Annotated in this window: 219 protein-coding genes, 6 pseudogenes and 1 riboswitch (2 of these 226 cut by a window edge); of the genes and pseudogenes, 113 read left to right on the forward strand and 112 right to left on the reverse strand. The window is 54.7% G+C overall.

Annotated elements, in window-relative coordinates; all coding sequences use genetic code 11:
- Window positions 1-253 carry the end of a DMT family transporter gene (locus ACZ1HV_RS25940; protein WP_472716749.1) on the forward strand. It extends 641 nt beyond the left edge of the window, so the window shows 253 of its 894 coding nt (coding positions 642-894); its start codon lies off the left edge, out of view; its stop codon occupies window positions 251-253.
- 169 nt (window positions 254-422) lie between these two features.
- On the opposite strand, the gene ACZ1HV_RS25945 is transcribed toward ACZ1HV_RS25940, so the two are convergent.
- Complete coding sequence (locus tag ACZ1HV_RS25945; protein ID WP_472716750.1) at window positions 423-1,427, reverse strand: hypothetical protein; 1,005 nt, start codon at window positions 1,425-1,427, stop codon at window positions 423-425.
- A gap of 568 nt (window positions 1,428-1,995) precedes the next feature.
- Here ACZ1HV_RS25945 and ACZ1HV_RS25950 point away from each other — a divergent pair.
- Both ACZ1HV_RS25950 and ACZ1HV_RS25955 read left to right on the forward strand, forming a co-directional pair.
- Entirely contained in the window at window positions 1,996-2,952 is a 957-nt protein-coding gene (locus ACZ1HV_RS25950) for a TAXI family TRAP transporter solute-binding subunit (protein WP_298822489.1), read from the forward strand.
- 55 nt (window positions 2,953-3,007) lie between these two features.
- On the forward strand, window positions 3,008-4,780 hold the full coding sequence (locus ACZ1HV_RS25955) for a TRAP transporter permease (protein WP_298822490.1): 1,773 nt from the start codon (window positions 3,008-3,010) through the stop codon (window positions 4,778-4,780).
- A 56-nt stretch (window positions 4,781-4,836) separates the two neighbouring features.
- On the opposite strand, the gene ACZ1HV_RS25960 is transcribed toward ACZ1HV_RS25955, so the two are convergent.
- The gene (locus tag ACZ1HV_RS25960) at window positions 4,837-5,532 is read right to left on the reverse strand and encodes a GntR family transcriptional regulator (protein WP_472716751.1); all 696 of its coding nucleotides are present in this window, start codon (window positions 5,530-5,532) and stop codon (window positions 4,837-4,839) included.
- Between the two features lie 197 nt (window positions 5,533-5,729).
- Between ACZ1HV_RS25960 and ACZ1HV_RS25965 the strand changes: the two genes are divergently transcribed.
- Window positions 5,730-6,419 (forward strand): SDR family NAD(P)-dependent oxidoreductase, encoded by a 690-nt coding sequence (locus ACZ1HV_RS25965; protein WP_472716752.1) that lies wholly within the window; start codon window positions 5,730-5,732, stop codon window positions 6,417-6,419.
- A 65-nt stretch (window positions 6,420-6,484) separates the two neighbouring features.
- On the opposite strand, the gene ACZ1HV_RS25970 is transcribed toward ACZ1HV_RS25965, so the two are convergent.
- Window positions 6,485-7,423 carry a LysR family transcriptional regulator gene (locus tag ACZ1HV_RS25970; RefSeq protein ID WP_298822493.1) on the reverse strand — a complete coding sequence of 313 codons (939 nt, stop codon included), beginning with the start codon at window positions 7,421-7,423 and terminating at the stop codon, window positions 6,485-6,487.
- A 216-nt stretch (window positions 7,424-7,639) separates the two neighbouring features.
- Between ACZ1HV_RS25970 and ACZ1HV_RS25975 the strand changes: the two genes are divergently transcribed.
- From ACZ1HV_RS25975 to ACZ1HV_RS26000, 6 genes are all read left to right on the forward strand, one after another.
- Window positions 7,640-9,238, forward strand: coding sequence for an ABC transporter substrate-binding protein (locus ACZ1HV_RS25975; RefSeq protein WP_298959941.1), 1,599 nt, complete (start codon window positions 7,640-7,642; stop codon window positions 9,236-9,238).
- 243 nt (window positions 9,239-9,481) lie between these two features.
- Window positions 9,482-10,543: an ABC transporter permease gene (locus ACZ1HV_RS25980; protein WP_472716753.1), complete on the forward strand. Its 1,062-nt coding sequence runs from the start codon at window positions 9,482-9,484 to the stop codon at window positions 10,541-10,543.
- Complete coding sequence (locus tag ACZ1HV_RS25985; RefSeq protein WP_472716754.1) at window positions 10,543-11,529, forward strand: ABC transporter permease; 987 nt, start codon at window positions 10,543-10,545, stop codon at window positions 11,527-11,529. Before ACZ1HV_RS25980 ends, ACZ1HV_RS25985 begins: the two co-directional genes overlap by 1 nt.
- Window positions 11,471-12,370 (forward strand): ABC transporter ATP-binding protein, encoded by a 900-nt coding sequence (locus ACZ1HV_RS25990; protein WP_472716755.1) that lies wholly within the window; start codon window positions 11,471-11,473, stop codon window positions 12,368-12,370. The genes ACZ1HV_RS25985 and ACZ1HV_RS25990 overlap by 59 nt, the downstream gene beginning before the upstream one ends.
- On the forward strand, window positions 12,367-13,143 hold the full coding sequence (locus ACZ1HV_RS25995; RefSeq protein WP_472716756.1) for an ABC transporter ATP-binding protein: 777 nt from the start codon (window positions 12,367-12,369) through the stop codon (window positions 13,141-13,143). Before ACZ1HV_RS25990 ends, ACZ1HV_RS25995 begins: the two co-directional genes overlap by 4 nt.
- Before the next feature lie 270 nt (window positions 13,144-13,413).
- Entirely contained in the window at window positions 13,414-14,886 is a 1,473-nt protein-coding gene (locus tag ACZ1HV_RS26000; RefSeq protein WP_472716757.1) for a hypothetical protein, read from the forward strand.
- A gap of 73 nt (window positions 14,887-14,959) precedes the next feature.
- Here ACZ1HV_RS26000 and ACZ1HV_RS26005 read toward each other — a convergent pair whose 3' ends face one another.
- Both ACZ1HV_RS26005 and ACZ1HV_RS26010 read right to left on the reverse strand, forming a co-directional pair.
- Entirely contained in the window at window positions 14,960-15,958 is a 999-nt protein-coding gene (locus tag ACZ1HV_RS26005; protein WP_298822500.1) for an aldo/keto reductase, read from the reverse strand.
- 150 nt (window positions 15,959-16,108) lie between these two features.
- Window positions 16,109-17,017, reverse strand: coding sequence for a LysR family transcriptional regulator (locus tag ACZ1HV_RS26010; protein WP_298822502.1), 909 nt, complete (start codon window positions 17,015-17,017; stop codon window positions 16,109-16,111).
- A gap of 321 nt (window positions 17,018-17,338) precedes the next feature.
- On the opposite strand from ACZ1HV_RS26010, the gene ACZ1HV_RS26015 reads away from it, so the two are divergent.
- Complete coding sequence (locus tag ACZ1HV_RS26015) at window positions 17,339-18,187, forward strand: enoyl-CoA hydratase/isomerase family protein (RefSeq protein ID WP_472716758.1); 849 nt, start codon at window positions 17,339-17,341, stop codon at window positions 18,185-18,187.
- A gap of 86 nt (window positions 18,188-18,273) precedes the next feature.
- Here the strand turns inward: ACZ1HV_RS26015 and ACZ1HV_RS26020 are convergent, their stop codons facing one another.
- From ACZ1HV_RS26020 to ACZ1HV_RS26040, 5 genes are all read right to left on the reverse strand, one after another.
- Complete coding sequence (locus tag ACZ1HV_RS26020; protein WP_298959953.1) at window positions 18,274-19,584, reverse strand: TRAP transporter large permease; 1,311 nt, start codon at window positions 19,582-19,584, stop codon at window positions 18,274-18,276.
- 4 nt (window positions 19,585-19,588) lie between these two features.
- Complete coding sequence (locus ACZ1HV_RS26025) at window positions 19,589-20,122, reverse strand: TRAP transporter small permease (protein ID WP_298822506.1); 534 nt, start codon at window positions 20,120-20,122, stop codon at window positions 19,589-19,591.
- A gap of 138 nt (window positions 20,123-20,260) precedes the next feature.
- Window positions 20,261-21,241 carry a TRAP transporter substrate-binding protein gene (locus ACZ1HV_RS26030; RefSeq protein ID WP_298822507.1) on the reverse strand — a complete coding sequence of 327 codons (981 nt, stop codon included), beginning with the start codon at window positions 21,239-21,241 and terminating at the stop codon, window positions 20,261-20,263.
- 1 nt (window position 21,242) lies between these two features.
- Window positions 21,243-22,535, reverse strand: a complete 1,293-nt coding sequence (locus ACZ1HV_RS26035) for an NAD(P)/FAD-dependent oxidoreductase (protein ID WP_472716759.1) — start codon at window positions 22,533-22,535, stop codon at window positions 21,243-21,245.
- On the reverse strand, window positions 22,532-23,659 hold the full coding sequence (locus tag ACZ1HV_RS26040; RefSeq protein WP_472716760.1) for an enolase C-terminal domain-like protein: 1,128 nt from the start codon (window positions 23,657-23,659) through the stop codon (window positions 22,532-22,534). Before ACZ1HV_RS26040 ends, ACZ1HV_RS26035 begins: the two co-directional genes overlap by 4 nt.
- 109 nt (window positions 23,660-23,768) lie before the next feature.
- On the opposite strand from ACZ1HV_RS26040, the gene ACZ1HV_RS26045 reads away from it, so the two are divergent.
- Window positions 23,769-24,683, forward strand: a complete 915-nt coding sequence (locus tag ACZ1HV_RS26045) for a LysR family transcriptional regulator (RefSeq protein WP_472716761.1) — start codon at window positions 23,769-23,771, stop codon at window positions 24,681-24,683.
- Here the strand turns inward: ACZ1HV_RS26045 and ACZ1HV_RS26050 are convergent.
- Window positions 24,680-26,368, reverse strand: coding sequence for a thiamine pyrophosphate-binding protein (locus ACZ1HV_RS26050; protein WP_472716762.1), 1,689 nt, complete (start codon window positions 26,366-26,368; stop codon window positions 24,680-24,682). The two genes, ACZ1HV_RS26045 and ACZ1HV_RS26050, sit on opposite strands and share 4 nt — an antisense overlap.
- Window positions 26,369-26,520: 152 nt before the next feature.
- On the opposite strand from ACZ1HV_RS26050, the gene ACZ1HV_RS26055 reads away from it, so the two are divergent.
- From ACZ1HV_RS26055 to ACZ1HV_RS26070, 4 genes are all read left to right on the forward strand, one after another.
- Window positions 26,521-27,213: a GntR family transcriptional regulator gene (locus tag ACZ1HV_RS26055; protein ID WP_472716763.1), complete on the forward strand. Its 693-nt coding sequence runs from the start codon at window positions 26,521-26,523 to the stop codon at window positions 27,211-27,213.
- Window positions 27,210-27,926 (forward strand): aspartate/glutamate racemase family protein, encoded by a 717-nt coding sequence (locus tag ACZ1HV_RS26060; RefSeq protein WP_472716764.1) that lies wholly within the window; start codon window positions 27,210-27,212, stop codon window positions 27,924-27,926. The genes ACZ1HV_RS26055 and ACZ1HV_RS26060 overlap by 4 nt, the downstream gene beginning before the upstream one ends.
- Window positions 27,927-28,478: 552 nt before the next feature.
- A complete protein-coding gene (locus ACZ1HV_RS26065) occupies window positions 28,479-30,026 on the forward strand; it encodes a S8 family serine peptidase (protein ID WP_298959971.1) in 1,548 nt (515 codons plus the stop codon).
- A gap of 88 nt (window positions 30,027-30,114) precedes the next feature.
- Window positions 30,115-30,471 carry a hypothetical protein gene (locus tag ACZ1HV_RS26070; protein ID WP_472716765.1) on the forward strand — a complete coding sequence of 119 codons (357 nt, stop codon included), beginning with the start codon at window positions 30,115-30,117 and terminating at the stop codon, window positions 30,469-30,471.
- A 91-nt stretch (window positions 30,472-30,562) separates the two neighbouring features.
- Here the strand turns inward: ACZ1HV_RS26070 and ACZ1HV_RS26075 are convergent, their stop codons facing one another.
- A complete protein-coding gene (locus tag ACZ1HV_RS26075; protein WP_472716766.1) occupies window positions 30,563-31,780 on the reverse strand; it encodes an NADP-dependent isocitrate dehydrogenase in 1,218 nt (405 codons plus the stop codon).
- 200 nt (window positions 31,781-31,980) lie between these two features.
- Window positions 31,981-32,433 carry an RrF2 family transcriptional regulator gene (locus ACZ1HV_RS26080; RefSeq protein ID WP_298821850.1) on the reverse strand — a complete coding sequence of 151 codons (453 nt, stop codon included), beginning with the start codon at window positions 32,431-32,433 and terminating at the stop codon, window positions 31,981-31,983.
- A 129-nt stretch (window positions 32,434-32,562) separates the two neighbouring features.
- Here ACZ1HV_RS26080 and ACZ1HV_RS26085 point away from each other — a divergent pair, with 129 nt between their 5' ends.
- The gene (locus tag ACZ1HV_RS26085; RefSeq protein WP_472716767.1) at window positions 32,563-33,963 is read left to right on the forward strand and encodes an MFS transporter; all 1,401 of its coding nucleotides are present in this window, start codon (window positions 32,563-32,565) and stop codon (window positions 33,961-33,963) included.
- Window positions 33,964-34,078: 115 nt separating this feature from the next.
- Here ACZ1HV_RS26085 and ACZ1HV_RS26090 read toward each other — a convergent pair whose 3' ends face one another.
- From ACZ1HV_RS26090 to ACZ1HV_RS26125, 8 genes are all read right to left on the reverse strand, one after another.
- Window positions 34,079-35,308, reverse strand: a complete 1,230-nt coding sequence (locus ACZ1HV_RS26090) for a hypothetical protein (protein ID WP_472716768.1) — start codon at window positions 35,306-35,308, stop codon at window positions 34,079-34,081.
- A 131-nt stretch (window positions 35,309-35,439) separates the two neighbouring features.
- Entirely contained in the window at window positions 35,440-38,487 is a 3,048-nt protein-coding gene (locus tag ACZ1HV_RS26095) for an AAA family ATPase (protein WP_472718502.1), read from the reverse strand.
- A gap of 306 nt (window positions 38,488-38,793) precedes the next feature.
- Complete coding sequence (locus ACZ1HV_RS26100; RefSeq protein ID WP_472716769.1) at window positions 38,794-39,498, reverse strand: substrate-binding periplasmic protein; 705 nt, start codon at window positions 39,496-39,498, stop codon at window positions 38,794-38,796.
- Window positions 39,499-39,987: 489 nt separating this feature from the next.
- Complete coding sequence (locus ACZ1HV_RS26105) at window positions 39,988-40,134, reverse strand: hypothetical protein (RefSeq protein WP_173005971.1); 147 nt, start codon at window positions 40,132-40,134, stop codon at window positions 39,988-39,990.
- A gap of 364 nt (window positions 40,135-40,498) precedes the next feature.
- Window positions 40,499-41,140, reverse strand: a complete 642-nt coding sequence (prfH, locus tag ACZ1HV_RS26110) for a peptide chain release factor H (RefSeq protein ID WP_472716770.1) — start codon at window positions 41,138-41,140, stop codon at window positions 40,499-40,501.
- Entirely contained in the window at window positions 41,137-42,306 is a 1,170-nt protein-coding gene (locus tag ACZ1HV_RS26115; RefSeq protein WP_472716771.1) for an RNA ligase RtcB family protein, read from the reverse strand. Before ACZ1HV_RS26115 ends, prfH begins: the two co-directional genes overlap by 4 nt.
- A gap of 390 nt (window positions 42,307-42,696) precedes the next feature.
- Window positions 42,697-43,182: a YHS domain-containing (seleno)protein gene (locus ACZ1HV_RS26120; RefSeq protein ID WP_472716772.1), complete on the reverse strand. Its 486-nt coding sequence runs from the start codon at window positions 43,180-43,182 to the stop codon at window positions 42,697-42,699.
- Window positions 43,183-43,401: 219 nt separating this feature from the next.
- Window positions 43,402-43,773 (reverse strand): hypothetical protein, encoded by a 372-nt coding sequence (locus ACZ1HV_RS26125; protein ID WP_472716773.1) that lies wholly within the window; start codon window positions 43,771-43,773, stop codon window positions 43,402-43,404.
- Between the two features lie 180 nt (window positions 43,774-43,953).
- On the opposite strand from ACZ1HV_RS26125, the gene ACZ1HV_RS26130 reads away from it, so the two are divergent.
- Window positions 43,954-44,910, forward strand: a complete 957-nt coding sequence (locus ACZ1HV_RS26130; protein WP_472716774.1) for an AraC family transcriptional regulator — start codon at window positions 43,954-43,956, stop codon at window positions 44,908-44,910.
- Between the two features lie 99 nt (window positions 44,911-45,009).
- Here the strand turns inward: ACZ1HV_RS26130 and ACZ1HV_RS26135 are convergent, their stop codons facing one another.
- The 4 genes from ACZ1HV_RS26135 to ACZ1HV_RS26150 form a co-directional block, all read right to left on the reverse strand.
- Window positions 45,010-45,705 (reverse strand): hypothetical protein, encoded by a 696-nt coding sequence (locus ACZ1HV_RS26135; protein ID WP_472716775.1) that lies wholly within the window; start codon window positions 45,703-45,705, stop codon window positions 45,010-45,012.
- 82 nt (window positions 45,706-45,787) lie between these two features.
- Complete coding sequence (locus ACZ1HV_RS26140; RefSeq protein ID WP_472716776.1) at window positions 45,788-48,004, reverse strand: NADP-dependent isocitrate dehydrogenase; 2,217 nt, start codon at window positions 48,002-48,004, stop codon at window positions 45,788-45,790.
- Window positions 48,005-48,199: 195 nt separating this feature from the next.
- Window positions 48,200-48,742 (reverse strand): STM3941 family protein, encoded by a 543-nt coding sequence (locus tag ACZ1HV_RS26145; RefSeq protein ID WP_472716777.1) that lies wholly within the window; start codon window positions 48,740-48,742, stop codon window positions 48,200-48,202.
- A 122-nt stretch (window positions 48,743-48,864) separates the two neighbouring features.
- Window positions 48,865-49,287, reverse strand: a complete 423-nt coding sequence (locus ACZ1HV_RS26150; RefSeq protein ID WP_298960009.1) for a DUF2267 domain-containing protein — start codon at window positions 49,285-49,287, stop codon at window positions 48,865-48,867.
- Window positions 49,288-49,432: 145 nt separating this feature from the next.
- On the opposite strand from ACZ1HV_RS26150, the gene ACZ1HV_RS26155 reads away from it, so the two are divergent.
- Window positions 49,433-50,605 carry an adenylate/guanylate cyclase domain-containing protein gene (locus tag ACZ1HV_RS26155; protein WP_472716778.1) on the forward strand — a complete coding sequence of 391 codons (1,173 nt, stop codon included), beginning with the start codon at window positions 49,433-49,435 and terminating at the stop codon, window positions 50,603-50,605.
- Between the two features lie 21 nt (window positions 50,606-50,626).
- Here ACZ1HV_RS26155 and ACZ1HV_RS26160 read toward each other — a convergent pair whose 3' ends face one another.
- Window positions 50,627-51,022, reverse strand: coding sequence for a VOC family protein (locus ACZ1HV_RS26160; protein ID WP_298821871.1), 396 nt, complete (start codon window positions 51,020-51,022; stop codon window positions 50,627-50,629).
- 79 nt (window positions 51,023-51,101) lie between these two features.
- A complete protein-coding gene (locus ACZ1HV_RS26165) occupies window positions 51,102-52,181 on the reverse strand; it encodes an L-dopachrome tautomerase-related protein (RefSeq protein WP_298821872.1) in 1,080 nt (359 codons plus the stop codon).
- Window positions 52,182-52,273: 92 nt separating this feature from the next.
- Here ACZ1HV_RS26165 and ACZ1HV_RS26170 point away from each other — a divergent pair, with 92 nt between their 5' ends.
- The 3 genes from ACZ1HV_RS26170 (at window position 52,274) to murI (ending at window position 54,915) form a co-directional block, all read left to right on the forward strand.
- Complete coding sequence (locus tag ACZ1HV_RS26170) at window positions 52,274-53,188, forward strand: LysR family transcriptional regulator (RefSeq protein WP_298960023.1); 915 nt, start codon at window positions 52,274-52,276, stop codon at window positions 53,186-53,188.
- Window positions 53,189-53,256: 68 nt separating this feature from the next.
- Entirely contained in the window at window positions 53,257-54,069 is an 813-nt protein-coding gene (locus ACZ1HV_RS26175) for an RNA methyltransferase (RefSeq protein WP_472716779.1), read from the forward strand.
- 15 nt (window positions 54,070-54,084) lie between these two features.
- Window positions 54,085-54,915 carry a glutamate racemase gene (gene murI / locus ACZ1HV_RS26180; RefSeq protein ID WP_472716780.1) on the forward strand — a complete coding sequence of 277 codons (831 nt, stop codon included), beginning with the start codon at window positions 54,085-54,087 and terminating at the stop codon, window positions 54,913-54,915.
- Window positions 54,916-54,961: 46 nt separating this feature from the next.
- Here the strand turns inward: murI and ACZ1HV_RS26185 are convergent, their stop codons facing one another.
- Together ACZ1HV_RS26185 and ACZ1HV_RS26190 are read right to left on the reverse strand one after the other, a co-directional pair.
- Entirely contained in the window at window positions 54,962-56,524 is a 1,563-nt protein-coding gene (locus ACZ1HV_RS26185) for an EAL domain-containing protein (protein WP_472716781.1), read from the reverse strand.
- A 35-nt stretch (window positions 56,525-56,559) separates the two neighbouring features.
- Window positions 56,560-56,757: a hypothetical protein gene (locus ACZ1HV_RS26190; RefSeq protein ID WP_472716782.1), complete on the reverse strand. Its 198-nt coding sequence runs from the start codon at window positions 56,755-56,757 to the stop codon at window positions 56,560-56,562.
- Window positions 56,758-57,236: 479 nt separating this feature from the next.
- On the opposite strand from ACZ1HV_RS26190, the gene rpsD reads away from it, so the two are divergent.
- On the forward strand, window positions 57,237-57,854 hold the full coding sequence (gene rpsD, locus ACZ1HV_RS26195; protein ID WP_298821877.1) for a 30S ribosomal protein S4: 618 nt from the start codon (window positions 57,237-57,239) through the stop codon (window positions 57,852-57,854).
- A gap of 122 nt (window positions 57,855-57,976) precedes the next feature.
- On the opposite strand, the gene ACZ1HV_RS26200 is transcribed toward rpsD, so the two are convergent.
- Window positions 57,977-58,465: a LysM peptidoglycan-binding domain-containing protein gene (locus ACZ1HV_RS26200; protein ID WP_152501076.1), complete on the reverse strand. Its 489-nt coding sequence runs from the start codon at window positions 58,463-58,465 to the stop codon at window positions 57,977-57,979.
- A gap of 224 nt (window positions 58,466-58,689) precedes the next feature.
- On the opposite strand from ACZ1HV_RS26200, the gene ttcA reads away from it, so the two are divergent.
- The gene (ttcA, locus tag ACZ1HV_RS26205; RefSeq protein WP_472716783.1) at window positions 58,690-59,631 is read left to right on the forward strand and encodes a tRNA 2-thiocytidine(32) synthetase TtcA; all 942 of its coding nucleotides are present in this window, start codon (window positions 58,690-58,692) and stop codon (window positions 59,629-59,631) included.
- 10 nt (window positions 59,632-59,641) lie between these two features.
- Here the strand turns inward: ttcA and ACZ1HV_RS26210 are convergent, their stop codons facing one another.
- Window positions 59,642-60,514 carry a LysR substrate-binding domain-containing protein gene (locus tag ACZ1HV_RS26210; protein ID WP_472716784.1) on the reverse strand — a complete coding sequence of 291 codons (873 nt, stop codon included), beginning with the start codon at window positions 60,512-60,514 and terminating at the stop codon, window positions 59,642-59,644.
- Between the two features lie 114 nt (window positions 60,515-60,628).
- On the opposite strand from ACZ1HV_RS26210, the gene ACZ1HV_RS26215 reads away from it, so the two are divergent.
- The 6 genes from ACZ1HV_RS26215 (at window position 60,629) to ACZ1HV_RS26240 (ending at window position 68,122) form a co-directional block, all read left to right on the forward strand.
- Window positions 60,629-61,621, forward strand: a complete 993-nt coding sequence (locus ACZ1HV_RS26215; protein ID WP_472716785.1) for an NAD(P)-dependent oxidoreductase — start codon at window positions 60,629-60,631, stop codon at window positions 61,619-61,621.
- The gene (locus ACZ1HV_RS26220) at window positions 61,618-63,045 is read left to right on the forward strand and encodes an aldehyde dehydrogenase family protein (protein WP_472716786.1); all 1,428 of its coding nucleotides are present in this window, start codon (window positions 61,618-61,620) and stop codon (window positions 63,043-63,045) included. The genes ACZ1HV_RS26215 and ACZ1HV_RS26220 overlap by 4 nt, the downstream gene beginning before the upstream one ends.
- A 413-nt stretch (window positions 63,046-63,458) precedes the next feature.
- Window positions 63,459-64,025, forward strand: a complete 567-nt coding sequence (locus ACZ1HV_RS26225) for a RidA family protein (protein ID WP_472716787.1) — start codon at window positions 63,459-63,461, stop codon at window positions 64,023-64,025.
- A gap of 606 nt (window positions 64,026-64,631) precedes the next feature.
- The gene (locus ACZ1HV_RS26230) at window positions 64,632-65,156 is read left to right on the forward strand and encodes a PAS domain-containing protein (RefSeq protein ID WP_298960046.1); all 525 of its coding nucleotides are present in this window, start codon (window positions 64,632-64,634) and stop codon (window positions 65,154-65,156) included.
- A 48-nt stretch (window positions 65,157-65,204) separates the two neighbouring features.
- A complete protein-coding gene (locus ACZ1HV_RS26235) occupies window positions 65,205-66,353 on the forward strand; it encodes a methyl-accepting chemotaxis protein (RefSeq protein WP_472716788.1) in 1,149 nt (382 codons plus the stop codon).
- Between the two features lie 197 nt (window positions 66,354-66,550).
- A complete protein-coding gene (locus tag ACZ1HV_RS26240) occupies window positions 66,551-68,122 on the forward strand; it encodes a DUF427 domain-containing protein (protein ID WP_298960051.1) in 1,572 nt (523 codons plus the stop codon).
- Window positions 68,123-68,129: 7 nt separating this feature from the next.
- Here ACZ1HV_RS26240 and ACZ1HV_RS26245 read toward each other — a convergent pair whose 3' ends face one another.
- Complete coding sequence (locus tag ACZ1HV_RS26245; RefSeq protein ID WP_472716789.1) at window positions 68,130-69,128, reverse strand: hypothetical protein; 999 nt, start codon at window positions 69,126-69,128, stop codon at window positions 68,130-68,132.
- Between the two features lie 232 nt (window positions 69,129-69,360).
- Complete coding sequence (locus ACZ1HV_RS26250; protein ID WP_472716790.1) at window positions 69,361-70,158, reverse strand: hypothetical protein; 798 nt, start codon at window positions 70,156-70,158, stop codon at window positions 69,361-69,363.
- Window positions 70,159-70,194: 36 nt separating this feature from the next.
- Here ACZ1HV_RS26250 and ACZ1HV_RS26255 point away from each other — a divergent pair, with 36 nt between their 5' ends.
- Window positions 70,195-70,458, forward strand: a complete 264-nt coding sequence (locus ACZ1HV_RS26255) for a hypothetical protein (RefSeq protein WP_298983806.1) — start codon at window positions 70,195-70,197, stop codon at window positions 70,456-70,458.
- A gap of 248 nt (window positions 70,459-70,706) precedes the next feature.
- Here ACZ1HV_RS26255 and ACZ1HV_RS26260 read toward each other — a convergent pair whose 3' ends face one another.
- Together ACZ1HV_RS26260 and ACZ1HV_RS26265 are read right to left on the reverse strand one after the other, a co-directional pair.
- Entirely contained in the window at window positions 70,707-70,988 is a 282-nt protein-coding gene (locus ACZ1HV_RS26260) for an antitermination protein (RefSeq protein ID WP_298818212.1), read from the reverse strand.
- 266 nt (window positions 70,989-71,254) lie between these two features.
- Window positions 71,255-71,638: a MarR family winged helix-turn-helix transcriptional regulator gene (locus ACZ1HV_RS26265; protein ID WP_472716791.1), complete on the reverse strand. Its 384-nt coding sequence runs from the start codon at window positions 71,636-71,638 to the stop codon at window positions 71,255-71,257.
- A 158-nt stretch (window positions 71,639-71,796) separates the two neighbouring features.
- On the opposite strand from ACZ1HV_RS26265, the gene ACZ1HV_RS26270 reads away from it, so the two are divergent.
- A complete protein-coding gene (locus ACZ1HV_RS26270) occupies window positions 71,797-72,246 on the forward strand; it encodes a hypothetical protein (protein ID WP_472716792.1) in 450 nt (149 codons plus the stop codon).
- Between the two features lie 75 nt (window positions 72,247-72,321).
- Here ACZ1HV_RS26270 and grxD read toward each other — a convergent pair whose 3' ends face one another.
- From grxD to ACZ1HV_RS26305, 7 genes and pseudogenes are all read right to left on the reverse strand, one after another.
- Complete coding sequence (gene grxD, locus ACZ1HV_RS26275; RefSeq protein ID WP_298818221.1) at window positions 72,322-72,657, reverse strand: Grx4 family monothiol glutaredoxin; 336 nt, start codon at window positions 72,655-72,657, stop codon at window positions 72,322-72,324.
- Between the two features lie 5 nt (window positions 72,658-72,662).
- Window positions 72,663-72,794, reverse strand: a complete 132-nt coding sequence (locus ACZ1HV_RS26280; RefSeq protein ID WP_298818224.1) for a hypothetical protein — start codon at window positions 72,792-72,794, stop codon at window positions 72,663-72,665.
- A gap of 102 nt (window positions 72,795-72,896) precedes the next feature.
- Window positions 72,897-73,130 carry a BolA family protein gene (locus tag ACZ1HV_RS26285; RefSeq protein WP_094071352.1) on the reverse strand — a complete coding sequence of 78 codons (234 nt, stop codon included), beginning with the start codon at window positions 73,128-73,130 and terminating at the stop codon, window positions 72,897-72,899.
- Between the two features lie 44 nt (window positions 73,131-73,174).
- Window positions 73,175-75,372: pseudogene (gene purL, locus ACZ1HV_RS26290) on the reverse strand (phosphoribosylformylglycinamidine synthase subunit PurL).
- Between the two features lie 180 nt (window positions 75,373-75,552).
- Window positions 75,553-75,999: a hypothetical protein gene (locus ACZ1HV_RS26295; protein ID WP_298818230.1), complete on the reverse strand. Its 447-nt coding sequence runs from the start codon at window positions 75,997-75,999 to the stop codon at window positions 75,553-75,555.
- 7 nt (window positions 76,000-76,006) lie between these two features.
- Window positions 76,007-76,525 (reverse strand): hypothetical protein, encoded by a 519-nt coding sequence (locus ACZ1HV_RS26300; RefSeq protein WP_472716793.1) that lies wholly within the window; start codon window positions 76,523-76,525, stop codon window positions 76,007-76,009.
- A 77-nt stretch (window positions 76,526-76,602) separates the two neighbouring features.
- Window positions 76,603-78,111 carry an aminotransferase-like domain-containing protein gene (locus tag ACZ1HV_RS26305; RefSeq protein ID WP_472716794.1) on the reverse strand — a complete coding sequence of 503 codons (1,509 nt, stop codon included), beginning with the start codon at window positions 78,109-78,111 and terminating at the stop codon, window positions 76,603-76,605.
- Between the two features lie 102 nt (window positions 78,112-78,213).
- Between ACZ1HV_RS26305 and ACZ1HV_RS26310 the strand changes: the two genes are divergently transcribed.
- Entirely contained in the window at window positions 78,214-78,444 is a 231-nt protein-coding gene (locus ACZ1HV_RS26310) for a DUF1127 domain-containing protein (RefSeq protein ID WP_298983794.1), read from the forward strand.
- A gap of 138 nt (window positions 78,445-78,582) precedes the next feature.
- Here ACZ1HV_RS26310 and ACZ1HV_RS26315 read toward each other — a convergent pair whose 3' ends face one another.
- Window positions 78,583-79,119: a peroxiredoxin-like family protein gene (locus ACZ1HV_RS26315; protein ID WP_472716795.1), complete on the reverse strand. Its 537-nt coding sequence runs from the start codon at window positions 79,117-79,119 to the stop codon at window positions 78,583-78,585.
- 110 nt (window positions 79,120-79,229) lie between these two features.
- On the opposite strand from ACZ1HV_RS26315, the gene ACZ1HV_RS26320 reads away from it, so the two are divergent.
- Together ACZ1HV_RS26320 and ACZ1HV_RS26325 are read left to right on the forward strand one after the other, a co-directional pair.
- Window positions 79,230-79,652 carry a hypothetical protein gene (locus tag ACZ1HV_RS26320; protein WP_472716796.1) on the forward strand — a complete coding sequence of 141 codons (423 nt, stop codon included), beginning with the start codon at window positions 79,230-79,232 and terminating at the stop codon, window positions 79,650-79,652.
- Entirely contained in the window at window positions 79,649-80,032 is a 384-nt protein-coding gene (locus tag ACZ1HV_RS26325; protein WP_472716797.1) for a helix-turn-helix transcriptional regulator, read from the forward strand. Before ACZ1HV_RS26320 ends, ACZ1HV_RS26325 begins: the two co-directional genes overlap by 4 nt.
- Before the next feature lie 6 nt (window positions 80,033-80,038).
- Here ACZ1HV_RS26325 and ACZ1HV_RS26330 read toward each other — a convergent pair whose 3' ends face one another.
- From ACZ1HV_RS26330 to purC, 5 genes are all read right to left on the reverse strand, one after another.
- Window positions 80,039-80,293, reverse strand: a complete 255-nt coding sequence (locus ACZ1HV_RS26330) for a DUF2164 domain-containing protein (protein ID WP_298818243.1) — start codon at window positions 80,291-80,293, stop codon at window positions 80,039-80,041.
- A gap of 21 nt (window positions 80,294-80,314) precedes the next feature.
- Entirely contained in the window at window positions 80,315-80,980 is a 666-nt protein-coding gene (gene purQ / locus ACZ1HV_RS26335) for a phosphoribosylformylglycinamidine synthase subunit PurQ (protein ID WP_472716798.1), read from the reverse strand.
- Window positions 80,981-80,996: 16 nt separating this feature from the next.
- The gene (locus ACZ1HV_RS26340; RefSeq protein ID WP_298818247.1) at window positions 80,997-81,104 is read right to left on the reverse strand and encodes a phosphoribosylformylglycinamidine synthase-associated small membrane protein; all 108 of its coding nucleotides are present in this window, start codon (window positions 81,102-81,104) and stop codon (window positions 80,997-80,999) included.
- A gap of 17 nt (window positions 81,105-81,121) precedes the next feature.
- Window positions 81,122-81,361 carry a phosphoribosylformylglycinamidine synthase subunit PurS gene (gene purS / locus ACZ1HV_RS26345; RefSeq protein WP_298818249.1) on the reverse strand — a complete coding sequence of 80 codons (240 nt, stop codon included), beginning with the start codon at window positions 81,359-81,361 and terminating at the stop codon, window positions 81,122-81,124.
- A 139-nt stretch (window positions 81,362-81,500) separates the two neighbouring features.
- Window positions 81,501-82,265 carry a phosphoribosylaminoimidazolesuccinocarboxamide synthase gene (purC, locus tag ACZ1HV_RS26350; RefSeq protein WP_298818251.1) on the reverse strand — a complete coding sequence of 255 codons (765 nt, stop codon included), beginning with the start codon at window positions 82,263-82,265 and terminating at the stop codon, window positions 81,501-81,503.
- 310 nt (window positions 82,266-82,575) lie between these two features.
- Here purC and ACZ1HV_RS26355 point away from each other — a divergent pair, with 310 nt between their 5' ends.
- Entirely contained in the window at window positions 82,576-82,899 is a 324-nt protein-coding gene (locus tag ACZ1HV_RS26355) for a DUF1476 domain-containing protein (RefSeq protein WP_298818253.1), read from the forward strand.
- Between the two features lie 166 nt (window positions 82,900-83,065).
- A complete protein-coding gene (locus ACZ1HV_RS26360) occupies window positions 83,066-83,869 on the forward strand; it encodes an HpcH/HpaI aldolase family protein (protein WP_472716799.1) in 804 nt (267 codons plus the stop codon).
- Window positions 83,870-83,877: 8 nt separating this feature from the next.
- Here ACZ1HV_RS26360 and ACZ1HV_RS26365 read toward each other — a convergent pair whose 3' ends face one another.
- The 3 genes from ACZ1HV_RS26365 to purB form a co-directional block, all read right to left on the reverse strand.
- Window positions 83,878-84,432: an RBBP9/YdeN family alpha/beta hydrolase gene (locus ACZ1HV_RS26365; protein ID WP_298960090.1), complete on the reverse strand. Its 555-nt coding sequence runs from the start codon at window positions 84,430-84,432 to the stop codon at window positions 83,878-83,880.
- 20 nt (window positions 84,433-84,452) lie between these two features.
- Window positions 84,453-85,208, reverse strand: a complete 756-nt coding sequence (locus ACZ1HV_RS26370; RefSeq protein ID WP_472716800.1) for a metallophosphoesterase family protein — start codon at window positions 85,206-85,208, stop codon at window positions 84,453-84,455.
- 174 nt (window positions 85,209-85,382) lie between these two features.
- Window positions 85,383-86,711, reverse strand: a complete 1,329-nt coding sequence (purB, locus tag ACZ1HV_RS26375) for an adenylosuccinate lyase (RefSeq protein WP_298960095.1) — start codon at window positions 86,709-86,711, stop codon at window positions 85,383-85,385.
- A 152-nt stretch (window positions 86,712-86,863) separates the two neighbouring features.
- Between purB and ACZ1HV_RS26380 the strand changes: the two genes are divergently transcribed.
- Window positions 86,864-87,346: an NUDIX hydrolase gene (locus tag ACZ1HV_RS26380; RefSeq protein WP_298818263.1), complete on the forward strand. Its 483-nt coding sequence runs from the start codon at window positions 86,864-86,866 to the stop codon at window positions 87,344-87,346.
- 6 nt (window positions 87,347-87,352) lie between these two features.
- Here the strand turns inward: ACZ1HV_RS26380 and ACZ1HV_RS26385 are convergent, their stop codons facing one another.
- From ACZ1HV_RS26385 to ACZ1HV_RS26400, 4 genes are all read right to left on the reverse strand, one after another.
- Window positions 87,353-88,963 carry an APC family permease gene (locus tag ACZ1HV_RS26385; RefSeq protein WP_472716801.1) on the reverse strand — a complete coding sequence of 537 codons (1,611 nt, stop codon included), beginning with the start codon at window positions 88,961-88,963 and terminating at the stop codon, window positions 87,353-87,355.
- Between the two features lie 171 nt (window positions 88,964-89,134).
- Complete coding sequence (gene rpe, locus ACZ1HV_RS26390) at window positions 89,135-89,806, reverse strand: ribulose-phosphate 3-epimerase (RefSeq protein ID WP_298818265.1); 672 nt, start codon at window positions 89,804-89,806, stop codon at window positions 89,135-89,137.
- Between the two features lie 117 nt (window positions 89,807-89,923).
- Window positions 89,924-90,694, reverse strand: coding sequence for a DUF2259 domain-containing protein (locus ACZ1HV_RS26395; protein WP_472716802.1), 771 nt, complete (start codon window positions 90,692-90,694; stop codon window positions 89,924-89,926).
- A gap of 61 nt (window positions 90,695-90,755) precedes the next feature.
- Complete coding sequence (locus ACZ1HV_RS26400) at window positions 90,756-91,706, reverse strand: sodium:proton symporter (protein WP_472716803.1); 951 nt, start codon at window positions 91,704-91,706, stop codon at window positions 90,756-90,758.
- A gap of 133 nt (window positions 91,707-91,839) precedes the next feature.
- Between ACZ1HV_RS26400 and ACZ1HV_RS26405 the strand changes: the two genes are divergently transcribed.
- From ACZ1HV_RS26405 to ACZ1HV_RS26460, 12 genes are all read left to right on the forward strand, one after another.
- Window positions 91,840-93,108, forward strand: coding sequence for an NAD(P)/FAD-dependent oxidoreductase (locus tag ACZ1HV_RS26405; protein ID WP_472716804.1), 1,269 nt, complete (start codon window positions 91,840-91,842; stop codon window positions 93,106-93,108).
- Window positions 93,109-93,312: 204 nt separating this feature from the next.
- Window positions 93,313-93,615: a PepSY domain-containing protein gene (locus ACZ1HV_RS26410; protein ID WP_298818272.1), complete on the forward strand. Its 303-nt coding sequence runs from the start codon at window positions 93,313-93,315 to the stop codon at window positions 93,613-93,615.
- A 185-nt stretch (window positions 93,616-93,800) separates the two neighbouring features.
- Window positions 93,801-94,319 (forward strand): helix-turn-helix transcriptional regulator, encoded by a 519-nt coding sequence (locus ACZ1HV_RS26415; RefSeq protein ID WP_298818274.1) that lies wholly within the window; start codon window positions 93,801-93,803, stop codon window positions 94,317-94,319.
- A gap of 126 nt (window positions 94,320-94,445) precedes the next feature.
- Window positions 94,446-94,724: a PepSY domain-containing protein gene (locus tag ACZ1HV_RS26420; protein ID WP_298818276.1), complete on the forward strand. Its 279-nt coding sequence runs from the start codon at window positions 94,446-94,448 to the stop codon at window positions 94,722-94,724.
- A 252-nt stretch (window positions 94,725-94,976) separates the two neighbouring features.
- Entirely contained in the window at window positions 94,977-96,344 is a 1,368-nt protein-coding gene (locus ACZ1HV_RS26425) for an ABC transporter substrate-binding protein (protein ID WP_472716805.1), read from the forward strand.
- 67 nt (window positions 96,345-96,411) lie between these two features.
- Window positions 96,412-96,588 carry a hypothetical protein gene (locus ACZ1HV_RS26430; protein ID WP_472716806.1) on the forward strand — a complete coding sequence of 59 codons (177 nt, stop codon included), beginning with the start codon at window positions 96,412-96,414 and terminating at the stop codon, window positions 96,586-96,588.
- Window positions 96,589-96,885: 297 nt separating this feature from the next.
- Complete coding sequence (locus tag ACZ1HV_RS26435) at window positions 96,886-97,713, forward strand: carbohydrate ABC transporter permease (RefSeq protein ID WP_472716807.1); 828 nt, start codon at window positions 96,886-96,888, stop codon at window positions 97,711-97,713.
- Window positions 97,714-97,718: 5 nt separating this feature from the next.
- Window positions 97,719-98,549, forward strand: a complete 831-nt coding sequence (locus ACZ1HV_RS26440; RefSeq protein ID WP_472716808.1) for a carbohydrate ABC transporter permease — start codon at window positions 97,719-97,721, stop codon at window positions 98,547-98,549.
- Entirely contained in the window at window positions 98,549-99,607 is a 1,059-nt protein-coding gene (locus tag ACZ1HV_RS26445) for an ABC transporter ATP-binding protein (protein WP_472716809.1), read from the forward strand. Before ACZ1HV_RS26440 ends, ACZ1HV_RS26445 begins: the two co-directional genes overlap by 1 nt.
- Window positions 99,604-101,106 (forward strand): glycerophosphodiester phosphodiesterase, encoded by a 1,503-nt coding sequence (locus ACZ1HV_RS26450; protein ID WP_472716810.1) that lies wholly within the window; start codon window positions 99,604-99,606, stop codon window positions 101,104-101,106. Before ACZ1HV_RS26445 ends, ACZ1HV_RS26450 begins: the two co-directional genes overlap by 4 nt.
- On the forward strand, window positions 101,099-102,121 hold the full coding sequence (locus tag ACZ1HV_RS26455; RefSeq protein ID WP_472716811.1) for a LacI family DNA-binding transcriptional regulator: 1,023 nt from the start codon (window positions 101,099-101,101) through the stop codon (window positions 102,119-102,121). The genes ACZ1HV_RS26450 and ACZ1HV_RS26455 overlap by 8 nt, the downstream gene beginning before the upstream one ends.
- Before the next feature lie 499 nt (window positions 102,122-102,620).
- On the forward strand, window positions 102,621-104,468 hold the full coding sequence (locus ACZ1HV_RS26460; protein WP_472716812.1) for an ABC transporter ATP-binding protein: 1,848 nt from the start codon (window positions 102,621-102,623) through the stop codon (window positions 104,466-104,468).
- Window positions 104,469-104,729: 261 nt separating this feature from the next.
- On the opposite strand, the gene ACZ1HV_RS26465 is transcribed toward ACZ1HV_RS26460, so the two are convergent.
- Both ACZ1HV_RS26465 and ACZ1HV_RS26470 read right to left on the reverse strand, forming a co-directional pair.
- A complete protein-coding gene (locus tag ACZ1HV_RS26465) occupies window positions 104,730-105,218 on the reverse strand; it encodes a GNAT family N-acetyltransferase (RefSeq protein ID WP_472716813.1) in 489 nt (162 codons plus the stop codon).
- Between the two features lie 174 nt (window positions 105,219-105,392).
- Window positions 105,393-105,872, reverse strand: coding sequence for an Lrp/AsnC family transcriptional regulator (locus tag ACZ1HV_RS26470; protein ID WP_152501126.1), 480 nt, complete (start codon window positions 105,870-105,872; stop codon window positions 105,393-105,395).
- Between the two features lie 147 nt (window positions 105,873-106,019).
- Here ACZ1HV_RS26470 and ACZ1HV_RS26475 point away from each other — a divergent pair, with 147 nt between their 5' ends.
- The 12 genes from ACZ1HV_RS26475 (at window position 106,020) to ACZ1HV_RS26530 (ending at window position 122,017) form a co-directional block, all read left to right on the forward strand.
- Window positions 106,020-109,541 carry an indolepyruvate ferredoxin oxidoreductase family protein gene (locus ACZ1HV_RS26475; protein WP_472716814.1) on the forward strand — a complete coding sequence of 1,174 codons (3,522 nt, stop codon included), beginning with the start codon at window positions 106,020-106,022 and terminating at the stop codon, window positions 109,539-109,541.
- Between the two features lie 502 nt (window positions 109,542-110,043).
- Window positions 110,044-111,129, forward strand: coding sequence for a DUF2336 domain-containing protein (locus tag ACZ1HV_RS26480; protein ID WP_298818303.1), 1,086 nt, complete (start codon window positions 110,044-110,046; stop codon window positions 111,127-111,129).
- A 167-nt stretch (window positions 111,130-111,296) separates the two neighbouring features.
- Window positions 111,297-113,699, forward strand: a complete 2,403-nt coding sequence (locus tag ACZ1HV_RS26485) for a mechanosensitive ion channel family protein (RefSeq protein WP_298818305.1) — start codon at window positions 111,297-111,299, stop codon at window positions 113,697-113,699.
- Between the two features lie 85 nt (window positions 113,700-113,784).
- The gene (locus ACZ1HV_RS26490) at window positions 113,785-114,351 is read left to right on the forward strand and encodes a hypothetical protein (RefSeq protein WP_298960145.1); all 567 of its coding nucleotides are present in this window, start codon (window positions 113,785-113,787) and stop codon (window positions 114,349-114,351) included.
- A gap of 116 nt (window positions 114,352-114,467) precedes the next feature.
- The gene (locus tag ACZ1HV_RS26495; protein ID WP_472716815.1) at window positions 114,468-115,517 is read left to right on the forward strand and encodes a glycosyltransferase family protein; all 1,050 of its coding nucleotides are present in this window, start codon (window positions 114,468-114,470) and stop codon (window positions 115,515-115,517) included.
- Window positions 115,518-115,519: 2 nt separating this feature from the next.
- On the forward strand, window positions 115,520-116,395 hold the full coding sequence (locus ACZ1HV_RS26500) for a glycosyltransferase family 17 protein (RefSeq protein WP_298960152.1): 876 nt from the start codon (window positions 115,520-115,522) through the stop codon (window positions 116,393-116,395).
- Between the two features lie 357 nt (window positions 116,396-116,752).
- The gene (locus tag ACZ1HV_RS26505) at window positions 116,753-117,631 is read left to right on the forward strand and encodes a LysR substrate-binding domain-containing protein (RefSeq protein ID WP_472716816.1); all 879 of its coding nucleotides are present in this window, start codon (window positions 116,753-116,755) and stop codon (window positions 117,629-117,631) included.
- 237 nt (window positions 117,632-117,868) lie between these two features.
- The gene (locus tag ACZ1HV_RS26510) at window positions 117,869-119,020 is read left to right on the forward strand and encodes an ABC transporter substrate-binding protein (RefSeq protein ID WP_472716817.1); all 1,152 of its coding nucleotides are present in this window, start codon (window positions 117,869-117,871) and stop codon (window positions 119,018-119,020) included.
- Between the two features lie 63 nt (window positions 119,021-119,083).
- Window positions 119,084-120,157 (forward strand): FecCD family ABC transporter permease, encoded by a 1,074-nt coding sequence (locus ACZ1HV_RS26515; RefSeq protein WP_472716818.1) that lies wholly within the window; start codon window positions 119,084-119,086, stop codon window positions 120,155-120,157.
- Window positions 120,154-120,927, forward strand: a complete 774-nt coding sequence (locus ACZ1HV_RS26520) for an ABC transporter ATP-binding protein (protein WP_472716819.1) — start codon at window positions 120,154-120,156, stop codon at window positions 120,925-120,927. The genes ACZ1HV_RS26515 and ACZ1HV_RS26520 overlap by 4 nt, the downstream gene beginning before the upstream one ends.
- A complete protein-coding gene (locus ACZ1HV_RS26525) occupies window positions 120,911-121,384 on the forward strand; it encodes a pseudoazurin (protein WP_298818321.1) in 474 nt (157 codons plus the stop codon). Before ACZ1HV_RS26520 ends, ACZ1HV_RS26525 begins: the two co-directional genes overlap by 17 nt.
- A gap of 9 nt (window positions 121,385-121,393) precedes the next feature.
- On the forward strand, window positions 121,394-122,017 hold the full coding sequence (locus ACZ1HV_RS26530) for a class I SAM-dependent methyltransferase (protein ID WP_472716820.1): 624 nt from the start codon (window positions 121,394-121,396) through the stop codon (window positions 122,015-122,017).
- A gap of 147 nt (window positions 122,018-122,164) precedes the next feature.
- Here ACZ1HV_RS26530 and ACZ1HV_RS26535 read toward each other — a convergent pair whose 3' ends face one another.
- Together ACZ1HV_RS26535 and ACZ1HV_RS26540 are read right to left on the reverse strand one after the other, a co-directional pair.
- Complete coding sequence (locus ACZ1HV_RS26535) at window positions 122,165-122,419, reverse strand: phosphopantetheine-binding protein (RefSeq protein ID WP_298818325.1); 255 nt, start codon at window positions 122,417-122,419, stop codon at window positions 122,165-122,167.
- Between the two features lie 339 nt (window positions 122,420-122,758).
- The gene (locus tag ACZ1HV_RS26540) at window positions 122,759-123,559 is read right to left on the reverse strand and encodes a helix-turn-helix domain-containing protein (RefSeq protein ID WP_472716821.1); all 801 of its coding nucleotides are present in this window, start codon (window positions 123,557-123,559) and stop codon (window positions 122,759-122,761) included.
- Window positions 123,560-123,685: 126 nt separating this feature from the next.
- On the opposite strand from ACZ1HV_RS26540, the gene ACZ1HV_RS26545 reads away from it, so the two are divergent.
- From ACZ1HV_RS26545 to ACZ1HV_RS26555, 3 genes are all read left to right on the forward strand, one after another.
- A complete protein-coding gene (locus ACZ1HV_RS26545) occupies window positions 123,686-124,561 on the forward strand; it encodes an SRPBCC family protein (RefSeq protein WP_472716822.1) in 876 nt (291 codons plus the stop codon).
- Between the two features lie 169 nt (window positions 124,562-124,730).
- Window positions 124,731-125,474, forward strand: a complete 744-nt coding sequence (locus tag ACZ1HV_RS26550; RefSeq protein WP_472716823.1) for a metallophosphoesterase family protein — start codon at window positions 124,731-124,733, stop codon at window positions 125,472-125,474.
- A gap of 237 nt (window positions 125,475-125,711) precedes the next feature.
- Complete coding sequence (locus tag ACZ1HV_RS26555) at window positions 125,712-126,482, forward strand: leucine-rich repeat domain-containing protein (protein ID WP_472716824.1); 771 nt, start codon at window positions 125,712-125,714, stop codon at window positions 126,480-126,482.
- Window positions 126,483-126,490: 8 nt separating this feature from the next.
- Here the strand turns inward: ACZ1HV_RS26555 and ACZ1HV_RS26560 are convergent, their stop codons facing one another.
- Together ACZ1HV_RS26560 and ACZ1HV_RS26565 are read right to left on the reverse strand one after the other, a co-directional pair.
- The gene (locus tag ACZ1HV_RS26560) at window positions 126,491-127,153 is read right to left on the reverse strand and encodes an aspartate/glutamate racemase family protein (protein WP_472716825.1); all 663 of its coding nucleotides are present in this window, start codon (window positions 127,151-127,153) and stop codon (window positions 126,491-126,493) included.
- 82 nt (window positions 127,154-127,235) lie between these two features.
- Window positions 127,236-128,132 carry a DUF5996 family protein gene (locus ACZ1HV_RS26565; RefSeq protein WP_472716826.1) on the reverse strand — a complete coding sequence of 299 codons (897 nt, stop codon included), beginning with the start codon at window positions 128,130-128,132 and terminating at the stop codon, window positions 127,236-127,238.
- 193 nt (window positions 128,133-128,325) lie between these two features.
- On the opposite strand from ACZ1HV_RS26565, the gene ACZ1HV_RS26570 reads away from it, so the two are divergent.
- On the forward strand, window positions 128,326-129,117 hold the full coding sequence (locus ACZ1HV_RS26570) for a class I SAM-dependent methyltransferase (RefSeq protein ID WP_472716827.1): 792 nt from the start codon (window positions 128,326-128,328) through the stop codon (window positions 129,115-129,117).
- Here the strand turns inward: ACZ1HV_RS26570 and ACZ1HV_RS26575 are convergent.
- Entirely contained in the window at window positions 129,109-130,008 is a 900-nt protein-coding gene (locus tag ACZ1HV_RS26575; protein ID WP_298986633.1) for a LysR family transcriptional regulator, read from the reverse strand. The two genes, ACZ1HV_RS26570 and ACZ1HV_RS26575, sit on opposite strands and share 9 nt — an antisense overlap.
- 76 nt (window positions 130,009-130,084) lie before the next feature.
- Here ACZ1HV_RS26575 and ACZ1HV_RS26580 point away from each other — a divergent pair, with 76 nt between their 5' ends.
- The 6 genes from ACZ1HV_RS26580 (at window position 130,085) to metH (ending at window position 138,262) form a co-directional block, all read left to right on the forward strand.
- A complete protein-coding gene (locus ACZ1HV_RS26580) occupies window positions 130,085-130,849 on the forward strand; it encodes a sulfite exporter TauE/SafE family protein (RefSeq protein ID WP_472718503.1) in 765 nt (254 codons plus the stop codon).
- Window positions 130,850-130,950: 101 nt separating this feature from the next.
- Complete coding sequence (locus ACZ1HV_RS26585) at window positions 130,951-131,508, forward strand: hypothetical protein (RefSeq protein WP_298818342.1); 558 nt, start codon at window positions 130,951-130,953, stop codon at window positions 131,506-131,508.
- A gap of 237 nt (window positions 131,509-131,745) precedes the next feature.
- A complete protein-coding gene (locus ACZ1HV_RS26590; RefSeq protein WP_265684576.1) occupies window positions 131,746-132,255 on the forward strand; it encodes a fasciclin domain-containing protein in 510 nt (169 codons plus the stop codon).
- 207 nt (window positions 132,256-132,462) lie between these two features.
- On the forward strand, window positions 132,463-133,473 hold the full coding sequence (locus ACZ1HV_RS26595; RefSeq protein ID WP_298818346.1) for an ArsR/SmtB family transcription factor: 1,011 nt from the start codon (window positions 132,463-132,465) through the stop codon (window positions 133,471-133,473).
- Between the two features lie 2 nt (window positions 133,474-133,475).
- Window positions 133,476-134,387, forward strand: a complete 912-nt coding sequence (gene metF / locus ACZ1HV_RS26600) for a methylenetetrahydrofolate reductase [NAD(P)H] (protein ID WP_472716828.1) — start codon at window positions 133,476-133,478, stop codon at window positions 134,385-134,387.
- Window positions 134,388-134,533: 146 nt separating this feature from the next.
- The gene (gene metH / locus ACZ1HV_RS26605) at window positions 134,534-138,262 is read left to right on the forward strand and encodes a methionine synthase (RefSeq protein ID WP_472716829.1); all 3,729 of its coding nucleotides are present in this window, start codon (window positions 134,534-134,536) and stop codon (window positions 138,260-138,262) included.
- A 708-nt stretch (window positions 138,263-138,970) separates the two neighbouring features.
- Here metH and ACZ1HV_RS26610 read toward each other — a convergent pair.
- Both ACZ1HV_RS26610 and ACZ1HV_RS26615 read right to left on the reverse strand, forming a co-directional pair.
- Complete coding sequence (locus tag ACZ1HV_RS26610; protein WP_472716830.1) at window positions 138,971-139,612, reverse strand: LysE family translocator; 642 nt, start codon at window positions 139,610-139,612, stop codon at window positions 138,971-138,973.
- Between the two features lie 203 nt (window positions 139,613-139,815).
- Window positions 139,816-140,505: an ArsR/SmtB family transcription factor gene (locus ACZ1HV_RS26615; protein ID WP_298818354.1), complete on the reverse strand. Its 690-nt coding sequence runs from the start codon at window positions 140,503-140,505 to the stop codon at window positions 139,816-139,818.
- 93 nt (window positions 140,506-140,598) lie between these two features.
- Between ACZ1HV_RS26615 and ACZ1HV_RS26620 the strand changes: the two genes are divergently transcribed.
- Genes ACZ1HV_RS26620 through ACZ1HV_RS26635 form a run of 4 tightly spaced genes read left to right on the forward strand, consistent with a single transcriptional unit; the run spans window position 140,599 to window position 142,626 of the window.
- Complete coding sequence (locus tag ACZ1HV_RS26620) at window positions 140,599-140,931, forward strand: NIPSNAP family protein (RefSeq protein WP_298818356.1); 333 nt, start codon at window positions 140,599-140,601, stop codon at window positions 140,929-140,931.
- Window positions 140,928-141,272, forward strand: coding sequence for an antibiotic biosynthesis monooxygenase family protein (locus tag ACZ1HV_RS26625; protein WP_298818358.1), 345 nt, complete (start codon window positions 140,928-140,930; stop codon window positions 141,270-141,272). The genes ACZ1HV_RS26620 and ACZ1HV_RS26625 overlap by 4 nt, the downstream gene beginning before the upstream one ends.
- Window positions 141,273-141,286: 14 nt before the next feature.
- Window positions 141,287-142,174: a DMT family transporter gene (locus ACZ1HV_RS26630; RefSeq protein ID WP_472716831.1), complete on the forward strand. Its 888-nt coding sequence runs from the start codon at window positions 141,287-141,289 to the stop codon at window positions 142,172-142,174.
- Between the two features lie 29 nt (window positions 142,175-142,203).
- Entirely contained in the window at window positions 142,204-142,626 is a 423-nt protein-coding gene (locus ACZ1HV_RS26635; RefSeq protein ID WP_298818362.1) for a (R)-mandelonitrile lyase, read from the forward strand.
- Window positions 142,627-142,650: 24 nt separating this feature from the next.
- On the opposite strand, the gene ACZ1HV_RS26640 is transcribed toward ACZ1HV_RS26635, so the two are convergent.
- From ACZ1HV_RS26640 to ACZ1HV_RS26650, 3 genes are all read right to left on the reverse strand, one after another.
- A complete protein-coding gene (locus ACZ1HV_RS26640; RefSeq protein ID WP_298965471.1) occupies window positions 142,651-143,388 on the reverse strand; it encodes a class I SAM-dependent methyltransferase in 738 nt (245 codons plus the stop codon).
- Window positions 143,389-143,626: 238 nt separating this feature from the next.
- Window positions 143,627-145,063 carry an ATP-binding protein gene (locus ACZ1HV_RS26645; RefSeq protein ID WP_472716832.1) on the reverse strand — a complete coding sequence of 479 codons (1,437 nt, stop codon included), beginning with the start codon at window positions 145,061-145,063 and terminating at the stop codon, window positions 143,627-143,629.
- On the reverse strand, window positions 145,060-145,788 hold the full coding sequence (locus ACZ1HV_RS26650; RefSeq protein WP_298818368.1) for a response regulator: 729 nt from the start codon (window positions 145,786-145,788) through the stop codon (window positions 145,060-145,062). Before ACZ1HV_RS26650 ends, ACZ1HV_RS26645 begins: the two co-directional genes overlap by 4 nt.
- Before the next feature lie 228 nt (window positions 145,789-146,016).
- Here ACZ1HV_RS26650 and ACZ1HV_RS26655 point away from each other — a divergent pair, with 228 nt between their 5' ends.
- Both ACZ1HV_RS26655 and ACZ1HV_RS26660 read left to right on the forward strand, forming a co-directional pair.
- On the forward strand, window positions 146,017-146,985 hold the full coding sequence (locus tag ACZ1HV_RS26655; protein WP_298965469.1) for an EF-hand domain-containing protein: 969 nt from the start codon (window positions 146,017-146,019) through the stop codon (window positions 146,983-146,985).
- A 173-nt stretch (window positions 146,986-147,158) separates the two neighbouring features.
- Entirely contained in the window at window positions 147,159-148,160 is a 1,002-nt protein-coding gene (locus ACZ1HV_RS26660; RefSeq protein WP_472716833.1) for a hypothetical protein, read from the forward strand.
- Between the two features lie 20 nt (window positions 148,161-148,180).
- Here ACZ1HV_RS26660 and ACZ1HV_RS26665 read toward each other — a convergent pair.
- Together ACZ1HV_RS26665 and ACZ1HV_RS26670 are read right to left on the reverse strand one after the other, a co-directional pair.
- A pseudogene (locus ACZ1HV_RS26665) lies at window positions 148,181-148,764 on the reverse strand (YceI family protein).
- A gap of 206 nt (window positions 148,765-148,970) precedes the next feature.
- Window positions 148,971-149,348: a VOC family protein gene (locus ACZ1HV_RS26670; protein ID WP_472716834.1), complete on the reverse strand. Its 378-nt coding sequence runs from the start codon at window positions 149,346-149,348 to the stop codon at window positions 148,971-148,973.
- Window positions 149,349-149,799: 451 nt separating this feature from the next.
- Between ACZ1HV_RS26670 and ACZ1HV_RS26675 the strand changes: the two genes are divergently transcribed.
- The 3 genes from ACZ1HV_RS26675 to ACZ1HV_RS26685 all read left to right on the forward strand — a co-directional run bounded on the left by ACZ1HV_RS26675 (window position 149,800) and on the right by ACZ1HV_RS26685 (window position 152,147).
- Window positions 149,800-150,510 carry a response regulator transcription factor gene (locus ACZ1HV_RS26675; RefSeq protein ID WP_298965462.1) on the forward strand — a complete coding sequence of 237 codons (711 nt, stop codon included), beginning with the start codon at window positions 149,800-149,802 and terminating at the stop codon, window positions 150,508-150,510.
- 9 nt (window positions 150,511-150,519) lie between these two features.
- Window positions 150,520-150,852, forward strand: a complete 333-nt coding sequence (locus tag ACZ1HV_RS26680; RefSeq protein ID WP_472716835.1) for a hypothetical protein — start codon at window positions 150,520-150,522, stop codon at window positions 150,850-150,852.
- Between the two features lie 74 nt (window positions 150,853-150,926).
- Window positions 150,927-152,147 carry a HAMP domain-containing sensor histidine kinase gene (locus ACZ1HV_RS26685; protein WP_472716836.1) on the forward strand — a complete coding sequence of 407 codons (1,221 nt, stop codon included), beginning with the start codon at window positions 150,927-150,929 and terminating at the stop codon, window positions 152,145-152,147.
- Here the strand turns inward: ACZ1HV_RS26685 and ACZ1HV_RS26690 are convergent.
- Complete coding sequence (locus ACZ1HV_RS26690; RefSeq protein ID WP_472716837.1) at window positions 152,125-153,021, reverse strand: substrate binding domain-containing protein; 897 nt, start codon at window positions 153,019-153,021, stop codon at window positions 152,125-152,127. The two genes, ACZ1HV_RS26685 and ACZ1HV_RS26690, sit on opposite strands and share 23 nt — an antisense overlap.
- 178 nt (window positions 153,022-153,199) lie before the next feature.
- On the opposite strand from ACZ1HV_RS26690, the gene ACZ1HV_RS26695 reads away from it, so the two are divergent.
- Window positions 153,200-153,808 (forward strand): glutathione S-transferase family protein, encoded by a 609-nt coding sequence (locus ACZ1HV_RS26695; protein WP_472718504.1) that lies wholly within the window; start codon window positions 153,200-153,202, stop codon window positions 153,806-153,808.
- A gap of 67 nt (window positions 153,809-153,875) precedes the next feature.
- A complete protein-coding gene (locus tag ACZ1HV_RS26700) occupies window positions 153,876-155,528 on the forward strand; it encodes an FAD-binding oxidoreductase (RefSeq protein ID WP_472716838.1) in 1,653 nt (550 codons plus the stop codon).
- A 31-nt stretch (window positions 155,529-155,559) separates the two neighbouring features.
- On the opposite strand, the gene ACZ1HV_RS26705 is transcribed toward ACZ1HV_RS26700, so the two are convergent.
- From ACZ1HV_RS26705 to ACZ1HV_RS26715, 3 genes are all read right to left on the reverse strand, one after another.
- Window positions 155,560-155,940, reverse strand: coding sequence for a VOC family protein (locus ACZ1HV_RS26705; protein ID WP_298818384.1), 381 nt, complete (start codon window positions 155,938-155,940; stop codon window positions 155,560-155,562).
- A 13-nt stretch (window positions 155,941-155,953) separates the two neighbouring features.
- Window positions 155,954-156,499 (reverse strand): thioredoxin family protein, encoded by a 546-nt coding sequence (locus ACZ1HV_RS26710; RefSeq protein WP_472716839.1) that lies wholly within the window; start codon window positions 156,497-156,499, stop codon window positions 155,954-155,956.
- A 119-nt stretch (window positions 156,500-156,618) separates the two neighbouring features.
- Window positions 156,619-156,909: a putative quinol monooxygenase gene (locus ACZ1HV_RS26715; RefSeq protein WP_472716840.1), complete on the reverse strand. Its 291-nt coding sequence runs from the start codon at window positions 156,907-156,909 to the stop codon at window positions 156,619-156,621.
- 103 nt (window positions 156,910-157,012) lie between these two features.
- Between ACZ1HV_RS26715 and ACZ1HV_RS26720 the strand changes: the two genes are divergently transcribed.
- Both ACZ1HV_RS26720 and ACZ1HV_RS26725 read left to right on the forward strand, forming a co-directional pair.
- On the forward strand, window positions 157,013-157,903 hold the full coding sequence (locus tag ACZ1HV_RS26720; RefSeq protein WP_472716841.1) for a LysR family transcriptional regulator: 891 nt from the start codon (window positions 157,013-157,015) through the stop codon (window positions 157,901-157,903).
- Between the two features lie 513 nt (window positions 157,904-158,416).
- Window positions 158,417-159,547: a type III PLP-dependent enzyme gene (locus ACZ1HV_RS26725; RefSeq protein ID WP_472716842.1), complete on the forward strand. Its 1,131-nt coding sequence runs from the start codon at window positions 158,417-158,419 to the stop codon at window positions 159,545-159,547.
- A gap of 198 nt (window positions 159,548-159,745) precedes the next feature.
- Here ACZ1HV_RS26725 and ACZ1HV_RS26730 read toward each other — a convergent pair whose 3' ends face one another.
- Window positions 159,746-160,330 carry a hypothetical protein gene (locus ACZ1HV_RS26730; protein WP_472716843.1) on the reverse strand — a complete coding sequence of 195 codons (585 nt, stop codon included), beginning with the start codon at window positions 160,328-160,330 and terminating at the stop codon, window positions 159,746-159,748.
- Between the two features lie 210 nt (window positions 160,331-160,540).
- Window positions 160,541-160,777: a hypothetical protein gene (locus ACZ1HV_RS26735; protein WP_298986593.1), complete on the reverse strand. Its 237-nt coding sequence runs from the start codon at window positions 160,775-160,777 to the stop codon at window positions 160,541-160,543.
- 73 nt (window positions 160,778-160,850) lie between these two features.
- Between ACZ1HV_RS26735 and ACZ1HV_RS26740 the strand changes: the two genes are divergently transcribed.
- Complete coding sequence (locus ACZ1HV_RS26740) at window positions 160,851-162,236, forward strand: homospermidine synthase (protein ID WP_472718505.1); 1,386 nt, start codon at window positions 160,851-160,853, stop codon at window positions 162,234-162,236.
- A 269-nt stretch (window positions 162,237-162,505) separates the two neighbouring features.
- Window positions 162,506-162,835, forward strand: coding sequence for a hypothetical protein (locus ACZ1HV_RS26745; protein ID WP_298986587.1), 330 nt, complete (start codon window positions 162,506-162,508; stop codon window positions 162,833-162,835).
- A 68-nt stretch (window positions 162,836-162,903) separates the two neighbouring features.
- Here ACZ1HV_RS26745 and ACZ1HV_RS26750 read toward each other — a convergent pair whose 3' ends face one another.
- Both ACZ1HV_RS26750 and ACZ1HV_RS26755 read right to left on the reverse strand, forming a co-directional pair.
- Window positions 162,904-163,167 (reverse strand): DM13 domain-containing protein, encoded by a 264-nt coding sequence (locus ACZ1HV_RS26750; protein WP_472716844.1) that lies wholly within the window; start codon window positions 163,165-163,167, stop codon window positions 162,904-162,906.
- The gene (locus tag ACZ1HV_RS26755) at window positions 163,164-163,292 is read right to left on the reverse strand and encodes a twin-arginine translocation signal domain-containing protein (protein WP_472716845.1); all 129 of its coding nucleotides are present in this window, start codon (window positions 163,290-163,292) and stop codon (window positions 163,164-163,166) included. Before ACZ1HV_RS26755 ends, ACZ1HV_RS26750 begins: the two co-directional genes overlap by 4 nt.
- 289 nt (window positions 163,293-163,581) lie before the next feature.
- Between ACZ1HV_RS26755 and ACZ1HV_RS26760 the strand changes: the two genes are divergently transcribed.
- From ACZ1HV_RS26760 to ACZ1HV_RS26770, 3 genes are all read left to right on the forward strand, one after another.
- A complete protein-coding gene (locus ACZ1HV_RS26760) occupies window positions 163,582-165,681 on the forward strand; it encodes a C1 family peptidase (RefSeq protein WP_472716846.1) in 2,100 nt (699 codons plus the stop codon).
- A 19-nt stretch (window positions 165,682-165,700) separates the two neighbouring features.
- On the forward strand, window positions 165,701-167,911 hold the full coding sequence (locus ACZ1HV_RS26765; protein ID WP_472716847.1) for a DNA/RNA non-specific endonuclease: 2,211 nt from the start codon (window positions 165,701-165,703) through the stop codon (window positions 167,909-167,911).
- A gap of 204 nt (window positions 167,912-168,115) precedes the next feature.
- Window positions 168,116-168,691 carry an MAPEG family protein gene (locus ACZ1HV_RS26770; protein ID WP_472716848.1) on the forward strand — a complete coding sequence of 192 codons (576 nt, stop codon included), beginning with the start codon at window positions 168,116-168,118 and terminating at the stop codon, window positions 168,689-168,691.
- A 45-nt stretch (window positions 168,692-168,736) separates the two neighbouring features.
- Here ACZ1HV_RS26770 and ACZ1HV_RS26775 read toward each other — a convergent pair whose 3' ends face one another.
- From ACZ1HV_RS26775 to ACZ1HV_RS26790, 4 genes and pseudogenes are all read right to left on the reverse strand, one after another.
- Window positions 168,737-170,551, reverse strand: coding sequence for an adenylate/guanylate cyclase domain-containing protein (locus ACZ1HV_RS26775; RefSeq protein WP_298965420.1), 1,815 nt, complete (start codon window positions 170,549-170,551; stop codon window positions 168,737-168,739).
- Window positions 170,552-170,741: 190 nt separating this feature from the next.
- Window positions 170,742-172,330, reverse strand: a pseudogene (locus ACZ1HV_RS26780) (SulP family inorganic anion transporter).
- A gap of 432 nt (window positions 172,331-172,762) precedes the next feature.
- Window positions 172,763-173,080: a hypothetical protein gene (locus ACZ1HV_RS26785; RefSeq protein WP_298818416.1), complete on the reverse strand. Its 318-nt coding sequence runs from the start codon at window positions 173,078-173,080 to the stop codon at window positions 172,763-172,765.
- Window positions 173,081-173,227: 147 nt separating this feature from the next.
- Complete coding sequence (locus ACZ1HV_RS26790) at window positions 173,228-175,018, reverse strand: SPFH domain-containing protein (RefSeq protein WP_298965416.1); 1,791 nt, start codon at window positions 175,016-175,018, stop codon at window positions 173,228-173,230.
- Between the two features lie 178 nt (window positions 175,019-175,196).
- Here ACZ1HV_RS26790 and ACZ1HV_RS26795 point away from each other — a divergent pair, with 178 nt between their 5' ends.
- Window positions 175,197-176,375, forward strand: a complete 1,179-nt coding sequence (locus ACZ1HV_RS26795; protein ID WP_472716849.1) for an aminotransferase — start codon at window positions 175,197-175,199, stop codon at window positions 176,373-176,375.
- 34 nt (window positions 176,376-176,409) lie between these two features.
- Window positions 176,410-177,438 carry an asparaginase gene (locus ACZ1HV_RS26800; RefSeq protein WP_298986568.1) on the forward strand — a complete coding sequence of 343 codons (1,029 nt, stop codon included), beginning with the start codon at window positions 176,410-176,412 and terminating at the stop codon, window positions 177,436-177,438.
- Between the two features lie 14 nt (window positions 177,439-177,452).
- Here the strand turns inward: ACZ1HV_RS26800 and ACZ1HV_RS26805 are convergent, their stop codons facing one another.
- Entirely contained in the window at window positions 177,453-177,902 is a 450-nt protein-coding gene (locus ACZ1HV_RS26805) for a GNAT family N-acetyltransferase (protein WP_298965410.1), read from the reverse strand.
- A gap of 12 nt (window positions 177,903-177,914) precedes the next feature.
- Here ACZ1HV_RS26805 and ACZ1HV_RS26810 point away from each other — a divergent pair, with 12 nt between their 5' ends.
- On the forward strand, window positions 177,915-178,715 hold the full coding sequence (locus tag ACZ1HV_RS26810) for a dimethylarginine dimethylaminohydrolase family protein (RefSeq protein WP_472716850.1): 801 nt from the start codon (window positions 177,915-177,917) through the stop codon (window positions 178,713-178,715).
- 11 nt (window positions 178,716-178,726) lie between these two features.
- Here the strand turns inward: ACZ1HV_RS26810 and ACZ1HV_RS26815 are convergent, their stop codons facing one another.
- Window positions 178,727-180,097: a TIGR03808 family TAT-translocated repetitive protein gene (locus ACZ1HV_RS26815; RefSeq protein ID WP_472716851.1), complete on the reverse strand. Its 1,371-nt coding sequence runs from the start codon at window positions 180,095-180,097 to the stop codon at window positions 178,727-178,729.
- Window positions 180,098-180,271: 174 nt separating this feature from the next.
- Complete coding sequence (locus ACZ1HV_RS26820; protein WP_298965404.1) at window positions 180,272-180,745, reverse strand: YHS domain-containing (seleno)protein; 474 nt, start codon at window positions 180,743-180,745, stop codon at window positions 180,272-180,274.
- A 215-nt stretch (window positions 180,746-180,960) separates the two neighbouring features.
- Here ACZ1HV_RS26820 and ACZ1HV_RS26825 point away from each other — a divergent pair, with 215 nt between their 5' ends.
- Window positions 180,961-181,401, forward strand: a complete 441-nt coding sequence (locus ACZ1HV_RS26825; protein WP_472716852.1) for a TetR/AcrR family transcriptional regulator — start codon at window positions 180,961-180,963, stop codon at window positions 181,399-181,401.
- Window positions 181,402-181,577: 176 nt separating this feature from the next.
- Here ACZ1HV_RS26825 and ACZ1HV_RS26830 read toward each other — a convergent pair whose 3' ends face one another.
- Both ACZ1HV_RS26830 and meaB read right to left on the reverse strand, forming a co-directional pair.
- Window positions 181,578-182,192 (reverse strand): pyroglutamyl-peptidase I, encoded by a 615-nt coding sequence (locus ACZ1HV_RS26830; protein ID WP_298965400.1) that lies wholly within the window; start codon window positions 182,190-182,192, stop codon window positions 181,578-181,580.
- 5 nt (window positions 182,193-182,197) lie between these two features.
- Entirely contained in the window at window positions 182,198-183,187 is a 990-nt protein-coding gene (gene meaB, locus ACZ1HV_RS26835) for a methylmalonyl Co-A mutase-associated GTPase MeaB (protein WP_472716853.1), read from the reverse strand.
- A 191-nt stretch (window positions 183,188-183,378) separates the two neighbouring features.
- Here meaB and ACZ1HV_RS26840 point away from each other — a divergent pair, with 191 nt between their 5' ends.
- Entirely contained in the window at window positions 183,379-183,852 is a 474-nt protein-coding gene (locus ACZ1HV_RS26840; protein ID WP_472716854.1) for a hypothetical protein, read from the forward strand.
- Window positions 183,849-184,397, forward strand: a complete 549-nt coding sequence (locus tag ACZ1HV_RS26845; protein WP_472716855.1) for a phytanoyl-CoA dioxygenase family protein — start codon at window positions 183,849-183,851, stop codon at window positions 184,395-184,397. Before ACZ1HV_RS26840 ends, ACZ1HV_RS26845 begins: the two co-directional genes overlap by 4 nt.
- A 57-nt stretch (window positions 184,398-184,454) precedes the next feature.
- Here ACZ1HV_RS26845 and ACZ1HV_RS26850 read toward each other — a convergent pair whose 3' ends face one another.
- The 5 genes and pseudogenes from ACZ1HV_RS26850 to ACZ1HV_RS26870 form a co-directional block, all read right to left on the reverse strand.
- Entirely contained in the window at window positions 184,455-185,045 is a 591-nt protein-coding gene (locus ACZ1HV_RS26850; RefSeq protein ID WP_472716856.1) for a DUF1131 family protein, read from the reverse strand.
- A gap of 155 nt (window positions 185,046-185,200) precedes the next feature.
- Window positions 185,201-185,782: an LOG family protein gene (locus ACZ1HV_RS26855; protein WP_298986549.1), complete on the reverse strand. Its 582-nt coding sequence runs from the start codon at window positions 185,780-185,782 to the stop codon at window positions 185,201-185,203.
- A gap of 58 nt (window positions 185,783-185,840) precedes the next feature.
- Window positions 185,841-187,229 (reverse strand): dipeptidase, encoded by a 1,389-nt coding sequence (locus ACZ1HV_RS26860; RefSeq protein WP_472716857.1) that lies wholly within the window; start codon window positions 187,227-187,229, stop codon window positions 185,841-185,843.
- A gap of 148 nt (window positions 187,230-187,377) precedes the next feature.
- Window positions 187,378-188,154, reverse strand: a complete 777-nt coding sequence (locus tag ACZ1HV_RS26865) for a cation efflux transmembrane domain-containing protein (protein WP_472716858.1) — start codon at window positions 188,152-188,154, stop codon at window positions 187,378-187,380.
- A gap of 189 nt (window positions 188,155-188,343) precedes the next feature.
- Window positions 188,344-189,902, reverse strand: a pseudogene (locus ACZ1HV_RS26870) (helicase HerA-like domain-containing protein).
- A gap of 173 nt (window positions 189,903-190,075) precedes the next feature.
- Here ACZ1HV_RS26870 and ACZ1HV_RS26875 point away from each other — a divergent pair.
- Together ACZ1HV_RS26875 and ACZ1HV_RS26880 are read left to right on the forward strand one after the other, a co-directional pair.
- A complete protein-coding gene (locus ACZ1HV_RS26875; RefSeq protein ID WP_298818451.1) occupies window positions 190,076-190,468 on the forward strand; it encodes a DUF2267 domain-containing protein in 393 nt (130 codons plus the stop codon).
- A 46-nt stretch (window positions 190,469-190,514) separates the two neighbouring features.
- Window positions 190,515-190,922, forward strand: a complete 408-nt coding sequence (locus tag ACZ1HV_RS26880) for a DUF4332 domain-containing protein (RefSeq protein ID WP_298818453.1) — start codon at window positions 190,515-190,517, stop codon at window positions 190,920-190,922.
- Window positions 190,923-191,025: 103 nt separating this feature from the next.
- Here ACZ1HV_RS26880 and ACZ1HV_RS26885 read toward each other — a convergent pair whose 3' ends face one another.
- Entirely contained in the window at window positions 191,026-191,727 is a 702-nt protein-coding gene (locus tag ACZ1HV_RS26885) for a helix-turn-helix domain-containing protein (protein WP_298818455.1), read from the reverse strand.
- 548 nt (window positions 191,728-192,275) lie between these two features.
- Between ACZ1HV_RS26885 and ACZ1HV_RS26890 the strand changes: the two genes are divergently transcribed.
- Window positions 192,276-194,288 (forward strand): methylmalonyl-CoA mutase family protein, encoded by a 2,013-nt coding sequence (locus ACZ1HV_RS26890; RefSeq protein ID WP_472716859.1) that lies wholly within the window; start codon window positions 192,276-192,278, stop codon window positions 194,286-194,288.
- Entirely contained in the window at window positions 194,285-196,450 is a 2,166-nt protein-coding gene (scpA, locus tag ACZ1HV_RS26895; protein WP_472716860.1) for a methylmalonyl-CoA mutase, read from the forward strand. The genes ACZ1HV_RS26890 and scpA overlap by 4 nt, the downstream gene beginning before the upstream one ends.
- An 89-nt stretch (window positions 196,451-196,539) precedes the next feature.
- Here scpA and ACZ1HV_RS26900 read toward each other — a convergent pair whose 3' ends face one another.
- Genes ACZ1HV_RS26900 through ACZ1HV_RS26910 form a run of 3 tightly spaced genes read right to left on the reverse strand, consistent with a single transcriptional unit; the run spans window position 196,540 to window position 197,964 of the window.
- Window positions 196,540-196,755, reverse strand: coding sequence for a helix-turn-helix domain-containing protein (locus ACZ1HV_RS26900; protein WP_298818461.1), 216 nt, complete (start codon window positions 196,753-196,755; stop codon window positions 196,540-196,542).
- Between the two features lie 23 nt (window positions 196,756-196,778).
- Window positions 196,779-197,360 (reverse strand): DUF2975 domain-containing protein, encoded by a 582-nt coding sequence (locus ACZ1HV_RS26905; protein ID WP_298986696.1) that lies wholly within the window; start codon window positions 197,358-197,360, stop codon window positions 196,779-196,781.
- Between the two features lie 22 nt (window positions 197,361-197,382).
- Window positions 197,383-197,964: a DUF2975 domain-containing protein gene (locus ACZ1HV_RS26910; protein WP_298818465.1), complete on the reverse strand. Its 582-nt coding sequence runs from the start codon at window positions 197,962-197,964 to the stop codon at window positions 197,383-197,385.
- Window positions 197,965-198,145: 181 nt separating this feature from the next.
- On the opposite strand from ACZ1HV_RS26910, the gene ACZ1HV_RS26915 reads away from it, so the two are divergent.
- Entirely contained in the window at window positions 198,146-198,886 is a 741-nt protein-coding gene (locus ACZ1HV_RS26915) for an outer membrane protein (protein WP_472716861.1), read from the forward strand.
- A gap of 68 nt (window positions 198,887-198,954) precedes the next feature.
- Here the strand turns inward: ACZ1HV_RS26915 and ACZ1HV_RS26920 are convergent, their stop codons facing one another.
- Window positions 198,955-199,617, reverse strand: a complete 663-nt coding sequence (locus ACZ1HV_RS26920; protein ID WP_298965371.1) for a haloacid dehalogenase type II — start codon at window positions 199,615-199,617, stop codon at window positions 198,955-198,957.
- Between the two features lie 106 nt (window positions 199,618-199,723).
- Window positions 199,724-200,155 carry a VOC family protein gene (locus tag ACZ1HV_RS26925; RefSeq protein WP_298965369.1) on the reverse strand — a complete coding sequence of 144 codons (432 nt, stop codon included), beginning with the start codon at window positions 200,153-200,155 and terminating at the stop codon, window positions 199,724-199,726.
- A 302-nt stretch (window positions 200,156-200,457) separates the two neighbouring features.
- Between ACZ1HV_RS26925 and ACZ1HV_RS26930 the strand changes: the two are divergent.
- Window positions 200,458-201,314, forward strand: a pseudogene (locus ACZ1HV_RS26930) (branched-chain amino acid aminotransferase).
- Between the two features lie 50 nt (window positions 201,315-201,364).
- Here the strand turns inward: ACZ1HV_RS26930 and ACZ1HV_RS26935 are convergent.
- Window positions 201,365-202,552 carry a YbfB/YjiJ family MFS transporter gene (locus ACZ1HV_RS26935; RefSeq protein ID WP_472716862.1) on the reverse strand — a complete coding sequence of 396 codons (1,188 nt, stop codon included), beginning with the start codon at window positions 202,550-202,552 and terminating at the stop codon, window positions 201,365-201,367.
- A gap of 242 nt (window positions 202,553-202,794) precedes the next feature.
- Entirely contained in the window at window positions 202,795-203,175 is a 381-nt protein-coding gene (locus ACZ1HV_RS26940; protein ID WP_472716863.1) for a DUF1761 domain-containing protein, read from the reverse strand.
- Window positions 203,176-203,899: 724 nt separating this feature from the next.
- Between ACZ1HV_RS26940 and ACZ1HV_RS26945 the strand changes: the two genes are divergently transcribed.
- The 4 genes from ACZ1HV_RS26945 (at window position 203,900) to ACZ1HV_RS26960 (ending at window position 206,669) form a co-directional block, all read left to right on the forward strand.
- A complete protein-coding gene (locus tag ACZ1HV_RS26945) occupies window positions 203,900-204,502 on the forward strand; it encodes a superoxide dismutase (protein ID WP_298818479.1) in 603 nt (200 codons plus the stop codon).
- A gap of 195 nt (window positions 204,503-204,697) precedes the next feature.
- Window positions 204,698-205,159: a c-type cytochrome gene (locus tag ACZ1HV_RS26950; protein ID WP_298818481.1), complete on the forward strand. Its 462-nt coding sequence runs from the start codon at window positions 204,698-204,700 to the stop codon at window positions 205,157-205,159.
- 47 nt (window positions 205,160-205,206) lie between these two features.
- Entirely contained in the window at window positions 205,207-206,139 is a 933-nt protein-coding gene (locus tag ACZ1HV_RS26955; protein WP_472716864.1) for a c-type cytochrome, read from the forward strand.
- The gene (locus ACZ1HV_RS26960; protein ID WP_298818485.1) at window positions 206,136-206,669 is read left to right on the forward strand and encodes a GNAT family N-acetyltransferase; all 534 of its coding nucleotides are present in this window, start codon (window positions 206,136-206,138) and stop codon (window positions 206,667-206,669) included. The genes ACZ1HV_RS26955 and ACZ1HV_RS26960 overlap by 4 nt, the downstream gene beginning before the upstream one ends.
- A gap of 20 nt (window positions 206,670-206,689) precedes the next feature.
- On the opposite strand, the gene ACZ1HV_RS26965 is transcribed toward ACZ1HV_RS26960, so the two are convergent.
- The 3 genes from ACZ1HV_RS26965 to ACZ1HV_RS26975 are packed head-to-tail and all read right to left on the reverse strand — an operon-like array spanning window position 206,690 to window position 207,617.
- Complete coding sequence (locus ACZ1HV_RS26965; protein WP_298818487.1) at window positions 206,690-207,064, reverse strand: RidA family protein; 375 nt, start codon at window positions 207,062-207,064, stop codon at window positions 206,690-206,692.
- Entirely contained in the window at window positions 207,039-207,299 is a 261-nt protein-coding gene (locus tag ACZ1HV_RS26970) for a DUF2798 domain-containing protein (RefSeq protein ID WP_363324510.1), read from the reverse strand. Before ACZ1HV_RS26970 ends, ACZ1HV_RS26965 begins: the two co-directional genes overlap by 26 nt.
- 6 nt (window positions 207,300-207,305) lie before the next feature.
- Window positions 207,306-207,617 carry a putative quinol monooxygenase gene (locus ACZ1HV_RS26975; protein WP_298986714.1) on the reverse strand — a complete coding sequence of 104 codons (312 nt, stop codon included), beginning with the start codon at window positions 207,615-207,617 and terminating at the stop codon, window positions 207,306-207,308.
- Between the two features lie 102 nt (window positions 207,618-207,719).
- Here ACZ1HV_RS26975 and ACZ1HV_RS26980 point away from each other — a divergent pair, with 102 nt between their 5' ends.
- Window positions 207,720-208,646 (forward strand): LysR family transcriptional regulator, encoded by a 927-nt coding sequence (locus ACZ1HV_RS26980; RefSeq protein WP_298986717.1) that lies wholly within the window; start codon window positions 207,720-207,722, stop codon window positions 208,644-208,646.
- On the opposite strand, the gene ACZ1HV_RS26985 is transcribed toward ACZ1HV_RS26980, so the two are convergent.
- The 6 genes and pseudogenes from ACZ1HV_RS26985 to ACZ1HV_RS27010 form a co-directional block, all read right to left on the reverse strand.
- Window positions 208,634-209,017, reverse strand: coding sequence for a hypothetical protein (locus ACZ1HV_RS26985; protein WP_298965350.1), 384 nt, complete (start codon window positions 209,015-209,017; stop codon window positions 208,634-208,636). The genes ACZ1HV_RS26980 and ACZ1HV_RS26985 overlap by 13 nt on opposite strands.
- A 198-nt stretch (window positions 209,018-209,215) precedes the next feature.
- Complete coding sequence (locus ACZ1HV_RS26990; protein WP_472716865.1) at window positions 209,216-210,265, reverse strand: hypothetical protein; 1,050 nt, start codon at window positions 210,263-210,265, stop codon at window positions 209,216-209,218.
- Window positions 210,266-210,547: 282 nt separating this feature from the next.
- Window positions 210,548-212,140, reverse strand: a complete 1,593-nt coding sequence (locus ACZ1HV_RS26995; protein WP_472716866.1) for an ABC transporter substrate-binding protein — start codon at window positions 212,138-212,140, stop codon at window positions 210,548-210,550.
- Window positions 212,141-212,437: 297 nt separating this feature from the next.
- A pseudogene (locus tag ACZ1HV_RS27000) lies at window positions 212,438-214,521 on the reverse strand (S9 family peptidase).
- A gap of 150 nt (window positions 214,522-214,671) precedes the next feature.
- Window positions 214,672-215,682, reverse strand: coding sequence for a cytochrome d ubiquinol oxidase subunit II (locus tag ACZ1HV_RS27005; RefSeq protein ID WP_298818501.1), 1,011 nt, complete (start codon window positions 215,680-215,682; stop codon window positions 214,672-214,674).
- Between the two features lie 5 nt (window positions 215,683-215,687).
- Entirely contained in the window at window positions 215,688-217,061 is a 1,374-nt protein-coding gene (locus ACZ1HV_RS27010) for a cytochrome ubiquinol oxidase subunit I (protein WP_298818503.1), read from the reverse strand.
- A gap of 550 nt (window positions 217,062-217,611) precedes the next feature.
- Window positions 217,612-217,821, forward strand: a riboswitch (cobalamin riboswitch).
- A 110-nt stretch (window positions 217,822-217,931) separates the two neighbouring features.
- On the opposite strand from ACZ1HV_RS27010, the gene ACZ1HV_RS27015 reads away from it, so the two are divergent.
- The 5 genes from ACZ1HV_RS27015 (at window position 217,932) to ACZ1HV_RS27035 (ending at window position 221,397) form a co-directional block, all read left to right on the forward strand.
- Window positions 217,932-218,189 carry a hypothetical protein gene (locus tag ACZ1HV_RS27015; RefSeq protein WP_472716867.1) on the forward strand — a complete coding sequence of 86 codons (258 nt, stop codon included), beginning with the start codon at window positions 217,932-217,934 and terminating at the stop codon, window positions 218,187-218,189.
- Window positions 218,179-218,583, forward strand: coding sequence for a DUF1636 family protein (locus tag ACZ1HV_RS27020; RefSeq protein ID WP_472716868.1), 405 nt, complete (start codon window positions 218,179-218,181; stop codon window positions 218,581-218,583). Before ACZ1HV_RS27015 ends, ACZ1HV_RS27020 begins: the two co-directional genes overlap by 11 nt.
- A complete protein-coding gene (locus ACZ1HV_RS27025; RefSeq protein WP_472716869.1) occupies window positions 218,580-219,353 on the forward strand; it encodes an ABC transporter ATP-binding protein in 774 nt (257 codons plus the stop codon). The genes ACZ1HV_RS27020 and ACZ1HV_RS27025 overlap by 4 nt, the downstream gene beginning before the upstream one ends.
- Before the next feature lie 16 nt (window positions 219,354-219,369).
- Window positions 219,370-220,305 carry an ABC transporter substrate-binding protein gene (locus tag ACZ1HV_RS27030; protein WP_472716870.1) on the forward strand — a complete coding sequence of 312 codons (936 nt, stop codon included), beginning with the start codon at window positions 219,370-219,372 and terminating at the stop codon, window positions 220,303-220,305.
- Between the two features lie 123 nt (window positions 220,306-220,428).
- Complete coding sequence (locus tag ACZ1HV_RS27035; protein ID WP_298965522.1) at window positions 220,429-221,397, forward strand: FecCD family ABC transporter permease; 969 nt, start codon at window positions 220,429-220,431, stop codon at window positions 221,395-221,397.
- Here the strand turns inward: ACZ1HV_RS27035 and ACZ1HV_RS27040 are convergent.
- Entirely contained in the window at window positions 221,357-222,595 is a 1,239-nt protein-coding gene (locus tag ACZ1HV_RS27040) for an MFS transporter (protein WP_472716871.1), read from the reverse strand. The two genes, ACZ1HV_RS27035 and ACZ1HV_RS27040, sit on opposite strands and share 41 nt — an antisense overlap.
- Window positions 222,596-222,832: 237 nt before the next feature.
- On the reverse strand, window positions 222,833-223,699 hold the full coding sequence (locus ACZ1HV_RS27045) for an SDR family oxidoreductase (protein WP_472716872.1): 867 nt from the start codon (window positions 223,697-223,699) through the stop codon (window positions 222,833-222,835).
- A gap of 133 nt (window positions 223,700-223,832) precedes the next feature.
- On the opposite strand from ACZ1HV_RS27045, the gene ACZ1HV_RS27050 reads away from it, so the two are divergent.
- Window positions 223,833-224,252 (forward strand): winged helix-turn-helix transcriptional regulator, encoded by a 420-nt coding sequence (locus ACZ1HV_RS27050; protein ID WP_472716873.1) that lies wholly within the window; start codon window positions 223,833-223,835, stop codon window positions 224,250-224,252.
- A 23-nt stretch (window positions 224,253-224,275) separates the two neighbouring features.
- On the opposite strand, the gene ACZ1HV_RS27055 is transcribed toward ACZ1HV_RS27050, so the two are convergent.
- The gene (locus ACZ1HV_RS27055; RefSeq protein ID WP_472716874.1) at window positions 224,276-225,187 is read right to left on the reverse strand and encodes a hypothetical protein; all 912 of its coding nucleotides are present in this window, start codon (window positions 225,185-225,187) and stop codon (window positions 224,276-224,278) included.
- Between the two features lie 22 nt (window positions 225,188-225,209).
- Window positions 225,210-225,227, reverse strand: the end of a protein-coding gene (locus tag ACZ1HV_RS27060) for a helix-turn-helix domain-containing protein (protein ID WP_472716875.1). 795 nt of this gene lie beyond the right edge of the window; only the last 18 of its 813 coding nucleotides appear in the window; the start codon falls outside the window, past its right edge — the gene reads right to left on this strand; it ends in the stop codon at window positions 225,210-225,212.

Here is a 225,227-nt window from a genome sequence, read left to right on the forward strand (position 1 = left end):
GCTTTTGGTTTGTACAGGGTTTGCGGGTGGTATTGCGCACATCATGATGACCCTCAGCTATCAATATAGCGAGGTTTCCAAACTGGCCGCATTTGAATACCTTTCGCTTGTTTTTGCGGTCATTGCGGATGTCCTGTTCTTCGACATCCTGCCTGTTCCGGCATTTTACGGTGCTGCAGCTCTGATCGTTGTCGCAACGCTCGTGGTCGCCCTGAAAGATGGACGCCAAAAACTTGCGTCCTCAACCGGTTGAGGTGGAAGCGTCTTATTCTACCAAGTCGACACGACATAGATCTCCGTTGGCTAGCGGATCATCTTTCTAGGACGTGTTCGGTTTGCCTGCATCAAACAGTAAGGGCACCCTATCCAGATAAGTTCATCAACAGGTATGGGCAGCACTCGACCGGCGCTAACGAGGCAAGTCAAATCCCAGTAAACTTCCAGAACTTGCTAACCTGTTCAAACTTAGCATCTCCGGATTCATGGAAAAGCGCTTCGTTTCCTATTGCTTTCAGCACTTCCCCTCCAAGAAGTCCGCCAGCGGTCCCTGCAATTGCAACTCCAGCAAGCCCCACCCAGCCGACTGGTGTTCCAACGGCCACCGCAAACAGAGCGCCTGCTGCAATGCCACCAATGATAGAGCCACTTGTCTCCGTTACGACAGCCGTTTTTTGCTGACTTGTTTGCGCCTCTCGTAGACGGGTTGTAGCGCTCGCTAGCTGTAAACCAATAAGTAAACCTCCCCCAATCTTGACCCTTGAAACAGTGTTGTTCAGCCGAGAGATTCCATTTGTCATTGACTGTGTTGCGCCTTTTCCGGAAGTGCTGAAGCGCAATATTTCTCGAGATGATTTTACCTTGTCGAGCGGGTTCTTTGAGAATGCATGTGTTCTAAATCCACCTAGATTTTTGTCCATCGCGTTTAATATTTTGATCCGACGGTAGTCGTAGGCACCTTTGGAAATGCTGTGCTGTCTATAGTTTGAGTAAAGGCGATTTAGTTCATCAACGTTCTTTACTGCACCTGACGCAGCCCGTTGGAAGGAACCATAAATACCTCCTGCCGCGTCAAGGCTTGGTGCCGCGGATGGCGTGTTCGCAAGGCCAGATAGTATACTTCTTGTAATGCCATTCGTCCGCGAAAGCTCTCCGACTACTTCCTGCGTACAGCGATTTTGAACAGGCGTGAACGCAGGTATAGCCCGTCGGTCGCCAACGATATTGGGCAGCGCGATCAGTTGGCCAGGATAAATTTTGTTTATGTCTCGAATGTGCGGATTGTTTGAAGTAACCGCATCAACTATTCCCTGCTTGTCGTTAAGAAATGTGCCATGCCCATAGTGCTCGCGAACAATTTTAAACAACTCGTCGCCATGTTGAACTTCGTGAATTGTTGCGTTGTCCAATTCGTGTGAATTATTGTGCATTGTTTTCCTTGAAGATCGGCCAATATAATAATTTCAAATCTCAGCTATTTCTCGAAATAGTAACGCGTCGGCTGCTATTTTTGTCAATAGTGGGTTGTATATATTGAAAGTACTTAGTTGTATCGGCCCAAGTACAAATACAGTCTTCACGCTAGCTGAGAGATTCCGTTACAGCTTCTTCAACTCAGATTGACCTTCCTGGAACTCCCGCTTGCAGCGCTGTTAGGTGCGCACAGTTGACGGGCCCGATGCGGTCATGGCCGAAGGCGACTGTCCTCGACATAAGAGAAGTGACCGGTCTTGAAGTAGTGTGTTTATTCCAGATCAGCGCTTGTGAACCTGTCGATTTCGAAGGCAAGACACGCTATTCATTCATGGAAATGCAAAGATGCATAAATCCGTCATGGATCTGATGCTGCAATTGCCGTTTCACTTGTGATGTATATTGAGTTTCTAACGAGTCATAACCAGTTTCATATTATGATTGATATTCATCTCATATGATGCTTTGGTGCATTCAACAACATCAACAAGACTTGGCCACTGAATTTCTCTGGGAGGGAGAACAATGAAGAACCTGCTAAAATCGCTGGCATTGGCATCCGTTGCCGTCACGCTCGCAACGTCGGTTTCTGCACAAGAACGGATCACATACAAATCCGCAAAGACCACATCATCCTACTATCAGATGGGTGTTCAGATTGCCGAAGCGATGCAAGCTGGCACCGACGGCGGAGTTGTTGTGACGGTCGAAGAGAGCCAGGGCTCTGTTCAAAATGTCATGGAAGTTCGCGCTCGCGGTGGCGACTATGTGTTCACAACACCGCCGGCTCTGGTCGGTCTTGCACAAGGCGGCAAAGCCATGTTCGACGGGAAGAGCGACCCGTCGTTTGACACTATCCGCGCGCTTTTCCCAATTCCGTCCCTGACGATGCATTTTGTCGTATCGGCAGATAGCGGCGTTGAGACCTTTGAGGACCTGGAAGGAAAAACAATCTTGCTCGGCAGCGGGTCTTTCGGTGCACGCGAAGGTGAAAAATACCTCGGTCTTTTTGGCCTGGAAGGGAAAGTCACACTTGCGGATTCTGAACTTTCCAATGCTGTTTCCGCGTTGAAAAACGGACAAATTGATGGGTTTGTGACTGCCGGTTCTTATCCGGCTCCCAACGTGATTGAAGCGGCCGCTTCAACAGGTGTGCGTGTCTTGTCCTTGAGCGACGAACAAGTTGCAGCAACCAAGAGAACGCCTTTGACCATACCGGCTGGAACCTATGCAGGCCAGGATGCGGATGTTTCAACAACGTCCTTGCCGGTTGTGGCGTTCACCACCACCGCGATGAGTGACGATACGGCCTATCTCCTCACAAAGACCTTTTGGGAACAGAAGACCGAACTGGGCAGTGCAGCGGCATGGTGGAATGGTATCAGCCCGGACATGATCGCCAACATCACCACGGAAATTCATCCCGGTGCCATTCGTTATTACGAAGAGGTCGGCGCTCCTTTGACAGACGCACATCGATAAGCAGGACAGCACGCCCGGCTTTCTGGCCGGGCGTTGCTCTTATGCACATCTTCTCATGACATATACTCGTTCACACTTCGTCTGGGCCGCACTCGGACTGCTGATGATTGCAGCTCACCTGGGCCTGATTTTCTATGGTCTGGTGCCAAATCTCGTCGCCAGGCCATTGCACCTGGCACTGATCCTGCCTTGGGTGTTTCTTTATTCAGCACAGTCCAGGTTCGATGCCTCCCTGGGTGCCGTTCTGACGGTTCTGGGCATCGGTTGCTGCGTCTGGATTGCGTTGAACCATCAGGATTTGAAAAATCAATACGGTTTCCTTGAAGGGACCGGCCAGAAAGTCATGGCATTCTTCCTGCTCGGTCTTGTGCTCGAGGCGGCGCGGCGCATGATCGGTTGGCCGCTGCCGACTGTCGCTGCGCTGATGCTCGCATACGGCCTTTTTGGAAATCACATTCCCGGACAGTTTGGTCATTCCGGTACGCCGCTGCCGAGTTTTCTCGGCACGCTTACCATAGCTGAAGGGGGGCTGTGGGGCAGTCTCACAGGCGTTTCCGTTGGCGTGGTTTCAGTTTTTGTAATCTTCGGGGCGGTTCTCAATGCCGGTGAAGCCGGGCAGGGGTTCATGAACGTAGCGGCAGGCGCCGCCGGGCGTCTGAAGGGCGGTGCTGCAAAGGTATCCGTTCTGTCTTCAGCCCTGTTTGGATCCATTTCCGGATCGGCGTCGGCGAATGTCGCTTCAACCGGAGCCGTCACTTTGCCTGCGATGACCAAGCTGGGTTATCCGAGGCGTCTGGCCGCTGCCGTTGAAGCCGTTGCCTCTTCAGGTGGTCAGATCATGCCTCCGCTCATGGGAGCGGGCGCATTTGTCATGGTCGAGCTGACCGGTGTCCCATACACCGACATCATGTTTGCTGCTCTCTTGCCGGCGATCCTTTTCTTCTTCGCTGTGTGGGTCGGCATCGACGCCTATGCGACGCGCTACGCTCTCAAGGGCATCCCTGACGATGAGCGCCCCAGCCGGCGTGACATCTTGATCACGTCGTGTTTCTTCGCTGTGCCTTTTGCGGTGTTGTTGATTTCGATGTTTGCCCTGAAATTCACACCGCAATATTCGGCTGCCCTGGCGATTTTCGTGGGCCTGTTTGCTCTTCTCTTCAACGGGAAAACCGGGTTCGATCTCACCCTGGGCACTGAGCGGCTTGGCAATGCCTGTATCAATGCGGGCCGGCAAATCGCCATGATCGGCTCCATCATCATTTGCGCCGCCATCGTCATCGGTGTGCTTGGCATTACCGGACTTGGCGTGAAGCTCACTTCATTCATCGTGTCAGGCTCCGGTGGACTTTTGTGGCCATCGCTTTTGCTGACTGCCCTGGCGTGCCTGCTTCTGGGTATGGAAGTGCCAACGACCGCCGCCTATGTCATTTGTGTTTCAGTTGCCGGTCCTGCACTGATCGATCTCGGGCTTGAACCGTTACAGGCCCACCTGTTTGTCTTTTGGTTTGCGCTCTTGTCGACCATCACACCACCGGTGTGTGGCGCAGTATTCATTGCATCGGGAATGATCGGCGAGAACTGGCTGAAGGTTGCAGTGAGCGCGATGGCCCTCGGAATCGGCCTCTATTTCATACCTCTTGGTATGATCGCAAACCCCGAGATCATTGCGTTGAAGTCGAGTTTGGGTGGCGCACTGGTCGCCTTTGTTCAAATGGGGGCTGGGCTCGGGTGTTTGTCTTTCGCGATCATCTCGAAATTCAATATTGCGGTCAGAGCGGCCCTGCTGGTCGTGGGACTTGGCATCTTCTTTGTTCGCTTGTTGGTGTGAGAACCTTGTGGCGCGGCCGGTTGAGTTGAGAGTGAGGTCAGCCGGCCTTGCCTCGCTCAAGCTTCATCCGCCAATCCGGTGTCTGAAATCACATGAAGAGCGGCTTTTGTGATGTGACCTCGCAAGAGGTTCTGGCCGGTCTTTGTGTCCCCGGACAAAACTGCGTCTTTCAGCACATTGTGCTCATTCGCGCTTTTTTCGACCCAGCGGCGTCTCGACATCTCACTGCGATCATTCGCGTGTGCCATCAACCGATAACGACGGCTTTGATCATATTGCACTGAGATCAGTTCAATCAGTTTGGGTGACCCACAATTGCCAGCGATGGCCATATGAAAGGTCTTGTTGCGTTCATCCCACTCCAGAGCCGCATTCATGGGGTCGGTCGGCATTTGGCGCTCAACTTCAGACAGAGCGTAGTGGGTGGCAACGACCGCAGAGCGCCAGTCGACGGTTGACCGTTCAATTGCCCAATCCAGCGCCAAAGCTTCGAGTTCGGCCCTGACCCGGATGCTATCGTGAAGCTCGTCCCGGGACGGATTGAGAACGCGAAAACCTTTAGATTCTTCAAAGCTTACATATCCCTCACCAACAAGAAGAGACAAAGCTTCACGAACCGATGGGTGCGACACTGAGTAGGTCCGTTTCAACCCTTCAATATTCAGCTTCACACCGGGTTTTATTATCCCAAGAGAGATGTCGAGGCGTAACTGATTGGACAGTGCAGCAATGACTGATCCTTGTTTTTGCACGTTCAGTTACCTCCCAAGTCCATCCATTCAAATTCTATTGGCAGCCTAGGATACGGGTTTGGCCATTGCAACAATTCAATAATATGCGATATCTAATCGTAATATGATTCAACGTGCCGAGAAATCGCCATGCGGGCAGGAGCGATTTAGATTGATGCTTGATTGGGATGTCTAGTTTCAAACCATTGAGGTCCATTGTGACTGGCGGTGCCGGTGCACTTGGCAGCGCCATTGTGCGGTCTTTATGCAAACGAGGCGACCAGGTCGTTTGCCTCGATAAGGAGGTTCCGGCTACGAGTATCGCCGAGTTCATCAAGGTTGATGTCACGCATAGGCCATCTGTGGATCGCGCAATTGGAGGCGCTGTAGAGCGGTTGGGCGGGTTGGATGTCCTGGTTCATGCCGCAGGTATGATCAAGGCGGCAAGGTTCTGCGATCTCACCGAGGAAGAATTTGAAAGCCACCTTAACACCAACCTGCTCGGGGCGTTTCGAGTGGCTCAACAGGCAAGCACCCACATGATGGAAAGGGGCGGCAGGATCGTCTTCATAACTTCCATCCATGGACAGATCGGTGTCACGGGGCGTAGTGCCTATGCTGCTTCGAAAGGCGCTGTCGCGTCATTGGCGCGGGTAATGGCGGCAGAACTTGCGAAACATCGTATTCGCGTCAATGTTCTGGCTCCGGGCGCCGTCGATGGAGGCATGATGCCCGATCCCAAGTCACGTGATGGTTGGATAGCGGCCACACCCAGTGACAGGGTCGCTTACCTGGAAGAGGTTGCAGCTGTTGCCGCAATGCTTGCGTCTGATGAAGCGAGCTTCGTCAATGGACAAATTATTGCCGTTGACGGTGGCGCCAGCACGGTGCGCTCAATAGGCAGATAATTGAGCAAAGTGTGCCGAACAACGGCGACGATCCATTTCCGAAGTTGGAATGGGCTGGGTCCGTGTCAGCTCAGCCGGTAGTTTTCAAGGTGGCTGGTACAGGGATTTGATTTCAGGTGTGACCAGATCTTCTGCACAAGCGGTGATGGTGCGTCACGTTTCTTGAAGACCCAGATCTCCAGGTTGGTGTCGTATCGACCGTTCCCGGCCAACGCCAGCCGCCCTGCCTGAACATCTTCATAGGCGCTGCAGGCCGGCAGCCAAAGCATCTTCTGGTCAAGGTGGGCAAGCCGTTTCATGAATTCGCAGGTCCCACTCTGCGACGCACACACAAATGCCGGATCCTGTGCAGTCATTGATGAAAACAGGAGGTCTTCGACTTTGGAGAAATAACCGGTTTGGCCGTAGCCAATGTATTCAAGACCGGTGCTTGGAGGCTTGTCGACGTCGAAGGCGGGACGTCCGTTTGCATCAAGGGCAGTACAAAGATGCATAGTGTCATCGCCAAGTTTTATTGAATCGAATTCCTGATGCTCAAAAAATGCCGGTACCTCTGGCTTAAAATAGAGCACCAGCAGATCCATCTTTCGATCACCGAGCAGCTCCACCATTTCATAGAAATCGTAGCTGTCTATAGAAACGGAAAACGCACCGCAGCCCTGTTTGATTTGGTGAAGCCACTCAGGAACGAAGCTGAGCGCCAGAGACGTTGAGGCAGCAAGGCGAATGTCCGGTGTGGCGGCGGAATTTCGCCTTTGGAATTCAACGCGGTTGAGTTCCAGTTCCCTCAGCACGTTTTGTGCCGAAGCATGAAAGATTTCGCCTTCAGGCGTGAGCGAGACGGGGTAACTGCTTCGGTCAAACAGTTCCGTGCCTAGCCAGGTTTCGAGGGCTTTGATCCTTCTGCTGAAGGCGGATTGAGTGATGTTGCGCTCATCTGCTGCCTGGGAAAAGTTTCCCCGTTTGCTCAGAACCAGAAAGTCGGCCAGCCAATTGGTGTCCACATCGTTTTTCCTTCTGAGGCCCTGCTGAATAAATAAGCAGCACGTAACATTATGCAAAATTTGCATAACAAGGCTGTTGGTTGAATTCAAGCAATCGATATAAGCTTTTGCTTCAGGTGCGGAAAACTTGCTCAGTCAACGAAGCGACACCGCACACGATCCCGCCGGTTCATACCGGCACCGACCCATTCGAATTATTCCAGAGGGGGAATGATCGTGAAATTTACAGCACCATTGAAAGGCCTGTCACTTGCCGCAGTCCTGGCGACTTCAGTCGCTTTTCCGGCAATTGCCGAGACGCCTGCAGATACGTTTGTGATTGCCCGCAACACGGCAGATGCGATTACGCTCGATCCTGCCGAATGCTTTGAATTCACCGGCAGCCGGATTGTTGCAAACATTTATGAGCGACTGTTCCTGTTCGAGCCGGACGACCTGACTAAACTTGTTGGCGGCATTGCAGAATCCTACGAGTTTTCCGAAGACGGCAAGAAAATCACCGTCAAACTGCGCCCGGGCCTGACGTTCCACTCAGGCAATCCTGTCACAGCCGCTGATGTTGCCTATTCGCTGAGCCGGGCCGTCAAACTGGACAAGACACCGGCCTTTATCATCAAGCAGATCGGGTGGACCGCAGACAATGTCGACGAAGCAGTCGTTGCCGTTGATGATGGTACCGTCGAAATCAACATTCTTGCTGATTTGTCGCCCGCGCTCGTACTGAACCTTTTGTCTTCAAGTGTTGCATCCATAGTTGACATGAAAGAGGTTCAGGAACACGAAGTCGACGGCGACATGGGCTATGCTTGGCTGAAAGACAATTCCGCTGGTTCCGGTCCTTTCATGTTGAAGAACTGGAAAGCCAACGAAGTCGTCATGCTGGAAGCCTTTGACGGCTATCGGCAGGGCAAACCCGCGATGAACCGCGTCGTCATTCGCCACGTGGCTGAGCCTTCCGCACAACGTCTTCTGCTTGAAAAGGGTGACGTTGACGCTGCGATGGAATTGACGGCTGATCAGCTTAAGGGACTTGCCGGAAATAGTGATGTTTCTGCCGAGAGCTACCCCAAGGGATACCTGATGTATCTGGCGTCCAACATGGAGCATCCGGTTCTATCGAAACCGGAAGTTCGTGAGGCGCTGAAATATATGGTCGATTATGACGGCATGGTCGGTTCGTTCCTCGATGGACAGTACAAGATCCATCAGAACTTCTGGCCGTCGGGCATGTGGGCTGCAGCCACGGATACACCGTACAGCCAAAACATGGACAAGGCGAAAGCCCTGATTGCGGACGCCGGTCTGGACGCCGACACAAAAATCACCATCGACACGCTGAACAAGTCACCGTTCACGGAAGTTGCTCAAAGTGTTCAGGCCAGCCTGAAGGAGCTCGGTATCGACTCGGAGATCATCTTGTCCGACGGTGCGACACTCTGGCCAAAATACCGCGCACGCAAACATGAATTGATCGTTGCGCGCTGGGGCCCGGACTACTCTGATCCGCATTCGAATGCCGATGCATTTGCGCATAACCCGAACAATGACTTCGAAGCCAAGCTGACCGGCAAGCTGACATGGCGAAACGCCTGGCCTGCAGAAGGTTTGACCGAGTTGACCGATCAGGCGGCAGCCGAATCCGATCCGGCCAAGCGTGAAGCTACCTATGCCAAGCTGCAGAAGATGGTTCAGGAGGATTCTCCGTTTACCATCATGTTCCAGGCGATCGGCACATTTGGTCAGCGCGCAAATGTCAAAGGCTTCGTCAATGGCGTGACCTCCGACCAGGCGTACTACAAGACAGTGACCAAGTAAGATCTGGTCTGATGGTTCGTGCATCTGAGTGAAGATGCGCGGACCATTGACGGTTTGTGATGCGCGCTCCCGCGCTTTTTGCAGCATGGGAGCGTGATTTTACTTGTTCAAGGATCCGGCCAACTTGCTTGTCACTCGACCATCTATTCGTCCTCATTCCAAACGCGTACAGTCAAGACGCAATTTGCCGGGAAAAACCGGGGCGGCAGGGCCGCTGGGCCCATTTTCAAAAGGCGCTTTTGAATGACTGATAGCGCCGCGACACCGCGCCCGGCAGTGGACTTCAAACCCTATCTGAATGTTGCCCGGAAAATCGGCGGCGGCATCCTAATGTTGGCCCTGACTTTTATCGGGCTGACCGCAGTCACCTTCGTGATCGGGCGTATCATGCCCAATGACCCCGTTGTCGCCATTGTCGGAGACAGAGCGTCGAAGGAAGTTTATGACGCTATGTTTTTGCAGCTCGGCCTCGACAAGCCGATCTGGCAGCAATACCTGATCTTCCTGAGTGACGTCCTGCGCGGCGATTTCGGCAACTCGGTGATGACGGGGCAGCCCGTTCTGGAGGACATCAAGCGGTTTTTTCCAGCAACGCTGGAATTGGCCACGATCGCAACGGTTGTCGGCGTGATAATCGGTATTCCCGCTGGTGTTTTCGCTGCCGTCCGCCAAGGTACGCTCATCGATCACTGCGTTCGGGTCATCGGTCTACTTGGCCACTCCATCCCGATTTTCTGGCTCGGCATGGTCGCATTGCTGGTCTTTTATGCCAAGCTGGACTGGGTGGCCGGTCCTGGCCGGATTGACTTCTTCTACGACGGTATCGTCGATCCGGTGACTGGTGTCATCATGATCGACGCTGCGATTGCCGGCGAATGGGATGTGTTCCAGAATGCATTGTCCCATGTCATCCTGCCGGCTTCCATGCTGGCAATCTATTCACTGGCCTATATTGCCCGCATGACGCGGTCCTTCATGCTGGACCAGCTCAATCAAGAATATGTTCTGACGGCGCGCGTGAAGGGGCTGGGTGAGGGGACGGTGATCTGGTACCACGCGTTCCGGAACGTGATGGTTCAGCTGATCACCATCATCGGACTGACCTATGCCAGCCTGCTCGAAGGTTCCGTTCTGACCGAGACGGTGTTTGCCTGGCCTGGCATTGGGCAATACATCACCAATTCACTGTTCAACGCTGACATGAACGCCGTGATAGGTGGAACACTGGTCGTTGGTATCTCCTTCGTTTTCATCAACATGCTGTCTGACATGCTCTATCGCATCGTCGATCCGAGGGCGAAATAATGTCGGAGCACACGCAAACCTCAAGTTCCGTTGTGTCCTGGTTGCTGGCCGACTCGCCGCACAATGCTTTCCAGGCCCGTTGCCAGCGCGCCTATATCAGCTGGCTCTCATTCAAGTCCAATCCGATTGCGATGCTCGGCTTTTTCATCGTTCTCTTCCTCTGTCTGGTTGCTCTTTTCGCTCCACTGCTGACCTCCGGGGACGGGACGACGCAGGAGCTTTCCAATCGCCTCGCACCGCCAAGCTCTGAGCATTGGTTCGGGACAGACGAACTTGGGCGGGACATTTACGACAGGATTGTCTGGGGGTCGCGGGTGACGCTCTACATCATCTTTCTGGTGTCGATCATCGTGATGCCCATTGGCCTTATCATCGGCACAACAGCCGGGCTGTTCGGCGGTGTTGTCGATGCGACACTGATGCGGATCACCGACATCTTTCTGGCCTTTCCCCGTTTGATCCTTGCGTTGGCATTTGTCGCCGTTCTTGGCCCCGGACTGGAGAACGCGGTACTCGCCATCGCCTTGACGACCTGGTCGCCCTATGCGCGCCTTGCGCGGGCCGAAACACTGACCTTGCGCAACTCAGAATACATCCTGGCAGCGCAGATCATGGGCGCGTCGCGCGTGCGGGTCCTGCTGGCCCATATCATGCCAATGTGCATGTCTTCCACAATCGTTCGTCTGACGCTGGACATGGCCGGGATCATCCTGACCGCTGCCGGCCTCGGCTTCCTGGGTCTTGGTGCGCAACCACCGCTCGCCGAATGGGGGGCGATGATCGCCTCTGGACGCGACTATCTGCTGGATCAATGGTGGGTGCCGACCATTCCGGGCATCGCCATCCTGGTTGTCTCGCTCGGCTTCAACCTGCTGGGCGACGGTCTGCGCGATGTTCTCGACCCGCGCAGTTCAGGGGGCACTGATCATGAACGGAAGTTTCAACAAGGAGCCTCTGCGCGAAGAACCGATGTTGTCGGTTCGTAACCTTCATGTGCGCTTTTCGACCTCCAAAGGTCTTGTTCATGCCGTTCGCGGCGTAAGCTTTGACCTTGGCCGGGAGAGGCTTGGCATTGTCGGCGAGTCCGGGTCAGGCAAGTCTCAAACCGGACGGGCACTTCTGCGCCTGACAGCGGGCAACGGACGTATTGAGGCAGAAAAACTGATGTTCAGCGGCATGGATCTGATGCACGCGAATGCCAGGACAATGCGAAACATTCGCGGTTCGCGCATCTCCATGATCATGCAGGATCCCAAATACTCGCTGAACCCGGTGCTGACCGTGGGCGCACAGATTGCCGAATCCTGCCGACGGCATGAAAACATTCCCCGGACGGAAGCAAAAAAGCGGGCGCTTTCAATGCTCGACACAGTTCACATCCGTGAACCGGAAAAGGTTTACTCCCTTTATCCGCATCAGGTGTCGGGTGGCATGGGCCAACGCATCATGATCGCGATGATGCTGATTACGAATCCCGACGTGATGATCGCGGACGAACCGACCTCCGCACTGGATGTGACCGTACAGATGCAGGTGCTCTCGTTGCTTGATGACATGGTGCGAGAACGTGGCATGGGTCTCGTACTGATCAGTCACGACTTGCAGCTGGTCTCCAGTTTTTGTGACCGGGTGCTTGTCATGTATGGCGGTCGTATCATGGAAACGCTCGATGCCAAGCGTCTCGATGAAGCGCAACATCCCTATACGAGAGGGCTTCTCAATTGCTTGCCGAGGCTTGACGGTCGGCACGACGACCTGCCTGTTCTTGAACGGGACCCTGCCTGGCTCGCGCAGCCAAGCGACGCCAGCGGGGTGTTCGAGCAATGATTGATATCAACGACTTCAGCATTACTTTCGGTTCGGGCAAAAACCAGATCCAAGCAGTCAAGAATTTCAATCTGTCGGTCGCAGAAGGAGAAAGTTTCGGACTTGTCGGTGAATCGGGCTCTGGAAAATCAACCGTTCTGAGAGCCATGGTCGGTATCTATTCCCACTGGACCGGGACTATCAGAATTGATGGGCAGCCAATTGCCCACAAACGAACACCTGCCTCCCGCAAACATATGCAGATGGTGTTCCAGGATCCCTACGGCTCGCTGCATCCGCGCAGGACAGTCGATGCCACTTTAAGTGAGCCGCTGATCATCCACGGATTGGATAAACGCGAAGAACGGGTTCTGAAAATCCTGGGCGAAGTCGGCCTTGGCCCGGAATACCGTTTTCGCTATCCGCATCAGCTTTCCGGTGGGCAGCGCCAGCGTGTCGCCATTGCGCGCGCGCTCATTCTGGAGCCGCGGGTCATCCTGCTTGATGAGCCGACCAGCGCGCTGGACGTGTCTGTCCAGGCGGAAATTCTGAACCTTCTTTCGGCACTTCGGAAGGCGCATGGCCTGACCTATGTGATGGTCAGCCACGACCTTGCCGTTGTCGGTCATCTTTGCAGCCGAATTGCGGTGATGAACCGCGGAGTGGTGGTTGAGGAAATGAGTGAAGATCAGATGCGCACAGGCGATCTCAAGCACGAATATACGCGCCAGCTCTGGACTGCATCGCATGGTTACGATCGCAAGGCGTTGGCAGGGTTCAAGGAAATTGCATGAAAAAGGCCGAATGAGTTTCGCCTTTCGATGGACTGAGACCAGCTCTGAATGCACATGAGCGATGGTGGTGCTTCAGATGGCAGTCATAGGACGAAAACCATTCGTCAGCGGTGAATTCAGTTGTAAGGTAGTGTGCTAGACGTTTAACGCGTCGCTGGCAACGTGCTAACTTCGAGCTGAAAGACACTCGAAAAACCAACACAATCGAAAAATTGGGCTTTTATTCAAAGACATAAACGCAGGGAGTGGGCAAAACGGAGGACTTGGACGATGTCGATAAGTCGGAAGATTGCCATGACGGGCGCATTTGTGTGTTTCCTGTTCGGTATCAATGCTGTCTATGGAGAGGAGCGGCTGAGCGGAAGCGATCAGTCTTCATGCGGCCCGCATAGGGCCACCATACTTGACCTCGCTGATCGTATTATTTCAGAGCGCCCGCGGGTCAAAAGGTTTTCACAACGGCATTTTGGAACAGCAGCTACCTATTTGAAGCTGCGCTACGACGATTTGGGCATGGCCGCCGGACTGGAGCTTCTGGATCACGTTCAAGCTGGTACTCAACGCCAAGCTCAGGGCCTGACCAACGTGCGGCTAGCCTTCGCGATCTCCAAATCGGGCGTAGAAGAAGGTTTGAAAGCGGATGATCGACCTGCGGTCGAAATCTTTGCCGATTTTTCGCCCGTCGTCATGCGACAAATTCTTTTGGCTGATGCTGGCGCAACTTTCTTTGAATTGCTGACAGCAGTGCGGAACAGTCCTGACTTGGTCAAAGGGTTCGAAGCTCGGTATTTCAGTGGGCTTGGCGTTCACAACTGGGTTGTTGATCAAAGCGATGACTTCAAATTGACATTGGCTCGAAATGCGGAAGGTGCCGGGGAATTGGGTGTTGCTGCCATGGTTCTGGGCTCGCGCCAGGAACTGCCGGAGTATGATGCCTTGCTCGAGAGGCACCAGGAAGAGGACCTGGCAAAGCTGGCGGGGCCTGACAAGCTGACGACCTATCTTGCGTCGATCTATAATCAAAACGCCCCGGTTCCTGTTCCCGGAGATGATGATGAGCGCCGGCAACGGCGTGTGCATTATCATGAGATACTGCGAGCTTCTTCCCAGATGGGGGGAATGGCGTGGCTGAGCATTCTCTTCAATCAAACGGGAGCCGAAGGCCCGATTGCGGGTGTATCTCGTGACTTTCTGGCTGAAATCGAAGCCGCGCGTCTGCAGCCAAGAGCCGAGCTCGAGCCTGCTTGGGTATATCTTTATGGGCTCTTGTCCGACGATTTGGGCAATGAAAATCTGCGCCAGCAGATGGCGAGTTTTAGCTTGGGAAAAACTGTCCGCCACTATGCGGATACTGCGCAAACCACCTTGAATTGGATGATTGCGAGGCAGGCTATGGTCCCCTACCTGACCGAGACCGATACTGGTCTTCCATCGCGGCCTTCAGTATTGCCACCGGATTTCGATTGGGAGGCTTGGATGGCGGCGGCATCAGCGGCTCAAAGTGGCAAAGACGATCTGCCGCTGGGGGTCGATCGAACAATTTACTTGGAGCTGCTGCTCGCAAAGGGAGATGTTACGCAAGCATTGGAGTTGGCGAACAAGTTTTTGCCGCCAACGGATCGGCTCTGGTTCTATCGGGATGTCATGATCCGGCTCGACCAACTTTGTGACGGGTATACGGTTTTTCCTGGCGCTGAGTTGAGCATGGGTGGCGACATTCTTTACCGCTTTGCCGGGGAGTGAATTTTCGGGTCTGGCGTTAGCGTCCCGTTCGCCAGATCGGCAATCTGTCGACGGGTTGTTTTGCTCGGATGCATCAACAGTAGCGTTCGGGCCCGTTCCACTGGTCTACCGAATACCGGTCGCCATGTGCCCAACCCACAGGCAGAACGGCTTCGATGCGTTCAAGATCCGCATCTGAAAGGGTCAGGTCTGCTCCGGAGATGCATTCACGCAAATGGCTCACTGAGCGGGTGCCCGGGATCGGGATCACATGAGGCCCGCGGCTGAGCAGCCAGGCATTGGCCAATCCTGCAGCGGTCGTACCCATTTCAGCAGCAAGCTTTCGAAAGCCTTCAGTTAGGCGAAGGTTTTCGGTCAGGTTCGGTTCCATGAAACGTGGGTTCCCGCCGAGAAAGGGCAAGTTTGCAAGAGCTTCACGCGAGATCGGATTGTCGGTCAGGAGTGAGCGGCCGACAGGCGAGAAAGCCACCATGGCAACGCCAAGTTCGGCGCAAGCCTGTACCAGCCCAAGGTCCGGGAACCGCGTGGAGAGCGAATATTCCGATTGAACGGCAGCGATTGGAAAGGCTTTCATGGCGCGGCGCAGCGTTGAAGGTGCGATTTCCGACAGGCCGATCGCGCGGGTCTTGCCTTTTTCAACCAACCTCCCAAGATTTGTTGCCGTTTCTTCCGGGGTGAAGCGGGTGTCGCGCCGATGTGCATAAAACAGATCCACGCACTCGACCCCAAGCCGTTGAAGAGACTTGTCCAGTTCCGCTTCAAGATGCTCTGCTGAGTTGTCGAAGATGCGATTGCCGTCTGAATCTCTGGTTATGGTGGCCTTTGTCGCGATGATGAACTCGTCCCGCGCTGCCGGATTGGCCTTCAGGTAGGTTCCGATCGCGTTTTCCGATTTTCCCATACCGTAAATATTAGCCGTATCAAGGTGTGTAACACCCAATTCACGACATGCATCAAGGACTGCATGGCTCTCGGCTTCGTTGGTTGGCCCATACATGTCGGAAAAGGACATGGCGCCATAGCCAATCGCGCCGATTTCAGGACCGTCGGCACCCAGTTTGCGTTTTTGCATATGTCCCTCTGAGTGTTGGGGAAATTGGAGAATTCTATCTGAGTTTGTTGTTTTAGTGCCCAAATGCGTTGAAGTCCAAGGGCTGAATATTCCTTCAGCATAGCGGCAGATTGCCCAACGAGCTTTTGGAACAGTGTTGATGCCTGCAAACTAGAGCTCCCAAAGAGGCGGTCTGCCGATTTTTTCCATCAGGAAATCGATAAAGACACGCACCTTTGCAGTCAGGACATTTGATTTTGGATAGACAAGCCATATGGCCGATTTGTCATGCACTTCATAGTCGGGGAGAACGCGCACAAGAGTGCCCTGCTTCAGTTCCTGATAGACGCTCCAGAAAGAGTTCATCGAAATGCCTGCTCCATTGACAGTCGAAATTTTCATACAGGTTCCGTCATCGAAGGTGAGGCGGTTTTCAGCATTCGGGGGAGGGAATACGGCGTATGGTTCTTCTTTTGCGGCAACGAGTTTGCGCGGAGGACCTTCTCGAAACACAAGAAGACGATGTGTTGCCAGATCATCAGGAGAAGACGGAAAACCGTTGCGTTCCAGATAGTCCGGCGAAGCGCAAAGAATGCGCCGATCATCCGCGAGTTTCCTGGCTCTGAGACTGCTGTCCTCAATTGCATAGTTTCGCAATGCCAGATCGTAAGCTCCTTCGATCAAGTCCATTTGCGTGTCGGACAGCTTGAGCTGAATGTCGATCCCGGGAAAACGGTCGAGAAATTCACCCAGTATCGGAGCAATGAAGAGCTGGGCGAAGGAACTTGGAGCGGCAAAGCGCAACGTCCCTTTGACCTGCCTCCCATCGTGGCCCTGCGCGGCAAAGAAGGCATCTTCCTGGGCAAGAATTTCTCGAGCAAAAGGGAGAAATTCGGCTCCCTCGAGCGACAGGGATACCTTTCGCGTGGACCGGTGCAGCAAGTCCGAACCCACCTGTTTTTCAAGTTTCGAAAGGCGCGCACTCGCAACGGCCTGTGCCAATCCAAGCTGGCGTCCAGCGGCGCTGATATTCAGCATATCTGCTGCCAGCACGAACAGCCTAATACACTCTGTATCCATTCGATTGGTTCCGGTTTTTCAATTTCCCGTTCGACAAAAACGTATGGTGCCGGTTGCTGCCAATCACCTCTGTGAATGCCGTAGACCTGATCCTGCCAGAAGACATATGAGGACTTTCACCGGGCTTTTTTCGATTCAAGTACTCTAATTAACTTGAAAAAACGATTACTGAAACATTTATTTGCCGGATTAATAGAAAAATCTTGTTAGTGTAGTTCTGGCTCTGCGGAGCACGAGATGCCTCCGTGACACGCGACCACTTTAGCGGAGCTGATTTCGATGAAGGGTCGTGTGCACCGTAATTGGATTAGGAGCGCACACATGAAGTACGAAAACTTCTCCACCTTCGATGTAAAAGTGGACAACGGAATTGCGACGGTAACCTTTGATTTTGGGACCGTGAATGTTCAGGGACAGGAAATGCTGGCCGATCTGAACAGTCTTGCAATGCGGTTGGAAAGAGACCGTGAAACCAAGGTTGTCGTGTTCCAGTCAGCCAATCCCGAAATCTGGGTTTGTCACTATGACACTGAACTGTTGAAGGATATGTCGACAGAAGCCGTGTCACGCGAAGAAGCGCAACTTCTCGATCTGCAGTCGGTTTGTGAGCGCATCAGCAAGGTTCCTCAAGCGACGATTGCCAAACTGGAGGGCTTTGCGCGCGGTGGAGGGCACGAGCTGGCGTTGGCGCTCGACATGCGCTTTGCAGCTCGAGGAAAGTTCAAATTTATGCAGATGGAAGTTGGTATGGGGATCTTGCCATGCGGCGGCGGAGCCTCACGCATGGCGCGCCAAACCGGCCTTGGCCGCGCATTGGAGATCATCTTGAGCGCTCGCGATTTCGATGCCGATGAAGCGGAAGCAATGGGAACGATCAACAAGGCACTCGAACCGGATGAGATTGGGGACTATGTGGATACTTTGGCCAGGCGTATTGCGCAATTCCCTGCTGAATCCATCAACGCCTGCAAACAAATGGTCTACGAATCCATAGACAAGCCGATCGATCAGGCCCTGAAAGCCGAAGCTTACTGGCTGTATCAGGCGACCAGCAAAACTCCGGCTGTCAAGCGTTTCACCATTGCAGACGAGCAAGGACTGGAACACGACATTGAAAACCAGCGCAACTGGAACGAACTTGTCATGAAAGTTCAGGAAATCAACGACTGACCTTTAGCGTCAATTGGAAGGCCACCTGCTGTTGCGGGTGGCCTTTTGTCGTTTTGCTGAAATACCGGCACTTGACGCAATCGGGATCAGCCGGGCCCCTGACGAATGTTTTCCGGAAGCCAGGTGGCAATTTCCGGGAAGGCGATCAGTACGAAGACCATCAGGACCATGATCAGGAACATCGGGATACTGGCCCGGGCAATGAAACCCATCTCATGACGTGTCATGCCTTGAAGGACGAACAGATTGAACCCGATCGGCGGCGTGATCTGGGCCATTTCGACCACCACGACAATGAAAATACCGAACCAGATCAGATCAATCCCGGCCTGGCGAACCATTGTCTCGACAACGGCCATGGTCAGCACCACTGATGAAATGCCATCGAGGAACATTCCCAGGATAATGTAGAAGACCAGAAGCGCCATCAAAAGCTCGAACCGGGACAGTTCCATTTGTGCGATCAGGTCGGCCAGGCCACGCGGCAGGCCTGTGAAACCCATGGACAGCGACAGGAAGGCGGCACCGGCCAAGATCAGGGCGATCATCGCCGATGTTCTGGTTGCCCCCATCAGGCTTTCGGCAAAAGTCTTCCAGCTCAGTGACCCCTGGCTGGCGGCCAGGAGCAGGCTGCCGATCACGCCGAAGGCCGCTGCCTCTGTCGCTGTGGCAAAGCCCAGGTACATGGACCCGATCACCAGAAGTATGAGCAGGATGACCGGGATCAGAAAGCGGGAATTCTGAACTCTTTTCGCAAAACTCATTTTGGGTTCCGGTGCCGGATTCCAGTTTTTCGACACCTTTGACATGATCGCCACGTATGCCATGAACATGGAGGCGAGCACGAGCCCCGGCAAAATGCCGGCAAAGAAGAGTTTTGAGATGGATTCGTTGATCGTCACGCCATAGACGATCAGTGTCAGCGAGGGCGGGATCATCAGCCCCAGCGTAGCTGCACCGGCAAGTGTGCCAATCACCATGTTTTCGGGGTAATTGCGCTTTCTGAGTTCGGGTATCGACATCTTGCCGACGGTCGTCAAAGTGGCTGCGCTGGACCCTGAAACTGCGGCAAAGACGGTGCAACCGACGATGTTGGTGTGCACAAGACCGCCGGGCAATCCGGCCATCCAGGGGCTCAAGCCACGGAACATGTCTTCCGATAGCCGCGTTCGGTAAAGGATTTCGCCCATCCAGATAAAGAGCGGCAAGGCGGTCAGCGTCCAGCTTGAGGACGAAGACCAGATCGTGGTCAGCATAACGTCACCCACGGGGCGGGTGGTGAAAAGTTCCATGCCAACCCATGCAACGCCCATAAGCGCCAGACCGATCCAGACACCGCTGCCCAGAAGCAGGAGAAGGACGAAGATAAAAAGAATGATGATCGAGAAGTCTTCCATGGCCTTACTCCCCGAAACTCTGGTCGACCAGATCGCGCTTGATCCGGTTTTTGCCGTCAAACAGCAGATGAATGAGATGATCGGTCAGAGCTATCGCCATGATAATCGCGCCGGCCAACATGAAGGATTGCGGGATCCATAGGGGAGTGCGGTCCTGACCCTGACTGATGTCGTTGATCATGATGGAGAAGTTGACGAACCGCCAGCCGAACCAGACGAAGTACCACATCACCAGCGCTCCGATTGCGAAGCACCAAACGTCGATCCATCGCGCCACCGCCGGCGGAACCGCGTTCAAGAGGATCGAGACGCGGATATGGCTGCCGCGGTTGAGAGCGTTTGCGAAAGCTAGGAAAGAGGCCGCCGCCATGAAGTAACCTGCATATTCGGGAATACCCGGAGCAACTTCGCCAATCCAGCGGGCAAGCATCTGCAGGACGATCAGGACAAGGATCGCAATGAGGCACAAGGCGGCGAGCACGCCGGATGCTAGATAGAGAAAGTCGAGACCGGTCCGAAGTTTCCTGAGCGCTGTCATAACGTCCCCAATAGGTTCTTTTCATAACCATCCATGAACAACCGCCAAGCCCTGGTAAGCACCCAGGCTCTCAGAGGTTATCCAAGGAGGTATTTTCCGGAACAGCGGACGGCCGGATAGGCCGTCCGCTAGGTGGCGTTACTGCATCGATTTGAAGGATTCGACGATGGCTGCGCCGTCATCACCGGCAGCTTCCAGCCATTCGTTGGTCATCGTAACACCGATGTCCTTCAACTCGCCGACCATCTGGTCAGAAGCCGGTCCAACCGTCATGCCGCCATCGCGCAGGCCCTGCAAAGTGAAACCGGTATATTCTTTCGAACGCCAGTTGCCCGCATATTCAGCCATCTGGGCACAAGCGCGGATGACATTCTTGTTCTGATCCGAAACACCGTCCCAGACGCCTGAGTTGACCATCACGTAGTTGCGGGGTAACCAGGCATCTACTTCATAGAAATAGTCCAGGGATTCCCATACCTTACGGTCATAACCTGTGGAACCGGATGAGACCATGGAGTCCGCAACGCCAGTGGCGAATGCCTGGCTGATTTCAGCCGCTTCGATCGTAACCGGCAACATGCCTGTCAATTCGGCAAGCCGCGATGTCGCGTTGTTGTAACTGCGGAACTTGATACCTTTCATGTCGGCAACGGAATTGACTTCGTTCTTGAAGTATAGACCCTGTGGCGGCCACGGCACGGCGTAGAGCAACGTCAGGTTCTGGTCGGCCAGCACCTTTTCGATGGTAGGTTTTGCAGCTTTCCAGAGCTTTTCACTGTCGTCGAACGAGGTTGCCAGGAACGGAATTGAGTCAAAGCCGAATAGGGCGTTTTCGTTCTGGTGACCTGAGAGCAAACGTTCACCGATCGGCACCTGGCCGGTCTGGATCGCGCGCTTGATTTGCGCTCCGGGGAAGAGTGAGCCGGACGGGTGCGTAACAATTTCGATTTCACCGCCAGTGCCAGTGGTCACGCATTTTGCGAATTCAGCGCCGGTCGCGGAATGGAAGTTGCTTGCCGAATATGCCATCGGCATATCCCATTTTTCTGCAGCCAGCGCAGGCATTGTGCTGGCGGCGACCAATGCTGTCGTTGTCAGTACCTTGGTTAGAAACTTCATATTAGTGCTCCCTTCTGGTTGGGTTTGCAGCCGGTTCCTGCTTGCTGTGCTTATTGTTGGAACCGTGCAGCGGAAAATGGCGACAGATCGAGATTTGTTTTTTTGCCGAGATCATTTGCGCCAAAAGACGTCCGGTTTTTGGTCCTCCTGTCAAACCAATATGATGATGTCCGAAACCGAGCCAGGCGCCCTTGACACCTGGTACGGGGCCGATTGCCGGAATGGAATCTGAAGGGGCAGGGCGATGCCCCATCCATTCCACTTCCCTTTTCCACGTCAGGTCTGGCATTGCCGCGCGGATATTGCGTTTCAACAATTCGATAGGCGCTCTGGAAGGGGGCGCTTCCAGGCCGCCGAATTCCACAACACCTGCCAACCTGATCCGTCCCTCCATGGGCGTGACAACGAATTTGCCGCTGGCTACCATCACGGGTGAGCGCGGCATGAAATTGGGTTCCCAAAGTTCCAGATGGTATCCGCGTTCGCTTTCAAGGGGAACATTGAGACCAAGTTGATCGGCCAATGGTTTCGACCAGGCACCGGTTGCAATCAGAATATCATCTGCTTCGATCGGCCCATTGCTAGTCTCCAGCAAAGGTGGCCCATCTCCCGTCCGGTTTATCCGGTGCACTTCCGCCTGAATGAACTCTGCTCCGGTGGCTGTCGCGTGAGCTGCCAGGGCTTTGACGTATCTGCCGGGGTCCGTGATGCGGCCATGATTTTTAAGCCTGGCAGCAAAGCCGATATCTGCTGAATAGCCACTGTCATAGGCTGCAACGGCGGGACCCTCCAGCTCCTCCCATTCAAAGCCACAGTCGGCCCTGATGGACCAGCCGAATGCGTCTTCTTCAAAGTGCGCGCGGTCGCGATAGAGAAAGAGGTAGTCCGCAGGCACGATAAAGTGCTCCGCACCGGTGCCGGCTGCGAGCGCTTGATGCTCAGCAAGGCTGTCGCCGACGATCTCGCTCACTGCGTTGGCGATCCGTTTCACATCGGTTTCATTTGCATGGGACAGATACTTGCTCAGCCAGGGCAGGAGTTTTGGCAGATAGCTCCATTTCAGAAACAAAGGCATGTTGGGAGAAAACAGCATTCGCGGCGCTTTGTTCAGCAAACCCGGCACCGTAATGGGCACCATGGAGCAGGAGGCGAGTACACCACCGTTGCCGTGGCTGGCTCCTTCTCCCGGGCCGGCCTTGTCGATCAGGATGACCTTGTGTCCCTCGCGCTGCATCCAGATCGCAGTTGACACGCCGACTATTCCGGCACCGACAATGGCGACTGTTTTGGTCATGCAGCCACCTTGGTCACAGCAGTGTGGTTCAGACGGTCGATGTCGGGCCTTATGCCGAGGCCCGGACCGTTGGGCACGATTACATGCCCATCCTTGACCGGGAATGGCGTCTCAAGGATGTCCTGCTTCAGGAAATAGCTCGCCTGGTAGAATTCGCAGCCAAGGGTGATTTCCGGTGTCGCCGCAATCATGTGCGTACCGGCAAGGTGGGCCAGTCCGGCCTCGAACATGTCGCCGCCATAGGCCGACAGCCCATTGGCGGCCGCCATTTTTGCGACTTCCTGCGCCCTGGAAAGACTTCCGGCTTTCATCACCTTTATCGAAACGCCATCACAAATGCCTTCCTGGATGGCTCGCGTCATGTCTTCGGGCCCGAAGACGGATTCGTCCGCGAGAAGCGGCACTCTAAGCATCTCGCGCAGTCTTGCCATCATCGAAAATTGAGTGTGGCGAACCGGCTGTTCGATGAAGTCCGGTTCAAATTCGGCGATATCTGAGACGCGGGACGGGGCTTCATCGATCGTCAGGCCCTGATTGAAATCGACCCGGACGTTCAGTGTCGGGTAGTCCGTGGCAAGCGCTTTGAGCCGCATCGTGTCAAAGGCGTGATCCTTAAAGCCTGCCTTAAGCTTCACGATGCCGATACCGTCTTCCACCAACCGGTCCAAGAGGCGGCGGTCATTGTCGAAGTCCGGATCGGCGATTGAAACCGACAAAGGGATCGTGTCGCGGCATCTGCCACCCAGCAAGGCCCAGACTGGCGTGTTGAGAATTTGGCCCGTCAGATCAAGCAAGGCTGTATCAATTGCCGTTTTTGCTTCCGTTGCGTGGGCGACGGCGCGCGCGGCATCGCGCATGATTGCAGCTCGGTCGCCTATTCTTCTTCCCACGACCAGCGGACGAATGTACCGGTCGAGCGCTGCAAAGCTTGCCTCGGGAGAGCCGGTGAAGACCGACCATGGAGATGCTTCGCCCCAGCCTACGTGCCCCCCTTCGCTGATGAGGGATACGACGATGATTTCACAGGAACCTTCCACCGTTCCGATCCCATGGTCGCGGCGCGACAGGACCGGAAGCGACAGATGCCAAAGCTTCATCCCCGTGATCTTCTGATCAAGATCCATCAAGTTCCCCTTCGATAGCGACAGTGACGCCTGATAATCATCATTTCAAATACAAAGACTTTGATGCTCCATCATTTTTTGTGATACATGAGCTTATGAGGGCGCGCGTATGGCTTTGAGATTTCGACAACTTCAGGCATTTCACGCCATCTTTGAAACCGGGACCGTGACCGGTGCCGCCGAGCAGTTGGGCATCTCCCAACCGGGTATTTCCAATCTGCTTGCCCAATTGGAGCGTCAAACCCGTTTGAAGCTGTTTGAACGGACCAAAGGCCGTCTCCAACCAACGCCGGTTGCCGACGTTCTGTTTCGCGAAGTCGATACGGTGGTTCGTGGCCTCGATCATGTCGGACAGGCGATCCACGACCTGCAAAACAAGCAGGCGGGTCAGCTTCAGGTGGCGGCACCACACCTTTTGTCGTTCGGGTTCATGCCTGGCGAAATCGCACGGTTCGCCGAGACGCGGCCTGATTTGCTTATTTCGTTCCAATCCCAGTATTCGTCCAAGATCCAGGAGTGGGTCATGGCCGGATTGTTCGAGATTGGTGTTTGTGAAATGCCTGTCTATCACGACACCCTTGCCAGGGAGGTGTTTCACTTCGAAACCATCGCCGTTCTGCCGAAAGATCACGTGCTGGCGCGGCACACCCGGCTCACGCCGGAATTGCTGGACAGTCAGCCGTTTATTGTCATGGGTCCTGAGCACATGACCCACCGGCGCACGCGGGAAGCCTTTGAAAGCCGCAATGCGGGGTGGCGGCCGCAAATCCACACCCACTTGTCGGAAAACCTCCTGAGTTTCGTCAAGCAGGGAATGGGGGTTGCCCTGATCGACCCGTTCACCGTTCATTTCGACAAGGAGCCCGGCTATGTCACGCGGCCCTTTGAACCGGCAATCATGCTCGATCTGGCTCTCATCACCTCGCGCAACCGACCGCTGACACCAGTCGCACAAACGTTTCTTGCGCAACTTCGGGACAGTCTGGCGAGTTTTGCCGCCAAGACTTCTGGAAACAGCATCTAGGCTACCCATTCGGAAACCGGAGCAGCGGCTTCGTGAAGGGGCTGGGAAATCACGTCGACCAGTGTCGGGCCGTCATGGTCGACAGCTTCAGCGAGCACTTTTTTCAAATCAGCCGGGTCTTCAACCCGCCAGCTCTTGACCCCAAAGGCGCTCGCGACGGCAGCGTGGTCCGTTCGGCTGAAATCGACGTTGTAGAACCTGCGACCGAATCCTGCGTTCTGCCCCGCCTTAATCCAGCCGAAAGTTGAATTTGAAAAGACAATGGACGTGATCGGCATCCGGTAACGGACCATGGTTTCGAATTCACCGCAGGAGAAGCCGAAACTGCCGTCACCCATCGCTGCGATCGTCTTCACGCCCGGACGGCCCACATGGGCACCCATGGAAGCCGCGAGTGCATAGCCGAGTGCGCCATGAGCCCGGTTGGTGATGAAATGCCGGCCAGGTCTGCGCCAGCGGTAATGGGCACTGAAATAGGGACAAGGCGTGCCGGGATCGGCCACGATCGTTGCATCATCTTCCAGAATGTCCATCAGTACGGCAATGACGGCTTCGGGCCGGATCGGTCGGTCCGTTGCAGCTGCGAGCAAATCGAATTCGGCAGTTTTTGCACTCCAGGCGGCAGCTGCGCGGGCCACACCGTTCTGCGATACGACCCCGGGCAAAGCGGCAAGTTCGACGGCCAGGGCGTCAAGCGCCAAACGGGCATCGGCATTGATGGCAACGGCCGTCTGATAGTTTGCTCCGATCACCATTGGATCGCTGTCGATGTGAAGGATGATCTTGTCCCGGCCAGGCGACCGCCAGCGCTCGGTTGTCACCGAACCGGCGCGGCAGCCAACAAACAAGATCACGTCTGCCGCGTCGACGGCTGCACGCGTGGCTGGATTGCCACCGTTGGAACCAACAACACCAAGCGCAAGAGGATCGGTCTCTGCGATGCTGCCCTGGCCCGACACTGTCGTGGCCACAGGCGCTTGAAGCATTTGGGCAACAATTGCCAAGGCGTCTTCAGCACCGGAGAGAACCGGGCCGCCGCCGCATATGATAATGGCGTTTTGTGCGCCGGCCAGCAAACGCGCAGCCTCTGCAATTGCTTCCGGGTCTGGGGCCGCGCGCTCTGCCGGAAAAGCGCGGTGGCGTGGATCGGCCCAAATCTCGGTTTCGTCCACCGGCGCTTTTTGGGTGTCGAACGGGAGCGCCAGATGAGTTGCCCCGGGCGTGCCTGTTGTCATGGCGCGGAAGGCTGCGCGCACTTGCGCCGGCAAACGTGTTGCGTCGTCCAGCGACGTGTTCCATTTGGCCAGGGGTCCGAAGAGGGCCACCTGGTCAAGTTCGGTCAAAGGATACCGGCCGCGGCTTGTGGTGGCTACGTCGGAGGTAATCGCAAGGATCGGGACAGAGCTTTCATTGGCTTCGACCACGCCAGGCAGAATATAGGTTGCTCCGCCGCCAGACGGGCCTTCGCAGACGCCAGGTTTTCCTGTGACACGCGCATAACCGTCGGCCATGTAGGCCGCGTGACGTTCGTCGCGGGTCAAGAGGTGATTGATACCGTGATCGAGCCGGGCCAACGCATCATAGAACGGTAGTGTGGTGTCGCCGCAAAGACCGAAAACCTCGGTTACGCCGTGGGCCTCAAGCATACGCACCATGGCTTCTGCGCCGGTCATTTGATTGCTCATCAGGTTTGCTCCAAGTCTGAATACATATCTGTATACAGCTTTGAATATTGCAATCAAGCCCCGAATGTGTCACCACCCGAAACAAGACCCGGATCTTGTCGAGCCGAACTGCTCTGACCGAAGACAAAGCCTGACCGAAGACAAAGGATGCCATGTCGGAGACCTATGATCAGATCAAGTCGATGGTTGTGGGCTTTGCCCTGCGCCCCGGCGACCGATTGAACGAAAGTGCCTTGTCCAAGGATCTTGGCGTGTCACGGACCCCGCTGCGTGAGGCGCTTAACCGTCTCGTCGCCGAAGGATTGATCGATGCGCGACCGGGTGAGGGGTTCTTCTGCCGGAAGCTCGATGCGGAAGGAGTGCATGACCTATATGATCTGCGCGAAGCACTGGAGGTGGCGACAGTCGAACGCGCCTGCGAGCGGGCAAGCGACGCCGACCTCATGGCGTTGGCGGACTGGTTGAGCGCCGAGGGGCTCAAGGTGGCCGGGCTCACCGTCGCCGAGGCGTGTGAGCGCGACGAAGCGTTTCATGTGAAGATTGCGGAGCTGTCGGGAAATCCGCTGCTGGCTGCTCAGCTACAAGCTGTGAATGAGAAGATCCGCTATCTGCGATGGGTCCAGCTTGATGAGAGCAGGCTCAAAACCACAAAGGCAGGACACCGCAGTGTCATGAGTGCCCTTATTGCCCGTGATGCCGATGCGGCAACGACAGCGATGCGCGATCATATTTCCCTGCGAATGGATCAGATAAATGATGCTGTTAGCAAAGGGATTTCGAACATCTACCTGGACCGCACCGGCGCACTTACCGGACACATCCTGAAATCGGAGGACGCGGCATGATCGCGGCAGGTGGCAAGACTGTCTATGGAGCATCCGTTGGCATCTTGATGCTCGAGGCGCGCTTTCCGCGTATCCCGGGAGATATGGGCAACGCGCAAAGCTGGCCGTTTCCTGTCCTTTATAAGGTGGTGCGCGGCGCATCGCCCGACCGCGTGGTCCGGCAGCAGGCAAGTGGGCTTGTCGATGCCTTTGTTGACGCAGCGCGTGAACTTGTTGCCGACGGTGTGGACGGTATCACCACGAATTGCGGTTTTCTTTCTCTTGTTCAGGAAGAACTTTCACAAGCCGTTCCGGTTCCTGTTGTCACCTCATCCCTGCAACAGGTTTCCATGGTCAATCGACTTATGCCTGCTGGCAAACGTGCCGGTGTCCTGACGATCTCCGGTTCTACCCTCACACAGGCCCATCTGGACGCCGCCGGTGTGCCCGCTGAGACACCAGTCGGTACCACAGAGGGATTGAGCGAGTTCTCGCGCGTAATCCTTGATAATGAACTCACCTTGAATGTTGAGGCGGCACGCGAGGATAACGTGCAGGCCGCGTTGACCCTGAAGGAGGCACATCCGGACCTTGGCGGTATTGTTCTTGAATGTACCAATATGTGCCCATACGCAGAAGATATTGCCAAGGCAACTGGGCTGCCGGTCTGGTCTATGGTCAGCTTTGTCGAATGGTTTCAAGCAGGGTTGTCTCCGCGGCGCTTTCCGACCTGAGAGACGCGTTTTCTTCGGTGCATTTGCAGACAGGTGAAGGCAGGGGGCAATCAGTTCGGAAGGCATTTTCCGCGGTTTGGTAGCAGCGAGCGGCTATCCGCCTCTGCCGAGGCATGGCTGGTTGTCATCAGCTCGTTGATAGAAATGCAAATGAAGTCTTTCGACAGCTCCTATTTGTTGGAAATAATCAAATTCAACGCACTTTTTTTGGGAAAGGCCTTTTGCCTCTTGTAAAGAGCATTTTTGCTTTTGCGAATTTTTTGATTGAATTGGTTGTGTTTTTGTTACTAATATCGCGCTGGGCATAAATAATTTTTTGTTTTCATTAAAAATTTATCAGAATATATTTTACCAATGCGTGTATCTGCGTTGTGTAACAATTGTATAATATTTAGTTCAGCAGTAATTTGCTCGAAGTTTTACTTCTATATAAATATTTTTATTCGTTATCTAAAGTAAAATTGTCTGCTAGTATTCTTAGTTGCCTCTCCTGTTCCGTCGCGTTCAGGTGGTATTTTTAATGTAAATAATGACCTTTTTATGGAGTTTATTATGAGTAATAACGAATATGAAGTTGTCGCTACTGTGTCTCCGCGTTCGCTTGGGCCGATATCTTTATTTGACGCAGAGGAAGCTATTACCAGCGACAACGTGCAGCAGTTCAATTCCGACCCTTCGGACATCAGGGATTCAAAACGAGCCTTGAGCCGAGCCGGCTTTCACGTATTTGAGGAAGCGTCGAGCGACACCACGATTTCAATCGGTGGAACGGCGAAACTCTTCAAGGAGTTTTTCGGAGCGAAACTGACCAAGCAGAAGACGGAGATCAGGCCGGATACCACGATCGAGTTCATGGCGACGAGTGAAGATCCGTCCGAAGCGCTGATGAATGCGCCAGACGAATTCAAGCAACTGATCGAGGGGGCGGTCATTGCGAGGCCGCCAACCTATTTTGCGCCTCATCCGATCCCACCGCTCGCCTCGGTTCATGCCAACGCCTATCCCTACATGATGGTGCCTGACGGTGTGGGCGTCGTGCTCCGGGCTTCCCGCGTTCATCGGCTGGGCGTGACAGGCAAAAATGTCGTCGTCGGTATGCTGGATACCGGTCACTACCGGCACGCTTTTTTCAGCTCCCGCGGGTACCGCCTTCTGTCGACACTGCTGGCACCCGGTGCGAGCGACCCGGCAGACGATGCCAATGGGCACGGCACAGGCGAAAGTGCGAATGTGTTTGCCTGTGCACCAGATTGCCGCTTGCGCATGATTAAGATGGGCAACGACACCGTCGGTGCCATCAACACAGCGCTCAACGCCAATCCCAAACCCCAGATCCTGACCAACAGTTGGGGCTACAGCGCCGACACGCCAGGCTCCTCCATTCCCAATTGGCTGAAGCCATTGGAAGCAGCTGTTGCCAATGCTGTGTCCCAGGGTGTCGTGGTTTGTTTCTCGGCCGGCAATGGGCACTACGGTTTTCCAGGCAGCCACCCGGATGTGATCTCGGTCGGTGGAGTTCATGTAAACCTTCCCGACGAGAACGATCTGGAAGCCTCCAGCTATGCGTCCAGCTTCAATTCCTCCTGGTACCCGGGACGCCAGGTACCGGATCTTTGCGGATTGACAGGCAAGAGCGTGAACATCGGAGGTGCGAAGGCACCGAGCCTGATGCTGCCGGTACAGGCCAGTGCCTCGCTGGATGGCATTGCGCCGTCGACAGGATCAAACTCAGACGGTTGGGGCCTTTTCTCGGGAACTTCGGCAGCCTGTCCTCAAATCGCGGGCATCTGCGCGCTTATGCTTGAAAAGGATCCGACCCTGACCCCGGCTGAGGTCAAAGACAAACTGAAGAAAAGCGCAAGGGACGTGAAGAAGGGCACAACCCAAATGGGACATACGGCGACCAACGGACCAGACCTTGCAACGGGGTCCGGACTTGCGGATGCCAAATGGGCTTATATCAATACGATGGGGGACGTTGCGGCCACCTTCTTCAGCGGTACCAAGGAACAGCAGCTGGCAATGGTGTCCTCCGGCGCGATGCCGGAATTCTCCAAGGAATTCATCAGTGACATGATTGATACCTTGCGTTCACGCTAAAGCTGGCGACAATTCGACCAAGAATGGACATGCGCTGACAAGCGCATGTCCAGTTGTTCTCGCGGCAGAAATTTAAGGGGCCTGGCCGATGGCAGATGAGACCGAGATTTTCGGTGCGCAAGTCGTTTTGAAACAAAGCGACGGCTCATCGATACTCGATGCGACGGAATCACTGACTGCAGCGACAATCGAGCGTTACAGACTGCCGGCGGAAACGGTTGGGGAGGCACGCAAAGCCCTGGAAGCACTTGGATTTCGGGTGGTTGGCGACGACGGTACCACGTTGTCGGTCGAAGGATCACGTGCACATTTTGCTGAAGTGTTTGGCCTTGAGGTCGGGGCCGTGCAAGCTGGTGTTGCGGCTCACGCCACCAAAATTCCGGACGATGCGCAATCGTTTGTTGCGGATGTCATTGTACCACCGAAACCGAGCCTCTTCCCCTGAACTGACACTCACCGGTGGGGCTCCGGCCTCCGCCCTTCAGCCTTAAGTGGCGGGGTGGTGGCCGGTGTATGTGGCTCATGTGCCTGTCAGGTCAACGTTCGCTCATGGCCCGGGCGAGGTTCTCATCAATCTTGTCGAGGAAACCCGTTGTGGTCATCCAGCCCTGATCCGGACCGACCAACAGCGCCAGATCCTTGGTCATATAGCCCGACTCTACCGTTTTGATGCACACACCTTCCAGTGTCTTGGCGAAACGGGCGAGCTTGTCGTTGCCGTCCAATTTGGCCCGATGAGCAAGGCCGCGCGTCCAGGCAAAGATCGACGCGATTGAATTGGTTGACGTGCTTTCACCCTGCTGGTGCTGCCGGTAGTGACGGGTCACGGTGCCGTGGGCTGCTTCTGCTTCCACTGTTTTGCCGTCCGGGGTCATGAGAACGGAGGTCATCAGGCCGAGCGACCCGAACCCTTGGGCAACTGTGTCGGACTGCACGTCGCCGTCATAGTTTTTGCAGGCCCAGACATACCCGCCCGACCACTTCAGTGCACTGGCGACCATATCGTCGATCAGTCGATGCTCATACCAGATACCTGCATCGGCGAATTTATCCTTGAACTCAGCCTCATAGATTTCCTCAAAGAGATCCTTGAATTGGCCGTCATACGCTTTGAGGATGGTGTTTTTGGTGGAGAGGTAGCACGGCACCTTGCGCTGAAGTGCATAGTTCATGGACGCACGCGCGAAGTCCCGGATGCTGTCGTCAAGATTGTACATGGCCATTGCAACGCCGGAGGAGGGAGCATCATAGACCTCGTGCTCGATCACCTCGCCATCTTCTCCCGTGAAGGTGATGGTCAACTTGCCCTTGCCGGGAAAGCGGAAATCTGTTGCACGATACTGATCGCCAAATGCGTGACGTCCGACGATGATCGGCTGCGTCCAGCCGGGGACTAGGCGCGGAACATTCTGCATGATGATCGGTTCGCGGAAAATCACCCCACCCAGGATGTTGCGGATGGTGCCGTTGGGCGAACGGTACATGCGTTTGAGGTCAAATTCCTCAACCCGTGCCTCGTCCGGCGTAATGGTGGCGCATTTGATGCCGACCCCATGCTCCTTGATGGCATTGGCCGCATCGACGGTGATCTGGTCATCGGTCTCGTCGCGCTTCTGGATCGAAAGATCGTAGTTAAGAAGATCAATGTCGAGATAGGGATGGATCAGCTTGTCCTTGATGAAGGCCCAGATGATGCGGGTCATTTCATCGCCATCGAGCTCAACGACGGGATTGTCGACTTTGATTTTTGCCATGGGTGCTCGGCCTCGCTGTTCTGTGAAAAATGAATGTCAGAAGCAGGCAATCTCAATGTTATGAGTTGTACCGGAATTCTATTGTGTGCGCTTGTATACAATAGTCGTGATTGCAGCAAGGCGGCATAACGAAAAATGCCGTGAATACAGGTTCTTTGCCATCTCCTGATTAATTTCGGGTCTGTTCCGGTTTCCAAGAATTAATCGATCAATTTGGCTTCCCTTTGGTAGTTTCGGATTTTTTCCGCATGCGGACGAACGAGATCGGCAACGGCGACACTGCCAAGTTGCTGTTGAAAGGCTTGTTGTGCTGCCTGAAGCGCCTTTGAAGTAGCCTCGTTTGCCGAGCGTTCCAAAAGGCAGGAGGGGGCGTCGTTGGATCGGCCAACGGCAAACAGTTGGGGTGAGCCCAAGGCTGAATAAACGTCCGCTAAGGTGATTTTCTCCAAACTCTTTGTCAGCACCCAGCCGCCGCCATGGCCCTTGGTGGAGTTGACGAAACCTGCTTCACGCAATCCGGCCATGGTGCGCCGGACGAGTGATGGATTGGTGTTGAGCATCCGGCTGATCGCTTCCGATGTTACCGGTTCATCAGTCTGTTCCAGATGCAAAAGCACGTGCAAGACGCGCGGCAGGCGGCTGTCGGTTCGCATGACGTTCCCTTTTTCGAAAGCCTAACTTGCGAACGATCATGTGACAATAAAAAGCACATGAGATTGACGAATGATTTCACGCAACTTATTAAGTAACGAAATATGATCCCTTTTTCGGAGTTAAAAACCATGTCGCTTGCAAGCACCAATGCACGGCGAAGCAACCGTTGGCTGGCGGTTTACGCGCTGTATCTGGCCATGTTCATGAACATTCTTGACATGACGGTCGTCAATCTGGCGCTTCCTGTGATCCGTGCAGAATTCAATGCCACCGACACCCAACTTGAATGGATCGTCGTCGTTTACATTCTGACCTTTGCCGCCGGGCTCTTACCGTTTGGCCGGTTCGGAGACGTTGTTGGCCGTGACAAGGTTTTCCTTTGCGGCGTTGCAGGTTTCACAGGCAGTTCGCTTGCTTGCGGAGTGGCTCCGGACACGCAATTTCTGATCATAAGCCGGGCTGTTCAGGGGCTTTGCGCGGCTGCCATGGTGCCGCAGATCCTTGCCATTGTGCATGTGATCTTCAATGACACGGAAAAAGGAAAGGCGATTGGACTGTTCGGCTCTATTTCTGCGCTTGGGGCTGTTGCGGGGCCACTTGTGGGCGGCCTTATCGTCACCTTGGACGTGTTTGATCTTAGTTGGCGGCCCATATTCCTGATGAACCTTCCGATTGGCCTCATTTCAATTTTTGGTGCTCTCAGATTTCTTCCGTCCCTTCAGACCGGTACGCGTCTTGCGCCAGACTGGAGTGGAACGGTGCTCTTTCTTCTGGCTGTCACGCTGGTGCTCTTTCCTCTTGTCGAGGGCCGTCAGTTCGGGTGGCCGTTCTGGTGTTTTGGCTTAATGGCCCTGGGACTGGAGGGAAGCGTCCTCTTTTATCGTCAGCAAGTGAGCAATTTTGAGCGAGGTCTGCCGGAGTTGTTGCCGGTTTCGCTTTGCCGGGACCGGTCTTTCGTCCTGGGCGTGGCGTATGTCTCGATATGTTTTTCCGCGCTCGCCGGATTGTTTTTCGTGTTGTCGATCTATCTTCAGAGCGGTCTTGGACTGACACCGCTTTCTGCCGGTCTGACACTGGCACCGCACCCCTTGGGCGTGATGCTGGCCTCAACACTCACAGGACGGTTGGGAACAAGAGTACAGGAGTTGCGCATCCTGACTGGGGCAAGTTTCGTTCTGGCGGGTGTTACCGTGCTTTGGCTGATTGCCAATAACGGCGTGGCCGCCTCAAATGGTTTTTGGCTGGGTCTTCCGTTGTTTGCAGTTGGATTGGGCACAGGTGTTCTGATACCGGCACTATTTCAGCGGGTTCTCTCGCGCGTGTCAGGTGCGGATGCTGGGGCGGGATCAGGTGTGCTTCAAGCCTTTCAGCAATTGGGAATGGCTGTCGGCATTGCGCTTCAGGGGCAGATTTTCTTTCAGACACTTGAAAAATTGCCAGGGGGTTATTCGAGCGCAGCCGGTCTTACCCTGCTTTATCCGATAACACTTTTCGGAGTGCTCGTAGCGCTTTCGCTTTTCTTCTTTTAGGAAGACAGCGCGGCCCGAAATCATGAAGGTTGGACCTGAAAAATGTGCACGGCCTGCCGGGTGGGAGGGGAGCAGGCCGTGCACGTTGGCCAGAAGCTGTCAGGCCTCGGGCGTATCAGCGGTTCTTTTCAAGTGTAATGGTCACTTCGACAATTGACTTCGGATCATGACGAGAGTCCTTCGGGTCATGATAATCGATGATGATCGTCGCTCCCGGCACACGGACGCGCGAAGGCGGGTTCTCCAGACCGGATCCGATATGTTGATGCACATCACCCAAGGCAAAGCCGAAGAGAGTTGCGCATTCTTCCAGTGTTGTCCGTGGGTTTTCAAAGACGCTTGCCGCCAGCGAGCGATAACCATTTGCCTGCAACGTCGCGACAGTTGGCGCTGATCCACTTGGCTGTGTGATGCCTTTTTGGGGTATGGTGACAGCCTTTTTAAAGCTGGAGGGTACCTGCAAAAGGCGGCGGATCGTGAACCGGACCTCTTCGTTCGGGCAAGCGACTATGTGCGGATAACAATCGTGATAGTAGGCGTTTACCAGGGAGCTCCGCAGGTTTTGTTCGCTCAGCCAGCTGGCGCCCATTCCAGAATAGTGCCGTGTGCCGAGACTGTCTTTGCCCATATACATGGCATTCAGGCCTTGCCAGAAACCATTCGGCGCCCACTTCAGGTAATCGTCCTTGTTCTTGAAATACATATAGTCGCCCGGGATCGGCGGATCCTGCAGAGAGCCATTCTGAGCCATGAAATCGGTTGCCGGGTTGTCGGTCCAGGGACCCACCAGCATGGAGCCAAACTGGGCGGCAAGTTTGGTAAAGGTTCGAGAGCCGAGACCGTCCAAAAGGCCCCAGAAAACGGTCAATTGAAATGCGCCGGCACACTCGCCGCGAAAGGGCAGGGAATGGCCGTCAACTGGCTTGACCACTTCGGCAGGTTTGAAGCCGTCCGTCTGCTGCCAGGCAGCTTCGTTTTTACCGGGATCCAGGAATTGCCAGTATTGAGAAACTCTGGTGGCTCCGCTCGTTCCCAGCCTTGGCTCCGGGCCAAGCGTCGGATCGTAATAGTCGCCGTCAAAGACACCAGCTGTCAAAGACGTCATTGCCGAGATCGCACCCAGACGAAACAGGATGTTTTCCCAAAAGTGTTGCAGATCGTCGAAGGCGACAGGTTGGGATGACGCAAGCGTCGCCGTCAGAATTTCGCCCGTCAGGTCGCTCTGAAGAAGGTGCCTTTCTTCTTTTTTTATCAGGCCGGTCAGATCGCTCTGAAGCTGACCGATATCCTCAATCGGCTCTCCGCCGATATGCAGACCGCTTTGTGTGCCAATCTCTTTCAGCATTTGCTTGCCCCGTCAGAATTCCTGGCGTCTTCCGGGCCCCTTCCATGGGTGTGGAAAGACGCGCTCCCTCATAGAATGCATTCGGGCACTCTTGCACTTATTGGTTTAAAAACCGTGACTGGCCTGCAATCTCAGATTTTGTCGGGATTTTTCAGAGCAGGTTGGGCCTGCAAAAGGGCGGTTGCGGTGTTCAGATGCAGCTCTGCGCCGGTCTGCTTTGCCATGGAAACCGATGCTTCAAGGAGCTTTCGAACCTGCGGATGCTCTGCTGAATGCAATTTGGCGGTGGCAACGGCTGAAAGCCGCGTCAGTTCCGCATCGAAATAAGCTTCTCCGGTCGTATCCGTAAATCGCTTCACATCGTTGAGCCTGATCAGCGCTCCCTTGGCATCGTTCTTCTGAAGAAGAGCTTCCGCGATCCAGGCTTCCGCATAGGGTCGCGCAAGGATTGCACCGGTCGAGAGATAATCTTCAAGCCCCTTTTCCATGAGCGGCAATGCGCTGGTGTCGCCAGACTTGAATCTGGCGCGTCCAAGGTTGATTGCCGCCTGAGCTGCCTGCTGAGCAAAATCCTGGTTCCCGCATAGTTCCATTGCTTTGAGGGCGTGCCGTTGGGCAGCTTCACTCTTGCCGCAAAAATTGTTGGCGGTTGCCAGAAAGCAACTTGAGAATGCCTGACAGAATGCATGATCAGAGTCTGAGGCCAACCGTTCAAGTTCATCAGAAACCGTCTGCATTTTTCCCGGCTGATTGGTCAGGGCATAGCACCAGCACAGATAGGATCTGGCCAAAATTCCGAGATCAAGGCTGTAATTGGTGACCATGTCTTCAAAGTCTGCACGCTCGGCATCTGACACGGCCGCCAGAAAGGCGCGCTCGGAACCTTTCAGATCTCCTACATAAAACGCACCGACGCCAGTCATATAGTGACCCGCGGCAAGCTCGAGCGCTGTCTGGAGCTGAAGTGCGATTTCCAGGAAATCAGCGCTAAGTTCCAGTGCAAATGAGATATCGGCCCTGACCATATGGGCGCCCCAAAGGCCCCAGATCATCTGTAGGTTTTCCGAGGATCTGTCTTGAGGCCTCTTGAGCATACGGGCCTTGGAATAAACTTCCTGAACCTCTTCGGATGCAAATCCGTGATTGGTGATCATCTGCGGTCCCAGCAACAGCAGAAAGCGGCTGATTGTGTTGTCGCGCTTTTGATGGCCTTCGATCCCGCGCGCGAGTTCAAGCGCCTTTTTGAAGTGTTTTCCAGCGTCTTTGTGCGCTGCAAGCCGAACGGCCTGCAGGCCTGCAATTTCAAGATAGTCCAACGACGCAGCGACGTTTCCAGCTTGTTCAAAGTGGTGCGCGATAACTTCGGCAGCCACCTCGGGCTGGTTCTCCGGGTCACGGGTGAGGGCCGAGGCGATTCTGGCGTGAAACTCCTTTCGCACCTTTGGCCCAATAGACTGGTAAGCCAGATCCTGAACAAGTCCGTGCTTAAATTCGTATTGATGCTCTTCTTCTTCTGAAGGAAAAATCAAACCTGATTTTTGAAAGACAGAAAGATGTTTCTTGACCGTTTTTCCAGGGAGACCAGCGATATCTGTCAAAAGTTTCTGGTCGAACTTTCCGCCGATGGCCGATGCCATCAATAGCAGCTCTTTGTCATTGCCCAGGTGCGAGATTCGCGCCGCCAGGGTCTCTCGCAACGAAGCGGGGATAAGCGTTTCCCTGCGTTCTTCAAAAAAGTCGCCGCCACGATCAATAGCAATATTCATCAGCTCTTCCAGAAAGAGCGGAATACCGTCTGATTTCCGAATGACATGCTCAAAGTGAGCGTCGGTCATATCGCGTGGTCTCAATTGACTGGCAAGAAAGCGGGTTTGCTCCCGCGTCAGTTGCTGCATCCGGCACGTTCTGTCGGCAAGATCGGCGAGCTCGCTCGCACCTGGATCCGGGCGTGTGCTGACAAGAGTGAGAATACGGTCCTTTGTGAGTGTGTCTGCCAAATATGCGATCAACTCAAGCGAGCTGCTGTCCATCCAGTGCGCATCTTCAAAGACCAGAACGACAGGGTGGATCAGAGACAACTGACAAAAACAGTCTTTTAGTGTCTGCAGCGGCGCTTCGGCCGAAATTTTCTCCCGCGGCGGGTGACTGTCGAGCCCACCGCTTTTCAGGATCGCTCGCAGGTTTGCATTGTTACGCGGCGTGTCGAGCTTGAGGTCCACAAGAAGCGTTTGGATCACGCTGCCGATCAGACTCGGGCTCTGTAGTCCTTTGAGGCCCAAGAAACTGTAGAGGCCTTGAGCGACCGGAAAAAACGGTGTTCGCCTGTGATGCACCGAACCGCTGAAATTCAGAACAAGAGCCTGGTCGGATCCCGCTTTTTGCAAAAAAGTGTGAATCAGGCGGGACTTGCCGATGCCCGGGTCGCCTTCGATCAGGATCAACTGGGGCTTTTTGTCTTTCACTGCGCTCCAATTGAGGCGCAGTGATTTCAGCTCGTTCGTTCTTCCAGCAAAGGCGGAGAGGGTTTTGTCACGCGCATTCGGCAAGGTGGTTGAAGGCGGAGCAATGCTTTGCAGGACCTCATAGGCAATACCTGCACCGTCTGAAAGTTGCACTTGCCTGTATTCGAAATTGCTGCGGAACAGCGAGCGGGTGTTCCCGGAAACAAGCAAGGTATTGCCGCACGCGTTTTTTTCCAGAAGCGAAGCTTCATCGAAGACTTTGCCCGACACATCCTGCGGCGACAGGCTGGGCCCGTCGCTTGGGACAACGAAGCCGACACCACTGGCAATTCCGCAGCGCAGTTGCACCTGGAAGGTGCTGCCGTCGTTTTTGAAAATTCTGAGGATCTTCTGTGCCGCGAGCACGGCGCGTTCAGCGTCCAGTTCCTTCAGAACCGGAACACCGAACACAAGAACCTTCTGTCCGCTAGGCAAATTGACAAGTTTACCGCCGAATTCGGAAGCGGTGGCCGCGCAGATGGATCCCAGCTTTGCGAAAAGCATCTCATGGGTCGCATCGGTCAGCTGAGCGTGCGTTGGTCCGGCTGTATTGATCCCGAAAACAACCACACTCAATTCCGAACGCAGCGGTATTGTGCCTGAGGTGGGGGAGGTCGTTTCGTCAGGCGTGAGGCTGGATTGGGCCTTGCCTTTGTTTTTTCCGGGCTTTCTTGACACAGGCAATTTGGCTTCCACCTGGGATTGTCGATACCGCGATCTTCAGCAATATCGGGAATAGTATCGACACTAGCAATTTAGAGTTGTTGCGCCCAGATTTATTCACAAGGATTACCAGGAAACTAACAGTGTTATTTTTTCCGTCGAAAGGTATTTCCCGCGTGAACATTAAATCCCTGCACGAGAATACGTAATTTTTACAATATGAATAAACTCATGAGTGTGGAGAGCAGTGATCCAGCCAAGCTTTCAGGCAATCACCTGGGCACAACCCAGCTTCCCAACTGTTTCACGGACCGCAGCACTTCACTGTAGAAGGGAGGCCAAGAAAAGGTCGATTTTGCTATTCAGAGAAGGAAGGTTCTGGCGCAGGCGGTCCCACTGCAACCTTTTCGGGCTCTTTTTTGAAAAAGCGAGATAGATGTTGGCCACTCCGACCGGATCTTCGAACGGAGAAACAGTTGTCATGCCAATACGGTCGGCTGTCCAAAGTGTCATGATGCGCGGCGCCACAAAAGCATCGATGCGGCCGTGATGTGTGGCCATCAACAGCTGTACGACGGTGTCTCGCTGTTCAATCCTTGCCTTGCCGCTTTCTTCAAGAGTACGGAAATTGGGGTGCATTCGACCCTTTGCGATTTTTCCGATTGTCAGACCGTGAAGATCTGTGGCGTTTCCAGTGAATGCAAGGCCGGAATCCTTGCGGGCAAAAATCGCCATTTCGAACTGGACAATGGGTTTGTGCGGATAGACAAGCCACTCTTCACGCTCGGTCGTATGAACGACAGGGAATATGAGGTCCGCACGTCCTTGTTGTGTTGCGAGCTGGGCGCGGGGCCAATTGGTCACTGCGAACTCAACGCCAACACCGGAAGTCTCGGACGCACTTCGAAGCAGGTCGACCAAGAGCCCCGAGGCCTGTCCGTCTTCGCCAGAATAGAGGTAGGGAGGTGCCTGAAATCCTGTGATAACCAGCTTGTCAGTTTCGGCGTTTGCCGACTGAGCAGACATTGGTAGCATCATGCTTGCGAGAATGGCGGCAACAGCTGAAATTCTGGAAAGATGCAAGTTATTTGCACCGCATTTCAAAAAACTCAGCATTTCGCCTGGACCTCATGTCGAATGCCGTTTGGCAAGAAGACTTCATTCACTCAATATGCAAGATAAAATCGTGCCTATTAACAAATCAACTTGTATTTTACCTTGGGTAAATTATTAGTAAAAAGGAGTATTGTTAATTGTTCAGCGAATTTTCCTTGAAATCTATTTAAATTATTCGGAAAAGTGTCAGTTTTAGTATGTTGAAAATGCGTACTCAGTTTTTCACCCGCGGCATGCGTTGATCACGAAACACTTGTGATTGTGCCTGCTTTAGGCTGCTTTGCGATTTTCAGCAGTCAAGCCGGAGCGGACGGCACGTTTCAACGTGTTGCCACTAACACCAATGGTCAGGCCACATAGACCAGGTGCACAGTTTCCTGCACGCAGTCCGGTGCGGCACTACTTCTTTTCTACTGATCGACTGATTTCGGTGATGACACCGAATGCAACAGCCGCGAGGATTTTCATGATGCCGCTATCTATTGCCTGTTCCGTGGTTGCCTGTCCGAGAAACAGGCCAGGACGCGGCTCAACAATAGCTCCCATTGCAACCCCTGCAGCAACTGCTATTTGAATGCATCCAAGGAAAAATACAACTCCAGCGATTAACGTACCCAGCTTAGTAAAAGGCATTGGAATGTCTCTCGATGTCTTTGGTAGTTGCTGAAGATTACCTTTAGTTTTTCTTCCTTCAAGTTATTGTTCAAAATACCCTAAATATCGAAAACTTTAATAAAAGAAGCTTGAAAGTTGCTGGGATTGAGAGCTTGGATGGCGGTAGTCGAGATGGCTTGTTCAACAAATTCTGACCTGAACAAGCCATACGCCGCACAGAGCAGCATTGTTTAGTCGGCATTTGCCTTCCTGTCGCCGACGGAGCACCAACGGCCGCATGACTGTCCTTCTTGTTTCAGCGGAGTTCGGTAAACCGTTCACCTTTGAACACTCTGAGCGGATTGCCCCGTTCCAGCTGTTTATGGAGCTGGTTTTGGGCGGATTTTTCCCGCGCAAGACCTTCTTCCCGTTTGAGAAAGAGCTTTGACTTCAGCCTCTCCAGAGCAACTTGCCGGTTTCTGTGCTGAGAGCGTTCATCTGTCGATGTAGCGGTGAGGCCGGTCGGCAAGTGTGTGATCCGGACACCGCTGTCGGTTGTGTTCTGGTGTTGGCCGCCAGGTCCGCCCGAGCGAAACGTTTCCGTTTTTAGCGCCGAAGCCTCAAGGTCGGGCACGGGTCGTGTTGCGGTTCCGACTGCAAAGACGCCGATAAACCAGTTTTGCCGTTTATGATGAGGGCGAAACGGGCTTTTGCAGGTCCATTGAACGGTACCGGTCCAGCTCATGGAAAGTGTTCCGGACCCCGCTCCGGTCAAGGTGACGAGAGCAGAGCTTGGATCCTTGTCGTTTGTTTCATCCGCAAGTTCCGCACGAAACCGAATGCCGGCCTTATTTGCTTCCATTTGGATCCGGCGAAGAATGTGAGTCACGGCTCTCCTGCATTCGCGCGGGCCGTCTCCGCTTGTGACCAGCAATCTGCTTTGTGAATCAGTGGTCATCGTCTGCTCCTTCTATCCTGCAAACGGCGTTTCTTGTCCTGACGCGCAGTTGATTGCTCTTGTTTAGCCGCTTTCTTGAAGGTCAGAAGCGGTTTGAGAGAAGCTACGTTCTTTGCAAGCCCCGCGTCGACAAGCTCGTTCAGAACACGTGTCGGATCTTTGTAGGCATTCGGTGCTTCCTCGATCAGAAGCTGCCTGTCTTCGCAAACAACCAGGCCGCCAAATGAGGTCCGTGCAAGCTCGTTTTGCTCGGACCGTGTTGCGCCCGCTCGGCCCATCATGGATCGACGATCGTATTTCCGCCCGGATCCGTGAGCCAGACAACCAAGTGCATCCGGATTGCCACGCGTGGCGACAAGCAGATAGCTCAAGGCGTCCCTGGAGCCAGCCAATGGAACCAAGGGAACATCGGCCTTTGCAGCTCCTTTGCGATGCAGAATTGCGCCGTCCCGAAATTCAATCATGTTGTGTGGTGCGTCCGTGACCGGTTTCAGTCCGCAGCGCAGTGCGTCGGCAGCCCGTTCTGCGATGAGCGTCCGGTTCAGACTGGCCCAACGAGTGGCCTGACAGTGGTTCTGCCAATAGGCTTGACCTTCAGCGCTGTCAGGGTCCAGCCCGGCAAATCGGTCGAGCACGGTGCTGAATACAGCCGTGCCAAGAGAGCGTGAACCTGAGTGAACCAGAAGCGCCAGATCTCCTTTCTTGAGCCCGGACATTTCAAGCGCTGAGTTTTCGGTGCTGGCGTCAACAACCTGCAATTCGCAGAAGTGGTTTCCGCCACCGATTGTGCCAAGGGCCTGAACATGCAAGGTTTCGGGCAGATCCAGGGCGTTCAGGCGAGCTGCACCGTCGCCGGACCAACTGCCTTCAAGCGTGCGGAGTTTTTGTGCCGCCTTGTCCAGACGCAGCTTGCGAAACGGCAAATCGAGCACAAACAGGCTCATTCCGCAGCCAATGTCGTTGCCGATCAACTGCGGATAGATCCGGTCGGCCAGTATTGCGCTGCCGACAGGGCCGTATTTGCCCGGATGCAGATCCGGGAATGCGGCAATATTGATCACGCCACGCATTGCGGCCACCTGCTCAAGCTGGTCTTCGGCTGTGCCTTCGATCCAGGAGCGGTCGGAATAAAAACGATGAATAGACGCCGGGCGATCAGATCGCACGGAGCGTTCTTTTGTAGAAGTGCCCATTTGGGGACCCTTTGAAAACAGGATAGGCATCAGGCGCAAGTCTCACTTGTCCTGGTTTCCTCCGGCGCACCGCTATCGCGGTTTAGCGAAGAATTGCCGCCCTTTTGGGCGTGCGGTGCATGATCGTCATGTCCGGCATCCCGTTTTCAAAAAGAATAATTACCGCTTGTTGCGGTGGCAGTGACATAGGCATTGGTCCGGAAATTTGCAATCGGGAATTTTTCCAGACAGGTAATTGTCAAAGTGGTGTGGCGACCGAGCAACGAAGAAAAGGCTGGTTGCCAGCGCCCGCACAACGAAGATCAGGTGCGCCTGTGACGCACCTGATCTGCCCATCGTCTTTACCTCGCTATTGGACGAAGCTTATAGCTCGCTAACTGCTGTTGAGCGGATCTTCTTCCAGTTCTGAGCGGCCTTGGCGATGGTTCCTGATTCATCCTTCTGGAATTCGCGAAAGATGTCCTCGTTCAGGAAGAGGTAAAGCTTGTCGTCAACGACCGCGGCAAACTGCGGGTCGCCGTCGAATTTTTTGCCGACTGAAACTCCGAAAGTGCAGAAGCCACCATTCTGCGGCAAATACGCGGCAGGGTCAGCCGTGAACTTGTCCATGGTTTCTTTCGAAGAGAAATAGTAGGCAACGTCGTCGTGAACGACTGTATGACGTGCCGCGCCATCGATCCGGTTGCCAAGATTGACGAATGCGACAGGATCGACACCATGCATTCCAAGCGGCGCACCTGCGGCTGTCAGGCCACTGGATGTGTTGTATTCGTCTGCCGAAAATGCGGGTCCGGACAGATTTGCGAAGCTCAGCAGCGCAGCTGCGACAAGTGTCTTGGACAGGGACATAGTCTATTCTCCTAACTGGGGTTTGAAAGTTGGGTGACCGGCTTTCGCAACGGCCAGGGATACTTTGCGTTCGACTACTCGATTGATCCATGTGCAAAGATCCCTCAAAATTTGCAGATCGTCCGGCTGAGGCTCAAAAGAAAACACCGGCTGGAAGCCGGCGTCTTTCAGTCAAGGAAGTTGGCAGGTCTGCCAGCAAGCTGGCTGTATTTTGTGGCTTCAGGCAATTTGAGGTTCGGCAACATCTGGCTTGTGTAGAGAGACCACGGTCAGAACCGCAATGGCGTTGACGATGTAATAGGCAAGGTCGATGCCCTTAAAGCCAAGGACGAGTGGGGCTGCCAAAAAGACGACACCAACCGCAAAATCAACGATCAAATGGAACGAATAAGGCAGCACTCTGATCACACCGGTCTTGTGATCAGTCAATACGGTCAGGATCAACGCTGCGACACCGGTGACGACTGAAAGCCAGAAGGCAAGCGGATTGGGCTGACCCAGATTGAGTGCCATAGGCAGTGCAATGAGGCCAAGCGCGACCGGATAGTCCAGATAGGCATGGATGGTCTTGGTAACAAAGCGGATGTTCATATCGAGCTCCTGAATAAAGGTTGGATGGAGGCGGGTGCCTCTCGAGGATTAAGATGATCCGCATGACCCGATTGATCTATGCGCGAAAATCCTCGAAAATTGACTGATCGTCCGGGAGGCTTGCGACTTTTGCCTGAACGCTGCAATAGATGGACCAAACAAGTCTGATTGTGGAATGCCATGAGACATGATGCTCTTAGCCAGATCCTGGATGCACTGAAACTGCGTGGGTCGATTTACTTTCACACCAATTTCTCGCCACCCTGGGCGGTGCAGGTGCCCGACTTTGGCAACGTTGCCCGGTTCCACATGGCTATGCGTGGTGCCTGCTGGCTCAAGGTCGAGGGGCACTCCGCACCCATCTATCTCGCCACCGGAGACCTCGTCGTTATTCCGCACGGCGCGGCCCATGTCCTGTGCGATGAACTTGGAAGGGAGGCCACATCTGTCGATCAGGTCCTTCAGGACACCGGCTATACGGGCGAAGGAGCGCTTTACTTCGGTGGACCGGAAGAAGAGCAAAGCTGCAAGCTGTTTTGCGGTCATTTTGAGTTTGAGGACGGATCCGTGCACCCGATCCTGGAGGCATTGCCTGAGGTTATCCATGTCCCCAATACAGAGACTATGAATGCCTTTTGGCTGGAAACCGTGATGCGTTTCGTTTCCAGCGAAGTCCGCGCAACACTGCCAGGTTCCGATGCCATCGTGCACAGACTGACGGAGATCATCTTCATTCAGGTGGTGCGCACCTTTGTCGATCAGCAGGGCGACAGGGCGGGGTGTCTTGCTGCCGTTCTCAATCCCAGGCTTGGACGTTCAATGTCTCAGATCCATCTGGCACCAGAGCAGCCCTGGACGGTTGAAACACTCGCCCGCGAGGCAGGCATGTCGCGCACCGTGTTTGCCGAACGTTTCACCGATCTCGTTGGCATGACCCCACTTGCTTATGTCACGCACTGGCGCATGGAAAAGGCGCGGCGGGATATCCGGGATACGGACCTGCCGCTGATCGATATTGCGGAGAATATCGGCTACAGCTCAGAAGCTGCCTTCAACCGTGCCTTCAAGCGGCAGTTCAGCCAGACACCGGGTCAAATGCGACGCGTTGGTGAAGCGACTTCTCACGGTCGGGTATGACAGAGGTAGCCTTTGGCCGGCCATTCACGCTGGTATTCATCAGCGACCGAGAGCGCACGATTGCCTGCATCTCGTGCGGCCAAAAATCATGCTTCTTACCTAGTGAGTTCGCGTTCCGCCCTTTTGAAAGAGCAGAATGTCAAACAGAAACGGGACGTTGACCGCGCCCAGAAACGTTGGCGTCACCAGCGTCCCATCTTCCACGAATTCGATGACGCCCAATTGCGAATACAACTCGAAAAGCCGACCTGAACCTTCTGTGAAGTTGCTTTCAAGAGCGTGTTTGGGATCTGAGAAAAAGTGGCGCAGCATCATGAGCGTTTCGACGGAAAACGTTTCGTGATGGTCCCAAAGGCGAGAAAACGACACAGTGAATTGGCGGATCGGTTCGATATCACCGCCGAGATGTTCCATCTGGGCGGATTGTGCACCATAGAAATCGGACAGGTATTTCACGCCATAGTCGGTAAGCGTATGAGCTTTCAGGATTTCTGTCAGGTTCTCAGGTACGCCATCCGGGTCCACTTCTGTGTAGCCCAGGTAAGACAGGCGCGTGTAAAGTTCGTTTGTCACGGACGCGAGACCCGTCATGAAAACAGGGATCTTGTCCTCCTCCAGCAGATCGATGCAACCTTGCAGGTTTGATCTGTCGCCCTTGCTCAATGCATGAAACATGAAACAGGTCTCGGCCCACCAGTGCAAATGCTTCGGGTCGTTTGATGCTGTGTGCAGGACGAATTCCTCGTCAGCGCCATTGGTCACGATTTTTGAAAATGCACCCTGTTCAAAATTCATTGGCTGGATCCGGAAGTGATTGTGTTCGAAACAAAAAAAGGCGGCCGAAGCCGCCTTTTCAAACACAGGTTTAAGTATCGGGTCAACCGATGATGCCATTCAGCGTTGCACTCGGCCGCATAACTGCATCAACTTTGTCCTGAGGCGCATGATAGTAACCGCCGGTGTCGGCCGGGCTGCCCTGCACGCCGTTGAGTTCACCGACAATTGTCTCTTCGCCACCCGACAGCGCAGCGGCAATCGGCGCAAAATGAGCCTTCAGGTCTGTATCCTGATCCTGCTCGCTGAGTGCTTTTGCCCAGTAAAGCGCGATGTAGAAGTGGCTGCCGCGGTTGTCGAGGCCGCCAACCCGACGGGCAGGAGACTTGTCATTGTCGAGCAAGCCTTCAATCGCCTTGTCCAGGGCATCTGCGAGGACCTGGGCCTTGCCGTTGCTTTTGACGTTGGCAAGGTGCTCCAGAGAGGCGCCGAGAGCGCAGAATTCACCGAGTGAATCCCAACGCAGGTAGTTTTCTTCCTGCAATTGCTGAACATGTTTCGGAGCAGACCCGCCGGCGCCGGTTTCGAACAGCCCGCCACCGTTCATAAGCGGAACAATAGAGAGCATTTTTGCCGAGGTGCCAACTTCGAGGATCGGGTAAAGATCGGTCAGGTAGTCGCGCAGGACGTTGCCGGTGATGGCAATGGTGTCCTCGCCGCGGGCGATCCGCTCGGTCGAATATTTGGCGGCTTCTGTCGGTGCCATAACTTTCAGATCAAGACCGGATGTATCGTGATCCGGCAGATAGGCTTCGACCTTCTTGAGCAGTTCCGCGTCATGTGCGCGAGACTTGTCCAGCCAGAATATGCCAGGCATGCCGGACAGTCGCGAACGGGTGACGCCAAGCTTGACCCAATCGCGGATCGGCGCGTCCTTGGTGCGGCAGGCCCGCCAGATATCGCCTACTTCAACACCATGTTCGATCAGGGTTGTGCCTGCGGCATCAACCACACGGATCGTACCGTCCGCGGGTGCCTTGAAGGTTTGCGGATGAGAGCCGTACTCCTCGGCCTTTTGGGCCATCAAACCGACATTGGGAACCGTGCCCATCTTGGCTGGATCGAGCGCGCCGTTTTCCCGGCAGAAGTCGATCACAGCGGAATAAACGCCTGCATAGGAGCTGTCGGGGATCACGCACTTGGCGTCATGTTCCTTGCCATCCGGGCCCCAGCCCTTGCCACCTGCGCGGATCAACGCGGGCATCGACGCATCAATGATGACGTCGGAAGAAACATGCAGGTTGGTGATGCCCTTGTCGGAGTTCACCATGTACATGTCCGGACCGTTGCCAAAGGCTGCCTTTATGTCGGCCTGGATTTCCGCCGCCTTGTCCGCGGGAAGGGTCGCAACCTTTGCTTCCAGATCGCCGATGCCGAGGTCTGGATTGACGCCAAGCTCGTCAAAAGTCGCAGCATGCCTGTCAAAAACGCCTTTCAGGAATGTTTTGACACAATGACCGAAGATGATCGGATCGGAGACCTTCATCATCGTTGCCTTCATGTGCAGCGAAAAGAGTACACCCTGGTCCTTGGCGTCCTGAATTTCCTTTGCAAGAAAAGCCGAAAGCGCTCTTACACTCATGTAGGTGGCGTCAATGACGTCGCCTTCTTCAAGCGGCCAGTCGCTTTTGAGCGTCGAGGCCGCCCCATCCTTGCCAACAAATTCTATCTTTGCAGTGCCAACGGAAGCTGCAGCAATGGTTACGGACTTTTCGTTCGACCGGAAATCATGTTGACCCATCGTTGCCACGTGGGTCTTTGAAGAAGGAAGCCACTCGCCCATGCGGTGCGGGTTCTTCTTGGCATACTCCTTGACGGCTTTCGGGGCGCGCCGGTCGGAATTGCCCTCACGCAAAACCGGGTTCACTGCTGAACCCTTGATGGCGTCATAGCGTGCCTTGACCGACTTCTCTTCATCCGTCTTTGGATCTGCCGGATAGTCCGGCAGTTTGTAACCTTGATCCTGCAGTTCCTTTATCGCCGCGTTCAGCTGTGGCTGAGAGGCTGATATGTTTGGCAGTTTGATGACATTCGCGCCCGGTTGCTTGACCATTTCACCGAGTTCGGCAAGAGCGTCGGACTGTTTTTGCGCGTCGGTCAGATAATCAGGGAAATTGGCGAGGATACGACCGGCCAGCGAAATGTCCCTGGTGCCGATGGTCAAGCCGGCGGCTTTGGTGAAGGCGCGGATGATCGGCAGGAATGAGGCGCTCGCCAGTTCGGGCGCTTCGTCGACCTTGGTATAGATGATATCGGCCATTTCTCTCACATTTCCCAGTGTTTGAAGTGCGATCTGACGGACCGGCGGTTCGCCGTTCCGGAGTGAATTTCGTGTAGCGTATACAATTGTACGCAATCAATTGCCAGCCCTACGGAGGGACAAGGCGGGGGATGTTTGGGGGAGTTCTAACAAACGGCTGCGAAAAGGCAATTGGGGCAAAACCGGAGCCGGGTTTCAGTCGTCCATGGCAGGGGAATGATGGGCACTCGCGTATTCGGCGATCGTGTTGCTGAAATCGCTGAAACTGACACTGTAACCGACGGGATTGAGGCAGTGACCTTTCGCTCCGACGAGGCGATTTGCGAATTTGTAGGCCCTGTAGAATTTCGACTGGTTCAGGGACTTTTCAAATTCCGGCTCCAGTTCCAGCATGATCATGGATGAGCCGCGGCTGCTCCAGGTCGTTATCTCGATGATCTTGGTCCAGGGAATAATCTTTTCGGAAATCCTCGTGTCCCTGATACCGTCCGGCCCGATTTCGATCGCCTGCCGTGGGTTCCTGATCAGTCGAATAGTGCCGTAGACCCCCAAAAACCCGAAAAAGACAACGCATATGAGGCCGAAAATCAATCCATCGCCTTGATTGCCGGGAGCATCGAAGGCGCCTGTTGCGACAAACAGGCCGATCATGACGAAGGGCATGCACAGAGACAGGATGAGCAGGGATTTTCCAACAGACCTTTGAAAGGAAATGTGCTGGCTCGGATCTGTTTGCACGCGCTTTGGCCTTGAAGTTCAAAAGATAGCACCAGAATTTAGCAGCCGACCTGGTTTTGCTTCAAGGCGCGCGCTTACACCCTTCGTAAAAGGTTCGCTTTGGTTCAGGAGACCTGGCCGCGTCACGCCTTCCAGAACTCCGCCGCACCGTCAGGCAGGATTGCCAGAATCCTTTCAAGGGCTTGTTCATCGATGGAAGATCTTCTAAGCGCCGCGGCAACGTCTTCAATAGCGCTGTTGGGCGCAAGATTGTGATCCTGGCGCACCGCTTTCATTTCCATGATCAATGCCGGACGGTCCGGAAAAGGCGCAGGTGTTTCCAATGGTATCCAGTCTTCAACGAAGATTGCTCGCGTGACGGCAGGCAGAATGTCGGCAAATCGAAGTGCTTCGACGACGGTCAGATGAGAGCGAAATGTGTGCAGGACAGCCCTTAGCGTATGATAGGCCTGATGGTGCGTTTGCAGCATGCAGGTGTCACGAACATCTTTGATGAAGGCATCGAAATCACGTGATGCATGAAAATAGGTTTGCGGCATGGGCATGACTTCACCTGTGGGAAATTTGAAACAGGAACAGTCTGGTCTCAATGAGGCCATTCCGACGATGGAAGCAAGGTCAGAGCAGGCTCTGAGCGTATTGTTTTCCTGACCTGTGAAGATAGCGAGATGGCGGAGGGAAAGGGGCAATATGATCGATACCGGCAAGCTTGATGACCTGTTCCTGTGGATGCTGGATGGTGCCCGGCCAAGCGCGGATGCAAGAGCAATTGTCGGCGGTATTTGCGACGGCCTTCTTGAAACAGGTCTGCCTGTGGAACGTTTTGCTCTGTTCATCTATACGCTTCACCCCAATCTTCAGGGCCGCCGGTTTCGATGGTTGAAGGGTGAGGGAGTCGATCAGTCGGATGCCGACATGACGGCATTCGATGGTGTTGAATACCTGAACAACCCTCTGCCAACCGTATTGAAATCGGGCAAGATGTTGCGCCGGAAACTATGTGATCCGGATTGTCCGGACGACTTTCTGATCCTCAAGGAATTCCGGAAGGAGGGGATAACGGATTATGTTGTCCAGCCACTCTTCTTCACGACCGGTGAAACTCACCTTGTCAGCTGGGCAACGAAGGCAGAAGGGGGATTTGACGACGACATGATGGTGGCGCTTGAGAAGATCCGGCTGCCACTTGCACGCCTCACCGAAACCTACATGCTGAGGCTCAATGCCGCCAATCTGCTGTCGGCGTATGTCGGTCGCGACAGTGGGTACAAGATCCTCTCCGGCCGGGTGCACCGGGGCGACCTTGAAGAGATCACGGCCTGCGTTGTGTTTGCGGATCTTGTCGCCTTCACAAAGTTCTCCAATTCCGCCTCAGCGGATGAAGTTCTTGCCCGGCTCAACCGCTTCTATGATTGCCTGGTGCCACCAATCGTTGCGCGCGGCGGCGAAGTCCTGAAATTCATGGGTGACGGTCTGTTGGCTATTTTTCCAATCTCGGAGAAACTCGATGATCGGTCAGCTTGTGACGCTGCACTTGAGGCACTCCGGGAAGCCTCGGGTGGCGCCGAGGAACCGGTTTTTTCCGATGACGCGCCACCTTTCCGGGCAGCTGTGCATCTGGGTCCGTTGCAATATGGCAATATCGGTGCCTCGGACAGGCTCGATTTCACTGCCATCGGCCCGACCGTTAACCTCGCGGCACGGATCCTTTCATCTGCAGTTCTGGTCAATGGCCAGACGGTTGTGTCTGAAAAAGTTGCCGAGCTGACCGGCATTTCAACCAATGGCGCACCGACTTTTGAGCTGAAGGGGTTTGAAAGGACACAAGTGATCGTTCCCGTTCGTCAAATGCCCACGCTCTAGCAAAGCATTGCGTTGAGTTTCCTACCGAAATCGTCCGCCGCGCTCAATCACCTCGATCTTGTAGCCATCCGGATCAGTTGCGAAGAAAAAGCGTGCAACGCGGCGGCCTGCCGGAGCAAAGTCGACGATGTCGCCGGTTTCGATGCCGAGCTTTTCAAGTCTGGCATGGTCATGTTCGAGATTTGCAACCGTTACGGCAAGATGCCCATAGCCGTCCCCGAGGTCGTAAGGAGACTTGCGCTCCTTGTTCAAGGTGAGTTCCAGTTCGAACCCGGTTGTCTCGTTTTTCAGGTAGGTGAGGCGAAACGCATCAAAATCAAGTTGGTCGGCTATCTCCAGTTCGAACGCGCTTTTGTACCAGTCAGCTGATTTGACGTCGTCCAGAACCCTGATGCAGGAATGAACCATCTTTGCCATTGAAACTCTCCATAAGGCGCGCACTCCACAAGGAGCGCACGCCGGTTTTTTGATGGGGAAAATTGCGATCTGATTTGAACTACCGACCGCTTACGGCAGTGCTCAATGCCGGAAATCTGACGATCCGGTAGGTGCCGAACGAGGCGTCTTCACCACCGTTCAACACGGGTGAGCGGTGTAATTCGTTGATGGTCGCATAGACATAACCGTCGGCGCCGATCGAAAATCCATCTGGCCAGGGCAGGTCCTCGTCAGACTGAAAGAGCTCTTCATAACTGCCGTCCGGCCTGATGACACCGATCGCATTGTCGGTCATTGCAGTGATATAGACATTGCCGCCTGTATCGACGGTCGACCCGTCTGATATCGGTTTGTCACCGTAGCGTTCGACGCGCGTTGCCAGTTCGTCGTCGCTCAGACTTTCGTCAAGCAGGTCCTTGGTTTGAACACGGTACATCGCGCTGGCCGTCATCGGTGCGAAATAGACCCAGGTGTTGGTCGGGTCGATCGTGATTGGATTGACGCCGATCTTGGCCGGATTGCCGCCTAGAAGAATCTCACGGCCATCAATGATCATGGGAATGTCCTCAGGTGTCGTAAATTCCGTTCCTTCCAGCACGCGGCGGGCACGGCCTGTTTCAAGATCAACAACGATCAATGCCGAATTTACCCCATCGCCAGTGTCGGAGATGTAGATCGCCTCGTGATCACGGTCGACCGCCAGGTCGTTGAGGAAAGAAGAAGGCCGGGCAACCGGCTCGCCGATATAGTGAATGGCGTGTAGCGTTTCGGTATTGGTATCCCACCCGACGATGCGTCCTGTCCGGTTTTCGCCTTGTCCGTCCAGCATCCACAAAATGCCGTCGCGATCAGCCCTCAGACCCAGGACGCCGTTCAGCCCATTGCCGTCTTCTTTTGGCGCCCGGGCCCAATCTTCAGTCGGATAGGGTTTGGTGCTGCCGTCGCTGAAGACTTCAACCACTCGCAGCTCCGGTCCATAAAACTCATGCACGGACATGAACATGCGTCCATCGGGGCCAATGGCCAGATTGCCTGGGGGCATAGACTTTTCGAAGTTCAAATAGGTCTCAATATCTTCCGCACCTGCTGGAACGACGAGGGCGGCAACAAGGCCGGCGGCGGCAAGTAGTTTTTTCATTACGTCCTCCTCATTTGGGTAAAGAGGGTTTAATTGTTTTATTTTTTCTGGGAAACTGCTCCAAAATTGAAACCAGAATTCGAAAAATTCAAATGTATAGCGTGCCCGATCTTCAGACATTCGTGACCGTAGCGAAATGTGGCGGGATAACTTCCGCATCCGTGCAGCAGGGGCTATCGGCCGCCACGGTCAGCCATCGGATTGTCAAGTTGGAGAGCGTCTTGAATGTCACTCTCTTTCACCGCAACAGCCGGAATTTCCGGCTGACTGACGAAGGCCAGGTTTTTTTGGAGCGTGTCGAGGTCATTTTGGAAGACCTGCAGCAGGCTGAGTTTGAGGTTGGCAGTGGAACGCCCCATCTGCGTGGACATCTGAGAGTAACGCTGTCGCCCTGGATCCTGTCGCGGTTTCTCTTGCCCCAACTGACTGTGTTTCGACGACAACATCCTGACCTCTCCTTGGAATTCCTGGCGGTTGATCGGTTCGTTTCGCTGGTTGAAGAGGGCCAGGACTGTGCGATCAGGGTTGGAAAGCTGTCCGACAGCGCTCTTATCGCGCGAAAGCTGAGCGACAATGACCGGATTGTCTGTGCCTCTCCCGGCTTTCTCGCGGACCACGGCAAGCCGACTTCGCTTGAAGACCTTCGGGATAAGCCCTGGGTTTGCCTTCCCTGGCAGACACAATTTGACGTCAAGGACATCAAGGGCAGAAAACGCCGTCTGTCGGTGTCGCGCAGTATTTTTGTATCCAACTCCGACATGCTGACCAGCGGAGCACTCGAAGGCCTTGGCCTTGCCGTCAAGTCGCGCCTTGCGGTCAAGGATGAACTTGAGAGCGGCCGTCTTGTTGAAGTGATGCCGGGGTGTCTTGATGCTCCTGATGCACCGATTTCGTTTGTCTATAGCGCTGAGGGGCGGGCCGGGCGGAAGATCAAATCGTTTTACGAGTTCACGAAGGAGGCGTTCCGCCTTGGCGCGGGAGAATTCTGCGCTGTCGCGAACACATAGTCCCCAAACTTGAGGAATAGTTTGAGCAGTCTTTCCAAGTTGATCCGGTTCGGCTACATCCCCGCGGTATGAGCAAGAATGCAAATATCAGAGAAGAAGCCAGGGCGGTTACCGCAAAACCGCCTGCGGTGATCCTTTGTGAGCCGCAACTTGGTGAGAACATCGGAACAGCTGCCAGGGCCATGGCAAATTTCGGTCTCGTTGATCTGCGGATCGTCAACCCGCGTGACGGATGGCCGAGCGAAAAGGCAAAGGCCGCGGCAAGCCGTGCAGACCATGTCATCGAAAAGGTTCAGGTGTTCGACAGTGTCGAAGCCGCGATTGCCGACCTGCGATTTGTCTATGCGACAACGGCGCGATCGCGCGAAGTGCCCAAGCCAGTGCGCGGACCGGACGAAGCGGCGCAAAAGTCCGTGTCGCTTGGAGACCAGGGATACGCCACCGGCTATCTCTTCGGGCGCGAGCGATGGGGGTTGAACAACGAGGAAATTGCCCTGGCGGACGAAATTGTCACTTTGCCCGTGGACCCCGATTTTGCGTCGCTGAACATCGCACAGGCGGTGCTGGTTTGCGCCTATGAATGGCGCAAGACAGCAACGTCCGGCGCGCTGCCGTTTCTTCTGTCCGACGAAGAGCATCCACCGGCAACGAAAGACAACATCCTCAGGTTCTTCGAGCATCTGGAAAGTGCATTGGACACGGCTACTTTCTTTCGCCCGCCCGAGCGGCGCCCCCACATGGTGAGGACCTTGCGGAACATATTCCAGAAAGCGGAGCTGACCGAACAGGAAGTTCGAGCATTGCGTGGGGTGATTGCCTCGCTCGAAGGACGTCAGACACGTCCGCGCAAAGAGCGCGGTGACGCGGACAACGAAGAGTAAGGGAGCTTTGTGAGCGTGACGAGACCAATTCTGATTTTCGATTCAGGTCTTGGTGGACTCACGGTCCTGCGCGAGGCGCGATATCTGTTGCCAGGTGAGCCTTTGCTCTACGTTGCCGACGATGCTGCGTTTCCAATTGGCCGCTGGCCTGAACCAGAGCTCAAAGCCCGCGTTCTAGCGCTGTTTGAAAGATTGATTGAGGAGCATCAGCCAAAGGCGGTAGTCATCGCCTGCAATACGGCATTCACCCTTGCCGGGGGGCATCTTCGCAAGGCCCATCCGGACGTGCCCTTTGTCGGCACGGTGCCTGCAATCAAACCTGCAGCGGAGCAGACATCTTCCGGTCTCATTTCCGTACTGGCGACACCCGGCACGGTGCGCCGGACCTATACAAGAAGCCTGATTGACAGTTTTGCCAGCAAGTGCCATGTGCGCCTGGTTGGCTCTGACCTTCTTGCCGAGTTCGCTGAAAGACATCTGCGCGGTGAAGCTGTCGGCGACGGCGACCTCCTGACAGAAATTGAAGACTGTTTTCTGGAACGCGATGGCAAACGTACGGACATTGTTGTGCTGGCCTGCACCCACTACCCGTTTCTGGCAAACAGGTTCCGCAAGATTGCCCCCTGGCCGGTGGACTGGCTGGACCCGGCAGAAGCCATTGCGCGGCAATTGATGCGGGTCTTGGGCGATGCAAATACTGGTTCATCGGGCCGCATTCAGGATCGCGCTGTTTTCACATCGCACCCTGATAATCCAGCTTTGGATAGGCTGCTTGCCGGGTTTGGTCTGACCTTACTCAAAGGTGCGTCACCTGCTTTTGACCAGGCTGGCAAAGTCAATCGTTAGACTTGTGTCAGGAAACTTGACAAAGCGAGGTGGGAGGCCCTGCGCGTCAGGCAGCCAGAAACTTTACTGCCAGACCATCATCGGACCGTTTGGCGGCACGTTTCAGGGCGATGATTTCGTCGTTCAGCTTGTTGGGTGGGACCCTTAAACCCTTTGGCAGGCTCAGGATTGAAATCGAACATTGCAACAGCGGGAATTGGCGCGTGGTCCCGAACCGATCCTGTGCCACCATAAAGCCCTGTGCGCGGTGTTCGGCGTCATAAAAGCTTTCGACATCCACGCGGAACGCTCTTTTAAGTGCGAGCATGCGCGCCGCGACATCGGTTTGGTCTGCATTCATGAATCCAGCGAAGAAATCGTCGCCGCCGAGATGTCCGTGGAATGTGTCCGTGCCGGAAACGTGACGCTGCACCAATTCTCCAAACAGGATAATTGCCCTGTCGCCCTGACGATAACCATAGGTATCGTTGAAAGGTTTGAAATTGTCGAAATCCATGTAGCACAGATGTCGATCATGACTGCTCTTGCGCGCGCAATCCGAGATGAACTTGGTGATCGCTCCATTGCCCGGCAGGCGCGTCAACGGGTTTTGGTCCTGAGCTTCCTGCAAACGCTTGGCATGGATGATTTTCAGAAGCGATGTCGCCGAAAGAAAGCCGCAATAGCGAAAGTTCTCGGTGATGATGATCCCATCCGAATTGATCGACGACGCAAAGGTCACCAGAAGCATGTCGGCGTTGCTGTCAATGTCGGCTATGGGGCAGGCGCGCACGAAAGACCGCATAGGGAAATCGAGTGCCGCCTTGGCGTCGTCATCGTCAGGTCCGCCTGAATAAAGATATGCTTTCAGATCCCGCTCGTGGATCAAACCCCGTGGTTCGTTGTTGGCATCAAGAACAGGGATAACGCTGGAATCCTGATTGTGCACGACCATATCGAGCAGTTCATTCATCGAGGCGTTGAATTGAATGGTTGGTAAGTTCAGGAGCTCGTTGCGGATCCTGTCCTGTTCCTCCCGCCGTTTCCGGCCGATGCCCGGTGCCCGGACATGTTCGTAGAACAACTTTGCGTGCGCCGCCTTTTGGAAAGGCTTGGCAACGAACTGTCCCTGGATGAGGTCGCAGCCCGCATCTCGGCAAGCCTTGAATTCCTTCTCGGTTTCCACGCCTTCTGCAATCACTCGAGAGCCGAGAACGTGCGCAAGATTTGCCACAGTTGTTACAAACAGCTTCCGGCGCGCGTCACTGTCTATATCGTTCAGAAAAAAGCGATCGATCTTCACATAGTCCGGCGACATGTCGTGCAGCAGACGCAACTCGGAAGAGCCACGGCCGAAATCGTCTAGCGTGATGAGGAACCCGAGCTGGCGCAGATCATTCAATGCATGATGTGCAACGTCGGTAAATACTTCCTGGTAGCGTTCGGAAAACTCCAGGCAGATCTGGTTGGTGTTAAGGCCGAGCTCGGATACGATCTCGCTTAGGCCCAGGCGAGGGTCGCCTTCCTCACCAAGATTGCGGCCATCCAACTTGAAGTAAAGTTTGGTTCCCTGTGCGATCCTAAGGTCCTGAAAACGCAAAAGAGCCTTGCGGAAAAGCTCGGTTTCCAACTGGGCTAGAAATCCGAGGGCATGGGCTTGCCTGATCAGGTCTCCGGGGAGGGAGCATGTCCGAACTCGGCATTTCGGACCTGAGCCTCATAGCCATAGACGACGCCGGTTCCGATGTCCGCGATCGGCTGCAAGGCAAAGTCCAGTGCATTCAGCATTTCATCACGCGTCCGGAAAAGCACGTCTGTGCTTTCCAGATCAGCCTGTTGAACTGAATGGCGATTCGCTGACATCCGAGATCCTATACTCAAGGTCCAGCTTCCCAAGGGTACGCTAAGTTTCGGGGAAGTTAGGACCGTGCGTTACTGACATTATTCCCAAGGGTTGTAACGTTGATTGCATAGTGAAAAACTGCAATTAAGATTTTCTAAATGTATGCATTAATTTGCCTGTTTTGTGAGCGGCCGGTCGAAAATCGGAGATTATTGTGGGTCGCCGGTCTGAAATAAGCCGGATTGTCCCACAAATTCTTGGGTTTTAAGTCTTTTTGGATGAGTTTTGCCGGCGGCACATTGACATTCCACGGACCCGGCTGTACATCCGCGCGGTCCGGCGGGTTTTGCCTTCCGGCACTACGCACCCGTGGGTATTCCGGCCGGCGCCGTCTAGCCGGGTCCCTGTCGATCAGAACAGTACACTTTTGTGTCCTGTGAAGATAAAGGAGGGCGCGTTTCCTTTTTAGAACAACAACGCGAATTCAAAGGAAACCGCGATGTCAAAGCGCCACAGCGTTAAGTACAAAATCGACCGCCGGATGGGCGAAAACATCTGGGGTCGTCCGAAGAGCCCAGCCAACAAACGTGAATACGGCCCTGGTCAACACGGACAGCGCCGCAAGGGCAAACTGTCTGACTTCGGTGTTCAGCTCCGCGCAAAGCAGAAGCTGAAAGGCTACTACGGCAACATTTCCGAGAAGCAGTTCCGCAAGGTTTACGGCGAAGCATCCCGTCTCAAGGGCGATACTTCCGAAAACCTGATCGGCCTTCTGGAGCGCCGTCTGGATGCAGTCATTTACCGCGCCAAGTTCGTCCCGACCGTTTTTGCTGCCCGTCAGTTCATCAACCACGGTCATATCAAGGTCAACGGCAAGCGCGTCAATATCCCGAGCTACCAGCTGCGCCCGGGTGATGTGATCGAAGTTCGCGAAAAATCCAAGCAGCTCGCTCTGGTTCTGGAAGCTATCCAGTCCGCAGAACGCGATGTTCCGGATTATGTCGATGCAGATCACAACAAGATGACTGCTACCTACAATCGGATCCCTGGTTTTTCCGATGTGCCTTACCCGGTGCAGATGGAACCGAATCTGGTCGTCGAATTCTATTCACGCTAACAGTCGTCGAATATTCGATTTCGAAGAATTTGAAAGGCCCGCCAGACCGGCGGGCCTTTTTGTATTTGGAGCAGGCTGGCATCTCGCGCGCCTAAACGTGAAACGTGCCAACTGGCATCGGTTTAGATGTCGTTTCGTGGAATGCGTAAGAGCTGACCTGGAAAAATGAGATTGGGATCGCTCAAGATGTGCTGGTTGGCTTCAAAAATCGGTTGAAAGTTGGAGTTGCCATACTGATCCTGGGCAATTTTGGTCAGCGTATCACCGGGTTTTACTGTGTAGGGCTGCCACCCTCCGTAACCGGGCATGATCTTGGGCCCGAAAAGAACCGGAATAACGACGGAGGGTCCGTTTTCGTTCCCGGTGTCGTCGGCAAGGGTCAGGAACAGGCGGTTCAGCTGGAAACTGTTGGTGTCCGGGATATCAATAGATCCCTGAAATTGCCTCAGCCCAAGCGCGCCAACCGTCGTGAAGGATGAATACTCGTCATGTCCTTCAGAGACGCGGATACTCAGTGTGCCTTCAAACGCGGCAGCATTTCCAGCGATCATGATTTTGGAGCCTACAAGATCGAATGGTTGAGGCTGCTGAATGTCGAGCGTAACAGTCAAAACAATATCCTCCTCCTGAGTAACCTCAGGACCTTAATGCCACCCCCCAGCAAGCACTGATCACACTACAACGCTTTCGTGGATAATTGAAAGCTGCAACCACTAGTTCAATCTTGCGTTGTTTGCCGGGGTGCGTGGATTGCCTGGTCATCCAACTTGGACTTCTTGAGACAATCGTTTAAATCAGCGCGGATGGTTTCTCCAACGCTGCGAAGGCTGCCTGCATGAATGATATTGCAAACGACACGGACACAGACGTTCCGGCGATCCTGCGCAACGTGCCTTCCAGTGTTGACTTTAAAAAGCTGCGCAAGCGCCTGCTGCGTCAGGCGCGCGAAGCGATCAGCGATTTTGGAATGCTGCCCACGGGCGCAACTCTGGAAAAGCGTCCAAAATGGCTTGTCTGCCTGTCCGGCGGCAAAGACAGTTACACGCTTCTGGCGGTTCTGATCGAGTTGAAATGGCGCGGCCTGTTGCCCGTGGACCTTCTAGCCTGCAACCTGGATCAGGCCCAACCGGGGTTTCCCGTCGATGTGCTGCCGAGGTTCTTTGAGGAAAACGGTATTGAACATCTCATTGTTCGCGAAGACACCTATTCCATCGTTACCGACAAGATCCCTGAGAACCGGACCTACTGCTCGCTGTGTTCACGCCTGAGGCGGGGGATCCTTTATCGGGTTGCACGAGAGCAGGGATGCGAGGCAATTGTTCTTGGGCACCACAGGGAAGACATCCTTGAAACGTTCTTCATGAACCTTTTCCATGGTGGCCGGCTCGCCTCAATGCCGCCGAAACTGATCAATGATGAGGGCGATCTGCTTGTGTTGCGCCCGCTTGCCTATGCGGCCGAGAGTGACATCGCCAAATTCTCAGCTCGGATGGAGTTCCCCATTATTCCCTGCAATCTTTGTGGCTCTCAGGACGGTCTGCAACGTGAAGAAGTCAAACGCATGCTCCAGGGTTGGGAAAAGCAGACACCCGGTCGGCTGGGAGTTATGGCAAGGGCTCTTGCGCACACGCGCCCGTCTCATCTTATGGACAGGTCGCTTTATGACTTCGTCAATCTGCGTCCGGCTGATGGAGCAGGGGATGCGCAGGACAGTGAAGCGGAAGAGCCCTGCGGGGCAAGCCTTGCGATGACGGCAAAACTGTTTGCAGCAGAGTGACTTGATCGCATTATCGGAACAGGTCTCTGAGCCAGGATTCAACTTTTTGCGTTGATGGTTTTCGCACTGAAGATCCTTCCCGGTGAAGGAGATAATGGGTCTGCAGCGAGGGAATGGTCGTTTCAAAGGGAATGGCAAGGCGTCCACTTGAGGCCAGCTGTCTTGCAACGCGCCCCAGAAGCAGCGCGACACCTCCCTTTGCTGCCGCCCACTCGACTGCGGCAAGAGATGTGTCGACTGTGATACCGCGATCCGCAGGCATTGATATTTCCTGCGCTTCAAAGAATCTTGTCCAGTGATTTTCAAATCCAAGAATGTGGATCAAGGGGTATTCTGCCAGATCTGCCGCTGATTTGAGAGTTCCTGCATGATCCGGGTGACAGACGGGAATGACGGTTTCCGGGCCAAGGGCCTCCGCATGAGTGCCCGGCCAATTCCCTGTGCCCAAGCGGATTTCGATATCTATGCCGGTTTCAAGAACCGTATCCGCCCAAATGGCGGAGAGCAGCCTGATCTCTATCTCAGGATGTCCGTTTTGAAAGGAGGCAAGGGCTGGCGCAATGATGAGAACAGCCTCGGAAATTGGCGCTCGAATGGTGACTGAACCCGGAGATGTTGTTCCAAAGAGACCTGTTGTTGACACGGCGAGATCCGTCAACGCCTTGCGAACAGAGGGCAGATAGGCCTTGCCGCTGGCTGTCAGGTCCACTTTTCGCGTGCTTCGAAAAAGGAGCTGATGCCCAAGCTGCTGTTCCAGAGCTCTGATATGAGTGCTGATGGCAGCCTGGGTCAGGCCAAGTTCTTCTCCGGCGGCCGTGAAGCTGCCGAGCCGGCTCGCAGCTTCAAAACTTCTGAGCCATTGGAGGTTCGGGACAGACAGCATCGCGCTCATTCATAAAAAAACAGCGTAATATCTCTAAATTATATCATTTCTCTTTTCCAGCCTCGAGCGACAAACTGAAGACGAGTTCAATCAGATGTCGGAGGGGCACCTTTCATGCGTGTCGGTTTCATAGGTCTTGGTAACGTCGGCGGAAAACTGGCCGGAAGCATATTGCGCAATGGTTATGAGCTGGACGTTCATGATCTCAATCCGCTTCTCGTCGAGAAATTCGTGTCTCTAGGTGCCAACCGTGCCGCCACGCCCAAGGAAATGGCTAAAAGATGCGACGTTGTCATCACCTGCCTGCCGACGCCGTCGGCCTGTGCAGTGGTTGTCGAAGGGCAGGATGGCCTTCTGGACGGTATTGGACCTGGCAAGATCTGGGCAGAGATGTCGACCACAGATGCCAATGAGACAAGACGCTTGGCCGGGCGCGTCATCGCCGCAGGCGGCGAAGCGATCGAGTGTCCGGTTTCCGGTGGCTGTCACCGTGCCGCAACCGGGAATATTTCGATCTTTGCAGGATGTAGCCGCGAGACGTTCGAAAAGGCCTTGCCTTTCCTGACCGTGCTTGGCCGACGGGTTCTTCATACGGGTGACATCGGCTCTGCTTCCATCTTGAAGGTTGTCACGAATTACCTTGCGACCGCAAACCTTGTCTCATTGGCAGAGGCGCTGGTGACCTGCAAGGCTGCCGGAATGGACCTGAACACGGCTTACGAGGCCATCCGGATCTCGTCCGGCAATTCCTTCGTCCACGAGACGGAAAGCCAGGTGATCCTCAATGGCTCTAGAGACATTTCCTTCACGATGGACCTGGTTGCCAAGGACATCGGACTTTTCCAGGCCCTGGCTGAAAATCACAATGTACCGTTGGAAGTGTCTCCATTGCTGAACCGTATCTTTGCCGATGCAATCGACAGATACGGTGCGAGGGAACTTTCGCCCAATATTATCAGGAGGTTGGAAGAAGCGACCGGACTTGACGTCCTAGCCAACGGATTTCCACCCGAAATGATTGACGACGAACCGGAAGAGCCAGGATATGAGGTAAAGCCCAACGGGCATGTAGGCAATTGCGAAAAGCGGGAAGGTGTGGGCGGATGATTGAAAAGCGCCAATTCTATATCGGTGGAAGTTGGGTTGATCCGCTTGGCCCTGATGAAATGGACGTGGTCAATCCTGCAAACGAAGAAGCGGTAGCCGTAATCTCGATGGGTACCACGGCCGATGTCGATAGAGCAGTCTCGGCTGCAAGAGGAGCGTTTCCGGGCTGGGCTGAAACGTCTGTCGACGAACGGGCTATGCTCATCAAGCGGATCATTGAAGTCTACCAACGGCGAACACCTGAAATGGACACGGCGATCCGGCTGGAAATGGGGGCACCTCAAACCTTCGCCCGCGAACAGCAGACGCCGGCTGGTATCGGCCATTTGACGGCAACACTGGAAGCATTGCAATCACATCGTTTCGAGAGACCGTCGCCGCGCGGCGGAAGTTTGATCGTGCATGAGCCTGTTGGCGTGTGTGGTCTGATCACACCCTGGAACTGGCCGATCAATCAGATCGCTGCAAAGGTTGCTCCAGCGCTTGCGGCGGGATGCACCATGGTTCTGAAGCCGAGTGAAATTGCGCCTCTTTCCGCACTGCTTTTTGCCGAGATACTTGATGAAGCAGGCTGTCCTGCCGGCGTCTTCAATCTGGTCATCGGTGATGGCCCAACCGTCGGTGCGGCAATGTCCGCACATCCGGACATTGATATGATGTCCTTTACCGGTTCGACGCGGGCAGGGGTTTCTGTTGCAAAGAACGCAGCTCCCACGGTAAAGCGTGTCGCGCTCGAACTTGGCGGCAAGTCTGCAAATCTGCTTTTTGCCGATGCGGATCTGGAACCTGCCATCCGCTACTCTCTGGAGAGCTGCTTCCTAAACTCAGGCCAATCCTGTGATGCACCGACCAGGTTGCTGGTGGAGGCAAAGGTTTACGATCAGGCCGTAGACCTCGCGGCAGAGTTTGCCGGTCAAACCAAGGTGGGTGACCCGGCACGGGAAGGAGCGCATATCGGGCCTGTGATAAGCGGTCTGCAGTATGAAAAAATTCAGGGTCATATCGAACGTGCCATTGCCGACGGTGCCAGACTTGTTGCCGGAGGTCCTGGCAAACCGGATGGTTTTGACAGGGGCTTTTTTGTCAAGCCAACCGTCTTCGCCGACGTAACCAACTCAATGGCCATTGCACGAACGGAAGTTTTCGGCCCGGTTCTGGTCATGACCCCCTTTCAAACCGAGGAAGAGGGGATCGCCATGGCAAACGACACGCCATATGGACTTGCCGCCTATCTGCAAACAGGTGATCGGGAACGCGCAAACCGGGTTGCGCGAAAGCTGCGCGCGGGAAGCGTTTACATCAACGGCGGCAGTCCGGACTGGGATGTGCCTTTCGGTGGCTACAAGCAATCGGGGAACGGCCGCGAATACGGTGAATTCGGCCTTGAGGATTTTCTGGAGGTGAAGGCCATCACGACCGCTTAGTTTGCCCCGAGTTTGATGAATACAAGCGTGAGGGCGCCGCATTTTCATTGCGGGAAGCAATGCGCGAGCGTTCTTGAGGGGATCGAAGATCTCTTCAACAAGGTTTCGTTGCCGATGACAGCAGTTGGGATATCGGGGCAACGCTCAGACAAATTATGCGGCAGTGTCTCAACGCGAAGATCCAGAAGATAAAGTTCCAGAGCTGTCCATCATCGAAAGAGCTTGCTGCTCATCTCGCAAGCAAAGACGAGCAAGATTAAGCCCCCTTCAGTCACGGAGAACGGGCATCGCTCCCTTTTGTGCTCCGCCAATTCTTGAATCATACCCGCATATCAAAGCTGAGTTTCGGCTCTCGGCCGGAGGCAAGGTAACGCTGCCTGCAAGGCCGGATGCAGGCGATGAAGCCAAATTGAGTGGCGACCAAAAGAGAATTATATTTTGCTCAAAATGAGCATATTATGTTATATTCAATTTATAGGGTTCAAGCCGTTGAAAGGGTCTTGGATATTCAGAATGGTGCAACCACCGAACAGCTAGGCAGTGACATGGCAAAAAGCTTTGACCCTCCAAATACTTGGGATCCATTTGGTGCCTTCTCTCAGGCTGTAATCGCTGGAGATGGAAAAACAGTCTACCTGAAGGGGCAAGTTTCGCTCGATCGGGATGGGGAGGTTGTCGGTGAGGGAGACATGGCTGCTCAAGTCACCCAGGTCTTAAAGAACATATCCGATGTTCTTGGCGCTATGGGTGGACGAATGAGCGACATCGTTTCGCTCCAGCAGTTTACGACAGATATTCAAGCGTTCATGCGCTGTTCCGAAATAAGGTTACGGTTCTTCGACGCGCCGTATCCTGTCACAACAACTTTGGAAGTCTCATCGCTTTATGATGCCAGATTGCTTGTTGAGATAACCGCCATTGCAGAGATCCCGACAAGTCGCTTTATCATGCCGGAAGCCGCGCTTGAAAAGCACCAATAGATCGAATGCACAGCGTAAAATCCTTCGGCGGCCAAGGATAACGTCTTCCGACATTCCTGATCAGCAGCGCTGAAGATCATTGCAGAATAAGGAAACCGCACCGATGGCGGACGGTGGCATATTGTTCTTTTTGAACAATCAACCTAGCAACGTGTGCAGAATCGGCTGTTACGGGGTCTGGTTTCCTATGCGTAATTTTCGATAGTACAACTTGCCATGTTGTTGTGAAATACTCTGGGTTTTATTTCTGGTTGTGTATTCGGAATGAAAATAGGTGAATTCACGTATGCTCGTTTGCATTGAAATACGATTTGGATCAAAATCTCTGGTAGTTTTACTTGGCATTTTGCGGAAAATTTGTCGTGAAATGCCAAAATTGAGTGCTCATTTAACATCTCAGCAAGATTTTTGCCGCTAGGTCATACCTCGAGATTTCCTGGGGGTGGGAAAATATTGCGAAGTTTTGGTAAGTTATTCTGTCGCTTTGCGGGCCGGATAACGTTGCCAAAATTTCATTTCGTTTCCCTGTCGTTTTTCTAAAAGCAACTCATCAGGTGATCTTTGGAGGAAGTCTTTAAGACTATTACCTGCAAGGGAGAATGATGTATGGCCAAGGATGCAATTGTTACCGGTGTCGAGCAGTTTTTCGGTGACGATGAAATTATTGTCAGTAAAACGGATCTCAAAGGCAAGATCACTTATTGCAATGATGTGTTCCTCAGAATTGCGGGATACACCGAGAAGGAATGCCTTGGCGAACCCCACAACATTATTCGCCATCCGGACATGCCGCGCTGCGTTTTTGATCTCTTGTGGGGACATATCCAGGATCGACGCGAGATTTTTGCTTATGTGGTCAACCGCTGCAAGAACGGCGACCACTACTGGGTTCTCGCCCATGTGACGCCGAGCGTCGACAATAACGGTGACGTCGTCGGTTACCACTCGAACAGGCGGGTTCCGGACCGGAGCATTCTGGAGGGAGTTGTCGTTCCACTTTATGCCGATCTGGTTGCTGAAGAGCGCCGTCACGCCAACAGAAAAGACGGTCTCCAATCCTCCAAGGAAATGGTCTCCGGCATCCTGCAGGAACGAGGCGTTCCCTATGACGAGTTCATTGCCGGTCTTTGAATTGGCCAATTCTCGAATGTCATTTGTCAAATTTGAAGGTTGGAAAAAATGATTGGCGACAACAGATCTGCGATAAAGAAAGCGCTTGAAGTCGTGGAAGCCGTTGCTGACGGTGATTTCGAGCGCCGCATTCTGAACATTTCCGAAAAAGGTGACGCCGGCAGGCTGCTTCATGCGATCAACCGATTGATCGACAGGTCTGACGCTTATGTGCGCGAAACCAAGGCTTCTCTGGAATATGTTTCCGAAAACAAGTACTTCCGGCGAATTTCGACCAAAGGCATGACGGGTGCTTTCGGTGTTGCCAGCGAGTCGATCAATGTCGCCATGGCGGCCATGGAGGAACGCGTCGGTTCTTTTGCTGGGGTGGTCGAGAACTTCGAAACAAAAATGGCGACGGTGGTTGAGTCGGTGACGACGGCTTCAGGCGAGCTTGAAGACAGCGCTAGGTCAATGGATCAGTCCTCCACCTCCATGGATCAGCAAGCTACGGCAGTGGCATCGTCTGCCGCCAATGCGTCGTCCAATGTCAGTTCCGTTGCGGTGGCAACTGAGCAGATGACCCAGTCAGTAAGCGAGATCAACCAGCAGGTCAGCTATTCGGCGCAGATTGCCGGCGAAGCCGTAAACGAAGTGGAAAAGGCCAATCGCGATATCAAGATGCTGGCTGAATCTTCCGACAAGATCGGCGAAGTTGTTTCGCTCATCACCGACATCGCAAACCAGACCAATCTCTTGGCTCTCAATGCGACGATCGAAGCGGCGCGCGCCGGTGAAATGGGCAAAGGCTTTGCCGTTGTTGCATCCGAGGTCAAGGAACTGGCAAGCGAAACCGCTAAGGCAACCGACGAGATCGGTGCTCAGATCAAGTCCATTCAATCGGCAAGTTCACAGGCCGTTGAGTTCATCGGGACCATCGGTACGACCATTTCCAAGGTCAGTGAAATAGCATCTGCAATCTCGGCGGCCGTTGAAGAGCAAGGCGCTGCAACAGCGGAGATCGCGCGCAACATTGAGCAGGCTTCGGCTGGTACGAATGAGGTGAGTTCCAATATCGGCATGATCACCAACATGGCCGGATCGACCAAAACCGAGGCCAACCATGTTTTGCATGCTGCCGCCGGATTGTCGGAGCAGGGCCAGATGCTTCGCCATGAAGTGGACGGTTTTCTGAGCGAGGTGCGTCAAGTCATCTGACACGACCCATTCCTATCAGGGTGTTCAGAGCCGCAGACCGGAAAAGCACCCGGTTTGCGGTTCTTGCATTTCGGGTGTCTTGTCTGACGGGCTAAGCTGTTTCGGCTGATGATTGTTGGGAAACCTTGCTGGCATTGGGCCCATAGTACCCGCTGAACGTTCTGGACAGTTCCCGCCGGGATGCCTATTTCTTTGAGATGACAGTGCGCGCGCAACGAACGGCAAACGACTATGGTGTTTTGGTGGAGCCGCTCACCGGTGAGGTGACAGCCTGGCGGAACAACGTTGTTCTGGCAAGATCCACCAGGGCCCGTGTCATGTATGAAACCCGGCTTCCTCCCGTGGTATATTTCCCAAAGGATGACATCCGCGCCGATCTGAAACCGGCACCTGATCACAGAACATTCTGCCCGCTGAAAGGCACGGCTTCCTACAGCGATGTTCTAGTCTCGGGCGAGACGATTGAAAATGGCGCCTGGCATTACCCGACGGCCCTGCCTGAGGGGCAGGCCGTTGATGGGTTCCATGCGTTCATGCCCGGCGTTGCCTCGCGCATCGAATACAACGGCAAGCAACTGGACACACCCTTTGGCGGCAATATTTCCGGGCCGATTGTCGATTGGCTGCTGCGCGAAGCCTGGACGGCACGCACGGCAGAAGAGCTGATTTCAGCGCTGGGCAAGAAGCTTGTCGAGGACGGTGTTGCTGTTTGCCGGATGAGCGTCTTGATCTGGTCCCTTCATCCAATGATTGCAGGCCAGAATTCGATCTGGCAGCGGGACAAGGATGAGGTTACCAGCCGCTATCCTTCTTATGAGCTTCTGGAAAGCCCGATTTTCAAAAATAGTCCGCTGCAGCATGTTGCCGACGGGTTGGGCGGTGTGCGACAGAAACTGGATACCAACCCTGACGAATTCAATTTTCCGATCATGGAAGATTTGAAAGAGCAGGGCGTTACCGACTATGTCGCGATGCCATTGCCGTTTTCCGATGGTCGGATCAACGTGCTGACGCTGGCCTCCGACCACCCGAATGGCTTCACCACAGCCAATCTGGGTCTGATTTTCGAATGTTCCGCACTCATCAGCCGCTTGTTTGAGGTTTTTGCCCTCACGTCGAATGCAACGACAATCCTGGAAACCTATCTTGGCAAGAGAACCGGCGCACGTGTTCTTGGCGGTGAAATCCGTCGCGGCGATGGTGAAGTCATCGACGCATCGATCCTGTTCTGCGACCTGCGTCATTCGACGCGTCTGGAAACCGAACTCGGGCGCGATGCTTACCTGTCCGAGTTGAACAGGTTCTTCGAAGTGACGACCGAAATCGTCAACGAGCATGAAGGCGAAGTTCTGAAATTCATTGGCGACGCGGTTCTTGCGATTTTTCCCGCAGGTTCTGACCGCGAAAAAGCCTGCCGACAGGCAGTAGCCAGTGCAGACCGGATCGTGCAAAGATTGGCGGTCCCCGAAGAAAACGGCAATGGCATTCCCCTGACATGCGCCATCGGCATAGCCTTTGGTGAAGTCACCTACGGGAATGTCGGCTCAAAAGAACGTTTGGATTTTACCGTGATTGGAAGCGCAGCCAACATTGCCGCCCGGCTTGGCGATCACGGCAAGGTTGTCGGTCATCCAATCGTGGCGTCAAAAGATGTTGCCGACGAGGCCGATTGCGGAGCAACGCCACTGGGCGCTGTTGAACTGCACAATGTTTCAGACCCCGTCGAAGCCTTCGCCGTAAGTGTCTGCCCGGCCGAAACTGCTTCGTAACAATGGTTTAGTCCATCGTTGGCGTGTCGCGTTGCAGTTTGCGATCAACGCCTCTCCAATAGACGAGCCAGAGTAGTGGCAGAAATGCAGAAAGGGCGGCAAACAGCATTGGCAGGGTGCCCTGATTCACATCAATCAGATATCCAAAAAGGGGCGGGCCGATAAGTGTTCCAGACAAAGTGGCGATCAATAGCAACGCCTTGGCCTTGCTTGAAAACTTTTCCGACAAATCAGCCATGAATGAGGCGGATAACAGGTTCAAAAACAATTCAAACGCAACAAAGCCGAATACAATGAAAATGAAACTCTGCTGAGTTGCGATCAGAATCCCTGAAGATGCCAGCGCTCCCGAAAAAAGTGTTTGAAACCAACTGCCGTGCCGCGTGCCGCGCATGGCGACCCAAAGGATCACGAGTGCAATCGTGACTTTGGAGAAGCCTATTGCTAACGATGTGTTGTCAAGGCTGAGATCGTTGCTCGCTGTGAAATGGGCGGTGTTGGATAAGAAGCCGATTTGCCCGCAAAAGAACAGAAACAGCAAAGCCAGGCCAAAGCCGTCTCTTCCAGTCAGGTGTCCCTTCACCGACTGTGCCTTGTTTGCACTATGCGTTGGAACCTTCCGCCAAAGTATCAGACCACTTAGAAACACTGCCAACAGGCCCAGCCCGAACAGTGTAACGAGATGTCTGTAAGTCTGGTCGGTCTCAAACAGGGGGAAGCAAATTGCAATCAGGCCGGAAATGAAAAGCGCGAAAGAAAGCCGCCACGCGAAGGCCTGGAGTTTCATATTGGATTGCGCAGCTGTCATGATGCCGAATTGCATTAGGAAGCCACATGCCAACCCGATCACGAACCAGCAAAGAGCGAACATGAGCGGAGCGCTCACCCATAGGGACAGGAATAGCGCTGAAGCATATACACAAAAGACGAAAGCCAGTGCAGGCCGCGCGAGTGTTTCATAGCGTATTCTTGCGGCCAGGAACGCGGCTACGATCTGGCCCGCCATGATACAGCTCACAACGCTGCCCGCTTCGGCATTTGAAATAGACCGCGTGGCGAGCAGGGTTGCGATGAGCAAAGGGGCAATATGGAGAGGGATGGATCCAGCCGCAGAAAAAAGGGCTGCCCCGACTGTGCGCCTGGTTTCGCTGGATGTCAGTATTGCTGACATCTGTCGAAGCGAGCTTTGCAGGTGAATGCATGGCTTGAAGCGTGACCGTTCGGCCCAAATTCGCGTTTCATTCCTCAGTGCCTGCCTTCTTGCGACGGCGTGTAGCAGCGCCATAACCACCAGGGCGATGACTGTCACGTTGGGTCATGTCGCGTACTGTCCCACGAAAACCCTGCCAGTCGAAGGGCTGATCCGGTCCACTGAGAGTTTCCTGAATTTCTGTTCTGAGCGCGGCGTCCTGGTAGCAGGCGCGCTCAATTGGCTGGACTTGAAACAACGGCTTGAAATGCGGAATGTAGATTTCCTGACCTGTCGTTAGGAGCTTGATGTTGATGAAAAGCGGACAGGGCAGAAAGAGGTCGGTCTCGACAAGGCCTTCATAGCAGACAAAAGCGCTGCGCGTGTCATAGTTGACCGGAGGTCTAATGAGCGTGCTCCAGCCCGGGCGAGAACTCACAAAATAGCCCGACCAAATCTGAATCGATCCAGGAACGAAAAGTTCAGATAGATAAGGCGGATCAAGATCACGCAGATCTTCAGGAGCAGTCTCCTCCCAATGTTGTCTGAAATCTTCGTCCTCGAAGTTGGTTGATTTGACCGGATACCATTGATCGTCTTCGTAAAAGAAGCTCTCTTTTCCATCGAAAAGAAGGTGGATGTCTTTTGGAGGATAAACATACCAGCCAAAGGACGAAGCTTCGCGCATGGCTTGGCAATATTGAAAGGCCGCGGCAGGCATGGTGCCAGCTGCACTCTTTTCCGCTCGCCGGATATCCGGCGCTGACGGAAATGCCTTTGTGAAGCGGAGCACTGCCTCGCTTTCTGTTTCAGGGACAGATCCTCCGACAGTGGTGGAAACATTCATGGTTTTGTCCGTCTGCCGGAGGATCAGTTCAATCAGATGCGCACAGGAGCGACACCGCCACCCATTGAGCTTCGGGAACTCATTTTGACTTTAACGGGTGCCAAGCCCCCTCCGATCGATGCCTTTGCAGCTGGCTTCACTACAGGAGCGATACCGCCTCCCATACTGCTGCGCGAAAGCGGTTTGAGAGTAACCGGCGCGATCCCACCACCCATGGAGGCGGGGGCTGCAGTTTTGACCTTTGTAAGTGGCTTCGTAGTTCTAATTGTCTTGATCATCGGAGAATTCCCCTTCTGGTAGCGCCAATTAAAATTTACACTTAACAAAATTAACTATGTTTCCACTAAAGAGTGCTGTCAATGGTTGAGTTGTTTTTCGAGAATACACGGCTGAATTGTGGGCGGCAATTCATAGAGAACGCCTGATCCGTCAAATGCGGTTGGGGTTTGGAACCGGTTTGAGCCGCTGACCAAAGTACCGTTGGCCAACCTGTCCGGCGCCTGATTTCCTGACTGAAACTTCGGAATAAGAAAGGCTTCTGTTCCGGTTTAGCGGACGGTTTTTTCGCCGTGAAATCCGCCCATTGGCTGGTTGCGTACCAGAATAACCAGGCCTTGCTTGCTTGGCTCCGCGTCGTTCAGGGCAACGCCGCCGTAATTTGCGCAGAGTTCTTCGGCACTTTTGTTCTGGGCGGGGGTGAACATGGTGATTGCCTGGCAATCAACACGCCGCAGCTCGCTGTCGGTGATCGATCCGCCCGACAAGCTAAATCCAAGGCCGGCCAAAGCCAGTGCGAAAGTGGTGGTGGTTGCAAAAGCAAACTTGTTCATGATCCCCGGTCCCATTTCCTGGCCCTCCGTTTCGGCAGGCCCTGCGATATGGTCGGAAAATGGCGGAACACACCTGTACTCTCACTGAAATCCCCATTCACCTGACGTTCAGCTTAGGCGATTCGCCAACAATTGCCGAACAATCGACCAGATTTGGCCAAATTCGATTCGGGTTTGCGTTGGATAACACGTGGTTTTTTGAGGTTTGTCGCCTCACGCGAAGTGGAGCCGACTTCATTCAGTGATCCCGGAAAACCTTCATTTCCCTAGAGGGGACACTGGATTTTCTTCAAGAGTGCGCGTAGCTGCTCCTGCTCGCTCTGAGATAGCGGCGCCAGAATGTCTGCAAGCGTGTCTGCGACTGCCTGCTGCAGTTCGCCAACCGCTTTCTGACCCAGCGAGGTCAAAGAAAGGACGCTTGCGCGGGCGTCTCTCTGGTCCGGAACTCGGTCGATCAGCCCCTTACTTTCCAGAACCTTGACCGCGCGGGTCATTTGCGACTTGTCCCGGTTCATTCGGGCGACCAATTCATGCAGTCGCACAGGTTCCATCTCGACCAGGGTGAGAAGCAAAACGCCTCCTGCAGGACCCAGCTGATGACGATCAAAGTCAGCCGAACGTGCATTCAGTGACAAGTGAATGCGGCGCATGAACCGGTCCGTAAGATTTGCAATTTCGATATCAGGCATGAGTAATTTGTTGACTAAGTCCACTAATTATAGTTGATAATGTCAACTTAATTGAGGATCTGCCCACCGACGCCAAGATGGCACATTTGGCTCGGACGGTTGTTGCAAGGCGTTGGATCATGTCTGAGACACAACGAATGGTACTGAAATTGGCTGCGGTCCTTTGGATTGTCTGGGGTCTTGTACACGCATTTGCAGGTGTTGTCGTGCTCACCTCGGATGCATCTCAAGGATTTGCCGCTATTGCCGATGCGGTTCAAACGGGCCTGTTGCGTTCGAATTATCACCCGGCGGTCGAAGGAATACTCAACCAGCATGGTTGGAACCTGCTCTGGTTTGGGTTGGTCACAATTCTCGGGGCATGGTTCATATGGCGGGGAAATCTGACGGCTATCTGGGTTACGGCGCTTGTCGGCGGTATGGCCGACATCGGATACTTGCTGTTCGTGGATATGCCCGGCTTTGTTCGGTTTTTTCCTGGGACGCTCATGACGATTGTTTCAGGGTCGGCGGTTCTCTTGAGCTTTTGGGTTTGGATACCGCTACGGCGAACCGTCAAAAGTGTTTGAGCGGGTGAGCGCCAAAAATGAAAAAGGGACGGTAAATCCGTCCCTTAAAGTCACTTTGTCAGAAACTGATTCAGCTTATGCCGTCTGCTGAGTGGTCTCAATGCCCTTGTCGGTGAAGAGGCTTTGCAGTTCCTGATTCTGGAACATTTCTCGAATGATGTCGCATCCGCCGACAAACTCACCTTTTACGTAAAGCTGCGGAATGGTCGGCCAATTTGTAAAGTCCTTGACGCCCTGACGCAGCTCATCGTCCTCAAGAACATTGATGCCCTTATAGGGAGCGCCGACATAGTCGAGAATCTGAACGACCTGGCCGGAAAAACCACATTGCGGAAAATTCGGCGTGCCCTTCATGAAGACAACCACATCATTGGTGTCGACTTCGTTCTTGATCCAGTCCTGGATGCTCATGTTCGTCAGTCCTTTTGTTTCGTCGGCGCAAGCAGTTGGCGGCCGGTGCGATAAATCAATCCAGTCACGGCTCTCCAGACACGAACTTCCATGATAAGCATCGCCAGGAGAGCGGTTGCGAGAAGAAGCCAGATCATTCTTTCTCCGTCCACTTTGCCGTCTATCTGTCGTCGACAGACGGAAAATTCAAGGGGCAATCCGATTATACGGCACTCGTTTCGATCAGTTTGCCATCACACTTAGTCCGGGGCCTTTGTCTGCAGGGCAAGCGCATGCAACGCACCGCCCATGTTGCCTTTCAGAGCCTCATACACCAGCTGATGCTGTTGAACCCGGCTTTTGCCTCTAAATGCTTCAGAGACAACATTAGCGGCATAGTGATCGCCGTCGCCAGCCAAATCCCGGATCTCAACCTGAGCATCGGGCAATGCCTCTTTGATCAGCGTTTCGATCTCATTTGCGTTCATCGGCATCGTGCATCAGTCCTTTTGTATTGGTTCCTGAAACTCAGGCAGTTTTAAGCTGTTGCCATGTATTCGGGGAACCAATCTTCGTGTGCTTTTTTCAAGTTTGCAACGGATATGGTGAGAACACCCTCAACAGTCAAATCATCGCCGCCGGTTTTCCCAATTTGCAGAACCTCGATACCGGCATCGATGATGTCTTCAAGGACAGCCTCGACCCTGTCCGGTGCAACCGTCAGCACGTAGCGTCCCTGATCTTCGCCAAAGAGGGCAGCATGGGCTGGTCCAGCAATCCTGACCGTTGCCCCCATTCCGCCCGCAATCGCCATCTCGGCAAGGGCAACACCCAGGCCGCCGGAAGATATGTCATGAACCCCAGAAAGCCGTGCCGCGCCGATCAGTTGGCGAACAATCGTGCCGCGCCGCTTTTCTGCTGCCAAATCGACCGGAGGAGGAGCGCCTTCTTCGCGGCCCAGAACATCGGCAAGATATTGTGAAGCACCCAGATGAGTGCCGAGCCCACCTATGACCAGGATCGAGTCGCCTTCGTCGGCAAAGGCTGCACTGGCGCGAACCGTCACGTCCGGCAACAGTCCGACGCCGCCAATGGCAGGGGTCGGCAATATCGCCTCGCCGTGAGTCTCGTTGTAAAGGGAGACGTTGCCAGAAACGATGGGAAAATCCAGGTCACGGCACGCTTCGCCAATGCCTTTGATACAGCCGACAAACTGCCCCATGATCTCTGGCTTTTCCGGGTTGCCGAAATTAAGATTATCGGTTGCGGCCAGCGGCTCTGACCCAACGGCGGTCAGGTTGCGCCAAACCTCTGCAACGGCCTGTTTGCCACCTTCATAAGGGTCGGCCTCGCAATACCGCGGGGTCACATCGACCGAGAAAGTGAGGCCCTTGCGGGTACCTTCCACGCGAATAACGCCGGCATCACCCCCAGGCGTTTCAGCCGTGTTGCCCTGAATCAGTGTGTCGTATTGCTCATAGACCCAGCGACGAGAGGACCCGTTGGCGCTGCCGACCAGAGTGGTCAACGCTTTGGCATAGTCTTCAGGTTCTGCGATGTCGGCCGCGTTCAAAGTGGGTTTTTTTGCGGTTCGGTCCAGGGCCGGTCGTATTCCGGCGCCTCATCACCCAATTTCTTGATTGGAAGGTCTGCCACCACATCGCCTTGATGTTTGACAACGAACCGGAGTGTATCGGTGGTGATGCCGACAATTGCAAAATCCAGTCCCCATTTCTTGAAAATGGCTTCGGCTTCATGCTCCTTCTCGGGCCTCAGTACCATGAGCATGCGCTCCTGGCTTTCAGACAGCATCATCTCGTAGGCACTCATGCGCTCTTCGCGCACCGGAACCTTGTCGAGGTCGAGCTCGATGCCAAGATCGCCGCTGGCGCCCATTTCGACAGCGGAGCAGGTCAGACCGGCTGCACCCATATCCTGAATGGCAATGACGGCGCCTGTTTCCATGAGCTCCAGACAGGCTTCCAGCAGGCATTTTTCCGTGAACGGATCACCGACCTGAACTGTTGGGCGCTTTTCGTCGATTGTATCGTCGAATTCAGCCGACGCCATCGTCGCACCGCCAACACCGTCGCGGCCGGTCTTGGCGCCAAGGTACACAACAGGAAGGCCGACACCTTCGGCTTTCGCCAGGAAGATCGCGTCAGACCTGGCGAGACCCGCAGCAAATGCGTTCACCAGGCAATTGCCGTTGTAACGGGCGTGGAATTCGACCTCGCCACCAACCGTTGGCACACCAAATGAATTGCCGTAACCGCCGACCCCAGAGACGACTCCCGACACCAGGTGTTTCGTGCGCGGATGATCCGGTTCGCCGAAGCGCAGGGCGTTCATGGCCGCGACGGGACGTGCACCCATGGTGAAGACGTCCCGCAAAATACCGCCAACACCTGTTGCCGCACCCTGATAGGGCTCGATATAGGACGGGTGGTTGTGGCTCTCCATCTTGAAGACCACGGCCTGGCCGTCGCCAATATCAACCACACCGGCGTTTTCACCCGGACCCTGAAGCACGCGAGGTCCTTCCGTCGGCAGTGTTTTCAGCCATTTCTTGGATGATTTGTAAGAGCAATGCTCGTTCCACATGGCGGAAAAGATGCCGAGTTCGGTAAAGCTCGGTTCCCGGCCAATCAATTCCAGGATGCGCTCATACTCATCCGGTTTCAGGCCGTGGGAAGCAATCAGGTCGGGCGTGATCTTGATGTCGTTCGGGATCATGACGTTCCAGTATTTTGGGACCGCAGAATCTGGGCCGCAAGGACGCGGGCAGGCATTGATGCCGCCGTTTAGCAGATTGTCCAGGAAATGGGGAGAGTGCGCGCAAAACTTTGTGGAAGATAGCTTGATTGATCCCCGGTAAGGCAACGCTCGGCACAATAAATGCCAGCTCACTGGCCCTCAGGTCATGCCGAGTCCGCTCTCGATAGCGCTGGTGAGGTTTGAGCCGTAGAAGCTGAGTTTCCGAACGCCACCAGTTTCCGGATCCTTGACCTCAAGCCGGATGGCCTTGGTAATCAACAGATCGCTGCGCCTTGCGCGGACAATGGCGTGCCAGGGGATCAGGATCGGCGAGTGGCCGATCCTGAAGATGATGACCGGCCGAAGATATAGGCCTGCATTTGACAACGTGATGTCCAGGCAATTTCGGTAACTTGCAAACAGTCCGAAACTTGCGCTGACCCAGCGCCAGCTTTGCCCGGGCGGAGGCTGATTGCCCGGATAAAGCCGGGACAGGCGCGACCAACCACCGAGACGGCCGATCAGAAAAACAATGACTGACCAAAGCAGCCCGAAACAAATGAAAAAACCCGGCACGATCAAGATGAGATGAGCACTGTCGGTCACGCTTTTTCTATCCGTCTTGAGCTGAATTCGTGTCCAGGTTCAGGTGATACCCAGGACCAATTGTGAGCGGTTTCGACGGCATGGACTTGGGGGCCACGCTGCTTTTCAGCGACGTTTGGTGTCGTTCGATTTTTGCACCTGTCCTTCCGTCGATCACGGAAAGCACGGCGAGATACTCGCGGTCGGCGGCCACGCCTTTGAGGGAGGGTGTTTCGAATTTGTAATTCCTCTTGGCGTGGGTAACAGTCTGCTCCATTTCGATCTTCCCGCCAGCAGGGTTCTCGAATTCAGCCAGGAGGCGCGTGCCCGGCGGGAGCGGCTTGACAAGTCCGACGGTGATTCCGCTGCGAATGTCTGCGATCCGGTAATTGTAAATGAATCCGCCACCAGTGATTTCGGCAAAATTCGCTTCGGCCAGAATGGTCTGGTTGTGACGATAGACGGCGAAAAAAGCACCGGTGCAGTAAACTGCAGCAGCCAGAACTGCAAAAACCACCCACCGGCGAGATGATGCTGACCGTGTCAATGCAGTTCCTTTTTGTCGAGCCTCTGAGTGGATCGTGCTGTTGCGGTTTGGACCGCCGTCACCAATCCGGCATGAACCTACTCGAAACTATCGTAGCATGCTCCATTGTCTTCGAGGAGGTTCTGTAACGACAAGAGCCCTGCCTCCGTTTCCATACGCGTCAGAGGATTGGTGAAACCGACCCGTGCACGATGATAAACCTGACCTGAACGACCGGACTTGAATTCGTCTTCGTCGTCAATCAGCACACCAGCTGAAGCAGCTGCAGTCTTGAAGGTCCCGGACAGCCAGGGTTCGGGAAGCTTGAGCCAGAAAAACGGCGCGTCAGCAGCGCCTTGAAGGCCATATGATCCAAGATACTGATGCACCAGAGCAAAGCGGGCGGCGATCTCGGTCTGGACTTTCTTGCGAAAGTCGTCTGCGGCTCCGGACAAGACCAGACGGGATGACAGTTCTGCAAGCAGAAAGGAGATGCCGCCGGTCAGCATCTTGTGGGCTGTGTAGATCCGCTGGGCATGAGAGAGTGGACTGGAGACCCAACCGCCCCTGACGCCTGCTGTGACCGATTTTGACAAGGACCCGACATGAAACGTGCGCTCCGGAGCAAGAGCGGCGATGGGGCTTTGCGAGGCTTCCCGTAGAGAGCCGTAAACCTCGTCTTCGATGATCCAGAGATTGTACTGGCGGGCAATGGCAACGATTTCCTGCCGCCGGTCGTCACCCATCAGCGCGGTGGTTGGATTGTGTATCGTCGGCATGAGGAAGATGACTTTGGGATGCTTTTGAGCGCACACGCGTGCAAGGTCATCGGGGATTGGGCCCTCGTCATCGCGTGCCACCTGAACTGGCCGCCTGCCGGAGAGGGCGGAACCACGCGCGATGGAGCTGTAGGTCAGGTCCTCAAACACCACCTGGTCGCCAGGAGCGGTGGTTGCCGCGATGATAGCCATGATTGCAGCCTGTGCACCTGTTGTCGGTACAATGCTGCCTTCCGGAGGCTTCCAGCCACCGCGCGCAAGCCAAAGGCAGCCCGCCTGACGCCAGCTATCCGGCACCGAGCGCGTATAGCTGGCAATTTCGTAAGGTTTGTCCTTCGCGATGCCGGTGGTCAGCCGCTGAATGGTGTCCGCCTGGCCGACTTCCGGCGCTGACGTGCTGTCAAAGCGGATCGTTTCAGGTGCGGGCACCGTTATGCGCGTTCCAGCGAAAGCGGTGTCGACAGGGGCAGCCATGGCAGACTGCACCCAGGATACGCCTTGCGACGCCGGTGCGGCAGAACTTGCGCCCAAGGTGCCAATGACCAGGTCAGGTTTGGTGCTTTCCACGAGAATCTCTGAAGGTCCGCTGCCGAGCACAAAAGTGCCTCGACCAACTTCTCCACTGACCAGGCCTCGTTGCCGGATCGTCGCGTATGCCCGTCCGATTGTTCCAACAGTCACGCCCAGATCGTAGGCCAGGTCTCTTTGTGGAGGCAGTTTGGCACCGGCGCTCAGCACACCCGTCGCAATGTCGTCTGCAATCTTGTCGGCGAGGCGGATGTAGAGAGGGCCTTGGCCATCTGGGATTTGAGGATGCCAATTTGTCATGGTGACAATTTTGTATATTGCATCTCAAAAGGAGTCAATTCATATGATTGTAGCGCTACAATGTGAGAATTAAGTGGAATTGTTACCCTTGTGAGGTGTCGAATGAGTTCAATTGAGACAATTTACGGGCGGCCAATCGTTTGGCAGTCGTTCGGCAGGGGAATTGCAAGGGCCGTAAAAACCAGATTGTCACGCTGGTTAGAAAGCTACCGGACGCGTCAGCAACTTCAGGATCTTCCAGATTCGGCGTTGGAGGATCTGGGCCTTAGCCGGGAAGCGGTGCGCGTGGAGGCTGGTCGGCCATTTTGGGACAGCGAGCGTTTTCCACGTTAGTTGCAGGTCCTGAGATCGGGAACCCAGGGCCGCTGCCCCCGGCGGTCAGGATACGGTCCCGAACCATGGTCATCTGCAAAAATGCCGGACACGGCGCAGCCCGCGTGTCCGGCATTTTTTTGTCATATGGCCTGAGGGTCAGACCGCGCCTGTATACTCACCGCGTGCCGGGTATTCGTTCTTTTGAACGAAGTCGAGCGCGCCGACCATTTCCTGAAAATGCGGTCTGACGAACGGCATCGTCTGAACGGAGGCGAAATAGAGAGTGTTGTCAGGCTTCACAAGGAAGACGCCCGGCTCGGAGAAGAGTGCGGGTTCTTCGATGCCAATGGAGGTCTTGCCCCGGCTTGTGGAGATATAAAGTCCCCATTCATTGGCAACCGACAGCGACAGGCCGTAACCGAACCGCAGGTCGGGTGTGCCGACCTTGTCTGCCATTTGCTGCGCGCGCTCTTCATTGTCGGAAGAAATGGCGATGGTTTTGACGCCCTTTTGCGCGAATTCGGGTGTAAGACGGCCGAGTTCTTTCAAATAGGTGGCGCAGATCGGGCAATGCAGGCCACGATAAAACACGACCAGTGTCGCGAATTCTGAGCCGTCTGCCGCGAGGTCGAAGGGGCCGGAAGTCAACGTTTCTACTTTCAACTCCGGAACGGACTGGCGTGGAATGAGCATTCTTACCTCTCTTGGGGTAGGGGCCAGACTTCACATCTGCCCTCGGATGCCGTAAACATAGTGAACGATTGAAAAGAAAACATTCCGAAAAGTTGATCAAGAGTACGGAAATGGCTGTTCCCTATCGCACATCTTTCAATGGCAAGCTTGATCGTCTCTCTTCCTTGATCGACAGGCTTCGGGTTCAGGTCAGCCATGCGCTTGTCGGCGGGACCGAAGAGCAAAGCGCCAATTTCAAGATCTTTGTAAGCAAGGATCGGACGTTGCGTCTTGTCTTTAGTCCTTTGGGGAAAAGCGAACCCTGTGAGCCTGCAGAACTGACGGCCCGCACCGGTGAAACGCCTCTGGTGGCTGCGAATATCGCAATTTCAGGTGTTGGAAAGCAGCTGATCAACGCCTTGCCGGAGGTTATCTCCGTACCACTGAGCGAGGAACCGTATCTGACCGCTGTGGTCATGCCGCTGATTGAGGAGGCGACCCTGCCGCGCTGCGGGGGCAGGCTGCGTTTCAGCGCCTGTGTGAAGTGGTGGTGATCAGGCTGCTGCGCCACGCGATGGAGCAGGGCAAGGCCGATACAGGCCTATTGAACGGACTTGCGCATCCGCGCATTGCCTCGGCGCTCGTGGCAATTCATGAGGCGCCGGGTGAAGGCTGGACGCTTGAAAAGCTGGCGGAAACCGCGGGAATGTCCAGGACGCAGTTTGCCGTCACGTTCAAGGAACTTGTGGGCACCACTCCGATGGGATATCTGGCCACCTGGAGGCTGGATATCGCCAGAGCGGAACTTGAAGCAGGGCGTCAGGTCAAGTCTGTTGCCAATATGTGTGGCTTCGCCAGCCCGGCTGCATTTTCCAGGGCGTTTTCCCGCCGTTTCGGCCATCCACCCAAACAGCGGCGCAGTCAAGCGGCGTAAGGACGCTCAATCCCGGTCCTTGACAGGCTTTTCCATCGCATAAATCTCGTCCGTCACATCGTCGGCCTTGCGGGCAAAGAGCGCTTGGGCATCTTTGAGGCCCTGGTTGTAAAAATGAGCGCCGAGCGTGGGGATGAGAAAGCCGACCAACTGATCGGCATCCATGTTGCCGATGTCCGTGTCGAGCTCGTCGTTGAGATAGTCCCGTATCAGGTCCGCAAGGCGCGACCGGGTGTCATTGTCCAGTTCCAGATCGCTCATACCGGCCTCCCTGGTTTCGGATCAGGCTGCTGTCAGCAGACTTTCGAACAACAGGCGTCCATCCAATCCGCCGTGCAAGGGTTCTACCAGGTTTTCAGGGTGCGGCATCATTCCAAGCACATTGCCGGCCGCGTTGGTAATGCCCGCAATGTTGTTGAGGGAACCGTTGGGGTTTGTTCCTTCGGCATAGCGGAAGACAACCTGATTGTTGTCTTCAACTTTCCTAATTGTCTCCGCGTCAGCAAAATAGTTGCCATCGTGATGAGCGACGGGGCAACGCCAGACCTGTCCCTTTTGGAACTGCGACGAGAAGCGCGTTGCATTGTTGACCGTTTCCATCATGACGTCCTTGCAGACGAATGTGAGACCTGCATTGCGCATCAGTGCTCCTGGCAGCAGACCTGCTTCTGTCAGGATCTGAAAGCCATTGCACACACCAAGGACGGCAACGCCGCTATGGGCTTTGGCAACGAGGTCTTTCAAGATGGGGGAGCGGGCGGCGATCGCACCTGAGCGCAGGTAGTCACCATAAGAAAAACCACCGGGAACGACCACGAGGTCAACATCGGGCAGGGTGCTCTCGGTATGCCAGACATGCTGCGGACGCGAGCCCGTAATCAGCTCAAGCGCATGAAACATGTCGCGGTCGCGGTTGGAGCCCGGAAAAACGATGACGGCGGATTTCATTTGGCAATCCCGATATCTAGAGCAGAACAATAACAGCGATGATCGCAGCAAGAGCAGGTACCAGGATGAAGATCGCAGCTTTTATGGCCATGAACATTATGGCTTTGCGCGTGTCTTCGTCCATTGGCAAGAGCTCGCGCTTCAGGCGATTTCGATCGCGTAGTTCTCAATGACGGTGTTGGCGAGGAGCTTTTCACACATTTGTTCCAGCTCCGCCTTGGCAGCGTCCTTGTCGGATCCGCTCAGCTCAACGTCAAAGACCTTGCCTTGGCGCACGGAACCGACGTCGTCAAATCCAAGGCCCCCAAGAGCGCCTTCGATTGCTTTTCCCTGAGGATCGAGAACACCGTTTTTCAAGGTGACGATCACGCGTGCTTTCATGAGTCTCTGTCTCCGTCAGATCTGGCAAGTCTGCTTGCGAGGCTGCTTACACCAGCTTGAGAGGATCTTAAAGGGAAGAAGGGTGCTGAAACGAAAAACCCCCGCCATTCTTGAAAATGACGGGGGATAGTTGTTGTCTCTACTGAACCAGCGTTGGGCCGGAGCCGACGGGGCGTTCGTTGCCGAGCATGATGCCGAGGCGTTTGGCCACTTCCTGATAGGCTTCCAGCATTCCGCCCAAGTCGCGGCGGAAACGGTCCTTGTCCATCTTGTCGTTGGTCTCAATATCCCAAAGACGACAGCTGTCGGGAGAAATCTCGTCCGCCACGACAATCCGCATCATGTCGCCTTCGAACAGCCGGCCACATTCGATTTTGAAATCCACCAGACGAATGCCCACGCCCAGGAAGAGACCGGACAGGAAGTCGTTGACCCGGATGGCGAGCGCCATCATGTCATCCAGTTCCTGCGGTGTTGCCCAGCCGAATGCCGTGACATGCTCTTCTGCGACCAGCGGGTCATCCAACTCGTCATTCTTGTAGTAGAATTCGATGATGGACCGCGGCAACTGGGTGCCTTCTTCAAGACCCAGGCGCTTGGCAATCGAACCGGCAGCCACGTTGCGAACGACCACTTCCAGCGGAATGATCTCCACTTCGCGGATCAATTGCTCGCGCATGTTCATGCGGCGAATGAAGTGCGTCGGAATACCAATGGCATTCAGGTGATTAAAGATGAATTCGGAAATACGGTTGTTGAGCACGCCTTTGCCGTCAACAATCTCGTGTTTCTTGTTGTTGAAGGCCGTGGCGTCATCCTTGAAGTGCTGAACCAGTGTTCCCGGTTCGGGACCTTCATAGAGAATCTTGCCTTTTCCTTCATAAATGCGCCGGCGGCGGTTCATGAGCGATTCCGTATCTTTTTGAATTTCCATCGGAAAGGGGACCAGCGAACCGGGGCCATCATCTTGCCGGGACAATTCCCGTCAACCGGCATCTGTTGTCGGCCGCAATCCCTATTTTGCGGCGCGGAACTTACCCGAACAGGGCCAAAAGTACAATCTTATGTTTTTCGTCCGCAGTTCAGGGCTGTTATGCTTTTGACGCAGGCGCAAAGGTACTGCGTTGATTTGCTCGCTCTACGGGGATATGCAAGAGACCAAATCAACCCCATATGGGTAGAAGAGAATAAGCGCAGTTCAGGAGATGATGAATATGAACACATTCGACAAGCGCGAACAGGGTTTTGAAAGCAAGTTTGCGCATGACGAGGAGCTGCGGTTCAAAGCAACCGCCCGGCGCAACAAGTTGCTGGGTCTGTGGGCTGCAGGGCTCTTCGGTTACGAAGGCGAAAAAGCAGAGGAATACGCCAAGGAAGTTGTTCGTGCAGATTTTGACGAGCCGGGCGACGAGGACGTGTTCCGCAAAATCCGCGGTGATTTCGACAAAAACAATGTTGAACAGTCCGATCATCAGATCCGCCGCACGATGGACGAACTGATGCATCAGGCGATTGAGCAGATCCAGAACGAAGGCTAAGTCCTTCGCGGAAGCTCGCAACCGGTCTTGAGCGTCTGCCCCAAAAGGGCAGGCGCTTTTTCTTTTTAAGCGGGAAAAATCCAGCAGCAATTCCGGTCTTTGTACATGGTGCACTTGCAAGCTGGAAGGCTCGTGGCTTTGATGGTCGCCAAAGAGGAGACCACCCGTGACTGAAGCTACTTCGCTTGCTGTTAAACTGCGTTCCGGAAAACCCGTGATAACCGCCTGGTCCGTGCTGGCTGCGCCAATGCTCACTGAAATGTTTGCTCGGGCCGGTTATCCGGCGGTGACGCTCGATCTTCAGCACGGGATGTATGATTTTGGTGTTGCCTGTGACGCCTTGGCGGCCATTGCGCTGGGCGGTGCGCACCGGATAGCGCGCATTCCGGTCGGCGACAATGCGTTGGCCGGCAGGTTGGTCGACATGGGCGCCGAATGTGTGATTGCACCGATGATAAATTCACGTACTGAAGCCGTCGACTTCGCGCGGTCGATCAAATACCCGCCGGTCGGTGATCGAAGCTGGTCGCCTTATCGCGCGGCTGCGCTCTCAGGCCAGTCGTCCGATGAGTATCTTCAAACTGCAAATTCGAACATTGTATCGCTTGCGATGATCGAGACGCTAGAAGCCATCGATGCATTGGACGACATTCTTTCCGTCTCAGAACTTGATGGAATTTTCGTCGGTCCGAGCGATCTATCGTTGTCCCTTTCGAAGGGGGCATCTCTCGATCCGAATGGCGATGAGACGGCCGATGCTTGCGCCGAGATTGCGCGCAAGGCCCGCGATGCCGGCAAGGTTGCCGGTATCTTTTGTTTAAGCGCGGAAAAGGTGGAGGAAGCCGTGGACCAGGGTTTTCGGCTTATTTCACACGGTATCGACCGAACTTTCGTCGGTGAAGGTGCAAGTGCTGCACTCGATGAAGTCAGAAAATATGTTTCTGCCAGCTCGGATGATTTCGGTTACTGAGAAGTAGCCTAGCTGAGTTTTTTCATGAAATGCGCGAAGGACATCATGCCTTCCGGCCAGGGGCCATGGCCGCTTTCCAGATTGATATGACCGGCTTCACCGGCATCTTGAAAAGTGGTTCCCCAGGCTTTCGAAAAATGTTGCGCCCGCTCGTAGTCGCAATATGGGTCATTCCGGCTTGCAACCAGATGCGTGGCGAAGGGCAGGGGATCTGACGGAATCGGTTTGAAGTCGCCTCCATCAAACTCATCCACCAGGCCCTCGCGCTCCCAATCCGAGGGAGCCACCAGATAAGCGCCCCTGACCTTGTCTTTCAGGACATGCGCACCGTGTGCGACAAGGACGCAACCGAGCGAATGCGCGACAAGAACGACAGGCTTTTCGGCCGTGTCGACTTCATGAACAAGCGTATCCAGCCATTCTTTTTTGCTCGGCGTGTGCAGCTCGGCCTGCTTGACGATGCGCGCGGTCGGCATCTTGTCACGCCAACGCAACAGCCAGTGTCCGGGAAGCGTCTTGCCATAACCTGGAATGAGAAGAATGTCGGTTTCTGAAATTTTCATCGATCGTCCTGATAGCCAAATTACTGCTGCGAAAGTGGGCCGAAATAGCCTTCTCGAAAGGCTTGTGCCCACCCGGATCGGCCGTTTTTTTCAGCTTCCCGCGCAGCGGCGTCAATGTCATAGGCTAGGTATTTCTGTTCGAAAGTCCAACCCTTGGCGTTTCTGGTCATAAGCGCATATTGCGCGCGCCTGTCGCCGACTTCTCCTGCAAGGTAACGCGGGTGTTGACTGTCGAAGGACGGGAAACCGACGGTACCGGGATTGAGCAGTGTCTGCCCTGTCGACTGCAACGAGAGTACACGCGGAATGTGACTGTGGCCGCTGCAGACAACTTGCGCCTGCTCACCGTTCAGTTCCGCCAGTAGGCTTTCTTCATCGGGTTGATGGCCTTTCGGTCCTTCGTTCTTTTCCGTGAGATATCGATCGTCATCCTCCGGGGTTCCGTGGACTAAAAGAACTTCGTCGCTCAGTCTGATTGTCGGTGACGTTGTGCGGAGCCACTCGAGGCTCTGCGCAGTGAGCCGTTCGGCTGCAAACCGGTCGGTCGGACCCATTTTATTGATCGGATCATCCAAAATGATTCGATCGTGATTGCCACGAACGGTTGGCCAAGCGGTTTCGCGAAGGATGGCGGCTGTCTCTTCGGGCCACAAGGGTCCTGCAAGGCAGTCGCCGAGATTGACGACGCCGTCGGGCGCTTCTTCCTTGATGTCTGCGAGGACGGCTTCCAGCGCCAGGACATTGCCATGAATGTCCGAGACTACGGCGATTTTCATCTCGTCGCTCCGTGGGGTTCGTAATCCAACCTGGCTAACTGCCTGGTGTCGACCGGGCGGGGCAAGAGCTGATCCTGTATCTGGATAGGCGTTAAAAACCTTTGCCTTGAAACGAGCGAGCCAAGATCGTCCACGTGGCTGTGACCCGCTTGCGTTCCAAAAACTCGGCCTGGCCTATGCTTCGCCGAACACCCGTTCGAAAATGACGTCAACATTTTTGGTGTGGTAGCCAAGATCGAAGCGGTCGCGGATTTGTTCTTCAGACAAATAGCTGCGCACGTCTTCGTCGCTCAGGAGTTCGCTGAGGAAATCGACAGAAGCGGCCCCGGCGACCTGGTAGCTGTCCCAGACCTTCATTGCGTTGCGCTGAACCAGACGGTACGCGTCCTCGCGGGATGAGCCAGCCTGGGTCAATGCGAGCAAAATGCGCTGGGAGTGAACAAGACCGCCCAAACGATCCATGTTTCCAATCATGCGCTCCGGGTAAACCATCAGCTTGTCGACTACTCCGGTGAGGCGGGCCAAGGCGAAATCAAGCGTGATTGTCGCATCCGGACCGATCATGCGTTCGACGGAGGAATGCGAGATGTCGCGTTCATGCCAAAGGGCAACGTTTTCCATCGCCGGAATGGAAAAGCCGCGCACAAGTCTTGCCAAACCGGTCAGGTTTTCGGTCAGAACCGGATTGCGCTTGTGCGGCATTGCCGATGAGCCTTTCTGGCCCTTGGAAAAGAATTCCTCAGCTTCCAGCACTTCTGTTCTCTGCAGGTGCCGGACTTCGGTCGCAACGCGTTCAATGGAGGACGCGATTACGCCAAGCGTAGCGAAATACATGGCATGCCGGTCACGCGGGATGACCTGCGTCGAAACGGGCTCAGCTTTCAGACCCATCGCCTCCGCAACGTGCTCTTCCACGCTTGGGTCGATATTGGCGAATGTTCCAACAGCGCCTGAGATGGCACACGTGGCGATTTCTTCACGCGCCGCTTCAAGACGTTTCTTGCAGCGGTCGAATTCGGCATAGGCTTCCGCCATTTTCAGGCCGAAAGTTACCGGTTCTGCGTGGATGCCATGAGAACGGCCGATACAGACGGTTTCCTTGTGTTCCATCGCCCGGCGCTTGAGCGCTGCAAGCAATGCGTCCATGTCATCCAGCAGGATGTCGGTCGCCTTGACCAGCTGAACATTGAAGCAGGTATCCAGCACGTCTGACGATGTCATGCCCTGGTGCACAAAGCGTGCGTCCGGACCGATGATCTCGGCCAGGTGGGTCAGAAATGCGATAACGTCATGTTTCGTTTCACGCTCGATCTCATCAATACGGTCGATGTCGAACGTGGCGCTGCCACCCTTTTCCCAAATGGTCTTGGCTGCTTCCTTGGGGATCACACCCAGCTCTGCCAGCGCATCGCACGCATGGGCTTCGATCTCGAACCAGATCCGGAATTTCGATTCCGGTGACCAGATTGACACCATGTCAGGGCGGGAGTAGCGCGGGATCATCGCAGGCAGGACCTCATTTTCAAGGAATATGGCGCCGGAATAGCAGAGGGGGCGGCCCCTTCAATGGAGACAATCGGATTTTGCTTGCAGGTCGGGGGACAATGTGGATTTTACCGTTCTGAAAAGCTGCAGTCAGAACTGAGGAGAACGAGATGGCGATCTGGCGACCGGCTAACGCCATATCCGTGAAGGCGCTCGCGCTTATCTGGCAGGACGATGCATTGTTGATGTTTGACGTCCATGACGATGCGGGGCGTGTCAAGGGCATGCGCCCGCTCGGCGGAACTGTCGAGTTCGGCGAACCTTGGCGGGATGCGCTCCAACGCGAGTTCCTGGAGGAGCTTGGTGCCAGGATCGATCTGCTCGACAGCCATTTCGTGATGGAAAACATCTACGAGCATCACGGTGTGCTCGGTCACGAGATCGTTTTTCTGTGCCACGCTCATTTCGTGGACAACAGTTACTACAGGAAAGACACGATTGCGTTTGAAGAGAGCGATGAGACCGTCGCCACAGCCAAATGGATAACGCTGGAGGAGCTGGACGCCAAACAGCTGGAACTCTATCCCACAGGATTGAGGGAAAGGCTGGAGAAGCCGAAAAACGTGCTCAAATCGGGGCGCCTTTTCAGCTGACTGGGATCAGAACTTGAAATCTGAGCGCTCGGCTGGTCCGTCTTCCGGATTGTCGTATTCAGAGAATTCGTCCAGCTCTTCTTTTGCCATGTAGTAGTCGAACTTTTCCTTGGTGAGCCGCAATCGAAAGGCATAAACGAAAACGGCCCCGGAAAGCAGGCCAACGGCAAGAATGTCCGGCCCGACCGGTATGACGTCGGAACCACCCCCAAAAGAGCCGAGATAGGACAGGGTGAATAACCCGATGATGAAGGGGGCAAGCCACTTTGCTTCACGCCAGTCCAGAGTTTCAAATCCCAGACGACTGCCGCGATAGACTAGAAGAACCAGGCCCAGGAAAAGGCAGATGCTGAGATGCAGCATTGTGTTCCAGCCGCTCCAATAGATGATCAGGCTGGCGATGATAAAGGCCAGACAGCTTGTGATCGGCGCGGCAGGCAGCACAAAAGCTCTGTGCGCGTCAGGAAGCAGGCGGCGGAAAGACAACACGGCGACCGGTCCGACCACGAAGGAAAAAACGATCGAGGAGGTATTGAGCGCCAGGATTTCCTTGAATGGCAAGGCTACAAAAAACAAGGATGCCACGGCAAAATTCACCAGCAGGGAAAACAGTGGCACCCCACGGTTCGACAGCGTTTCCATGAATTTCGGGAACAATCCGTTTTGAGCCATAGCAAGGCCCAATCTTGCATTGGATCCCACAGAAACAAGAGCTGAGGCAAAGCTTGATATGCGGGCGCTAGTATCCAGAATGCTGACAACCCAAAGAGCGCCGATCGCCGTGGCCAGCGCCGCCAGCGGGCCCAATTCGCCCGAGAAATGAAGTTCCGGCCAACCTTTTTGTAATTGCGAATGGTCCAGCGCCCCAAGAAATGCCAGCTGCAGTCCGCCATAGATGATCAAACAAATGATCAGACTGAAAACGAGCGCCAGTGGAATGTTCACTTTGGGGTTTTTGGCCTCGCCCGCCAGGTCGATGACATGGCGAAAACCAATCAGCGCAAAAATGACGCCGCCTGTGGAGATGGCGGATAAAATGCCTTTGAGGCCCTCTGGTGCAAAACCTCCATATTCGCTGAAATTGGCAAAGCGGAACTCGGAAGTCAGAATGACCGCAGCAAGAGACAGCGGGACAATGATCTTGATCCAGGTTAGTGCCGTGTTGACCCTGGCAAAAAATTTGACGCCGAATGCATTCACGACTGTGAAGATCAGCAGCAGCAGACAGGCAACGGCAAGACCGACCGCCGACAAGTCGCCGTCGTGCGCATAAAGCCAGGGGGCGGTGCCCTTGGAATATCTCAGAACGGCTTCCACTTCGATGGCCGCTGCGGTGTTGTATCCAACCCATGCCGTCCATCCCATGGTCATGGAGACGACAGAACCGTGCGAAAAGTGCGGCACCCGGCCGATTCCGCCCGCGACCGGCAGAATTGTAGCGATTTCGGCGAATGTTGCAGCCAGCAAAAGCATGGAAATTCCGCCGATCAACCAGGCGATCAGGGCAGATGGCCCTGCAGCCTGTGCAGCCAGCAGCGGTGCGAAGAGCCAGCCGGATCCCAATATTCCGCTGATCGCGACAAAGGTTAGACCAAGCAGGCCAATGCTGCGTTGCATTTGCGCCAAGATGATTCCCCCAATCTTAGGCCTTCAAGGACCTTAACCGAGGAGTTGGCGCAACGGATAGACGGATGATGCAAGTTATGGGGACTATTTTAACGAGCAGGTGTGCCGCTCTACCTGCAACTTTTTCACAGCCAGAATTGGTTTCGAAAAGCTCAGTTCCACTCAGGCGTTTGTCGCCGACGTTCTGATTGCAGAAATATTCTGCGAATAACTCTCAACGGAACCGCCTTTGAATACTGCGGAACCGGCCACAAGAACATTGGCGCCAGCAGCGGCAACCAGTGGTGCCGTCTCAGGGGTTACGCCGCCATCGATTTCAAGGTCGATTGGCCGGTCTCCAATCATTTCCTTGATACGGCGGGTTTTTTCGACCTGCGATCCGATGAATTTTTGCCCACCAAAACCGGGGTTGACCGTCATGACCAAAATCAGATCCAGCCGATCGAGTACATATTCCAGAACGCTCTCGGGTGTTGCCGGATTTAGAGACACACCAGCTTTCTTGCCGAGGCTCCGGATGGCCTGAAGGGACCGGTCGAGGTGCTTAGTTGCTTCTGCGTGTACGGTGATAATGTCCGAGCCTGCCTTTGCAAAAGCCTCCAGATAAGGATCACACGGCTCAATCATCAAATGGGTGTCAAAGATCTTGTCGGTGTGGGGCCGCAATTTAGCGATGACATCCGGACCAAAGGTAATGTTGGGAACAAAATGGCCGTCCATGACGTCAAGGTGGATCCAGTCGGCACCGGCCTCGACCACGTCACGGACTTCCTGACCAAGCTTGGAAAAGTCGGAAGCGAGGATTGAAGGAGCGATTTTGATGTCGCGCGGCATGGCAGTCTCCCAATCAAGCCAGGGGTTTCCCCCGGCCGGAAAATGTCTTTGAAGCCGCGCTAGCACTTCTGCTTCGCATGAGCAAGCCAGCTGCCGTCGCTCAATCGGTTTAGACGCTCACAGACGTCCGGTAATCGCCAGATATCTTCTGTCCGGGCCCTCAAACCCGAGGCTGTCCATCTGAATAAGTATCGCGAAGACAGGCGGTGCTTCGTCGGGAAAATGCGTGACAATCCGTTCAATGCGGTAGCCGAGCGGGCACTTGCGGCTCTTTGGAACACTTGCATCATTGTTCAAGGTGCGGGCAACGCCGTTATGGAGCATCTCAAGACGGAAGCCCTTGGTTTCAGCGCCATAGGAAGCACACTCGCCGGAGGGCAGCGGATATTCGGTAAGGGTTAGGCGAATGGCATTTTCTTTCGAGGCAAGAAACTCACGCGGTGCTACGAGCATGTTATGCGGATCGGAATTTAGTTCCGTACGCGGATTGAAGCCAACGGTTCTGCCCTTGCCCGCAATGCCTTGGGTTTTCAGAAGTTGCTGAGCGGCCGCCCGGTTTTTTGCGCGCGTCTCGTTGAGAGCGGCATCCGCAGCATCCCCAAGATCAATGTCGACATCGTCCCGCAGCCGAAAAGGCGAGGGCTTCACCCAGCTGTCGCCGATGACATCGACCACGAATATCTCCGAATAGGGAAAGCCGGAACCATCCTGAAAGCCGTATTGCTCAAAAGCAAAAAAGTCGCCGTTCTTGGAAAAGCCAAGGAGTTGAAAATCAGCGGTGTCACCTGCCGATGCGGCTGGCACAACGAAAAGGCAGGCGAGCAGCGCCGCCAGAAAATGGCGAGCCTTGCCCCAGGGCGAAAATCTGAACCAGATGCGGTTGGACACGACATTCTCCTTACGTCTCAACACTATGTGTATTCGGACTTAAGGATAACAGACGCGGCTGTCAGGTCTGCTGCGTCACAGTTTTGGCGTTCTGCCGGCAAAATACACGGACAAACGGCTTCATCATCAAAGGAAGCATGTAGATCGGGAATTGGCCGACTGCGAACCAGAGAAATGTGAACTCTGGCAGTGTTCCGCCGAAGGCAGCCACCATCAGGCCCATGTTTCGCGTGCCGCAGGTATGGGCAATGGCGTAGGCGTCTTCCCGGCTTGCGGGAGAAAACAGCAGCAGCGTGAGCGCGATTTGAACAATGGCCAGACAAAAGGTGAGGGCGGTGATGCCTAAGGTGAACAGAGGTCTATCAATGAAACTCTGAGCAACACCGTCCATTGCTGCGATCGCGAAAAAGAGCATCAGCAGCACATTCAAGCCGCTGATATGGTTGGCGGATCTTGCGAGGCGCTCCTTGCCGGCAATTTTTCGGAACAACATTGAGAGTGCAAAAGCGCCCACAAGTAGCAGTGACAACTGCGTTGCAAGTCCCCCGACGCTCAAAGGCAGGGATGGACCGAGCATAAGTTCGCCAATGAAGGGAGCGGTAAGCGGTGTGACAATCAGCGCCGCGACCGACAATGCGAGACTGAGTGTTCCGTCGAGACCGAGAAGATAAATAAAGGCCGGTGCAGCCATAACCGGCGGTGCAGCAGTGGCGATGTAAAGAGCAAGGACTACGTCGGAGCCGTGTTCCTTGAGGCCAGAAAACTCAATAAAGGCATAAGTCAGAAGCGGTGCGCCAAGCATCATCCAAACCAGCGCAAGCAGCAAAAGGGCCGGTTTGCGTAGTCTTTGGCGAATGGCCTGTTGATCAACCCGCAAAAAGGCGAGCGTCAACAGACTAAAGACCGCGAACCCGAGATAGGGACGCAAGGTGGCAGAAAGCGCTGGCAAGGCCATGCCGATGAAAATGGTCACAGTGAGAGCTGCCGATCCGTGGCGGCCAATCCATGCCAAAGCTGCCCCCAGCGGTCGAGATCATTTTAGGTTGTCTCCTGAAACGTGTGTGGGCAGGCAGTCTTTGCCTCTTAAAGGATCCGGCGTTTCAACACCAGCCACAAGGTTGTGCGCGGGTGTGGCCGGGACAAAAATGACAAAGCAGGCAGGACAACTCCAGACTTTTGATGTCGTTGTACTTGGCGCCGGGATCGTCGGTGTCTCGACAGCGCTGCATTTGAGACGACTTGGTCTGGATGTTGCCTTGATCGACCGACGGCACCCGGGCGAAGAAGCGTCCTTCGGCAATGCCGGCATCGTGCAGTGCAACGGGTTCGTGCCTCATCCCATACCGAATAGGGCACTGCAGCTGCTGTCCATCCTTTTCGGACAATCGACAGCTATATCCTATGATCCGGCCACTTTGATCCGACTGGCGCCCTGGCTGCAACGCTATCGACTGGCCAGCAGTGGACGGGGCATGGAAACCTATTCCCGTGTCATGGCGCCCCTGAGAGCCCTGGCGGTTCGGGAACATCTGGATATCGCGTCGACGACCAATGCCGACCGGTTTTACCGGCATGGAGGCTGGCTGCATCTGTTCAGAAGCGATGCTTCGTTCCAGAAAAGCGAAAACGAACGCCACTATGCGCGTGTCTTCGGTGTGGCCTTTGATGAACTTACATCTGGTGAGGTGACGGCCCTTGAACCGGGCCTGAAGGCTCATGGCCTTAGAGGTCTGCATTGGACGGACAGTTGTTCGGTGTCCAGTCCGGGCGCGGTTCTCGATGCTTTCTGGCGCGGCTTCGTGCAGGAAGGCGGCAAGTACTTCAGGGGAGATGCGAGAGCGCTCAAACGTCAAAGCGGCGCTTGGCATCTGGAGGTCGAACGTGGAACCATTTCGTCCGCCAACGTTGTTGTTGCCCTTGGCGCCTGGTCACAGGATGTCTTGAGCCGGCTTGGTGAAGACTATCCGCTGGTGGCCAAACGCGGCTATCATATGCATTACAGGCCCGCGCATGGAGCGGGCCTTTCCAGACCGGTGGTGGATGTCGAAAACGGATTTGCCCTGACACCGACTGATAACGGCATACGCCTGACAACAGGGGTCGAGCTGGCACCGCGCGATGCACCTGCCAACCCGGCCATTATCAAGCGCGCCAGACGGCGTGCCGAAGAGCTTATCCCGCTGGGCAGGGAACTTCTGGAAAAGCCCTGGCTTGGAAGCAGGCCATGTTTGCCGGATTCTATGCCGATTGTCGGCGCGTCTCCGCACACACCGGGTCTCTGGCTCAATTTCGGCCACGCGCACGACGGCTTCACGCTTGGTCCCGTTACCGGGCGGCTTTTGGCCTATATGATCGTGGGCAAGACACCTTTTCTGGATCCATCTGGACTTTCTGCAAGCAGATTTGCCGAATAAGCTCGAATTCTGGCCTTTAAACCTGTCCTAATCCTGCGCCGCAAAGCCGTAAACCTTGGTTGATGGGCCGGTTTATAAGCCTTTGAGCAATGGTGGTTGAGACGCTTTCGAGGCCAGATGGCGGCCAGCCGACGGGCACAGCGTCGGTTGCTTTACCCCGATCCAATCAGTCCCCTTCTTTTTCCAATCAGAGGAACTTGCATCATGTCCCGGCATTCGAAATCCGTCCTATTCGCCGTCATCGTGACTGCCAGCTTTGCACTGCCTGCAAGCAGCGCTTTTGCCGCCGTCACCGTTGGCGACAAGGTCGGAACGACCGAAGAAGACATTCGGGCGGCCCTTACAGAGGAGGGCTACGTTGTTGAAGAAATAGAGACAGGCAACGGTGAGTTTGAAGCCGAGGTCTCAAGAGACGGCCAGGAGATCGAAGTCGTTGTTGACGGAAAATCGGGCCTCATTCTGGAAATGGAACTGGAAGAGGACGACAAGGACGAAGACGAGGACTGATCAATCCTGCGCCTGCCCCGGTCGGCTCGACCAACCCACCGGTCGGCCGGGGCTCGCTTGCATTTTCTCTGTTTCAGATGCCGGCAAAAGTCGTCTCCGCCAGTTTGACGGGGCCTCGCAGGCACCTTAGGAAACTGGCCGGAGATCCGTTCGCCGCTCGGATCGGGAAGCTTGTGAGGAACTCAATGCCGCCTTTCACCAGCTGGAAAACCGCCTGGCCCTGGATGCTGTTCGGTTTGCAGTCGCTTTGCGTTGTTTATCTGGTCGTCGAAGAAGCTGCAGATTATCTGTGGGGAGAGATGCCAGGTGGGCTGATTGAAAACGACCTTCTGGAAAACCTGGTTATTGCCGCTCTCGTAGCGGGCCTGGTGGCGTCCGGATTTGAGATCAGAAAAGCCATGACACGCCAAAAAAGACTGGAACAGCAGATCAAAGCCGCCTCTGGTGCATTCGCCAATCTGATGGAAGAACACTTTGAATCCTGGGGTCTGACGCCGTCAGAATGTGATGTGGCACTATTTGCACTGAAAGGGTTTTCGATCGCAGAAATTGCAAATATGCGCAAAACAGCGGCGGGAACCGTCAAGGCGCAATGCAATGCGATCTACCGCAAGGCAGGCGTGAGTGGCCGGCCGCAACTTTTGTCGCTCTTCATCGATGAATTGCTTCATGGCGCACTCGTTTCTGAAAAGGCGCCGGCGTAATCGTCCTTTGGGCCGAACGGTCAAGGTGCCTTCATGACCGAAGTTTAATTAGGTAATTCCAACAAAATTCCCATTTCGTCTCTCAATCCCGGTGGTTCGGGGCACATTGACAACTGGAGAGACGAAATGAACATCGGAAATCCCACTCTGAAAATGGGCGTTCTGGCATCTGCCGCGGCCATTTGCATGAGCACCGTCGCGCTCGCCGACATCCGCCAGGGCGACAAGATCGGCCTTTCTGTTTCCGACATCGCCAAAAGCCTGGAGCTCAACGGCTACGAAATCCGGGAAATTGAAGTCAAGAACGACCGCATCAAGGCAGAAGTCACCCTGGAAGGCGACCGGCTTGAAATGAAGATCGACCCGAAGTCCGGACTTGTGACCCGCGTTGAAGATGACGACTGATTGAGCTGAGCTGAGCCGGGGGCGCGCGAGCGTTGAGTGTTATTTTGCGCGGCCCACTAGCGTTTCTGCCGTGTCTCGGGAATGTCTTTCCCGGCCCTTAAAACGATCAGGTTTTCGGTCCCTGATTTCAAAATCGAATATTGTCATACAGTCGTTACTTGAGCTCACTAGGTTGCGCTTTGCACACGTGTGCAAGTTCAACACGGAGCAAGCCCGGACAATGGCAGCTCCAAGGTTTCAGGCGAGACTCAGATGACCACTCTTGTTTCAAAACTGCGCCAGTCCACCGCGGCTGCCGTACTTACGCTCGCGGCCACAGCCCTTTCGGGTGCAGCCGTTGCCAAAGACGTTACGATAACCGTTTGGGCTGGCGGCTCCAACGACAGTGATGCATACCGCTGGGAAGCCATCGAGATGGCTGCAGACATTCTGGAGCGGGAAGCAGCAATCGAAGGCGAAGAGTTAAACATCACCATTGAGTCCAAGGGCCAGTTTGGCAATTGGCAGGAATTCAAGCAGGCTGTCACGCTTGCAGCTGAAGCAGGTACTGCTCCAAACATCGTCGTCACATCTCATCTTGATATCGCTCCCTGGTCGGAAGCTGGCTATATCGTACCTGTTGAGGAATATCTCGACCTCGACGCATGGCCTTTGAACGACATCTATCCAAACCTTTTGGAAATCGCAGCGTTTAATGATGTTCAGTGGGGCCTGCCGCAGGATGCGGAAAGCCGCCCATTCTTCTTCTGGAAAGACACCATGAAGAAGATCGGCTACAGCGACGAAGACATCGCGGCATTGCCGGCCAAGGTCGAGTCCGGTGAATACACTCTTCAAAACATACTGGAAGATGCAAAAAAAGCCGTCGACATGGAAGTTGTCGAAAAGGGATACGGCTTCTACCCGCGTCCTTCCAATGGCCCGGATTATGCTCAGTTCTATCAGTCCTTTGGCGGTGAACTGATTGACAAAGAAACAGGTAAACTGGTCCTTGATAAGAAAGCCATGGAAGAATTCTACCAGTTCTTCGTAGACGCGGTCGCAGCTGATGTGACGCGTAAGAACCACCTCGGCACTGACTGGGGACAGTGGTACAAGGAGGTCGCAAACGGTAAGGCAGCGACTTGGCATGGCGGTACCTGGCACTTTGGTCGCTATGCACAGGAAGGGAACCAGGATTTCTGGAACACCATCGAGTTTTCGCTCATACCGGCCGGTAACGAAGACGGTCGCGCAAACACCATCACGCATCCGTTGGTCTATCTGATAACCGACAACGCGAATGATGATGCGGAAGAAATTGCGGCGAACCTTGTGAAAATCGCGTCCGAGCCGCGCATCAATTCCCTTCATGCCATTCAGTCAAACCACCTCGGCATATCCAGGCAGCAATCCAATATCGAGCTTTATGCCAACAACCGTTGGGCAGACGAAGCGACCAAGCGTCTCCTAGGCCATGCAAATGCACAGCCGATCCATGTGAACTATGGGGCCTACTCCGAAGCCCTATTCAAGGGTCTTGAGGCGGCCTGGACCGGCACAAAGTCACCGGCTGAAGCCGTTGAGGAAGTCGAAGTTCAGATGAAGGCCACACTCGGCGACGAACTGATCATTCGCTAATCCTCAGGGAACTGGAAGGGATGAAAGGGGCGGGACTGCCCCTTTCAACCTCTAAGGGGAGCATTTCATGCAACGCTCGAGCTGGCTTGGTCTGGCGTTTTTGTCGCCAGCCCTGATAGTCGTTCTTTTGTTTTTTTTGATGCCGGTAATCCTTACGGGCATATTTGCATTCACCAACATGAGCACAGCGACGGGCGTGAAGGGGGAAGTTACGTTCTTAACGCCAGCAGCCTTCGCGCATTGACTGATGCAGGTCTGCCGGACGTGACGCGCAGCCAGATTGAAAGCGCGGGATACCGGGTCGATGAGAGGGGGCTTGCAGCTTTAGCTGAAGCCCATGGTCAGGCAGTTGCTGAAGAATTTTCGAAAAATCATGCTGGAGAAGTTTTTACCAAACGCCGCGATGTAGAGCGGGCATTGAAAGACCTCAGCAGCAATCCGATCCGGAAAACAAGAGACCGCAAAGCCGCCGCCGATCTGTTCAAACGCTCAATCCTAAATCAGCGGTATGAAACACTGGATGCTTTTGAAGCTGCGTTGAATGAAGCAGGAATTCCGAAACCGGATCGGCCGCTTATCAGCGAAATTGCCTATACGGGGTGGACTTGGACAACCGCAAATTTTGATTTGCTGCTTTCGCTTGATCTCGACATGGCAATATGCCAAAAACACCGGCATCTATGTCACTTTCACACTGGCATTCAACGTAGTCTTCGGCCTGTTTCTGGCTATCACAACCTTTTATCTTCCTGCGGCGCAGGCAACCACTTTCCGCGCAATCTGGTTCCTGCCGCGCATTCTGCCGCCCGTGCTCTACATTGTCATGTGGCGCTGGTTCACCTGGGATACCGGCTTCATCTCGACAGTTCTCTCCGGCTTCGGTGTTTCTTCTAAGAACTGGATGCTGGATACCGAGTACCACGCCTGGGTGACCGTCATCTTGATCAATGGGTTTGTCGGCGCATCCATGGGCATGATTGTCTTTTCTTCCGCGATCCGGGCGATACCTGCTTCAATGCTCTATGCGTCCGAAGTCGATGGTGCGAGCCGTTGGCAACAGGTTTGGTACATCATTCTGCCGCAGTTGCGCTGGCCGATCCTGTTCATCACATCCTACCAGACAATGTCGCTGCTGACCTCGTTTGAATATATCTACCTGTCTACGGATGGCGGCCCTGGTGGATCGACGGAAGTCTGGGCGCTCGCTGCTTTCCATACTGCACTCAACAACTATGGCGGCAATCTGCAATACGGCCTGGGTGCAACCTATGCGCTCCTTCTGGTGGTCATTGGCGTGTTGGCGAGCCTGTTCTATCTGCGTCTGTTCAATTTCAAGAACTTGCTCACAAAGCCTCGGATTGAAGGATAACGGGCATGAAACACAATTTCAGAAACTGGCCTGTTCTATTGGTCCTTTTCATCTTCTCACTGCCTCTCTTAATCATGCTGACCTTTTTGGTTGTAGACACGTTCACGACCAAGGTCCCAGGCACGCTTGTCCCAAATGCGTTCACGTTGCACCACTTCCGGTTTTTGTGGACTGATTTGGATGACGGCCGTTGGGGGATTTACGGGGTCACACTGAACACGTTCATCTTTGCAGCAAGTACCGCCGCTGTTGTTACCGCGATTTCAGTGATGGCCGGTTATGCGCTTTCAAGGCTGAGTTTTCCTGCCCGCGGCTTTTTCCTCGGAAGCCTGATCGTGCTGCATGCCTTTCCAACAGTCACCCTGATCATTGCAATCTTCCTGATCCTCCAGATCCTCGGGCTCTACAACACCTTGATCGGTGTCATCATCGTCAAGACGGCGCTGGAACTTCCGTTCGGCATCTGGGTCATGAAAGGCTTTTACGACACGGTTCCCTGGGAAATCGAAATGGCGGGTGTGCAGGACGGCGCGAGCCGCTTCACAGTCTGGTGGAAACTCATCCTGCCTCAGGTTCAACCGGGTTTGATGGCAATCCTGATATTCTCGTTTCTGTCAGGCTGGTCAGAATTCGTCCTGCCGATGGTACTCAATCCAGGTACGGATGCGCAGGTTCTATCCACTTATCTAGCGACCCTCTTATTGGATACCAACGCGAACTCCGACTTCAATCTGATCTCTGCCGTTGGTTTATTTTACGCCCTCCCGGTCGTGATCATCTATCTGATTTTCCAGAATAAACTCATGAACATCTATGGCGGAGGCACGAAGGGCTGATGCGTATCTCGATCACAAATTTCACGAAGACCTTCGGCGACACCACCGTCATCAAGGACATGTCGCTCGAAATCGAAAGCGGTGAGATGCTGGCTCTTCTCGGTCCATCCGGTTGCGGCAAGTCCACAACGCTCTTCTCGATTTGCGGTATCCATCGAATGAACACCGGCAGGCTGCGGTTTGGCGACAAGGATGTGACCAAACGGCCGCCACAAGAGCGGAACGTTGGCGTCGTCTTTCAGAACTATGCGCTTTATCCGCACATGGATGTTCATGCGAACATTGCCTTTCCGCTAAAAGTTCGCAAAGAACCGAGAGCCGAGATCGATCGGAAGGTCCTTGAAATTGCCGCCCTTGTGCATATCGAGGAGTTGCTACAGCGCAAACCTTCCCAGCTTTCAGGCGGCCAACAGCAACGTGTGGCTCTTGCTCGCGCACTGGTGAGAAAACCGGATATTCTCCTTCTGGATGAGCCGCTCGCGAATCTGGATGCCAAGTTGCGTCTGGAAATGCGGTCAGAAATTCGTCGGATACAGCAACAAACCGGAATAACCGCAGTCTTGGTCACACACGATCAGGTCGAAGCCATGTCCATGTGCGACCGGATCGCGCTGATGAACAAAGGCGACATTGTCCAAGTGTGCAAGCCGAAGGAAATGTATGACAACCCGGCTTCCGACTTTGTGGCAGGTTTTCTAGGCAATCCGCCAATTGCGTTTTTGGACGGGATCGCGAATGACGGAGAAATCCGGCTCGCAAACTCCGAAGTCGCGTTGCGCCTTCCCTCCAATGTCATTGATCTTTCCAACGGCACGCAACTCCGCCTCGGTATCCGGCCGGAGTTCTTCCAGCCGGAAAATGATATGAAGGTCACCGGCAAGGTGAGTTTCGTAGAAACCCAAGGGCGCGAAGATCTTTTCGATGTCACTCTCACAAACGGGGCCGTCTTGAGATCCATTCAATCCCGCGGAGGGGAAATCAAACTTGGAGACGAAGTGACCTGGGGTATCTCAAGAGAGCACATTCTCGCCTTTGGGCCGGGTGGTGAACGCCTTTGACACAAAATGAGATATCGCTGATCCACATCAACAAAAGCTGGATACACGACAAGGCGTCCTGGCCACTTTCGATTGCGCATCGAGGAGCCAGCGCTTACGCCTTCGACAATACACTGAAGGCGTTTCAGCTTGCACATGAGCTGGGCGCCGACATGTGGGAAGTGGATATCCGGCTGACCTCAGATCGTGTCCCCGTTGCGTTTCACGACGAAACTTGTCTCGACGAGGAGGGGAAAGCACAGCGTGTCAGCGATCTGAGCGCCGACAAGCTGCAAGATCTCGCCGCAAAAAACCATCGCGAAGTACCGAGATTTTCCGCGGTCATTGAATTGGCCGGTGTTTGCGGGGCTGGAATATATCTTGATGCCAAGGAAGCGGATGCGGCGACAATTGCCATTGAAATGCTGCTTGCGTCGCAAATGGATCGTGTGATTGTGGGTGCAAACACTGTATCGTTCGCTCGACATTTGATCGAAACAGGTTGCCCTTACCCAGTCTCGCTTCTTGTACAGAACGGGCAAGATCCGTTCTCTCTTGTTGATGCCTGTGGCGCGGATATTGTTCACCCATGTTGGGAACATGCCGGAGACCGGCCGGATCGGCTTCTCGATGCTGATTTCTTCAAAGAAGCAAAACACCGGAACCTGGCCGTGGTAACGTGGCATGAAGAGCGAAGCAAAGTCATCGAGGCGCTCTTCGACTTACCGATTCTCGGCATCTGTACAAATCAACCAGAAATGGTTTTTGACAATAAAGGCGATAGACCACTTCGTCCCGAAATCGTCTGTCATCGCGGTGCCAACGGTATCGCGCCTGAGAACACACTTTCTGCCGCCCGCGCAGCTTGGGATGCCGGATTTGATTATGTCGAGATCGATGTCCGGGAGACTGCCGATGGGCACCTGATGGTGCTTCACGATGCAAGTCTTGAAAGAACCACATCCGGCACCGGGTTTCTGAAAGACAAGAACATTTCAGACCTCGCCAATCTGAGCGCAGGGTCCTGGTTCGACGCATTCTATAGTGCTGAGAAAATCCCTGAGCTTAGTCAGATTTTGGAACTCGCGGCCTGTCAAGATGGAGGCCTTTATGTTGAACTGAAGGATGCAGATCCGGTCAAAACAGCAAGAGCGGTTCTCGCACGGTTGCCTGCGGATCGTGTTTTCTTTTGGTCGTTCAATCAGAACTTCCTTGAGACGCTCTGCAGTGAAATTCCTGAAGCACGTTTGATGGCACGCCGAGAGGATTTTGCAACACTTGAGGCATGTATATCCGGCTTTGATGCAGATGTGATCGAGTTCAATGCTCAAAACGCAAATGCGGGGGAGTTTGCAACACTTCGGCAACGTGGCAAGAAGACGATGATTGCCTATCATGGAATAGAGACGGACGTAATTGATCGGCTCTTGCGTCTCAAAGCTGACATGCTGAATGTAGACGACCCGTTCTTGGTCCGCCGCCGGGTGGCCCTCAACGAGAAAGACCAGGAATATGTCTGATCCGGTTGGCCCTAAAAGACAGGTCAACTCATTTGATGTTGCCAGACTGGCCGGGGTGTCCCGCTCCGCGGTTTCCCGCACTTTTACTGATGGTGCAAGCGTGTCCGACGAAACGCGCGAGAAGGTGACCAAAGCCGCAACCACGCTCGGCTATCGTGTCAACGTGCTGGCACGATCTCTGCACAAACAAAAATCGGACCTTGTTGGCCTCGTCGCGTCCGATCTGGACAATCCTTTCCGTGCCGAACAAATCGATCTGTTATCCAAGGGGCTTCTGCGACGGGGCTTCCGGCCCATTCTTCTGCGTGGCGATCCTGGAACGGACGTTGCCGATCTGATTGGATCACTGCTTCAATACAGTGTCGCAGGAGTGATCGTTACGTCCGACACACCATCGCAATCGATTTGCCAGGAATGTCTGGACAATGGTGTTCCCCTGGTCGTCGTCAACAAGCGCGATCCGGGCGCTCCTGTGGATCGGGTCCTGACCGACTTTGAAACCGGTGGCAGAATGGCTTTTGAACACCTTGCCAATTGCGGATGCAAAAGCCTTGCCGTTGTAACGCCAGAAAAGTCGTCTTACTCAGTCATTGGACGTGCGCTCTCCTTCGAAAGGGCGGCAAATGTTGGTGGTATTCCGGTTGTCCGGATTGCCCGAGGCACACAGACCTATCAAGGTGGTTTGGAAGCCTCCAGTTTTGTCTTTGAGCACTCTGGCGAGATTGACGGAGTATTCTGTACTGCAGACTATCTGGCGCTTGGCGTGTTAGACGGGCTTCGCCTGACACATGAACTCAAGATCCCTGAAAACCTGCAGATTGTTGGTTATGACGATATTCCACAAGCTGCCTGGAAGTCATATGACCTGACAACTTTCCATCAAAGCCGAGCTGAGCTTAGTGATGTTGCGTTGGACCTGCTTTTGACACGGATGGAAAATCCTGATGCGCCGCCACAGGTGGTTTCCCAGAGCGTGTCGCTCGTTCAACGCGGTACGACAATTGTGATCCCTTAGCAGGGACCAAAAGCTAAAACCAAGTCGCGTATTTGCCTGCGCCAACACGCTGGTTTGGTCTGCTTTCTTCCCTAGATCGAACAACACGAAACCACAATTTGCGAAATGGGCAGCCACACAAACGCAATATCTGGCAAGTTGGAAGACAGCGCAGTTTAATGTTGTTTCGTGAGTGTGGCGCAATTCACACGTGTATCGCGGCTTGGCACTTTTACCGACACTTTCAACTTGATCTGCGAAGAGTAACGGCTAGGGTATCGATGTTGCATCGTGTGCGCATACCGCGTGCGCGGACACATTCGTAAAACAGAGCAATCAGAATTCAAGAGGTCAGAATGCGTCTACTCGGTCCAAAATAGACCGACACACAGACCAAGTTCGGTTCCCGTGTCGGTTTCAGCAATTCATCCGTACCGCCCGCGACCCGTAACTCTGAAAAGCGTCTCCGCGCCGGTGCGATTTTTTCCAAAATCTCGAACTTGCAATGGAGCGCGGACCGATGAAAACGGTCTTCTCTTATCTTGAAAATATCGTCTCTCCCTTCAAACCCCATGACGGAACGCCGCCGCCTTCCGATCTGAGCGCGTTTTACTGGCATTTTGTCCGCCAGATCTGGAAGCCGCTGGTCTGGCTCATGGCGTTTGGGTTCGTCGTTTCGATCATCGAGGTCGCCCTCTTCGATTATCTGGGGCGGATCATTGACTATCTGAACACGACCAGTCCCGATCAACTTCTCACCGATCACGGTTCCGAATTGATCTGGATGCTGGTGGTGGTCGTGCTGCTGCGCCCTTTGTTTGGTGCAGGCCACGCGATGATCAAGTTCCAGATCATCGAGCCGGCCATGACCAACCTCGTTCGCTGGCAGACGCACAAACACGTTCTGGGGCAGTCGCTGTCCTACTTCAACAACGACTTTGCCGGGCGTATTGCAAACAAGATCATTCAGACCGGCCCGTCCTTGCGCGGCTCCGTCGTGTCACTGATCGACGCGATCTGGTTCGTTCTGATCTATGTCACAGCGGCGATTTATCTGTTTGCCGGTGTCGATGCCTGGCTGATCCTGCCGCTTGTTGGCTGGATTGTCATTTACGTGGCGCTGCTGGTGTATTTCGTACCGCAGATCAAGGAGCGATCGGCCATCATGTCCGAAGCGCGCTCGAGCCTGACAGGGCGGATCGTTGACAGCTACACCAACATCCTGACTGTCAAACTGTTCGCCGCGGGCCGCAAGGAGGAAGCCTATACGCGTGATGCGCTGGAGGATCATACGCGCAAGTTCTACGACATCCTTCGGCCGCTGACGCAAATGGTCATTCTGCTTTGGATCGTCAACGGTGTGTTTATTGCGTCGTTGAGCGCGCTTGGCATTGGCCTTTGGCAGAGCGGTCTCGTCTCTGTCGGGTCGCTGACACTGGCCATTACGCTGTCGGTGCGCATCGTCAACATGTCCGCCTGGATCATGTGGATCACAACCGATATCTTTGAAAATATCGGAACGGTTCAGGAAGGCATGGAAACGATCTCCAGACCGCACACGCTGGTGGATCGCAAAGGCGCCAAGCCCTTGGCTGTCTCCAAAGGCGAGATCGTCTTTGAAGGTATCCGGTTTCACTATGGAAAGGACAAAGGCGTTATTGACGACCTGTCACTGCGGATTGAACCCGGCGAAAAAGTGGGACTGGTCGGGCGGTCCGGTGCCGGTAAATCGACCCTGGTCAATTTGTTGTTGCGTTTTTACGACCTTGAGGGTGGGCGGATTCTGATTGACGGTCAGGATATCGGTGCGGTTACTCAGGACAGCCTCAGGGCACAGATCGGCATGGTCACTCAGGACACGTCGTTGCTGCACCGTTCCGTGTTCGACAACATCGTCTATGGCCGGTCCGGCGCGAGCCGGGAAGAGGCCTTGCAGGCAGCGCAAAAGGCCCATGCAATGTCCTTCATTCCCGACCTTCAGGACCTCGGCGGACGGCGGGGACTTGATGCCCACGTCGGCGAGCGTGGTGTCAAGCTGTCGGGAGGCCAGCGTCAGCGGATTGCCATTGCCCGGGTCCTTTTGAAGGACGCGCCCGTACTGGTTCTGGACGAGGCGACGTCGGCACTCGATTCAGAGGTTGAGGCCGCTATTCAAGAAAGCCTCTTTGACCTGATGAAAGGCAAGACGGTGATTGCTATTGCTCACCGTCTGTCGACCATCGCGGCGATGGACCGGCTCGTCATCATGGATCAGGGTCGGATCATCGAGGAGGGCTCGCACAAGACGCTGCTGGAAAGGGGCGGGGTCTATGCCCAACTCTGGAACAGACAGTCCGGTGGTTTCCTGGACCCTGCGGCTGTGGCGTAAGGCCGACCGCAAATCCGGGATCTGCCGTGCCGTGTACCCATCTCGTGAAGGTGACATTACCTTCACGAGATGGGCCTTTCTACTGTCCGCAAGCCAGGAACTTGTCGCCAGCGCGCTGGCTGATTTTGTAAGTTGCCAGTCCTCTTAGCGTCTTCGGGTATCCGTCTTTGTTGTTTCATGGTGCCATCCGGAATCCAGGCAGACACCGCGATCGGTTCCTACGGCTGGGAAGCGCCATAGCTGGCCTTGACGACCTTCTGGTCAGGTTTTCGCCTGCATTGGCAAGATCAGGCCCCATCGGGTTTCCTGAGGCGGTCCGGAAATCTCAAATCCCAGCTTCTTGTAGACTGCGATCGCCCTCTTGTTGTCGGGATGGGGATCCGTCGCGATCACTGGGGCGCCCGCGTTGAAAAGCGTTCGCATGCGCGCACCAATAAAACCTTGCCCGTGGCCAAGGCCGACCATGTCCGGATCTCCGATAAACTGGTCGATCCCGCGCGAGCCTCTGGGAAGGCTGGCGAAATGGTGATTTTCCCACCCGTGCACAGTGTAGTCCTGCATGAAGGCAAAGGGCTGCCCGGCGATTGAAACGATCCAGCGTGCTACCCGCGGATCAGCCAGATCTGCTTCGATGTACGCTTCACCAGCGTCCCACCATTCAAGGACATGGGGCGCGGAACGCCATACCTTCAGCAAGGCGAGGTCATCCAGCGTTGCTTTTTTGAAACTGTAAGGATTGGCCGCGTTCATCGGGCTAGAATAGCAGTTAATACGGTTGTCGAGTCGAGCTCTTGGACAGCATTGCAGCAAAGAGTTTCGACGCCCACACCGAAGTCAGCAGGCCGACTGCACCCGGCTAATTGAACCTGGCGCAAGTATGACGTTGTCTTCAGAGGCGGTGCCAAGCAGTGCTACATTGCGCAATCAGTTTTCGCGCAGAGGCAGCGCGACAGTGTCTTTCACCGTGTTGACCACAATGCGGGACTGCACATCGGAGACCAGAGTATTGTCCAACAATTTCAATCGCAGAAAGTTGTCGTAGGTCTTGATGTCGTCGGTAACGACCTTGATCAGATAGTCAACCGCGCCTGTGATGCGCTCGCATGTGACTACTTCCGGCCAGTGGTGCACCAGCTTGTCGAAAGTTTCCATGTTTTCCCGGCTGGGCACTGCAAGTTTGACAAAGGAATAGGCAACAAAGTTGAGGCCAACCGATTCCCGGTCAATAATTGCGGTTATCTGACGGATGATGCCCTGTTCCTTGAGGCGCTTGATCCGTCGCCAGCATGGGGTCTGGCTCATGCCCGATTCCTTTGCGACTTCCGCAATGGAGAGTGAGGCGTCCCTCTGCAGGACACGAAGAACACGAATGTCGGAAGGGTCGAGAAGATATTTGTCAGTCATCGGCCATTTTAGGAATTTTTATGCTGCCCCGGGGTGAATTGCCGTGACGATAGCACAGAAATTGCCCGTGAAAAGGATGATATTTATCTGCAGATGAGGTTGCCGGGGAGAGGCTAGCCCCCATACTGTTGGTTAGGAGGAAATTGGATGAATGTGCATATGCCAACCGTGACGCTTGAGGACAAATACGTCGCGACGGAAGGTCGGGTGTATCTGACCGGCATACAGGCGCTCGTCCGATTGGCACTTGATCGCGCACGCCTAGACCAGCAGGCTGGTATGAAAACCGGCGGGTTCATTTCAGGTTATCGCGGATCGCCGCTGGCAGGCTACGACACCGAGCTGATGCGCGCGAAGCGTCACCTCAAGTCCTCCGATGTCGTTTTCAAGCCTGGCGTGAATGAGGAACTAGGAGCGACAGCTGTCTGGGGAAGCCAGAAGCTGCGCGGTGAAGGCGGTGTGGGGCGTCCAACCGATTATGACGGCGTGTTCGGGATCTGGTACGGCAAGGCTCCCGGCGTGGACAGGGCCGGCGACGTCCTGCGTCAGGCCAATGCATCCGGTACTGACAGGAATGGTGGCGTGCTTGCTCTTGCAGGCGATGATCATCTGGCAAAGTCTTCCATTCTTCCGGCGCAAAGCGAATTCTTTTTCCAACATGCCGAAATTCCCGTTCTCAATCCGGCGGATATCCAGGACGTTCTCGACTACGGTCTGCACGGGCTGGAAATGTCGCGCTTCACCAGCCTTTGGACGGCACTGATTTGCGTCGCCGACACAATGGATGCGTCGGCAACGATCAACGTTTCTTCGGACCGCCTGAGACTTGTGCGTCCGCTCGACGACGATCCGCGGAAGGACTATCGCCAGAACCGCGACCTGATGCTTGGCAACCGGCTCGAAACCGAGCGCCTGGTACGCGATCTCAGGATTCCGGCGGCTCAGAACTACGTGCGCACCAATGGCCTCGACAGGATCACCTTCGGCAGTACTCGCCAGGTGAAACTTGGAATTGTCGCGTCCGGCAAAGCCTATCGCGACCTGCTTCAGGCGCTTGACCTGATGGGCATAACCAAGGCAATGGCCAAGTCGATGGGCCTTGCCGTCTACAAGGTTGCCATGACCTGGCCGCTTGAACCCCTTGGTCTCAGGGAATTTGCGCGCGGCGCGGAACGGCTTTTGATCGTCGAACACAAGCGCGCCTTCATGGAAAGCCAGATCAAGGAAATTTCCTATCACTGGTCGGAAATGAGCCGCCCGGAGATCTGGGGCAAACGGCGCCCTGATGGTTCGCCATTCCTGTCTGATGTTCTGGAACTGTCCGTTGCCGAGCTTATCGAAGGTTTGATGAAGTGGCTTCCCGGCGATGTCGTCAGCGAGGACATGCGCGCTGTTGCGAGCCGGATGACACGCCAGGCGATGTGGGCACAGGGCCATGCCGAGAGAGCCGCCCGTATCCCGTATTTCTGCTCCGGCTGTCCGCATTCAACATCGACCAAGACACCTGAAGGGTCCCGGTCATTGCCAGGCATTGGATGTCACGCAATGACCGAGATGGCCGGCCGGACGACGGAAGGCCAGATAGCAATGGGTGGTGAGGGCGTTCTGTGGGTCGGTCAGCAACCCTTCTCAGGCGATAGCCATGTCTTTGCCAATGTCGGGGACGGCACCTATTTCCACTCCGGCATCCTGGCCATACGCCAGGCACTCGCCTCGAACGTGCCGATTACCTACAAGATCCTTTATAATGACGCCGTCGCCATGACTGGCGGACAGAAAGTCGACGGCCAATTGAGCGTGCCGCAAATCACCCGCCAGCTTGAAGCGGAAGGCGTTGAGCGGATTGCCGTTGTCTCGGAAAATCCGGAAAACTACGGCTCCTGGACGCCAATCGCCCCGGGCACGAAAGTGCACCACCGGGACGAGCTTATGGACGTTCAGGAGGAACTGCAGTCTTTCCCGGGCGTCTCGGTGATCGTCTATGATCAGACATGCGCTGCTGAAAAACGCCGCCGGCGCAAGCGCGGTCAGTTCCCGGATCCTGACAAGCGTCTTTTCATCAATGACCGTGTCTGCGAAGGCTGTGGAGACTGCTCTGTTCAATCGAACTGCCTGTCGGTCGAACCACTGGCTACGCCGTTCGGTGAAAAGAGGGTCATCAACCAGTCAAGTTGCAACAAGGATTTTTCCTGCATCAAGGGATTTTGCCCATCCTTTGTGGAAGTTGACGGCGCGGCGCTGAAAAAGCCAAAAAAGGCAGATGTCGATATCGATGCTCTGGTGACAACCCTCCCGCAGCCGGAGCTTGCTTCACTGGAACGAACTCACAACACGCTGGTCGCAGGCATTGGCGGCATGGGCGTAACGACAATCAGCGCGGTGCTTGCCATGGCAGCGCATGTCGACGGCAAACAAGCCTCTACGCTTGACATGACTGGGCTTGCGCAAAAGGGCGGGCCGGTCACCTCTCACGTTCGGTTTGCTGCAAGCGACAGATCCATAGAAGGACCCCGTGTTCCTGCTGCAAACCTGGACCTTCTGGTGGCGAGCGACATGGTGGTCGCGACCAATGCCGATCAGCTTGCTCTTGCACATCGCGGCCAAACGCTGACAGTTGCAAATACCAAGGTTGCACCGACTGCCGAATTCGTTTTGAAGCAGACGCTTTCGTTTGATGAAACGCGCATGGACACGGCTCTGCGCGAGGCGTCCGGAAAGTATCTTCCGCTGAATGCTGCTGACGTCGCCGAGAAGCTTTTGGGCGATGCGATCTATGCCAACATGCTTCTTGTCGGAATGGCTTATCAAAGCGGTGCGTTGCCTATTTCGGACTATGCTCTGGAAACGGCCCTGGAGTTGAACGGGGCTGCTATTGCCAACAACATCAAAGCATTCCGGGCAGGGCGTGTGCTGGCTGCAGATCCGGACCAGCTTTTGAAAACACTGCCATCTGAGCACAAGCCCCGGCAGTTCACGCTGGACGAAAAGATCGCCTTCAATGCGGCGGAGCTGACGGCCTATCAGGACAGCGCGTATGCCGCGCGTTACCTGGAGTTGTTGGAAAAGGTAAAGACAGCCGACGAAGCCCATGGCCCTGGCACGTTGCGCCTTACACAGACCGTTGCTGACCTGCTTTACAAGGTGATGGCCTACAAGGACGAATATGAAGTCGCACGGCTCTATTCCGATCCGGCATTCAAGGAAAAGATTGCGCAGCGCTTTGAAAATCCGAAGAAACTGAAGGTCCATCTGGCGCCGCCTTTCCTGGCGCACCGCAAGGACCCGAAGACCGGCCGACCGGAAAAGATCGCTTTCGGCACCTGGGTATTCGGCGTTTTCGGGTTGCTTGCCAAATTCAAGGCCATGCGAGGTAAGTGGTACGACCCGTTTGGCCGCACGCATGAGCGCCGCGCGGAGCGCGCCTTGATTGCTCAATACGAAAAGGATATCGCCGAGATCCTGAACAAGTTGCCCCACGGCAATTACGGGCTTTTGGTTGAAATTGCCCGGGTCCCTGATCTTGTCCGTGGTTTCGGACCCGTGAAGGACGCAAACTTTCAAAAGGCCATTGAAAAGCGCCAGCAACTGCTGGAACAGCTGGACAAGTCTGGAGATGGCGGCAGCAAAAAGGCCGACAGTACCAAGGAATTTCTGGCTGCCGCAGAATAAGGCTTGATGGAGCAAAGACCGGCGCACCGCGTCGGTTCCTGGCTCTGCGGTTTTGGGTTTGCCAGCAAGTCTGCAGCTCTGAACGGCTTGCAATCTCTAATGCCACCCGGTCGATGTGTTGGTGTATCGAGCGGTTGATCGCCCAAGATAGTGCCTCTGTTTTGCCGGCAGGGTTGGTTCGGACATTTTTCACGCGTGAGTTAAATGAACAGACCGTCCTGAACCCTGAATTGCATAAAATCCCAAGTCGATTTCATTTTTTTCACAGTGTTTTTCGACTATTTTCTCGACCGATTTTTCTGGATTTTAGACGAATTGAAACGCGAAAATTCCTTTTTATCAGAAGTTTACAGGCGTTCCGTAAAATCTAAATTGAATTCGCGCAAGGTTTTACAAAAAGACAATTACATTCTCGAAATGTGTGTTTTGCTCTTCTTTAAATCTCGGCGTCATCTTCGCTACCAACGCCAAATCGGCAAAATTTGAGAATTGGTATCGAAGTATGACAGAAGCGTTGAAAACAGAACTGGTGAACTTTTCGGAGCTGACTGGTGAAGCTGGCAGCGCCCGTCGAGCGGAGCTGGCGCGGCACGTTGCGACCTTGTTCGCATTGACGTCGGACCGCTGCTCAGACGAGCAGGTCGATATCTACGACTCGGTGCTGTTGCGCCTCGTCGACATGGTGGAGTCCGAAGTTCGGCGATACGTCGCTGAGCAGATGTCGAGCCTTAGGCGCGGCCCTGAGGAGACGATCCGCCGCCTTGCTGATGACGATATTGAAGTTGCGGAACCCATTCTGGTGAGGTCCACCGTCCTGCGCGACACTGATCTGATCAAGATCGCCGAGAAGCGTGGCAACGCCCACCTTTTCGCAATGGCGCAAAGAGAGGTTCTGACAGAGTCCCTTACCGATATTCTGGTGACAAAGGGGGATTTGAAGGTCAAGCGGAAGGTTGCCAGCAACGATGGGGCAAGCCTTTCAAATGCGGCCATCAATGCACTCATCAGCGATGCAACCTCGGATGCGACGCTGCAATTGTCTCTGAGTGAACGCGCGGATCTCGCTGAGAACCATATCTCCAACCTGATTTTAGTGGCCAGCGAGGAAGTCAGAAAAAAGCTGAATGCGGCCGGCCGGGGCAAGGATGCTGAGCGTCTGGACGAAGCCGCAGATATTGCCGCACAGCGCATGTCCAACCAGTATTGGCTTGGGCGCTATGACTTCGAAACTGCTCGCAGCCGTGTGCTGATGTTGGCGAAACGAGGCATGGTCAATGAGGCGGCTTTGCGCCGGTTTGCCTCAGAAGACCGGTTTGCTGAAGTGGTGGCTACATTCGCCTGGCTGGTGAGATGCGGTGTTGAGGAAGTCAGTCACTGGATGGTGCGTCCCGATCCTGAGCCCTTCGTGATCCTCGCCAAGGCATCGGGATTTTCATCGATCACCATAAGTTCGCTTTTGAGCATCGGACCGTGGCGGCACCGCCTGACACCTGAATCGCGCAGCGATGCAATGTCATTGTTCGAGCGCATGACCATTGCAGAAGCCAAACGCAAGATGGCGCATTGGAATTTGAACGTCCTGCACTGAAGCGTAGAAAAATCCAGTACCTTGACAGCACTGGAGGGCCCGGTTCCTTGGAGCCGGGCCTTGATCTATTGCTGCGGCAACAACCTGTTACACTTGGTTTCTTTTATTAATCACGGAACCGTGCTTAACAGGGGCTGATTACTTTTATGAATCGTTACGGGGCTGAAATGCGTTCTCTTTCCCATTCGTCTTTTCAATTCAACTTGAAAAGGCATTATCTAATCTCGGCCATTTGCATCCTGGCTGCGATCCTTATTGCAGGTTTTGCTGGTAATCTCGGCGTTTCTGCTTCGCACGCTCAGGGCATTACCGGTGTCATTTCTTCCATGTCCGCGTCAAAGGACGCTGACACGGCAGAGACGCCGGAAGGTGGCGACGAGACCACCGTTGATGCTGCCGCGCGCGAAGCGGCCGAGCATAGCGAGGGCGAGGGCGTTCTAGCCAACTTAGACGAGTTCGCTGATGAAGCGGTCGCGGCACGCGATGTCTTCAAGAAGATCCTCGGCGAGATTCCCATCATTCATCAGACAATGCTGGCCACCTTGCGCGCGGAAGGCGAAGGGCAGGGTTTAAGCTGGATCCCGGTTGCCTTGATTGACATAGTGATCGCCGTTGTTCTGGGACAGGCGGCGTCCTACCTGCTTGCGCGTTGGGGCCGAAGACAGTTTGCGGGCATGTACCGGGCCGACGTTTATTCCCGGTCCGACAAGATCATTTATCTCTATCTGCGTGCCATACTGATGATTGTCGGTGTTGTGCTGTTTTTTGCCGTCGCAGCCATGGTGTTCCTGGCGATTGGCAGCGGTCTTGAATCTGCCAACGAAACCGCAATGGTTGCCTTTGGGGTCATTTCCGCCTTCATGGCCCTCAAGATAATCTGGCTCAATCTTCTGGTTCCGGATGCGGCCAGCCATCGGTTGCTGGCTCTTTCCGACAAGGAAGCTGGCGGCCTTTACCGATTGCTTCTGATCGGATCAGGCGTCTCGCTTACGGCGGTTGCCTTCTGTCTGTGGATGGAAAGGCTCGGGTTGAATGAAGATGCGCACAAGATTGCCTTGATCGCTGCTTCCGCGCTTTCAATGATCATCCTGATCGGAATTGCGCTGGTTTATCGGAAAGTTATCGGCAGGTTGATCCGCGGTGAGGACGAGCACGCAACGCCCTTGTGGCGGCGTGTTCTGGGGAACGTCTGGCACTATGTCGCGATATTCTACTTCATCGTGGCATGGGCGATTTCCGCAGTTCGAATTCTGTTGGACCTGCCAGACGCGACGGGCCTTGTCGGCGCGCCGCTTCAGGTACTGCTGCTTGCTGCCATTGCCTATGGCATCCTTATCCTGATCATCGATCGACTGCTGTTGCCCCGCCTTGATACGGCGGACGCACAGGCCAAGATCGCGGAAGACATCAAGCGCGCCGAAGAAAGCGAGGGCACCGAAGACGATCCGGAAAGTGCTCTGGCTCAAGCGCGTGCCGAAGCAGCCGAACGCGAAGCGTTGCGCACTCCGTTCCGGAACCTTTTTGACCGCGGTGCCGCGATCCTGGTGTTGTTCGGATCTTTGGACCTTTTGGCCAACATGTGGGGTGTTCCTCTTGCCGGCAGTGGCTCGCTGATCGGGTCCTTCGTTGAGGTCCTTCTCGTAATGTTCCTCGGCTACATGGCTTATGAAGCCGTAAAAATCGTCATAGACCGTCAGATTGCCAAGGAATCTCCCGCGGACAAGGATGAGGAAGCCGAAGTCGGCGGCGCCGGGGAAAGCCGGATCGCAACATTGCTGCCGATCTTCCGCAATTTCCTTCTCATTACGATCGTGGTCATTGCGGCCATGGTGGTGTTGGCGGAACTCGGCGTAAACATCGCGCCACTCTTTGCCGGTGCCGGTGTTGTCGGTCTTGCCATCGGCTTCGGCGCTCAAACCCTGATCAGGGATATTTTCTCAGGCGCGTTCTATCTGATCGACGATGCGTTCCGGAAAGGTGAGTACATTGATATCGGCAGTGCCAAGGGCGTGGTTGAAAAGATCTCGATCCGCTCGATGCAACTTCGCCACCATCGTGGTGCGCTGACAACGGTTCCATTCGGTGAAATCCAGCAGGTCGAAAACTTTTCACGCGACTGGGCCGTGATGAAGCTTGCATTCCGGGTCACCTACGACACCGATGTCGACAAGATGCGCAAGATCATCAAAAACTTCGGCAAGGAACTTCTGGACGACGAGTATTACGGCCCGATGTTCCTGGCGCCGCTGAAATCACAAGGCATCCTCTCCATGGAGGATTCTGCGATGATTGCGCGTGTGAAATTCACTACCAAACCCGGCAAGCAGTTCGAGCTCCGCAAGGTCGTCTATGCCGGTCTACGGGATCTGTTCGAGCAAAACGGCATCAAATTCGCGCATCGTCAGGTCACAGTTCGGGTGGCCGGTGCGGGCGAAGAAGAAAATGGCCAGATTTCGCCAGAGACAGCCAAGGCGGCGGCACAGGCCGCGCTAGCGGGCGGCGCCGCTCACACCACTTATGACGATCTGGTTGCCGGAGAGGACGGCCAGGGGCAGGAGGACCAGCTCTAGCAGTCGCACTTTAATCTGAACACGCGTGCTGAAGCGTAGTCATAGTGCTATGCTTCAGCTTGCGGGTTTCAGGATTGGGGGGAATATGCTGATACGAGTGCTGGTTTACACCACATTGCTTTTTGCATCGGCGGGCTTTGCCTTTGCCGGCCCTGTTCAGGACAAGGCTGCTCAAGCCGAGGCTGCCTTGAGCGAGGACAAAGGCGCAGAAGCGGTCGCGCTGATGCGCGAAGCGATTTTCGAAGTCTGGAAACAGGCACCCTTGTCGATCCCAACCGCAACATTCGTCACTGCGCCAGCGGACGGCTATGGTATTTTTACGCCGAGGTCTGATAGCAGTTTTCCTACCGGCGAAGCATTGCGGGTCTACCTGGAGCCGATAGGCTTTGACTGGAACGTGGCTGACGGCCTTTACACGTCTCTTTTGACAGTCGACTTTGATCTGACCACTCCAGATGGAAAGGTACTTGCCGGTCAAAAAGGTTTCGGCAAATTCGACTTCAAGAGCCATGTGCCGAATTCAGAGTACATGGTCAATCTGACACTGAATGTCAGTGGTGCACCAGCTGGAGATTATGTGCTGGTGTTGACCGTGAATGATGAACATGGCGGCGGGTCCGCCAAAGTGCAGCTGCCGTTCTCAATCCAGTAAGAAGCGGCTCATAGTAGGCGCCAAAGCTTCAGACCTGCCGATTTCAGTATCTGGTACATGGACCTTGCGGATGAAATCCGATATCGGTCCCGCACTCGAATTGTCTTGGAAACGGTATGCAAATTGGATTTCAGGCGGGCGCTCTCAACGAGCGCGGCATGAGTGTGGCCCTTTTTGATTATGCTCGCGGCGTTCAGAATTGCCTCGGCCATGAAGCGGTTGTCTTTCATAGTGAGGCCAAGAGTTCGCCTGATGTTGTTGAAAAATTCAGTAAGGAGCTGCGTCTGGTTGCAATGCCGATTGACGAGAACCCGCTGCGTTTCACAGCATCTTATGCTCTGAATTTTTGCTACTACATTCGCGACGGTCGCACGGACCAATTGAACGTGATGGCTGAGCGGTCGGGTGTTCATGCCGTTTTTCGTCATTTCGATCCTCATGGTGACGTTTATGCTTACGTCTCCGACTGGATGAGTGATTGGATGACGGGTGGCAAAGCGCCAGCTGTGCCGCACATTGTCGATCTGCCGGAACCGACTGGAGACATGCGCGCCGAGCTGGGACTTGACCGCGATGCGTTTGTGGTTGGCCGGTATGGCGGCTTCGATCAGTTCAATCTCGAATTTGCCCATCTGGCGGTCGGTGAAGCTCTTGAGAAGCGGTCCAACTTGCATTTTGTCTTCGTGAACACCGAAGCCTTTATCGAACACCCGCGGGTGATCTTCCTGCCGCCCATTGTGGAACCGTCCGAAAAAGCACGTTTCATTGCGACTTGTGATGCCGGGTTGAATGCCAAGAAAATCGGCGAGAGCTTCGGTTTGGCAATTGCCGAGTTTCTGATGTTCGGCAAGCCTGTCTTCAGCTGGGCTGGGGGCATGGATCAGAACCATGTTGCCATGAGCCCCAGGAAAGAGTGGATTTATCGGACACGCCGCGAGCTGGTTCGTCTCCTGGTTGACTTTTCACCGTCTGCGGAAGACGGAGATGTGGCGAGGCAATCTGTTGAGCAGTATCGGCCGGAGCCGGTAATGGCACGTTTTGACGATGTTTTTCTTTCCGGAAAATATCCGTCGAGTGATCTCACGCTGGATCCGGTGTTCAAAGCCAAGCGGTTCCTTCAGGAAAAGGCGATGCGGGCCAAGTTCAGACTGTGGAAGAGCATTTAAATATGAGACTTTTTGACTGTTTCGTCTTTCACAACGAATTTGACCTTCTCGAAATCCGTCTTCGGGAAATGGGCGAACACGTCGACCACTTTGTTCTGGTGGAAGCAAATCAGACCCAGCGTGGTGACGATAAACCCTACTATTTCGCTGAGAACAGAGACCGGTTTGCGCCCTGGGCGGATAAGATCATCGACCTGCAAATCGCCTTTCCGGAAAAACTCCCACCGGCACTTGGTGTTTACAAGAACCGGCGGAAAAAAGACTGGGAGCGTGAAAACTTTCAACGCAATTGCATCGCCCGGGCGCTGGAACAGCTTTCCGGCGACGATCTCATCCTGCTATCTGATGTTGATGAGATTGTACGCTCTGACGTGCTGGCACGGGTGTTGGAGCAGCAGCTCTTCAGGAACAGGTTGCTGGTTTTCGAGCAGAGTTTGCACAAGCACCATCTCAATCGGATTGTCCCCGGCAAGACCTGGTTGCTCGGGTCGAGATTGATTGAAAAGAAGTATTTCACCACGCCGCAGCAACTGCGCCGAACCAAGGCGCGCATGACCAAGAAGGCATTCGTTCCCGACGTTCTGACCCAGCCATTCCTGCGGGTGCGCAACAACAATCTGACGGGCATCAGCCGACCGGTGCGGATCGTAAAGGATGCCGGGTGGCATTTTTCCTCAATGGGTGGGCTGAAAGCCTTTCAGACCAAACTGGCCTCGGTCGTCCATGGTCAGACGGTCGACACCAGCGACATTCAAGAACTCTACCGGAGGGAGCTCACAGGAACCGAGCTCACCCCGTTGAGCGTGTTGCCTGACTGTGTACAAGAGGGTCGTTTTGATCACATGCTGGCACGAACTGGCGGTGCGGAAACGCAATGATCTCTGCCGGTTCCTGAAGAGACTGCTTTCCTTCCCGCGGCCATGACAAAACATCTTCCCGCGCAAGGCCAAGATCGGCAAGCACGCAGTCCGCTTCGCGCCAATAAAGCCTGTCGCGCTCGGCCTTGAACCGCATGTCTGCGCGCCATCTTTCAAGAAATCGGATCAGAGCTCTCAAAGTCCGTTGAGTTGTGGCGAGTTCACGAATGAGAGGAAACTTCACGATCTTCATGAAGAAAAGTCCCTGTTCTGCAACAAAAGTGGGTTTATTATGCTCATTCCAATGGCGTTTGCCTAAGGAGAAGAATTCTCCATCCTGTGAATAAAATTCACACTCTGATGCATGGGAGATCGAGATTGAAACTGCCGCCGCTGAATGCGTTGCCAGCTTTTGAGGCGACTGTCCGGCTGGGATCCATGACAGCTGCCGCAGAAGAACTTGGCCGCACGCATGGGGCTGTCAGTAAGCAGTTAACGCATTTGAGTGAACAGGCGGGCGTACCACTTTTCCGGAAAGTTGGAGCGGGAGTTACGCCGACTTCGGACGGCAAGCTTCTGGCCGAAGCAGCGCGGTCGGCTTTGGGTGATTTGGAAAGGGCCTGGACAGACTTAAAACAGCGTTCGCAAGCACCTGTTCTGGATATTGCTGTCAGTGCCACCTTCGCGATGCGCTGGCTCATGCCGCTCATGCCACGTTTTTATCAACGTCGGCCGGACGCCCAGGTTAACTTCCGCATGACCGGCAAGACACGAATTCCGGATGATGAAATCGATGTCATCCTGACATGGGATCGGCTTCGCAGAGGGTTTCACGACGATGATGATATCCAGGTTCTTGGAGATGTCGCGTTTGGCATTGTTCATGCTCCGGGCCTCGAGATGGACATCCAAGGCAAGCATCTCAAGGTTCGCAATCGGTGCGTCCAGCAACTTCCCGGCGATGTTTGGGGCGCTTACAGCAAATTGACCGAGATCACGGTCCAGGCGGAAAGCAAGACGGCCTATGAGCACACCTTCCTCGTGATTGAGGCAGCCCTTGCCGGTTTTGGGGCGGCGCTTCTGGAAAAACGTCTGGTGGAGGATGAACTCAAGGATGGCCGCCTGATTGCTCCATTCGGCTTTCAGACGATTGAAGGCGGCTTCGGCGCGATCCTGCCGGATGGGAAGCAGCCGAGACCATTGGTAAAGGTGTTTTTGGATTGGCTGCAGGAAGAGGCAAAGGGATGCCGACCATGAAAGCTAAGGCCTGCCCGATGTGAGCAGAGAAGCTGAACCAGATGGGGAGCAAGTGCGAATTTGTTGCAGGTGTCTGATTTTGCTTTTAAAATAAAGACTTATAAAAATTTTGTCTGCGCCGAAATGGGCTTTAATGTGTTCGGCCGAAGAGAGAAGTTATAAATATGACTTTTTGAGTCGACTTTCTTCTAAGCTTCAGATACCCAGAACCGGTACACAATCCATACGGAGACCGCCATGTCTATCAAGACACAAATGTGCGGCTTCCTTGGAGCTATTGCAGCCAGCGTTCTTATTCTTTCGCCAGCAACCGATGCACAAGCAGAAGCCTTGACTTTCACCGACATCGCGGGACGCGAAGTCACCCTTCCTGAATTGCCGGACAAAATCATACTTGGCGAAGGCCGGATGATGTACGGGATCGCTCCCCTGATCGATGGCAATCCCTTCGAAAAAATCGTTGGCTGGAAAAATGATCTGGTTCAATACGATCCGGATGCTTTCCGCAAATACCAGGCCGTCTTCCCCGAAGACGCTGCGCGCATGATTGATTTCGGCAATCCCTATGCCGGCGAATTCAGCATTGAAGCGGTACTGGAAGCTGAAACCGATCTGGTTCTGCTTGACGTTGGGAACCTGTTCAAAGCAGAAGAAACCGGTCTGATCGAAAAGCTCGGCAATGCCGGCGTACAGGTCGCCTTTATCGACTTCCGCCGGAATGCAACGGAAAACGCCGTTCCGTCGATGCTGATCCTCGGCCGGATCTTCGGCGAAGAGAAAAAAGCCGCCGAATTCATTGACTTCTACATCGCACAGATGCGGAAAGTGACCAACATTGTCGACACGATCCCGGCTGAAGACCGGCCCCTGGTCGTTGTTGAAAATGCTGCCGGTTGGCAAACTGATTTTTGTTGCTGGTCCTTTGGACCTTACAATTACGGGCGTTTCGTGGAGCTTGCCGGGGGCAAAAACTATGCTTCAACGCTCGCAAATGCCTATTCGGTTGAACTGAACCTGGAGGGGATCATCGAAGCCGACCCGGATGTCGTTTTCGGGACCGGTGCGAATTGGAAAGAAGCGAAGCCGGAAGTCACCTCAACGCTGCTCGGCTATGAAGGCGACCCGGAAGTCAACAGCGACCGGCTTGCAGCGCTTGCTGCCCGCCCTGGCTTTGCCGATTTGCGTGCTGTGAAAGAGGGCCGGTTCCATTCGGTCTATCACCAGTTCTACAACTCGCCCTACCACTTCGTTGCAATTCAGATTCTGGCCAAGTGGCTGCATCCTGAAGACTTTGAAGACCTCGACCCAGAGGCGACATTCAAGGAATTGCACGACCGGTTCCTACCTTATGACCTGTCGGGTCAGTTCTGGATTTCTCTCAAAAACTAGGGCTTTCAAGTCCGCGGGCCCTGCGGCGAACCGTTCCGCAGGGCCTGATCTATCAGGTGCTACATGTCTGAAATTACCCCGCCTTCCAGTGAGGCGCTGTTGCTGGTGCGCGGTTACAAGCGCCGGTCACTGCAGCGCGTTGCACTGGTTCTGCTCGCATTTGCTGTGCTTGCCGTTCTAGTCATTGTCGATGTCACGACAGGACCGGCAAATCTATCGGTTTGGCGGACCGCTGAAGTCATATTCGACCGTTCGATAGCGACCGCCAAAGAAGACGTCATCATCTGGCAATTGCGACTGCCCGTGGCAATTATGGCCGTGGCGGTGGGCGCAATGCTTGGCGTTGCCGGCGCCGAAATGCAGACGATATTGAACAATCCGCTCGCTGATCCTTTCACACTCGGCCTCAGCTCTGCAGCGGGTTTTGGTGCAGCACTGGCAATTGTGCTTGGGTGGTCGGTCATTCCAGGTGTCGGCGGTTTGTTTGTTTCTGTGAACGCCTTTGTTTTCGCAATGCTGACATCATGTGCACTCTTTTTATTCACGCGGCTTCGCGGTGTGTCACCTGAGGCGATGATCCTTGTCGGGATCGCGATGCTGTTCACGTTCAATGCGCTCCTGGCATTCCTTCAATATGGTGCATCGGAAATTCAGTTGGCCCAGCTTATCTTCTGGCAATTAGGGTCATTGGCGCGTGCCACGTGGGCGAAAGTCGGGGTTTGCTTCCTGGTTTTGGCGATGGTCCTTCCCTGGTTCATGTACCGCTCCTGGGCTCTTACAGCGCTTCGTATGGGGGAAGACAAGGCGGCGGCACTTGGCGTGAATGTCAGCCTGTTGCGGATCGGCGTATTGGCCGGTGTTTCTCTTCTGTCGGCCGTCGCCGTGTCTTTTGTCGGCGCTATCGCCTTTGTTGGCCTCGTCGGGCCACACATTGCCAGAATGATCGTCGGTGAAGACCAGCGTGGTTTTCTGCCTTTGTCTGCTCTTTGTGGAGCGCTCATTCTCTCCGGCACATCCATTGCCTCTAAAGCGATTTCGCCGGGAATTGTCTATCCGATCGGCATGATCACGTCGCTTATCGGTATCCCGTTCTTCATTCTTTTGATCCTTGGACAACGTAAAAGGCATTGGCAATGAGCGGGCTGTCTGCTGAAGGTCTGAGCTTTTCTTATGGGCCTCGGCAAATATTCAATCAGGTAGATGTCGGACCGGTAAAAAGCGGCCAATTGACCGCCCTTATCGGGCCGAATGCCTCCGGCAAATCGACCTTGTTTCGTCTGATCGCCGGATTGCTCTCCGTTGAGGCTGGCAGGGTGCGGCTTGATGAGACCGATCTCGCCTCGCTTTCCACGCGTGCGCGGCTCAAGCGGATCTGCTTTATGCCGCAGTTTTTCACGGCAAACGCGGCATTGACTGTCTTCGACGTCGTCATGATGGCGCACAAGCAATTGCAAGGATGGAGGGTCAGCGAGGCGGACATGATCTCTGTCGGGACTGCACTCGAAGCAGCCGGCATCGGCCATCTTGCGGAGGCTTATGTAAGTGAACTGTCCGGGGGACAGTCCCAAATGGTTTCTGTCGCCCAGGCGCTGATCCGGAATTCGGATGTTTATCTCTTCGATGAGCCGACTTCAGCGCTTGATCTTCGTCACCAACTGGAGGTTTTGCAGCAAATCAGATCGGCGGTTATTGCCAGAAATGCGATTGGAATTGTCGCCCTTCATGACCTCAACCTGGCTGCGCGTTTTGCCGACAACCTTATTCTGCTCGGTAACGGACGGATCCTGGCGCAAGGCAGTCCCGCTGAAGTGCTGCGCAAACAATCCATTGCAGACACCTATGGGGTTGCCATTGAAACCTCCACTGGTCCCAGAGAGGAGATCGTCGTTCATGCTTACCCGTCGTAATTTTGTCCTCTCCCTGACCGCACTGGCTGGTGTTGGTCCGGCATTGGCGTGCCCTGCGCCCAAGGCAAACGGCACGTCGCATGGCATCTTGATGCTAAATGCCGACTGCGGTGATCCCAACAAACCGAATGTCTTTGAACCTGCGATCCTGCACATAAATACAGGCGACACTGTCACCTTTGTCCCAACCGATGCCGGGCACAACTCGGCGTCAAAACGCGGCATGATTCCCGAAGGGGCCGAGCCATGGAACAGTGCGATCGATGAAAGACTGATGATCGAATTCACCGTTCCTGGAATTTACGGCCATATCTGTGTGCCGCATTATGAGTGGGGCATGGTCGGTCTGATCGTTGTTGGCCAGGATTTATCCAATCTTAAGGCTGTCAAGAAGGTGAGGCACCCGGGCAGTGCCCGAAAGGTCTTTCGGTCGCTTCTGAAAGAGCTGGAGGCGTAACCGAAGGCGATGGTCACTCAACTGATCAACACATGGACACGTGAGCCGCTTGAAGAAAGCAGCATGACGGCTGACCATACCTGGATCTGGCGGGAAATGATCTCTGCGATCGATGAGAAAGATCTGAGCAAGCAGAAGGTTCTGGACTTCGGCTGCAACCAGGGTGGATTCTTGCGACTGCTATTTGACCAGCGGCCTTTCGCGGCGGGGGTTGGTATCGACCTCGCCCAAAAGGCAGTCGATATTGCTGAAGCCCGAAAAGAGGGGCGGCCGATTGATTACAGGGCCGTTGCTGATCTGGCTGAGCTCGGCGAAACTTTCGATTTGGCCTTCAGCCATGAAGTTATCTACCTGATTGAAGATCTGGCCAGACACGCAGCGCAGATTGCCAGCGTCCTGAAACCAGGTGGCAATTATTACGCTGTCACCTGCTGCCACAAGGACAGTCCGTTGTGGGCTTCGTGGAGGCCAAAGATCCAGGCATTTTCAAATATCAATGTGCCCGATCATAGGGTTGAAGACATTTCAAGCGCTTTCCGGAGGGGCGGATCTCGACGTCGCTGTCAGCCGTTTTCTGGCGTCGGCCTTCATCCCGTTGGAAGGTTCGAGCGAATATTTTCCAAGCGACGTTGAGCGACTGGGATGCTACGCGAACTGGAAACTGCTGTTCCGCATGACGCGCTCATGAGGGTCGTATGCCGCAGATCATTTGGCTGCCAATTGCTGACCTGCCGATCAAACAACTCAGCGCGTCCTTATCGGTGAGTGTCCGGGATGCACCTACTTGGCCATTGAATGTTCGATGAATTTCACAAAGTCCCGAAAGGTCAACTGCGCTTTTTCCTGATCTCGCGGACTGAAGACGTCATCTTCAAGAACACAGCCGAACTCTCTTTCGACGGCCATCACAATGCCGATTGCGTCAAAGCTGTCGGCTCCGAGTTTTGCCAATGTCGAGTTGGAGGAAATGATCCATTCGGCAATATTTAGTGATTTTGCGACGACGGTTTTGGTGCGCGCTTCAATATCAGGCATTAGAATCGATATGGGAACGTTACGGAAAGGAGTGCACCGCTTAGTTCCTCCGATGACCTTACGCAAGGTCCTACACTTAAAAATTGAACCAAGACGCGAACTTAGGCCGTTTCATATTTGCAGCCTCCGTTCAAAACCCTATGAAACGAGCCGAAATGATGAGTGGCAACGGCTATTGAGCTTCGGAAAAGTATTAGGGGATAGCCACGTGATCATGGATTCGATATTTGCTTCCGCTGTCCCGCTGCGTTCACCACTAGAAGCCTTATTGCCAGTTTTCAACACTCCTGTGACGCGCGGCCTTACCTGCCGCGCTTTGTGTGCTGGACAAGGCAGTGTTCACGAGAGGAAATTCGCATGAAACCAGGCGCGTGTTTCATCGTTCGCAGGCAACAGGGTCTCTAATCGCAGGTCATCGAGTGCGGCATCGGCGCTCATGCCGATGGTGGCGATCAGTGAGAACATCTCAAGTTCGGCATTTTCAATTTTGAACCTGATTGTCAAAACAGGAGCATTTGTCGCCGGGCGCGGGCCCTCCAGTAGCCTCGCAATGCCTTCCAGCCCCACGAGTTCTATCAGGAGCGCCTGCGCTTCTTTGTCATGAGGCCGTCTTGCCACCTCCAACTCCAGCATTCTTATCAAGGCTCTTGAGGTGTCTTCCCAGTTCGAAATGCAGTTTCGCAACTGTCCGGGTGACAGAATTTCACGCAAGAGGTTCGGATCACCGCGTGCACCTGCCATGGAAAAGAATTTCTTTGCGGGGTCGTTGGCCTTAACGAGGTTCCAGATCCGGTCAATCGAGACTGCGGGAAAGGGAGCGTGACCTCTCAAGACATGATCGATAGAAGCATCGACCGCCTTTTGTGTGTCACCGTCCCACCCATGCCGGGAGGACCTTGCCGCAAATCCGGCGGACAGCAGCATCGCATCAACTTCAGCGGCTGGCATTTCCAACGCTTCCGCCAATTGCGCGATCGCGAACCGGCTCGGGTTGGAACGGCCGGTTTCGAGAAAACTGATGTGCCGCTGCGACATCCCGGACTGGAGCGAAAGTTCCAGTTGGCTGAGCCTGCGGCGCTGTCGCCAGGATTTCAGAAATCCGGGAAAGGCAGGATCGGATATGTTCAAATTATGATGCATGGTTCGATTGTGCACCCAACATGCGCCAAGGTCGATTACCTCCGATGTAATTGAGTTGATGTTTCAGATCGTCAAGTTCGGGGCACTCCTTAACTGACGAAAGGTTACACAATGGAACATTCGAAAATGGCCCGGGCTTTCCTCGGAATGAATGCCGCATTTTCGTTGCTGACGGGTGCGGCTCTTCTAACCGCTGCAGGGCATTTCGCAGAACTGCTTTTTGCAAATGAGGCAGTTTGGCAAAGCTGGACACTGCGTCTTCTGGGGGCGGGCCTGATACTCTTCGGCATTGATCTTATCTTTATGGCTACGGACCGATTTGTAACAAAGGTGCAGGTGACGTTGATCAGCGTCCTGGATGCAGGCTGGGTTCTTGGCAGCGCACTTTTGCTTATGTTTGCGGGTTCACTCTTTTCCGACACCGGGACGACCGCCGTTGTCATTGTGGCCGTATTTGTCACGATATTTGCTCTCGGTCAGTATCTGGGTGCACGAAAAATCCAGGCGCCTCTCAGCCTGGCCTCTGTGACAATGTCAGGTGGAAAAATTCTGGCTACGGTCAGCCGCAAAGTTGACGCGTCGCAAGATATCGTCTGGCGGGTCATGAGCGATCACCCAGGCTATGCAGATGTCGCCGACAACATCTCGAAAGTCGAGGTGGTAGAAGGAGATGGCATTGGAATGCAACGCCGCTGCTATGGCCCAAAAGGAGAGAACTGGCTTGAAACATGTGATTATTTCGAAGCCGGTCGAGGCTTCGGGTTCCGGATTCACACGGAGGCTGATGATTATCCTTATCCGATTTCCGATCTGCATGGGGAATGGGTTGTTGAGGGCAACGGCAGTGGTTCAAAGTTCGCGATCAACATCGAGGCGGAACCAAAAGGCAACTTTCTGGTTCAGACCTTGTTCAAGCTCATGGCAAAACGGCAATTCAAGGCAGTTTTGGCTGACCTCGCCGATGCCTGGGCCGCGCGGATGGAACGCGAAGCGCGAGTATGACCAGGGCTCCCTTCAGCAAGGCGATGCAGGTATCGCCTTGCTGCCGCTCAATGTTTTTGCATTCTTGAGGAAACTCTCTTTTGGGACAGGCTTCATCGGGAAAGTGAGATGAGTGTGAAAAAGATCTGAACGGATTGACCAATGATCCCAATGATTACAGGTTTGAAGAATGAGATTTGCCATCATTTCCGATATTCATGGAAACTCAGACGCCCTTGAGGCGGTGCTTTCCGATATCGATGCATTGGGAATTTCCAATGTGGTCAATCTCGGTGATCACCTGAGTGGGCCGCTTGACGCCGTAGCGACAATAGAGCTGCTTTTGGAGCGCTCGTATCCTTCAATTCGCGGCAACCATGACAGATTGCTGATTGAACAAGACCCGACGGAGATGGGGGCTTCCGACAGAGCAGCCTTTGAGCAGCTGGCACAGCACCATCTTGACTGGCTCAGGTCTTTGCCGTCCTCGCTTACCTTGTTTGACGAGGTGCTGCTGTGTCATGGGACACCTTCCAGTGATGTGACTTACTGGCTGGAAAAGGTGGAAGTGGACGGCCGTGTCAGGTCTGCCACGATCGAAGAGATCGAGGCGGAGGCTGCCGGTCTTAACGCCAAGCTTCTGCTTTGCGGTCACACACATGTCCCAAGATGCGTTCGCTTGCGAGACGGGCGGCTGGTCCTCAATCCAGGGAGCGTTGGCTGCCCTGGTTATGACGATGACACGCCGGTCTATCATCGGATGCAAACCGGTACGCCGAATGCGTCTTATGCAATTGCAGAAATGTCCAATGGTGACTGGCTCATCACGTTTCGCTCTGTGCCCTATGACAATCGGCGGATGGTCAGACTGGCAAAGCAAATGGGTCGGACCGAATGGGCTGAGGCCTTGGCGACCGGCTGGATAGGGCTTTAGTGTCTCACTGCCAGAATTCTGTCTTCAACGGAGTTTGGTCCGGTACGTTTTTGGCCCTGAAAACAAAGTGTTAACCCTGGGGTGACGCAGACTGTCCTTTCGGTCCTATGGAAGCAGACTTTAAGTTGACTGATAACTGCGATCCGGACAGTTTCAGCTTTAGTAAGTGCATTTTCAACTCGTCCCTGAAAAGCAAACCAACTTCCATCAGTACCAAAACCGGGAACAAGGTCGACGATGAACAGGACTTTTGATGCTGAGCGCCTGGATGTTCCTGATCTTCTGCAGCGAATGCCGGAGGGGTCTTCTCTTTCAGTCAACACGATCCGCAAAGCCGACATGAAGCGCCTCAAGGGGTTGGATGAGCTGCCGCTTGCGTTTTTAGGACTTCGTTGGCTTTCTGCGCCGGACCTGACCAGCGTACCTTTGCCATCTTCGCTGAAGGAGTTGAGGATCTGGCATTCCAACAAACTCAAATCGCTAAATGGGATAGATGCCGCGAGCGGCCTTGAGAAGCTTGAACTGAGGGAAAACGGATTGCTGGAAAACGGGTCGGCTGTCCGAAGCCTCCCAAAACTGCGCAGCCTTTCCATTGAAGGCGGAAATTCTTCGCAACAAAAGGTCGAAACTCTGAGTTTTCTGGAAGGGCTGCCACTGGAGCATGTGAGCCTTGTTGCCGTCGACGGGCGTGCACTGGACCTTGGGCCAGTTGCGCGCCTGCCGGAGTTGAAAAGTTTCGATGTTCAGGGACAGGAGTTCCCGTCGGTCGAACTGGCAAAGGTCGCTGCTGCCTTCCCTTGGTTCCTGGACCGGCTGTTGGACCTGCCGGATTGCTCTATCGACGGGATGGCCTGCAAGAAATGCGGTGGACGCAAGAAGGAGCTTTTTATCAAGGAAGCTAAAGGCTTGTGGTGTTCTGCCTGCGAAGAGGCTGGACTGAAAAAGGCGCTGACCGGTTTTAAGGCGTTGGTCGAAGCAGCCCGGCAGAAGGCCGTTTCAGCGCTTTGAATGACAACCTAAATGAAGCGCGCGATCTCTTCGATGTGAATACTTGCACAATCAACGATCGGAAACGGCGACGTTTCGGCACCCATGATGGCATTCAGGTCCGTGCCGCCCAACAATACGGCTTCAGCCCCGTCAGAAATCAATGCTTTGCCAGCTTCCAGAAAGACTTTGCGCAGAACATCGGTCGGTTGGCCTGATCGGGCAAGGGTGATGTAAGCCTCGTGAACATTTTGCAGACCGTTGTCTTTTGGCGCCAGCACGTCCACAGGTGCAAGTTTCCCATACATGCCTGAACTCATGACAGTTTCGGTGCCCAATATGCCAACTGTCCGCATGCCCTTTTCCTGCAACCAGCTTGAAAGAACACTTGTCAGGTCTATCACCGGGAGAGCTGAGATTTCTGCAAATCGGTCAATACAGAAATGACCCGCGATCGATGTCACCACGACATTTTGTGCGCCTGCCGCGGCAAGGCGATCCGTCAGTTTAGCGTAGATTGCGCATTGCGCGGCTTCATTGTTGCCGATCAGATTCGCCAGAAGTGTTGACGTGTCCGCATGAACGATCGTCAATTCCAGATCTTTCTTGAGCGTGCTGGCAGCCCCAATAAGTTTTCGGTAATAGAAGTCCGTCGCTGCCGGACCAATCCCTCCAATCAATCCTATGTGCATGCTGCCTGGTCCTTCTTGCTTCGATTTGTGCAGTTGTAACTGAATTCAATTCAGCGACGAGAATGGCCGGTCCATCTTCTGGTCAAAGTGCCTGGTGCTTCAGATCCGCCAAGGGCCAATCAGCTTTTTCGGCTGCACCTTCATAAAGGCTTTCAAGGAAGGACAAGATCTTATTCTTCGGATCGCCGGCATTGCGTGCATCTTCGTATTTCAAGATAGCGAGTGCTCCGCCGTTCTTCTCCGCCCAAAAGGCGTCGCCGGGTTGAAGTGTAATCTGGTTCATACCCACCGGTTCTGGATAAGCGTAGCCGTAAAAGGCCGGTTCCTGAAAACTGTCATCGCCTGGCCAGAAACCGATCGAAATGACTTCATGAGAATAGGCTTCCTTGTCGGACTGTGTTCCGCCTTCAAGCGGATGAGCACGTCCTGAAAAACGCGTCACGACGAGATCGAACGAATGCCAATAGAGCTGAACGGGTGTTTGTTTGCCAACAAAACTGGTCCTGTAGGTTTCGAACATGCTTGAGATCAGGCACAGGGCGCGCCAGAAATCTGAAACAGCTTGCTGGTCATAAGTGCGCGGCGCGTGGTCTTCGGGGAAAGGGACCTTCGATTTGTTGTCATAAGGTTTGCTGACGATTTTTACCGGGACCTCAAGTTCGGCCAAACGCGAGAACAGTGCCTCATAGAATGCAGACACCGTCAGTCCGGGAACTGAAAACGACTTCTGAACTCCATCGTTCCTGCTGATGATGACCTTGTGGTCAAGCATGTCATAGAGGATCTCAAAACCACTATCGCCATATGGTATGCGTCCTGTCGTCAGGCCGCGCACATGTGGATATAGCGTGACGTGCCACCAGTGGTTCAGTTTCGGATGCGCCTTCAGCCGTACTTTTCCAATCATTTGCAAAAACAGATGCAGCGTTTCCTTGGTGTCAGCCCAGTTTTTATAGGGAAGTGGCGGCAATGAGCTCATGGAAGCAGTTCTCCGAATTGAAAGCCTGATTGTCGGTGCTTCCAGGCCATCTAGTCTGAACTTGATTGGGGTCCAGACCAGAGCTTTGGCGCAAGCGGCTGTTCTGCTCACCAATTGCCAAAACGCTGTGTTCTTCTTCTGATTTCTCCCAAGGAAGAGGTTGCGCCCGCTTTTTATGTGGGGAAAAAGCTGGATGGAAGGCGACAAGACAAGAACTCTTCATGAAGAAGCCTGGGCACAGGTCTATCCGTTGACCGACCGGCAGCTTTCACCCCTTGGACTTCAAGTTATGGCAGCCTTGGCATTACAGGCTGGCGGCCATGTCCTCGATGTTGGGTGCGGCACGGGGCAAAGCCTGTTGCAACTTGTCGAAAGAGTTGGACCGACCGGGAAGGTAGTCGGTGTTGATGTGTCCCGAACCTTCTTGGGTATTGCAAAGGAACGGACGCAATCCTTCCACCAGATCAGTTTGATTGAAGCAGATGCACAGACCGTCGCCTTGCCAAATGGAAGCTTTGATGCGGTCTTCTCGCGTTTCGGCATCATGGCATTTGAGGATCCTGTTGCTGCCTTTGCCAATTTTCAGAAAATGCTCAAGCCCTCAGGCAAATTGGGATTTTGCTGCTGGCGTTCGCTTCAGGACAATGAGCTGGATCTGTTGCCACTTGAAGCGTCAGGGATGCTTTCCAGGGCCGATCAAACGCCGTTCAGCTTTTCAGATGCTGCCTATATTCGACAAATACTGAAAGGCGCTGGTTTCCAAGACATTGCGATTATTCCACATGATGAGCCTGTTTCCTGCGGTGGTGTTGAGGAAACGATAGCCGTGCTCCTGAAGGTTGGAGCATTGGGAAAAATCGTCCGAGAAGACCTTAACCTTGGACCTCAGGTCGAACCGCTTTTGCGACAGGTGCTAATTGAAAGATGCGACGGTGAAATTGTGCGCCTCAATGCATCTGTGTTTGTTGTAACGGCTTCAATCTGAGGCATCTGATACCTTGAATCCCGAAGCACTCCGGTCAGGTTGATGATCAAGCCAACGGCATAGTTCGGTCGCCAGTTTGCGTACCGCTGGACGTTCTCGCTTTGTGGAAGCGTAGATTGAGACGAGGACAGTGCCAAGCGAGGGCAGTTTGAGCCGCGGTCCTATGTCGACGAGTGTCTCCGTCATGGCTGGGCGCGGCAGAACTGTTGCAGCCAATCCGGCTAGCAGTACAGCCCTCAGGCCAACCGGGTCAGCATGGAACTGCAATTCGGCCTGTTTTTCCGGTTCAGTGTCCAATGCGGAAAGTGCGTGGCGGCGCAGATCGCGTGCGTCATCCAGGAATGCGAGCGGCAGTGGTTTGGAGCGGTCGTGTCGAAAAATTCGGGCGGCGGTCCAAACGAGAGGCACCGGCACAGTTTCAACGCGTCCGGCATGCGGTCCCTGATCCAGAACCAAAGCAATGTCGATGTTACCATTATCGAGGAGATCCCGGAGGTCATGACTGCGTGCCGTCGTAACAGTCACCGGATTGTCTTGGTCCGCGGCTGAAAAGCGGGCCAGGGCAGGTGGCAGTACAGACAAGGCAAACGTCATTGTGGTGCCAAGCCGGATGGGGGAAGCGGAACCGCCGATTGAAGATCTTTCCATGGCTTCGTCAGCCAGTGCCAACAGGCGGCGTGCCTTTACCAGAAAAGCGTTTCCTGCACTTGTCAGGCTGACCGGCTTGCCGCGTCCGCGATCCACCAGTTTACGAGACAGTCTTTGCTCAAGCAGGCGGATATGAGCGCTTACGGCGGATTGCACCGTGCCGGTTCTTTCCGCAGCTGCCGAGAAACTGCGCGTATCTGCAACTGCGACGAAGCTTTCAACGTGGCGTAGATCAAGAGACATAAAATCACGAAATCAGATTTTTATTAGCATGTAAAATCGTTTTTACTGTGCAGCTTTGAGCGCTAGCTTGCGGTTCATGAATCCAGAAGCCTATCTCCTTGCAGCACTGGCTGTCTTTCTGACCGGTATCTCCAAAAGTGGATTTGCGGGTGGTTTGGGAATACTCGGTGTCCCACTCGTCGCTTTGACCATGCCACCGCAATCGGCGGCAACGCTGTTGCTGCCGGTTCTTATATTGATTGACGTTGTTTCGGTCTGGCGTTTTCGCACCTCCTGGAAGGCGCGAACGATCGTGGTTCTTCTTCCGGGGGCAGGCATTGGCATCGGGATCGGAATGGCCGGGTTTTCCAGCCTCGATCCAAATTTTTTGAAAGTCGGCATTGGGCTGCTGGCGCTTTGGTTCGTGGTGCATCAGGTCTTTGGCACAATGACGGTTGCCGGCACGCAGGGGCGTCAGGGCCGTTTGAAGATCTTTGTTGCCAGCCTCGTGTCGGGGTTCGCCGGGTTTGTGGCGCACGCGGGTGGTCCGCCGATAAAGGGTACGTTTCTGCGCCTGGGGTTGGACAAGTCGGCATTTGTCGGAACAAATGCCATGTTCTTCTTCATTCTCAACCTTGCAAAGGCAGGAGGGTATGCCTCTCTTGGCCTGTTTTCGGTTTCCAGTCTTTTGTCGTCCGCCGCACTCGTACCTTTTACGCTGATGGGTATCTGGGCAGGCTTTGCCCTGCATGACCGTGTACCGCAGGGTCTGTTCGTGCGAATGGCATTTGGCCTGCTTGCACTTGCCGGTTTGAATCTCCTGGCGTTTGGGGGCGCCGGATTGCTGATGGGTGCAACCTGAACTGCAATTGGCCTGGAGACTGCGATCACCAATCCGTTAGTGTCAGTTTATTCCATCGCACGACATACTCATCCTGCTTCGGTTGTCCATCAGGGGGTGGGATGTCTCGTCTGCTTGCAGTTCTTTGTGTCGGTCTTGTTGTGTCGTCGCCGGCAGTTGCCACTGTCATCAACGGCGAAGTTCTGCGTCAAAATGGAAATGGCGAGTTTAAGTTGCTCGATACGTCGGTTCCGTTTTCGGTTGGGCACGACAACTTCAATACAGATCATCTATATGCGTTCGACGAGGACCAGAACATCCTATTGAGCGAACCGATCAGGGTCGATATAGGCGGCGATCGCGGTATGATCCCGCAAGGAACGACCGTGGCGAGCCACTACGTTTTCTTTGACAGCCTGTCGGGCGTTCACGAAGGGTATGTTGATTTCGATGCTCCAATCCTCGGGATAGCTGCGCTCCCCGATACACTGGATGCGACTGACTTCCTGGCAAACAATTCCGTGAATTACATCAGCACCGATCTCAGAGGGCTGGAGCCAGGTGACTATGTCTGGATTGATCCCGACGATCCATTTCGTCTCTGGGTGCTCTGGGCGGGATCATCTCCTGGAGACTACATCCGCGTCTTTACTGAAAAATCACTGGGCGCGATGATGTGAACACCTAAACCAGACCGACACGATGGTGTTGTGTGGTTCGCTAAAATCACTTTTCAATCTCTTTACGACGTCCTCGCGAACAGTGGCTGACGTTTAGAAACACAATTCCAACGCGTTCGAACAGATTTCGGAATAAATCGAAAATAGTTTTTCCTTTTTTTATATAATGCCATCTGATCTGACTCAATAATCGCGCCGTAGTTAGCTCTGTAATTCGATAAATCAGGAGTATAGTCCATGAAAAAGAGCGTCCTCGCGCTTGCAGCATCACTGTGTCTTTTTGCAAGTACTTCAAACGCAAAGACAATCGTAGATATCGCAGGAGGCGATGAGCGGTTTAGTACCCTGGTTGCTGCTGTTCAGGCAGCAGGCCTGCAGGACGCTTTGCAGGGACCGGGTCCGTTCACGGTCTTTGCTCCCGTCAATGATGCATTCGCAGCGCTTCCTGAGGGTACGGTTGAAACTCTTCTGAAGCCGGAAAACAAGGATCAGCTGACCAACGTCCTGCTTTATCACGTTGACGACCGCAAGCTGACCTCGAGCAATATTCCCGTCGGTTCAAACTACTTCAAGCCGCTTCTGACAAGCGAAAGAACCTGCATCACGCGTTCGGGTGACGGCGTTCAAATTGCAGATGGCAGCGGAGCGTCCGCGAATGTCATCATCGCCGACATTCAAGCCGAAAACGGCGTGATCCATGTCATCGACAAGGTTCTGCTGCCCGGTGATCGGCCTGCCTGCCACTAAGTCTACTCGGATTTCCCGTTCGGAAGGGCCCGCGGTTACTGCGGGCCTTTTTGCGTTCTCGACGGCAACCAAAGTTTCCCGGCAATCCGGGTTCGACGTATTTTGACCAAACCGTGTCGCAAATGCTCCTCGTGCTTGCATCTTTTATCTAATTGATATAAAGATATCTTTATATCGACATTGATGCTTGATGAGCAGTACCTGAGCATGACCGACGAGCAGACACTTTCCGTAGACGATACGCTGGCCGCGTTGAGGGCCGTGGGGGAGGCAACGCGTTTGCGTCTCGTGGCGCTTCTGGCGGAAAGCGAGCTGACCGTGAAAGACGCGACTGCGATCCTAGGGCAAAGCCAGCCCCGCATTTCCCGGCACCTGAAACTGCTTGCAGAAGCCGATCTCATCAAGCGCTATCCGGAAGGATCCTGGGTCTACTATCGCCTTGCCGATGGACCCGAGGGAGAACTCGTGCGTGGGCTTGTTGCACGCATTTCCAGAGACGATCCGGTTCTGGCCGCCGATCAGGAGCGTTTCCAGGCTATTCGCAAGGCTAAAGCTGAAGAAGCCGCGGCTTATTTTGCAGCCCGGGCGTTGACCTGGGACCGCGAACGTTCCTTGCATGTTTCTGAAGAGGATGTGGAGGCGGCGATGCGCCAAGCGCTCGGCGAAACACCCTTCCAGACCTTTCTGGACCTTGGAACCGGAACAGGCCGTCTTCTCGAGCTCTTTTCCGATCAATATGTGTCTGCGCTCGGCATTGATGCATCCCACGACATGCTTGCCGTTGCGCGCGCCAATCTTGCGAAGGCTGGCTTTACCAACGCGCAGGTTCGCCACGGCGATGTTTATGCCCTGAATGTACCGCCGCGCTCGTTTGATGTGGTGGCAATTCACCAGGTGCTGCACTTCCTGGACGATCCGGCCCGGGCTCTCAGCGAAGCGGCTCGTGCGTTGCGCCCTGGCGGCCGTCTCATTGTTATCGATTTCGCCCCGCACGAATTGGAGTTTTTGCGCGAGAGCCATGCCCACCGGCGTCTTGGTTTTGCGCAAGACCAAATGGAGCGCTGGCTGGAAGCTCTTGATCTTGACCTGGAACAGGTGACCGACCTCGTTCCGGGCGATGACAGCGAAACAAACCTGACCGTTACCCTTTGGCTGGCCCGCGACCGCCGTGTCGTTACGGATCTGCCGGCTCCGAATTCTTCCCGAGAGGTTGCTTGATTATGAATTCCGTTTCCAACCGCAGGTCCCATCAGGCCGCACCGACACCAATTACGGCGTCGTTTGAGTTTTTTCCGCCGAAATCCGACAAGATGGCGGAAACGCTATGGAACACAGTGCAGCGCCTGGCACCGCTTCATCCTTCTTTTGTGTCCGTGACCTACGGGGCAGGCGGGTCGACCCGTGAGCGCACACACAAGACTGTTGAGCGTATTTTGAAGGAAACAGACCTGGCGCCGGCTGCGCATCTGACCTGTGTGGGGGCTTCGCAGGAGGAGATCGACGGGATCGTCAAGGACTACTGGGATCTGGGTGTTCGACACCTGGTCGCACTGCGCGGTGACCCGCTTGAAGGCATAGGTACGCGTTATACACCTCACAACAACGGCTATCCTTATGCTTCGGACCTTGTTTCAGGGATCAAGAAGATCGCCAATTTCGACATCTCGGTTTCCGGCTATCCGGAAAAGCATCCGGAAAGCGGAAGTTGGCAGACCGAAATCGACAATCTGAAGCGCAAGGTTGATGCGGGCGCAGACCGGATCATCACCCAGTACTTCTTCGACAATGACGTGTTCGATGCCTATCTGGACCGGATCGCGGCTTCCGGCATCAACATTCCCGTTATTCCCGGTATCCTGCCGATCCATAATTTTGAGCAGACCATGGTGTTCTCAGCCAAGTGCGGCACGTCCATTCCGCAATGGCTCGCGCGACGGTTCGCCGGTCTGAGTAACGATCCCGAAACACGCAAGCTGGTTGGTGTCTCCGTTGCCTGTGAGCAGGCAATGGATCTGGTCGACCGTGGCATCAATGATTTCCATTTCTACACCATGAACCGTGCCGATCTGACCTTTGCAATCTGCCACATGCTGGGCATGGGCCAGGGTGAGGTGAAAGGTCTGGCCGCCTGACCGGAAGCCGGTTGTAGCGTCCGGGAAACACTAAATGGCGAGGCCGCAGACATCGCGGCACGCAATACGTTTGACATTCAGCAAGCGCCACGCGAACCCAACTCTGTCGCCGCGCTTGAAAAGCAGATCCTCCGGAAGGAAAAACAGTGAAAACCTCCGATGCCTTTGAGCGCCTCAACGACCTTGCAAAGTCCCGCATTCTTGTGTTGGACGGTGCGATGGGAACGGAGATCCAGCTGCTCAAATTGGACGAGGCCGCCTATCGGGGCGCGCGTTTCGCAGACTGGCCGAGCGATGTCAAAGGCAACAATGACCTGCTCAGTCTCACGCAACCGGAAGCGATCCGGCAGATCCATGTCGACTATCTGGAAGCCGGTGCTGACATAGTCGAGACGAACACCTTTTCCTCCACGACCATTGCCCAGGCCGATTACGGGATGGAGGAACTGGCCTACGAACTGAATTTCGAAAGTGCGCGGCTTGCGCGCGAAGCATGCGACCAGGTCATGGCAAATGATCCCGCCCGGCAGCGTTTCGTTGCGGGTGCCCTTGGACCGACCAACCGGACCGCTTCAATTTCTCCGGACGTTAACAATCCGGGCTACCGTGCTGTATCTTTTGATGATTTGCGGATCGCATATGCGGAAGCTGTCCGAGGCCTAATCGCTGGTGGTGCCGATCTTCTTCTTGTCGAAACCATCTTCGACACGCTGAATGCCAAGGCGGCTCTCTTCGGCATTGACGAAGTCTTTGAGGAAACAGGCAAGAAACTTCCGGTGATCGTGTCCGGCACGATTACCGATCTCTCCGGCCGCACGCTGTCTGGTCAAACACCTGAGGCGTTCTGGAATTCGGTCCGGCATACTGAGCCGCTTGCGATTGGCCTGAACTGTGCCCTCGGTGCCAAGGAAATGCGTGCGCATGTGGATGAACTTGGCCGGGTTGCCGATACCCTGGTGTGTGCCTACCCGAATGCGGGCCTGCCCAATGAGTTCGGTGAATATGACGAGAGCCCGGAACATATGGCCGGGTTGATCGAAGAGTTCGCGTCAGCCGGCCTGGTCAATCTGGTCGGGGGCTGCTGCGGTACGACGCCGGCGCATATACGCGCGATCGCCGAAGCCGTTGCGAACAAGGCACCACGGGCGATTCCCGATATTGATCGGCATATGCGCCTGTCGGGTCTGGAGCCCTTTGTCGTCACCAAGGAAACCAATTTCGTCAATGTGGGTGAACGCACCAACGTGACGGGCTCCGCGCGCTTCCGGAAACTTATCAAGGAAGGCGACTACGCAACGGCACTCGACGTGGCGCGCCAGCAAGTGGAAAACGGCGCTCAGATCATCGACATCAACATGGATGAGGGCCTCCTGGATTCCGAAGAGGCCATGGTGACGTTCCTCAACCTTGTTGCGGCCGAACCGGATATTGCCAAAGTGCCGATCATGATCGACAGTTCCAAATGGACTGTGATCGAGGCCGGTTTGAAATGCATTCAGGGCAAAGGCGTCGTCAATTCCATTTCAATGAAAGAAGGCGAAGAAGCCTTCATCGAGCAGGCCAAGCTTGTCCGGCGCTACGGTGCAGCCGTCGTTGTGATGGCATTTGACGAGGACGGTCAGGCCGATACGTTTGCACGCAAGACCGAGATTTGCGCCCGATCCTACAAGGTGCTGACAGAGAAAGTCGGGTTTCCACCGGAAGACATCATCTTCGATCCGAATATTTTCGCTGTCGCGACCGGTATCGAAGAACACAACAACTACGGTGTCGATTTCATCGAAGCGACCGGCTGGATCCGTGAAAACCTAGCCCATGCGCACGTGTCGGGTGGGGTATCCAACCTGTCGTTTTCCTTTAGGGGCAACGAGGCTGTGCGCGAGGCGATGCACTCGGTGTTCCTCTACCATGCCATCAAGTGCGGCATGGACATGGGCATCGTCAATGCCGGACAGTTGGCAGTCTATAATGATCTGGAAAGCGAACTGCGGGAACTTTGCGAAGACGTGGTGCTGAACCGAAGGGACGATGCCACGGACCGTATGCTGGAAGCAGCAGAGCGTTGGAAAGGTGAGGGCGGTAAAAGGAAAGAAGCCGATCTGACCTGGCGAACCTGGGGTGTTGCCAAACGCCTGGAACATGCGCTGGTTCACGGTATTTCCGACTATGTTGTTGAAGATACGGAAGAAGCCAGACAAGCATTCGATCGTCCGCTTCACGTCATTGAAGGTCCGTTGATGGACGGTATGAACGTGGTTGGCGATCTTTTCGGATCCGGACAGATGTTCTTGCCACAGGTCGTCAAGTCCGCGCGCGTGATGAAAAAAGCTGTCGCCTACCTGATGCCTTTCATGGAGAAGGAAAAGGAAGAGCAAGGCCTTACGGGCCATTCTTCCGCCGGCAAGATCCTGATGGCAACGGTCAAGGGCGACGTTCATGACATCGGCAAGAATATTGTCGGCGTCGTGCTCCAGTGCAACAATTTTGAGGTGATTGATCTGGGTGTCATGGTGTCCGCTGCCAAGATCCTGGAAACAGCCAAAGCTGAAAAAGTCGACATGGTCGGACTGTCTGGTCTGATCACGCCGTCTCTCGATGAAATGTGCTATGTGGCGTCAGAGCTGGAACGGGAAGGTCTGGACGTACCACTTCTCATCGGCGGGGCTACGACTTCAAAGATCCACACCGCGGTAAAGATCCACCCGAATTATGCGCGTGGCCAGGCGATCTATGTCACGGACGCGGGCCGCGCTGTCGGCGTTGCTTCCAAACTCATGAGTGAGGGGGGACGTGAGCCCTATTTTGCGAATGTACGCGCCGAATATGCTGACATAGCTGAAAAACACGCTGCTGGACGAGGCGGACAGAAACGCACTTCGTTGGCAGACGCGCGCAAGAACGCTTTCCAGTCGGATTTTGCCGGCAAGCCGCCTGTAGAACCCAAGAAACCCGGGTCGACTGTCTTCGATGAGTTCCCGCTGGAAGAGCTGGTTCCGCTCATTGACTGGACACCGTTTTTCGCAACCTGGGAAATCAAGGGCCGGTACCCGGCGGTGCTGACAGACAACCGGTACGGTCCGGCAGCCAAGGCGCTGTACGATGATGCCAGGCGGATGCTCGACGAAATCGTTGAGAGGAAACTTCTGACTGCGCGTGGTGTTGCTTCTTTGTGGCCGGCCAATGCGGTTGGCGATGATGTCAGGGTGTTTACGGACGAAGGCCGCTCGGAAACGCTCGCCACTTTCCACACGCTGCGTCAGCAAATGGCGAGGTCGGCCGGCGGACGTGCAAATGTGGCACTTAGCGACTTCGTCGCTCCGCTGGAGAGCGGCATCAAGGACTGGGTTGGTGGTTTTGCCGTCACTGCGGGACATGGCGAGGATGATCTTGCCGCCCGTTATGCAAAGGAAGGGGATGACTACAATAAGATCCTCTCACAGGCCTTGGCGGACCGGCTTGCCGAAGCGTTTGCGGAAAAGCTCCATCAGATCGTTCGCACGGACTTGTGGGGATATGCAGCCGATGAGAACCTGCGAGTTGAGGACATCATCGGTGAAAAATATCAGGGCATCCGTCCTGCCGCAGGCTATCCCGCGCAACCCGATCATACTGAAAAGGACACGCTGTTCAGATTGCTTGATGCCGAACGGCTGACTGGAATTGAGCTCACGGAAAGTCGTGCCATGATGCCGGGATCTTCGGTCTCCGGGCTTTATTTCAGTCATGCGGACAGCCACTATTTCGGTGTCGGCAAGATCGAAAAAGATCAGGTGGAAGACTATGCTGCACGCAAGTTGTGGGATGTAACCTACGCCGAACGCTGGCTGGCGCCGATCCTGAATTACGATCCGGCCCGGATGGAAGCGGCTGAATAGAACGGCTGCAGGTCAGGTTCTTCGCTCTTTCAGGCGCGGTCAATTCAAATGAGATAAGCGGACCGGCAGGTCCGCTTTTTTCGTGGGATTGAGTGGCTTGCAACGAAGTCGTTTGAATTCGTGCTTTCGACCTGTCTTGAGATCGGAAATGGGTTTTGCCGCCTTGTTCTCAAAGAGCGAGTGCTGGTGACCTTCGCCCCACAAGCCTGCGCAACTCCTTCCAAGTCTCATGCGTTCCAATGAGATCCGGGACGCCCGCAACGTATATTGCAACTTCCCTGTTATTTTTGCGTGTAAATTAAATATCCTTGAGAAAATGACGCTTTTTTAATGAAAATGCACGCAGTGCGCTCTTGAAATGTGCACGGTGTGCACCTATTATTCTTCTCATCACGCAGCTGCTTCGACATTGAATGAGCTGCAAAAGGAGAAGAACAATGAACGTGCACACGGCCAAAATTATGTTGGTTCGGCATCGCCAGGACTATAACCGGGACCGCCTTCCGTGGTTGCCGTCGCGTCTCTATCGCTCATGGCGCGAAGCCCTGCCAAATGTTCAGGAGGTTTTCAGAGCCTCCAGAAAACGGGCCTAACCCGATCAGGCCCCAAGAATAACAAAATACCGCTCGACGTTCTCATGCCCCGAACGTCGCCCACCTTTTAGACAAAACCCGGCTTTTGCCGGGTTTTTTGTTGTCGCGCATGCGCTTAGTCGCGGCTGAGCAGGAGCTTAAATCCTGCAAAGGCGAAGAAGCTACCAAGCAGCAGCTGTATGGTGCGCCGTGCTTTACCGTAGACAACGATCATGGCCGCACTGGAAAAGGCGAGGGCATACAGGGTGTGTATGGCTGCGGACATGATGAAGGTTCCAACAACAATCACTGCACCGACCCAGAAAGGTGCATCGGCCTTCAGACCAAGAGATATGATCGCGATCCAGGCCAAGGCCGCTTTTGGGTTCATCATCTGAATGATGTAACCGCGAATGAAATAGCCGCTGGGCGTGCGTTTGCCGCCTTTGAGTTCGCTAGTCTCTATGTCGTGGTGTGACGCCGCAGACTTCAAGGACTTGTAAGCCAGCCAGAGCAGGTATGCGCCGCCGAAAATTTTAATGACCGTCAGGGCAGAGGCATAGGCGGCAAGCAATGCAGAAAGTCCGAGCACTGTCAGGACCGCCCAGGTGAAAGACCCTGCTGAGACACCGAGGGCCAGTGAAACGCCTGACTTTCTTCCAGCGCTCATGGATGTTCCAAGAACTGCGAGAATGTTTGGGCCCGGGCTGGCAATCGCAAGCAAGAACGCCGAATAGGCGAGCAGAATTCCTGGCAGGTAGATTGAGATCTGATCCACGATTGTGTTCCCTCTTGGTGTTCGTTCTGAGCACCTTAGGCCGCCAACCACAGGTAATGTTTCGAGCTGGGTCGAATTGTGCTGGCCGAGCGAGATGGGGTCTAGGAGAATTCTCGCGACTGCCATGTGCTTCCGGGTATCGGATCAACCTCCCTCTTAGAAAACAAAAAGGCATGCGACAGAACAGCGGTTGGCTGACAAGGCTAGTCCACCGGGAAAAGCTGGTTCATCTCTGCTTGCCCCTTTGGCGAGATCCGCACTGTTCGGCTGTTCCTGTCTCTACGCAGCCAGTCCTTTTGAATGAAGTGCGTCAGCAAGGCAGCACCCAGGCTGCCGGCAAGGTGATTGCGGCGTTCGCTCCAATCAAGGCACACTCTGCAAAGTGGTCGTCGGCCTGCGGTCAAGGCGTCGAGATCGATGCCGATCTCTCTGACAAAACGGCTTCCATTATCGGTCAGCCCGAAGCCGCCCTTTGTGCCAGTGATGGCCAGAAAGTCACGCGATTGAAGGCTGTCGAAGATACGCACGGCCATATCGCCGGCCAGATGGTCGTAACAGACCCTTGCAGCCCGCATGGCCGGGTCTTTCGGTCCGGTGCGGGTTCGCAAGTGACCCTTGTGTGCGGCCAATCCCATGACAGCCTCGAGCACTGCGCCGACTTCTGGTCCGGCGAGTGTGAAATAACGGTGCCTTCCTTGCTTGGCCTGCAAAAGCAAGCCACCTTCCATCAACTTCTTGAGGTGCGAGCTCGCGGTCTGACCGGTGACACCGGCTTCTGCTGCCAGTTCCGTGGCCGTCAGCGCCTTCCCGCTCAACAGTGCGCCCAGTATGTTGGCGCGCGCGGGATCACCTATCAGAGCGCCAATCCGGGCAATGTCCGGGCCTTCTTTCACGGTTCCTCTCTCATGGTTCGATCTGCATCGAAGCATTGATGTCACGCAACATGACACAAAGCCGGTGCAACGACCACTGGAAAGGTTTGAAAGATGATCACGTGTTTTATCCGATATCACATCGACCCGACAAAGCGGGCTTCTTTTGAGACCTATGCACGCAATTGGGGGCAGGCGATTCCCAGATGTGGCGCTGACCTGATCGGGTATTATGCACCGCATGAAGGCTCGTCCACCCTGGCATATGGTGTCTATTCAATCGAAAATCTGGCGGCTTATGAAGCCTATCGAGCCCGGTTGGCTGCCGATCCGCTGGGACAGGAAAACTATGCTTTCGCCCAATCGGAAAAATTCATCTTGCGGGAAGACCGCACCTTCCTGAAACTGGCGTCCGCACCGCATGCCGTCGAAGGAGCAGAAAAGTGATTGCCGTGATTTTCGAAGTTATCCCGCATGCGGACAAACAGCAGGCTTATCTCGACATGGCGGCGGAGATGCGCCCATTGGTCGAGCAGATTGACGGCTTTCTGTCTGTTGAGCGATTTCAGAGCCTGACTGATCCGGAAAAACTTTTGTCCCTTTCCTACTTTCGTGACGAAGCTGCCTTGAACGAATGGCGCCAGTTGACCCAGCACCGCAAGGCACAGGCAGCCGGCAGGGGGAGCTACTTCAAAGACTACCGGCTACGGGTTGCGCATGTTCTGAGGGACTACGGAATGGAAGAGCGGTCCGAAGCACCGGACGACAGCCGTGCGCTCCACGGCTAGAGCAAGCCATTCCCATGCAAAACCGAACTTTTGAGTACGCCCTTTTGGGGTGCTTGGCCCTGCTATGGGGCTCGTCCTATATGTGGATAGCGCTTGCGCTGCCAACGATCCCGCCTGCAACACTGATTGCTATTCGCGTTGCGCTCGCATCGATCATCTTGTTGGCAATAATGGCCTTTTGGGGCATCCGGTTGCCTCTGGATGCGCGCAGCTGGCGCTTGTTCATGGTTCAGTCGCTGGTCAACAGCACCGGCCCGTGGATGCTGCTCGCCTGGGGACAGCAATATGCCGGCACCGCGGTTTCCAGTGTTTTGAATTCAACGTCGCCGCTCTGGGTCTTTGCTTTTTCGTTTGTGTTGCTACAAAGCGGAAACCGGCCAGGACCCAGGCAGCTCGCAGGTGCCCTCCTGGGGTTTGGCGGCATCGTGCTTATCGTGGGTATGGGCGCACTGGACGACCTGGGGCAAAACCTTTTGCCGCAACTGGCGGTCCTCTTGAGTGCGGTGCTTTACGGATTTGCGGCGCTTCGCGGCAGACTGTTTGCCGGATTGCATCCAATCGTTCCAGCTTGCGGAACACTCTTGTGCTCGGCGCTTGTGCTTGTTCCTGCAAGTCTGATTGTCGACAAACCCTGGCAACTTGAACCCAGCCTGACCGGGATTGGTGCTGCGATTTTCCTCGGTACGGCCTGCACGGCTCTGGCATTCCTGATCTATTTCCGGCTTCTGTCGACACTCGGAGCCATGGGAACCGCCAGCCAGGCCTACCTTCGGTCCGGAGTTGGGGTTTTTCTGGGCGTCGTGTTCCTGTCTGAGACGCTTGATGTCGAAACCTTTGTCGGAATCTGTCTTGCCATTCTTGGTGTGGTTCTGATCAACTGGCCTAAGAGGCGAAACAGTTGAAGCGTATTGCCGCCTGATAAGGAGGTGTCATGAGTGTCCTAACCGTTTTTGAGGCTGGATCGCGGCCGACCAAACGTGCCAATCCAGAGTATTTTACCGGCTCTGTCTGGCAGGACCAGGTGATCGAAGCGCCTGCACCGGCACGGGTCCGTGCCCTTAGGGTGACATTTGAGCCGAAGGCGCGCACTCATTGGCACACTCATCCGCTTGGACAGACCCTGCACATTCTCGAAGGTGCCGGCTTTGTCCACGTCTGGGGTCAGGAAAAGCTATCCATATTGCCGGGCGATGTCGTTTGGATCCCACCGGGTGTCAAGCACTGGCACGGCGCTGGACCCACCACCGCCATGGTTCATCTGGCCATTCAGGAAGAGTTGGACGGGTCTGTCGCCGAGTGGCTGGAAGCTGTCGACGACGCGACATACGCAGGCGGCATTGAAGCGCGGCGGTAGGTGTTGCGACTTGAGATGCGGCGCCTAGGCGTGAGCTTTTTCGAATACCGAGACATGCATTTTGCTGGCTGCGTCAAACTCTGACCGGTCCCAACCTCCCCATCGCGACTTGAGACGCAGCCCGGCGAGCCGAGCCATGAGGTCCATTTCTGAAGGCCAGACATATCGCAGGCGCAATGGAACAAGGCGCAGTCCGTCTTCCTTCAAGTGAATTCGCTGAAACTCCAATATCTGATCGACTGGATCGTGCTGGCAGGCGTCCAGCCAAACAGAATCCTGTCGCATCTGACGAATTCCAACTCGCTGATGACTTTGAAAGGCATTGAAATCTGGGACGAAGGCTGAGACCAGGAAGGTGCCTTTCTCCCTTAATCTCTTGGAGACATTCTCAAAACACCGGATCTGTTCACGCTGTGTCTGAAGATTAAAGAGTGTATTGAACACCAAAAAGATGTGGTCGAACATTCCATCAATGGAAACCTCGGCAATATCGCCAATCACCACGGGTATGTCTCTTCCAGCAGGTTTTTCCCGCAGCTTGTCGACCATTGGCTGCGAAGCCTCAATACCCGATATGTTGACACCTGCCTGAGCCAATGGGACTGCCACGCGACCTGTGCCAATTGCGAGTTCAAGGACATCACCTGATCCCGCGATCTCCTGGATCAGGGCGACTTCTGCCTCGGTCGTACCAGGATCGTTGCGCTCGTCGTAGTCATGCGCATTCAGCAAACCAAATGTTTCGGGATCGAAGGTTTCCATGGGGATGTATTTCTAGAGCCTCAGGTCAAAAAGATCGTGCGTGAGTTCCGGCACCGTGTGTCCGGTTGTGCATCGCTAGACTACGCAAATTGAATTCGCTGGTGCAGATAAACGTGTGTTTCGGTGGTTTTTCGGCTCATGTTGCAGATTTGCAGGATTTGCTAAATCTACAGACAACAGAACCCAGGAATTGGGTTCGGCTGCAGTATCAAAAGAACTTGAACCTGTTCAAAGGAGTTTACCCCAAAGGCAAACGCAGTTCAGCGACCAGCCCGTCTTCGGGATGGTTGTGCAAGCTGATCGTCCCACCATGGGCGTGGATGATCGAGCGGGTGATAGAAAGTCCGAGACCGATGCCTCCGGTTTCCTCGCTTCGGGATTCTTCGAGTCTGACAAACGGCTCGAAGACGTCATTCAGTCTGTCTTCCGGAATTCCAGGTCCCTTGTCGCGAATGGAAACAAGCACGTCGTCACCGCTTAGTTCGGTTTTGATCGTTACAGCATTGCCGTAGCGTATTCCGTTTTCGATCAGGTTTCGGAGTGCACGCCGCATGGCAACGGGACGGCAAGACAAAATGATGGTTCCACTGGTTTTCACGCTGCAGGCATTGCCCATATCTTCCTGGTCACCGGCAAGGGCCTCCAGCATTGCCCCGAGATCGGCTTTCTCGGCAGGTTCTGCATTGGCCTCATCGCTGGCAAAGCGCAGCGTGGCCTCGGTCATCGCCGCCATTTCTTCCAGTGTCTCGATCATCTTTTCCCGGTTCTCGTCATCATCGATAAACTCGGCCCTTATCCGAAGCGACGTGATGGGAGTCCTGAGGTCGTGGCTGATGGCCGCCAGCATGCGGGTCCGGTCTTTGACAAAGCGTGTCAGTCGATCCTGCATGTCGTTGAAAGAACTTGTGAGAGCACGCACTTCCTTCGGCCCAGTGGGCTTGAGCGCTTCAAGGTCTTCGCCTCGGCCGAGCTTCTCGGCTGACACGGCCAGATCCTTCAGCGGTCTCGTAACTCGACGAACCGCGAACCCAATGATCAAGACGGCTGCCAAAGCCGTTAGGCCGAGTTGCACCAAAAGCGGTATGATGGCCCCCTTGGGAGGGCGATAACTGGTTGCAACATTCAGCCAGCGGCCATCGGCTTGCTGAATGGAAAGCGACAGATCTTCAGGCTTGTTCATGATCCGTTTGAGGTTGGGGGGCCTTTCCCCCTTGGGAACATCACGCCAGCTCGGGTTCCCGTCGGCATTCCTGTCACGGTCACGCGGCCCCCGTTTTTCGTCCGCGTGTATGTTGATATGCGCGATGTAATCGCTCCCGAGCCTGTTGTTGATGTAACCTTGCAGCCGCTGCTCGAACCGGGAGGCGCCGGGCTTCGATGCGAGAGGGGTGTCCCCAATCCAGAAAATGGCATACCGGCTGCTGCTTGCGTCGAGGATCTTCTGTTGAAGCTCCTCAGGGGTCTCTTCAAGCAACGTCGCGATCGAGATGGCTCTCGACAGGAGATTGTCCCGTGCAGCGGCAACCATGGTGATGCGGCGCTCATCATGGAAAATCCATACACTGAGTGCCTGCGCGGCAACGATTGCTGCCAGGAGCAGTACAATCAATTGCGCGGCAATTGATTTGGGCCATAGCCGGTAGAGCGTTGTTTTAATGCGTTGAGAAGCGCTCATGCGGTCCCGTCTTTGACTTCAGCGGTAAACATGTATCCACCGCCCCAGACTGTCTTGATCAGTTTCGGGTCTTTGGGATCTGTTTCTATCTTCCTGCGCAGGCGCGACACCTGATTGTCGATGGACCTGTCGAAAACCGCCGGTGTACGTCCCGTGGTGAGGTCGAGCAACTGGTCTCGATTGAGAACCATCTTCGGCCGTTTCAGGAATGCGCAGAGCAGCTGGAATTCGCCGCTTGAAAGCGCAACGGTCACGCCTTCAGGGTCCATCAGCTCACGGCGAGAAACATTGAGCGACCAGCCGTCAAAAGACAGCAACTCCTGTTCAATCGGATCCCGCTCCTTTGGTACCAGTGACGTTCGCCTGAGCACGGCCCGAATCCGGGCAAGAAGCTCCCGCGGGTTGAACGGTTTGGTGACATAATCGTCCGCGCCTATTTCCAGTCCAATGACCCGATCAGTGTCGTCGGCCATGGCTGTTAGCAGGATCACCGGCAAGGAGCCTGTTTCAACAAGGTGCCGGCACAGCGACAGTCCGTCTTCTCCGGGCATCATGATGTCCAGAACGACGAGATCTATGGATGCCGCTTTCAATGCCTTGCGCGCATGCGCGGCATTTTCCGCGCTCGTTGCACGCATGCCGTTCTTGATCAGATAGCGGGCCAGCGTTTCACGAATGTCGCGGTGGTCGTCGACCACCAGAATATGCGGGCTCGGGTCGCTCACGTTTGTCTCCGGTTTGGCGGCGGGTCCCGTGGTTGGTATCCATCCGCCACTTCATTGTGTCTAAAGCCTAAATAATAACAAGCGCACCCACGTGCGAGCCGAGTTTGTATCAAAGTGTGTCGCAGGGGCCAAACGGGACAGTTGGCGACACTTCGAGCCGCATAGAAGGGTATTCCTGCGACAATTGCTTCCTACGTTCAGCTCATCAACGAACAAGGAGTTGTTGGAATGAAACCGTTCAAGAAGATTGCAATTGCCGCCCTGGCTGCGAGCGTCGCGGGCACCGCGCTAACCGCCGGCATGTCTGCGTCTGCCCAGAGTGGCCCTGCATCGGGGGACGGGGGCAAAGAAATTCAACAGCCGGTCGGCGAGCGCATGGCCCACAAGGGTGAGCGAAGCGGTCGCGGCTGGGGCCGGGGCCATCGCGGGGGTGAGCGCCGTGCCGAACGCCTGTTTGAGCGTTTTGACGTGGACAAGGATGGAGTTATTACAGCTGAAGAGATCGCCGAAGTCCGGTCTGAGAACTTCGCAGCAGCGGATACCGATGGAAACGGCGAAATCAGCCTGGAAGAATTCAAGGCTGAATTCCTGACCCGATCGAACGATCGCATGGTCCGTGCGTTCCAGTTCCTGGATACGGATGGCGATGGTACGGTGACACAGGCAGAATACGATGCAGCCGCCAACCGTCTTTTCAACCGGCTTGACCGTGATGGAAACGGCACAGTTGAACGTGTCCGCGGTCAACGGGGACAGAATGCTGGCGAAGGCGGCCAACGGGCTGAGCGCGGCGAACGCGGCGGACGTCGTGGCGGGCACGGACGAGGCGGTTCCGGCCGGATGTTCCTGAGCCTATTTGATACGGATGGAGATGGATCCGTCACCCGTGAAGACTTTGATGCAAAGCGTGCTGAATTGTTTTCACTTGCCGACACGAGCGGAAGCGGATCGTTCACCCTGGAAGACTTCGGGCCGATCTGGATGTCGGTCAATGAGAACCGCATCGTCGACATGTTCCAGCGTGCCGATGCCGACGGAAGTCTTGGTGTCACAGCCGAAGAGCATGGAAAACGCCTTGACCGTCTGATGGATCGCGCTGACCGAAACAAGGATGGTGTGATCACCAAGGCCGACTTCAAAGGCGGCAAGAAAATGAAGGGAAAAGGCCGGGGCCACGGCAAACAGCAGCGAGGATAAGTCGCTTCTGATCAAATGGTCTGTCAGCATTTCCCCGCACTTCCTACCCACACCCGCGGGGGGACAGAGGGGGAGCCGCAATTGCGGCTCCCCCTTTTGACCGATTTTGCCCGTGTTACGTGAATCTCAAGATTTTCCCGCGATAGTTCGCGCGTCAGAATTGGGAGATCACCATGGCCAAGCCAGGATTGAACGACTTCGTTGCGGCAAAGATTGCCGAAAGACGCGTCAGTGAAGACGATGTCGTCATGTTGCGCAGATATATCTACGGCGATATGGCTGTGTCGCTGGAAGAGGGGGAGGCACTCTTTCACCTGAACAACGCGTCGCCCGATCTTTGCGAGGCGTGGTTTGTGCTCTTTCCCGAGGCGATTGCCGACATTCTCGTCAATCAGGCCAGTCCTCAGGGCTACGTTTCAAATGACAATGCCGACTGGCTGATCGGTCAGATCACCGCAGACGGCAAGGTGTGTTCGGCAACCGAACTGGATGCGGTTTTGCATGTGCTTGAGAAAGCGCGCGAAGTGCCTGAAGGCCTTGAGTTGTTTGCTTTGAACACAGTCAAGGACAGCGTCTTGACCGGGCGTGGTGCCACACGTTCCGGTGGGCAACTGAAACCGGGTGTTATCGGCGATGCTGAAGTCGAATTGCTGCGCAGGGTGCTTTATGCAGGTTCTGGCAGCCGCGGCTCTGCCATATCCAGGGCTGAAGCTGAAATCCTGTTTGAGTTGAACGACGCGACCGTCGAGGCTGAAAACGCCCCGGCCTGGTCAGAACTCTTCGTGAAAGCCGTTGCCAACTACATGATGGCCATGTCGGGTTTCACTCCGCCCTCCCGGGATGTCGCACTGGCCCGTGAAAACTGGCTGGAGACGCCGGGCGGCATTGATGGCGGACTTGGCGGTTTTTTCAAGAAAATGATTGGTGGAGGCCTTGGCGGGGTTCTCGATGCCTATGAGAGCAAGCCGTCTGCATATGCTGAACGAGGCGCTTCGATTGAAGAGGAAATCGCCCGAAACGAAATCGTCACGGAAGAAGACGCTTCCTGGTTGGTGAACCGTATAGGCCAGGACGGCGTGTTGCACGAGAACGAGAAATCTCTGCTGCGGTTCATCCGCGAGGAAAGCCCGAACATTCATCCTCTTTTGAAGCCGCTGATGGAAAAGGCAATCTGACCTTCTGACCGGTCATTTGCTCATTCCATTCGCATGGCCTCAGTCTCGATGATCAGTTTGACTTCATCGCCGACAAAGCCATTGTCGACTGCATAGTTCATTCCGTATTGGCTACGGATGACCGTCCCGCGTGCGCTGATCCCGAGCGTGAAGCGGCTATGTCCGAACGGGTAGTTCGCCGCCTTGTTGAGGGTCACCTCAAGCTTAAGCGGGTGCTTTTGCCCGAGCAGCTCAAGCTCGCCCTCAATCGTGCCGGCCGTCTCGCTGGAGGGGTTCCCTCCGACGCCGTGAATGTCATGACCGGAAACTCTGCAACGTTCAGAAAATCCTTGTTGCGAACGTGATTGTCCCGGGCTTCGTTGAATGATTCGACGCTCTTGGTATTGACGGTGATTTCTACGTCAGTGAGTGTCTGCGTCTCCATGTCGTAGCTGAAGCTGCCTGCGAAATCCAAGAACACGCCAAGCGTGTCGGCATAGCCCAGATGATCGACCATGAAGGCGATTGTTGTGTGTTCCGGGTCGAGTTCATAGCGATGTGGCTCTGCAAGTGCAGGGGTTGCTGCGATCGAAAGGGCAAACAGGCTTCCAAGCAGTTTTTTCATCGCGTCCTCTCAAGGGCTCTGGCCTTCGGTTTCAAAGAGAGCTAGCGCGTTTTGTTACCGGGACAATGCCAAGGATGAGCTGACTTGAGGTGAGGACGCGCGCAAGGAATGCCGCAGGATCTTCGAAGAGCTGCAGTTCACTGCATCGCTGCTCAGGGCCAAAAAACCAAACCGGGTATTTGGGTCAAAAATACGCAGCACCCAGGTCAGATTGCTTGTCCGACATCTATGCGGTTTCCGTCGGGATCTTCAAAGACAAAGGCGCGCAGGCCATAGTCCTTGTTCTGGAGCCGCTTGACGATCCTCAGCTTGTTGTCTTCACAGGCCCGCAACGCAACTGCTGCATCTGAAACCATGATATGCGCCTGATTGAATGGCGGAGCCTTGTAGTTCTTTTGCAAGGTCAGATGCAGCTCGGCATCATCCTTTTGCAAGATGACAAAGCCGACGGGATTGCCATTTTCGAAGACTTTCTTCAGTCCGAAGACGGACCTGTAGAGAGAACTTGCGCGCGCAATGTCGCTGACACCCAAAGTCGCGGCGATGCGGCCGAGCGTCAGGCAGGATGAACTTGTTTCGGACATAGCACTCTCACTGTGTTGGCCAAACGAGCAGCAATCCGGGTCGGTCGGTGCCGACGAACGGGTCTGTCTCGTGTTATCAGGGCGGTGCCTGCCGATTTTGTATATCATTGCCCGATCGGTGACAAATGCGCAAAATCTGCACATCGTCTCAGGGACGACTGCAGCCCAAGTCGCCACGCTGGACCTATGAGATATCCAGCTTCAAAGACCACTTTTTTCGCCCGATATTCAATTGTACGGCCTTGTGTTTACCGGCCAAGTTGGCGATCGCGCAACGGCAGCTGCACCCTGTCGGCCCTCTGGCCGATCTCGCCAGACAACCAGACGATGGACAAAACGCTTCCACGCAGCCTACGCCGAGACGGCTGGTGGCTGGAAACCTGATCTTGCCTTAGTTATTTGTAACTATTCCACTGCATTTTGCGGAAATATCTTTTTCGGGAAGTCAATTTTGCCAAGCAAAACCATTCTTGTCGTCGACGACGATCCCAATATTCGTGAAGTGATCTGTTTCGCGCTTCAAAAGGCTTCTTACGCATTTGAAACGGCAGCTGACGGCAAGGAGGCGATTGACAAGACCAGCCTTCTGGACCCTGCGCTGATCGTTCTGGATATCGGTTTGCCCGAAATGGACGGGCTGGATGTGTGTCGACACCTTCGGCGAAGCACGGATGTGCCGATCCTGTTTCTTTCAGCACGCGACGACGAAATAGATCGAATCGTTGGGCTGGAGCTCGGTGCCGATGACTATGTCACCAAGCCATTCAGCCCGCGCGAACTGATTGCCAGGGTTGGTGCCATTTTGAAACGCTATGGCGTTTCTCCCAAGGAACCTTCATTGGCGGAAGCATCGATGTCTCATGGCATTGTGTTGCTGGAGAAGGATCAACGCCTGGTTACGGTGAGCGACGCCAGCGTCAGCCTCACGGCTATCGAGTTCGATATTCTGGCTGCGCTGTTGAGCCGGCCCAAGATCGTTTTTACCCGCGAGCGCATACTGGAAAGTGCCTACAAGGACAATATTCACGTCTCGGACCGAACCATCGACAGTCACATTCGAAACATCCGGGCAAAACTAACCGCTGCCGGGTGTTCAGATGCGATTGAAACTGTACATGGGGTCGGGTTTCGCCTCGGCGACTGCTCCGCTGGGTCCGGATAAATCTCGCCAATGCTGCTATCGCGTGCTTTCCGGGACAAATGGCGACCACCACTTTTTCTTGTGGTGGCTGTCGTGCTTTGTATCATGTTGCTTGTGCCGTTCGCCGGCATTGCGTTTTTCAGGGTTTATGAAAATCAGCTGGTTCAGACCACGGAGGCCGAGCTGATCGCGCAATCGGCTGCCATTGCGTCCATGGCGGCTCAGCGTCTGGAACAAATTGGTGGCGCTGATTTGCCATTGGGCCCAGTGGTTGAACGCGCGGGCACATCTTCCAACGACAGGACAACATCCGGGCGTCGGGGGGCGGTAACTGGACGCCCCAATTGCCGCTCCTCGATCTGAACAAGACGTTTGTTCTGCCAAGACGACCCAAGCCCTTGGCGCCGCAGACAGAAGTGCATGCAGGAACGGCACTGGTGGGAAAAGAACTTGGCCCCATTCTCAGGAACACACAAAAACTGACGCTTGCCGGTTTTCGTGTTCTGGACGCCAATGGAACCGTCATCGCCGGCCGGGATGAACTTGGCCAATCCCTTGCGCATGTCGCTGAAATTCGGTCGGCATTGGAAGGCAATTATGCCAGTGTGCTCAGGGAGCGCGCCGTTGAAAATCCGCAACCGATATATTCCATAAGCCGCGGCACAAGCGTTCGCGTTTTTATCGCGCTGCCGATTATCGTGAGCGATAGGGTTGCGGGCGTTGTTTATGCTTCGCGCACGCCGAGCAACATCTTGAAAGAAATGTTCTGGAAACGCGAAACCGTGTTCTGGGTATCGCTTTTCATTCTCGGAGCAACCTTTGTTGTCGGCTACATTTTTGCACGCGCGATTTCAGGCCCGATCAAGGCACTGACACACCGTTCTCTAAGGATTGGCGCGGGAGATCGCGAAGCACTGATGCCGTTGAAAATCCATGGTAACCGGGAAATCCATGCCTTGTCTGAAAGCATGCTCGACATGTCCCGCAAGCTGTTTGATCGCAATGACTATATCAACACATTCGCCAATCATGTCACCCACGAGCTAAAGTCTCCCTTGACGGCCATCCAGGGCGCAGCGGAACTGCTTGCAGAAAGCGATGGTCTGAGTGACGAAGATCGAAAGAGGTTCCTGAAGAATATTCTCCGCGATACCGAGCGCGCGTCTCTGTTGTTGAACAGGCTCCGAGATCTCGCGCGCGCCGACAGTGTCGAGATTGGAGGAGACTCGCGTCTTCAGATGGTTCTCGCCGAGGTACAGACAAATACCGAAGGTTTCGCGATTGACTGCGAGGGAGACGGAGACCTGCCAATGTCTGCGGAAAACGCCAGAATCGTATTCTCAAATCTCGTCGAAAATGCACGCCAGCACGGTGCGGATCGTGTGGTTGTTACACCGGAAGCTGAGGGGAACGGGCTCAAGGTAAATGTCAGCGATAACGGGAAAGGCATTTCCTCAGGGAACGCCGAACAGGTTTTCGACCTGTTTTTCACAACCCGGCGCGACAGTGGTGGCACCGGTATGGGACTTGGGATTGTTCAGGCCCTTCTCAAGGCGCATGGCGCAACGATACGTCTTGGCCCGCAGGTGCAAGGGGCATGTTTCGAAATCTGGTTTCCGTCAAGAGTGCACCCGATCAAATCGTCCAACGAGAGCTGAACTCGCACGCAAGATGATCAATCAGGGCACGCACTCTGCGGGTCAGGTGCCTGTTTGGCGGGTAAAGGGCATAGACACCGAAGTTCTCCGTCGCAAAGTCAGGCAGCACTCTTTCCAGCTTCCCTTCCTGAAACGCCTCTTGGACTGCATAGAGCGGAGCGCGTGTTATTCCCAAACCTCCAATTGCCAGCGCGGCCAATGCTCTGGGTGCATTGGCCCTGACTGCACCGCTTAGCCGGACGGTCTCCTCCTGTCCGTTGGTATAAAAACGCCAGGTGTTCAGGTCCTGCTGATTGTTGTCGACCAGACAGACATGCGTTTGCAGGGCTTTTGGATGTTGAGGCCGACCATGCTGTTCCAGGTAACCCGGCGAGGCACACATGACCAAGGGCATATCGGACAGTTTTCGTGCGATCAGAGTGGAGTCCCGGAGTGTGCTGATACGAATTGCCAGATCCAGCCCCTCTTCAACCACCGCCACTCGGTTGTCCGTTAAAAACATATCGAGTTCAACTTCAGGGTGACGGTTCAGGAAAGGTACCAGAGCTTCCGTCAGCTTGGTGCTTCCGAAACCTGTCGGTGCGGTGAGCCGGATCGGGCCGGCAAGGGCGCTCTGTCGTTCGCTGACAAGAGAATCCAGATCATCGATCTGCTCCAGGATCGGGCGGCTTCGTTCCAGATAGGCCGTTCCGACATCGGTCAAAGACACGCTTCGAGTGGTCCGGTTGAAAAGCTGGGTTTTGAGCTGGCCTTCCAGATGTCGGACATATTTGCTGACCAGCTTTGTTGAATGCCCGAGGCGGCGACCTGCGGCCGTGAATGAACCTTCCTGAGCCACAGCCACAAAGGCCCGGATCGTTTCAATCTTGTCCATAATCTGCCTCTTGATTGGAGCATCAGGCAATATTGTCGCCAAATTGTACATAATTATTGAACAAGATTGAGGATTATTTCCGTATCGGAGAATTGGCATATTGCGATCAGCGGTCCGGCATTGAGGTCGGCAGCCGCAGGAGGTTCAAGATCGCGAGGGTATGATCATGTCCAATTCTATCAAAATTCACCGCTTTCCATTGTCCGGGCACTGCCATCGGGTTGAGCTGTTCTGCAATCTGACAGGCATCAAGCATGAGCTGGTTGATGTTGATCTGGCGGGTGGCGAGCACAAGCGGGACCCTTTTTTGAAACTCAATCCGGCCGGCAAGGTCCCGGTCATCCAAGACGGCGAGGCCGTACTTGCCGATTCAAATTCAATCCTTGTTTATCTCGCTCGCAAATACGCACCCGAATGGTTGCCGACTGATGCGGTTGAGGAAGCTGAAATTCAAAAATTCCTGTCTTTTGCCGCTGGCGAATTGGCTGCAGGACCTTGTGCGGCCCGTTTGATCACCGTCTTTGGTGTGCCGCTTGATCCAGAGCGCGCGAAAGAAGTGTCTGCGCAGGCGCTTAGCTTCCTGGAAGACCAATTGGATGGTCGCGACTGGCTTGTCGGCAACCTTCCGACGATTGCCGATGTGGCGATGTACAGCTATGTGGCGCATGCTCCGGAAGGCAACGTGTCTCTCGATCCTTACCCCGCCGTTAGAGCGCTTCTGAAGCGCATTGAAAATCTGCCGGGTTTCGTGGCGATGCCAGCGACAAAGGTTGGCCTGGCTGCCTGACAGAAGGACTTTCGGTCACTCTAAACTGGGTGACCGGCCCTTTGTTCCACGTGTGGGAGACAATCAGATGCTTAAGACTGACATCGGCGTTGCTGCCGACAGCGGACGGTCTCCCTTTCACAAGGGCGAGCAGCAAGTCCAGCAGCATATGGGGGAGCGTGATATCGAGCGCTGGGCAAAAGGCGCAATTCGGAACCATATGCCGGACCAACACCGCGAATTCTTTGAGGCTCAACCGTTTTTAATCGTTTCCGCGCGCGATCGGCAGGGCCGACCATGGGCGACCGTTCTGGAAGGCGATACCGGGTTCGTTGCATCGCCGGAGGCAACACGCCTTGATATTGACGCCTCGCCAACGCCTGGGGACCCGCTTGCAGAAGCTCTGAGAGCGGGAACGAATATTGGCATTCTGGGCATTGAGTTGGCCACCCGACGCCGCAACAGGGTCAATGGGCACGTTGTTGGAGGCACGGAAGGACAACTGAATTTCGTCGTTGGTCAATCGTTCGGCAATTGTCCGCAATACATCCGTGAGCGCTCTTATTGGTGGGATGAAGGTCCGCTTGAGACCAGGGTCCAGCGCGGGCAGGATCTGACACCGTCGCAAATCGACTGGATCCGAACTGCCGACACGTTTTTCATCGCAACAGGATACCAGGGGGAGGGCGAAGATCCTGCTTATGGGATGGATGCTTCCCACCGAGGCGGTGAAAAAGGTTTCGTGGAGGTGCTTGGCGATCGGAAAATCCGCTTCCCGGATTATGCGGGAAACAGGTTTTACAACACGCTGGGCAACATCGTGCAGGACGGTTGCGCCGGCTTCCTGTTTCTGGATTTCGCAAGTGGTAGTCTGCTGCAGTTGACAGGGCGCGCAACAATTGACTTTGGATCCGACGACGTGCGCCGTTTTGCCGGGGCCCGCCAGCTTGTGACGTTAGACATAGAGGACGTTGTCGAAACGACGGCGGCTTTGAGGCTGCGCTGGCAGGCGGATGCGGAAAATGCCCGCTCATTGCGGTTGATTGAAAAACACCGGGAAAGCAAAGACGTGGTGTCCTTCCTGTTTGAGGCCCGCGACGGCGGCACTCTCGAGCCCTTCAGGGCGGGTCAGCATCTTCCCATCGAGCTGAAAATCCCGGGCTTTGATGAAAAGGTCCAGCGCACTTACTCGCTGTCGAATTCATCGAATGGGATGCACTATAGAATTTCCGTGAAACGGGAGACCAGCGGGCTCGCTTCACGCTATCTGCACGATGCCTTGCAACCGGGAGCCATACTTGAAAGCCGGAAGCCCGCAGGTGATTTTATACTGCCAGATGATGACAGGCCGATTGTTCTTGTGAGTGCCGGGATCGGCATAACACCGATGCTCAGCATGGTGCATTGGCTGGTGGAAAGCGATGACAATCGGGCAATCTGGTTCGTGCACGGGGCTCGCAATGGCGCACATCATCCGTTCAAACGCGATGTTGACCGGATTGCCAGCGAAAGCGGCAGCGTTTCGACGCTGACATTTTACAGCAGGCCGAACGAAGGCGACGAACAGGGGCGCGACTTCGATGTCGAAGGGCGTATTTCAGGTGAGGCCTTGAAGGCACTGGTTGCCCGAAATGACGTGCATTATCTGCTCTGCGGCCCGGCTGCCTTTCTAGCCGGGATGCAGGCTGAACTCGAACATCTGGGAGTGCCAGAGGCCCTGATCCATTCAGAAACATTTTAGCACCTGAAACCTTGAGAAATGCTCGGATGGTTCAACCGTTGGAGACAAAGTCCACGTGAATGTGGTTGCCATCCGGGTCCCAGAGATTGAAGGCGACAAGATCAAGGCCAGGCGGTCCGGAGCGGCGGTATTCTTCACCACTTTGCTGCAGGCGATGTTCGAATTCTTCAAGACCTGTCGCGGTAAATGCGAAATGCTCCAGTTTCAGCTCTTTTTCAGAGCCAACTGCATGATCGCCCTCAATTTCGACAAGGTGGACCACCGCCTGTTCGCCCGCATAAAGCCAGGCTCCTGCGAAGGGGAAATCGGGCCGGGGACCGGACATCAGACCAAGAACGCTTTCGTACCAGACAACCATGGTCTGGAGCTGCTTCGTTCTCAAGTTGACGTGGTCGAGCTTTTCAATCTGCATGGCGTCAATGTTTCTATTTGATGGAGCAACCAATCGAGGGTATCTGCTCAAGCGGACCGTTTCCGGTCTCTGCGACTTGTTTCATCGCTTCAAAAAGGTCTCGGCGCATGTCAATGCCCGCGACATTCATGCGCGTTGCGTCCAAACGGCCGCGATATTGCAGCCCAAGGTTTTTGTCGAAGCCGAAAAAATCAGGAGTGCAAACCGCGCCATAAGCCTGTGCAACGGATTGGCTTTCGTCGTGCAGATACGGAAATGGAAAGCCCCGTGTTTCCGCGAGCCTTTTCATGTTGGCGAAATTGTCTTGCGGATAGGCGACCGGGTCGTTTGAGCAGATTGCAGCAACGCCAATGCCCATTGCCTTCAAATCCTGGGCATCGCGCACGATCTTGTCGAGGATCGCAAGTACGAAAGGGCAATGGTTGCAAATGAACATGACCAAAGCGCCGTTTTCATCCTTGAGGTCGTTGAGTTCATATGTCTTGCCATCAGTGCCCGGCAATTTGAATGCCGGGGCGGGCCAATTGAAGTCGCAAACCGGGGGAGAAAGCGCAGCCATGAAGTCCTCCATTAGACCGCAGGTACATAGCACAGAATTTTTCAGGTGAAGATACCTTTGCCGGTGCGGGGATTGGCCGTAGCGTGCCTGCCAAGCCCCGCACAACATGTCGGCTGGCTTTAGTCGATCAGGGTCATTTCGTTGAGGGTGAAATCGGCAACGGCACCTTCTGTGGCCTTCAAATACGCAGCAAGATGCGGCGCATTCATATGTGTCTGCCACAGCTCACGGCTTTCCCAGTTCTCGTAAAAGAGAAAATGTGCGGGATTTTCGTTGTCCTGATGCAGGTCGTAGTTGATGCAGCCGGTTTCAGCGCGCGTAATATCGATCAGTTTCAGCAGCTCGGCTTTCACCAGGTCAATTTGATCCGGGTTAGCCTTGATATTGGCGACAATTGTCAGTCGGGACATGTTTGATCTCCTGTTTGGTGTTCGTCAGTGCCGCTAACCTATTCACTTGACATTCACGGATAAAGAAGCATTTTTCGATTTCATAATCCGGAAATGCCGAGTAATGCTGCTTGATAACATCGCCCTGTTCGTGAAAATCGTTGAGAATGGCAGCCTGGCTGCCGCGGCAAGGCAAACAGGCTTGTCGCCGACGACAGTATCGGAACGTCTTTCAGCGCTGGAAACGCACTATGGCGTCGCTCTGCTTAACAGGACAACCCGTTCTTTGAGCCTGACCGAAGAAGGCCGCACACTCATGCTTGGTGCGCGCCAGCTGCTGGACGAGGCAGCCGATCTTGATGGCCGTATTAGACTGGGAGCTCAAAACCTTTCCGGTCTTATCCGTCTAAGTGCGCCGCTCGACCTTGGCCGGACACTCGTTTCAGAAGCCATTGCGGCATTTCAGGCCGAACATCCCGGCATCTCCATCGATCTGCATCTTTCAGACGGATATGCCGATATTGTCGGTCTCGGCATTGATCTGGCTGTCCGGTTCGGCGAAATCGGGGACAGCACTTTGCGCGTCCGTGCACTTCCGGCAAGGCCGAGGCTGGTATGCGCGTCACCGTCCTATGTCGAAAGAAGAGGGGCGCCGTCGAAACCAAGCGATCTGCAACAGCACACATGCATCCTCATGCGTTTCGGTCAATCGATAGACAATGTCTGGAAATTCATCTCAGGGGATGAAAAGCAATCGGTGCGGGTTGACGGCTCGCTGACTGCCAATGATGGTGCCCTCGTGCGCCAATGGGGCCTGGAAGGCCGCGGCATTATGCTGAAGTCTGAATTTGACGTCATGAGTGACATCCGATCCGGCAGGCTTGTCAGGCTTTTGCGGGAACACGAAACACCAAAACAGCCGCTTCAGATGCTCTTTCCACCCGGGCGTTCGCAATCACACCGGGTGAAAGTCTTTGCCGAGTACCTTGCAACAAGTTTCAAGGCATTTGAATAGGGCGAGGTTGACTTAGCAACTCGATCTTTTTCACTGAATTTCAAATTTCTGCTTGCGCTGAAAAGCAAACGGGCGCATACACGCCTCGCCCAAATTCGCACGTGCCCGAGGCCGTTCATGGGATGCTGAAACAGGACATCTCTTAAGGGGTCACTGCCAGGAAAACCGCCAAGGGGCGAGGCAGACAAGATCCGGACGGCTTAAAGCAACGACGTAAGAGGGCTTTTTTGGTCTCGGCCGGGGTTTCCAATCTCCGGTGTCACTGAAGAGGCACTTGTTACATCATTGCCCGACGTGCGGCTCGGTATTCCCGATCCAATCAACGGCATTCCCGACGCGGGAAAGCATTGCACTGTTTCCAGTTGCGCTGCCCAACCGTCGCTGCGTCCAACCCGGCCTCCGGTTCCATCCCGGAGGAGGCCCGGTGCGTCACGCAGCACCCTGCGACGTGAACCTGCGGAGCGCTGAAAGATTGCGCGTATCCGCAGCCTTGATTGAAAGGGGAGCCCCCAAATGAGCGAGCGAATCCGCGAATTTCTGCGACGACGCGACCAAGACGGCCCTTGTGTGGTTGTTGACCTGGATGTTGTGCGCGAAAACTTCCAGGCCTTTGCCAAATCTTTGCCCGACACGTCCGTCTATTACGCGGTCAAGGCAAACCCTGCACCGGAAATCCTGTCATTGCTGGAAAGCTTCGGATCGTCCTTCGACTGTGCTTCGGTCGGAGAGATCGAAATGGTTCTGGCAACAGGTGCTGCATCCGAGCGTATTTCTTACGGCAACACCATCAAGAAGGAGAAGGACATTGCGCGCGCTTACCAACACGGTGTCCGCCTCTTCGCTGTCGACTGCGTCGAAGAAGTGGAAAAAATTGCCCGCGTTGCCCCAAGCTCCAAAGTTTTCTGCCGGGTCCTGTGCGACGGAGAGGGAGCCGAGTGGCCATTGTCCCGCAAGTTCGGTTGCGACCCGGAGATGGCGCCCGACGTGCTTGAACATGCACACAGGCGGGGTCTTCAGGCCCATGGTGTCTCCTTCCACGTCGGTTCCCAGCAAGCGAACCTCAACGCTTGGGATTTCGCTCTTGCCATGGCGGCGAAAGTCTTCCGGGAAATGGCGCATCGCGGTGTCGAGCTAAAGATGGTCAACATGGGTGGCGGATTTCCGACCCGTTACCTGAAGGATGTTCCCGGTGTCCCAAGCTATGGCGATGCCATTTTCCATGCGCTGACGAAGCACTTCGGCAACCGTCTGCCTTCGACAATCATAGAACCGGGCAGGGGCATGGTCGGCAATGCCGGCATGATCGAGGCTGAAGTCGTTCTGATTTCGCGTAAATCAGCACAAGATGAAACCCGCTGGGTTTATTTGGACATTGGCAAGTTCCACGGTCTGGCTGAGACTATGGACGAGGCCATCCGATATCCGATCCGGACACCGCATGACGGAGACCGGACCACGCCTTGCGTCCTTGCCGGTCCCACTTGCGACAGCGTTGATGTTCTCTATGAAAAAGATCCCTATGAGCTGCCGGTCAGCCTATGCATTGGCGACAAGGTTCTGATCGAAGCTTGCGGGGCCTATACCACGACGTACTCTTCGGTTGGTTTTAACGGTTTCGCGCCGCTTGCGTCCTTTGTTATCTGACTGACTGCGCCATCGTGTTTCTTCATCAGCACGGTCTGCTCTTCTAGTGCATGAGCGGGCCGGGCTGGTTCCTTTCAAGTATGTGTTGCCCGTAATCTCGTGATCCAAGACGGCCGGCGCGGACTGTAATTGCCTAATAATTGGCGTTTCAGACTTGAAATTTCAGGGAAAAACCGTCAAGTCTTGAGAAAAGTGCAATCAGTGCGCTTTCGTGCCACGTTCTCGTCTGATGTTGCTGACACAACGCTGAGACGAAACGAAGAGATTTGGAGTTTTGAGAATGACCGATGATACCAAAGGCGGCGCCCCGAAGAGCCGGACGACAAAAGCTGCCGCCAAACCTGCTGCACGACGCACGACAGCAGCAAAAGCGCGGTCAACCAAAACAGCTGTCGACAAGGCAGCAACAAATAAATCTCCTGCGCGCAAACCTGCTGCAGCCAAATCATCCAATACCAAGCAAACCGCGAAGCCTGCAGCAGCAAAGCAACCTGCCAAACAGGCTTCCCCAAAGCCAACTGCGGCCGCAAAGACGCCGTCTTCCAAAGCCGCCAGTGTGAAGACGGCGGCCGCGAAGCCAGCTGCAGCCAGGAAAGCCGCAGCGGCACCGAAACCGACGGCCGCCAAAGCCTCTGAAACAAAGGCAGCCGGTTCCAAAACCAGCGCATCCAAACCTGGAGCCAGCCGAAAGCCGGCAGCACCAAAGGCAGCAGCGACCGAAGCTTCATCAAAACGGGCAAACGCCTCCGGGACGACTGCTGCACGGCAGCCTGCGCGGGCCAAAGCAGGTGCTGGAACGTCGGGTGCTCAGAAAAAGCCTGCGGCGGCCAATACCGCGGCAACCAAGCGTGCGGCGGCCAAGCCAGCCGCGACAAAGGCTGCAACAGCAAACAGGGCCACAAAAGCGCGAGCCGGTTCGCCAAAGGTAACCAGTCCGTCAAAACCTGCAGCGACAAAGCAGAGCGTTGCAAAAGTGGCAGCTGCCGCAAAGCCTCAAACCGCTAGACCTGCAGCAACAAAGGCGGCAACTGCGATTTCAAAAACGGCCAAACCAGTCAGCGTAAAGCCAGCGGCGACCAAGCCGACGACAGCCAAGCCTGCCAGCTCCAGACCGGCTGCTGCAAAGCCGGCAAGCACCAAGCCAGCCTCGGCAAAACCGGTCACTGCAAAGAAGGCGAGCGCAAGCAAGTCGGCCGCCAAATCAGCCGCACCACGAAAGACTGTCGCCAAAAAAGTCGCCCCTCGGCCGGCTGCAACCGCCAAGAGCTGGCCGGTGCATGGAACTATTTCAGGTCCCGTGGTGATGATTGGGTTGGGATCGATCGGTAAGGGGACCCTGCCATTGATCGAGCGGCATTTCAATTTCGATAAGAACCGGTTCACTGTGATTGACCCGGTGGACACAGACGCCAAACTAGTGACAGACCGTGGCTACAAATTTCAGAAAACGGCTTTGACGCCAAAGAACTACAAAGACGTTCTCACACCGCTGCTGAGCGAAGGCGAGGGACAGGGCTTTGTAGTCAATCTGTCCGTTGATACGTCATCGCTCGACCTGATGAAGCTGTGCCGCAAGCTTGGGGTGCTCTATATCGATACAGTGGTCGAGCCGTGGCCCGGGTTTTACTTCGACGACACGGCAACGGCAGCCGATCGCACCAATTATGCCCTGCGCGAAACTGTGCGCCGGGAAAAGAAGAAGAAACCTGGTGGAACGACCGCCGTTTCCTGCTGTGGTGCAAACCCGGGGATGGTGTCCTGGTTCGTCAAAAAGGCTCTCGTCGATGTAGCAACTGAAACCGGTGTCAAATTCAAGGAGCCCAAGTCAAAGAAAGACTGGGCGAAATTGATGAAAAAGACCGGGGTCAAAGGCATCCACATTGCTGAACGCGACACACAACGCGCCAAGGAACCGAAGCCTGCAAATACATTCTGGAACACCTGGTCTGTAGAGGGGTTTCTGTCAGAAGGGTTTCAACCGGCTGAACTCGGGTGGGGAACGCACGAGACCTGGAAGCCTAAAAACGCCAAAAGCCATAGGAAGGGCTGCAATGCAGCCATCTATCTGGAGCAGCCAGGTGCCAATACGAGGGTCCGAACCTGGTGTCCAACACTCGGAGCTCAGTTCGGCTATCTGGTAACCCACAACGAAGCCATTTCGATTGCCGACTATTTCACGCTGGAGAATGGCAAAAGGGTCAGCTACCGGCCAACCTGTCACTACGCTTACCACCCAGCAAATGACGCCGTGTTGTCGCTTCATGAGCTTTTTGGCGCCGCCGGCAAGATCCAGGACAAATTGCATGTCCTAGAGGAAAACGAACTTCAGGACGGGATCGATGAGCTTGGCGTTTTGCTTTATGGGCACAAGAAGAACGCTTATTGGTACGGTTCCCAGCTGTCGGTAGAGCAAACGCGCAATCTGGCACCTTATCAGAATGCCACTGGTTTGCAGGTGACGTCGGCGGTGATTGCCGGGATGGTCTGGGCTCTGGAAAATCCGTATGCTGGTATCGTTGAAACCGACGAGATGGATTACAAACGCTGCCTTGAGATCCAGCTTCCCTACCTTGGTCCGGTCAAGGGATACTACACCGACTGGACGCCGCTCGATAACAGGCCGGGTTTCTTTCCCGAAGATATCGACCCGAATGACCCCTGGCAGTTTCGCAACATTCTGGTTCGCTAACAGTTCTCGGGCTGGACTACGGGGTTCCTGTCGAGCACAGGAGCCTCGTCCGCCTGTAGAGGCTGGGGGAAATTCAGATTTCTTTCGTAAATTTAATGATTTGCGGCAAACCAATTAACTCCTCCAAACCAGAAATCGCCACAATTGGTTCCCAACTGCCGCGCGGCGCAGATCGATCTTTTCTGATGCCATGCGATCTTTTCTGTCGGGATTTCCAACTCGAAGTATGCGGAAAGAACGGCACCAACAAAACATTGAGAGGTTGGGCCATGAGTATGTACGTCACCTTGGGGATTTTGCTGTTGACGACAGTCATCTTCTCAGCAGTCGTTCTTGGCTATTTCCTGGCGTCGAAGTCTTTTCAGTCGGAAAGCCGTTCTGGAGACGGCGGTGTGCTTCTGATTGCAGGCGGTCTTTTCATTGCCTTCACGGCAAGCTTCATCGAGATATTCGACTTTGCTTTCCGATTGCCGTTTTCTGAATATGTTGACCTTGGAATTGGTCTGGCTTCAGTTGTTGCGGCTGTACTCGCAGCACAGGCGGTCTTTGCTGTTTTCAGTCGCAACGCTTCCGTGCCGGTACCAGCTTCGAAGGACTGAGGCCGCTAAGATCAGGCTTTTTGCGGAAGTGTCCCCTGTGAATAGGGAAGCACTTCCGCAGAGCGCCTTTAACCGCCAAGTTTCGCAACACCGAGCGGGACATTGAATTTGCGACACCATACATAGACTTCGTTGTATTTCGAGACATCGATACCACCGCGCAAACGGTAGGACTGTTGGCCTTTTAACTTCTTCAAGGCTCCGAGATCCGTGTTTGGATCGTATCGCCCGTTCCGTCCAAGCCCTATGCGGGCGTCCGGGGCACCATCAAAGGTGAAATCTCTCTGCAAGACGACGCGGCTGCCGGACAGCTCCGCATGCCCCGTCGTCACGTGACGGCTTTTTCCTTGAAGCGCCCGGATCTGGCGTGATCCTGAGCAAGAGCGGGAAGAGACGCGGTGGCCGTGGCTACCGCCATCCCGGCAGACAGTGACAAGAAGTGCCGACGGTTCAACATGAGACGTGTTCCTTTTCATCAAGAGCGAGTTTTATCGGCGCAGATGAAGGTTCCCGCCGCTGCTTGATGAGGTGGCGCTTGAGGCATTTCGATTGAAGGCCCTGCGTGGTCAACCAACGTCACATCAGGGCGAGGATAAGGTGATATGGCTGAGAATGCAGGCCTACCTGACGTTGCGTAATAGGTTGTATTTTGAAATTTTATTTATCAAAGGTTGCTGATTGTCTTTGAAGTGATCTAGTCTCTTCAAGTAGCTTATTTGTTTTTACACTACTTTAGGTGATCGGTAATGGCATCGGTCAAGCATTCATTTTCTGGAACACTTCGTGGCCTCGATGTAAGACCCGACCGGGTTGATTTCAGGGATCGTCCCTATCGCCCGCCTTTGACGTTCCTGCCGCCACAGTATCCGCCGGAAGAGCTGGCGGATCAGTTTCTGCCGAGATTTCTCGAAGACGGATACATATTGAACCAGGGCTCAGAAGGGGCGTGCACAGGCTTTGGCCTGGCGGCTGTCATCAACTATGTCTTTTGGGAACGTTACTTAGAGGAAACCGAGCGCGGCAGAGCCGCTGAAAAGCCTCACCTTGTGAGCGAGCGCATGCTCTACAACAATGCCAAACTCTATGATGAGTGGGACGGCGAGGACTACAGCGGATCAAGTTGCCGGGGGGCCATGAAAGGCTGGCACAAACATGGTGTCTGCCGGAAAGACCTGTTTCCCTATGACGACAGCAAGTTTGTGCCGCCCAAGACGGGCTGGGAAATTGACGCGATCGAACGCCCGCTGGGTGCCTATTACCGCGTGGATTCACGTTCTATAGCCGACATGCAGGCTGCGATCGTTGAAACGCATGCAATCTATGCTTCTGCCAAAGTACATGACGGCTGGAGCCTCAAGACGTGCGCGTCGCTGCAGAAGGCGGTCATTCAACGAACCAGTGACAAGACAACAGGGGGGCACGCCTTCGCACTGGTTGGCTATAACCGCTATGGCTTTATCGTGCAGAATTCCTGGGGACCGGACTGGGGTTACAAGGGTTTTGGACTGCTGCCTTACAAGGATTGGGTGGACAACGGCTTCGATGCCTGGGTCGCGGTCGTCGGCGCCCCTGTTGAGGTCGATCAGGTCGCCGTCGTCAAACCCAGTGCCCCACTTGCCAACCTCCCAGTGTCTGAGCAAGCAATCGGTACGTCAGCCGGGTCCGGCCTGGAGGCGGTCCAAAGATGGAGTGAGGCAAAGACCTATCGTCACTCGGTTGTGAGCGGCAATGACGGACGGCTGCTGCGCCGGTTACCGGAAGCAGCCGATGCACATGACGGACTTGCCGTCGTGTTTAAAAACGTTCGGCAGTTGCTAGAAGACAAGCAGGTACGCAAACTCGTCTTTTTCGCGCATGGCGGCCTGACCGGGGAAGACAGAGCGGTCAAGCACGCGCAAAAGCTTGGCCCCTGTTTTGAAGCCAACGGAATTGCACCTGTGTTCTTCGTCTGGAAAACGGGATTGGCGGAGAGCCTGAAATTTATCGGGGAAGATCATTTCAGGCGTTTTGCCACAGACCTGTCAGAGGGGCCGGGGCGTGCAGGGAGTGAGGGGCTGTTCGATGTCTTGAAGGAGAAGCGGGACAGGACATTCGAGCTCGCCGCCCGCCAATTGGTGGGCCGTGCGGTCTGGGGCCAGATGAAGCAGAATGCAGCTTCGGCTGCACTCGGCGAAGGCGCGATCCGTCAGGTCAGTAGACATGTGCGCACTCTTTTGAACGATTTTCCAGACCTTGAGATGCATATGGTCGGACACTCCGCCGGATCCATCTGGCTTGGGCACTTTCTGGAAGACCTCAGGCAGCGAAAACTTGGTGACAAGAAAAAGCCGCCTGTGAAGACAGTGACGCTCTGGGCACCAGCATGCACCATAGCTTTTGCCGGTCGTTACTATGGGCACAACACCGAGAAACACGTCATTGCGGATGGTGGCCTCCATGTTGATCTCTTGAATGACGAGTTGGAGAGGGCTGATTTCGTCGGCAAGGAACAGCTTTACGGCAAATCTATTCTCTATCTGGTCAGCCGGGCGCTCGAGGATGACCACAAGACGCCGCTGCTGGGTCTGGAATGGGCCTTGAAGGACAAGTTCAAGGAAGCCTTCGAGAAGGACATTTTTGCAGGGGTTACCAGGAAGTCCGCTGAGGACTGGGTTGCGCAACTAAAGCGCATCAATGCCTCCTTCAGTGTTCTTGAGCACCGCGAAACCACGAACGGGCTCGCTGAAATCCCGGTGCGTCACGGATCATTCGACAACGACACAACAATAAACACAGAGATGCTGAGGCGCATTCTCGGCGCTGAGCCCAAAGTTATCATCAAAGATTTGGCCACCCATTCATTTTAGAGCAAAGGGAGAGCTCGACATGCCTGTTTCAAAGGAAAAGCCCGACCTAAAGAATTATCTCGAAACACTGCTCTCAAGCGGTGATCTTGCTGAATTGGCCGACCAGCCTGAAGAGACACTGCGCATGGGCGGTGGCATGGACGAAGGCCCGGCCGGGGCCGATGACGAGCGGGCAAAAGCTCATGCGGCCGTCGAAAAACTGGCCCGCGGTCAAGACCTCGACCGAGAAGAAGCTTTCCTGATTGAAGCGATTATCGTGCCCGACAAACGTCCGGCAATTGTTGTGACCAATGGGGCCTATAACGTCCAGCACAAGGACTGGCTGCATTTCAATACGAATGAGACCATCCGGCGAAATATTCTTAAGATCTTGCCGGCTGCTGGACGGATTGAACTCCCGGACCATCCCTATCTGCCGTATGGCGGAACAGGCTTTCTGGTCGCAGATGATCTTATCATGACCAACCGCCACGTAGCCGAGCTATTTGCGACGGGACTAGGTGAAAAAGGTTTGGCTTTCCGGCCAGGTCAGACTGCAGGGATCGATTACAAGCAGGAAGCGGGATCTGCTGAGAGTGCGTTTGCGAAAGTAATCGGTATACGAATGATCCACCCGCACTGGGATATGGCATTGTTGCAGCTGGAAGGGTCCCCGGACGGTGTCGACCCATTGCTTTTGTCCATGCAGGAACCGGAGGACCTTGAAGGCCGAGAGATTTCTCTGGTCGGTTACCCGGCGTTTGATCCGCGCAACGATGCAGCGGTTCAGAACCGTGTCTTCAAGGGCATTTACGACGTCAAAAGACTGCTTCCCGGTTTTTTGAAAAGCCGCCGTGAAATCCTCAGTTACGGTGATCAGGTCAATAGCGTTACGCATGACGCAAGTTCGCTCGGTGGCGCATCTGGCAGTCTCGTCATGGATGTCATCACTGGCGACATTGTCGCGCTCCATTTTGCCGGACGATACAAGGACGCGAACTTTGCGGTTCCAACTTATGAACTGTCTCGTGATGACAAGGTTGTGGGGGCGGGTCTTGAATTTGGGGAAGACGCGCTCAGCAACATCGAAGACCCCAATCCGTGGCTGTCTGACTGGAGACAGGCAGATGGAACAGCAGAAAGCACAGCAGTTGCTCTGTCGCAAGACAACTCCGGAAGTGCAATCCAGGCACCCGTTCAGACCGCAGGACCCGGCGGCACGAGCCGTTGGACCATCCCGATCACGATAGACATCCAGGTTGGCGCAGCGTCTATGGTCAGTGCGCAAGCTTCAGCTGCAATACCTGCCGGACAGCCGCTGGCGGCGCCGGCCATCGAACGAATGGTCGAGCCCAAGCATGATGACGACTATACCAACCGTCCAGGCTATGACCCGTCCTTCATCGGTCTTGATGTTCCCGTGCCAAAGGTGACCGATATGGACCGGGTTTCAAAACTTGACGATGGGTCTAACCTTCTGAAGTATTATCATTTTTCGATAATTATGGACAAACTTCGACGTATGCCACTTGTCACCGCGGCCAATGTCGACACGCGTAAATCCAGCCTGAAACCCGAACCTGGACGCAAATACAATCGGAAGGCCCTAAACGGCTTCACGTCCGACAATGATCGCGAGAAGTGGTTTGCCGACCCGAGGATACCCGGTGACCATCAACTGCCGGACAGGTTCTTTAACAAAGACCGAAAAGCTTTTGACAAAGGCCATGTGGTTCGGCGCAACGCCGTGGTGTGGGGACGGACATACGAGGAGGTTCAACTCGCAAACGGAGACACGTTCCACTCCACCAACTGCACGCCGCAGGTCAAGGGGTTCAACAGATCCCGGGAAGGCGGCGAATGGGGCCAGCTCGAAAATCACATATTCAAGCAGGCAAAGACAGAAAAGCTCTGCGTGCTGGCGGGTCCCGTTCTCAAATCCGAAGACCCGATCTTTACCGGCGTGGACGATGATGGTGTCACGAAGGTCCGCATCCCGCAGTCCTACTGGAAGGTTGCGGTCGCCAATGCGGACGGAGAACTTCAGGCCTTTGCTTTTCAGCTTGAGCAGGACTTGAGTGATGTTGCGTTCGAATTCCAGCTTACCCAGAAATGGAAGGCTCGTCTGATTTCGTTGAAAGATCTGGAAAAGATCCTTGCCATCGTCAAGTTCGACAAGGTTCTTCACGCCGCCGATCAGGCTGGGACCGGGGCAGGTGAAGCGGTTTGCGCAGATGCCGGAATTGGCTGACCATGATCGCATCCAGACTTGCTTTCGAGCCTCACGGGCGTTCAGTATCTTTAGAAAACGGGCACCCATCGACTTTTACACGGTAAGCTCAATTGAAACCGTGCCTGTGACTGGACGCGGGCATGGTTAGTGCCTAAGTCAGGTTTTCTTCGGCATTTTTTGACAAGCGATGTGCCGGCTGCGGTCGATAGGGGCGAAATTCAGATGAGTGGTGTGTCCGAAGCGCGTAAACAGCGTGCTCGAATGTTCATACTGGGGTATCCGTTCACCCTCATATTTTTCGCATTCGTTCTAAACCTGTTTGCATTTGGTGTTCAGCCTGCTGAAATCGGGCTGCCGTCCGCCGGGGTGCTGACTGCGTTCATAGTGTGTGCAGCGCTACTCCTTGCCAATCATACTTGGTTGATGACAGCGACCGAGCTGACCAGAGTTCGATTTGGACTGCATGCAACGCCCGAAGAATGGGAGGCGAGCGCCAACGCGCCCGAACAGGTTCCGCAAATTGGTTGGCAGGAGCTCGAGCGTCATCACAATGCGCATCGCAACGCTACGGAAAATTCGGTCTATTTTGTTCTTTTGGCAGCGATTTTCAGCCTGGTGTCCCCGCCGCTTGCGGCCTGCTGGGTCTGGGTCGCTGGTTTTGCTGTGGGGCGCTGTGGCCACAGCTGGTGTTATCTGGCCGGTCGAGACGGTCTGAGGGGGCTCTTCATGAGTGTCAGTCTCTTGAGCCTCTACGGTCTGGCAACTTACCTGATCACCGCAATGATGATGACTTTCTGAACCGCCATTCCGCCTGAAGTCGTGCTGGATGAGGGCAGGGCGCTGCTATGCCAGCAGGCGCACCACGACAAGGGGTTCCGATCTTCCCTTTATCTTGCGGGAGCCGATGGGCTCCAGAGCGACCTCATCACCAAGTCTTTTTGTGATTTCTTCAGAAGCAAGGATGATCACATCCGCCAAGGGATCGATTTCCTTGCCCAGGCTTTCCAATCGCGAGGCAGCGTTTACAGTGTCTCCAATAACCGTATAGTTGACGCGTTCGGATGCCCCGATATCGCCGACCACCAGCGGCCCGAGATGTAGACCAATACGTACACGAACCGGTTGTTCGCCCCGCATTGCACGGGCTTCATTGTCTTTGCGAATGGCGCCGACCATGCCGAGAGCCGCGCGTGCAGCCGGTTCGGCAGGATTATCCAACCGTTCCGGCGCTCCCCAGAACGCCATGACACTGTCGCCGATATACTTGTCGATCGTGCCATCCTGCCGGGTGATTTCCTCGCCGAGAAGTGACAGGTGATGATTGACGAATTCTGCCGTTTCACTGGCTGACATGCCCTCTGAGGCAGACGTGAAACCCGCAATGTCAGTAAACAATACCGCAAGCTCACGTTCCTCCGGTGGCGCTTCCGCCCGGCCCTCGCTCAAGAGTTTACGCACCAGCGTCTTGGGAACATAGCGATTGAAGGCCTTCAACCCACCGACCATGGCGTTGAAGCCTTTTGACAGGTCATCCAGTTCCTTGATGACACTGGCAGGCAATGGTTCAACCGCATTCAAGTCGAGATTGGCAACGTCCTTCGCTGCGCCGGATGCGCGCCGCATGGGAAGCGCGATGCGTTTGGCCAGCAGGACTGCACCCAGCAATGAAAGCATCAGCAGACCAGTGCCAACCGCGACGGCGGTTACCAGCTGGTGTAGCGGTTGATCGAGAAACTGGGCAGGGAAGTGCACGCCGATACGCACGGGAAGCCCTTGGAGATTGTCGTTCTTATTTTCGATGATGACGAAGCGTTTGATGCCTTCATCGTCGTAGCCAACATGAAGATCCAGGTCATCGGCGATATCGAACGAGGCGTTGTTCAGCTTCGGCATCTCCTCAAAGTGTTTCAGGAAATCATCCGGAACGTGTTTGACATGGAGGAGTGGCGTTCCTGCGCTGAGGTCATCAAATTTCTTGTGCAAGTCAGGATGCGCGATGACCTCGTGTGTGTTTTCTCTCAATAGGAAAACCGTGATGTCGTCGGTTGAAATATGCCAGGCAATCTCGGAAATTCTTTCCAGCGAAGTGCCAATGAGCATCGTGCCAATGTGGCGTCTTTCCTTGTAAAGCGGCTGGGTGAACACGAAATAGGTGTGCTCCCGGTTCGGCATGTAGACTGCTTCGCTCCAGAAAGCCTCCGTTTGCTTCGCCGCGCGCTCGATCATGGGCATGAGAATGGGGATCTCTGCCGCAAGATCGACTTCACCGCCTAGCAGCGTGCCGTCAGCATCGCCTCTGTCGACATCAACCCCTTTTCCCGTGGGATCGACCAGAACCATGAACGAGACCTGTTCCAGCGGCGCAAGCGCACCGTAGAGGTAGACGATCGGCAATTCGGGTTTGTCAAAGGAAAGTTCGTTTCGCTCTGCCGAGACCCTTGAATACTCGGCTGTCAAGGTCACGGCATAAAGCTGCTCGACAAAGGCGAGCTCGGCTGAATCCATGCCAATGTCGACAAGCTCACCACCAAGTTGTCGCACAACTTTCGAGGACGTTGTGGCCTGGATAATCAAGATGGCAGCCGCAGTCACCAGAACGAATGAGCCGATCACGGTCGCCAAAGTCGGTGTTATGAAAAGTTTTCTACGCTGCGACACTGTTTGCCCCGAATCCCTGCTTTCATTGTCTTTTCGCAGATTGACGACGACAAGTGAACGCGATCAGTCAGCCAATATCAAATGCGGCCCGGGTCGCGGTCTCAGGTGCGTGAAAACGGGATTGCAAAGAAAAGACCCGCGGATTGGTGCCGCGGGTCTGAAACTCAAGTCGATTGATGCATCAAAAGCATCAGGTTGTTTTGGCCGGCTCGGGTTCATCGAATGTGTGCCCATAATCAACCGCAATCTCGTAATCGGGATCTTCCAAGACGGAGACTTCAACAAGGTTGCCCGCCTTGTCTAGCAGACGCTGGCAATCCGGAGACAGGTGCCTGAGATGGAGGCGCTTGCCGACAGCCTCATATTTCGATGCCAGCGCGTCGATTGCTTCCAGGCCGGAATGGTCAACCACACGGCTGTCGATAAAGTCGACAACCACATCGTCGGGATCGTTTTGCGGATTGAACAGGTCAACAAAACCGGTCGTGGAACCAAAGAAGAGGGGACCCGACAGGCGATAGACCTTCCATCCTTCCTTGCTCTTGCCGATGCGGGCACTGATGCGGCTTGCCGCGTTCCAGGCATAGGCGAGAGCTGAAATGATGACGCCAACGACAACGGCAACCGCAAGGTCGGCATAGACCGTTACGCCGGTCACGATGACCATCACCAAGGCGTCTGTCAGAGGAATCTTGTGAACGATCTTCAAGCTGGCCCAGGCAAATGTTCCGATTACGACCATGAACATCACGCCTACGAGGGCAGCGACAGGAATTTGCTCAATCAGCTGAGACGCGACAACGATGAATGACAGCAGGAAGAGGGCTGCTGCAATGCCCGAAATGCGGGTGCGCGCACCGGACTTCACGTTGATCATCGACTGGCCGATCATGGCACAACCGCCCATGCCGCCAAAGAAACCCGTGACGACATTCGCTGTACCCTGGGCAAGACATTCCTTGGAAGCGCCGCCTTTCGTGTTCGTCAAGTCAGCGACAAGGTTCAGTGTCAGCAACGATTCAATCAGGCCAATCGCCGCCAGAATAACGGCATAGGGCAGGATGATCTGCAGCGTTTCCAGCGTCAGCGGAACCATCGGAATGTGAAACGCGGGCAGGCCGCCTGAGATGGAGGCAAGGTCGCCAACAGAGCGGGTGTCCAGATTAAAGCCAAGCACCAGTGCCGAGACTACCAGAATGCCGGCAAGGGGGCTGGAAACGCCGTTGTGACTTTCGGCAAGAGCCAGATCACGACCATGGTCAGCGCTATCAGTCCAAGCATGAGGTAGAGCTGCGAGCCGGTCATCCATGTCAGACCACCAGCGCCATCCGGAACCTTGAATTGTCCGAGCTGCGCCAGAAAAATCACGATTGCCAGTCCGTTGACAAATCCGAGCATCACCGGGTGCGGTACCATGCGGATGAATTTGCCCCATTTCAGCAGACCGACACCCAATTGGAGGATGCCCATCAGCACGACAGTGGCGAACAGGTATTCAACACCGTGCTGGGCGACCAAGGAGACCATGACGACGGCAAGCGCACCGGTTGCACCGGAGATCATGCCAGGACGACCGCCGAAGCAGGCCGTGATCAATCCGACGAAGAAAGCAGCGTAAAGACCGACGAGCGGATTGACGCCGGCGACGAAGGCAAATGCAACGGCTTCCGGAACCAGAGCCAGCGCGACGGTCAGGCCTGCTAGCAGTTCGGTCTTGATGCGCGAGGCATCAAGTTTTGTCGATTTCACAGGCGCAATGGCCTCGGCACGTGCGGACAAGACATGCTCCACTTTGTATTTGTTTGCTGGTGAAGGTCTGACTTGGCCGAGTACGGCAAGATTATTGACCTAAATCAATTTAGGGCGTTGTAGTCGATTTTCCGCAATGCAGCAAGGCTGTGTGGGGATTGCAGCCATGCAGTTATCCAGCCATGGAAAGGTCCGGTCATAAGACTTCACGCTCTGTTGCCCCAATTGCCGGCCGACGTTGTTGAGGTAAGTGCTTCCGTAGACCGACTAATTCTTGGTCATCACTAAACGGGAAAGTCTTTGAAAGACTTTCGATTTCAGCCGGGCATGTCAGACCTTTATGTGGGATTTCCGGTCTTCATGTCATTTAATGGATTTGTACCGGGGGTGTTCGCGGCGATGTAGACAATTCTTCAGGCGGGCAAAGGCACCCAGAACAGATCTGATTCTGAATTTTCGACGCTATTGAGCAAGAACGCAGACAACCGGAATGTTTGGCAACGTTCTGGGCGCATCCTTTTCTTCGAAGCTCTTTCGGATGACCTCGCGGCGCTTCAAAGAACGTGCGTCGTTGTCGGCAAGAAAGCAAAGATACATCGTGGCTCCCTTTTTCATGCCGAAGCTGGCAGATGCGGTACTGCTGACCGCGAAGGGTTCATATCCCGCAGTTGCCAGGTCGGACACATAGACGAAGTCGCTTTCGCCGGCCTCCTGGGAGGAGACGGCCTGCGCAGAACCTAAGATCAGGATGATCGCCAGCAGTGTTTTCAAGGAATTCACTTTTTCTCCGAAAATCCTGAACCGGATCACATTTCCAATGAACCAGTTGCGATGCAATTTTCAAGGCGTATCCAAACCTTCTAACGATGGCCTGGCGGTTTCACAGCCCCGACATCGGCCCATCTTAACGACGGGCCTTGGTCCTTGTTACTGCTGGGCCGCAGGACGGCCGGGATTTGAAGCCTGGCCCTGGGTCCCGCCCAAGCTGGCACCCAGTAGGGCAGCCGCACCGGCAAAGCCGCTGTCGCCGCCCACAACAGTGTTCGGGACCAGTTTGCCAACCAGCCCGACAAGTTCCGGTTTGCGTTCCAGAGACGTCAGCAGTTTTTCAAGAGCTTGCAGAAGCGCAACGCGGTCCTGGCCAAGCACATCCACCTGAGCCCGCTGCCCTCTGGCAAGTTCTTCCAGATATTGCCGTTCAGCCCGGCCAAGCGCTGCGCGTTCCTGTTCACGCTGGTTGGCAACCTGAACGGCAATTTGCGCTTCCACCAGTCTCGGCTGCTCATCCGCAGTAGAGCGGGCCTGCTCGGTCTCGATGCGTTTTTGCTGGGCGTCGGTCTCACGCTCGTATGCGTTCGATAGCTGATCGGCGAGCTGAACGCGCAGGCGTGAAACCAGCAATTCCGGCGGGATTGCAGGTTCTCCCAGACGGATCTCCCTGATGTCGACCCCGGCCTTGTTGCCTTCCACCTTGATCTGTTGCTCGATTGTCTGTTCGAGAGCGTCCCGGTTTTCGATCAGGTCCAGCACGCGGGTCGGCCGGAGGGTATAAGTTTGCGGATCCGTCGCCGTTCCGTCCGCATTTTTGTCGGGGACCCTGATGGAAGCACCGGCGACATTTCGCACAATTGAGCGGATGGCAGGTGTCAGGATCCGGTTTTCAATTTCTCCCAGACCACCGACTGACCCGACAACAACCGGAGCATTGGAAGGATCAACCTGCACCAAAGCCCTGAGTTCAAGCGGGATGTCCCATCCCTCCACCTTGACGAAGACAGCCCTGTCGGCGGCATCCTCAGGTATCCGTTCCTGAACGGAGCGCTCGTTTTGTTGAATATTGCCTTGCTGGTCGACGGATAGATCGATGATCCGTTTTGTGTATCCGCCCTTGTATTCCCAGGTCTGAACGCGTGTATCTACAAGAGTAACTTCATACGCCTGACGGTTGAGGTAGTAGGCACCAGGGAAAAGCGGGTCTTTCCAGATACCAACACAGCCGCGTGGAACGAGGGGTACTGTCAGAGCTTCGCGCGACACGGCAGATGCAGAGACTTCCTCTTCGATGCAGTTGATGCCGGGTTGACTGACATTGGATTTTACGACGCCGACATGGCCCGCCGGGATAATGGTCGCGTCAGTGTTCTCATCCAGGCGAATGTCAAACAGGTAGCGATTGAGGCGGTATTGCCCAGGCTTCAGAACCGTTTCCTGTGGCCCGCGAATTCCCCCTTTTGTCAGGAAGCTTTCTGCCTTGAGCATATCCCCGACATCAGAATCGGGAATGGCAGGTGCCATAAACATGCCTGCCGGCATGGCACTGCCATCGAGCGCAGTAAGCTGTGCATAGAAACCCTCCGGAATGGTCACCACGTCCCATTCCTCAAAATCATACAAGACCCGGACCAGCGGGATGAAATGAAACCCGGGACCAAGGATCTGCGCCTGTGGGCCCTTTTCTCCATCAAGCGCGATGATGCGACCTTCAGGCAGTTCCTTAAAGGCATAGATCCGTTTCAGGTGTCCGACACCATTTGCGTCGACGAGAATGAAAGATGTCGACAAAAGCATGAAGGCACCAATCAGTATCATGACGACACCTACGGCACGGCTGCTGACGACCCTCAAGAGGCGGTGGCTGCCAACAGGTGCACCGGTCCGGCGCATGAACGCGGCAGCTCCGATTACAATTGCCAGAATTCCGATGATCACGCTCAGCATCGACCGTCTCCCGCTGCGACTTCTTGGTGCCGCGTATCAGATGCCGTGGTCACGTCAGAGTCAAACCAAGCTTCCACAAATCCAATGCTCATTGCCGCAACGCGTGAAAACCCGTTGGACAAAAGGCTCGACGGCGAGACAGACGCGCAGTAGAAACGCCGGATCAGCGGGAGGAAACATGAAGCCCACCAATCCTGTCTTTACCGGTATCAATACAACCGTTTTCGAGACCATGTCGCGGCTTGCCATGACCCACAAGGCGGTGAATCTCGGTCAGGGGTTTCCTGATGTGGACGGGCCTGAAGACATCCGACAAAAGGCAGCTCAAGCGCTGGTCGATGGTCCAAACCAGTATCCGCCGATGTTGGGCTTACCTGAGTTGCGTCACGCCGTGGCTGCGGCCAACAAGAGGTTCTATGGCCTAGATATCGACGCCGGCAGCGAAGTCATTGTGACTTCCGGTGCAACGGAAGCCCTGGCGGACTGCATCTTCGCGCTCATCTCGCCTGGCGATGAGGTTGTGCTGATCGAACCGCTTTACGATTGTTATCTACCGCTGGTCAGGCAAGCGGGCGGGATACCCGTACGGGTGCGGGTGACCCCTCCGAACTGGGCGTTGAACGAGGCGGCGCTGCGCGAGGCTTTTTCCGAAAAGACAAAAGCCATCCTGATCAACAACCCGATGAACCCGACAGCGAAGGTTTTTTCCGACGCCGAACTTCAATTGGTGGCTGATCTTTGCAAAGAATATGATGCCTATGCCATTTGCGACGAAGTCTACGAACACCTCGTGTTTGATGGAGCGGTACACAGGCCATTGATGGCCTTTGACGGTATGCGCGAACGCACATTGCGTGTCGGTTCTGCAGGAAAGACCTTTTCTCTGACTGGCTGGAAGGTGGGGTATATCACGGGGCCAGCGCCGTTGATGGACCCGATTGCAAAGGCACATCAATGGGTGACGTTCACAACGCCGCCCCATCTGCAAAAGGCCGTTGCGTTTGGTCTTGGCAAAGATGACGCTTACTATGGAAGTCTGGTGCGAGACCTGGCCGCGAAACGAGATCGGATGGCCAAGGGCCTCAGTGACCTCGGTTTTTCGGTTCTACCGTGTGCTGCAACCTATTTCCTGACTTGTGACATCGGTAACCTGGGTCTTGGCGCGACAGACGTGGAGGCCTGTGAAACACTGGTCAAGCACGCAGGTGTTGCAGCTGTTCCCGTATCTGCCTTTTATGGCGGAGAGGCTCCGACCGGCTTTATCCGGTTTTGTTTTTGCAAGCAGGATGCGGTGATCGACGAAGCGCTCATCCGGCTAAGGACCTTTTTGACTGCAGCACGAACCGAATCTGCCTAGCCTGAAAAGACATGTTTTCAAGATGAGAAACTTTATGGACAACCCGGTACTGGTCGATGTCACACGCGGCAATCTCACCGAGAGCCTGCATCGCGGTTGCGTCGCGATTTCAGATGCCTCGGGCAATATCGTGTGCAGCCTTGGAGATATCGATGCCAAGGTGTTTCCCAGGTCCGCGATCAAGGCTCTGCAGGCAATCCCGCTTGTTGAGTCCGGAGCAGCCGATGCGTTGGATCTGAACGACGCGGAGTTGGCACTTGCCTGTGCCTCTCACAGCGGAGAGGAAGTGCACGCCAACTCGGCCAAGGTCATGCTAATGAAGGCGGGCCTTACCGAAGATGATCTGGAATGCGGTCCGCAATGGCCACAGCGCATGGAAGATGCGGCAAAGCTGATCTTGACCGACGAGACGCCATCCGGACTGCACAACAACTGTTCCGGTAAACATGCTGGCTTTCTGGGGCTTGCAAAAGTCATGGGTGTCGAAACGCGTGGCTATGTCGAGCCTGGTCACCCCGTCCAGCGCGAGGTCCGCCTGGTGATGGAACAACTCACAGGCGATACTCTTTCAGAAGACGTTTGCGGCACAGACGGCTGTTCCATCCCGACCTATGCCTCGCCCTTGAGAGGTTTCGCACGGGCATTTGCATCCTTTGGCACAGGTGAAGGCCTTGAACCACTTCGAGCTGAGGCCGCCGAGCGAATCTACAACGCCTGCATCAATGAGCCTTACATGGTGGCCGGTGCCGACCGCTTCTGTACCAAGGTCATGGAAGGCTTTCGCGGACGCGTCCTGGTCAAAACCGGAGCTGAGGGAGTTTATTGCGGCTCTGTGCCTGAACTCGGCTTCGGAATTGCACTCAAATGCGACGACGGAGCTACACGGGCGGCTGAGGTCATCATGGCAACCATTCTGGAAGCCGTGCTTGAGCTCAACGAAGAAGAGGCCGCGCTTCTGGACAGTCTCGTCAATCCGTCCATATTGACACGCAAAGGCGTTCAGGCAGGACATATGAAGCCGACTGATGAATTTTTGAGTGCCTTGAAAGCGGCGCTGCCTTAAAAGGGTTTCGATCTTTAAAGGCTCTTTTCCATCAGGACCTTGTTGCCGGTTCTTTGTGTCTCCAGCCAACCTAACCGGCTGTAGAGCGCGACATTCTCCGGCATCGAAACGTGGGTCGCAAGGTGGATTACGGGCACTTCTTTTGCTCTTGCAGCAGCTTCAACGGCGCCGATCAATGCCTTGCCGATGCCTTGTCCTTTGAAATCCGGGTCAACGGCAATGTTGCTCAAATGTGCCCTTGATCCGTCGAAAGACAGAATTGCACAGCCTGCCGTGCAGCCATCGGTTTCTGCAATGAACACCTCGTTGCCGGCGATGTCCTCCTCAATTCCGGCAGAAACATCCGGCAGATCGCTCAGCTTCAGTCTTACTGGTGCATAGGCCCTTTCAATGCACGTTTTCAAGGTGGCAGCATCTTGCATTTCTGCCTTTCGAATGGCTGTGTTGGCGGAAGTCTTGTTCATGGGAGTTCCGTTATGACGCATCGCGCCGGTCTGTCATTTCAGTTTACACATGCAATTGCCCGGACACCGGCCAATAGTGTTGCCAACGGTATCCGTGCGGTCGATAGCGGCGACCCGAGCGGTGATAAATTTCGCGAAGAACATGGGCTCTATATCAAGGCTCTGCAAGAGGCAGGGCTGAGTGTCAACGTTCTGCCTGCACTTGAAGCCTTTCCGGACAGCTGCTTTGTCGAAGACCCGGCATTTTGTCTGCCGAATGCCGCCATCCAGTTGCGGCCCGGGACAGAAAGCCGGTTAGGCGAGGGCGCGGAAATTCGTGCCGCACTGGACAGTGTTTTTGAAACGGTGGCGGTTCTTCCCGGCGAGGGCCATGTGGATGGCGGCGACGTTCTGACGCTTGACGACACAATCCTGATAGGACTTTCAGCGCGGACAGACAGAGAAGGCGCTGACGCCTTTGCGAAATTGCTTGGTGATTGGGGGTATCAAGCGGAAGTCTGCGAAACACCCCGAGGGGTTCTTCACTTCAAGACGGCTTGTTCCACACTTGGCGATGGCGTCATTCTTGCCACTCGTGTCATGGCCGAGAGTGGGTTTTTCAATGGACGGCCCATCGTGGTTGTGCCGGAGGGAGAGGATTACGCTGCCAATGTCATTCGTGTGAATGATGTTGTCCTGGTGCCGGAGGGATACCCAAAAACACTGGCAGCTATTGAGAACGCGGGCTTCAAGACCGTGGTCCTGCCAACCCATGAAGCGCGCAAAGTCGACGGTGGACTATCCTGTCTGTCCCTGCGATTTGCACTCGGCTAAACGCTTGCCTTTCAAGCGGCTACCTGGTTGCCGTTCACTGTCAGGTTTGAAAATTCGGAGTGGTTGTTCAATTCGCCTGTGGCGCGTTCCAGCCAGCGGAAGCCGTTGATGCCACCGTTTTTCGAGCCCTGGACAATGTTTCCGGTGATTACCGCAGGGCCTGCGCCATCAACGACTGTCACGGCAATGCCCGTGCCGCATTCTCTGAGGACGTTTTGAGAGGCGGTCACGTTGCGCATATAGGGGCCCCATCCGAGCATCATTCCGAACTTGGGAGCGCCTTCAATGATGTTTCCGGTCAACGCCGTGTCCGCTTCTGCGGCAATACCGATGCCAAAGCCTGCAACTTCCGGCGGATAGGGGCCAGTTTCGGAAATATTGCGAATAAGATTGCCGGAACAAACTGCCATACGCCCGCCATCCATGAAGTTGGCAATGGAGATGCCTGTCGTGCCACCGTCCACGATATTGTTGGAAATCACGGCACCCTGAAAACCGAATTCCGAATAAATTGCCGTCTCGCCGGAGCGCAGGCATGAATTGCCGATAATCTGGACATTCGAGCCGGTGTTCGACCGGATTGCAGAGAATGCGCAATCAGCGACACGGTTGTTGGCGATCATAACACCATGGGCGCGAAATACGTTGATACCGTTGCCGAATTGGCCGGTGCCGCCATATCGGGCGCCGATGCGTTCTACCCGATTTCCGGAGACAATGGTTCCGTCTTCGCCTTCACGCCAGCGATGAATCCAGATACCGCCATTGGCACAATCGGTAACAGTGTTTCCTGTGATGGCGAGGCCAGCAGCTTCGTTGGAACGCAACCCGGCTTCCGCTGCACCCGAAATCCGGCAGTTTTCAACCCGCCCGGAACACCGGTCCAGGACAGCGCCCATCTTGGCGGAACCTGCGATTTCGCAGTTTTCGATCACCAGATTGCGCACGCCGATGAAATGCAACAAGCCTTCTGTGAAATCTCCGATCGAGCGGTTAGCACCGTCGAAAGTTATGCCGGTGAGACCGATATTTGTAACGCCTTCAGCGCGCACCAGTTGGCCCCCGCCACCTTGATAGACAAGACGGGTTCGGCCGGGGACACCGACAATCAATGTGCCTGAAGGAAGGCGAAGATTGGCAACCGGATAAGTTCCTGCCGGTAGAAAAAGCGCCCGTCCGCGTTCCACCGCCCTGTTAACAGCATTTTGAAACTGAGCAGTCTGATCGTCGGCAGCATTTGGAAGCAGCCCAAGATCTGCGGAATCGATGGATCCTCTGAGATCGGCAACTTTCATTTGCGCAGCGGCAGCTGTCCCAGAAAGGCACAGTGCTGTCCCGGCAAGAAACGTGCGGCGGCTCAGTTTTGCTAAGTCTCGTGTCATCTAACGGGCCAATTGCTTTCAAGCGTCCCACAATGGGAGGCAAAGTCAGGGTTTGACCTGAACTCAGCAAAGGGCGTGCCGGAACGGGCATTTGTGATGACGTTGAATAAGAAAAACCGGCCGGGAGGGGCGCCCGGCCGGTGTTTCAAGCGATGCTAAAGTGACAAGAGGGGATCACAGATCGCTTGGGGAAACGTCCTTGATGTCCGTCCAGTTGGTGTCGGCATTTGTGATGTGGCCCGGAATGTCCTTGTTCCAACGTTCCTGAATGGACTGGGAGAGGTTCAGGTACAGCTTGCCATCAACGATCTTCCAAAGGTCAGGATCGCCATCGACCTTTACGCCCATTGCCGTTCCAAAGGCACAGAAGCCACCGTACTGCGGCAAGTATTTAGCAGGATTGGCCTTGAAAAGATCGCGGTTTTCTTCCGAAGTGAAGCGATATGTAGCGCCGTTGTGAACTTCGGTAATCTGGAAATCGCCGGCCTGCGGAGCGCCGTTGGAGAAATAAGAGACCGGGTCGACACCGCGGAGTGCAAGGCCCGTAATCGTCGCGTTGACATCAGCTCCGGCAGCAAGGGCACCGGAAACAAGTCCGGCAAAGACAACAAGTGTAGCTGCGGTGCCGCGGATCAGGTTTTTGAACATTTCAGAATTCTCCCACGTAAGTATTCGTGTGTTGAACAGGCAGCCGAACAAAAGAAGGTTGTAACTCGTTTATTAGGAACTAATTGGTACCTAATAAGGCGCTAATATTTGTCTCTGTCCGGTGTATTTGATATAGTATTAGGAACCGATTGGTACAAAACACAAGGCCGTGATCTCACGTGACTGATCCGTGAGTGATCCATCTTGGAGGTAGAATGGCGAGACCGCGCGAATTTGATGCCGATGAGGCCATGGACAAGGCCATGGGATTGTTTTGGCAAGTCGGCTATGAACAGGCCTCTCTGTCCGAACTTCTTGCGGCCATGGAGATCACGAAAGGGTCCTTTTACAAAGCCTTTCAAGACAAGCAGTCCATCTACCTTGCCGCACTTGAAAGATACAACGACAAGGTAATCAGCGGGACAGCTGCTTTTTTGACCGATCCCAATCAGGGATCAGGCCGTGCCCGCATCTTGGGACTGTTTGGCAAGGTTGCTGAAGAAGTCCGGCGGAACGGCGATCGACTAGGGTGTTTTTTGTGTAATGCGCTTGTCGACAAGGCGGCCGAAGACGCGGAAGCAGAAGCAAAGCTTCAGGCAATGGTCCATCGGCTCGAGAATTCTTTTTTCGTGCTCTGCTCGACGACCAACGCCTGAACGAAGCAGCTGCAAGAGAAACTGCGCGCGGAATTCTCTCGATCTATTTTGGTCTAAGAGTTCTGGGACGTGCCGGCCTTGCAGGTCAAATGGCGGGGGACTGTATCCGTCAGGTCGAGCGATTGCTCGACCAGGATGGTCACTAGATCTGCGAAGTCGACAATTGCAGATCAACGTCAGCTGCTTTGCAATCGCCTCGCAGTTTCTTGCAGGATGCGGACCGCCGCATCCTCAACACGCGGCAGGGACGGGCGTGTGTCCATCTTTCCTTTGGGGAGCGTTGGCACGTGAACGAAGATACTCGGGATGCCGGAGCCGATGGAATCCCAGAGTGTCGCGTTGCAAAGGTACGTGCCGGCATTGCTGGACAGCCTTACCGGTGCACCGCTGCTGCTGGCCGCCTCAAGCAAGGCGCGCGCTGGCAGCGTAGAGCTACGCGATCTTTCTCCGTTGATCTGAAGTTCGGGTTGCTTTGGGGCATCCCCGACGGCGTCCGGGCGTACCCGCACGGCCTGGTTCACGGCTCGAGTTTCAAGATTGATTGTGCGGCGTGTGCCATCAACACCGAAATGAATGATTGCATCCGGCTTTATGGTTTTGCGCAGTCGATCCGTCACTTTTTCGCGTCCGGCCCAGGTTGTCGGCAAGACCGCAAAAACAAATGAAACACCGCGATGACTTTCACCCAGCCGTTTTGGGAGCCGGTGCATCAGCATTTCAGTCGGATTGACAGGGCTTCCGGGAAAGGGAGAAAAACCAGTCACAAGGATTGTTTTGTTTGCTCTTCGCATTGGCCCTAATTCTCCAGACCGATCAAACCCGCCAGTTCGTCCACAGCCAGTGAAACGGATGTTTTTCCGGCCCTTACGCTTGCCTCCAGATCGTCCAGACGTCCCGCAGTTCTTGAACTGGTCTTCAAGGCATCCATCGTGCGTTGGTGCAGCATATCCCACATCCAGGCAACCTGTTGCCGGCTGCGCTTGTCATTCCACTCACCCGTTGCCTGCATCTTGTCGCGATAATGGGCGACTTGTTGCCACAATTCTCTCAGACCTTCATTCGCAAGACCTGAGATTGTCACCACAGGCGGAGACCAGTTGGGTGACTTTGGTGCGAGGATGTGAAGGGCAGCCCGATAGTCCGAAGCTGCTGAGCGAGCCCTTAAGGCCCCTTCACCTTCTGCCTTGTTGACCGCAATCATGTCAGCGATTTCAAGAACACCCTTCTTGATACCCTGCAGTTCATCTCCGGCTCCGGGCAGCATCAGTACCAAAAAGAAATCGACCATGTCTGCAACAGTGGTTTCCGATTGCCCGATGCCGACGGTTTCGACCAGAATGACGTCAAACCCTGCCGCTTCACAAAGAAGCATCGTTTCCCGCGTCTTGGCGGCGACGCCTCCAAGCGTTCCGGCGGACGGAGATGGGCGAATGAAGGCATTTTCGTCTACCGCAAGGCGCGCCATCCGCGTTTTGTCTCCAAGGATCGACCCCCCGGTGCGGGTGGAAGAGGGGTCGACCGCCAGAACAGCGACCCTGTGACCGGAATTCGTCAAATTGGATCCGAGCGTGTCGATCGTTGTTGATTTGCCGACCCCGGGGACACCGGTTATGCCAACCCTTGTGGCCCGGCCTGTCAGCGGCAGAAGGTCCTGTATTAGCTGGTGTGCCAGATGCCGATGATCCGCCTTTTTGGATTCCACCAATGTGATGGCGCGGGCGAGTGCGGCGCGGTTGCCGTTCTTGAGATCCTTTAGCAGGCGAGAAGGGTCGAGTGTCTGAGCCATGGTTCAACGCTTAGCGCAGGTAAGGGCAAAGGTCACTGCCGCAAAAGGGAGAACGTTGATGCATTGTCCGCAAGGTGTGATCAAAATTCGGATGCAAGCTCATTCCCGCTTGTCAGTTTCACCTGATGCCGTGTTAATAACACCAAATTCGATCAACGATTTTTCAGGTACAGCATGACACCCCTTTCTTTTTGAAAGCACCGCTATGGGTTCTTGGGCTGGCAGGCACAGACAAGTCGCCACGGAAAAACCCACTGCTTGGCAGCGAACGTCTGAATACCTGGGGCTTGCACAAAAAGCGGGTGAAGCTGGCAGCAGACATGGCTGCGGCCCGCAGGGCGCGTCTTGCACGGCTGGTTGCTCCGGAAGAGCACGCGTTTTTCGATGAAAACGGATATTTCCTTGTGCATGATTTCCTGCCTGCCGAGGTCTACGCTCAGCTAAAAGAAGAAGTATTCAATCAGGCGCTGGAAGCACGCGAAATGCGGCAGGGACAGGCCGTCACGCGGATGACCATGCTGCCTCCATCACTCCTGAGCAAAAACCCGGCACTGGCGCAGGCCGTTCGCGACTCGCGCGCGCTTAACATGATCCGCTATGCTGCCTCACAAGGGGGTATCCGCTCAGTTTTATTCAAACTGTGCTTGTTGAGCCGCAAAAGGTGAAGAAGAAAGACCCGCAATCAGATGCGCATGCGGACACGTTCCATGCCACTTCAAAAGCCTGGCTCTTCCTTCAAGATGTCGGTGAGGACGATGGTCCCTTTTTCTTTGTGCCCGGGTCACACAAGCTGACCAAAGACCGCCTCGACTGGGAATATGAGTGTTCGTTGACGGCTGCAAAGGATCCGCGGTCGCACCATGCGAGCGGATCGTTTCGGATCAAGCGGGAAGACCTTTCAGACCTTGGTCTTCCGCAACCGGTTAAAATGGCTGTTCCGGAGAACACGCTTGTGGTTGCCGATACCTTTGCCTTTCACGGTCGAACGCCTTCCGACAAGCCGACAGTCCGATCTGAGATCCACTGGCATATGCGCCGAAATCCATTCCTTCCCTGGACAGGCGGCGACGTAAAGTCTTTGCCATTCATTCAGGACCGGGGGATGCCGATGTTGATGGATCTGGCAGATACTGCGGAAAAGACACTGAAGATGCGCAATGTCTGGCGGCCGGTCGGCGAAGTGATGGTCAAATCGAAACCACACGTCTGAAGACGTTTGGTTTTTTGAGGCCCAACGAAGCTGTGGCTGCTGGCACCTGTGCTTTTGTCAGCTCTTAGGTGTCCAAAGAATTCTCTGCATTTGAGCGTCAAACAAGTCCTTGGATGGGGGCAATTGGTCGAAAGGACCCTGGTAGCCCGGAATTGCATATACCAGCTGGACGTTTTGATGCCCGCGCGACTTGCAAATGGCCATGCCGCGCCAGAGATTCTTGCCGACCCGGCAGTCAGAACGGGCGGTGCCCACTTCAGAGAAGGTCATGCCGATACGCTCGCCATTGGGGCCCTGCAAATGGTGGGTGACGCCGTGCACGGTGCGGATCTTGCCGTTGTCTCCTTTGAACACCTGAAGGACCTGAAAGCCATCGCTGTTGAATGCGGCCAGTGCCCATTCGGTGTTGTTCTCAACGGCGGTCTGGATGCCTTCCGTAGTGAAACCTGGCAAAGCGCTTTCGATCGACTTCGAGCCGTAGGCAGTTGCGGGTGTGATGCCTCCGACGCTGTCTTCAGTGATGTGAACAAGGGTCAGATCCGACGTGCGAACCAGGCGCCCCGAAGTCCCGTCGAGATCAGCAGTCGGCGAACAAGCGGCTCCAATAAGAGCAAAAAGACATGCAGTAGCGACAGCACTGAAACGCATAAAACAATCTCGAACAGGGTGTTGCGGCACAATAGTGCGCGCGATTGACAGAGGACTTAGCAACTAACGTCTTGTTTGCAAAGACCGGTCGCACCCCTGTGGAAAGTTCGTATCGCTTTCCGTAGCGGCTTGGCGGTATCGGACAAGATGGATGGTCAGGTTTCGTCCCTCTTGATCCACTTAGGGGTGGAAGGAGGACTGTAGTTTTGGAATTTTCCGATCAGGTCCAACGGCGAGTCGGAAATTTGAACCATGTCGCGCATCGCTTGTTTTGTGAAAGCTTCCTGGGTCTGATGATCAAGGAACGCGACCAGCTGATCGTAATATCCTTCAATGTTCAAAAATCCACACGGTTTTTGGTGATAGCCAAGCTGACCCCAGGTCCAGACCTCAAAGATTTCCTCAAGTGTGCCAACGCCGCCAGGAAGGGCAACGAAGGCGTCCGACAAATCAGCCATAAGCGCCTTGCGCTCATGCATGGACCCGACAAGGTACAACTCGTTCAGGCCCTCGTGGCCGATTTCCTTCTCCTGCAGTGAGCGTGGCAGCACGCCGATTACCTCGCCGCCTGCTTCCAGGGCTGCATCTGCGACTGTCCCCATCAGGCCAACCTTGGCACCGCCATAAACCAGTCGATAGCCGTTTTCCGCAATCACGCGGCCGGTCTCCTTGGCCGCGTGGCCATAGGCTTCCTGAGCGCCATAGCTGGAGCCGCAAAAAACGCAGATGGATTTCATGAATGCCTTCTCCATGGCGCTGTGCCGTGCCGACACCCGACACGGCCGTTGATCAGGTTTAGTCCTTTGACAATTCGTCGAGGACACGTGCCCACGAGCGAATGCCCTTGTGGAAGCTGGTGAGATTGTACTTTTCGTTGGGGGAGTGGATCTGATCGTCTTCCAATCCAAAACCGATCATCAGCGTGTCCATGCCCAAAAGGCGTTTGAAGTCGCCGACGATCGGGATTGAACCGCCCATGCCGACGAGAGCTGTGTCCTTGCCCCATTCATCGTGAAGCGCTCGTTTGCCCTTTTCCAGGGCCGGCATATCGAAATCCAGCCTGAGTGCCGGACTGCCATCCTTCGCGATGAACTCAACGCTGCAATCCTCAGGAATTTTCGAGCGTACATACGCGCGGAATGATTCCTGAACCTTGTCCGGGTCCTGGTCTCCGACAAGACGGAAGGTGAACTTGGCGTGTGCTTCTGCGGGGATCACGGTTTTCGAGCCGGCTCCCTGGTAGCCGCCCCACATGCCGTTCACTTCAACTGTTGGCCGAGTCCACAGATGCTCCAGCGGTGTTCGATCGTTTTCTCCGCGTGGATATTTCAGACCGACATCGCCAAGGAAATCCTCGACCGAGAAACCGAGTGTTTCCCAGAGAGCCTTTACATTTTCCGGCATTTCGATGACGCCGTCATAGAAACCGGGCAGGGTGACTTTGCCGTTGGCATCATGAAGACCGGCAATGACATCTGCCACGATGTGATTGGGGTTCTGTGCGGAACCGCCATACATGCCTGAGTGGAGATCCCTGCTTGCGGCCCTGACGATGATCTCGTCCCCAACCATGCCGCGCAGCATGACTGCAATGGCCGGTGTTTTCGCGTCCCACATACCGGTGTCGCAGACAAGGGCGAGGTCGCAAGACAGTTCGTCTTTGTGTGACTGCAGGAAGGGCTGAAGCGAGGGGGAACCGGATTCTTCTTCGCCTTCGAACAAGATGGTCACATCGACGGGCAAGTCGCCTGTTTCGGCTATGAATGCGCGAGCGGCCTCGACAAAGGTCATCAGCTGACCTTTGTCGTCAGAGGAGCCTCGAGCGACAATAATCTTGGTGCCATCATCCTTCGTTTCGATGCTGGGCTCGAACGGATCATTTTTCCAGAGCTCGAGCGGGTCCACCGGTTGCACGTCGTAGTGCCCGTAGAAGAGTACGTGAGGCCCTGGCTTTCCAGACTTCTTGTGACCGACGACCATGGGGTGTCCGGCCGTATCGCGCACAGAGGCTTCGATGCCGATTTCCGTCAGCTCCTTCGCCAACCATTCTGCGGCATGGCGGCAAGGCGCCTTGAACTCAGGATCGGTGGAGATGCTCTTGATCTTCAGCAGGTCAAAGAGACGGTCAAGGCTGGTGTCTAGGTTGGCGTCGATGCGCGCCAGAACCTTGTCGATGGAACTCATAACGGATCCCCGATATTGGAACAGATTGCACGAAGCCCGAGGGACTCAAGCTCCTACAGAAACGCCTAACAGGCCACAACCGGGCGTTCAGTGCAATTGGATATTCCTTTGCGACAGCGACCTTTCCCAAATTCCCGCTAAGTCGCAGTCAGGAAGGCCGGCTGTTTGGCGTCTTCTTTTCCAGAAGATCGTTCGCCGTCACTATGACTTCCACGCGCGTGGGGCCGATCCTGTCTTCCAGCCTTGCCGACAAAGTATCTCGATATGCATCGATTTCACTCGCAACCACGGCTCGCTCAGGGTTTATGTAGACGGCAACAAAGTGCATGCGCCCCGCCTGAAGCACAGCCGCACGGTGAAAATGAAAGCCATATTCACCCGCCAGGTCGCGCGCGGTTCGGGTGGCTTTGGTGTGAGTGCCACTTGGTGCACTGACGCCTGCAAGGTCAGCCAAAGTCTTGCGAAAAGTCGAGAGCGGCTGCCAGATGATGGCAAGGATCAGAGCCAGGACGATAACCGCGTCACCGATCGGGACGTAAGGTGCCAGCGGGGTGCCCTTGAGAAATGGCAAGGATAGAAGCGCTGCTCCGGAACCAATGCTCAAGGCGCCGTCAATAAGTGCTGCCCTAGCTTCGGTACGCAATATTTCACTGCGGCGCCCGGTTAAGCGGTAAGCGCGATGAAAATTGTAAGCCAGCCCCAGGCAAATCGCGACGATGACAACGGCATAAATCGCTATCGGTCCGAAGACGAGTTCGGGAACCGTGCCGCCGTTGAAAAAGGTCCAGATCTTGGTGCAGGAGATGATTGCGGCAAAGACCAGTACGCCAATCAGGATGAGGCTTCGAAAGGTTACATAAAGAACCTCGTCGAAATCCTGTCCCCAGGGACGGCTCCGCGTCGGGGAGTCCGACCCTGGCGCCAATCCGTGCCGCTGCAATGGCCGAGACGAAATTGACTGCTGAATAGAGACCGTCCACGAGCATGGCATCCGATCTTGACAGCCATGCTGTCAAGATCCCGGCCGCGGCCATGAAGAGATTGGACCATTTTGAAATGCCAAGCGCGCGACGTTCAATGTCGTTCGGCGAAGGTGACTTGGCGGGCATTTGTGTCAGTTGCCGCGCTTGAGTGAACCGAGAAGTCCTCTCACAAGAGCCTTTCCGAGCGAAGTGCCCAGGCTTCTCGCCGCAGATTTCAAACCTGCTTCCAGCACGGTATCGCGCTGACTGCGCCGACGGCTGCTGCGTTGCCGGCTGTCTCTGCGTGGTCGGTCATCGCGGCCAAAGTCAGGTAGCTGGAATCCGGACCGGGAACGGCGCGGCTCGCCGTGTTTTTTGGCGTAGCTGTCTTCCTTGTCGCGGCGGCGCTGCTCTTGCCGCTGTTCTTCTTCGGCCCGGCCCATGAGGATCTCATAGGCTGACGTCCTGTCCCTGGTGCGTTCATAGAGACCGAATATTGGACTGGACTGGATCAAGGATCGACGTTCACCTTTTTTGATAGGGCCAAGTCGAGACGAGGGAGGCCGTATTAGCGTGCGTTGAACGATAGACGGGATACCTTTGCCTTCCAGCGTTGAAACCAGGGCCTCTCCGACGCCGAGCTCAGTGATGACACGTTCCGTGTCGAGGTCCGGGTTGGGCCGGAAGGTTTCCGCCGCTGCTCTGACGGCTTTCTGGTCTCTTGGCGTAAAAGCACGAAGAGCGTGCTGAACGCGGTTGCCCAGCTGCGCCAGTACCGTTTCGGGAATATCGAGAGGGTTCTGTGTCACGAAATAGACGCCGACACCCTTTGAGCGTATCAGTCTCACAACCTGCTCGACTTTCTCGACGAGAGCTTTGGGAGCGTCACTGAAAAGCAGGTGGGCTTCGTCAAAGAAGAACACAAGCTTCGGTTTTTCCGGGTCACCGACTTCCGGCAATTCTTCAAACAGTTCAGACAGCAACCACAAGAGAAAGACGCCGTATAGGCGAGGTGACGTCATTAGTTTGTCGGCCGCCAGAATGTTGACGATGCCACGACCATCAGGTGCTGTGCGGATAAAGTCGCGGATGTCGAGCGCCGGTTCGCCGAAAAAGTTTTCTCCCCCTGGCGTTCAAGCACCAGGAGGCGGCGCTGTATAGCGCCAACGGATGATTTGGAAACATTGCCATAGACGGAAGAAAGCTCCGATGCCCTTTCCGCGACATGGGTAAGCATGGCGCGCAGATCCTTCAGATCCAGGAGCAACATGCCTTCGTCATCCGCAAGCTCAAAGAGAACGTTGAGCACGCCTTCCTGCGTGTCATTGAGTTCCAGAAGCCGGGCCAGCAGCAACGGTCCGATTTCAGAAACTGTTGTGCGGATCGGATGCCCCTGTTCGCCAAGCAAATCCCAAAAGACGGATGGAAAAGCCTTGTATTCGTAGCTTTTGCTCAAACCAACTTCCTTGGCACGCTTTTCCAGGAAGTCCTTTGACACACCTTCGGCGGCAAGACCGGACAGGTCTCCCTTGATATCGGCGCAAAACACGGGCACGCCAGCCTTTGAAAATCCCTCTGCCAAAATCTGAAGGGAAACGGTTTTGCCAGTCCCGGTGGCACCGGCGATCAGGCCGTGTCGATTTGCAAGTTTAAGAGCCAGCGTTTCATTCTTGCCGCTTGCACCGATAAAGATACTGTCCTTTGCCTTCACGTCCCACCGACCTCCTTCGAATCCGATTGATTTACGCCAGCCTAGCAAAGCCTTTTCAAAAATGCGCGCGTGCGATGTGTTATCCCATCGACGGAACCAATTTCGGACCTGTATAGAGGTGTCTGACTCGCACCGGGAAGTCTGTGGTGCAGGAAATGCTTTAGGAGAACGACATGGAAGAGCTCATAAATCGCATCATGGCAGCTGCAGGAATCGACGAAGGCATGGCGACCAATGCTGTCGGCATTATTCTCGGTTTCCTGAACAAGGAAGGCCCTGAGGACAAGATGCAGCTCATCTTTGATGCTCTTCCTGGAGCGCAGGCCCTGGTGGACGCACGCGAAGAGAATGGCGGTGGCGGAGGTCTTCTGGGCGGCCTCGGCAGCATGATGGGCGGTGGCATGGGTGCCATGGCAGCTCTCAATGAGTTGAATAGTGCCGGTCTCGATATGGACGGTGTTCAAAGTGTTGCCAAAGAACTCATTTCCTATGCTAAGGAAAAAGCGGGGGACGATGTTGTGGATGACGTGGTTTCACAAATTCCGGGGCTGAGCCAAATCCTATGACTGTCCCAGGGTTCGGTTGCCGGTTGATTTAGGGAGTACTGTGCGGATGGCTTATTCCATCGACGAAATCGAGGGCATCGGCCCGACATATGCTGCCAAGCTTGGTGAGCTCGGTATCAAGACGACCGAAGCTTATCTGGAGCGTGCCAAGGATCCGAAGGGCCGTAAAGCGCTTGAAGACGAGACGGGCATTGAAGGCAAGCGCATTTTGAAATGGGCCAATATGGCCGATCTGATGCGTATCAGCGGTGTCGGTGAAGAGTATTCCGAACTTCTGGAGGCCGCTGGTGTCGATACGGTGAAGGAACTTAAGCACCGTAACGCGGCCAATCTTGCAGCCAAGATGCAAGAGGTCAACGAGGACAAAAAACTCGTGCGCCAGGTTCCGAGTGAATCACAGGTCACCAAATGGGTGGAGCAGGCGAAAGAACTGCCTCCTATGATGAGTTATTAAGAAATCTCGGTAGTGATTTGATTTTGAAAGAAAAAGGCGCGCAATTTGCGCGCCTTTTTTGCTGTGAAGCCGCAACCAGTTTTGCTGGTGCGATCAAGTATGTCTAAACGCTGATCTGCCCGTAGCGCAGTGCCTCGACAACTGTGTGTGTCTTGTTGGAGGCGTTCAGCTTCACGCTGGCATTTTGCAGGTGGGCATGAACGGTGCGTTGTGAAATATCGAGAACGTCGGCGATTTCTCCGGCCGTTTTGCCATAAGCCGTCAGTTCAAGCACTCTGCGTTCGCGTGTCGAAAGAGCCCCAGGGCGCTGTCCTGACACGACACCGAGCTCACGCAGCCTGGAGAAGGCCGCAGCGGCAAGGACTTCGAGGTTCGAAAGATCATACTTGTTGACCTGAAGCGAAGGGCCGCTTGCAAAGACAAAGGCCTGGAACGGATAAAGTTCGGTTACGGGAACAACGACAATCTGGCTGCTTTCACCTGCAGAAGCCAGGAGATCGGAATGTTCCATGTCGCCTGCCGTGATGGACCAGACGCGTGCTCTGTTCGAGCCGAGGCCCAGCATTAATGCGCTGTCATTGGCCGAAAGCGAAGTGCTTTCGATGCCGTCATTGCGCTGATCGGGCCAGCGAAAACGCTGCACCAGGTTGTCAATCGGCCGGTTCGGCATAGGCAGACCGGTGATCAGTATGTGGGTAGCCCCCATGCGGCGCAGATTTGACTCGAGAATGTCGAGTACATGGTGCGCTGCGTTGGCTTCAGAAATTGCTCTCAGTTTGCTCTTTAGTTCTGTCTGATCAAGCATTGTGCACATCCTTTGCGGCTTTTTGCGCCGCTTTTTTTGCGAACGAAGGGCGCAAGCCGATTTCGTCCGCCGATGGGTTAGTAACGCGTTCCGCCTAAACCCTGTCGAGAAGAGGACTGAACCCGAATGCCGCGCATTTATTATAAGGGTAGAACTTCCCATGCGTCGGCACCATTACGCTACAATACAATTGTTGATCGTACCAATAGGGAAAACTGGCAAAGTTTGCTTATTCCGCCAAAAATTTGGCAAGTTACTATGCATCTCTGCAATTTTTGTTGCGTGGCTCGAAAGATGTCGATCTGAAGCGATGCAAGATCGACTCAGAACTTCGAAAAAATCTTGGTGCCGGGAACCAGCATTATTGAACGAGCTCCAGCAAACACTCTTCTAGTGTTCGCGATCTTGCCGGCAATGTTGACGGTCAACAGCTGTTGGCAGCGGCGAACCTACCCTTTCTGCTGAGTTGCCAAGCCTTGTAGCGAGCGACTAAAACGAGACTTGCGACCGGACCTTTCAAGGTAGTAATCGGTCAGGGAGAGTTTGAAATGCCGAACAGTTTCACCGGACCCGACAGCTTTTACAGCGCCGATGAAGACGCCTGGTGGGCATCCGTCGACAAGGCACTGAAGGGCCAGTCGAGAGACCGGCTGTTTGGGCAAACTGAGGATGGCTTCGATACGGCGCCGCTTTATCCTCGGCGCTCTGATACGGCTTCGAAGCTGTTGCGCGCGGGTGAAGCTGACTGGAGCGTTGTCCAAAGGATAGACATCCCCGATCCTTCCGAGGCCAATCTGCAGATCCTTGATGACCTCAACGGTGGCGCGAGCGGCCTTGATCTCATTTTCTTCGGGGCATCGAGCTCTTATGGCAGCGGCATTCAAGTGGAAGATCTCGCTTCCATTGAAACGCTGCTGAAAGACGTTCAATTGGACCTGATCAGTCTCAGGTTCGACGCAGGCCGTGAGAACATGCCGGTTCTTGCAGCGCTGTTCGCCCATCTTGAGAAGCAAGGACTTGATCCAGCGACTGTGAACATCACAGCAGGGTTCGATCCCTACAGCTGGATTGCAGAGAACGGTGTTGCGCTTGAAGATATGGAACATGTCTTTCGGCATTTTCGTGATGCTGTCGGGGCTGCACATGGGTTGGGCAGCCCGGTTCGCCTGATGAAGGCCGATGGCCGTGTCTGGCACGAAGCCGGGGCAACACCTGCACAAGAGTTGGCACTTGTTCTGGCGTCCGCGGCTGCACACCTTCGAATGCTGGAAGACACGCATCTCCCGCCGGAGAACTGGTCGGACCGCATCTCAATGAGCTTGATTGCAGAAGCTGATCAATTCGGGACCATTGCGAAAGCTCGCGCCGTCCGCGCTCTGTGGGCCTGCGTTCTGGATGGTGCCGGGTTGCCGCAAAGTCCTATGCAGCTGCACATGAGCACGTCTTTCAGAATGCTCACGCAAAGAGACCCTTGGGTCAATTTGCTGAGAAACACTGTTGCAACCTTTGCAGCCGGCGTCGGCGGAGCGGACAGTATTTGTGTGCTGCCGCACACGCTCGCAGTTGGTTTGCCCGATGCATTTGCGCGCAGAATTGCTCGCAACACCCAGTCGATTTTGCTTGAGGAGAGCAGTCTTTCAAAGGTCATGGACCCATCAGCTGGTTCAGGTGCGATTGAAGGCAGAACCGACAGTCTTTGCGAAGTGGCCTGGAAGCTTTTCCAGGAAATCGAGGCCGCTGGCGGCCTTGTCAACGCAATACGATCCGGTTTGGTGCACGACCAGATCGAGGCTGCAAGAACCGATTTGCAGGCGAAAGTTGCGCGGCGAAAGAGGCCGGTTACCGGGGTCAGCGAGTTTCCGGACCTGTCAGAAAAAGCCGTGGAGGTTCTTCAGACAAAACCTCAAGACATAAGCGACTTGGAGGCACCTCCGGGAGATCTGCCGGAACCTGGAAACGGTGAAAGGCTGAATGCCCTGAAAGCCCTCGCGTTGCAGGGGCACTCTCTTCGCAAGCTTGGAATGCGTCTCGATCTTGTGCCACGCGACACGTCCCTCAGAACACTGGACACAGGACGGATCGCAGAGCCCTTTGAACGCCTGCGCTCAGTTGCAGAAGACTACGAAGCACAGAACGCGTCACCACCGAAAATCTTCTTGGCGAGCCTTGGAAGCCTTGCACAGTTTACGGCACAGGCGACCTGGTCCGTGAACGCCTTTGCAGCCGGGGGAATAGAGGCCGTTGGTCCGCAAATGTTTGAAACGCGAGATCAGCTGATTGCTGCTTTCAAGCAAAGCGGCACACCGCTGGCGTGTCTGGTGTCATCGGATGCGGTTTATGAGACAGAGGCAATTGCCGTCGCTCTTGAGCTCAAGGAGGCCGGCGCGAGCCATCTTTACCTGGCCGGCAAGCCTGGCGAGCGGGAAAAGAGCTATACTGAAGCTGGCATTGACACATACCTTTACGCTGGCTGCGATCTGCTTTCGTTGCTTGAGACCGCGCACAAGCGGCTCAATACGGCTGCAGACACCGCGCTGACAGATCTGGAGGTCCGGGGATGAGCAGGATCCCGAATTATTCCGACAAACCGTTCCGCAACGTACTGCCGAATGTCGGAAAAGCCGATCGAACGGCTTGGAGGACGCCGGAAGACATCGACGTACCTTCTGTGTTCGAGGCGGACGACACCAAGGGTCTCAGGCAAATTGATACCTGGCCGGGTTTGGCACCGTATCTGCGCGGCCCATATCCGACGATGTATGTCCAGCAGCCCTGGACCGTGCGCCAATACGCGGGCTTTTCAACGGCGGAGGATTCCAACGCGTTTTACAGGCGCAATCTGGCAGCCGGTCAAAAAGGACTGTCGGTTGCGTTCGATCTCGCCACCCACAGGGGATATGACAGCGACCACCCCCGGGTATCGGGCGATGTCGGCATGGCCGGTGTGGCCATCGATTCCATTTATGACATGAGGACACTCTTTTCCGGCATACCGCTGGACAAGATGAGCGTCTCCATGACCATGAATGGCGCTGTTCTGCCTGTTTTGGCCCTGTATATTGTTGCAGCTGAAGAGCAGGGTGTCGCGCAACAGGATCTTTCAGGAACCATTCAGAACGACATTCTGAAGGAGTTCATGGTCCGCAACACCTATATCTATCCCCCGCAGCATTCGATGCGGATCATCTCGGATATCTTCAGTTACACGTCGCAGAATATGCCGCGGTTCAACTCTATCTCCATCTCCGGCTATCATATGCAGGAAGCCGGTGCGACCGCAGACCTGGAGCTCGCCTATACGATTGCCGACGGCATCGAATATGCCCGTGCCGGTGTGGCCGCGGGAATGGATATTGACCGGTTCGCACCGAGGTTGTCATTCTTCTGGGCGATTGGAATGAACTTCTTCATGGAAGTTGCCAAGCTCAGGGCTGCGCGCCTGATCTGGGCGACATTGATGGAAGAAAACTTCCAACCCAAAAACCCGAAGTCTTTGTCCCTGCGCACTCATTCGCAAACGTCGGGATGGTCCCTGACCGCTCAGGATGTGTTCAACAATGTGGTTCGCACGTGTGTTGAAGCCATGGCGGCAACGCAAGGGCATACCCAGTCCCTGCACACAAACGCACTGGATGAAGCCCTGGCCCTGCCGACAGATTTTTCGGCACGGATTGCCCGCAACACACAGTTGTTCCTGCAACAGGAAAGCGGAACGACCAAGGTGATCGATCCTTGGGGCGGTTCCTTTTATGTTGAAAAACTGACCGCCGATCTGGCCGAGAAGGCAATGGCTCATATCCGGGAAGTGGAACAGCTCGGAGGCATGGCGAAGGCAATTGAAAAGGGTATTCCGAAGTTACGCATCGAGGAGGCTGCTGCCAAGACACAGGCACGTATCGACAGCGGTACTCAGACGGTCGTCGGTGTCAACAAGTTCAAGCCCGAAAACGAACCGCCGATCGATGTCCTGAAAGTGGACAATGCTCAGGTCAGGGCCGCTCAAATCGACAAACTGAGACGTTTGCGTGAAGAACGGAACGAGACGGAGACACAGGCAGCTCTTGAAGCTCTCACCACGTGTGCGAAAACTGGTGATGGCAATCTGCTCGACCTTTCCGTCAAGGCTGCGCGCGCGATGGCGACGGTTGGCGAAATCTCGCTCGCCATGGAAAAGGTCTTTGACAGACACAAGGCTGAAATCAAGTCTATTGCGGGGGTCTACAAAAGGGAGGCAGGCGAGATGTCCGGAACCATGGACAAGGTGCAAAAGCTTGTTGAAGCCTTCGAGGACAATGATGGCCGCCGTCCGCGTATTCTGGTCGCAAAGATGGGCCAGGACGGCCACGATCGCGGCCAGAAGGTGATCGCTTCGGCCTTCGCCGACCTTGGCTTTGACGTTGATATCGGCCCCTTGTTCCAGACACCGGAAGAGGCCGCCCGTCAGGCTGTTGAAAATGACGTCCATGTGGTCGGCGTTTCATCGCTTGCGGCTGGTCACCTGACGCTGGTCCCAGCCCTGAAATCTACGCTCGCACAAGAGGGCCGGGAAGACATCATTATCGTGGTTGGTGGTGTTGTCCCGCCGCAAGACTATGACGCCTTGTATGAAGCCGGAGCTGCCGCGATCTTTCCGCCGGGAACGGTTATCGCCGAAGCCGCAGTTGGACTGATCGGCAAGCTGAATGAGCAGCTGGGGTACGGGTCGGCGGAAGCCGCCGAATAGCGACCTGGATGGATAAAGGCTTTGCTGCTCAAGCGGGAGTGGGGCAGGAGCGCCTTATATTGAGGTGTTTGCTCACGATGCGCGCAGGTTCAGCTATCAGGCTCTGGCTCATAGATCAGAATATCGCCTGGTTGGCAGTCCAGCACTTCGCAGATCTTTTCAAGCGTTTCAAACCGCACGCCCTTCACCTTGCCGGATTTGAGCAGCGAGACATTCTGTTCCGTGATTCCGATGCGTTCGGCCAACTCTTTTGAACGCATCTTGCGACGGGCGAGCATGACATCCAGTTCAATGATGATTGGCATGATGGGTTCCCGGTGCACCGTTGCTATATTATTTGTCTGTTTTCTTCTGCAAGCAGAGCGGCCTCGCGCATGATCCATCCGAAGAGGAGCAGGAGTGCTCCGAGAATCATGCAAAATATTTCCTCACCATCAACGGCGACGTCAATAATCCTTTCGCCACCTGCAAAGTCCAGCCCGAGGATGAGCCAGGTAACTGGTTCACTGGCCACATCAAAAACGGCGTAGGAGATAAGCCAGATACCGAGGACTACAATGGCTTCTGAAGTCTTCGGGGAAAAGAAATCCATTTTTTGAAACTGCTGACACAGGTTTCGCAAACTCCAGAGCGCGCCGGACACAAGTGTGAGTGTGACAAGGACGAGTGTCGCCAGAGCTGCGCGCATTCCAACTGGCATGTCGGCAAGCAAACGTTCTGTCTCATCGATTGAAACGGCAGCCTGACCTATCTGAGCTGCGAACGAGGGAACAAGGATGGAGAGCACACTCACAAGAGCGATAATCACCAACCCCAGCACACAGATCGATACACCCCATTTCAAGGACCTTGCAAGGAACCGAATACGTCGCTGGCGTGAAGACCCGCCAACCGCTTCCATTCGCATCATCTGATTGATCTCCAGTCCCGCATCAGACGAACTGCCGGTTCTCGTCGGCGATCAGCGCTGCTTCGCGCAGGATCCAGCCAAAGAGAAGCATGAGCGCGCCCAGGATGAAGCAGAAAATTTCCGCGCCATCGAGCGAGACTTCCATAGAGCGTTCACCAGGAGGCAGATCGTAGGTCAGGATCACCGAACCAATCGGATCGCTGATCAGGTCAAAAACAGCAAAGATGATCAGCCAGACGCCAATGGAAATGACGTTGGCAAGCGTCTTGGGAGAGAAAAATTCCATCATCTGGAAACGTTTGAAAACCTGTCGAATATTCCAGATCGACAGGGAAAGACAGGCGATCGCTACCCAAAGAAGCGCAGCGATTCCCAAACGTTGGCCGTATGGAATGTCACCAATCTTGCGTTCGACTTCTGCAATGTCGATCGTTTCATTCGGGTCGATCAACAGATTGCTTGGCATGGCAACTTCAAAAAGAATTACCGCGCCAAGCAATACCATAAGGGCAAGAACCAGAGTCACCGTCCATTTCATGAACGCGGACAGCCTTCGGATTCTCGTTAGCCGTATTTCTCTCTCTGCCCATTCCTGATCGTTCATTGGTTGCTCCGATAGGTAACTCACGTGGTGGTGTGTCTACAGCGCAAGCCAGCGAAATGCAATAATTTTGATATTGCTATTGACAAAAAAATTATCGCTAGCAATTTTAAAATTATCGTTTCACATTAATTTATGAAAGTTGTGAAGCGAGGTAAGACTCAAAACTCAAGCGAGATCCTCGATGGTAAGTTCTTTTGCCAATTATGTTTTTTTTGTTCCGGCCAAACTGCGGCGTTCCCCGGTCCTGCGGAAACTACGCTGTCACTGGCTGATAGAGCCTGTCATTTTGTGTGTTGTGCTGATCGTGCTCGTCTCGGGAGCCAGGGCGGCCGATCTCGGAGACTTCGAGGCACCTGGTTTCGATCCCATTCCAGCCCCCACGTCTATTTGGGCGGGACCCTATTTGGGGTTTGAGGCAGGGCCGTCTCAAACGGTGACGGAGGTCAAGGCAAATCGGCGAACGAAGGACGTTTCACGACTGGATGCTGCCTTTGGCCTTTTTGGAGGTTACAACTGGCATGTGTCTCGATTTGTGCTTGGTGTTGAGGGCAGTGCCACTTATCTCGGCGGGCGCGAGACAACCCGGCATTCAGTTTTGGGCAATGTCAAAACCGGCGCAAAGTGGACTGCCAGTGCCAAGGCGAGGGCGGGGCTGCCAATCCGAAATTTCATGCCTTATGTCAGCGTCGGTCTGGCTGCAACGGAACACAGCCTTGAAGCCAATGGCAAGGAACGCTCCTCCGTATCCCTCGGCCCTGTGCTGGGAGCCGGTCTTGAGGTTGCCCTGAAGGACAAATGGAGACTTCGCGCCGACTACAGTGTGACAGGCATTGTCGACGACAAGGCAAATTACGGCGGCACGAGCGTCAAGCGCACATCCGGCAATCATAGGTTCATGATCGGCTTGTCGCGCTCGTTTTGATCAAGGAAAACCAATCAGGTAAAATCATCGGCAGGGAAACCCTGCCGGTGGTCTCGTTCGGCAGCAACTTAGCCCAGGGCGATCAAGCCTGTCAGATCCGCAAGCACGGCCTTCGGGGCAAGGTCCTGATATTCGTCCGGCATGCCTGTCCGGTTCATCCAGACCGTGCGAAAGCCGAATGCAGTTGCACCGGCAATATCCCATCGGTTGGACGACTGAAAGGAAACCTCTTCAGGATAAATCCTGAATTGGGTCGTGACCATTTCATAAACCTGCGGATCGGTCTTGAATGTCTTCAGATCGTCGACCGAAAAGATCTCGTCGAACAGATCGCTCAGTCCGGAGGCCTTCGCTGCTGCCTCCAGCATTGCAGGTGACCCGTTCGAAAGGATGGCGATCTTTGCTCCTGTCGCTTTCAGATCGGTCAAAACCTGGGGAACCTCAGGATAACAGTCCAATTCCCAATAAGCGCTCAACAAGTCGTCCCGAAGTGATTGGTCTGCCGAGGGAACAAGCGCAAAAGCCGTATCCAGTCCCTGTTGTGTCAGCTCCCAGAAGTCTTTGTACTGACCCATGAGAGCGCGAACCCAGGAGTATTCGAGTTGCTTTTCACGCCACAGAGACGAGAGTTTTTGCGCGTCTGGGCCGAGTTTCGATGCGTGTTTACGCACAGCTGCATGCACGTCAAATAGGGTGCCATAAGCGTCAAACACAAAAGCGGCATGTGCCATACCCGGATCTCCATCGCCTTAAAATGAACCGCGGCAGAGAAGCCTCTGGCGGACCGTGCGTCAAGCACGCTGATATGCGACAAAAGTGGCATAGGCTCAAGCCGGATTACGATGTTGGAAGTTCTACCGCTCCTTCCGGGGTTATTGTCCAGAAGGGATTGTGCGCAATTTCCAACAGGTGACCGCCGGGCACTTCGACATAGGAGCTGTATCCGCCCCAGAAGGCTTTTTCGGGCGTCTTTATCGGTTTTGCCCCGGCCTTGACTGCCTTGGCAAACATCTCCTCGACGTCGTTTTCGGAGCGGGCGTTCCAGGCAAGGGTGATCGCACCGGTCGGATTGTCGGTGACCGGTCGGTCAATTTCCTTGGCCAGCGCTTCACGCGAATAAAGCGCAAACACGCCTCCGATAACCTGAAAGAAAACGACCTCAGGCGAGGGGGCGGCGTTGACTTTCCAGCCGAGGCCGCTTTCAAAGAATTTGCGGGCAGCTCCAACATCGGGAACTGCAAGAGTTGTCATTGAAATACGCTGTTCCATGTCCCAGGCCTCTTTCTGAAGAATGTGAACAAATAGAGAACATATCTATCTCGATGTCAACATCTCAACCACGATGGCGTGGCGGCAGTCTCCAATTCTGTCCAAGTTCCTGAAAAGCAACCAGAAGGAAGAAAATTCCCGTTTTTGACTAAAGAATGGAGTAAACTGTCTCAAGTTGCGTGCATTTCAGGAAAAATTAAAGCAACTTTTTTCAAGCATGCGGTAAGCTATTGACCTTGGGATGTGCCCGGTGTTGTGTCGGTCCCTAGGACAGCCGGCTACAGGAAAAAACTGGAGGAAGCATGAGCGGGTGGAGTGACACATGGACCTGGATCGACGGGACTTGGCACGCGGGCAATCCGCCTATCATGGGGCCGCGAACCCATGCCTCCTGGTTGGGGTCAAGTGTTTTTGACGGAGCCCGTTTCTTCGATGGCGTCATGCCCGACATTGATCTGCACTGCTTGCGCGTCAACGATTCTGCGATTGCGCTCGGTATAAAGCCGACCATGAAAGTCGGTGAAATGGTGGAGCTTACCAAGGAAGGCTGCGCCAAGTTCAAAGGCGATCAGCAGATCTATGTGAAGCCGATGTATTGGTCGGAAAATGATGGGCCGGGTGTGATCACCGGGGATCCGGACAGCACTCGTTTTTGCCTTTGTCTGTTTGATGCGCCGATGGCACCCAGGGACACCGCGATGAGCATCACGCTGTCACCATATAGACGGCCGACAATGGAATGCATGCCGGTCAATGCGAAGGCCGGGTGCCTTTATCCCAATAATGCCAGAGCCATGGTTGAGGCCAAGGAGCGCGGCTTCGACAATGCTGTGGTACGGGACATGCTCGGCAATGTCGCTGAATTGACGTCCGCCAACATTTTCATGGCAAAGGACGGCAAGGTTCACACACCGGCTCCCAACGGGACTTTTTGAACGGAATCACACGCCAGCGTGTCATTCAGCTGCTCAGATCTGCTGGCTATGATGTGTTCGAGCGCACAATGGGCTACCAGGATTTTCTCGAAGCCGATGAGATCTTTTCGACAGGGAATTACAACAAGGTCACTCCGGTAAAGCGCATCGAGGAGAGAGATCTTCAGCCCGGCCCAATTGCATCGCGTGCGCGCGACCTTTATTGGGACTTCTCGCATTCCTGATCGCCAGATGCATTCAATGTGTGCAGAGCTGAAGCTCAGGAAATATGCGGCTACCTGACGGCAAGCGCAGCTGCGACAAGCAGAGCCGCCGCTGCTGCCAGCGAAGCGCCATCGAATGAACCGGTGAGGTTATGCAGGTAACCTGCAAACCACGGGCCTATTACCTGGCCAATTCCAAAACTTGCGGTCAGGATGGCCAACATCCTGCGGATCGCTTCTGGCCCACCCGCACTTGCCAGGCGCCGCCCTTCCATCAGGCCAAGTGCGGTCATGCCCATGAACGTGCCCCCAAGCAGGGCTGCACCCAACAGGAAGACAGATGGGTTTTGTCCAATCACTGTGAGGGCGACACCGGCTGCTTCGATGATACTGGCCAATGCAAAAGCACGCCTTGCACCCAGAGAATGGGCAACCTTGTTCCAGATATAGATCGACGGCACAGCAAAAAGGCCGACGGCAAGCCACACAAAAGGTTCGGCAGGCTGCAGTGCAGGTGTCGTTCGCGCAATCGTGGAGACAAATGTCGCGGTAATCACATAGCCGAAACCAAACAATCCATAGGCAATGATCAACCGAACAAGACCTGGCTCCAGATAACTTATTGTAGTTACCGTGCTATTTTTTGCGTTTGCAGGGATCTCTTGGGATGGCTTAGGGGTGGATGTGTTTTTTCCCGGCACCAGAAATGCCGCCAGTACCAGTAAAACGAAAGTCGCCGCGCTACTCGCCAACCACAGGCCACGCCAATCAGTGCCTGAATGCGCTAGGGCGGCGACAAGCATTGCAGAGAAGGCAATGCCACAGCCGACGCCAGCAAAATGCAAGGCGGAGAGACCTCCGCGGCCAGCATTGTTCAGGCGTTCAAGTATCAGAGTTGTTGAAAAAACGAGCACAAATGCACTGGCTATACCGCTCAGAAAGCGGATTGCCAAAAATGCAAAAAGTGCTGTTGTCAGAGCCATTGCCGCACTTGTCAGCGCGCTGACAAGCAATCCGCCAAGGAACCACATACGCGGACTGCCCGACAAAAACCGCGACGCGCCGGCAAGTGCCCCGGAGAGATAACCGAGAAAATTCGCGGCGGCGATCAGACCAGCTTCATCTGCCGGCAGATTCAGGCCTTCTGTCATGAAAGGCAAGATTGGCGTGTAGACGAACCGGCCAATACCCATGGCTGCGGCGAGCGCGCAAAGACCGCCGATTGCGAGTGTGGCCGGATCGCGGGAGAGGGCTTTCATTCCAGTATCGCGGCTTCCGGTAATTCCAGTCAGCACCATTTAGCGCGAATGGAAGGGACATTGCCACGTTCGATTTGCCATGTCATTCATGCCGATGGAATTTCAAGCGCATTTCGATTGCTTCGCCAGGTCTGAAGCCGGATCGGGACCCAGGCTAAAATGCCGGACTGTCAGGGCCCGATTTCTCCAATAGCAGTTTGAAAGAAGACTTCTGCTGCTTCGCGTATGCGGACTAGCTTGTACTACAGAAGAGCCTGCGCAAGGATCATCAGGACTCCGGCTCCCACAATGTAGCCGGCATCTATGGCAAGAGCAGCATTGCTTTTTTTGCAGAAAGCGCCGTTGGAGATGGTCAACGCGGCTGCAGCCAAAATGGCGAGAATCGCAGCGACAAGCGCATCTAATGTTGCGGTTATTCCAATCACGGTCGCCAAAAAGAACAACCCGATTATCTGGAGCAGCATAGCGCCCATTGGTGGCTTGCTGTCCTTGTTGAGTTCGACACCTGAACCTTGGGCCCAGGGTCTTGCGAAGAGCAGGGGAGAATAGACCAGCCATCCGAACAAAAAAGCGACAACCGTGCCCGCACCAACTGCAATCCAGTTTACGTTTTCAAATTCCACTATCGCCTCCTTGCCGTAGTCCGACGGGTGGCCCGACATTCAGGAAACCGCGAACGGGGGCATTCATTCAACCATATGGATGAATTATCAGTTGATAGCAAATCAGTCAACTTACTGGTTGATTGATTTATTTGGTGATTGGAACGTGCCCGCTTGCAGTGCCTGCAGACGGAAGCCATTCAAGGTACTTCAAGCACTGAGATCGGCCCATATGGCGATCGGCAGCACTTCAGGAAACTGGTTTTTGAAAAGTCCGGCAGACTGAATGTTGCTCAGCCATGGAGCGTGCAGAATTCCGGACGCTGGCTCTGTTCCTGATTGCAGCAGCTTTTATAGTTATTGTAGCATTGATCAAGCGAGCTCCAGTCGCTTTTTTCAGTATATTTTGGGAACAATGCAGCAATTACGATTGTTGCCGAAACAATAAGGGCAATCGAGTAAGTGTTTTTTAAAGACATAACTCTTTCCTCTTTGTTTGGCCTCCGGTCTATTAGCTTTCATGACCATATCAAACTCAGTAACACTTGCCGTGCTGCGGATCACATAAAGACATTTTTCTGAAATCCCTGGATCTGGCGTGATGGCAGAATAAAAAAACAAGAATATTTTTTTATTTTGCCTAACATGCTTGCCGACAGCCCGTTGCAATCCTATTTTGCCGCTCGAAGCGGTTCTTCTGGCGCTCGCCCGGACCGCCGGTCACTGACCTTTTGAGGAGTTTGTCATGTCATTCGAATTGCCCGACCTGCCATATGCATATGATGCCCTGGCACCTTACATGTCTGCTGAAACCCTGGAATTTCATCATGACAAACACCACCAGGCCTACGTAACCAAGGGCAATGAGCTGCTTGCCGGCAGTGGTCTGGAAGGCAAGTCTCTTGAAGACATTGTGAAGGAGAGCTACGGCAAGAACGCACCTCTCTTCAACAACGCTGGTCAGCACTACAACCACATCCATTTCTGGAAGTGGATGAAGAAAAACGGCGGAGGTTCTTCTTTGCCGGGGGCGCTTGCTTCCGCAATTGACAGTGATTTGGGCGGTTTCGACAAGTTCCGTGCTGATTTCATTGCTGCCGGCATCGGCCAGTTTGGCTCCGGTTGGGCATGGGTTGCCGTGAAAGACGGCAAGCTTGAGATCATGAAGACACCCAACGGCGAGAACCCGCTGGTTCACGGTGCAACGCCAATCCTCGGCTGCGACGTGTGGGAACACTCCTATTACATCGACTACCGCAATGCGCGTCCGAAATACCTGGAAGCCTTTGTCGACAGCATGATTGACTGGGATTACGTCCTGGAGCTCTACGAAGCTGCCACCAAATAACATCGTCGTATCGGCGTGAACACGAAACCCCGGTCTCACGACCGGGGTTTTTTGTTGTGTCGTGCAAGGAGCGACACTTTGTTACAAATTTGGGCGGAGATCACGGGAGCGTGATTTTGATAGTGCTCCAATCTTGCGCTGTACTCTGCACGGTGTGAAATGCCATCGAACTCGTGACGCGAGAGGGAGAGAAATATGCGCATTGTCAGGAAAATGGCCGTGGCCGGATTGGTTTTGGGTCTTGGTGTGGTCAGTATCGCCGCGCAGGCATCCGATGACCCCATTGAAACCCGCAAGGCAATCATGTCGTCCGTCGGTGCTGCTGCCGGTCTGGGTGGTGGCATGATGAAGGCTGAAATCGACTATGTTCCCGCTGCTGGAAAAGCAGCAATTGCCACCGTAAGAGCCGCTTCTCTGACATTCGGCGATTATTATCCCGCAGGCTCTGATCAGGGCGATACGGGTGCTGCAGCGGCGATCTGGGAAAACCCGGAAGGGTTTGCGGCCGAGCTCGCAAAGTTCCAGGCTGCGACTGAAAAGGCAGCTGCGGCTTCAGGAAAAGACGGCCCAGCAGATCTTGATGCATTCAAAGGAGCCATGGGGCCGGTTTTAGCAACTTGCAAATCCTGCCACGAGACGTACCGTAAGAAGAACTGACCGGACGCGATCCGGAGATTCTCTTTGGTCTTTTCGGGAGAGGCCCGATGAAAAAGGCAATCCTTGTACTTGTTGTTCTGGCGGGGATTGCTGCCGCCATCGGTTGGGGCCTCTCCGCTCCCACACGGATGAGTGCGGAAGAAGCATCCGCGCTGAAAGAAGGTGACCCCGCGAAAGGCGAGCTTGTTTTCTGGGCAGGTGGCTGTGCCTCCTGTCATGCCGAGAAGGGAGCAAAGGGAGACGATCTCCTGAACCTCGGTGGCGGTCTGCGGCTTGAAACACCTTTTGGAGTGTTCGTTGCTCCCAATATTTCGTCTAGCACGACTGACGGTATCGGTGGCTGGTCTCTGATCGATTTTGCAAATGCAATGACGCACGGGACGTCGCCTGATGGACAGAATTTCTATCCGGCCTTTCCGTATACTTCCTACGCCCGGATGACACCGGAAGACCTTGGTGATCTTTACGCCTTCATGGCAACGGTCCCTTCCGCCGAGGGCAAAGCTGCATCGCACGAGCTCGGCTTTCCCTTCAACATTCGCCGGGGTCTCGGACTATGGAAGCGTATGTTTCTGGACCCGGCGCCAGTCATTTCACAACCGAGTGGCGACGGCGAAATTGATGCCGAACTATGGGAACGGGGCCGCTACCTCGTTGAAGGACCGGGCCATTGTGGTGAATGCCACACCCCGCGCGACTTCGCCGGCGGCCTCGTTTTGTCTGAATGGCTTGGTGGTGCACCGGCTCCCACCGGGGAAGGGCGAATTCCGGATATCACGCCAACGCAAGGAGGTTTTGGCAGCTGGAGTGCAGCTGACATTGCTTACTATCTGGAAAGCGGCTTCACGCCGGAATATGATTCGGTTGGCGGTGAAATGGTCCATGTGCAGGAAAATATGGCCCGCCTTCCAGCGAGCGACAGAAACGCGATTGCCGCCTATCTGAAAGCAATTCCGACCGTCGCTGAACCTGTAAATTGATCAATACCATCAAGCGGACGTCTTCAGCCAATCTCATGACAGTTCAAAGCAGTATTACAATATCTCCCGTGGCGGATGCGCAGGACCTGAACACCGTCAAGGATCTCTTTCGAGCTTATGTGGACTGGCTCGGCATCGACTTGTCCTATCAAGGGTTTGAAGAAGAACTTGCCGGTATGCCCGGTAAATATGCACCACCGAAAGGTGCCCTTTTCGTGGCAAAGGACGAGGCGAGCGCGATCCTTGGCTGTGTCGGCCTGAGGGCCTTTAATGACGATGGCGCTTGTGAAATGAAAAGGCTTTATGTCTTGCCGAAGGGGCGGGGACACGGCGTCGGAGCGGGTCTGGTCGACCGCGTGCTTGATGCCGCCGTTTCGGCTGGATACAGCGAAATGCTGCTGGATACGCTGCCGTCTATGTCCGGCGCCATCAAGCTCTACAAAGCTGCAGGCTTTGTTGAAGTGCCCGCGTATTATTCGACACCGATCGAAGAAACGATCTTTTTCAGGAAAGACCTTTCTGAACTCTGAAACAATGGTCTCGGGCGGTGCTAAACGGCAATTATCGCTTCGATTTCCACCTTCAGTTCCGGTGCAAATAATCCTGAAACCATCACAAGCGAGCTTGCCGGAACGGCATCCTTATATCCGGTCGACAGCGCATTTCGTATGCCCGGAATGTCAGCCGGATCAGTCATGAACACTGTAACCTTGATGAGGTCGGCAAGAGTTCTGCCAAATTGTGCTGCGATAAACTCCAGTTGTTCAAGCACGGCATGGGTCTGTTCGCTCGCCGAGCCCGTCCGCCGTTCAGTGCCGAATGCCGTAAAACCAGAAGTAAAAAGCGTGTCCCCATGTTTGACAACGTGCGTGTAGGGGCCAACCGGCAGGCCAAGTTCTTCAAAATTTTTGCGGGTCAGTGTCATTTTCCGATCCTTTGAATTTAGTTAGACGGTTTTCGAAATAGCCGGCCAGTCTTTGAACGGGTGGACCGAGAAGGAATGCAAGGATGGCGGCCGGTGGCCAGGCGAGCCGAAAGGCTGCCATCCATTGACCGGCGAACCCGTCCGTCCACCCAAGATTGATGAGGGTCACCCAGCAGGACATGAGTAGCGAAAGGCCGAATGACATCAGGATTGCTGCGATAAACCGATGTCTCATCTGAATTCAAGCCGTGTCCGTTCGAGCATTCGAACCGATTTCACCAAGCTCTTCGATATAGCTCACTTCCGTCAGATTCCGCGCCAGATAGGCCTTTGTGTGTGGCATTTCAAAATGGTCCAGAAGCGCCTGCCGGTTCGTCCAGCATTCCCACAGGGTGAACTTTTGCGGTTGTTTGAGGTTCTGACGGATTTCAAACAGAATGCACCCGGGTTCGCTCTGGGTCTGTTCCGCCAGAAGCCGCAGTCCGTTTTCTGCTTCTTTCAGATCAGCGCCGCCCTGAAGCTCGATACCTGCGCTCACAAAGTAATTCGACATTGCACTCTCCATTGCTGATTGGTGTGGACGCTGAAGATGTATTGATTTCGAATTTCAGAATCTATATCGATATGTGAGAGTTCAATTTTCAAAAATGAAATCATGCTTGACGATCTCGCGCTTTTTATTCGCATCGCCCAGAATCGCAGCCTGTCCGCCGCAGCCAAACAGCTGGGTGTGCCACCGGCGACCGTGACGCGGCGATTGCGCAAATTGGAAGAAGAGATAGGTGCGCAGCTCGTTCACCGGTCGGCTCGCAAGTTCTCGCTGACATCCGAAGGCGAAGTATATTACGAGGCATTCGCCGATCTCCTCCAGCAGGCGGAGGCTTCATTGCGGGGATTGAGCGCGGACTTGACCGAAATGAGAGGGCGGCTGCGTGTGGCCGCACCAACGAATATCTCCGTCGGTATGCTGGAGCCAATGTGGTCAGCATTCTTGAAGGCCTATCCTGATATTCAGCTCACACTTCAACTGAGCAATGAAAACCAGGACCTTCTGGAAAATCGAATTGATCTGGCGCTCCGGTTCGGACCTCAGACCGATCTGCGTCTCTATCAGAAACACGTCGGGCGCGTTGCAACAATGCTGGTCGCCTCTCCGGACTATCTGGCCGAAGCAGGTGTTCCGGAGCGACCTGAAGACCTGCAATCACACAAGCTGATCTGGGTGCCATCGCTGCCTCAGTGGCAACTCCGGAACCTGGATACGGGAGAAGAAGCTGTCCGGTACCCAGCAGCAAATGTTGCGGTGGACGATATCGGACTGGCTTGTCAGTTCTCAGCGGACGGGCACGGCATTGCACTGCTGCCGGTCACCGAAACGTCGGGGAATATCCTGGCAGGCCGGATGAAGTTCGTGTTGCCGCGCTGGTGTGGACAGACGCGTGAGGCTTACGCGGTCTGGCCCACAGGCCGCCTTTTAAGTGCCAGAGCGAAATGCCTGCGTGACCATATGGAAACCTATATGGCAGAGCGGCCCATTTTTCAGGGAGCATTGCCGGAAAGCGGGGTCAATCAAGCCGTGTAGGTGTTGCAGCGCATGAAACGTGGAACGTCGATATAGTCACGCATGTAAAACAGCCAGGCTTGGCATTCCTGCTCTGTTTTAAAGCAACCGGCCTGTGAGATCTGATAGCGCCTGTCAAAATTGATCACGCGCCCGCTGGCAATGCCTTTCCAGCCACTGCCCGTGAACGAACGGCAGTCGTAAGGTGTGTTGTAGGTGTAAGGAATGTTGCCGAGATCCTTGGAAAACGTCGGTGCAAAAAGCAGGTCCGAAGGTGTCTGGAACTGGTTTTGACATGCGGCAAGACTGAAAGCTGCAGCAATGACCGTTGCGCGCAGACCGGTTTTGGATGCGCTAACAGCGCTCTGAAAACGGCGGACTTTGCGGGACATGGCAGGCTCCAGTGATATGTCGGAATCGGCCCATTCGGGCATCAAAAGACTGATTTGCAACAAGGTTCAATTGAGCCGAAGACTGGCTCAAAATCAAGTCACGAAAGACGAAGCCCTTCACTCACAAGAGTGAGGGCAATCGGTCAATCTGTTCCCCGAAAGCTGAAGAGCTGCACCTGCAAGTGCCGAGGTGATCTGTTATGCGAACGGATCTACGTTGGGCAGGTTGAAATTGAACGGATTTTCCAGGCCCTGACCCATGTCATCCCACTGCTGATAGTGCCCATCTTCCTGCAGCTGCAGCAAAACCGATTCCAAGTGGTCACTGACCGTTCCGACTGCATCCCAGGCCTCACCCATGCCAGCTGTAAAACGGGCGATTTCATCATAAAAGCCCTGTGGAAGCGAACCGATTTCAATCTCGTCAAGGCTGGAGAAGTAGAACGGGAATGGCGTTTCATACTCGAAAAAATAGGCCCGCTCCGCGCCGTTCAGGTAGACGATTTCGCCTTCGAACATGACCGAAAGTGACATCTCGTACCGGCCGAAATCGATCAACTGAATGTCGATAGCGAGTTCGAAAATCATTTCGAATTCTGCGATCCCGTAGTCGAACGCTTCGCCATAAACCTCTAACATCTGTTCCTGGCCAAAGGCTGTCAGAACCTGGTTGCCGTGCTCATCAAAGGTTTCTGCCTGAATTGTGGTACCAACCTCGGAGGCCATTTCGATATAGAGCTGTCTGAACTGGTTGTCGTAGAAGTTCCCTTCGAACGCATGCATCAGCCCGCTCTGGTATTCAACGGCAATCTCCTGGCCATTGTAGAAACCGGACTTGATTTCGGTCGCCCGCTCCTCAGCGAGGGTCATGATGTCCAGTGTTCCGTCCGAGGTGCGGAACGTGTGGTTCATCATTTCAAGGCCGAGGCCGAGCTGCTGCTCTCCGGCACCATTCGCGGACTGGACTTCCGAGGTGATCCCGCCCTGTGCTCCTTCCTGCAAGTCGCCGACCGGCAGGTTGTCTTTCCCGCTGAAGGCATAGGGGTCGAGGTTCAAAAAGGGGAGGGCGTAGTCCGGCTGTCCTGGCCGGGTGACCTCTGTCTCTGTTGTGTCCGTCTGAATATTTGTGCCGGGCGGACCCCCAGCTTCTTTCTGGCTTGTGGTCGACTTCAAAGCATCGAGCTGCTGGTCCAGCAGCGTTGTCATGTCAAACAAAGCAGTGTTACGTGATCCGATATGAGTAGTCATAGTGTTCCTCTCCAGAAATGCTGCGTTGATCAAAATAAAACAAATTTGACTGCGCATTTTTGACGTGGGGAGGTTTTTCTACTATTCAATATTAATAGTTATTCATGAATCCGATGTAATATTTTGGTTTTCGTATTAAATACATTTATGTGTTTAGGCGAAATTTTTGCAAAGGATCTGTAGCTGCGCCCCTTTAGGTGCAATTTAGACTTCCAAAAATTAGAGGAACAAAAAAAGCCGGTGCATTTGCACCGGCTTTCTGGATTGGAGTGTCCTGTAAACTTAGTTCACGTTGATCCAACGCAGCATGAGGAAGTTGTCGGCACGCTGGGTCAGGTCGATATTGGATTTCGATCCCCAGAGCAGGGGCTGTACATGAAGCGGGACATAGACAACATCGTCGCGGATGATCGTGGCCACTTCATCCAACATTGCCTGCCGCTTTTCTGCATCGATTTCCTTCTGAATCTGAGGGAGTAGTTCATCAACGCGCTCGTTGGAGTAACCACCGAAGTTCCAGCTGCCGAGTTTCTTCTCATCATTCTTTGTGGTGACAAGGAAACGGACCGGATGTTCTGCATCGAACGTTCCGGGTGACCATCCCAGAAGATACATATCGAAATTGCCGGCCCGCAGCTCCGGCCAGTAGTTTCGAACGGGCATCGCCTTGAGGTCGGCTTTCATGCCGGCCTGTGTCAGCATCGCCGCCATAGCCTTGCAAAGTGCTTCATCATTGATGTAGCGGTCATTCGGGCACATCAGTCCAAAAGAGAATCCGTCCGGATAACCGGCTTCGTTCAGAAGCGCCTTGGCGCCGTCCGGATCATATCCGATGCGCTCGCTTGCCGCGTCGCTGAAGCCTTTCATTTGGGTGCTGACCAGCTGGCTGGCAACCTCGGCATTGCCGCGCATGATCTTGTCGACAAGCGCTTCTGCGCTGATTGCTTTTTGAACCGCTTCCCTGACCTTCACATCCTGAAACGGGTTCTTGTCGGAAGTCTCGTCCGAATACTTCAAGGCATCATGGCCGTGTGCGAAACCGAGCATGATCACCCTGGCTTCAATGTCCTGGTGAAGTGTCAGACCGTCCTGACCCTCGATCCGTCCGACGTCCTGAACGGGCACCGGGTTGATCAGATCAACCTGTCCGCTCAAAAGACCGGCAACGGCGGTCGCCGGATTGGCAATCGGGATGAAAGTGGCCTTGGTGAGGTTGTGTTTCTTCTCGTCCCACCAGCCTTCGTTGGGCTCAAGTACTGTCTGAACACCGGGCTCACGAGACGTCAGCTTGAATGGGCCGGTGCCGTTTGCATTCAGTGTTGCAAAGGTCTCGCTGTCCTTGGCTGGACGTTCAGCGCCATTGGCCTCTGCCCAACCTTTGTCCAGGATCATGAAATTCGCAATTGAGTCGGGGAATATCGGGTTCGGGGCGTGCGTCAGAAAGTCGATGGTGTGGTCGTCGACGATCTTGACTTCCTTGACCGGTGCGAACCAGGAACTGGTGTCGGCCTCTTCGGAAGAAGCGCGCTCATAGGAAAAGAGAACGTCTTCCGCGGTGAGGTCTGCGCCGTCATGAAACTTGACGTCCTTGCGCAAGTTGAAGCGCCAGCCGTCGCCGCCGAGCGGTTCCCAGCTTTCAGCAAGAGATTCCTCGATTGCCATATCCTTGTCACGACGGACCAGACCTTCATAAACATTGTTCAAGAACCCAAGCACAGGCGCGGAGTTGACCGCGTGAGGATCCATGGTCTGAGGGTCGGTCGGTGATGACCACTTAAGTTCTGCAGCACTTGCAAGAGAAACGGAAGAAAGCAGGGCAGCGGCGAGCGTTAAACTGGCTGAGAAACGGCCAGTTCTGCGTAATGACTTTGTCATGACATCCCCATCAACTGTTGTTTGGTCTGATTATCGAAACAACCTAAGTCATTTCAGGACAAAAGAAACACCGGACCGGCATGCGTGTCCGGTGTTCATTTAAACTTTTCGTGATGGGAAAATCCAGGCTCCTTCAGCCGCAATCGCTGCCGACGATCTCCGCCAGTCCAGCGGTCGCGGCGACTGCTGAGAAGAGACGCGTTTCAACCCGCCAAAACGGTTGAAGCAAAAAAACGCCCGACCTTGCGGGGCCGGGCGTTTTTGAATTTCGAAGAACGTGCTTTTCTGGAAGCGCGCTTAGGCCTTTCCGGCCACCATGAGGGCAAAGGCCTGAACCAGTGCAACTTCCTTGAGGCGGTCAAAGCGACCTGAAGCCCCTCCATGGCCTGCCTCCATATTGGTTTTGAGCATCAAGAGCCTGTTGTCGGTCTTAACGGCTCGCAATTTGGCAACCCATTTTGCGGGCTCCCAATAGGTGACGCGCGGATCAGTGAGACCGGCCACCGCGAGGATTGCTGGATAGTCTTTCGCCGCAACATTGTCATAGGGAGAATAGGAGGCGATGTATTCGTAGGCTGCCTTATCCGTGATCGGGTTGCCCCATTCCGGCCATTCCGGTGGAGTGAGCGGCAGCGTGTCGTCGAGCATCGTTGCCAGCACGTCGACAAACGGCACCTCGGCAATGATGCCGCCGAATTTCTCGGGTGCCAGGTTGGCAACGGCCCCCATCAGCATGCCGCCAGCCGATCCGCCGTGGGCAATGATGCGGTCATGGGACGAGAACTTCTCCGCAACGAGGTGATCCGCCGCCGCGATAAAATCCGTGAAGGTGTTCTTTTTCTTCTCCCGGCGGCCGTCCTTGTACCAGCGGAACCCTTTTTCCTTGCCGCCGCGCATGTGCGCGATGGCATAGACGAAGCCGCGATCAACCAGCGAAAGACAATTCGTGTTGAAACTTGCCGGTATGCTGATGCCGTAGGAGCCGTAGCCGTAAAGGAGCAGGGGGCTGAACCGTCAAGTATAGTGTCCTTGCGATACAAAATTGAGACGGGAACCGTTTCTCCATCTGCAGCTGGAGCCATCAGCCGTCTTGTCACGTAGTCAGAAGCGGTATGGCCGGACGGTACTTCTTGTTCCTTGCGCAAGACCCGCTCCCGGGTTTCGACGTTGTAGTCGAAGGTCTGCGAAGGGGTGGTCATGGAAGAATAGGTGAAGCGTATTGTGGTCGTGTCGAATTCGTATCCGCCGCCTGCGCCCAATGAATAGGCTTCTTCGTCGAATGCGATCGAATGTTCGATGTTGTCGGTCAATCGGCGGACGACAATGCGCGGAAGGCCGTCTTCTCGTTCCAGACGAGTCATGAAGGTCTTGTAAACACAGTGAGACAGCACCAGACAGCCTGGCTTGTGCGGAACAAGATCTGTCCAGAATTCGCGGCCCGGCGTCGCCTTGGGAGCGGTTACGATCTTGAAGTCTTCCGCGTCTCCCAGGTTTGTCAGGATATAGAGCGTGTCGCCATGGTCATCGACGGAATATTCGACACCCGTATCGCGGGGCGCAATCAGGACAGGTGGTGTTTCGGGCCTGTTTGCCGGGATCATCCAGACTTCGGACGTTTCATGGTCATGGATGTCAATAACGATCGTGTCGCCAGACTGGGTCTTGCCGACACCCATGAAGAAACCGCTGTCTTTCTCTTCATATACCAGGACATCTTTGGCCGGATCGGTGCCGATTTCATGTCGGAACAGTTTGGAGGGCCGGTGATTGTCATCCAACCGGATATAGAAGACGAATTTGCTGTCCGCGCAAAAGACGCCGCCGCCACCGGTGTCCTCGATGCGATAGTCAAGGTCCTTGCCGCTCTCGATATCGCGGAGCTGCATTGAATAATATTCCGAGCCCTTGTCATCGTAGGCCCATGCAAGAAGTTTGTGATCGGGCGATTGGCTGGCTGCGCCGATCTTGAAATAGGCTTTGCCCTCAGCTTCCTTATCGCCGTGCAGCAATATGGTTTCCTTGCCGCCGTCGCGAAGTGTGCGGAAAAAGATGGGCTGCTGCCCGCCGGTCTCGTATTTCAGACCATAGGCATAAGGACCGTCGGGCGAGGGGACGGAACTGTCATCTTCCTTGATCCGGCCACGCATTTCCCCAAAGAGCGTTTCCTGCAGCTCCTTTGTGGCGGCCATCTGACTTTCCTGAAAGGCGTTTTCAGCTTCCAGATAGGCACGAATGTCGGCATCAAGCACGGACGGATCTCGCATGACTTCTTGCCAGTTGTCGGCTCGAAGCCAGCCATAGTCATCCTGGCGGGAAATCCCGTGTGTCACGAGGGTTTCAGGGCGCGCTTCGGCGCGCGGGGGAAAAGCATCCTGTTTCATTGTCCCGAGGTAGGTTTTTTCCGTGATGAAGGCAAGGTCGACGCTGTTGAAAAACACATTGTTTCCCGCGTGATCCCGGCCCTGCTCGTGCAGAACACTGTCAAAACTGCAAAGACCTTTGCCAGTCCCGCTGTCTGCGTATTCATTGGATCAATCGTAAGTCAGCTCCGTCGCCTTGCCGCGGAACACCGTATAGGCGAGGATCGTGTAGCCGATGATCACAGGCAGCACGAATATCGCTCCGAGCAAAATGATGAAGAGGCTCTCCGGGGCGCTGGCACTCTCGTAAAGGGTCAGTTTTTCCGGAACCACGTAAGGGTAGAACGAGTATGCGAGCCCTGAAAAGGCAAGCGCGAACAGGGTCGCCGTTATGCAGAAGGGCACCCAACTCCATCTGTCCTTGCTGTCGGGCAAGTGCTTCAACGCAGTCCATAATACAAACAGGAGAAGCGCGGACATGAGCGGCAACGGCGCCAGCAGGATGATGGAAGGAAAGGAGAACCACTTCTCGAATATCCTGCTGCTGACAAGTGGACTTGCCAAGGAAACGGCGCCCAGTCCCAGGATCACACCCCAGAGACTTCGGCGCGCCCAGTTGACGGCCTTTGTCTGCAATCTGCCCTCGGTTTTGATGATCAGCCAACTTGCGCCGATCAATCCGTAACCCCCGGTCAGGCAGACAGCGGTCAGCAATCCGAATGCAACGGTCGTTGCGGTCTGTTCCAGGCCCATAATGTAGATGCCGAGCATATAGCCCTGCGAAAGGGAAGCGGACAGGGAGCCCAAGAAGAAGGCGAGGTTCCAGCGAGCTTTTTGTGAGCCGGTGGTCTTGGCTCGAAACTCAAACGCAACGCCCCTCAGAATTAAGCCAATCAGCATGATTGCAACTGGCAGATAGAGCGCGGTCAATATGGTTCCGTGTGCGGCGGGAAAGGCAACAAGCAGCAATCCTACCGCCAGAACCAGCCAAGTTTCATTGGCATCCCAGAATGGTCCGATAGCGGCGACCATTCTGTCCTTTTCTGCGTCAGTCGCCAAGGGGAACAAGATACCGACTCCAAGGTCAAAGCCGTCAAGAATGACATAGACCAGGATCGATAGGCCCATCAGCGCGGCAAATGCCAGCGGGAGCCAGATTGCAGGATCTCCGAATAGGGTCATCTTGATTACTCCGCCGGCACAAGCGAGACCTGCGCCGCTCCAGAATGGGGGCGGGCGTCGGTGTTCGTGGTTTTTCGGGCGAGCCGGAAAATCACCGTCATATAGGCGGCGAGCAAAACAGCGTAGACAACGAGATAGGCAGCAAGGGTCGAAGCGACCATGCCTGCGGGCACATCGGCAACCGCCGCTTTTGTTGTCAGAACCCCCTGAACCAACCAGGGTTGCCGCCCGATCTCCGTCGTGTACCAACCGGCCAGTGTGGCAATCCAGCCCGAGAAGGTCATGGCCACGAGACCGCGCAGTATCCAGGGATTGAGTTTATCGATGCCGCCGCTGCGGCGCAGCGCAATCAGCGTTCCCCAGCTTGCCAACAGCATCAACATGCCGGTTCCGACCATAACGCGGAAGGACCAAAAGACCGGCGCAACCGGCGGGTGCAACGGCGTGCCATCTTCGGCATAAAAATCGTTCAGTCCTGGAACAACACCTTGCGGGTCGTGTTTCAGGATCAAAGACGCGCCGTTCGGGATGGCGAGTTCGAACCGGTTTTCCCGCGCCTCTTCATCAGGAAGGGCGAACAGCAGCAACGGGACATTTGGTCCTGTGGTCCAGTTGCCTTCCATCGCCGCAACCTTTTGTGGCTGATGCTCAAGCGTATTCAGGCCATGGAGGTCTCCTGCATAGATCTGAACCGGGATAAGAATGGCCGCCATCCAAATACCGGTTTGGAAAGCGAGCCGCACTCCCTTCGACGTGTCCCCGATCAGACGTCGATAGGCGGATACCCCCGTGATCAGGAATGCCACGGTCAGGCCACTCGCCAACAGCATATGCGTCAGACGGTATGGCATCGATGGATTGAAGACGATCGCGATCCAGTCAGTTGCGTGAACCACACCGTCTCTCATCTCAAATCCGGTCGGGGTGTGCATCCAGGAATTCAGCACCAGGATCCAGAACGCACTGACTGTGGTGCCGAATGCGACGAGGAAGGTCGCCAGCGTATGAAGCCAGTTTGGAACTCGGCGCGACCCAAACAACATGATGCCGAGAAATGCCGCTTCCAGAAAAAAAGCAGTCAAGACTTCATAGGCCAGAAGAGGTCCGGCAACATTGCCGACGGTTTCCATGAAACCGGGCCAGTTGGTACCGAACTGAAAACTCATCGTGATGCCACTGACGACGCCGAGGCCGAAGGACAACGCGAATACTTTCACCCAGAACCGGTAGGCCGCCATCCAGCGATCGTCACCGGTTGCATTGAAACGAAGTTTGAAAAACAGCAATACCCAACCAAGGGCGATGGTGATCGTCGGAAACAGGATGTGAAACGAGATATTCGCGGCAAACTGGATCCGGCTCAATAGCAGCTCTTCCATGTGACACCTTTCAAGCTGTCAGCTCTTGCTGCTGAATATGGAATTTTACTTATCGGCTACAATTGAAAATGGCCTGCCTGCGGCGCCATGCCCTGCGGCAACCCGTCACTCGGTCACGTTGCCCCAGCGCGAGGGCTTCAACGCGGCGCACTGGTCTCAAGGCGCAGATATTAAGGGGTGCAACACGTGTGGCTTTGATCATGGACCAGTTGATAATTTTCAGGTAGAGGCACGGCGCTCACCGGGTTCCAATGGAATATTCTTATCAAGCTTCAATTCTTCATGCTGCATCCGCTGCAACAAAAGAGGGACAATTTCATGCCGAAAAACATCAACATGTCGCGCGGATCGTTTTGCGAGAAAAGAACGGGATAATCTGCAGGCTCAAGGGTCGCCGATCTGGAACTATCGCCTCATTTGACCTTTGCAATTTTAATTGGGCAGTTTCGGTGTCCTGATCGATTGTTCTGCCGGCAAGAGCTCGGAACTAGGGTGTCCAAGTATTTCCCCCAAAGGTGAAAGGCCTGATTGACTCAACCAGCGATTTGCGGCACTCAGTTTTTTTGATGGTTTCCGAATCCGAGGCCGGATCGGGATTAAAAGGGAACACGGTGAGGCGTAGCCAGAAGGCACCAAATCCGTGACTGCCCCCGCAACTGTGAACGGCGAGCAAACCTGAAAGCGCCACTGGGTTTCCCGGGAAGGATCAGGCAAGCGATGACCCGTAAGTCAGGAGACCTGCCATTGCAATTTCAACTTCAACCCGGGCGGGGTGTCCCGGAGGAGCGAGTGGCATGGCATATCGGCTATCTTTGCTGACACAAATTGACATTCGGTTCTTGAACGCCCCGCGCCATCGCGGAGGGCGATATGAACCGGAGCAACACGACTGCCAATTCCTTTGATCCTGCCTTCTTGAAGGCTGCCGACCCCTTAAGTGAACGCGCCGCGCGAGCCATGCGGCCGAACGATCGTCCCGCAGGGCTTGCCAGAAAACTGAATCGTAATGTAATAACATTACAAATGATTTTACCTGAGTGTGCTTCGCAAGTGCGTTTGCAAACCCGGGATCGGGACGAATTAGACAGTTTCGGGGAAGGTCTGGCGGAGAACGATGATGCAAGATGACAAACACAAGATCTTTGTCTGCACTTCCTGCCGCTACAAGGGCACCAACTGCCGGCCGGGTCTTGAGCTGATCAAGAAACTTCAGGACGCAATGCGTCTTGCGACACCGATAGTAGGTGACGACTTTGAAGTGTCGGGCATTGCATGCATGGCCGGGTGCGACAGGCCCTGTACGGTCGCTTATCGGGCCAATGGCAAGGCAACCTATTTGTTTGGCGACATAGACCCAGAGACCGATATTGAGGACCTTATTGCCTTCGCGCGGCAGTATCAGGACCTCACAGATGGTTGGTGCTCTTCCACAGTACGGCCGGGCAAACTTCGCAAAACCACGCTTGCGCGCATTCCATCTGCGATGATCGTGACCCGGGCTGAGGAGACTGCAGTCTCATGAGTGGCACAGTTCTCAGTGTTCAGAATGTTGGATGGTCACCGGGCAGGGGGCATACACTTTTGAACGGCGTCAGTTTTGACGTTCCCGCCGGCAAGGTGTTGGGAGTTGCCGGTGCCAACGGTGCTGGAAAATCCACTCTACTTCGGTTGCTCTATCGGTTCCATAGGCCGGTTACCGGGACCGTTCGTCTCGACGGTGAGGACATCTGGTCCATGTCGGCAAGGGAAACGGCACAAAAAGTTGCCGCGGTCCTGCAAGAGCAACCCGGAGATTTCGCACTTTCCGTTCGTGAGATTGTTGAACTCGGTCGCCGCCCACACGGCTCAGGGTTTGCCAGAGGCGGTAGGCGGGATACCGAAATTGTCGATGAGGCCCTGGAGCGTATGGGCCTCAACGACTTGTCTGCACGTTCTCTGGGGACCCTTTCGGGCGGTGAACGTCAGCGTGTCATGGTGGCCCGCGCCCTGGCTCAAAAACCACGGCTGCTCATTCTCGATGAGCCAACCAATCACCTTGATATTCGACATCAACTGGAAATCGTGACGCTGATCAGCAGCCTCAACATCACGATCGTCACCAGTCTGCACGATCTCAACCTGGCAGGTCGCGTGTGCGATCAGGTGCTGCTTTTGCACAAAGGTAGATCACTTGGTTTTGGAACTCCGGAAGAGGTTCTGACGCCAACGCATATCGAACAAGCATACTCTGTCTTTGTCCGACAGGAGCGGCTTAGTCAAAGCCACGAGCAACACCTCACTTTTCACCTTTGAAAATGGAATTCGTAACATGAAACGTATTGCACTTAGTCTCGTCCTGACTGTCTTGGCAGGGTCTGCATTTGCTGAAACCTCAGTGCGCAGCTGTGACCGGGAGGTTGTGTTCTCCGAGCCGCCGAAAGCGGCGGTTTCCAACGACGTGAACCTGACGGAAATGATGCTGGCTCTTGGTCTTCGTGATCGGATGGTCGGTTACACCGGTATCTCGGGCTGGAAAACGCTGGATGAGGAAATGCGCGAAGGCGTTGCCGAACTGCCCGAGCTTTCCGCCAAGTATCCGACCAAAGAAGTGTTGATTGGAGCAGATGCAGATTTTTATTTCGCAGGCTGGAACTACGGCATGAGGGTTGGTGGCGAGGTCACGCCCGAGACGCTGGAGCCCTTCGGCATCAAAGTCTACGAACTGACGGAATCTTGTATCCACATTGGCGAAAAACCAAAGGTCTCCATGGGAGACATGTACAACGACCTTATCAATCTCGGAAAAATTTTCGGAGTGGAAGATGCAGCCTATGATCTGGTGGCCGGCTACAAGGCCGAACTGGACGCATTTACATCCAATTTGAATGCCGGCGAAAAGCCGCTTCGCGTTTTCGTTTATGACAGTGGGGAGGACAAACCCTTTACGGCTGGGCGATATGCCATGCCGACTGCACTGATTGAAGCTGCTGGGGGCATCAATGTTCTGGACAGCTTCGAGAAAAGCTGGGCAACGGTCGACTGGGAGGCAGTCGTGGAGGCCGACCCTGAAATGGTTGTCATCGTCAACTACGGTAAAGTCACGGCTGAAGAGAAGCGCGATTTCATGAAAAACAATCCCGCGCTGGCCGGAATTGAAGCGGTCAAGAATGACCGGTTCGTGACCTTGGAATATGTTGAGGCGACACCGGGTCCGCGCAACATCAGGGCCGTGAAGAAGCTCGCCAACGCATTTTGGGGCGAGTGATCCTTGCTACAGCGACCGCACCATAGCCACTCCTTGAATGAGGCGACAAAGGAACCGGACCGCAGAAAAAGCTGGCGTTTTCTCGGTCTGGTTCTGGTTGGCGTTGCGGCCCTTTGCCTCTCGATGATTGTCGCGGTTTCAGTTGGAGCCGTTCCGGTTCCGGCCGGAACAGTGCTTGGTGTTATTGCGAACAAGTTGGTTCCAGGTCTGTTTGACGTGACATGGTCGAGCGGCCGGGAAGCAATTGTCTGGGAAATCCGGTTTCCAAGGGTTCTGCTTGCGGGTTTTGTCGGCGCTGGGCTGGCCGTGGTCGGTGCTGCGCTGCAGTCCGTGACACGCAATCCGCTCGCTGACCCGCATCTTCTCGGGATATCATCGGGCGGTGCCGCTGGCGCGATCCTGGCCTTGCTTCACACTGGCCTTTTCCTTGGATTGCTAACCGTTCCGCTGATGGCGTTTGCCGGTGCACTTGTTGCAACGCTCGTGGTGCTCGGCGTCACGCGTTTTGCGGTTGCTACTAGCGCCGACAAGCTTGTGCTTGCCGGAGTGGCCGTCTCCTTCATCATCATGTCGCTTGCCAATGTGCTGATTTTTCTCGGAGACCCGAAAGCGACGCATACAGTTGTTTTCTGGATGCTGGGAGGTCTTGGGCTGGCCCAATGGCTCCATCTCCTGTTTCCGCTTGGCATTCTGCTCGTGACGGTTCCGTATCTCATGCTCAGGGCTGCGGATCTCAACGCCATGACCATCGGTGATGAGACTGCGGCAACGCTCGGTATCCCGGTGACACGTTTCCGTTTCACCGTGTTTGTCGTCGGCGCACTAATCACGGGTGTCATGGTTGCATTTTCCGGGATCATCGGATTTGTCGGTCTGATGATCCCGCATATTGCGCGGTTCCTGGTTGGGGGCAGTTATACGCGTGTCCTGCCTGCGTCATTGCTTCTTGGAGCGATTTTCCTGATCTGGGCAGATGTTGCGGCACGCACCTTGATGGCCCCGGAGGATATGCCCATCGGGATTGTGACCGGTCTGATCGGCGGCGTGTTCTTTATTGTCCTGCTGCGAGCGAAGACCGGCGGCGACCGCTGAACAGGATGAAAATGGCGATGGCCATGTTCAAGAGGTTCCAGGCAATACCGTTCAGGAATGCGGCTTCATAAGATCCGGTCAAATCGTAGATCAGGCCCGAGAGCCAGCCGCCAAGGGCCATACCCAGGATGGTCGACATGACCACGAGGCCGACACGTTGGCCCGCTTCTCTTGCCGGCAGGTATTCGCGCACGATGACGGCATAGCTCGGTACGATGCCTCCTTGTGAAAGTCCGAAGATCAGAGATACGAGATAGAGCGAGGCAAGACCGTCAAAAGGTATGAACAAAAACAGTGAGAGACACTGTCCGACAGAACCGAGCAAAAGTGTTTTGATGCCACCTATTTTGTCGGCGATGAGGCCTGAAGCCAATCGGCTGAGCACACCTGCGCCTGTCATCAACGCGATCATGTCTGCGCCGGGTGCAACGCCATAACCCAGATCCACGCAATAAGCCACGATGTGAACCTGCGGCATCGACATGGCGACACAGCAAGCTATTCCGGCAATCACCAACAGCGTCTGGAGAGCTGCTGGCGACAAGCCTGTCGTCTTCCCGCCGAAGCGGGCATGTACAGGTGCTGCCGACAATGCATTTTCAGGCGGGGGACGCCGCAGGATGAATGCCAAGGGCACCATGGTCGAAATGCAGATTGCGGCGATGAGCAGGTAGGTGTCCCGCCAGTCAGTAAATCCAAGGCTCCATTGAATGATCGAGGGCCAAAGAACGCCAGCCAGGTAATTGCCGCAGGCAGCGCACCCGACAGCAAAACCGCGCCGCTTTAAGAACCAGTGCGAGATATCCGCGATCAAAGGACCAAAGGTTGCCGAGGTTCCAAGGCCGATCAAGAGGCCTTGGGCGACTGTAAAAAGCCACACATTCGGCGCGAGCGCGGCCAGTGCAAATCCGGAACTTAGGAAAACAGCCGATACGATAACCGGGAGCACGATCCCGTAACGGTCAACAAATCTGCCGAGAATGTAGTTGCCGGCAGCAAATCCAAGCATGGTTGCGGTGTAGGGCAGGGCCGCATCGGCCCTGTCGATGCCGAAATCGTTCTGAACGGCGGGCAGCACGATAACGACAGCCCACATTCCGGCTCCGCCAAGAGTTCCAAGCAGAATACAGATCGCCAGCCGGAACCAGGCGTATGGCCCGTCCGGAGAATAGGTATCAGGGGTCGCTGAGCTGGTCACTGTAACAAGGGCTCCGGTGATGAAGTTCCGGGCTACCAGCTTTGCACAGCACAATCCAATTCAATTTGCTCATGAAATCGGTCAGAAATTTGAATGAATGGCTTGGGAGAGCTAGTCGTTGAGGCCGGTAAAGCGCTGCCAGAAAGACTGGCAGCGGCCTCGTTGCCAACGTATTGCGGAATGTCTTTCAAATTGCCAACAAGGGGCCTCCCGATCGGAAAGCCCCTTTCAGCCGGATCAGACTGTACTTTCGGACGCGGCCAAGGTTTCTTCGATAAAGCTCCGCAATGTTTTGGCGGGGCGACCGATAAGCTTTTCAAGGTCTCTTGAGGCAGTTTCAAGTTCGCCGGCCTCAGCGCCGCGATCCGCGTCAGCCAATGCTTTGGCAAGCCCATCCGGCAAGCCAGCCTGGACAAGCATTTCGGCGTAAGTCGTTTCGTCCAGATTGTTATACGCAATGGCGCGCCCGGACAGCCGGGAGAGCTCTTCGGCGAACTCGTGACGGGTGAATGCAGGTGTTCCACCAAGATCAAACGAACGTGTCGAGAGATCCGTGCCGGCAACCACTCTGGCAGCAGCTTCGGCATAGTCCTCCCGCCCGGCAGCAGAAAACTTGCCGTCACCACTCGCACCTGTGACGGCTCCGTGGGCAAGTGCCGCGGCAAGAGTGCCGGCGAAGTTTTCAAGATACCAGCCGTTGCGCAAGATGGCGTGAGCGATGCCGCTCTCTGCAAGCAGCTTTTCCGTTTCAATGTGTTCAGCACCCAAAATCAAACTGGATTTGGGGACGTTCAACAAGCTTGTATATGCAATGAAATGCACTCCAGCTGCCTTTGCAGCATCGATGATTGCAGCATGTTGAGGAACCCGTTTACCCACTTCGGATCCTGAAATCACCAGAAGACGTTCAACTCCCGAGAGTGCGGCGGCAAGACTGGCCGGATCGTCATAGTCTCCCCTCACTACCGAGACTTGGTCCGAGGCAAGGTCTTGTGCTTTCGCCGGTGTTCGAACCAACGCGCGAACTTGTTTGCTGGTTGGCCTTGTAAGATGTCTCAGGACAAGACGTCCCAATTGGCCATTAGCGCCCGTGACTGCGATCATTGTGTTTCTCCTTCAAACGATCGGTGTTGGTTCGGATGCCTTCCATGTAGACGCAGTGCTTACTTTTTGTTAGTACATACAAAAAGGTTAGTTTTGAAGCCGTTCAAACCGGGGCTAAGACTTGGAAAGAAACATGACAGACCAGTCAGATGGCGCACCTTTGGCGGATGCGGGAACGTCAAAACCCTTGTCAGCGATGCTGCGGCAAGGGGAGCTTTTCAATCAAAACTGCCCTTCGCGCGAAATCCTGAAACACCTGACAAGCCGCTGGGGTGTTTTGGTGCTGATTGCGCTGTTGGATCAGGAGCACCGGTTTTCCGAGCTCAGGCGCAAAGTGGGAGGCGTCAGCGAAAAGATGCTGGCGCAGACATTGCAGACGCTTGAAGCGGATGGTTTCGTCAACCGTTACTCCCATCCCGTCGTACCGCCGCATGTCGACTACAGCCTGACCCCTATCGGGCAAGAAGTGGCACTAAAAGTACGCGACTTTGCCGATTGGATAGAAGTGAATATCGGGCGCATTCTCGCAGCTCAACAAGATACTGCGTCATGAATTGATGGAGCAGGGGAGAGGCATCACCCGGGCTGACTTGGCGGGCACAAGGTGACATTCTCACCGGATTCCAGTTTGAACCCAACACAGCCTGAACCCGAGTTTTCCGCTGGTACAATGCGCTTAAGGACGGGTGCAGAAAGCTCTATTTTCTTGATTTCTTTCAGGTGTCCGTCTGTAAGACCCACGACGCGCAGCTGTCGCAGATTGTCAGAAGGCACGACCAGTTCCGGACGACTGTCTCCAGTCCAGGAAATGTCCGCGGAGAGGTCCTGACGCCGCGATCCGATCTTGTGGTTGGAAAAACCTGGGAGTGATGCAATCGGCATGAGTTCCTTGCCCCGCCATTCAAGCACATAGAGCGTTCCGCCGATATGGGGTGTCTCGACGTAGGCAATCTGTTTTGACCCAGTCCCGGCGTAATCTGCAATGCCGGCAATGTTCAGCCACCTGTTGCTGCGGCCGATCGGTTCGTTGCTGGCAAGCTCAACAAGTGCGCTGCCGCGAATTCCGAAAATCGCGATGCTGCCACCTGCGTCTTGAAACGACTTGATGGTGATGATCTCGGGGTGACCATCTCCGTCCAGGTCGACAATCCGGGGAGTACGGTCCTCGAAAACGTGCGACCTTGGAAGGATGAGAGAAAATTTCCGCCCATCCCGAAATGCGACGTGCAATGCCCCGGCTTCGATAGCGTCGCCCAAGATGTTGTGGCGATATCGATCGGTGGGGGCTCCATACCACGCTGCAACTGATTGGCCCTCAGGTGTCGTGTGAAGTGCGAATTCACCATCCGGCAATCCACGTTCGGGTCTTGTCTGTTGTCCGTTCCAGACGGTCTCGGGCAAGGCCGATACCGTGCTGGCACTCAATGGAGCAGTGACAAGTCCCACTGAAATCAGCACGAATGCGAAAGAAGCAATTAGTCGCTGCATCAAACTTAAACTCTCTTGTTGTTCATTCTGCTGCCGCTGT

The sequence above is a fragment of the Roseibium sp. JB4-4 genome (assembly GCF_055693425.1).

Bases quoted from the DNA above. Each gene is read 5' to 3' on its own strand.
- ACZ1HV_RS25945 (WP_472716750.1), bottom strand. From the start codon at position 1,427: ATGCACAATAATTCACACGAATTGGACAACGCAACAATTCACGAAGTT.
- ACZ1HV_RS25950 (WP_298822489.1), top strand. From the start codon at position 1,996: ATGAAGAACCTGCTAAAATCGCTGGCATTGGCATCCGTTGCCGTCACG.
- ACZ1HV_RS25955 (WP_298822490.1), top strand. From the start codon at position 3,008: ATGACATATACTCGTTCACACTTCGTCTGGGCCGCACTCGGACTGCTG.
- ACZ1HV_RS25980 (WP_472716753.1), top strand. From the start codon at position 9,482: ATGACTGATAGCGCCGCGACACCGCGCCCGGCAGTGGACTTCAAACCC.
- ACZ1HV_RS25985 (WP_472716754.1), top strand. From the start codon at position 10,543: ATGTCGGAGCACACGCAAACCTCAAGTTCCGTTGTGTCCTGGTTGCTG.
- ACZ1HV_RS25990 (WP_472716755.1), top strand. From the start codon at position 11,471: ATGAACGGAAGTTTCAACAAGGAGCCTCTGCGCGAAGAACCGATGTTG.
- ACZ1HV_RS25995 (WP_472716756.1), top strand. From the start codon at position 12,367: ATGATTGATATCAACGACTTCAGCATTACTTTCGGTTCGGGCAAAAAC.
- ACZ1HV_RS26000 (WP_472716757.1), top strand. From the start codon at position 13,414: ATGTCGATAAGTCGGAAGATTGCCATGACGGGCGCATTTGTGTGTTTC.
- ACZ1HV_RS26005 (WP_298822500.1), bottom strand. From the start codon at position 15,958: ATGCAAAAACGCAAACTGGGTGCCGACGGTCCTGAAATCGGCGCGATT.
- ACZ1HV_RS26010 (WP_298822502.1), bottom strand. From the start codon at position 17,017: ATGGATACAGAGTGTATTAGGCTGTTCGTGCTGGCAGCAGATATGCTG.
- ACZ1HV_RS26015 (WP_472716758.1), top strand. From the start codon at position 17,339: ATGAAGTACGAAAACTTCTCCACCTTCGATGTAAAAGTGGACAACGGA.
- ACZ1HV_RS26020 (WP_298959953.1), bottom strand. From the start codon at position 19,584: ATGGAAGACTTCTCGATCATCATTCTTTTTATCTTCGTCCTTCTCCTG.
- ACZ1HV_RS26025 (WP_298822506.1), bottom strand. From the start codon at position 20,122: ATGACAGCGCTCAGGAAACTTCGGACCGGTCTCGACTTTCTCTATCTA.
- ACZ1HV_RS26030 (WP_298822507.1), bottom strand. From the start codon at position 21,241: ATGAAGTTTCTAACCAAGGTACTGACAACGACAGCATTGGTCGCCGCC.
- ACZ1HV_RS26035 (WP_472716759.1), bottom strand. From the start codon at position 22,535: ATGACCAAAACAGTCGCCATTGTCGGTGCCGGAATAGTCGGCGTGTCA.
- ACZ1HV_RS26040 (WP_472716760.1), bottom strand. From the start codon at position 23,659: ATGGATCTTGATCAGAAGATCACGGGGATGAAGCTTTGGCATCTGTCG.
- ACZ1HV_RS26045 (WP_472716761.1), top strand. From the start codon at position 23,769: ATGGCTTTGAGATTTCGACAACTTCAGGCATTTCACGCCATCTTTGAA.
- ACZ1HV_RS26050 (WP_472716762.1), bottom strand. From the start codon at position 26,368: ATGAGCAATCAAATGACCGGCGCAGAAGCCATGGTGCGTATGCTTGAG.
- ACZ1HV_RS26055 (WP_472716763.1), top strand. From the start codon at position 26,521: ATGTCGGAGACCTATGATCAGATCAAGTCGATGGTTGTGGGCTTTGCC.
- ACZ1HV_RS26060 (WP_472716764.1), top strand. From the start codon at position 27,210: ATGATCGCGGCAGGTGGCAAGACTGTCTATGGAGCATCCGTTGGCATC.
- ACZ1HV_RS26065 (WP_298959971.1), top strand. From the start codon at position 28,479: ATGAGTAATAACGAATATGAAGTTGTCGCTACTGTGTCTCCGCGTTCG.
- ACZ1HV_RS26070 (WP_472716765.1), top strand. From the start codon at position 30,115: ATGGCAGATGAGACCGAGATTTTCGGTGCGCAAGTCGTTTTGAAACAA.
- ACZ1HV_RS26075 (WP_472716766.1), bottom strand. From the start codon at position 31,780: ATGGCAAAAATCAAAGTCGACAATCCCGTCGTTGAGCTCGATGGCGAT.
- ACZ1HV_RS26080 (WP_298821850.1), bottom strand. From the start codon at position 32,433: ATGCGAACCGACAGCCGCCTGCCGCGCGTCTTGCACGTGCTTTTGCAT.
- ACZ1HV_RS26085 (WP_472716767.1), top strand. From the start codon at position 32,563: ATGTCGCTTGCAAGCACCAATGCACGGCGAAGCAACCGTTGGCTGGCG.
- ACZ1HV_RS26090 (WP_472716768.1), bottom strand. From the start codon at position 35,308: ATGCTGAAAGAGATTGGCACACAAAGCGGTCTGCATATCGGCGGAGAG.
- ACZ1HV_RS26100 (WP_472716769.1), bottom strand. From the start codon at position 39,498: ATGTCTGCTCAGTCGGCAAACGCCGAAACTGACAAGCTGGTTATCACA.
- ACZ1HV_RS26105 (WP_173005971.1), bottom strand. From the start codon at position 40,134: ATGGGAGCTATTGTTGAGCCGCGTCCTGGCCTGTTTCTCGGACAGGCA.
- prfH (WP_472716770.1), bottom strand. From the start codon at position 41,140: ATGACCACTGATTCACAAAGCAGATTGCTGGTCACAAGCGGAGACGGC.
- ACZ1HV_RS26120 (WP_472716772.1), bottom strand. From the start codon at position 43,182: ATGTCCCTGTCCAAGACACTTGTCGCAGCTGCGCTGCTGAGCTTCGCA.
- ACZ1HV_RS26125 (WP_472716773.1), bottom strand. From the start codon at position 43,773: ATGAACATCCGCTTTGTTACCAAGACCATCCATGCCTATCTGGACTAT.
- ACZ1HV_RS26130 (WP_472716774.1), top strand. From the start codon at position 43,954: ATGAGACATGATGCTCTTAGCCAGATCCTGGATGCACTGAAACTGCGT.
- ACZ1HV_RS26135 (WP_472716775.1), bottom strand. From the start codon at position 45,705: ATGAATTTTGAACAGGGTGCATTTTCAAAAATCGTGACCAATGGCGCT.
- ACZ1HV_RS26140 (WP_472716776.1), bottom strand. From the start codon at position 48,004: ATGGCCGATATCATCTATACCAAGGTCGACGAAGCGCCCGAACTGGCG.
- ACZ1HV_RS26150 (WP_298960009.1), bottom strand. From the start codon at position 49,287: ATGCCCATGCCGCAAACCTATTTTCATGCATCACGTGATTTCGATGCC.
- ACZ1HV_RS26155 (WP_472716778.1), top strand. From the start codon at position 49,433: ATGATCGATACCGGCAAGCTTGATGACCTGTTCCTGTGGATGCTGGAT.
- ACZ1HV_RS26160 (WP_298821871.1), bottom strand. From the start codon at position 51,022: ATGGCAAAGATGGTTCATTCCTGCATCAGGGTTCTGGACGACGTCAAA.
- ACZ1HV_RS26165 (WP_298821872.1), bottom strand. From the start codon at position 52,181: ATGAAAAAACTACTTGCCGCCGCCGGCCTTGTTGCCGCCCTCGTCGTT.
- ACZ1HV_RS26170 (WP_298960023.1), top strand. From the start codon at position 52,274: ATGTATAGCGTGCCCGATCTTCAGACATTCGTGACCGTAGCGAAATGT.
- ACZ1HV_RS26175 (WP_472716779.1), top strand. From the start codon at position 53,257: ATGAGCAAGAATGCAAATATCAGAGAAGAAGCCAGGGCGGTTACCGCA.
- ACZ1HV_RS26190 (WP_472716782.1), bottom strand. From the start codon at position 56,757: ATGTCAGCGAATCGCCATTCAGTTCAACAGGCTGATCTGGAAAGCACA.
- rpsD (WP_298821877.1), top strand. From the start codon at position 57,237: ATGTCAAAGCGCCACAGCGTTAAGTACAAAATCGACCGCCGGATGGGC.
- ttcA (WP_472716783.1), top strand. From the start codon at position 58,690: ATGAATGATATTGCAAACGACACGGACACAGACGTTCCGGCGATCCTG.
- ACZ1HV_RS26210 (WP_472716784.1), bottom strand. From the start codon at position 60,514: ATGCTGTCTGTCCCGAACCTCCAATGGCTCAGAAGTTTTGAAGCTGCG.
- ACZ1HV_RS26215 (WP_472716785.1), top strand. From the start codon at position 60,629: ATGCGTGTCGGTTTCATAGGTCTTGGTAACGTCGGCGGAAAACTGGCC.
- ACZ1HV_RS26220 (WP_472716786.1), top strand. From the start codon at position 61,618: ATGATTGAAAAGCGCCAATTCTATATCGGTGGAAGTTGGGTTGATCCG.
- ACZ1HV_RS26230 (WP_298960046.1), top strand. From the start codon at position 64,632: ATGGCCAAGGATGCAATTGTTACCGGTGTCGAGCAGTTTTTCGGTGAC.
- ACZ1HV_RS26235 (WP_472716788.1), top strand. From the start codon at position 65,205: ATGATTGGCGACAACAGATCTGCGATAAAGAAAGCGCTTGAAGTCGTG.
- ACZ1HV_RS26240 (WP_298960051.1), top strand. From the start codon at position 66,551: ATGACAGTGCGCGCGCAACGAACGGCAAACGACTATGGTGTTTTGGTG.
- ACZ1HV_RS26245 (WP_472716789.1), bottom strand. From the start codon at position 69,128: ATGGCGGGCCAGATCGTAGCCGCGTTCCTGGCCGCAAGAATACGCTAT.
- ACZ1HV_RS26250 (WP_472716790.1), bottom strand. From the start codon at position 70,158: ATGAATGTTTCCACCACTGTCGGAGGATCTGTCCCTGAAACAGAAAGC.
- ACZ1HV_RS26255 (WP_298983806.1), top strand. From the start codon at position 70,195: ATGCGCACAGGAGCGACACCGCCACCCATTGAGCTTCGGGAACTCATT.
- ACZ1HV_RS26260 (WP_298818212.1), bottom strand. From the start codon at position 70,988: ATGAACAAGTTTGCTTTTGCAACCACCACCACTTTCGCACTGGCTTTG.
- ACZ1HV_RS26265 (WP_472716791.1), bottom strand. From the start codon at position 71,638: ATGCGCCGCATTCACTTGTCACTGAATGCACGTTCGGCTGACTTTGAT.
- ACZ1HV_RS26270 (WP_472716792.1), top strand. From the start codon at position 71,797: ATGTCTGAGACACAACGAATGGTACTGAAATTGGCTGCGGTCCTTTGG.
- grxD (WP_298818221.1), bottom strand. From the start codon at position 72,657: ATGAGCATCCAGGACTGGATCAAGAACGAAGTCGACACCAATGATGTG.
- ACZ1HV_RS26280 (WP_298818224.1), bottom strand. From the start codon at position 72,794: ATGATCTGGCTTCTTCTCGCAACCGCTCTCCTGGCGATGCTTATCATG.
- ACZ1HV_RS26285 (WP_094071352.1), bottom strand. From the start codon at position 73,130: ATGCCGATGAACGCAAATGAGATCGAAACGCTGATCAAAGAGGCATTG.
- ACZ1HV_RS26305 (WP_472716794.1), bottom strand. From the start codon at position 78,111: ATGACAAATTGGCATCCTCAAATCCCAGATGGCCAAGGCCCTCTCTAC.
- ACZ1HV_RS26310 (WP_298983794.1), top strand. From the start codon at position 78,214: ATGAGTTCAATTGAGACAATTTACGGGCGGCCAATCGTTTGGCAGTCG.
- ACZ1HV_RS26315 (WP_472716795.1), bottom strand. From the start codon at position 79,119: ATGCTCATTCCACGCCAGTCCGTTCCGGAGTTGAAAGTAGAAACGTTG.
- ACZ1HV_RS26320 (WP_472716796.1), top strand. From the start codon at position 79,230: ATGGCTGTTCCCTATCGCACATCTTTCAATGGCAAGCTTGATCGTCTC.
- ACZ1HV_RS26330 (WP_298818243.1), bottom strand. From the start codon at position 80,293: ATGAGCGATCTGGAACTGGACAATGACACCCGGTCGCGCCTTGCGGAC.
- purQ (WP_472716798.1), bottom strand. From the start codon at position 80,980: ATGAAATCCGCCGTCATCGTTTTTCCGGGCTCCAACCGCGACCGCGAC.
- ACZ1HV_RS26340 (WP_298818247.1), bottom strand. From the start codon at position 81,104: ATGGACGAAGACACGCGCAAAGCCATAATGTTCATGGCCATAAAAGCT.
- purS (WP_298818249.1), bottom strand. From the start codon at position 81,361: ATGAAAGCACGCGTGATCGTCACCTTGAAAAACGGTGTTCTCGATCCT.
- purC (WP_298818251.1), bottom strand. From the start codon at position 82,265: ATGAACCGCCGCCGGCGCATTTATGAAGGAAAAGGCAAGATTCTCTAT.
- ACZ1HV_RS26355 (WP_298818253.1), top strand. From the start codon at position 82,576: ATGAACACATTCGACAAGCGCGAACAGGGTTTTGAAAGCAAGTTTGCG.
- ACZ1HV_RS26365 (WP_298960090.1), bottom strand. From the start codon at position 84,432: ATGAAAATTTCAGAAACCGACATTCTTCTCATTCCAGGTTATGGCAAG.
- ACZ1HV_RS26370 (WP_472716800.1), bottom strand. From the start codon at position 85,208: ATGAAAATCGCCGTAGTCTCGGACATTCATGGCAATGTCCTGGCGCTG.
- purB (WP_298960095.1), bottom strand. From the start codon at position 86,711: ATGATCCCGCGCTACTCCCGCCCTGACATGGTGTCAATCTGGTCACCG.
- ACZ1HV_RS26380 (WP_298818263.1), top strand. From the start codon at position 86,864: ATGGCGATCTGGCGACCGGCTAACGCCATATCCGTGAAGGCGCTCGCG.
- ACZ1HV_RS26385 (WP_472716801.1), bottom strand. From the start codon at position 88,963: ATGCAACGCAGCATTGGCCTGCTTGGTCTAACCTTTGTCGCGATCAGC.
- rpe (WP_298818265.1), bottom strand. From the start codon at position 89,806: ATGCCGCGCGACATCAAAATCGCTCCTTCAATCCTCGCTTCCGACTTT.
- ACZ1HV_RS26405 (WP_472716804.1), top strand. From the start codon at position 91,840: ATGACAAAGCAGGCAGGACAACTCCAGACTTTTGATGTCGTTGTACTT.
- ACZ1HV_RS26410 (WP_298818272.1), top strand. From the start codon at position 93,313: ATGTCCCGGCATTCGAAATCCGTCCTATTCGCCGTCATCGTGACTGCC.
- ACZ1HV_RS26415 (WP_298818274.1), top strand. From the start codon at position 93,801: ATGCCGCCTTTCACCAGCTGGAAAACCGCCTGGCCCTGGATGCTGTTC.
- ACZ1HV_RS26420 (WP_298818276.1), top strand. From the start codon at position 94,446: ATGAACATCGGAAATCCCACTCTGAAAATGGGCGTTCTGGCATCTGCC.
- ACZ1HV_RS26425 (WP_472716805.1), top strand. From the start codon at position 94,977: ATGACCACTCTTGTTTCAAAACTGCGCCAGTCCACCGCGGCTGCCGTA.
- ACZ1HV_RS26430 (WP_472716806.1), top strand. From the start codon at position 96,412: ATGCAACGCTCGAGCTGGCTTGGTCTGGCGTTTTTGTCGCCAGCCCTG.
- ACZ1HV_RS26435 (WP_472716807.1), top strand. From the start codon at position 96,886: ATGAAGCAGGAATTCCGAAACCGGATCGGCCGCTTATCAGCGAAATTG.
- ACZ1HV_RS26440 (WP_472716808.1), top strand. From the start codon at position 97,719: ATGAAACACAATTTCAGAAACTGGCCTGTTCTATTGGTCCTTTTCATC.
- ACZ1HV_RS26445 (WP_472716809.1), top strand. From the start codon at position 98,549: ATGCGTATCTCGATCACAAATTTCACGAAGACCTTCGGCGACACCACC.
- ACZ1HV_RS26455 (WP_472716811.1), top strand. From the start codon at position 101,099: ATGTCTGATCCGGTTGGCCCTAAAAGACAGGTCAACTCATTTGATGTT.
- ACZ1HV_RS26460 (WP_472716812.1), top strand. From the start codon at position 102,621: ATGAAAACGGTCTTCTCTTATCTTGAAAATATCGTCTCTCCCTTCAAA.
- ACZ1HV_RS26465 (WP_472716813.1), bottom strand. From the start codon at position 105,218: ATGAACGCGGCCAATCCTTACAGTTTCAAAAAAGCAACGCTGGATGAC.
- ACZ1HV_RS26470 (WP_152501126.1), bottom strand. From the start codon at position 105,872: ATGACTGACAAATATCTTCTCGACCCTTCCGACATTCGTGTTCTTCGT.
- ACZ1HV_RS26475 (WP_472716814.1), top strand. From the start codon at position 106,020: ATGAATGTGCATATGCCAACCGTGACGCTTGAGGACAAATACGTCGCG.
- ACZ1HV_RS26480 (WP_298818303.1), top strand. From the start codon at position 110,044: ATGACAGAAGCGTTGAAAACAGAACTGGTGAACTTTTCGGAGCTGACT.
- ACZ1HV_RS26485 (WP_298818305.1), top strand. From the start codon at position 111,297: ATGCGTTCTCTTTCCCATTCGTCTTTTCAATTCAACTTGAAAAGGCAT.
- ACZ1HV_RS26490 (WP_298960145.1), top strand. From the start codon at position 113,785: ATGCTGATACGAGTGCTGGTTTACACCACATTGCTTTTTGCATCGGCG.
- ACZ1HV_RS26495 (WP_472716815.1), top strand. From the start codon at position 114,468: ATGCAAATTGGATTTCAGGCGGGCGCTCTCAACGAGCGCGGCATGAGT.
- ACZ1HV_RS26500 (WP_298960152.1), top strand. From the start codon at position 115,520: ATGAGACTTTTTGACTGTTTCGTCTTTCACAACGAATTTGACCTTCTC.
- ACZ1HV_RS26510 (WP_472716817.1), top strand. From the start codon at position 117,869: ATGTCTATCAAGACACAAATGTGCGGCTTCCTTGGAGCTATTGCAGCC.
- ACZ1HV_RS26515 (WP_472716818.1), top strand. From the start codon at position 119,084: ATGTCTGAAATTACCCCGCCTTCCAGTGAGGCGCTGTTGCTGGTGCGC.
- ACZ1HV_RS26520 (WP_472716819.1), top strand. From the start codon at position 120,154: ATGAGCGGGCTGTCTGCTGAAGGTCTGAGCTTTTCTTATGGGCCTCGG.
- ACZ1HV_RS26525 (WP_298818321.1), top strand. From the start codon at position 120,911: ATGCTTACCCGTCGTAATTTTGTCCTCTCCCTGACCGCACTGGCTGGT.
- ACZ1HV_RS26530 (WP_472716820.1), top strand. From the start codon at position 121,394: ATGGTCACTCAACTGATCAACACATGGACACGTGAGCCGCTTGAAGAA.
- ACZ1HV_RS26535 (WP_298818325.1), bottom strand. From the start codon at position 122,419: ATGCCTGATATTGAAGCGCGCACCAAAACCGTCGTCGCAAAATCACTA.
- ACZ1HV_RS26540 (WP_472716821.1), bottom strand. From the start codon at position 123,559: ATGCATCATAATTTGAACATATCCGATCCTGCCTTTCCCGGATTTCTG.
- ACZ1HV_RS26545 (WP_472716822.1), top strand. From the start codon at position 123,686: ATGGCCCGGGCTTTCCTCGGAATGAATGCCGCATTTTCGTTGCTGACG.
- ACZ1HV_RS26550 (WP_472716823.1), top strand. From the start codon at position 124,731: ATGAGATTTGCCATCATTTCCGATATTCATGGAAACTCAGACGCCCTT.
- ACZ1HV_RS26555 (WP_472716824.1), top strand. From the start codon at position 125,712: ATGAACAGGACTTTTGATGCTGAGCGCCTGGATGTTCCTGATCTTCTG.
- ACZ1HV_RS26560 (WP_472716825.1), bottom strand. From the start codon at position 127,153: ATGCACATAGGATTGATTGGAGGGATTGGTCCGGCAGCGACGGACTTC.
- ACZ1HV_RS26565 (WP_472716826.1), bottom strand. From the start codon at position 128,132: ATGAGCTCATTGCCGCCACTTCCCTATAAAAACTGGGCTGACACCAAG.
- ACZ1HV_RS26570 (WP_472716827.1), top strand. From the start codon at position 128,326: ATGGAAGGCGACAAGACAAGAACTCTTCATGAAGAAGCCTGGGCACAG.
- ACZ1HV_RS26575 (WP_298986633.1), bottom strand. From the start codon at position 130,008: ATGTCTCTTGATCTACGCCACGTTGAAAGCTTCGTCGCAGTTGCAGAT.
- ACZ1HV_RS26580 (WP_472718503.1), top strand. From the start codon at position 130,085: ATGAATCCAGAAGCCTATCTCCTTGCAGCACTGGCTGTCTTTCTGACC.
- ACZ1HV_RS26585 (WP_298818342.1), top strand. From the start codon at position 130,951: ATGTCTCGTCTGCTTGCAGTTCTTTGTGTCGGTCTTGTTGTGTCGTCG.
- ACZ1HV_RS26590 (WP_265684576.1), top strand. From the start codon at position 131,746: ATGAAAAAGAGCGTCCTCGCGCTTGCAGCATCACTGTGTCTTTTTGCA.
- ACZ1HV_RS26595 (WP_298818346.1), top strand. From the start codon at position 132,463: ATGACCGACGAGCAGACACTTTCCGTAGACGATACGCTGGCCGCGTTG.
- metF (WP_472716828.1), top strand. From the start codon at position 133,476: ATGAATTCCGTTTCCAACCGCAGGTCCCATCAGGCCGCACCGACACCA.
- ACZ1HV_RS26620 (WP_298818356.1), top strand. From the start codon at position 140,599: ATGATCACGTGTTTTATCCGATATCACATCGACCCGACAAAGCGGGCT.
- ACZ1HV_RS26630 (WP_472716831.1), top strand. From the start codon at position 141,287: ATGCAAAACCGAACTTTTGAGTACGCCCTTTTGGGGTGCTTGGCCCTG.
- ACZ1HV_RS26635 (WP_298818362.1), top strand. From the start codon at position 142,204: ATGAGTGTCCTAACCGTTTTTGAGGCTGGATCGCGGCCGACCAAACGT.
- ACZ1HV_RS26640 (WP_298965471.1), bottom strand. From the start codon at position 143,388: ATGGAAACCTTCGATCCCGAAACATTTGGTTTGCTGAATGCGCATGAC.
- ACZ1HV_RS26645 (WP_472716832.1), bottom strand. From the start codon at position 145,063: ATGAGCGCTTCTCAACGCATTAAAACAACGCTCTACCGGCTATGGCCC.
- ACZ1HV_RS26655 (WP_298965469.1), top strand. From the start codon at position 146,017: ATGAAACCGTTCAAGAAGATTGCAATTGCCGCCCTGGCTGCGAGCGTC.
- ACZ1HV_RS26660 (WP_472716833.1), top strand. From the start codon at position 147,159: ATGGCCAAGCCAGGATTGAACGACTTCGTTGCGGCAAAGATTGCCGAA.
- ACZ1HV_RS26670 (WP_472716834.1), bottom strand. From the start codon at position 149,348: ATGTCCGAAACAAGTTCATCCTGCCTGACGCTCGGCCGCATCGCCGCG.
- ACZ1HV_RS26680 (WP_472716835.1), top strand. From the start codon at position 150,520: ATGCTGCTATCGCGTGCTTTCCGGGACAAATGGCGACCACCACTTTTT.
- ACZ1HV_RS26690 (WP_472716837.1), bottom strand. From the start codon at position 153,021: ATGGACAAGATTGAAACGATCCGGGCCTTTGTGGCTGTGGCTCAGGAA.
- ACZ1HV_RS26700 (WP_472716838.1), top strand. From the start codon at position 153,876: ATGCTTAAGACTGACATCGGCGTTGCTGCCGACAGCGGACGGTCTCCC.
- ACZ1HV_RS26705 (WP_298818384.1), bottom strand. From the start codon at position 155,940: ATGCAGATTGAAAAGCTCGACCACGTCAACTTGAGAACGAAGCAGCTC.
- ACZ1HV_RS26710 (WP_472716839.1), bottom strand. From the start codon at position 156,499: ATGGCTGCGCTTTCTCCCCCGGTTTGCGACTTCAATTGGCCCGCCCCG.
- ACZ1HV_RS26715 (WP_472716840.1), bottom strand. From the start codon at position 156,909: ATGTCCCGACTGACAATTGTCGCCAATATCAAGGCTAACCCGGATCAA.
- ACZ1HV_RS26720 (WP_472716841.1), top strand. From the start codon at position 157,013: ATGCTGCTTGATAACATCGCCCTGTTCGTGAAAATCGTTGAGAATGGC.
- ACZ1HV_RS26725 (WP_472716842.1), top strand. From the start codon at position 158,417: ATGAGCGAGCGAATCCGCGAATTTCTGCGACGACGCGACCAAGACGGC.
- ACZ1HV_RS26740 (WP_472718505.1), top strand. From the start codon at position 160,851: ATGATTGGGTTGGGATCGATCGGTAAGGGGACCCTGCCATTGATCGAG.
- ACZ1HV_RS26745 (WP_298986587.1), top strand. From the start codon at position 162,506: ATGAGTATGTACGTCACCTTGGGGATTTTGCTGTTGACGACAGTCATC.
- ACZ1HV_RS26755 (WP_472716845.1), bottom strand. From the start codon at position 163,292: ATGTTGAACCGTCGGCACTTCTTGTCACTGTCTGCCGGGATGGCGGTA.
- ACZ1HV_RS26760 (WP_472716846.1), top strand. From the start codon at position 163,582: ATGGCATCGGTCAAGCATTCATTTTCTGGAACACTTCGTGGCCTCGAT.
- ACZ1HV_RS26765 (WP_472716847.1), top strand. From the start codon at position 165,701: ATGCCTGTTTCAAAGGAAAAGCCCGACCTAAAGAATTATCTCGAAACA.
- ACZ1HV_RS26770 (WP_472716848.1), top strand. From the start codon at position 168,116: ATGAGTGGTGTGTCCGAAGCGCGTAAACAGCGTGCTCGAATGTTCATA.
- ACZ1HV_RS26790 (WP_298965416.1), bottom strand. From the start codon at position 175,018: ATGCTGAGCGTGATCATCGGAATTCTGGCAATTGTAATCGGAGCTGCC.
- ACZ1HV_RS26795 (WP_472716849.1), top strand. From the start codon at position 175,197: ATGAAGCCCACCAATCCTGTCTTTACCGGTATCAATACAACCGTTTTC.
- ACZ1HV_RS26800 (WP_298986568.1), top strand. From the start codon at position 176,410: ATGGACAACCCGGTACTGGTCGATGTCACACGCGGCAATCTCACCGAG.
- ACZ1HV_RS26805 (WP_298965410.1), bottom strand. From the start codon at position 177,902: ATGAACAAGACTTCCGCCAACACAGCCATTCGAAAGGCAGAAATGCAA.
- ACZ1HV_RS26810 (WP_472716850.1), top strand. From the start codon at position 177,915: ATGACGCATCGCGCCGGTCTGTCATTTCAGTTTACACATGCAATTGCC.
- ACZ1HV_RS26815 (WP_472716851.1), bottom strand. From the start codon at position 180,097: ATGACACGAGACTTAGCAAAACTGAGCCGCCGCACGTTTCTTGCCGGG.
- ACZ1HV_RS26820 (WP_298965404.1), bottom strand. From the start codon at position 180,745: ATGTTCAAAAACCTGATCCGCGGCACCGCAGCTACACTTGTTGTCTTT.
- ACZ1HV_RS26825 (WP_472716852.1), top strand. From the start codon at position 180,961: ATGGCGAGACCGCGCGAATTTGATGCCGATGAGGCCATGGACAAGGCC.
- ACZ1HV_RS26830 (WP_298965400.1), bottom strand. From the start codon at position 182,192: ATGCGAAGAGCAAACAAAACAATCCTTGTGACTGGTTTTTCTCCCTTT.
- meaB (WP_472716853.1), bottom strand. From the start codon at position 183,187: ATGGCTCAGACACTCGACCCTTCTCGCCTGCTAAAGGATCTCAAGAAC.
- ACZ1HV_RS26850 (WP_472716856.1), bottom strand. From the start codon at position 185,045: ATGCGTTTCAGTGCTGTCGCTACTGCATGTCTTTTTGCTCTTATTGGA.
- ACZ1HV_RS26855 (WP_298986549.1), bottom strand. From the start codon at position 185,782: ATGAAATCCATCTGCGTTTTTTGCGGCTCCAGCTATGGCGCTCAGGAA.
- ACZ1HV_RS26860 (WP_472716857.1), bottom strand. From the start codon at position 187,229: ATGAGTTCCATCGACAAGGTTCTGGCGCGCATCGACGCCAACCTAGAC.
- ACZ1HV_RS26875 (WP_298818451.1), top strand. From the start codon at position 190,076: ATGGAAGAGCTCATAAATCGCATCATGGCAGCTGCAGGAATCGACGAA.
- ACZ1HV_RS26880 (WP_298818453.1), top strand. From the start codon at position 190,515: ATGGCTTATTCCATCGACGAAATCGAGGGCATCGGCCCGACATATGCT.
- ACZ1HV_RS26885 (WP_298818455.1), bottom strand. From the start codon at position 191,727: ATGCTTGATCAGACAGAACTAAAGAGCAAACTGAGAGCAATTTCTGAA.
- ACZ1HV_RS26890 (WP_472716859.1), top strand. From the start codon at position 192,276: ATGCCGAACAGTTTCACCGGACCCGACAGCTTTTACAGCGCCGATGAA.
- scpA (WP_472716860.1), top strand. From the start codon at position 194,285: ATGAGCAGGATCCCGAATTATTCCGACAAACCGTTCCGCAACGTACTG.
- ACZ1HV_RS26900 (WP_298818461.1), bottom strand. From the start codon at position 196,755: ATGCCAATCATCATTGAACTGGATGTCATGCTCGCCCGTCGCAAGATG.
- ACZ1HV_RS26905 (WP_298986696.1), bottom strand. From the start codon at position 197,360: ATGATGCGAATGGAAGCGGTTGGCGGGTCTTCACGCCAGCGACGTATT.
- ACZ1HV_RS26910 (WP_298818465.1), bottom strand. From the start codon at position 197,964: ATGAACGATCAGGAATGGGCAGAGAGAGAAATACGGCTAACGAGAATC.
- ACZ1HV_RS26915 (WP_472716861.1), top strand. From the start codon at position 198,146: ATGGTAAGTTCTTTTGCCAATTATGTTTTTTTTGTTCCGGCCAAACTG.
- ACZ1HV_RS26920 (WP_298965371.1), bottom strand. From the start codon at position 199,617: ATGGCACATGCCGCTTTTGTGTTTGACGCTTATGGCACCCTATTTGAC.
- ACZ1HV_RS26925 (WP_298965369.1), bottom strand. From the start codon at position 200,155: ATGGAACAGCGTATTTCAATGACAACTCTTGCAGTTCCCGATGTTGGA.
- ACZ1HV_RS26935 (WP_472716862.1), bottom strand. From the start codon at position 202,552: ATGAAAGCCCTCTCCCGCGATCCGGCCACACTCGCAATCGGCGGTCTT.
- ACZ1HV_RS26945 (WP_298818479.1), top strand. From the start codon at position 203,900: ATGTCATTCGAATTGCCCGACCTGCCATATGCATATGATGCCCTGGCA.
- ACZ1HV_RS26950 (WP_298818481.1), top strand. From the start codon at position 204,698: ATGCGCATTGTCAGGAAAATGGCCGTGGCCGGATTGGTTTTGGGTCTT.
- ACZ1HV_RS26955 (WP_472716864.1), top strand. From the start codon at position 205,207: ATGAAAAAGGCAATCCTTGTACTTGTTGTTCTGGCGGGGATTGCTGCC.
- ACZ1HV_RS26965 (WP_298818487.1), bottom strand. From the start codon at position 207,064: ATGACACTGACCCGCAAAAATTTTGAAGAACTTGGCCTGCCGGTTGGC.
- ACZ1HV_RS26970 (WP_363324510.1), bottom strand. From the start codon at position 207,299: ATGAGACATCGGTTTATCGCAGCAATCCTGATGTCATTCGGCCTTTCG.
- ACZ1HV_RS26975 (WP_298986714.1), bottom strand. From the start codon at position 207,617: ATGTCGAATTACTTTGTGAGCGCAGGTATCGAGCTTCAGGGCGGCGCT.
- ACZ1HV_RS26980 (WP_298986717.1), top strand. From the start codon at position 207,720: ATGCTTGACGATCTCGCGCTTTTTATTCGCATCGCCCAGAATCGCAGC.
- ACZ1HV_RS26985 (WP_298965350.1), bottom strand. From the start codon at position 209,017: ATGTCCCGCAAAGTCCGCCGTTTTCAGAGCGCTGTTAGCGCATCCAAA.
- ACZ1HV_RS26990 (WP_472716865.1), bottom strand. From the start codon at position 210,265: ATGACTACTCATATCGGATCACGTAACACTGCTTTGTTTGACATGACA.
- ACZ1HV_RS26995 (WP_472716866.1), bottom strand. From the start codon at position 212,140: ATGACAAAGTCATTACGCAGAACTGGCCGTTTCTCAGCCAGTTTAACG.
- ACZ1HV_RS27005 (WP_298818501.1), bottom strand. From the start codon at position 215,682: ATGACCCTATTCGGAGATCCTGCAATCTGGCTCCCGCTGGCATTTGCC.
- ACZ1HV_RS27010 (WP_298818503.1), bottom strand. From the start codon at position 217,061: ATGGAAGAGCTGCTATTGAGCCGGATCCAGTTTGCCGCGAATATCTCG.
- ACZ1HV_RS27015 (WP_472716867.1), top strand. From the start codon at position 217,932: ATGAACCGGAGCAACACGACTGCCAATTCCTTTGATCCTGCCTTCTTG.
- ACZ1HV_RS27020 (WP_472716868.1), top strand. From the start codon at position 218,179: ATGCAAGATGACAAACACAAGATCTTTGTCTGCACTTCCTGCCGCTAC.
- ACZ1HV_RS27025 (WP_472716869.1), top strand. From the start codon at position 218,580: ATGAGTGGCACAGTTCTCAGTGTTCAGAATGTTGGATGGTCACCGGGC.
- ACZ1HV_RS27030 (WP_472716870.1), top strand. From the start codon at position 219,370: ATGAAACGTATTGCACTTAGTCTCGTCCTGACTGTCTTGGCAGGGTCT.
- ACZ1HV_RS27035 (WP_298965522.1), top strand. From the start codon at position 220,429: ATGATTGTCGCGGTTTCAGTTGGAGCCGTTCCGGTTCCGGCCGGAACA.
- ACZ1HV_RS27045 (WP_472716872.1), bottom strand. From the start codon at position 223,699: ATGATCGCAGTCACGGGCGCTAATGGCCAATTGGGACGTCTTGTCCTG.
- ACZ1HV_RS27050 (WP_472716873.1), top strand. From the start codon at position 223,833: ATGACAGACCAGTCAGATGGCGCACCTTTGGCGGATGCGGGAACGTCA.
- ACZ1HV_RS27055 (WP_472716874.1), bottom strand. From the start codon at position 225,187: ATGCAGCGACTAATTGCTTCTTTCGCATTCGTGCTGATTTCAGTGGGA.